Source organism: Microbacterium zouquanmingi (genome assembly GCF_052266695.1).
Taxonomy (GTDB): Bacteria; Actinomycetota; Actinomycetes; order Actinomycetales; family Microbacteriaceae; genus Microbacterium.
Window position 1 is genome coordinate 113,030 of sequence record NZ_JBQPQZ010000006.1, and the last position, 168,813, is coordinate 281,842.

The 168,813-nt window shown below is 65.7% G+C and carries 160 protein-coding genes and 3 tRNA genes (1 of these 163 running past the window's edge); 81 read left to right on the forward strand and 82 right to left on the reverse strand.

Annotation, left to right across the window (positions count from 1 at the left end):
* The 5 genes from ACTU6U_RS13395 to ACTU6U_RS13415 all read left to right on the forward strand — a co-directional run.
* On the forward strand, nt 1–80 hold the final stretch of the coding sequence (locus tag ACTU6U_RS13395) for a short chain dehydrogenase (protein ID WP_443469614.1). 514 nt of this gene lie to the left of the window's left edge; 80 of the gene's 594 nt are visible here — the last part of the coding sequence; its start codon lies off the left edge, out of view; the stop codon is at nt 78–80.
* 19 nt (nt 81–99) lie between these two features.
* Entirely contained in the window at nt 100–1,299 is a 1,200-nt protein-coding gene (locus tag ACTU6U_RS13400; RefSeq protein ID WP_443469615.1) for a sensor histidine kinase, read from the forward strand.
* Nucleotides 1,296–1,916 carry a response regulator gene (locus ACTU6U_RS13405; protein WP_443469616.1) on the forward strand — a complete coding sequence of 207 codons (621 nt, stop codon included), beginning with the start codon at nt 1,296–1,298 and terminating at the stop codon, nt 1,914–1,916. Before ACTU6U_RS13400 ends, ACTU6U_RS13405 begins: the two co-directional genes overlap by 4 nt.
* 133 nt (nt 1,917–2,049) lie before the next feature.
* The gene (locus ACTU6U_RS13410; protein WP_443469617.1) at nt 2,050–2,769 is read left to right on the forward strand and encodes a DUF4822 domain-containing protein; all 720 of its coding nucleotides are present in this window, start codon (nt 2,050–2,052) and stop codon (nt 2,767–2,769) included.
* Between the two features lie 12 nt (nt 2,770–2,781).
* Nucleotides 2,782–4,035: an ankyrin repeat domain-containing protein gene (locus tag ACTU6U_RS13415; RefSeq protein WP_443469618.1), complete on the forward strand. Its 1,254-nt coding sequence runs from the start codon at nt 2,782–2,784 to the stop codon at nt 4,033–4,035.
* Between the two features lie 35 nt (nt 4,036–4,070).
* On the opposite strand, the gene ACTU6U_RS13420 is transcribed toward ACTU6U_RS13415, so the two are convergent.
* A complete protein-coding gene (locus tag ACTU6U_RS13420) occupies nt 4,071–4,370 on the reverse strand; it encodes a chorismate mutase (protein ID WP_443469619.1) in 300 nt (99 codons plus the stop codon).
* 61 nt (nt 4,371–4,431) lie between these two features.
* Here ACTU6U_RS13420 and ACTU6U_RS13425 point away from each other — a divergent pair, with 61 nt between their 5' ends.
* Nucleotides 4,432–5,682 (forward strand): AI-2E family transporter, encoded by a 1,251-nt coding sequence (locus ACTU6U_RS13425; protein ID WP_443469620.1) that lies wholly within the window; start codon nt 4,432–4,434, stop codon nt 5,680–5,682.
* An 8-nt stretch (nt 5,683–5,690) separates the two neighbouring features.
* Here ACTU6U_RS13425 and ACTU6U_RS13430 read toward each other — a convergent pair whose 3' ends face one another.
* From ACTU6U_RS13430 to ACTU6U_RS13475, 10 genes are all read right to left on the reverse strand, one after another.
* On the reverse strand, nt 5,691–6,068 hold the full coding sequence (locus ACTU6U_RS13430; protein WP_443469621.1) for a hypothetical protein: 378 nt from the start codon (nt 6,066–6,068) through the stop codon (nt 5,691–5,693).
* A gap of 54 nt (nt 6,069–6,122) precedes the next feature.
* Nucleotides 6,123–7,040, reverse strand: a complete 918-nt coding sequence (locus ACTU6U_RS13435) for an ABC transporter substrate-binding protein (RefSeq protein WP_443469622.1) — start codon at nt 7,038–7,040, stop codon at nt 6,123–6,125.
* Nucleotides 7,041–7,062: 22 nt separating this feature from the next.
* A complete protein-coding gene (locus ACTU6U_RS13440) occupies nt 7,063–7,794 on the reverse strand; it encodes an ABC transporter permease (RefSeq protein ID WP_443469623.1) in 732 nt (243 codons plus the stop codon).
* A complete protein-coding gene (locus tag ACTU6U_RS13445; RefSeq protein ID WP_443469624.1) occupies nt 7,791–8,480 on the reverse strand; it encodes an ABC transporter permease in 690 nt (229 codons plus the stop codon). Before ACTU6U_RS13445 ends, ACTU6U_RS13440 begins: the two co-directional genes overlap by 4 nt.
* On the reverse strand, nt 8,477–9,319 hold the full coding sequence (locus ACTU6U_RS13450; RefSeq protein WP_443469625.1) for an ABC transporter ATP-binding protein: 843 nt from the start codon (nt 9,317–9,319) through the stop codon (nt 8,477–8,479). Before ACTU6U_RS13450 ends, ACTU6U_RS13445 begins: the two co-directional genes overlap by 4 nt.
* 169 nt (nt 9,320–9,488) lie before the next feature.
* Nucleotides 9,489–10,904 (reverse strand): dihydrolipoyl dehydrogenase family protein, encoded by a 1,416-nt coding sequence (locus ACTU6U_RS13455; RefSeq protein ID WP_443469626.1) that lies wholly within the window; start codon nt 10,902–10,904, stop codon nt 9,489–9,491.
* Nucleotides 10,905–11,067: 163 nt separating this feature from the next.
* A complete protein-coding gene (locus tag ACTU6U_RS13460; protein WP_443469627.1) occupies nt 11,068–12,261 on the reverse strand; it encodes a lactonase family protein in 1,194 nt (397 codons plus the stop codon).
* A gap of 13 nt (nt 12,262–12,274) precedes the next feature.
* Complete coding sequence (locus tag ACTU6U_RS13465; protein WP_443469628.1) at nt 12,275–13,561, reverse strand: adenylosuccinate synthase; 1,287 nt, start codon at nt 13,559–13,561, stop codon at nt 12,275–12,277.
* 82 nt (nt 13,562–13,643) lie between these two features.
* Nucleotides 13,644–15,089, reverse strand: coding sequence for a mechanosensitive ion channel domain-containing protein (locus ACTU6U_RS13470; RefSeq protein WP_443469629.1), 1,446 nt, complete (start codon nt 15,087–15,089; stop codon nt 13,644–13,646).
* Between the two features lies 1 nt (nt 15,090).
* Nucleotides 15,091–17,244, reverse strand: coding sequence for an adenylate/guanylate cyclase domain-containing protein (locus tag ACTU6U_RS13475; RefSeq protein ID WP_443469630.1), 2,154 nt, complete (start codon nt 17,242–17,244; stop codon nt 15,091–15,093).
* A gap of 182 nt (nt 17,245–17,426) precedes the next feature.
* Between ACTU6U_RS13475 and ACTU6U_RS13480 the strand changes: the two genes are divergently transcribed.
* From ACTU6U_RS13480 to argG, 8 genes are all read left to right on the forward strand, one after another.
* Nucleotides 17,427–18,521 carry an AAA family ATPase gene (locus tag ACTU6U_RS13480; RefSeq protein WP_443469631.1) on the forward strand — a complete coding sequence of 365 codons (1,095 nt, stop codon included), beginning with the start codon at nt 17,427–17,429 and terminating at the stop codon, nt 18,519–18,521.
* 23 nt (nt 18,522–18,544) lie between these two features.
* On the forward strand, nt 18,545–19,411 hold the full coding sequence (locus tag ACTU6U_RS13485) for a DUF58 domain-containing protein (RefSeq protein WP_443469632.1): 867 nt from the start codon (nt 18,545–18,547) through the stop codon (nt 19,409–19,411).
* Nucleotides 19,398–19,886 (forward strand): hypothetical protein, encoded by a 489-nt coding sequence (locus tag ACTU6U_RS13490; RefSeq protein ID WP_443469633.1) that lies wholly within the window; start codon nt 19,398–19,400, stop codon nt 19,884–19,886. Before ACTU6U_RS13485 ends, ACTU6U_RS13490 begins: the two co-directional genes overlap by 14 nt.
* Nucleotides 19,877–20,863 (forward strand): VWA domain-containing protein, encoded by a 987-nt coding sequence (locus ACTU6U_RS13495; protein ID WP_443469634.1) that lies wholly within the window; start codon nt 19,877–19,879, stop codon nt 20,861–20,863. Before ACTU6U_RS13490 ends, ACTU6U_RS13495 begins: the two co-directional genes overlap by 10 nt.
* The gene (locus ACTU6U_RS13500) at nt 20,860–21,882 is read left to right on the forward strand and encodes a vWA domain-containing protein (protein ID WP_443469635.1); all 1,023 of its coding nucleotides are present in this window, start codon (nt 20,860–20,862) and stop codon (nt 21,880–21,882) included. Before ACTU6U_RS13495 ends, ACTU6U_RS13500 begins: the two co-directional genes overlap by 4 nt.
* On the forward strand, nt 21,879–22,652 hold the full coding sequence (locus ACTU6U_RS13505) for a tetratricopeptide repeat protein (protein WP_443469636.1): 774 nt from the start codon (nt 21,879–21,881) through the stop codon (nt 22,650–22,652). The genes ACTU6U_RS13500 and ACTU6U_RS13505 overlap by 4 nt, the downstream gene beginning before the upstream one ends.
* Nucleotides 22,646–23,743 (forward strand): hypothetical protein, encoded by a 1,098-nt coding sequence (locus tag ACTU6U_RS13510; RefSeq protein WP_443469637.1) that lies wholly within the window; start codon nt 22,646–22,648, stop codon nt 23,741–23,743. Before ACTU6U_RS13505 ends, ACTU6U_RS13510 begins: the two co-directional genes overlap by 7 nt.
* A gap of 76 nt (nt 23,744–23,819) precedes the next feature.
* Nucleotides 23,820–25,250 (forward strand): argininosuccinate synthase, encoded by a 1,431-nt coding sequence (gene argG, locus ACTU6U_RS13515; RefSeq protein WP_443469638.1) that lies wholly within the window; start codon nt 23,820–23,822, stop codon nt 25,248–25,250.
* A gap of 6 nt (nt 25,251–25,256) precedes the next feature.
* Here argG and ACTU6U_RS13520 read toward each other — a convergent pair whose 3' ends face one another.
* The 5 genes from ACTU6U_RS13520 to ACTU6U_RS13540 all read right to left on the reverse strand — a co-directional run bounded on the left by ACTU6U_RS13520 (nt 25,257) and on the right by ACTU6U_RS13540 (nt 29,941).
* Entirely contained in the window at nt 25,257–26,222 is a 966-nt protein-coding gene (locus tag ACTU6U_RS13520; protein WP_443469639.1) for a sugar kinase, read from the reverse strand.
* Nucleotides 26,219–26,857 carry a bifunctional 4-hydroxy-2-oxoglutarate aldolase/2-dehydro-3-deoxy-phosphogluconate aldolase gene (locus ACTU6U_RS13525; RefSeq protein WP_443469640.1) on the reverse strand — a complete coding sequence of 213 codons (639 nt, stop codon included), beginning with the start codon at nt 26,855–26,857 and terminating at the stop codon, nt 26,219–26,221. Before ACTU6U_RS13525 ends, ACTU6U_RS13520 begins: the two co-directional genes overlap by 4 nt.
* Nucleotides 26,854–27,699 (reverse strand): carbohydrate ABC transporter permease, encoded by an 846-nt coding sequence (locus ACTU6U_RS13530; protein ID WP_443469641.1) that lies wholly within the window; start codon nt 27,697–27,699, stop codon nt 26,854–26,856. The genes ACTU6U_RS13525 and ACTU6U_RS13530 overlap by 4 nt, the downstream gene beginning before the upstream one ends.
* 10 nt (nt 27,700–27,709) lie before the next feature.
* Nucleotides 27,710–28,585, reverse strand: a complete 876-nt coding sequence (locus ACTU6U_RS13535) for a carbohydrate ABC transporter permease (protein WP_443469642.1) — start codon at nt 28,583–28,585, stop codon at nt 27,710–27,712.
* A 78-nt stretch (nt 28,586–28,663) separates the two neighbouring features.
* Complete coding sequence (locus ACTU6U_RS13540; RefSeq protein WP_443469643.1) at nt 28,664–29,941, reverse strand: ABC transporter substrate-binding protein; 1,278 nt, start codon at nt 29,939–29,941, stop codon at nt 28,664–28,666.
* Between the two features lie 118 nt (nt 29,942–30,059).
* Between ACTU6U_RS13540 and ACTU6U_RS13545 the strand changes: the two genes are divergently transcribed.
* The 5 genes from ACTU6U_RS13545 to ACTU6U_RS13565 all read left to right on the forward strand — a co-directional run bounded on the left by ACTU6U_RS13545 (nt 30,060) and on the right by ACTU6U_RS13565 (nt 36,011).
* Nucleotides 30,060–31,070 (forward strand): LacI family DNA-binding transcriptional regulator, encoded by a 1,011-nt coding sequence (locus ACTU6U_RS13545; RefSeq protein WP_443469644.1) that lies wholly within the window; start codon nt 30,060–30,062, stop codon nt 31,068–31,070.
* Nucleotides 31,060–31,806: an SDR family NAD(P)-dependent oxidoreductase gene (locus tag ACTU6U_RS13550; protein ID WP_443469645.1), complete on the forward strand. Its 747-nt coding sequence runs from the start codon at nt 31,060–31,062 to the stop codon at nt 31,804–31,806. The genes ACTU6U_RS13545 and ACTU6U_RS13550 overlap by 11 nt, the downstream gene beginning before the upstream one ends.
* Nucleotides 31,807–31,840: 34 nt before the next feature.
* Nucleotides 31,841–33,004: a mandelate racemase/muconate lactonizing enzyme family protein gene (locus ACTU6U_RS13555; protein WP_443469646.1), complete on the forward strand. Its 1,164-nt coding sequence runs from the start codon at nt 31,841–31,843 to the stop codon at nt 33,002–33,004.
* Nucleotides 33,005–33,103: 99 nt separating this feature from the next.
* A complete protein-coding gene (locus tag ACTU6U_RS13560; protein WP_443469647.1) occupies nt 33,104–33,256 on the forward strand; it encodes a hypothetical protein in 153 nt (50 codons plus the stop codon).
* Nucleotides 33,257–33,365: 109 nt separating this feature from the next.
* Entirely contained in the window at nt 33,366–36,011 is a 2,646-nt protein-coding gene (locus ACTU6U_RS13565) for a penicillin acylase family protein (RefSeq protein WP_443469648.1), read from the forward strand.
* Between the two features lie 3 nt (nt 36,012–36,014).
* On the opposite strand, the gene ACTU6U_RS13570 is transcribed toward ACTU6U_RS13565, so the two are convergent.
* Complete coding sequence (locus ACTU6U_RS13570; RefSeq protein ID WP_443469649.1) at nt 36,015–36,776, reverse strand: GntR family transcriptional regulator; 762 nt, start codon at nt 36,774–36,776, stop codon at nt 36,015–36,017.
* Nucleotides 36,777–36,966: 190 nt separating this feature from the next.
* Between ACTU6U_RS13570 and ACTU6U_RS13575 the strand changes: the two genes are divergently transcribed.
* Genes ACTU6U_RS13575 through ACTU6U_RS13595 form a run of 5 tightly spaced genes read left to right on the forward strand, consistent with a single transcriptional unit; the run spans nt 36,967 to nt 40,883 of the window.
* Nucleotides 36,967–37,848, forward strand: a complete 882-nt coding sequence (locus ACTU6U_RS13575; RefSeq protein ID WP_443469650.1) for a transporter substrate-binding domain-containing protein — start codon at nt 36,967–36,969, stop codon at nt 37,846–37,848.
* Between the two features lie 14 nt (nt 37,849–37,862).
* Nucleotides 37,863–38,609, forward strand: coding sequence for an ectoine/hydroxyectoine ABC transporter permease subunit EhuC (ehuC, locus tag ACTU6U_RS13580; protein WP_443469651.1), 747 nt, complete (start codon nt 37,863–37,865; stop codon nt 38,607–38,609).
* Nucleotides 38,609–39,283, forward strand: a complete 675-nt coding sequence (gene ehuD / locus ACTU6U_RS13585) for an ectoine/hydroxyectoine ABC transporter permease subunit EhuD (RefSeq protein ID WP_443469652.1) — start codon at nt 38,609–38,611, stop codon at nt 39,281–39,283. Before ehuC ends, ehuD begins: the two co-directional genes overlap by 1 nt.
* Nucleotides 39,267–40,082 carry an ectoine/hydroxyectoine ABC transporter ATP-binding protein EhuA gene (gene ehuA, locus ACTU6U_RS13590; protein WP_443469653.1) on the forward strand — a complete coding sequence of 272 codons (816 nt, stop codon included), beginning with the start codon at nt 39,267–39,269 and terminating at the stop codon, nt 40,080–40,082. Before ehuD ends, ehuA begins: the two co-directional genes overlap by 17 nt.
* A 33-nt stretch (nt 40,083–40,115) precedes the next feature.
* Nucleotides 40,116–40,883: an alpha/beta fold hydrolase gene (locus tag ACTU6U_RS13595; protein ID WP_443469654.1), complete on the forward strand. Its 768-nt coding sequence runs from the start codon at nt 40,116–40,118 to the stop codon at nt 40,881–40,883.
* Between the two features lie 122 nt (nt 40,884–41,005).
* Here ACTU6U_RS13595 and ACTU6U_RS13600 read toward each other — a convergent pair whose 3' ends face one another.
* The 9 genes from ACTU6U_RS13600 to ACTU6U_RS13640 form a co-directional block, all read right to left on the reverse strand.
* On the reverse strand, nt 41,006–41,881 hold the full coding sequence (locus ACTU6U_RS13600) for an endonuclease domain-containing protein (RefSeq protein ID WP_443469655.1): 876 nt from the start codon (nt 41,879–41,881) through the stop codon (nt 41,006–41,008).
* 264 nt (nt 41,882–42,145) lie between these two features.
* Nucleotides 42,146–42,970 (reverse strand): DUF2510 domain-containing protein, encoded by an 825-nt coding sequence (locus tag ACTU6U_RS13605; RefSeq protein ID WP_443469656.1) that lies wholly within the window; start codon nt 42,968–42,970, stop codon nt 42,146–42,148.
* Nucleotides 42,971–42,987: 17 nt separating this feature from the next.
* Nucleotides 42,988–43,377 (reverse strand): monovalent cation/H(+) antiporter subunit G, encoded by a 390-nt coding sequence (gene mnhG / locus ACTU6U_RS13610; protein ID WP_443469657.1) that lies wholly within the window; start codon nt 43,375–43,377, stop codon nt 42,988–42,990.
* On the reverse strand, nt 43,374–43,643 hold the full coding sequence (locus tag ACTU6U_RS13615; RefSeq protein ID WP_443469658.1) for an MrpF/PhaF family protein: 270 nt from the start codon (nt 43,641–43,643) through the stop codon (nt 43,374–43,376). Before ACTU6U_RS13615 ends, mnhG begins: the two co-directional genes overlap by 4 nt.
* Nucleotides 43,640–44,215 (reverse strand): Na+/H+ antiporter subunit E, encoded by a 576-nt coding sequence (locus ACTU6U_RS13620; RefSeq protein ID WP_443469659.1) that lies wholly within the window; start codon nt 44,213–44,215, stop codon nt 43,640–43,642. Before ACTU6U_RS13620 ends, ACTU6U_RS13615 begins: the two co-directional genes overlap by 4 nt.
* Nucleotides 44,212–45,765 (reverse strand): Na+/H+ antiporter subunit D, encoded by a 1,554-nt coding sequence (locus tag ACTU6U_RS13625; protein ID WP_443469660.1) that lies wholly within the window; start codon nt 45,763–45,765, stop codon nt 44,212–44,214. The genes ACTU6U_RS13620 and ACTU6U_RS13625 overlap by 4 nt, the downstream gene beginning before the upstream one ends.
* A complete protein-coding gene (locus ACTU6U_RS13630; protein WP_443469661.1) occupies nt 45,762–46,349 on the reverse strand; it encodes a Na(+)/H(+) antiporter subunit C in 588 nt (195 codons plus the stop codon). Before ACTU6U_RS13630 ends, ACTU6U_RS13625 begins: the two co-directional genes overlap by 4 nt.
* Entirely contained in the window at nt 46,349–49,294 is a 2,946-nt protein-coding gene (locus ACTU6U_RS13635; RefSeq protein WP_443469662.1) for a Na+/H+ antiporter subunit A, read from the reverse strand. The genes ACTU6U_RS13630 and ACTU6U_RS13635 overlap by 1 nt, the downstream gene beginning before the upstream one ends.
* 94 nt (nt 49,295–49,388) lie before the next feature.
* Complete coding sequence (locus ACTU6U_RS13640) at nt 49,389–50,453, reverse strand: LacI family DNA-binding transcriptional regulator (RefSeq protein WP_443469663.1); 1,065 nt, start codon at nt 50,451–50,453, stop codon at nt 49,389–49,391.
* Between the two features lie 58 nt (nt 50,454–50,511).
* On the opposite strand from ACTU6U_RS13640, the gene ACTU6U_RS13645 reads away from it, so the two are divergent.
* From ACTU6U_RS13645 to ACTU6U_RS13655, 3 genes are read left to right on the forward strand one after another with little or no spacing between them, the layout of a single operon-like run.
* Nucleotides 50,512–51,741, forward strand: coding sequence for an MFS transporter (locus ACTU6U_RS13645; protein WP_443469664.1), 1,230 nt, complete (start codon nt 50,512–50,514; stop codon nt 51,739–51,741).
* A 9-nt stretch (nt 51,742–51,750) separates the two neighbouring features.
* Nucleotides 51,751–52,446, forward strand: a complete 696-nt coding sequence (gene nucS / locus ACTU6U_RS13650) for an endonuclease NucS (RefSeq protein WP_443469665.1) — start codon at nt 51,751–51,753, stop codon at nt 52,444–52,446.
* A gap of 41 nt (nt 52,447–52,487) precedes the next feature.
* Entirely contained in the window at nt 52,488–53,168 is a 681-nt protein-coding gene (locus tag ACTU6U_RS13655) for an HAD hydrolase-like protein (RefSeq protein ID WP_443469666.1), read from the forward strand.
* Nucleotides 53,169–53,238: 70 nt separating this feature from the next.
* On the opposite strand, the gene ACTU6U_RS13660 is transcribed toward ACTU6U_RS13655, so the two are convergent.
* Nucleotides 53,239–53,445, reverse strand: coding sequence for a cold-shock protein (locus tag ACTU6U_RS13660; protein ID WP_417512196.1), 207 nt, complete (start codon nt 53,443–53,445; stop codon nt 53,239–53,241).
* Between the two features lie 294 nt (nt 53,446–53,739).
* A complete protein-coding gene (locus ACTU6U_RS13665; protein ID WP_443469667.1) occupies nt 53,740–55,359 on the reverse strand; it encodes an MFS transporter in 1,620 nt (539 codons plus the stop codon).
* 203 nt (nt 55,360–55,562) lie between these two features.
* Here ACTU6U_RS13665 and ACTU6U_RS13670 point away from each other — a divergent pair, with 203 nt between their 5' ends.
* Nucleotides 55,563–55,736, forward strand: a complete 174-nt coding sequence (locus ACTU6U_RS13670; RefSeq protein ID WP_443469668.1) for a CsbD family protein — start codon at nt 55,563–55,565, stop codon at nt 55,734–55,736.
* Between the two features lie 110 nt (nt 55,737–55,846).
* Here the strand turns inward: ACTU6U_RS13670 and rarD are convergent, their stop codons facing one another.
* Together rarD and ACTU6U_RS13680 are read right to left on the reverse strand one after the other, a co-directional pair.
* Nucleotides 55,847–56,770: an EamA family transporter RarD gene (rarD, locus tag ACTU6U_RS13675; protein WP_443469766.1), complete on the reverse strand. Its 924-nt coding sequence runs from the start codon at nt 56,768–56,770 to the stop codon at nt 55,847–55,849.
* Nucleotides 56,771–56,794: 24 nt separating this feature from the next.
* Complete coding sequence (locus ACTU6U_RS13680; RefSeq protein ID WP_443469767.1) at nt 56,795–57,355, reverse strand: small multidrug efflux protein; 561 nt, start codon at nt 57,353–57,355, stop codon at nt 56,795–56,797.
* Nucleotides 57,356–57,467: 112 nt separating this feature from the next.
* Between ACTU6U_RS13680 and ACTU6U_RS13685 the strand changes: the two genes are divergently transcribed.
* The 3 genes from ACTU6U_RS13685 to ACTU6U_RS13695 all read left to right on the forward strand — a co-directional run bounded on the left by ACTU6U_RS13685 (nt 57,468) and on the right by ACTU6U_RS13695 (nt 60,905).
* Entirely contained in the window at nt 57,468–58,694 is a 1,227-nt protein-coding gene (locus ACTU6U_RS13685; protein ID WP_443469669.1) for a sensor histidine kinase, read from the forward strand.
* Complete coding sequence (locus ACTU6U_RS13690) at nt 58,691–59,293, forward strand: response regulator (protein ID WP_443469670.1); 603 nt, start codon at nt 58,691–58,693, stop codon at nt 59,291–59,293. Before ACTU6U_RS13685 ends, ACTU6U_RS13690 begins: the two co-directional genes overlap by 4 nt.
* Before the next feature lie 241 nt (nt 59,294–59,534).
* A complete protein-coding gene (locus tag ACTU6U_RS13695) occupies nt 59,535–60,905 on the forward strand; it encodes a DUF2252 domain-containing protein (RefSeq protein ID WP_443469671.1) in 1,371 nt (456 codons plus the stop codon).
* 18 nt (nt 60,906–60,923) lie between these two features.
* Here the strand turns inward: ACTU6U_RS13695 and ACTU6U_RS13700 are convergent, their stop codons facing one another.
* Both ACTU6U_RS13700 and ACTU6U_RS13705 read right to left on the reverse strand, forming a co-directional pair.
* Nucleotides 60,924–69,674 carry a metallophosphoesterase gene (locus tag ACTU6U_RS13700; protein ID WP_443469672.1) on the reverse strand — a complete coding sequence of 2,917 codons (8,751 nt, stop codon included), beginning with the start codon at nt 69,672–69,674 and terminating at the stop codon, nt 60,924–60,926.
* A 242-nt stretch (nt 69,675–69,916) separates the two neighbouring features.
* A tRNA-Leu gene (locus tag ACTU6U_RS13705) sits at nt 69,917–69,999 on the reverse strand.
* 144 nt (nt 70,000–70,143) lie between these two features.
* On the opposite strand from ACTU6U_RS13705, the gene ACTU6U_RS13710 reads away from it, so the two are divergent.
* From ACTU6U_RS13710 to pknB, 7 genes are read left to right on the forward strand one after another with little or no spacing between them, the layout of a single operon-like run.
* The gene (locus ACTU6U_RS13710; protein ID WP_443469673.1) at nt 70,144–70,827 is read left to right on the forward strand and encodes an FHA domain-containing protein; all 684 of its coding nucleotides are present in this window, start codon (nt 70,144–70,146) and stop codon (nt 70,825–70,827) included.
* A complete protein-coding gene (locus tag ACTU6U_RS13715) occupies nt 70,824–71,339 on the forward strand; it encodes an FHA domain-containing protein FhaB/FipA (RefSeq protein ID WP_443469674.1) in 516 nt (171 codons plus the stop codon). Before ACTU6U_RS13710 ends, ACTU6U_RS13715 begins: the two co-directional genes overlap by 4 nt.
* 7 nt (nt 71,340–71,346) lie before the next feature.
* Nucleotides 71,347–72,696 carry a PP2C family protein-serine/threonine phosphatase gene (locus tag ACTU6U_RS13720; RefSeq protein ID WP_443469675.1) on the forward strand — a complete coding sequence of 450 codons (1,350 nt, stop codon included), beginning with the start codon at nt 71,347–71,349 and terminating at the stop codon, nt 72,694–72,696.
* Nucleotides 72,693–74,078 carry an FtsW/RodA/SpoVE family cell cycle protein gene (locus ACTU6U_RS13725; protein WP_443469676.1) on the forward strand — a complete coding sequence of 462 codons (1,386 nt, stop codon included), beginning with the start codon at nt 72,693–72,695 and terminating at the stop codon, nt 74,076–74,078. The genes ACTU6U_RS13720 and ACTU6U_RS13725 overlap by 4 nt, the downstream gene beginning before the upstream one ends.
* Nucleotides 74,078–75,532 (forward strand): penicillin-binding transpeptidase domain-containing protein, encoded by a 1,455-nt coding sequence (locus ACTU6U_RS13730; protein WP_443469677.1) that lies wholly within the window; start codon nt 74,078–74,080, stop codon nt 75,530–75,532. The genes ACTU6U_RS13725 and ACTU6U_RS13730 overlap by 1 nt, the downstream gene beginning before the upstream one ends.
* Nucleotides 75,529–77,274 (forward strand): serine/threonine protein kinase, encoded by a 1,746-nt coding sequence (locus ACTU6U_RS13735; protein WP_443469678.1) that lies wholly within the window; start codon nt 75,529–75,531, stop codon nt 77,272–77,274. Before ACTU6U_RS13730 ends, ACTU6U_RS13735 begins: the two co-directional genes overlap by 4 nt.
* A gap of 49 nt (nt 77,275–77,323) precedes the next feature.
* On the forward strand, nt 77,324–79,018 hold the full coding sequence (pknB, locus tag ACTU6U_RS13740) for a Stk1 family PASTA domain-containing Ser/Thr kinase (protein ID WP_443469679.1): 1,695 nt from the start codon (nt 77,324–77,326) through the stop codon (nt 79,016–79,018).
* Nucleotides 79,019–79,130: 112 nt separating this feature from the next.
* Here the strand turns inward: pknB and pucL are convergent, their stop codons facing one another.
* The 8 genes from pucL to ACTU6U_RS13780 are packed head-to-tail and all read right to left on the reverse strand — an operon-like array spanning nt 79,131 to nt 87,464.
* A complete protein-coding gene (gene pucL / locus ACTU6U_RS13745) occupies nt 79,131–80,087 on the reverse strand; it encodes a factor-independent urate hydroxylase (protein WP_443469680.1) in 957 nt (318 codons plus the stop codon).
* Nucleotides 80,088–80,096: 9 nt separating this feature from the next.
* Nucleotides 80,097–80,438 (reverse strand): hydroxyisourate hydrolase, encoded by a 342-nt coding sequence (uraH, locus tag ACTU6U_RS13750; protein WP_443469681.1) that lies wholly within the window; start codon nt 80,436–80,438, stop codon nt 80,097–80,099.
* Nucleotides 80,435–80,932 (reverse strand): 2-oxo-4-hydroxy-4-carboxy-5-ureidoimidazoline decarboxylase, encoded by a 498-nt coding sequence (gene uraD / locus ACTU6U_RS13755; protein WP_443469768.1) that lies wholly within the window; start codon nt 80,930–80,932, stop codon nt 80,435–80,437. The genes uraH and uraD overlap by 4 nt, the downstream gene beginning before the upstream one ends.
* 5 nt (nt 80,933–80,937) lie before the next feature.
* Nucleotides 80,938–81,432 (reverse strand): thioredoxin-dependent thiol peroxidase, encoded by a 495-nt coding sequence (gene bcp, locus ACTU6U_RS13760; RefSeq protein WP_443469682.1) that lies wholly within the window; start codon nt 81,430–81,432, stop codon nt 80,938–80,940.
* Complete coding sequence (gene allB / locus ACTU6U_RS13765) at nt 81,429–83,933, reverse strand: allantoinase AllB (RefSeq protein ID WP_443469683.1); 2,505 nt, start codon at nt 83,931–83,933, stop codon at nt 81,429–81,431. The genes bcp and allB overlap by 4 nt, the downstream gene beginning before the upstream one ends.
* Nucleotide 83,934: 1 nt before the next feature.
* The gene (gcl, locus tag ACTU6U_RS13770) at nt 83,935–85,716 is read right to left on the reverse strand and encodes a glyoxylate carboligase (protein ID WP_443469684.1); all 1,782 of its coding nucleotides are present in this window, start codon (nt 85,714–85,716) and stop codon (nt 83,935–83,937) included.
* A 31-nt stretch (nt 85,717–85,747) separates the two neighbouring features.
* Nucleotides 85,748–86,626, reverse strand: coding sequence for a 2-hydroxy-3-oxopropionate reductase (locus ACTU6U_RS13775; protein ID WP_443469685.1), 879 nt, complete (start codon nt 86,624–86,626; stop codon nt 85,748–85,750).
* Nucleotides 86,627–86,666: 40 nt separating this feature from the next.
* A complete protein-coding gene (locus ACTU6U_RS13780; RefSeq protein ID WP_443469686.1) occupies nt 86,667–87,464 on the reverse strand; it encodes a hydroxypyruvate isomerase family protein in 798 nt (265 codons plus the stop codon).
* A 332-nt stretch (nt 87,465–87,796) separates the two neighbouring features.
* Here ACTU6U_RS13780 and ACTU6U_RS13785 point away from each other — a divergent pair, with 332 nt between their 5' ends.
* Nucleotides 87,797–88,690, forward strand: a complete 894-nt coding sequence (locus ACTU6U_RS13785; protein WP_443469687.1) for an endonuclease domain-containing protein — start codon at nt 87,797–87,799, stop codon at nt 88,688–88,690.
* 233 nt (nt 88,691–88,923) lie between these two features.
* On the opposite strand, the gene ACTU6U_RS13790 is transcribed toward ACTU6U_RS13785, so the two are convergent.
* The 4 genes from ACTU6U_RS13790 to ACTU6U_RS13805 all read right to left on the reverse strand — a co-directional run bounded on the left by ACTU6U_RS13790 (nt 88,924) and on the right by ACTU6U_RS13805 (nt 94,016).
* Nucleotides 88,924–89,739, reverse strand: coding sequence for a bifunctional allantoicase/(S)-ureidoglycine aminohydrolase (locus ACTU6U_RS13790; protein WP_443469769.1), 816 nt, complete (start codon nt 89,737–89,739; stop codon nt 88,924–88,926).
* Nucleotides 89,740–89,755: 16 nt separating this feature from the next.
* Nucleotides 89,756–91,006 carry a DUF6986 family protein gene (locus ACTU6U_RS13795; RefSeq protein ID WP_443469688.1) on the reverse strand — a complete coding sequence of 417 codons (1,251 nt, stop codon included), beginning with the start codon at nt 91,004–91,006 and terminating at the stop codon, nt 89,756–89,758.
* Entirely contained in the window at nt 91,003–92,652 is a 1,650-nt protein-coding gene (aceB, locus tag ACTU6U_RS13800; protein WP_443469689.1) for a malate synthase A, read from the reverse strand. Before aceB ends, ACTU6U_RS13795 begins: the two co-directional genes overlap by 4 nt.
* Before the next feature lie 122 nt (nt 92,653–92,774).
* Complete coding sequence (locus tag ACTU6U_RS13805; protein ID WP_443469690.1) at nt 92,775–94,016, reverse strand: metal-dependent hydrolase family protein; 1,242 nt, start codon at nt 94,014–94,016, stop codon at nt 92,775–92,777.
* 163 nt (nt 94,017–94,179) lie between these two features.
* Between ACTU6U_RS13805 and ACTU6U_RS13810 the strand changes: the two genes are divergently transcribed.
* The 4 genes from ACTU6U_RS13810 to xdhC all read left to right on the forward strand — a co-directional run bounded on the left by ACTU6U_RS13810 (nt 94,180) and on the right by xdhC (nt 99,837).
* Nucleotides 94,180–94,932, forward strand: coding sequence for an IclR family transcriptional regulator (locus ACTU6U_RS13810; protein WP_443469691.1), 753 nt, complete (start codon nt 94,180–94,182; stop codon nt 94,930–94,932).
* A 257-nt stretch (nt 94,933–95,189) separates the two neighbouring features.
* Nucleotides 95,190–96,656, forward strand: coding sequence for a xanthine dehydrogenase small subunit (locus tag ACTU6U_RS13815; RefSeq protein WP_443469692.1), 1,467 nt, complete (start codon nt 95,190–95,192; stop codon nt 96,654–96,656).
* Entirely contained in the window at nt 96,653–99,019 is a 2,367-nt protein-coding gene (gene xdhB / locus ACTU6U_RS13820) for a xanthine dehydrogenase molybdopterin binding subunit (protein WP_443469693.1), read from the forward strand. The genes ACTU6U_RS13815 and xdhB overlap by 4 nt, the downstream gene beginning before the upstream one ends.
* A gap of 8 nt (nt 99,020–99,027) precedes the next feature.
* Nucleotides 99,028–99,837, forward strand: coding sequence for a xanthine dehydrogenase accessory protein XdhC (gene xdhC, locus ACTU6U_RS13825; RefSeq protein ID WP_443469694.1), 810 nt, complete (start codon nt 99,028–99,030; stop codon nt 99,835–99,837).
* Between the two features lie 150 nt (nt 99,838–99,987).
* On the opposite strand, the gene ACTU6U_RS13830 is transcribed toward xdhC, so the two are convergent.
* From ACTU6U_RS13830 to ACTU6U_RS13840, 3 genes are all read right to left on the reverse strand, one after another.
* Nucleotides 99,988–101,160: an MFS transporter gene (locus ACTU6U_RS13830; protein ID WP_443469695.1), complete on the reverse strand. Its 1,173-nt coding sequence runs from the start codon at nt 101,158–101,160 to the stop codon at nt 99,988–99,990.
* 205 nt (nt 101,161–101,365) lie between these two features.
* Nucleotides 101,366–102,829, reverse strand: a complete 1,464-nt coding sequence (locus ACTU6U_RS13835) for an NCS2 family permease (protein ID WP_443469696.1) — start codon at nt 102,827–102,829, stop codon at nt 101,366–101,368.
* Nucleotides 102,830–102,881: 52 nt separating this feature from the next.
* Nucleotides 102,882–103,412 (reverse strand): nucleoside deaminase, encoded by a 531-nt coding sequence (locus ACTU6U_RS13840; protein WP_443469697.1) that lies wholly within the window; start codon nt 103,410–103,412, stop codon nt 102,882–102,884.
* 180 nt (nt 103,413–103,592) lie between these two features.
* Between ACTU6U_RS13840 and ACTU6U_RS13845 the strand changes: the two genes are divergently transcribed.
* From ACTU6U_RS13845 to moaA, 5 genes are read left to right on the forward strand one after another with little or no spacing between them, the layout of a single operon-like run.
* Nucleotides 103,593–104,000 (forward strand): TOBE domain-containing protein, encoded by a 408-nt coding sequence (locus ACTU6U_RS13845; protein WP_443469698.1) that lies wholly within the window; start codon nt 103,593–103,595, stop codon nt 103,998–104,000.
* Nucleotides 103,997–104,761, forward strand: a complete 765-nt coding sequence (modA, locus tag ACTU6U_RS13850; RefSeq protein WP_443469699.1) for a molybdate ABC transporter substrate-binding protein — start codon at nt 103,997–103,999, stop codon at nt 104,759–104,761. The genes ACTU6U_RS13845 and modA overlap by 4 nt, the downstream gene beginning before the upstream one ends.
* The gene (locus ACTU6U_RS13855; protein ID WP_443469700.1) at nt 104,758–105,585 is read left to right on the forward strand and encodes an ABC transporter permease; all 828 of its coding nucleotides are present in this window, start codon (nt 104,758–104,760) and stop codon (nt 105,583–105,585) included. Before modA ends, ACTU6U_RS13855 begins: the two co-directional genes overlap by 4 nt.
* Complete coding sequence (locus ACTU6U_RS13860; RefSeq protein ID WP_443469701.1) at nt 105,582–106,661, forward strand: ABC transporter ATP-binding protein; 1,080 nt, start codon at nt 105,582–105,584, stop codon at nt 106,659–106,661. The genes ACTU6U_RS13855 and ACTU6U_RS13860 overlap by 4 nt, the downstream gene beginning before the upstream one ends.
* A 37-nt stretch (nt 106,662–106,698) precedes the next feature.
* The gene (moaA, locus tag ACTU6U_RS13865; RefSeq protein ID WP_443469702.1) at nt 106,699–107,793 is read left to right on the forward strand and encodes a GTP 3',8-cyclase MoaA; all 1,095 of its coding nucleotides are present in this window, start codon (nt 106,699–106,701) and stop codon (nt 107,791–107,793) included.
* On the opposite strand, the gene ACTU6U_RS13870 is transcribed toward moaA, so the two are convergent.
* The gene (locus tag ACTU6U_RS13870; RefSeq protein ID WP_443469703.1) at nt 107,778–108,935 is read right to left on the reverse strand and encodes a ThiF family adenylyltransferase; all 1,158 of its coding nucleotides are present in this window, start codon (nt 108,933–108,935) and stop codon (nt 107,778–107,780) included. The genes moaA and ACTU6U_RS13870 overlap by 16 nt on opposite strands.
* Nucleotides 108,936–108,999: 64 nt before the next feature.
* Between ACTU6U_RS13870 and ACTU6U_RS13875 the strand changes: the two genes are divergently transcribed.
* The 3 genes from ACTU6U_RS13875 to ACTU6U_RS13885 are packed head-to-tail and all read left to right on the forward strand — an operon-like array spanning nt 109,000 to nt 110,228.
* On the forward strand, nt 109,000–109,248 hold the full coding sequence (locus ACTU6U_RS13875; protein ID WP_443469704.1) for a MoaD/ThiS family protein: 249 nt from the start codon (nt 109,000–109,002) through the stop codon (nt 109,246–109,248).
* Between the two features lie 42 nt (nt 109,249–109,290).
* Nucleotides 109,291–109,761 carry a cyclic pyranopterin monophosphate synthase MoaC gene (moaC, locus tag ACTU6U_RS13880; protein WP_443469705.1) on the forward strand — a complete coding sequence of 157 codons (471 nt, stop codon included), beginning with the start codon at nt 109,291–109,293 and terminating at the stop codon, nt 109,759–109,761.
* A complete protein-coding gene (locus tag ACTU6U_RS13885) occupies nt 109,758–110,228 on the forward strand; it encodes a MogA/MoaB family molybdenum cofactor biosynthesis protein (protein WP_443469706.1) in 471 nt (156 codons plus the stop codon). The genes moaC and ACTU6U_RS13885 overlap by 4 nt, the downstream gene beginning before the upstream one ends.
* A 6-nt stretch (nt 110,229–110,234) precedes the next feature.
* On the opposite strand, the gene ACTU6U_RS13890 is transcribed toward ACTU6U_RS13885, so the two are convergent.
* Genes ACTU6U_RS13890 through ACTU6U_RS13900 form a run of 3 tightly spaced genes read right to left on the reverse strand, consistent with a single transcriptional unit; the run spans nt 110,235 to nt 111,824 of the window.
* Nucleotides 110,235–110,870 carry an anthranilate synthase component II gene (locus ACTU6U_RS13890; protein ID WP_443469707.1) on the reverse strand — a complete coding sequence of 212 codons (636 nt, stop codon included), beginning with the start codon at nt 110,868–110,870 and terminating at the stop codon, nt 110,235–110,237.
* The gene (locus ACTU6U_RS13895; protein WP_417512146.1) at nt 110,867–111,022 is read right to left on the reverse strand and encodes a hypothetical protein; all 156 of its coding nucleotides are present in this window, start codon (nt 111,020–111,022) and stop codon (nt 110,867–110,869) included. Before ACTU6U_RS13895 ends, ACTU6U_RS13890 begins: the two co-directional genes overlap by 4 nt.
* A 10-nt stretch (nt 111,023–111,032) precedes the next feature.
* Nucleotides 111,033–111,824: a class E sortase gene (locus tag ACTU6U_RS13900; RefSeq protein ID WP_443469708.1), complete on the reverse strand. Its 792-nt coding sequence runs from the start codon at nt 111,822–111,824 to the stop codon at nt 111,033–111,035.
* A 78-nt stretch (nt 111,825–111,902) separates the two neighbouring features.
* Here ACTU6U_RS13900 and ACTU6U_RS13905 point away from each other — a divergent pair, with 78 nt between their 5' ends.
* Nucleotides 111,903–112,142 (forward strand): cell division protein CrgA, encoded by a 240-nt coding sequence (locus ACTU6U_RS13905; protein WP_443469709.1) that lies wholly within the window; start codon nt 111,903–111,905, stop codon nt 112,140–112,142.
* Between the two features lie 250 nt (nt 112,143–112,392).
* Here ACTU6U_RS13905 and ACTU6U_RS13910 read toward each other — a convergent pair whose 3' ends face one another.
* Together ACTU6U_RS13910 and ACTU6U_RS13915 are read right to left on the reverse strand one after the other, a co-directional pair.
* Complete coding sequence (locus ACTU6U_RS13910; protein ID WP_443469710.1) at nt 112,393–113,289, reverse strand: rhomboid family intramembrane serine protease; 897 nt, start codon at nt 113,287–113,289, stop codon at nt 112,393–112,395.
* A gap of 24 nt (nt 113,290–113,313) precedes the next feature.
* Nucleotides 113,314–113,871 carry a peptidylprolyl isomerase gene (locus ACTU6U_RS13915; protein ID WP_443469711.1) on the reverse strand — a complete coding sequence of 186 codons (558 nt, stop codon included), beginning with the start codon at nt 113,869–113,871 and terminating at the stop codon, nt 113,314–113,316.
* Nucleotides 113,872–113,977: 106 nt separating this feature from the next.
* On the opposite strand from ACTU6U_RS13915, the gene ACTU6U_RS13920 reads away from it, so the two are divergent.
* Both ACTU6U_RS13920 and ACTU6U_RS13925 read left to right on the forward strand, forming a co-directional pair.
* The gene (locus ACTU6U_RS13920) at nt 113,978–114,475 is read left to right on the forward strand and encodes a DNA helicase (protein WP_443469712.1); all 498 of its coding nucleotides are present in this window, start codon (nt 113,978–113,980) and stop codon (nt 114,473–114,475) included.
* Nucleotides 114,472–114,936: an aminoacyl-tRNA deacylase gene (locus ACTU6U_RS13925; RefSeq protein ID WP_443469713.1), complete on the forward strand. Its 465-nt coding sequence runs from the start codon at nt 114,472–114,474 to the stop codon at nt 114,934–114,936. Before ACTU6U_RS13920 ends, ACTU6U_RS13925 begins: the two co-directional genes overlap by 4 nt.
* A 20-nt stretch (nt 114,937–114,956) precedes the next feature.
* Here the strand turns inward: ACTU6U_RS13925 and ACTU6U_RS13930 are convergent, their stop codons facing one another.
* A complete protein-coding gene (locus ACTU6U_RS13930; RefSeq protein ID WP_443469714.1) occupies nt 114,957–115,379 on the reverse strand; it encodes an NUDIX hydrolase in 423 nt (140 codons plus the stop codon).
* A 105-nt stretch (nt 115,380–115,484) separates the two neighbouring features.
* On the opposite strand from ACTU6U_RS13930, the gene ACTU6U_RS13935 reads away from it, so the two are divergent.
* Genes ACTU6U_RS13935 through ACTU6U_RS13945 form a run of 3 tightly spaced genes read left to right on the forward strand, consistent with a single transcriptional unit; the run spans nt 115,485 to nt 117,837 of the window.
* Nucleotides 115,485–116,588, forward strand: a complete 1,104-nt coding sequence (locus ACTU6U_RS13935) for an alcohol dehydrogenase catalytic domain-containing protein (RefSeq protein ID WP_443469715.1) — start codon at nt 115,485–115,487, stop codon at nt 116,586–116,588.
* Nucleotides 116,589–116,635: 47 nt separating this feature from the next.
* Nucleotides 116,636–117,385, forward strand: coding sequence for an SDR family oxidoreductase (locus ACTU6U_RS13940; protein WP_443469716.1), 750 nt, complete (start codon nt 116,636–116,638; stop codon nt 117,383–117,385).
* On the forward strand, nt 117,382–117,837 hold the full coding sequence (locus tag ACTU6U_RS13945; protein WP_443469717.1) for a MaoC family dehydratase: 456 nt from the start codon (nt 117,382–117,384) through the stop codon (nt 117,835–117,837). The genes ACTU6U_RS13940 and ACTU6U_RS13945 overlap by 4 nt, the downstream gene beginning before the upstream one ends.
* Nucleotides 117,838–117,890: 53 nt before the next feature.
* Here the strand turns inward: ACTU6U_RS13945 and ACTU6U_RS13950 are convergent, their stop codons facing one another.
* Both ACTU6U_RS13950 and ACTU6U_RS13955 read right to left on the reverse strand, forming a co-directional pair.
* Nucleotides 117,891–119,114, reverse strand: a complete 1,224-nt coding sequence (locus ACTU6U_RS13950; RefSeq protein WP_443469718.1) for an acetyl-CoA C-acetyltransferase — start codon at nt 119,112–119,114, stop codon at nt 117,891–117,893.
* A gap of 24 nt (nt 119,115–119,138) precedes the next feature.
* Complete coding sequence (locus tag ACTU6U_RS13955) at nt 119,139–120,356, reverse strand: acyl-CoA dehydrogenase family protein (protein ID WP_443469719.1); 1,218 nt, start codon at nt 120,354–120,356, stop codon at nt 119,139–119,141.
* A 112-nt stretch (nt 120,357–120,468) separates the two neighbouring features.
* On the opposite strand from ACTU6U_RS13955, the gene ACTU6U_RS13960 reads away from it, so the two are divergent.
* From ACTU6U_RS13960 to ACTU6U_RS13980, 5 genes are all read left to right on the forward strand, one after another.
* Nucleotides 120,469–121,122 carry a QsdR family transcriptional regulator gene (locus tag ACTU6U_RS13960; protein ID WP_443469720.1) on the forward strand — a complete coding sequence of 218 codons (654 nt, stop codon included), beginning with the start codon at nt 120,469–120,471 and terminating at the stop codon, nt 121,120–121,122.
* 33 nt (nt 121,123–121,155) lie between these two features.
* Nucleotides 121,156–121,557 carry an acyl-CoA thioesterase gene (locus ACTU6U_RS13965; RefSeq protein WP_443469721.1) on the forward strand — a complete coding sequence of 134 codons (402 nt, stop codon included), beginning with the start codon at nt 121,156–121,158 and terminating at the stop codon, nt 121,555–121,557.
* Nucleotides 121,558–121,634: 77 nt separating this feature from the next.
* On the forward strand, nt 121,635–122,669 hold the full coding sequence (locus ACTU6U_RS13970; protein ID WP_443469722.1) for a phosphotransferase family protein: 1,035 nt from the start codon (nt 121,635–121,637) through the stop codon (nt 122,667–122,669).
* Complete coding sequence (locus tag ACTU6U_RS13975) at nt 122,669–123,883, forward strand: acyl-CoA dehydrogenase family protein (protein ID WP_443469723.1); 1,215 nt, start codon at nt 122,669–122,671, stop codon at nt 123,881–123,883. The genes ACTU6U_RS13970 and ACTU6U_RS13975 overlap by 1 nt, the downstream gene beginning before the upstream one ends.
* Before the next feature lie 36 nt (nt 123,884–123,919).
* The gene (locus ACTU6U_RS13980; protein WP_443469724.1) at nt 123,920–125,497 is read left to right on the forward strand and encodes an AMP-binding protein; all 1,578 of its coding nucleotides are present in this window, start codon (nt 123,920–123,922) and stop codon (nt 125,495–125,497) included.
* Between the two features lie 62 nt (nt 125,498–125,559).
* Here the strand turns inward: ACTU6U_RS13980 and ACTU6U_RS13985 are convergent, their stop codons facing one another.
* From ACTU6U_RS13985 to ACTU6U_RS14035, 11 genes are all read right to left on the reverse strand, one after another.
* Nucleotides 125,560–126,843, reverse strand: a complete 1,284-nt coding sequence (locus ACTU6U_RS13985) for an ABC transporter substrate-binding protein (RefSeq protein ID WP_443469725.1) — start codon at nt 126,841–126,843, stop codon at nt 125,560–125,562.
* Complete coding sequence (locus ACTU6U_RS13990; protein WP_443469726.1) at nt 126,740–127,888, reverse strand: branched-chain amino acid ABC transporter permease; 1,149 nt, start codon at nt 127,886–127,888, stop codon at nt 126,740–126,742. The genes ACTU6U_RS13985 and ACTU6U_RS13990 overlap by 104 nt, the downstream gene beginning before the upstream one ends.
* Nucleotides 127,885–128,763, reverse strand: a complete 879-nt coding sequence (locus ACTU6U_RS13995) for a branched-chain amino acid ABC transporter permease (RefSeq protein ID WP_443469727.1) — start codon at nt 128,761–128,763, stop codon at nt 127,885–127,887. Before ACTU6U_RS13995 ends, ACTU6U_RS13990 begins: the two co-directional genes overlap by 4 nt.
* Nucleotides 128,763–129,482, reverse strand: a complete 720-nt coding sequence (locus ACTU6U_RS14000; protein ID WP_443469728.1) for an ABC transporter ATP-binding protein — start codon at nt 129,480–129,482, stop codon at nt 128,763–128,765. The genes ACTU6U_RS13995 and ACTU6U_RS14000 overlap by 1 nt, the downstream gene beginning before the upstream one ends.
* Entirely contained in the window at nt 129,479–130,240 is a 762-nt protein-coding gene (locus ACTU6U_RS14005; RefSeq protein WP_443469729.1) for an ABC transporter ATP-binding protein, read from the reverse strand. The genes ACTU6U_RS14000 and ACTU6U_RS14005 overlap by 4 nt, the downstream gene beginning before the upstream one ends.
* A gap of 101 nt (nt 130,241–130,341) precedes the next feature.
* Nucleotides 130,342–131,076: an SDR family NAD(P)-dependent oxidoreductase gene (locus ACTU6U_RS14010; protein ID WP_443469730.1), complete on the reverse strand. Its 735-nt coding sequence runs from the start codon at nt 131,074–131,076 to the stop codon at nt 130,342–130,344.
* Nucleotides 131,073–132,080: an NADPH:quinone oxidoreductase family protein gene (locus ACTU6U_RS14015; RefSeq protein WP_443469731.1), complete on the reverse strand. Its 1,008-nt coding sequence runs from the start codon at nt 132,078–132,080 to the stop codon at nt 131,073–131,075. The genes ACTU6U_RS14010 and ACTU6U_RS14015 overlap by 4 nt, the downstream gene beginning before the upstream one ends.
* Complete coding sequence (locus ACTU6U_RS14020) at nt 132,064–132,657, reverse strand: TetR/AcrR family transcriptional regulator (RefSeq protein WP_443469732.1); 594 nt, start codon at nt 132,655–132,657, stop codon at nt 132,064–132,066. The genes ACTU6U_RS14015 and ACTU6U_RS14020 overlap by 17 nt, the downstream gene beginning before the upstream one ends.
* A gap of 52 nt (nt 132,658–132,709) precedes the next feature.
* The gene (locus tag ACTU6U_RS14025) at nt 132,710–133,450 is read right to left on the reverse strand and encodes an SDR family oxidoreductase (protein ID WP_443469733.1); all 741 of its coding nucleotides are present in this window, start codon (nt 133,448–133,450) and stop codon (nt 132,710–132,712) included.
* A gap of 61 nt (nt 133,451–133,511) precedes the next feature.
* Complete coding sequence (locus tag ACTU6U_RS14030; protein ID WP_443469734.1) at nt 133,512–134,645, reverse strand: aminotransferase class V-fold PLP-dependent enzyme; 1,134 nt, start codon at nt 134,643–134,645, stop codon at nt 133,512–133,514.
* Between the two features lie 45 nt (nt 134,646–134,690).
* Nucleotides 134,691–135,494 (reverse strand): hypothetical protein, encoded by an 804-nt coding sequence (locus ACTU6U_RS14035; protein WP_443469735.1) that lies wholly within the window; start codon nt 135,492–135,494, stop codon nt 134,691–134,693.
* Nucleotides 135,495–135,598: 104 nt separating this feature from the next.
* On the opposite strand from ACTU6U_RS14035, the gene ACTU6U_RS14040 reads away from it, so the two are divergent.
* The 6 genes from ACTU6U_RS14040 to ACTU6U_RS14065 all read left to right on the forward strand — a co-directional run bounded on the left by ACTU6U_RS14040 (nt 135,599) and on the right by ACTU6U_RS14065 (nt 140,829).
* Nucleotides 135,599–136,042 (forward strand): hypothetical protein, encoded by a 444-nt coding sequence (locus tag ACTU6U_RS14040; RefSeq protein ID WP_443469736.1) that lies wholly within the window; start codon nt 135,599–135,601, stop codon nt 136,040–136,042.
* Between the two features lie 207 nt (nt 136,043–136,249).
* Nucleotides 136,250–136,696: a diaminobutyrate acetyltransferase gene (ectA, locus tag ACTU6U_RS14045; protein ID WP_443469770.1), complete on the forward strand. Its 447-nt coding sequence runs from the start codon at nt 136,250–136,252 to the stop codon at nt 136,694–136,696.
* Between the two features lie 73 nt (nt 136,697–136,769).
* The gene (ectB, locus tag ACTU6U_RS14050; protein WP_443469737.1) at nt 136,770–138,098 is read left to right on the forward strand and encodes a diaminobutyrate--2-oxoglutarate transaminase; all 1,329 of its coding nucleotides are present in this window, start codon (nt 136,770–136,772) and stop codon (nt 138,096–138,098) included.
* Nucleotides 138,095–138,487, forward strand: coding sequence for an ectoine synthase (locus ACTU6U_RS14055; RefSeq protein WP_443469738.1), 393 nt, complete (start codon nt 138,095–138,097; stop codon nt 138,485–138,487). The genes ectB and ACTU6U_RS14055 overlap by 4 nt, the downstream gene beginning before the upstream one ends.
* Before the next feature lie 49 nt (nt 138,488–138,536).
* Nucleotides 138,537–139,433 (forward strand): ectoine hydroxylase, encoded by an 897-nt coding sequence (gene thpD, locus ACTU6U_RS14060; RefSeq protein WP_443469739.1) that lies wholly within the window; start codon nt 138,537–138,539, stop codon nt 139,431–139,433.
* Between the two features lie 316 nt (nt 139,434–139,749).
* Nucleotides 139,750–140,829, forward strand: a complete 1,080-nt coding sequence (locus ACTU6U_RS14065; protein ID WP_443469740.1) for a 3-deoxy-7-phosphoheptulonate synthase — start codon at nt 139,750–139,752, stop codon at nt 140,827–140,829.
* Nucleotides 140,830–141,005: 176 nt separating this feature from the next.
* Here the strand turns inward: ACTU6U_RS14065 and ACTU6U_RS14070 are convergent.
* The 5 genes from ACTU6U_RS14070 to ACTU6U_RS14090 form a co-directional block, all read right to left on the reverse strand.
* Nucleotides 141,006–141,078 (reverse strand) — tRNA-Ala (locus ACTU6U_RS14070).
* A 28-nt stretch (nt 141,079–141,106) separates the two neighbouring features.
* A tRNA-Ile gene (locus ACTU6U_RS14075) sits at nt 141,107–141,180 on the reverse strand.
* Nucleotides 141,181–141,233: 53 nt separating this feature from the next.
* Nucleotides 141,234–142,133: a DUF4097 family beta strand repeat-containing protein gene (locus tag ACTU6U_RS14080; protein ID WP_443469741.1), complete on the reverse strand. Its 900-nt coding sequence runs from the start codon at nt 142,131–142,133 to the stop codon at nt 141,234–141,236.
* Entirely contained in the window at nt 142,130–142,825 is a 696-nt protein-coding gene (locus ACTU6U_RS14085) for a response regulator (RefSeq protein WP_443469742.1), read from the reverse strand. Before ACTU6U_RS14085 ends, ACTU6U_RS14080 begins: the two co-directional genes overlap by 4 nt.
* A complete protein-coding gene (locus tag ACTU6U_RS14090; protein ID WP_443469743.1) occupies nt 142,813–144,117 on the reverse strand; it encodes a sensor histidine kinase in 1,305 nt (434 codons plus the stop codon). The genes ACTU6U_RS14085 and ACTU6U_RS14090 overlap by 13 nt, the downstream gene beginning before the upstream one ends.
* A gap of 119 nt (nt 144,118–144,236) precedes the next feature.
* Between ACTU6U_RS14090 and ACTU6U_RS14095 the strand changes: the two genes are divergently transcribed.
* Nucleotides 144,237–144,950 carry a VIT1/CCC1 transporter family protein gene (locus ACTU6U_RS14095; RefSeq protein WP_443469744.1) on the forward strand — a complete coding sequence of 238 codons (714 nt, stop codon included), beginning with the start codon at nt 144,237–144,239 and terminating at the stop codon, nt 144,948–144,950.
* Nucleotides 144,951–145,010: 60 nt separating this feature from the next.
* Here the strand turns inward: ACTU6U_RS14095 and ACTU6U_RS14100 are convergent, their stop codons facing one another.
* The 7 genes from ACTU6U_RS14100 to dnaA form a co-directional block, all read right to left on the reverse strand.
* Entirely contained in the window at nt 145,011–145,415 is a 405-nt protein-coding gene (locus ACTU6U_RS14100; protein WP_443469745.1) for a DUF3566 domain-containing protein, read from the reverse strand.
* Nucleotides 145,412–147,982: a DNA gyrase subunit A gene (gene gyrA / locus ACTU6U_RS14105; protein ID WP_443469746.1), complete on the reverse strand. Its 2,571-nt coding sequence runs from the start codon at nt 147,980–147,982 to the stop codon at nt 145,412–145,414. Before gyrA ends, ACTU6U_RS14100 begins: the two co-directional genes overlap by 4 nt.
* Before the next feature lie 58 nt (nt 147,983–148,040).
* Entirely contained in the window at nt 148,041–150,098 is a 2,058-nt protein-coding gene (gene gyrB / locus ACTU6U_RS14110) for a DNA topoisomerase (ATP-hydrolyzing) subunit B (RefSeq protein ID WP_443469747.1), read from the reverse strand.
* Between the two features lie 118 nt (nt 150,099–150,216).
* On the reverse strand, nt 150,217–150,702 hold the full coding sequence (locus tag ACTU6U_RS14115) for a DciA family protein (RefSeq protein ID WP_443469748.1): 486 nt from the start codon (nt 150,700–150,702) through the stop codon (nt 150,217–150,219).
* Nucleotides 150,699–151,901 carry a DNA replication/repair protein RecF gene (gene recF, locus ACTU6U_RS14120; protein ID WP_443469749.1) on the reverse strand — a complete coding sequence of 401 codons (1,203 nt, stop codon included), beginning with the start codon at nt 151,899–151,901 and terminating at the stop codon, nt 150,699–150,701. The genes ACTU6U_RS14115 and recF overlap by 4 nt, the downstream gene beginning before the upstream one ends.
* Nucleotides 151,902–151,978: 77 nt before the next feature.
* Nucleotides 151,979–153,121 (reverse strand): DNA polymerase III subunit beta, encoded by a 1,143-nt coding sequence (dnaN, locus tag ACTU6U_RS14125; RefSeq protein ID WP_443469750.1) that lies wholly within the window; start codon nt 153,119–153,121, stop codon nt 151,979–151,981.
* Between the two features lie 407 nt (nt 153,122–153,528).
* Entirely contained in the window at nt 153,529–154,920 is a 1,392-nt protein-coding gene (dnaA, locus tag ACTU6U_RS14130; protein WP_443469751.1) for a chromosomal replication initiator protein DnaA, read from the reverse strand.
* 322 nt (nt 154,921–155,242) lie between these two features.
* On the opposite strand from dnaA, the gene rpmH reads away from it, so the two are divergent.
* The 10 genes from rpmH to ACTU6U_RS14180 all read left to right on the forward strand — a co-directional run bounded on the left by rpmH (nt 155,243) and on the right by ACTU6U_RS14180 (nt 162,201).
* Nucleotides 155,243–155,380, forward strand: a complete 138-nt coding sequence (gene rpmH, locus ACTU6U_RS14135) for a 50S ribosomal protein L34 (protein ID WP_045278552.1) — start codon at nt 155,243–155,245, stop codon at nt 155,378–155,380.
* Nucleotides 155,381–155,385: 5 nt separating this feature from the next.
* A complete protein-coding gene (gene rnpA, locus ACTU6U_RS14140) occupies nt 155,386–155,736 on the forward strand; it encodes a ribonuclease P protein component (protein ID WP_443469752.1) in 351 nt (116 codons plus the stop codon).
* On the forward strand, nt 155,733–156,083 hold the full coding sequence (gene yidD / locus ACTU6U_RS14145; protein ID WP_443469753.1) for a membrane protein insertion efficiency factor YidD: 351 nt from the start codon (nt 155,733–155,735) through the stop codon (nt 156,081–156,083). Before rnpA ends, yidD begins: the two co-directional genes overlap by 4 nt.
* Before the next feature lie 3 nt (nt 156,084–156,086).
* Entirely contained in the window at nt 156,087–157,154 is a 1,068-nt protein-coding gene (gene yidC / locus ACTU6U_RS14150) for a membrane protein insertase YidC (protein ID WP_443469754.1), read from the forward strand.
* Nucleotides 157,154–157,648 carry a Jag family protein gene (locus ACTU6U_RS14155; RefSeq protein ID WP_443469755.1) on the forward strand — a complete coding sequence of 165 codons (495 nt, stop codon included), beginning with the start codon at nt 157,154–157,156 and terminating at the stop codon, nt 157,646–157,648. The genes yidC and ACTU6U_RS14155 overlap by 1 nt, the downstream gene beginning before the upstream one ends.
* 19 nt (nt 157,649–157,667) lie before the next feature.
* Complete coding sequence (gene rsmG / locus ACTU6U_RS14160; RefSeq protein WP_443469756.1) at nt 157,668–158,288, forward strand: 16S rRNA (guanine(527)-N(7))-methyltransferase RsmG; 621 nt, start codon at nt 157,668–157,670, stop codon at nt 158,286–158,288.
* 211 nt (nt 158,289–158,499) lie between these two features.
* The gene (locus tag ACTU6U_RS14165; protein ID WP_443469757.1) at nt 158,500–159,372 is read left to right on the forward strand and encodes a ParA family protein; all 873 of its coding nucleotides are present in this window, start codon (nt 158,500–158,502) and stop codon (nt 159,370–159,372) included.
* Nucleotides 159,372–160,346: a ParB/RepB/Spo0J family partition protein gene (locus ACTU6U_RS14170; protein ID WP_443469758.1), complete on the forward strand. Its 975-nt coding sequence runs from the start codon at nt 159,372–159,374 to the stop codon at nt 160,344–160,346. The genes ACTU6U_RS14165 and ACTU6U_RS14170 overlap by 1 nt, the downstream gene beginning before the upstream one ends.
* A 67-nt stretch (nt 160,347–160,413) precedes the next feature.
* Nucleotides 160,414–161,856 (forward strand): sugar porter family MFS transporter, encoded by a 1,443-nt coding sequence (locus ACTU6U_RS14175; RefSeq protein WP_443469759.1) that lies wholly within the window; start codon nt 160,414–160,416, stop codon nt 161,854–161,856.
* A 9-nt stretch (nt 161,857–161,865) separates the two neighbouring features.
* Nucleotides 161,866–162,201, forward strand: a complete 336-nt coding sequence (locus ACTU6U_RS14180; RefSeq protein WP_443469760.1) for a tryptophan synthase subunit alpha — start codon at nt 161,866–161,868, stop codon at nt 162,199–162,201.
* Between the two features lie 107 nt (nt 162,202–162,308).
* On the opposite strand, the gene trxA is transcribed toward ACTU6U_RS14180, so the two are convergent.
* The 3 genes from trxA to ACTU6U_RS14195 form a co-directional block, all read right to left on the reverse strand.
* On the reverse strand, nt 162,309–162,662 hold the full coding sequence (gene trxA / locus ACTU6U_RS14185; RefSeq protein ID WP_417509667.1) for a thioredoxin: 354 nt from the start codon (nt 162,660–162,662) through the stop codon (nt 162,309–162,311).
* Between the two features lie 48 nt (nt 162,663–162,710).
* Entirely contained in the window at nt 162,711–163,682 is a 972-nt protein-coding gene (gene trxB / locus ACTU6U_RS14190; protein ID WP_443469761.1) for a thioredoxin-disulfide reductase, read from the reverse strand.
* 84 nt (nt 163,683–163,766) lie between these two features.
* Nucleotides 163,767–165,884, reverse strand: a complete 2,118-nt coding sequence (locus ACTU6U_RS14195; RefSeq protein ID WP_443469762.1) for a DUF6049 family protein — start codon at nt 165,882–165,884, stop codon at nt 163,767–163,769.
* Nucleotides 165,885–165,982: 98 nt separating this feature from the next.
* Between ACTU6U_RS14195 and ACTU6U_RS14200 the strand changes: the two genes are divergently transcribed.
* Together ACTU6U_RS14200 and ACTU6U_RS14205 are read left to right on the forward strand one after the other, a co-directional pair.
* Nucleotides 165,983–167,497 carry a class I SAM-dependent methyltransferase gene (locus ACTU6U_RS14200; protein ID WP_443469763.1) on the forward strand — a complete coding sequence of 505 codons (1,515 nt, stop codon included), beginning with the start codon at nt 165,983–165,985 and terminating at the stop codon, nt 167,495–167,497.
* A 43-nt stretch (nt 167,498–167,540) separates the two neighbouring features.
* Nucleotides 167,541–168,593: an LLM class flavin-dependent oxidoreductase gene (locus ACTU6U_RS14205; protein WP_443469764.1), complete on the forward strand. Its 1,053-nt coding sequence runs from the start codon at nt 167,541–167,543 to the stop codon at nt 168,591–168,593.
* Nucleotides 168,594–168,813: the final 220 nt, after the last annotated feature.

A 168,813-nucleotide genomic window follows, 5' to 3' on the forward strand; every position in this document is an offset into this window, starting at 1 on the left:
CGGTTCCGGATGCTGAGGTCGGGCGCGCCTACACGCTCGCCGTCGAGGGGCTCGTGCGCGGACGCGTCATCACGGCGTAGGACTTTGTACGCTGAGGGCATGAGCGCCTCGCATCACCGACGCCTGCCGGCGATGGATCTCGCCGTCGACATCGGCTTCGCGATCCTGCTCGTGGTGTGCGCGGTGCGCTACTTCGGCCGGCATCCGCTGGAGGGCGTCGGAGTCGCCGCCCTCGTTCTCGCGATCGGCACCGCGGTGAGCTACGCGGTCGCAGTGATCGCCCGCCGCAACCCGGAAACCGCCAGAGCTGCCTCCGGCCTCGAAGCACTCGGGTCCCGGCAGGGCGTCGGGCTGCTCCTTGCGACCGCGTTCTGGCTTCCGCTGACGATCCTCGCGCCCTCATTCGGCTGGTGCGGGTTCGCGTTGTTCTTCGCCGTGCACCGGGTGATCCGAGGCCGACTCGCCATTGCGATCTCGACCGCGATCGTCGTCGCGGTGAGTGTCGGGCTGCTCCTGATGTCCAAGGGAGATGACTTAGGTCTCGTGCTCGGGCCGTTCTTCGGGGGTCTCGTGCTCACGTACGCCTACACCGCGCTGGATCGGGCACTGGATGCTCAGCAGGTGCTTATCGGCGAACTGATCGACACGCGCGCGCAGCTCGCCGAGTCAGAACGCGACGCCGGCGCAATGGCCGAGCGCGAGCGGGTGGCCAGCGAACTGCACGACACCGTGGTGCAGAGCACGGCTTCGGCGCTGCTCATGCTCGAGTCGGATGACCTGCGCGGCGCGACGGGCTCCCCCGCCGTGAGAAAAGCACGTGAGTCACTGCGTGAGACGCTCATCGAGACCAGACAGCTTCTGCATGGTCTGGCCGATCCGCGCACGAGCGCAGACTCGTTGGCGGCAGTTCTGGAGGCGCAATCTCTGTCAGCCGAGGCATCCTTCTCGATCGTCGGATACGAGCGGGTCGTCCCCGAAGCCGTCTCACACGCGCTTGCTCGCATCGTGCAGGAAGCGCTCGTGAACGTACGCAAGCACGCGCACGCCTCCTCGGTCCACGTCACGCTCACGTTCTTCGACAGTGCGGTGGGCATTGACGTCGCGGATGACGGCATCGGGTTCGATACGGATGCCGTCGGCACGGAAACGAACGAAGCGAGTTCCGGCTTCGGCATCCGGGCCATGACGTGGCGTGTGGAGAATCTGGGCGGCACGCTGACGATCGAGACGCGGCCCGGCGAGGGGACGGTCGTCTCCGCGATCGTGCCGTCACCTGCTGCCGAGGAAGGCACGACATGATCCGCATCCTGCTGCTCGATGACCATCCTGTGCTTCGCCACGGGATCCGCGCCGTCCTCGATACGCAGAGTGACCTCGAAGTGGTGGCCGAAGCGGGATCGGTCGCCGAGGCCGCGGCTGCCGCTCACGGCATCGACGTCGCACTGGTCGATCTCGACCTCGGTGACGACGTGCCGGACGGCATCGACGCGATCCGTGCGATCCGCCGAGAGAACCCGGCCACTCGGGTGCTCGTGTTCACCGCATACGATTCCGATGCCGATATCGTGCGCGCGCTGGATGCCGGGGCCGCCGGCTACCTCGTCAAAGACAGCCGTCCCGCCGAGCTGTTCCGCGCGATCAGGCAAGCCGCGGACGGTGACCGCGCACTGGAAGGCGCGATCGGCGCGCGTCTGCTCGAGCGCATCGATCGGCCAGAAGAAGCCCTCACCGCGCGGGAGCTCGAAGTTCTCACCCTCGCGGCGGAGGGCCTCTCGAACCGCGATCTCGCGCGTGCGCTGCACGTCAGCGAGGCGACGGTGAAGACGCATCTGCATCACGCGTTCGCCAAGCTCGGCGCAGACAATCGTCAAGCAGCGATCGCTCTGGCAGCCAAGCGCGGTTTCATCCGCATCTGAGCGCACAGGGTTCTGTCAGCCAGCGTCAACTGATCGGTTGATGTGCTGCCTCTCGCGCATTCCTAACGTGGAATATGTACGCTTCGACGATCGGCGTCGAGGCTCGCATACCCTCAGGAAAGCAGAGCACACCATGCAGAACCGTATCGCTCCCTCGCGCGGCACCATGATCGTCGCCTCCGTCGTCACCGCCGTCGCCATCGGCCTCGTCCCGGCTGGCGGAGCCTTCGCCGCAGAAACGACCGCTGTTCCGGTCTCGGTGTCGGCGGCGGCATCGACCACCTCGCCGTCGGACGTGCTGTCCGGCACGCCGTGGGAGACGACCGGTGCCGTGGATCAGGACGGAAACATCGTCCCGCTGACAAACGAGGCCGTCGTCAACTTCGTCGGCTGGGCGTACTACCGCACCGACGGAACCTTCACGATGTACGACCTCGCGGACGCCCCCAAGATGCAGGGCGACTGGACGGTGTCGGCAGACGGCGCCGAGCGCACACTGGTCGCGAAGGATGCCGCCGGCGAGGTCCTCTTCGAGCGCACCGTTCCGATCACCGTGCTCACCGCTGACGAGTTCACCTACCGGGTCATCCCGGATGCTGCCGACCCCGCAACGTTCTACGACATCATCCACACCCCCACCGACCACCCCGAGCCCCTGGCCGAGGCGCCGGTCGACGAAGAGGTCGTGACGATCGCCCCGGACGGCGACGCCGCTGACGGCGAAGCATCCGATGAGCTCGCAGAGACGGGCAACGCTGGTCCGATCGTCGCACTCGTCGCCGGAATCGTTGCTCTGCTCGGTGGCGCCGCCGTGTACATCACGCGCATGGTTCGCCGCGGACGCACGAGCTGAATCACCGCCATCATGACCATTCGCGCACTTCTTCTCGCAGCGACCGCGATGTCGGCGGCTCTCGTGCTGACCGGTTGCGTCGCCGGGGCATCGGCCCCGGCCAAGACCCCTGTGGAGTCCCCGGCTCCCCCCTCCTCTGGGGCTCCACAGGCCGACCTCGATGCGAAGCTCATCGCGGCAGCCTGGGCGAACGACGTCGAAGAGGCAGCCCAGCTGATCGAAGCAGGAGCAGATGTGAACGCCAAAGATTCCACCGAACAGAGCGCCTACCTCATCGCCACCAGTGAGGGATACCTTCCGTTGCTGGACCTCACCCTCCAGCACGGCGCCGACGTGACGAGTCTGGATTCGTGGGACGGCACCGGGCTCATCCGCGCCGCCGAGCGGGGCCACGCGGGGATCGTCGGGCGCCTGATCCAGGCCGGAATCGACGTGGACCACGTCAATAATCTCGGCTGGGTAGCCTTGCACGAGGCACTCGTGTTCGCGAAGGCGGATGCCGCCGATGACTATGTGGACACCGTGCGAGTACTCGTCGCAGGAGGAGCAGATGTGAACATTCCCGCTGAACGAGACGGCCTGACTCCGGCACAGCTCACAGACGAGCACGGGCTGCAGCCGCAGGGCGAACTTCTGCGCGCTGCCGCTTCTCTGAACGGGGTCGAGCAGGCCGATGCCGACCAGCAGCTCCTCGCCGCCGCTCGGGATGGCGATGCGGATGCCGCGGCTCTCGCGCTGCGCGCGGGGGCAGACCTCGAGACCCGCAACGATCGCGAGCAGACTCCGCTGCTCCTGGCATCCACGCACGATCACGTCGATGTCGCGCGGCTGCTCGTCGCGCTCGGCGCTGATCCGGATGCGCTCGACCACCAGCACGACACTCCGTGGCTCGTCACCGGCGTGACCGGAAGCGTCGCCATGCTCGAGGCGCTGCTGCCGGCGAACCCAGATATGTCGATCCCCAACCGCTACGGCGGACTCTCTCCCATCCCCGCCGGCGAGCGCGGACACGCGGACTACATCGCACGGGTCGTGACGACCGGGGTCGACCTGAATCACGTGAACAACCTGGGCTGGACAGCTCTGCTCGAAGCGGTCGTCTTCGGCGACGGATCACCACGATACGTCGACCTGGTGACTTCGCTCGTCGAAGCCGGCGCTGACGTCAACATCCCGGATGGCAACGGCACGACCGCCCTGGATCATGCCCGCGCGAAGGGGCAGACCGGCGTCGTCCGGGTCTTGGAGAGCGCCGGCACCGCCTGATCGCGGCGGGGCGGCGGGGCAGCGGGAGCCGCGAGTCAGCGCCCCTCGGCCGCCTCGGTGTGATGCCGGATCACCTCGGCCACGACGAAGTTGAACCATTTCTCGGCGAACTCGGGGTCGAGGTGCGCCTCTTCGGCGAGAGCGCGCAGGCGCGCGACCTGCTGCTCTTCACGACGTGGGTCCGATGCCGGCATCGCATGTTCAGCCTTGAGGAGTCCGACCTGCTGAGTAGCGCGAAATCGCTCGGCGAGCATATAGATCAGTGCGGCGTCGATGTTGTCGATCGTGCCGCGCAGGCGCAGCAACTCGGCGCGGGCATCCTCAGCGTCGGTCATGACTCTCCCTGTTCGTCGGCGCTTATGACGATATCGCGCCGATGACCTCTAGAGTGGGCGCATGAGCAACGATTTGCCCGCCGGATCCGACGAGTCCGGCTCTTCCGCCGAGGTGACGGCGCCAGAAACTCCTGCCGCGCCGACATCACGAACGCGAGTCGCGAAGACCACGTCGAAGAAGCGGAAGGAGCCCAAGCCCGAGCCAGCCGAGGTCCCCCTCACGCCGAAGCCGGTCGTCGAGCCGGAGCCGTCGTCGCGGTCGGTCTGGACGCGCATCGATCGGCCGTTCACCTTCGGGTTCCTCGTCACTCTCGGCGGACTCGGGGCGCTCCTGCTCGGATTCGCCCTGTCGAACCTCTCCACGGTGCTCATCTACATCGCGCTCGCACTTTTCGCCGCGCTGGGACTCGACCCCGCGGTGCGCTTCCTCGAGCGCCGCGGCATCGGCCGTGGATGGAGCGTGGTGGTCGTCCTCATCGCGCTGATCGTCGTGCTGGGCCTCGTGCTGTGGACGATCATTCCGACGGTCGTCGAGCAGATCACCTCGTTCGTCAAGAGTGTGCCAGGGCTCATCAGTGACTTCACCTCGAGCGATATCTACAAGACGCTCGAGGGGCAGTTCGGCGATCAGTTCCAGGATCTCGTCGCCGACGTGCAGCACTTCCTCACCAACCCGAGCAACATCGCCACGATCGGCGGCGGAGCACTCCAGGTCGGCGCGTCGATTGCCAGCGGAATCTCCGGCATTGTCATCGTTCTCGTGCTGGTCATCTACTTCGTCGCCACGCTGCCGACCATCAAGCAGGCCATGCTGCGTCTGGTGCCGGCCCGCGACCGCGCCAACACCGCCGCCATCACCGAGCAGATCACCGACTCCGTCGGCGGTTATGTGATGGGCATGGTGATTCTGGCCTTCATCAACTCGATGATCGTGCTGATCCTGTACTCGGTGATGGGCTTGCCATTCCCGCTGCTGTTGGCGGTCGTCGCGTTCCTCATCACGCTGATCCCGCTGGTCGGTTCACTCATCTTCTGGGTGATCGGAACCGGAATCGCGCTGTTCTCCGACCCGCTCCTCGCGCTGGTGTTCGCCGTGATCTATCTGGTCTACATGCAGGTGGAGTCGTACTTCCTGACGCCCCGCGTCATGAACCGGGCGATTTCTATTCCCGGCTCGCTGGTCGTGATCGGCGCACTCGTCGGAGGCACGCTGCTCGGACTGCTCGGAGCGCTGGTCGCTGTACCGGTCACAGCATCCATCCTCATCATCATCAAGAAGCTCTGGATTCCGAGGCAGGATTCCCGCGTCTAGGGTCGCACTCAGACGGTCACGTCGACCACACCGATGAACCGGCTGCCGACGCCTTCGATCTCAGTGCGGTGCTGATCAGCTGCCGGGGCCGGAACATCCTGCGGCGCATGAGTGCGACAGCTGAGATAGGTGAACTCCGGCCACCACTTCTTGGGACGGGCTGACTCGGTGAACCCGCAGACGACGCACGTCAAGGTGGCCCAGACGGGGCGAGCGCCCTTCTTGCGGTTCGCGCGCGACTGGACGAGCCATGCCGGCGGATCCTGTTCGATCGCGGCGAGTGATTCTTCGCTCATTCCACCGTCGAGCCCGTGGCGGGCGGCCATCTCGACGGGGATGTCCAGCCGCTGAGCGACCTCGCGTGCGGTGATTGTGGGTCCGGGCATACGCCCATTCTCTCAAGCCTTCTCACCTGCTGACGCGAGGTCACCCTGCACGGATCAGATAAGACCCTTGTCGGTCAGCCACTTCTTCGCGATCTCGTCGGGAGACTTCTGGTCGACCGTGCTCTGCACGCCGAGGGCGACGAGGTCTTCGGCAGACAGCTCTGCGCTGACCGCATTGATGACGCTGGCGATCTCGTCGGCGATATCGCTGGACGCGATCGGGACGACGTTCGAGGCAAGGATCAGGTTCTCCGGATCCTCGAGCGCGACGATGTCCTCGGTCTCGAACGCAGGGTCGGCGCTGTAGATGTCGGCAACCTGAATCGTGCCGGCCAGCAGCGACTCGAGCGTCGTGTCACCCGTAGCAGAGAATGCGAGGTCGACGCCATAGACCTCCTTGGCACCCGCCGGCCCGTACGGACGCTGCTCGAACTCGGGCGAACCGCCGATCGTGACCTGCCCGCTGACGTTCGCGAGGTCGGCGATCGTTGTGAGGCTGTTCGCCTCGGCGAACTCGGTGGTCACGGTGTAGGTGTCCTGATCGCTGGCCTCGGCGTAGTCGAGTGCGGTGAGGCCACCGGGCAGAGCATCTTGCAGCGCCGCGTAGACGTCTTCGGGGCTGGTGGCGTCGGCTGCGTCATCGAAGTACTCGAGCAGGTTGCCGGTGTACTCCGGGAACAGCCCGATCGCACCGGATTCCAGGTCGGGCATGTAGGCATCGCGCTGACCGATGTTGAACTGGCGGTCGACGGTGTAGCCGGCACCCTCGAGCGCCTGGGCGTAGATCTCGGCGACGATCTCGTTCGAGTAGTAGGCCTGCGATCCGACAACGATCGTGTCGGTGCTGCCACCGGATGACTCTTCAGTGGGGGCGTCGAGCGGGTTGCTGCTGGAGCAGCCGGCCAGGGCGAGAGCTGCGGCGAGCGCGACTCCGGTCGCAAGGGCAAAGCGTGATCTGCGTGCGGTGAACATGATGTTCCTCTCTGGTGGGGAGTCAAGCGGATGCTGTGGATGCTGCCGCGCGACGGGCCGCGCGCGGTGTGGTCGTGCGGGGTTCGGCGGCGCGGATGCCGGCCGGCACCGCTGCCCGTTGAGCGAGGGCGAGCAGCAGGTCGACGATGAGGGCGAGAACGGCGACGAGAATCGCACCGCCCAGCACCTGGTCGAAGCGGCGCAGGGGAATGCCCTGGATGATCGGCCAGCCGAGTCCGCCGAGATTCACATAGGCGGCGATGGTGACCGTGGCAATGACCTGCAGGGTCGCCGCGCGAAGGCCGCCGACGAGAAGGGGCATGCCGAGCGGTACCTCGACCTTCCAGAACACCTGCCACTGCGTCATCCCCGTGGCCTGAGCCGCATCGATCACGCGCCGGTCGATCGCTTCGAGTCCGGTGTAGGCACCGGCGAGCAGCGAGGGGATCGCCAGCAGCACGAACGTGATCGTCGCGGCCTCCGGCACCCGAAGCACACCCAGCACCAGCACGAGCAGGACCATGAGTCCGAACGACGGGACAGCACGGGCTGCACCCGAGATGGCGACGGCGACCTCGCGACCGCGACCAGTGTGGCCGATCGCCCAGCCGGTCGGCACAGCGATGACGGCCGCGATCAGCACGGAGATCACGGTGTAGAACAGGTGCTGTCCGAGCAGCGTGGGCAGCGCGTACTGGCCCTCGAGCCGTTCGGGCGAGAACAACCAGGCAAAGGCATCCGCGAAGAGATTCATGCGGCGGCCCTCATCGGCAGTGCCGGTCGGCGGTGGCTACGGCCCGCGACCGCAGCGGCACGCGTCCACGGCATGATCGCGCGTCCGGCGAGCATGAGCAGCAGATCGATCACGAGGGCGATGATGACGACCGCGAGCACGCCGGCGAGCACCTCGGGGATGATACGGCGCTGCAGTCCGTTCGTGAACAGGTAGCCGAGGTTCTCGACCCCGACGAGGATGCCGACCGTGGCGAGCGAGATCGTGCTGACCGCGGCGACCCGGAGACCGGCCAGGATCACCGGGCCTGCGAGCGGGAGATCAACAGTCCAGAACCGGCGCAGCCCTCCGTAGCCGACCGCTGTGGCTGCCTGGCGGATGTCGGGGTCGACCGAATCGAGACCGTCGGCGACCGATCGCACGAGGATCGCCACGGCGTAGATCGTGAGACCGACGACGAGGTTGATCTCGAGGCGCGCCTGGTACCCGAGCACCGAGGGAAGCAGGATCAGCAGCGCGAGCGAGGGGATCGTGTAGAGCAGGCCTGTGAGGACGATGATCGGGCCGCGGACGAGCCGGTACCGCCACGCGATCCACCCCAGCGGCAGCGACAGGATGAACCCGATCACAATGGCGATCGCGCTCTGCCGTAGATGCGTCAGAGCCAGCCCGAAGATCAGGTCGAGGTTGTCGGCGACCCAGGTCATGGTGTCCTCGGCTCACCGGCATCCGCGTCGTCGAGCAGCGCGCCCTGGGTGCGCCCATCGGAATCGACCACGACGCGTCCGCGCGGTGTCTGCTTGATGCGCAATGCCCGCTTGCCACGTTCGACGCCGATGAATGCGGAGACGAAGTCATCGGCCGGGTTCTCGATGATCTCGCTCGGGCTTCCGACCTGAACGATGCGCGCGCCCTTGTCGAGGATGACGACCTGATCGCCGAGCAGGAACGCCTCGTCGATGTCGTGCGTGACGAACACGACGGTCTTGTCGAGGTCGCGCTGCAGCCTGATGAGCTCCTGCTGCAGATCGGCCCGCACGATCGGGTCGACGGCGCCGAAGGGCTCATCCATCAGCAGGATGTTGGGGTCCGCAGCAAGGCCACGAGCGACCCCGACCCGCTGCTGCTGACCGCCGGAGAGCTGGCTCGGATACCGGTCGGCAAGCGAGCGATCAAGGCCCACAGTGTCGAGCAGATCACGAGCCCGATCGTGGGCCTGCTTCTTCGATGTGCCGTTCAGCCGCAACACGGTCGCGACGTTGTCGATGACCGAGAAGTGCGGCATGAGGCCGGAGTTCTGCATCACATAGCCGATGCTGCGGCGCAGAGCCACCGGGTTGCCGGTGAGCACGCTCGAACCGTCGATCTCGACGTCTCCGCTGGTGGGCTCGACCATTCGGTTGATCATCCGCAGCAGCGTCGTCTTGCCGCATCCGGATGACCCGACGAAGACCGTGGTCTTGCGCGAAGGCAACATGAGACTGAAATCCTCGACGGCCAGCGTGCCGTCGAGGAACCTCTTCGATACTGAGCGGAACTCGATCATGAGCAGACCGCTACGGCCCGACCTCCCTGTCGGGCGCGAACGCGATGTGAGCGGAGATGTCCTCGCCCACCCGCTCGGCGATCACGGTTCCTGCGAGCACAGCCTTCATGATGGTGTCTCCTCGGTTCGGTTTCGAGCGTATGGGAATGGTCAGACATGCGGGGCCGATCTAGGCAGATTCCCGCCCGTATGCCTCCAGCAGGCGGAGCCAGATCTCACTGACCGCGGGATACGACGGCACCGCGTGCCAGAGGCGCGTGATCGGCACTTCGCCGACGATCGCGACGGTCGCGGCATGGAGCAGCTCAGCGACATCAGGGCCCACGAAGGTCACGCCGAGGATGACGTCGCGCTCGGAGTCTATGACCATGCGCGCCTGACCGCTGTAGCCGTCTTCGCGCAGGCTGGCACCCGCAACGCCACCGAGGTCGTAGTCGATCACGCGGGTCGTGTATCCGGCATCCTGCGCCGCCGCGGCGGTGAGACCGACCGACGCCACCTCGGGATCGGCGAACACGACCTGCGGAACGGCTGCGGCATCCGCTGTCGCCACGTGACGCCCCCACGCGGCGACGTCGACGTCATCGCCGTTGCCGCGGGCGGCGATCACATCGCCCGCCGCGCGGGCCTGGTATTTACCCTGGTGTGTCAGGAGGACTCGGCCGTTGACATCGCCGACGGCATACAGCCAATCGATTCCCGGCACACGCAGCGTGTCGTCGGTCTGGATGCTCTTCCCTGGCTCCAGCCCCACCGTTTCGAGGCCGATATCACCGCTGCGCGGAGTGCGCCCGGTCGCCACGAGAACCTCGGATGCCGTGACGTCTGTGCCATCGTCGAGAGTGACCGTGACGCCGTCGTCGCCCCGGGTCACGTTCTCGGTGCTGGTGTTCAGGCGCACCTCGACGCCGAGGTCGCGCAGGCTCGCGGCGACGCGTTCGCCCGCGAACGGCTCCATCCCCGAGAGCAGCCCACCGCGCGCGATCAGCGTGACCTGTGCACCGAGCCCGGCATAGGCGGTGGCCATCTCGATGCCGACGACTCCGCCGCCGATGATGGCGAGGGATGCCGGGATCTCCTGCGCACTCGTCGCCTCGCGGCTCGTCCAAGGACTGGCCTCGATGAGACCGGGAATCGGCGGGATCGAAGCATCCGTGCCGGTGCTGATCGCGACCGCGTGCTTCGCCGTGAGAATCCGCGTGGTGCCGTCTTCGGCCGTCACGGTGACTTCGCGCGGGCCGGTGATGCGGCCGTGACCGCGAGCAAGATCAATGCCGGCCGACTCGAGCCACTTCACCTGGCCAGCATCCGACCAGTTGCTCGTGAACGAATCGCGCCGGGCGAGGACTCCGGCAGGATCAAGCTCCCCACCGATGACGCCCTGCACGTGCTGGGCTGCCCGAAGCGCCTGCGCGGGTCGCAGCAGCGCCTTCGATGGCATGCACGCCCAGTACGAGCATTCACCTCCGACGAGCTCGCTCTCGACGATGATCGCGGTGAGTCCGCCCTGCACGGCTCGGTCCGCGACGTTCTCGCCGACAGGACCGCCCCCGAGGACGATCAGGTCGTATTCATCCGTGGCCATCATGAAGCCTTCCGTCCGAGCCGATACCGCACCAGTCTTGCCGAAGTGCAACGCGATGTCACCGGGGTTGTTTCCGCCTGTGTCACACCTGTAAAGGAGACTCCTGCGGCCTGCGGCGGACTGACGCGGGACGTGCGCCGCCAGCGTCCGAGATCGGCGCAGGTCAGCGGGCGAGCAGAATGCTGGTCGGCGAGGGCGCCGCTGCGCGATGGCGGATGCCGCGGGGCGCGCCCGTGCGCTCATCGAGGTCGAGCACGCTGATGGCGCCTGATCGCTGACCTGCCACGAGCAGAGCGCCGTCGTGCACGAGGTGGTGCCGCGGCCAGTCGACTCCGGACTCGGCGAGCGCGAACGATTCGACGCTCTCTCCAGAACCCCGCACACGCAGCGCCGCGACCGTGTTGCTGCCGCGCACCGAGACGTACAGCGTCTCACCGTCGCGCGAAGGCGAGATCTCCGAGGGGAAGTCGAGGCCTTCCTGCATTCCGGGAGCTGCGGTGACGGCCGAGATCGCACCCCAGTAGCCGTCTTCGCCGGCGGCGAGAGTGAAGACCTCGCCGGAGTACTCGGTCACGACATGCAGGTGACCGCTCGGGTGCACGACCATGTGGCGCGGTCCCACTCCGTGCGGCAGAACGACTCTGTGGTCCTGCGTGAGCCCGTTCGCCGTCACGCGCCAGATGCGCACGAGGTCGAAGCCGAGATCGGTCGTCGCAATGCGCCCATCGGGCAGGAATGCCGCGGCATGCGCGTGCGAGCGGCGGGCCGGCCCGTCTTCCACCGGAGCTTCTTCTTCGGGCTCTGGCGCAGAAGCGTTCAGCCCCAGCGCCTCGTCGAACAGAAGCAGTCCGGAACGCGGGGACTCGGGCAAGACCTCGGGCGGGGACGCGAGAGATGCCAGGACGTCGGTGAGATCGGCGGAGCGCGGATCGCCCTCTGTGCCGTACGGGTCGGTTGCGGCATCCGCTACCGTCGGCACCCCTGGCCGTCCGGCGGAATCCAACGTGATCCGCACCACACGGCCGTCGCCGTAGCAGCTGGCCACGAGATACGTACCGGACGGCGCGACGGCGAGGTGGCACACCGCCTCGCCCGCGTCGATCGGCGCGCCCAACGGCGCAAGTGAAGATTCGCCGTTGCGCACGAAAGCCTGGACGGTTCCGGATCCTTCGAGCGCCGCGTAAACGACATCGAGGGAGGGATGCTGGGCCAGCCACGACGGCGACGCAGCGGCTGCGACAGCGCCACGGTAGGCGAGAGTGGTGGGCTCGCGCCCCTCATCGCCCTCAAGCAGACCGATGCCGCTGGCATCGCCGCCCATGTCGGTGCCGTATCCGCCGATCCAGAACTGCGTCATCGTCGCGACAGACTCAATCGACGAGGTCGTGACGGACGATGACCTCGTCGCGCTCCGGGCCGACACCGATCACCGAGATGCGCGTATTGCTCATCTTCTCGAGCGCGAGCACGTAGTCCTGCGCGTTCTTCGGCAGGTCGTCGAAGGTGCGGGCGACGGAGATGTCTTCTGACCAGCCGGGGAAGTACTCGTAGATCGGCTTCGCGTGGTGGAAGTCGGTCTGGTTCACGGGCACGTCGTCGAAGCGCTCGCCGTCGACGTCGTACGCGACACAGACCGGGATCTCCTCGAGGCCGGTCAGGATGTCGAGCTTGGTCAGCACCAGGTCGGTGATGCCGTTCACCCGCGTGGCGTAACGGGTGATCGGGGCGTCGTACCAGCCCGTGCGGCGCACGCGGCCGGTAGTCGTGCCGTACTCGAAACCGGTCTTGCGCAGCCACTCGCCGCGTTCGTCGAGCAGCTCGGTCGGGAACGGGCCCGATCCGACACGGGTCGTGTACGCCTTGACGATGCCGACGATGCGGTCAAGACGCCCAGGCCCCACACCAGATCCGGATGCCGCGCCCGCAGCCGTCGCAGTCGACGAGGTCACGAATGGGTAGGTGCCGTGATCGACATCGAGCATGGTGGCCTGACCGCCCTCGAACACGACGACCTCGCCGCGCTGGAGAGCCTCATCGAGCAGGTGTCCGGTGTCGGCGACCATCGGGCGCAGCCGCTCGGCGTAGGAAAGCAGTTCGTCGACGATCTCATCGCACGTGATCGCGCGGCGGTTGAAGACCTTCACCAGCAGGTGGTTCTTCTGGTCGAGTGCACCCTCGACCTTCTGACGCAGGATGTTCTCGTCGTAGAGATCCTGCACGCGGATGCCGACGCGGTTGATCTTGTCAGCGTATGCCGGGCCGATGCCGCGGCCGGTCGTCCCGATGTTGCGCTTGCCGAGGAAGCGCTCGGTGACCTTGTCGAGCGTGCGGTGATACTGCGTGATGATGTGCGCGTTCGCGCTCACCCTCAGCTTCGAGACGTCGACGCCGCGCGCCGAGAGCGCCTCGAGCTCGTCGAAGAGCACCTCGAGGTCGATGACCACGCCGTTGCCGATCACCGGCGTGACGCCGGGAGACAGGATGCCTGAGGGCAGCAGGTGCAGCGCGTACTTCTCGTTGCCGACCACGACCGTGTGGCCAGCATTGTTGCCGCCGTTGAACTTCACCACCCAGTTCGTGCGGTCACCGAGAAGGTCAGTGGCCTTTCCCTTGCCCTCGTCGCCCCACTGGACGCCGACGATCACAATTCCTGGCATGGGTGTCCCCCTTGCTTTCGTCGGGTTCGCACCGACTGATGAGCTGGCCCTTCTCGGGCCTTCCCATCCTAACGGAGGGCATTCAGCGACCCTCGCTGCGGCGTCTTTCTTCGATAATCCGCTTGCCGTCTATGCCCAGCTCCGCGAGCGTCTCCTCCGCGAGACGTCGCCTGTTCTCCAGTGACTCACCGATCTCGGTGGCGAGCCTCGGGCGCGTGCGGATCAGCGCATCGATCGACGTCAGCGGTATCGCGACGAGCGTGAGGACCTCGGCGGCCACGGTGACGGCATCCGTGCGTTCGCGCGTCAGTGCGGTCAGACCGATGAGATCGCCCTTCTCGACCGTGCCGAAATCGATCCGGCCGCCATCGAACTCCGCGCCGAGCACGGCGCTGCCGGAGAGCACTACCTTGACCTCGTCGGGAATGACGCCCGCGGCCAGCACGATCTCACCGATCCCGAAGCGCTCCAGACGCGCCGTGTCCAAGAGCGCTTCCGTATCGTCTTCTCGCAGGTGCAGCGTCGGCGCGATCGCGGCCATCGCTTCGACGAGACGCGCGGGCTCAGCGACCGGATCGGTCGAGTCGCCATCCAGCGCGAAGCCCCGCCGGCGCGCCGCGTACCAGAGCCACGACAGATACATCGAGAGTGCGCTGTCGGCATCAGCAGGGCCCACGACGGGAATCGACACGCCGTACGAGCCGCTCCCGGCGTACTCGACCGACGCGCGCAGCCGGTGCAGCCGCATGGGGAGCGCATCGGCGACGTCGATCAGCATCGTGATCACCTCGTGCGGGGGGTCATCGGTGGAGAAGCTCACCGTCGCGTTCGCAGAGTACGGTCCCGCTGGCTCGCTCATGTTCGTGAACGAGGCACCAGACAGGGTCGAGTTCGGCACGATCTGAATGCCTGCCCCGGTCTGGATGTGCACGGCCCGCCAGTTGACCTCAACGACCCGCCCCTTCACGCCGCCGGTGTCGAGCCAGTCTCCGATCTTGAACGGCTGTTCGAACAGCAGCAGCAGGCCGGAGATGACACCGCCCACCGCATTCTGTAACGCGAGGCCGATCACGATCGACGTGACTCCGAGCGCCGTGATCAGGCCGCCGACATCGGCATCCCACACCCAGGAGAACAGGAGCGCGAGCCCGACGACCACCAGGGCCAGCCGGGCGATCTCGACGAAGATCGTCGGAATGCGATCGCGCCACGACCCCGGAGAGGCATTCGCGAACAGCGCCACGTTGAACGACGAGAGCACGAGCAGAATCACCAGGAAACCGAAGACGGTGGCGACGACGCGCACCCAGACCTGGTCGGCCGGAGACCGCACCGCGAAGATCAGGAGCGCGAACAGTGCGCCCGCCGGCACCACCCAGTTGCGGAGCAGCTTGATGGGTGCAGCGACCGGACTGTTGCGGCGCACCAGCGCGCCGATCACCTCGGTGAGGACCACCAGCAGCACTGGCACACCGATCGCGAGTGCGATCACCCACCACGCCCACCCGTCGCGAAAGGCCTCGGTCATCTCAGACCACCTTCCAGACGGTCTCGGTCTGTCCCTGCGTCTCGACCGTGCCGGCCTCGACGTAGTCGACCATCTCCTGCGTGCGGTCACGCACCGTCTGGCTCACGTAGATGCCAGGCTGCCCCGACACCGAGCGCACCCGATACGCCAGATTCACCGCGTCACCCCACAGGTCGTACGCCAGGCTGGTGCGCGCCACGAGTCCGCTCGTGACAGTGCCGGTGTCGATGCCGGCACGCAGTGTGATCGACGTGCCGTTCTGCGCGTTGAAGCGGTCGAGGACCTCGACCGCTTGGCGGGCGAACTCGACGCTGCGGCGCACGTTATCCACCCTCGGGATCACGAGACCAGATGAGGCCAGGTATCCACCATGGAGGGTCCGGACCTTCTCGACACCGGCCTTGGCGGCAGCCTCGTCGATGCCACGCATCAGAGTGTTGAGCTGGCTGGTCTCCTGCTCCGCGGTCAGCCCTCTCGCGTAGTCGTCGAACCCCAGGAGTTCGGCGAAGACCACCGAGACGTTCTCGTGAGCCTCGGAGATCGTCTCGTCACCCTTCTTGTAGCGGTTGGCCACACTCTCAGGCATGAGCGTGTGCAGCAGCTTTTCGTTCTCCTTCTGCTGCTCCTCGATGAGCTCCTGCTTGACGCGCAGGCTCGAGGCCATGTCGTTGAACGCGTTGCCGAGGTCACCGAACTCGTCTCTCGCCCCGCCGGGAACCTGCACGTTCAGATCCCCCGCGGCCACCTGACGCACGGCGCCGACCAGCCGATGGATCGGCCGAGTGAACGCCTGCGCGAGCACGAGCGAGAGCAGAGAGACCCCCAGCAGAATGCCGAGCAGCGAAAGCAGCACGTTGCGGGTGAACTCCACCACGGGAGCGAACGCCTCCGCAGTATCGATCCGCGCGTTGATCACCCAATCCAGACCCTCGATGTGCAGCGGAGCGTAGGCGATGACGCTGTCTCCGCCGAGATAGTCCAGGCCGGTCATTGTGCCGGCACGCCCGGCCTGAGCCTCCGAGATAGCCCGGGTCGTCACAGGCTGCAGGAGAACCGCTCCCCCGATCTCGGCGATGCGACTCGCGATGCTCGGGGAGGTGCCGCCGTCAGCCGCGCGCTCCGCGTACGTGTCGGGATGCTCGATGAGCAGACGCGAATTGCTGCGCATCAGGTCGTCGCGGCCGACCAAGTAGACCTCACCGGTCTCGCCGAGTCCCTGTTCCGCCCATTGCTCGCCACCGGTCATCACGTTGTTGATCCTGTGGAGAGACAGCTGGAACGCCATGACCCCGGTGATGCCATCGTCGTCGCCCACGGGTGACACGACCCACATCGTGGGGTGGTTCAGCGAGGGAATCCATGCCTCGAAATCCGTGATCTCCACTGCGTCGACAGAGTTCGTGGCGGTCACATCGCGATACGCCTGCGCGAACAGGGTGTCGCGATACGGCCCGGTGTTTACGTTCGTGCCGAGATCTGGGCCCTTGTACGCGGAATAGACCACATCGCCGTCGAGATTCAACAGCAGCGCATCCTCGTACCCGGCCTCTTCAACGAGGTGCGTGAGGTAATCACCGTACTGCGCGGCCGCGGCCGAGTACGCCGTGCCGTCGCCGAGATCCTCTCGCGCAAGCAGCTCTTGGTAGTCCTCATCGAGGTCGAGGTTGCGCGAGGTGTAGCCGAGCTGCAGGCGTTGTCCGGCGTTCGACTCAGGAATGAAAGCGGTATCGCTGTACTCCGTCTCCGAGCTCTCCTCGAGCGGGGGGATGAAGACCTCCGCGTAGTAGGTTTCCAGCGTCTCGAGCTGTTCCTCGCTGAGCGGATCGCTCTGCAGCTCATCGAACGCCGCATTCATGGTCTGCGACAGCGTCTGCGCACTGAGATTGCGTGACTGCAGCGACGCATCGCGGATGACCGAGTCGATGGTCTCGGTGATTTCCGCGGCGCGCAATTCCCGGATGCTGATGAGCTGGTCGAGTGCCGAATCCTGCAGCGCCTGCCGACCATTGGTGAATCCGATGGCTCCGACGATGACCGCCGAGACCAGGCTGACGCTGAGCAGCATGAGCAGGAGCTTGGATTGGATGCTCAGTCCACCGCGAAGCCGCTTCCAGTGTCTGGGGCGCGGCGGCGCGAGGGTATCAGGGTCAGCCAACGGGTTCTCCATTCGTCGTGCGCGGTCAGGCGAGGATCCCGATTCCCGGTGACTGTGCACGGTTCCCCCCGCCGCTGAGATCGAATCTAGCGGCACCCGCGTCTGACTCGCGATGGCGGATGCGGCGGTTACGCTGTTTCGGGGGAAACGATCTGCGACCCCGCCGACGCGAGGAGACAGTGATGGACGAGTCGAACGCCGCCAGCCCGAAGGGCCCCGCCGCCCCGCCTCCCCCACCTCGCTCCCCCGCGCCGCGGCCCGCTGCGGCGGTTCCGACCCCTTCGACAGGCGACGGCCCCACCAGTGCCGAGATGTCGCACGCCGGCAGCATCCTGAAGGTCATCTCCGATTCCTATTCGGCGAAGATGGTCGGTCAGGAGCGGCTGCGCACCAGCCTGCTGGTCTCCCTCATCGCCGGCGGGCACATTCTGCTCGAGTCCGTTCCTGGACTCGCGAAGACGACCGCCGCATCCACCCTCGCCGACACCGTCAAGGCGAGCTTCAAGCGCATCCAGTGCACGCCCGATCTGCTGCCCAGCGACATCACCGGCAACCAGATCTACGACGCGCAGACCGGGTCCTTCCGCACTGTTCTCGGCCCCGTCCACGCGAACTTTGTGCTGCTCGACGAGATCAACCGCTCGAGCGCCAAAACGCAGTCGGCGATGCTCGAGGCGATGCAGGAGCATCAGACCACGATCGGCGGTGAGGTGCACCACCTCCCCAAGCCGTTCCTGGTGATCGCGACGCAGAACCCGATCGAGCAGGAGGGCACCTACGAGCTGCCCGAAGCGCAGATGGACCGCTTCCTGCTGAAGGAGATCGTCGAGTACCCGAGTCCCGCAGAGGAGTTCGAGATCCTCGGCCGCATCGACTCCGGCGTGCTCGACCCCGACCGGCATGTCACCAGTGCCGTCACGCTCGAAGATGTCCTGGCGCTGCAGGAGACAGCATCCAAGATCTATGTGGATGCCTCGATCCGCAACTACATCGTCCAGCTCGCCTACGTGACCCGTAACCCGGGGCCCTACATCGGCGAGGACCGCGCGCGCTTCATCAAGTACGGCGCCAGCCCCCGAGCAAGCATCGCCTTCCTGCAGGCGTCCCGTGCTCTCGCACTGCTGGGCGGCCGCACGCACGTGCTGCCCGAAGACATCCGCACCCTCCGTCACGTCGTGCTCCGCCACCGGGTGCTGCTCACGTTCGAGGCAGATGCCGAAGGCATCCGAAGCGAGGAGATCATCGATCAGATCTTCGGCGCAGTCCCCACCCCCTGACGATGGCAAGCCTGATCACCCAGGTGAAGAGCAAGCTCTTCATCCACTCGTCGCAGAAGTCGATGCACGCGCTCGACGGCGCCTACGCGTCTCTTCTGCACGGGCGCAGCCTCGATTTCGAGGATCTGCGCCAGTACGAGTACGGCGATCAGGTGCGCGACATCGACTGGCGGGCGACGGCGCGGATGGGTGAGCCGCTCGTCAAGCGCCACCGCGCGAACCGCATGCACACGGTGCTGTTCGTGGTCGACACCGGCCTCTCGATGACCGCGCTCGCACACGATGAGCAACCGAAGAAGGACCTCGCGATCCTCGCCACCGGGGCCCTCGGCATCCTGGCCCTTCGGCACGGTGACGATTTCAGCGTCGTGCACGGCGACGCCCAGCGCATCCGCCGTCGCGCGCCGGGGCGCAGCGAAGGTGCGCTCGAGCACGCGCTGCGCGCGCTCGATCATGAGATCGCGAACGCGAGCGCACCCAGCGATCGCGACGCGCTGCTCTCGTACGTCGCGCGCACGGTCGCGAAGCGGTGCATCGTCGTGGTCGTCACCGATGACGCCCCCGTCACCGATGAGACCGAGCGGATGCTGCGCCGCCTGCGCGTGCAGCATGATGTGCTGTGGATCACGCTGCGCGATGCCGACCCCGCACTCCCTTTCGCCTCTCACGCCGCACGTGCAGATGTGAACACCCGCTGGGCGGTCCCCGACTTCGTGCATGGCGATGCCGAGGTTCTCGGCGAGATCGCCGCACAATCCCGGGCAGATGCCGCGCGACGCGACGATCTACTCGACCGGTTAGAGATCAGCCGCGCCGCTCTCGATACGCAAGATGCCGCGGTGGGAGAGCTGCTGCGCCTGCTGAATCGGAGGGCGCATGTCCGCCGCTGACGAGCTGTACCCTCCCGCGCAGTACGGATGGGGTTGGATCCTCCTCGCCCTCGGCATCCTTGCCCTGCTCGCTCTCGCAGGGTGGTTGCTGTTCTTCCTCACGCGTCCGAAGCGCAGCATCACGCTTGCCGGTCACATGCCGATCGCTCCGCCGACGGGCGATGTACTGTCTATGCTACGAATGGAATATGACGCAGAGATCAATCTGATCGAGGCCGCGTACCGGGCGGGAGCGCTGACCGCGCGCAGCGCGAACCTTGAGCTGAGCCGCGTCGTGCGCGCGTTCGTCAACGAGTACAGCGGGCTCGAGGCTCCCGTGCTCGCGCTCGATGACCTCGTGAAGATGGGCGTGCAGCCGGCGCTCGTCGAAGCGATGGCTCGGCACTACTACCCGAACGCCTTCCGCAGAGGCCCCGCCCTCGACCCGCACGCTGGCGCAGAGGCCGCCCGCAAGGTGGTGGCGACATGGCACTAGCGAACTGGTGGGTCGTCCTCATCGCCGTCGCGGTGATCGTCATCGCGATCGGCACCGGTCTACTGATCGGCTTGCAGCGGGGCGCGCAGCACGAGTCCGCACCGAGCGCACCGATCGCCCGCGCTGAACGCCTGCGGGGGCTCCCCTCGTTCCGCCGCGCCGTGCAGCGGCGCACTGCGGCCCTCGCCGGCGTCATCGCTCTCGGCGTGATCGCGACGGTCATCGGCGGCGTGGTCGCCGCCCGGCCGATGTCGTCCCAGACGATCCAGCCCGTCAACACCAGCCGCGACATCATGCTGTGCCTGGATGTCTCGGGATCCATGAGCGACGTCGACGTCGAAGTGCTCACAGTGTTCGAAGAGCTGCTCGACGGCTTCGAAGGCGAGCGCATCGGGCTGACGATCTTCAACAGCTCTCCTGTGCAGGTCTTCCCGCTGACCGATGACTACGAGTTCATCCGCACGCACCTCGAGAGCATCCGCTCGAGCTTCGATTACATGGAGGAGATCCCCGAGCACTGGGTCGGCACTCTCAACGGCCCCGGCGCCTCGCTCATCGGCGACGGCCTCGCATCCTGTGCCATGCGCTTCGATCACCAGGACGACGAACGCAGCCGCTCGATCATCCTCGCCACAGACAACGAGCTCGCCGGGGCCTCCATCGTTTCGCTCGAGGAGGCTGCGAGCTACGCAGCCTCCGCCGGTGTGCGCGTCTTCGCTCTCAATCCCGTGCAGGGAGTGAACACCGAGATCAGCGACGAGCTGGTCGCCGCCGCCCAGGCGACGGGCGGCGAAGCCTACGGATTGCGCGACACGACGACCGTCGCCGACATCATCGCCGACGTGCAGGAGCAGGATGCCACCGAGCTGCGCGGCCAGGCACAAGTGGTCTGGACCGACACCCCGAACGTGTGGATCGCCGTGCTGTTCGTGCTCGCCCTCGGATTCATCGTGTTGATGTGGAGGGTGCGCCTGTGATCTTCCAGCCCGTCCTCAACATCTTCCTGCTGATCCTGCTGTTCGCGCCGGTCGCGGCCGTCGCCGTGTGGATGCTGATGCGCGGACACCGTGTCATGTGGACGATGCGCCTGGTGATGCTGCTGGCGTGCTTCTTCATGCTGCTGCGTCCCGGTATTCCCGGCGGTGCCGTGCAGACTCTGGCAACCGAAACCGACATCGTCATCGTGCTCGACACCACAGCGAGCATCGTCGCGGAGGACTGGGACGGCGACCAGCCGCGGCTTAGCGGCGTGCGCGCCGATGTGCAATCGATCGTCGACGAGTATCCGGGGGCGCGCTTCGCGCTGATCACCTTCGATGCGTCCGCCGAGCAGCGGCTGCCGCTGACGACGGACACCACAGCGCTGATCTCCTCGCTCGAGATCCTGCATCCCGAGGTCACATCGCAGTCGCGCGGTAGCTCGATCGGCATCGCGAGCACGATGCTCGAAGAGACGCTCGCCGCTGCGGCGGAGTCGGCGCCTGACCGCTCGCGCATGGTGTTCTACCTCGGCGATGGTGAGCAGACCGTGACAACCGAGCCGGAGTCGTTCGCCGGTAGCGCGGACTTCATCGACGGCGGTGAAGTGCTCGGCTACGGCACGAGCGAGGGCGGCCCGATGAAGATCACCTCCGGCGACCCTTCGACAAGCTCAGGGACCGACTCGACAGGCTCAGGGACCGGAAGCGATGCCGGCGAATACATCGAGTACCAGGGCACACCGGCCATGTCGGTCCTCGATGAGGCGAACCTGCAGGCGATCGCGGATGAGTTGGGCGTTCCGCTCCAGCTCCGGGATGCCACATCCTCCCTCGACCTGCCGGAGGCGCCGACCACGACGACGAACTACGCCGAGTCCGGTTCGGTGGGCAACGTCATCGAGCTGTACTGGGTGTTCGCGCTGCTCATCGTGGTGCTGCTGGGAGTGGAGCTCGCACGCGCCACGATGCTCGTGACGCAGCTGCGCGGACTCGCTGTTCGAGGGGGCGACGCATGATCCCGACGATCTCGGAGCCTGTCGAAGGGCAGGCGGATGCCGCGGCCGCTCTTCTCGCGGCGAATCGGCGTCGTCGGCGCATCCGGCGCTGGGTTCTGATCGGCACGCTCCCGCTCACCCTCGCCGCGCTGCTGTTCGTCGGCAAACTGCTGAGCATGTACGGCTTCGCCCACCAGGCGATTTCGACCTACGTCGTGGGCGACTACTCGGGCTCGACCTCAGCCGCGCAGAGTCAGGAGTTCTTGAACTGGTTCGAGCCGTACAAGGCTCCCTACAACCTGGGCACAGCCCTCGCGGGCGCGGAGGAGCTCGATGCCGCCCGCAGCAAGCTCGAGGAGGCGCTGCCCCTGGCATCCGGTCTCGAGGTCTGCGCCGTGCGCGTGAATCTCGCACTCGTGATCGAGCGCCAGGGCGATGCCGCGCGCGCGGACGGTGATGGCCCGGGTTCCGTGCAGCTGTACGGCGAGGCGCTGAAGGTGACCGCCGAGACGCCGGAGGAGTGCGACAGCGAAGAGGCCGATCAGCAGTCACCGGACCCTGACCGCAGCATGAGTGACACTCTCGGCGAGCTGCAGGACCGCCTGCAGGAGAAGCAGCAGCAGAGCGATCAGCAGCAGAACCCTGACCGGGGAGATGAACAGCAGCAGACTCAGCCGAACCAGGACAAGCTCGACGAACTGCAGAAGAAGCTCGAACAGGGCGCCGAGGAGCGGCAGCAGAACCAGGGCGATGAAGACGGCCCCGGCGGCGGGACGGACAAGCCATGGTAGATCCGAAGCGGGCCCGCTACATCGCTGGGGCCGAGGGCGCGCCTCCTCTTCCGCCACCCGGTGGATATCAGGGCGCCAGGCGCCCGACCGCGCAGCCGCCGCTGTTCCCGACAGCCCCGCTCGTCAACAGCGCTGAGGCGACGGCCGAGAAACAGTCCGCCGGCGCAGTCGGGTGGATCGCGCTCGTCGCCGCCATTCTGTTCGCGCTGACTCTGCTGGCGACGCTGTTCGGCGGCGGCACCGATCTGCTCTACGGCGCCACGATGCTGGTGCTGCAACTGGTCGTGGTGGGAGTGATCATCGCCGCACTGTGCTCGCCGCGCGGGCGGGTGCTCGGAGCATCCGCTCTGGTCATCATGCTGCTGCTGAACGTCGCGACGGTGGGTGCGATGAGCGCGCTGCAGACCTCGGCATCCGGAAGCTACGGCGGCCAGCAGACCGCGGAGCAGAGGCACGCGGCGGCGTATCCGGGCGTCAAGGATCTGTCGGCTGCCGAAGTCCTCGCGCAGCCTTCGCTCGAAGAGGTGCGCGCCGAGAGCGATGCCGCGTCGGCCCAGATCCGCCAGCGCCTCAGCGACCGCTTCGGGTATACGTGGACGCAAGTCGGACCAGAGGACCTGCGCCCCGAACGCAACGGATACGGCGGCGAGTCGATGCTGGTGCAGTACATCTCCGTGCCGTGGATGACGAATGAGCCGGTCCAGGACCACGACCGCAAGCTCGAGATCATGCGCGTGATCGAAGACGTGCTCGTCGAGCGCGGCTTCTACGGGATGTACTCGTTCAACGAACCGTCCTCGAGCCTCGACGACACGATCCTCGAGAAGTTCTACGGCACCGCGGACGCGCACACGCAGCACACCTGGGAGTGGTACACCGACAACTACCCCGATCCGCTGCGGTTCTACGCGGTGCTCTTCGATCTCTCGAATGACCCGGCCGGTGAGCTGCGCGCGGAGCGCGAGTCCGACAGCGCAAAGACCGGTGAACCCCTGGAGGGTCTGCGGATCTCGTTCCTCGCACCTCAGCTGCTCAGCGAGGCTGACCGCGAAGAGTTCGAAGAGCGGATGCGGGAGTACCCGGGGTACTGAGTGGCGGTTCGTCCTCAGCATCCACTCGAACCGGAGGAGAACAGACGACACGCCACCCGCCGATAGACTGGACACCATGTCCAAGGTCCTTCAGTCACTCCCCGTCGGCGAGCGCGTCGGCATCGCCTTCTCCGGAGGCCTTGACACCTCCGTCGCTGTCGCATGGATGCGCGACAAGGGAGCGATCCCCTGCACCTATACCGGTGACCTCGGCCAGCCCGACGAGGACGACATCGAGTCGATCCCCGGCCGCGCGCTCGAGTACGGCGCCGAGATCGCCCGCATCATCGACGCGAAGACCGCCCTGGTCGAAGAAGGCTTCGTCGCCCTGCAGTGCGGTGCGTTCCACATCCGCTCTGGCGGCAAGACCTACTTCAACACCACCCCCCTCGGCCGCGCCGTCACCGGCACCATGCTCGTTCGCGCCATGAAGGAAGACGGCGTCGACATCTGGGGTGACGGCTCCACCTACAAGGGCAACGACATCGAGCGGTTCTACCGCTACGGTCTGCTCGCCAACCCGCGCCTGCGCATCTACAAGCCTTGGCTCGACGCTGACTTCGTCACCGAGCTCGGCGGCCGCCAGGAGATGAGCGAGTGGCTCGTCGAGCACGGCTTCCCGTACCGCGACGCCGCCGAGAAGGCCTACTCGACCGACGCGAACATCTGGGGTGCCACGCACGAGGCGAAGACCCTCGAGCACCTCAACGTCTCGCTCGAGACCGTCGACCCGATCATGGGCGTGAAGTTCTGGGACCCCTCCGTCGCGATCGAGACCGAGGATGTCACGGTCACTTTCGAGGCCGGACGTCCCGTCGCCATCAACGGCGTCGAGTACTCCGACCCGGTGGCGCTCGTGAACGAGGCGAACACGATCGGCGGACGCCACGGCCTCGGCATGAGCGACCAGATCGAGAACCGCATCATCGAGGCGAAGTCGCGCGGCATCTACGAAGCCCCGGCCATGGCGCTGCTCTTCATCGCCTACGAGCGCCTCGTCAACGGCATCCTGAACGAGGACACCCTCGCGACCTACCATGAGCAGGGCCGCCGCCTCGGGCGCCTCATGTACGAGGGACGCTGGCTCGAGCCGCAGTCGCTCATGCTGCGCGAGTCGATCCAGCGCTGGGTCGGGCTTACGATCTCGGGCACTGTGACGATCCGCCTCCGCCGCGGCGACGACTGGACGATCCTCGACACCGTCTCGCCGAACCTCTCGTACGGTCCGGAGAAGCTCTCGATGGAGCGCGTGGGAGATGCGGCCTTCGGCCCGGTCGACCGCATCGGTCAGCTGACGATGCGCAACCTCGACATCGCCGACTCGCGCTCGCGCCTCGAGCAGTACGCGAGCCTCGGCCTCGTGGGTGGCGCCACGGGCGAGCTCGTCGGTCGTGTGACTGCGGGCGAAGCATCCGAGATCACCGCGTCGGATGCCGAGGATGAAGCCCTCGCGGACGCTGTGGATGCCGCATCCGAAGGCGCGGCTTTCGACTCCGGCACGGACTGAACGCGGTCAACGGACCATGTCCGTGCACCGGATGAGGTCAAACTCATCCGGTGTCGGCAAGTTCTCCCAATCCCCACGCGCGGTGATCGCGAACGCCGCGACCGTATTGCCGTACTCCAGCGCCGTTCCGATATCAGCATCGCGAAGATACGCGGCGATGAAACCCCCGGCGAAGGCGTCGCCGGCGCCGACGGCATCGACGACTGTGACGTCCAGAGCGGGACGAAACTCGACCCGTCCGTCCTGCCGGCAGAGCGCCCCTTGAGATCCGAGCTTGATCGCCACTGTCTCGATGCCGAGGTCGTTTAACGCCTCCGCCTGCTGCTCCGGAGTGCCTGGTCCGACGATGAGCGCTGCCTCCTCCGGGCTCGCGAACAGCACGTCGCAGCGCGACGCGAACGCGCGGAGATGTACACCGGCGGTCTCGTCGTCGGACCAGATGGCCCTGCGATGATTTACATCCATCGAGACCATGGCTCCTCCTTCCCGCGCTTCATCGATGGCCGCGTCGATCGCCTCGGTCGCTCCTGGGCTGACGGCGATCGAGATTCCACTGAAGTGCAGGCACCGCGCGCGCCGCACGTCGTCGACGTCGAATCGTTCACGAGTGGCGGTGGCGAACGCAGAATTGCTCCTAAAGTATGTGGCGGTCATTGAATGCACAGAACGATGTACCTTGATCATGCTGGCGGTGGCGGCTTCGAGGTCGATCGCCGCCTTCACCGCGACCCCCTCAGCACGAAGCTCTCGCCGGATAGCCTGGCCGACATCATCGTTTCCCAGGACGCTGACCCATTGCGCTTTCAGCCCGAGGCGCTGCACCGCGATAGCGAAATTGGATTCGGCTCCGGCCACCCGGAACACAAACTCCCGTCCGCTCCCGAGCCGGCCGGCCTCGAGGGTTCCGAAGACCCCGAGGCTCTCACCGACGGTCACGACGTCGTAATCATCTCCCGCTGATCCCGCCCTCATGACAGGTCCAGGGCGAGATACTCCTGCACAGCAGCCTGCACGAGAGCGAGGTGCTCGGCACCGCCACGACGCAATGCGGACGGAGCGCCGAACAGCGGCGATCCGATACCGACGCAGCAGGCTCCATCCTGCAACGCCCGCTTTGATCTGCTGAGGTCCATTCCACCGACGGCGATCATTTCGACATCGGGGAAGGGCCCTCGGAGGTCCCGGAGGTACGACGGTCCCATAGCGGCGAGCGGAAAGATCTTGACCGCGGTCGCGCCCTCGGAAAGTGCGGCGATCAACTCCGTAGGGGTCAGCACACCGGGGAAGAACGGAACGCCCGCCTCGCGGGCGGCTCGGAGTGTGCTCCCGTCGAGTCCCTGCGAGACCATGAACTGCGCCCCAGCCTCGGCTGCGGTCCGCGCCGCGGCCGGAGTCGTGATGGTTCCGGCACCAATGGAGGCCTGCGGATACTGGCGACGTAGGACACTCATGATGCCCGCGGCATCCGGCGTCGTGAATGATACCTCGATTGCCGCGAGTCCAGCTTCGAGCGCGGCGCCCGCGAGCGCCAGGCCGACTGACGCGTCCGTCTCGCGGACAATACCCATGATTTTCGCTTGGTGCAGCACCTCGCGGACGTGCGTCATGACTTCACCGCCCCTGCCGTGATGCCCTCGACGACCTGACGCTGGAGGATGGCGAAGACGATAAGCAGCGGGAGCACGCCCAGCACGGCAGCCGGGAACAGCATCGTCGGCTCCACGGTATTCGGATTGACCAGCGCGTAAGCATTGACCATCACTGTGCGCAAGTTCGGGTCCCTCAGGAAGACCAGAGGGACGACGAGGTCGTTCCAGATGTGCAACGAAACGTAGATCAGCAGCGTGCCGGTGATCGGCCTGAGCAGCGGCATCACGATGAGCAGGAAGGTGCGCAGGAACCCGGCCCCGTCGATCGCCGCCGCCTCTTCCAGCTCGGCGGGGATCCCTCGGATGAAGCTCGTGTAGAAGAAGATCGTGATCGGCAGATACGTCGCCGTGTAGATGAGGATCACACCGAGTTGCGTGTTCAACAGCCCGATGTCGCGCATCAGCAGATACAGCGGAGCGAGGGTGACGAAGATCGGCAGGCTCGTCCCGAGGATGAAGAGCCGGTAGACCCACGGCGTCCAGCTGCGGGTCAGTCGAGCGAGTGGGTGGCTCGCGAGCGCCCCGAATAGAACCAACAGCACGCAGGTGCAGACGAGGATGAGCACCGTGTTGAACACGCTCTGGACATAGTTGAGCTCGACCGCGGCGGAGATGAAGTTGTCCAGCGTGAGCCGCGTGGGTATTCCCAGTGGGTCGTTGTAGACGTCCGACGTGGGCCGGAACGATGTGACAACGGCGAAGAGAAATGGCCAGAGGAACCCGAAGGTCACGAGGACCAGGATGAGGGTGCCAGCGCCCTGGCGGACGCGGCGCGCGAGGGCGACGGAGTTTGCGGACATCGTTTCTCTCCTAGATGTTCTGCTCGCGCCGGCGCAGCATGGCGTTCACGCCACCGGCGACGACGATGATGAGCACGAGGAGCACGACTGCGAGAGTGATCCCGTAGGCGAAGTCTCCGTCACCGAACACGTTGCGGTAGATGAGCAGTGTGAGCGTCTGGGTAGATCCGGCAGGCCCGCCGTTGGTCATGACCAAAGGGAACTCGAAGACCCGCAGGCAGCCGATCAGCGAGAGCGTGATGTTTACGGTGAGGGCGGGGGCGAGCAACGGCCATTCGATCCGGAAGAAGCGCTGGAAGCCGGTGGCACCATCGATCGACGCCGCCTCGAGGATGTCCTTCGGCATGCCGAGGAAGCCGGCGAGGAAGATTGCCGTGGAGTAGCCCGTGAACATCCAGACGTTCACCACGCCCACGGCGATCAGGGCGGTGGCAGGGTCACCGAGCCAGACTTGCTGCAGCGCATCCAGTCCGATCGAGCCGAGGAAGGAGTTGATCGCTCCGTCCGGGCGGTACAGGTACGACCAGATGAATGCCGCCATCACTGGTGAGATGAGAGTCGGGCACAGCAGTGCGAGGCTCAGTGCCGTCCGCACCCGAGGCGACCGGGTACTCAGCGCTCTCGCGAGCACAAGTCCCAGCCCGTTCTGAACCACGACGACGAAGACCGTGTAGATGAGGGTATTCCATATAGCACGTCCGGCATCCGGATGCGCGAGCGCGTACGCATAGTTGTCGAGCCCGACGAAGTTGGCCCGGGGTCCGCCATTGCTGTCGGTGAAGCTCAGGTAGAGACCCTGCACCAGCGGGAGCAGGATGAACACCGCATAGATCGCCAGCGCCGGCAAGAGCGCCGTCGATGCGGCCGGGAATCTTCTGGTGTGCATGGGTCGTTCTTCTCCGGAGGGTTGGGAAGCGTGTATGGCGGGGGCCGCCGGCACCGTACCGACAGCCCCCGACGCGAGTCATCGAAGGCGAGCGATTGCCTCGTCGATGGAGGTCAGAGCGGCTTCGGTGGTGAGGTCACCCAGCATCCGCGACTGCACGCTCGTGTTCACGGCGGTCAGCGCATCACCGACCATCCACGAGTTCACCGGCGTGTAGGCGACGTTCCCCTCCTCGACGGCGGCCGAGAACGCCGCGAGTTGCGGCTTGTCCGGCGAGACTCCGTCCTCGAAGGTGGTGAACGCGTTCTCTGCATCGAGGAACAACCCCAGCACTTCGGGGTCGTTCCAGAACTCGAGGTACGTGCGTGCGGCATCCTTCACCTCGGACGCGGCGTTGATCGACCACATCGTGCCCGGGAAGAGGAGACCGTAGCTATCGCCGGCGGTGGCGCCGGGCCACGGAGCGAACTGCACGTTGACGCCCTCATCGATGATGCCCTGAAGGTTCCAGGCACCCTGGAACCAGAACGACGACTTGCCAGCGATGAAGTCCGGACGGCCCTGGGTGAACTCGTCCACGCCGAGCTGTGCACTCCAGTCGATGAACCCGTCGTCCTCGAGAGCGATCAGGCTGTCGAGCGACGCATCCCACTCACCGGCGAGTTTCGCATCGCCGTTTCGGATGTCGGTGTCGAGGTCGTCCGAGCCGGGGTATACGTCGCTTGCCGCCGCAGCGGTGAGCAGCATGCGTCCGGTCCAGCCGGATTTGTTCGGGAGCGCGAGGCCGGGAAGGCCTGCGGCTTGGAGGGCTTCGAGTGCGGTCGTGAACTCGGTTGCGTTGGTCGGCACCTCGGTGATGCCCGCCTCGGCGAGGATGTCCATGTTCGCGAACAGCCCAATGCCGATCTGTTCCATGGGGAATCCGTAGGTGATGTCGTCGAACTCGGTGAAGGTCCGCAACCCGGGAACGATGTCGGCGACCCACTCCTCATCGTCGAGCGCCTCGAGGTAGCCCGAATCGGCCCACGTCGCCATCTTGGGAGCGTCGGTCATGATCACATCCGGCGCGTCACCGGCGAGGAACTGGGGCGACAGTGCCTGCACGTAGGCGTCGTTCGGCGGCACGACTTCGAACTTCAGCTCGATCTCAGGGTGCTCCTCGGCGAAGAGATCGTTGATGGCCTCCATGTTGGCGGGCTCGGACTCACCGCCCTTCCATCCGGCGACCGAGAGGACGACTTTGCCCCCGCCCTCCGTACCGGGTGTGTCGTCTTGAGACGAGCAGGCTGCCAGCCCGAGCAGCGACGCCGCTGCGACACCCGCGCCGATGATAAGAACGCTTCTCCTGTGCTTCATTGCAACTCCTCTGTGAGTAGAACGCGTGTGATACCGGTTCAGTAAACCGGTTGCTTAGAACTTTTGCTTACAGTACAGTCGGACCAATGACATGTCAATGCACAGAGGGATGGTCACAATGACTGCAGAGCGTGCGCGCCTCATCGACGTCGCCCGTGAAGCACGGGTCTCCAAGGCCACGGCGTCCCGCGTACTGAACTCCGATCCGAACTTCTCGATCAAGCCCGAGACACGTGCGTCGGTGCTCGCCGCTGCCACCGCTCTCGGGTACGTGCCTCATAGCGGCGCGCGTGCTCTCGCCGGGGTGCCCACGAGAGCTCTCCTGATGCTTTCGCCATCGATGGACAATCCCAGCAACGCCACGATCGCGCGAGGCGCCAACGCACGCGCCATGGAGCGCGGCTACCTCACTCTGCTCATCGAGGACTTCGGCGGGGCAGACCTCGCCGACCGGGCGCTCTCTCTCGCCCACGGTGGTCGCGTCGACGGCATCATCGTCGGATCGTCCTCCGGTCGCGACGCCCTGGCCGGACGCCTCGCTTCCGGAGGCGTCCGACACGTGTTCGTGAACCGGTCGGTCGCCGGATCGACGCGTAACGTTGTCTACGACTTCGCAGCCGCCAGCCGGGTCGCCGTCCAGGCGCTCCAGGAGCACGGGCATCGTCGTATTGGGCACATCGCAGGCCCGCCAGGAATCGCGCCGAGCGATGTGCGTGCCCAGACCATGCAGCAGCTCATGGACCGCGGCGACACCCACCTAGAGACAGTGTCGAGCGACTTCACCGAGGAGGGCGGCTACCGCGCCCTTCCCGAGCTTCTCGCGCACGGCGTCACGGCCGTCTTCGCGACATCGCTGGCACAGGGCATCGGCGCCCTCCGGTGGGCCGTCGCCCACGGCGTACGCGTGCCCGAGGATCTGTCCATCATCGCGAACGACGACATGCCCGTCGCGGCATTCGTCTCGCCCCCACTGACCACGGTGCGCACCCCGCTCTACGAGATGGGAGCCGCCGCCAGCGATGCGCTCATCGCGCAGATCGAGGATGACATCACCCGGAACGTCACCATCGACGCCCGGCCGCAGCTCGTCTTCCGAGCCACACTTGCGGCGGCCTCCGTTGTCCGTTGAACTCATGCTGCGCCGCTTCGTGGTGACCGGCGCCGCGTCGGGGATCGGCCGCGCCACGGTCGAGCTCCTCCTGGCCCGCGGCGCGCACGTGTGGGCGGTCGACATCTCCTCCGACGGCCTCGGCAGACTGAGCGACTTCCATCAGGCGGGCGATCGCCTGCGCACGTCGACGCTCGATGCCACCTCGCCCGAGCAGTGGACGACAGTCGCTACGAAGATCCACGACACCTGGGAGACGCTGGACGGATGCCTGTTCAACGTCGGCCGTAACGAACCCGGCCGGCTCGACGAAGTGCCTCTGGACGTCTGGCGAGAAGGCCTGTCGTACACCCTGGATAGTGCGGTGCTCGGGTTCCGCGCGCTGGCGCCGACGTTCAGCGACGGCACGTCGGTCGTGTTCACGACATCCATCCACGGACTCGTCGGATTCAGCGGCTTCCCCGTCTACTCCGCCGCCAAGGGAGCACTCACAGCGCTCGTCCGTCAGCTCGCCGTCGACTTCGCACCCGGGACGCGTGTCAACGCGGTCGCGCCCGGCGCGATCCTCACGGCTATCTGGGATCGGCGCGATCAGGCGTTCCGCGATCGGGTGGCGAACAGGGTGCCGCTTCGTCGGATCGGCAGGCCGGATGAGGCCGCCGAGGCGATCACGTTCCTTCTCTCCGATCGCGCCTCGTACATCACCGGACAGACGCTCGTCGTCGACGGTGGCCGCACGATCTCCGCCCAAGAGTGAGCCGCACTCCCCTACAAGGTCAGGACTGACACCGATGAAGATCACCGACATCCGCACGCTCGTCGTCGGCGCACCGACGCCCGGCACCGGCAAGCTCTCCAACCGCAACTACCTCTTCGTCCTCGTCGACACAGACGAGGGCATCACGGGTCTCGGCGAGGCGACCCTGGAAGGTCACGACAGCTCGGTGCGCGGTGTTCTTGAAGACCTCCGGGCGCTTGTCATCGGCCAGGATCCTCTTCGAATCAACGACCTCACCCTCCGGCTGCGTCGCCAGAAGTTCTGGACCGGCGGCGTGGTCAAGGGCAGTGCGATCGCCGGTATCGAGCTGGCGCTGTGGGACATCGCCGGCAAGCACGCCGGCATGCCGGTGCACGCCCTGCTCGGCGGCGCCGTCCGCGACCGGGTGCGCGTGTACGCGAACGGATGGTCCGGCGGATCCACCGATCCTTCCGAGGTCGCCGACCGCGCGCTGGCGGCACAAGACCACGGCTACCGCGCGTTCAAGTTCAGCGTCGCCGTCACTGGCTGGCCGCTGCGCGATCTCGAGCTCGTGCGTCAAGTCGTCACGATCGGCGAGGCGATCCGGGATGCGGTGGGGCCGGAGGCTCCGCTGATGTTCGACGGTCACGGTCGTTACGACCCGGATTTGGCGATCCAGCTGGCTGAGGCGATGAGCGACCTCGGCCTCCTGTTCTTCGAGGAGCCCGTCCAGCCCCACCGAGTCAACGATATGAGACGTGTGGCGCGCGTGGCGTCGATGCCGCTCGCCGCGGGCGAACGGCTCTCATCCAAGGAGGAAGTGCTGCCCTACCTGCAGCAGGATGCCCTCGCGGTCGTCCAGCCCGACCTCGCGCACTGCCACGGACTCTCTGAAGCACGGGACATCGCGGCGCTCGCCGATTCGTTCGGCGCCTGGGCCGCCCCGCATGCGCCGATGAGTCCTCTCGTAACCGTGGCTTCGCTCCATCTCGACGCCCTCCTGCCAAACTTTCTGATCCAGGAGCGCCTGTTCCTCAATGACTGGCGTGATGAGATCATCACCGAGCCGCTCAAGGTGGAGGATGGCTTCCTACCGGTACCGACCGGGCCCGGCTGGGGCGTCGAGCTGGATCTCGAGCTCTGCGCCGCTCATCCGGAAATGACGATCGAGATGCCGCAGCTCTTCCGCGCAGACGGCTCGGTCGCGGACTGGTAAGCGCTACGGGTTCGGGGACGATTACTGCGTACCTACCCACCCGAACCACCACCCACCTTCGCTACCTACCACGAGCAGGGTCGCCGCCTCGATCGCCTCATGTACGAGGGCCGCTGGCTCGAGCCGCAGTCGCTCATGCTGCGCGAGTCGGCCAGCTCACGATGCGCAACCTCGGATGCCGAGGATGAAGCCCTCGCGGACGCTGTGGATGCCGCATCCGAAGGCGCGGCTTTCGACTCCGGCACGGACTGAACGCGAACGTCATTCGACTCTGATCGGTTAGGCTTCCAGAGCGCGCACCCGAAACGCGCTCCGAGGTTCAGTGGGACTGAATCTCACTGGTGACCCTGAAAGAGCTTCAATGACGACTGCACCTCAGCCCCCCGCACCCCGGCGCCTCGGCGCGAAGATCGGCCGCATCGCCTTCATCGTCGTTGCGGCTCTCATCGTCGTCGCCGTTGCGGTCGCGTTCTTCGTCGTGTGGACGATCCAGCGCTCCTTCCCGCAGACCTCCGGTGAGCTCAAGCTCACCGGGCTGCAATCCGAGGTCACGGTGCAGCGCGATGCGCTGGGCGTCCCGACGATCACCGCCGACTCCACTGACGATCTCTTCTACGCCCAGGGGTATGTGCACGCGCAGGACCGGTTCTTCGAGATGGACTTCCGCCGCCACGTCACCAGCGGCCGCGTCTCGGAGATGTTCGGCGAATCGCAGGCCGGCACCGATATGTTCCTGCGCACTCTCGGCTGGCGCGACGTGGCAGAGCAGGAGGTCGACGCACTCGATGAGACGACCCTGTCGTACTACGAGGCCTACGCCGACGGTGTGAACGCCTACCTGTCAGGGCACGACGGTGCACAGGTCTCGCTGGAATATGCCGTCCTCGGAATACAGAACCCTGACTACGAGATCGAGCCTTGGGTGCCCGCCGATTCGGTGGCGTGGCTGAAGGCCATGGCCTGGGACCTGCGCACCAACGTCGAGTCGGAGACCGAGCGAGCGCTGCTCGCCGCAGAGACCGGTGACGCCGATACTCCTGACGACACCCTCGCGCTGCTCGAGAAGCTCTATCCTGCGTATCCGTTCGATGAGAACCCGGTGATCGTGCCGAAGATGTCCACGGTCGCTCCCCCCGAGTCCGATACAGATACCGCGCCGGCCTCGTTCACCACAAACGGCGACTCCGAGGTCCAGAACGCCATCACGACCATCGAGTGGACCGAGGCCGACAGCGTCATTGAAGCTGCGGGACTGCTGGTCGGCGATGCCGGTGAGGGCATCGGCTCGAACTCCTGGGTCGTCTCGGGCAAGCTCACCGAGAGCGGGATGCCGCTGCTGGCCAATGACCCGCACCTCGGGGCGGCGTTGCCGAGCGTCTGGTATCAGGTGCAGCTGCGCTGTTCGACCGTGTCAGCCGAATGCCCGTTCGACGTGGGCGGGTTCTCGTTCTCGGGCCTGCCCGGAGTCGTGATCGGCCACAACGGCACGGTCGCGTGGGGTTTCACGAACCTCACCACTGACGTCGCAGATCTCTACATCGAGAAGATCGACGGCGACTCGTACTGGCGCGACGGCGCGCTCGTGCCACTGGACGTGCGCGAAGAGACCGTGAAGGTCGCGGGTGGCCAAGACATCGATCTGACGATCCGTTCCACCGCGCACGGCCCGATCATCTCGGGGCTCACCGACGACTTCACCGCGCTCGCCGACGGTGACGTCTGGGCAGAGGGCGATGCGCTCGTGCAGGGTGAGACCGATGCCGCAGCTGCCATGACGGGCGAGTACGCCGTGTCGCTGCGCTGGACCGCGCTCGATCCGGGGAAGACCGCAACGGCGATCTTCGCGCTCGATACGGCGCAGAGTTTCGAGGACTTCCGCGCCGCGGCATCCCAGTTCGATGTCCCCGCGCAGAACCTCATCTACGCCGACATCGATGGCAACATCGGCTACCAGGCCCCTGGCCGGCTGCCGATCCGCGGCGCCGGCGACGGCTGGCTGCCGCAGCCTGGCTGGGACAGCGCCTACGACTGGACGGGGTACATCCCGTTCGAAGAACTCCCCGTCTCGTATAACCCGTCGTCGGGCTACATCGTCACGGCGAACAACGCCATCGTGACGGACGACTACGACTACTTCCTCTCGCGCGACTGGGACTACGGCTATCGTGCCGCTCGCATCGCCTACCTCATCGAGCGCACCGCTGCCGCCAGCCCCATCACCGCGCAGGACATGCGTGATATCCAGAACGACAACCAGATGTGGGTGGGCAAGAAGCTGGCGACGGTCATGGCCGACGTCACGGTCGCAGGCGACGGCCCGAAGGAGGCCGTCGCGCTTCTTCGCACCTGGGACGCGCAGAACAACGCCGACTCCGCAGCCGCCGCCTACGCGAACGTGCTCTGGTCGAACCTCGTGATGAATGTCTTCGCGAACCGCGAGAAGCCGCTCCCGTACGGAAGCCAGAGCCGCCTGTTCACTGTCATGGACGCACTGCTCGACGATCCGAGCGACCCGCTCTGGACGAATGAGCAGATTGACGTGAACGGCATGGATGAGATGCTCACACTCTCTGCCGAGCAGGCCTACGATGAGCTCGTCTCGCTGCAGGGCAATGTCGTCTCCCGGTGGAATTGGGGCGACCTGCATGCCATCACGCTCACCAGTGACACGCTCGGCTCCTCTGGAATCGCACCGATCGAGGCGCTGTTCAACCGCGGACCGTACCCGGTCGGCGGCGGAGCATCCGTCGTCAATGCCACCGGGTGGAGCATCGGCGAGTCCTACGCCACGACGACCGTGCCGTCGATGCGCATGATCATCGACCTCGCCGATTTCGACGAATCCTCGTGGAACCACCTCACCGGAGCATCCGGTCATGCGTTCCACCAGCACTACGTCGATCAGACCGAGGACTGGGCCGCCGGCATCCAGACGGTATGGGCCTTCAGCCCGGATGCCGTCGACAAGGCTGCTGTCGACACTCTGGTGCTGACGCCCGCGGAATAGAGCTCAGACTTCTTCGGTGATCTCGATCGGCGTGATGGTCGGGATCACATCGGTCACCACGCGCTCGACCGTCTCGACGCTCTCGTCCTTGCCGGTGAGTCGCGCGACCGCCTCGGCGAACTGCTGCTCAAGCGCTGCGAAAGCGGCAGCCGCGTCACTTGCGGCGAGCGCGTCGAGAAGCCTGCGGTATGTTTCGGAGATCGAGCGCCGCACGGCGTAGCCGTTCGGGTCGCTGAAGCTGGCGATGCGCATCTCGATGACGAGGGTCGCCATGTAGTGCGAGAGGCGACGGCTTCCAGCGGAGTCGACGAGCAGGCGGTGGAATTCGAGGTCGGCGTCACCGATGGCGATGGCGTCGTCGCCGTCGCTGAGCTCGACGAGGTGCGCATACGCGGCCTCGAGTGCGTCGAGCACCGAAGCCGCACCCGCCTTGATGATGAGCCGTGCGGCTTGTGCTTCGATCGCGAGCCTGGCGTCGTAGACGTCGGCGACATCGTCGGGACGGATCACGCTGACGCGCATACCTCGCCCCGGGGATGCTGTCAGCAGGCCTTCCTGCACCAGCCGCTGTGTCGACTCCCGAAGCGGGCTGCGGCTGACGCCGAGCTGGGAGGACATCTCGACCTCGCCGATGGGGCTTCCTACCGGGAGCGCGCCGGTGAAGATCGCCTTGCGCAGCTCCGCGGTGATCAGATCGACCGTTGAGGGGCGCGCGACGCGCACCATCGAGATCGGCGTCACCGCGCGAGGTGTGTGTGAGGCCATGGATATCCCTTTCGACCGTTGCCGTCTTGCCGTGCGTGAAACAGCGAACATCTCATTGTCGATCCTCCGCGGTCAGAAGCGAAGCCGACTCGGCAACTCAGTCTGCCCGAAGATCACATTTTTGTATACGTGTCGACAATCTGCGCGTCTGACTGTACATATGCCGACAGATTCTTTAGTCTGGGGCACCATGACGAAGAGAACGCTACGAACCAACATCGCCGCAGCGGCGATCGGAACCCTCGCTCTCGGCCTGCTCGCCGGTTGCGCTTCCGATGACACCGAGGGGATGAGCACGCTCGAGAAGGCACAGGAGGAGGGCACGATCACGCTCGCCGTCGCCTCAGAGCAGCCGTACTCCTGGGTCGAAGACGGCGAGCCCACCGGCGCGACGATCGCGATGCACGAGCAGATCTTCAAGAATCTCGGCATCGACAACATCGAGGTCGAAGAGGTCGCCTGGGACAACCTGATCCCCGGACTGAATGCGGGCCGTTGGGACGTCATCAGCGCAGGCATGTCGATCCTCCCCGACCGCTGCGCCGAAGCAGCGTTCAGCGACCCCGAGATCATGTACACCACGACGCTCGCCGTGCCCAAGGGCAACCCGAAGGACCTCAGCGATCTCGACTCCGTCGCAGCAGCGGGCGACATCAAGCTCGCCGTGCAATCCGGAGCCATCGAAGACGGTTACGCCAAGGACCTCGGCATCACGAACACGGTGCAGGTCGATTCTGCCAGCGCGGGCCTTGAGGCCGTACAGGCAGGCCTTGCCGACGCCTTCGCCCTGACCGCGGTGTCGCTGAACTGGATGACCGAGGACATGGACGACCTCGAGACCACCGAAGCCTTCGTGCAGGTGATCGACGGTGTCGAGCAGATCGGCGCCGGTGCCACGGTGTTCCGTCAGGACGACACCGCGCTTCTGAAGGCCTACAACGAGGAACTCGCCAAGATCACCGGTGACGAGCAGTCGTACCTCGACCTCGTCGAGCCGTTCGGATTCACTGCGGAGAACCTGCCGCCGGCAGATCTGACCACCGAGCAGCTCTGCGCTGGCGAACTCGGCTGAGTCCATCCCTCTCGGTGACTGACAATCTCGAAGCGCTCCAGCGGGCGCTGCCTCAGATCCTCGACGGGCTTCTCATAACCCTCGAGCTGACCGTGGGCGGCGCCCTGCTGGCGTTCATCATCGCTATCGGACTCGGGCTGCTCGCCCGGTTCGACAACATCCTGCTGCGCGGGTTCGCCCGCGTGGTGATCGAGTTCTTCCGCGGCACGTCGCTGCTCGTTCAGCTGTTTTTCTTCTTCTTCGTGCTGCCCCTCCCCCCGTTCAACCTCGAGCTGCCGCCGGTGTTCACCGGAATCCTGGCACTCGGTCTGAACTACGGCGCCTACGGCGCCGAAGTCGTGCGCGGATCGATCAACTCCGTGCCAGCCGGGCAGTGGGAGGCGACGACGGCGCTGAGCCTGTCGCGCACGCAGCGCATGTGGCGAGTGATCTTCCCCCAGGCATGGGCACTGATGATCCCGTCGCTGAACAACCTGCTCATCCAGCTTCTGAAGGGCACTGCGGTCGTCTATCTGATCACGATCGTCGACCTCACCGCCGAGCTGAACAAGCTGCGCATCAACACTGACGTCTTCTTCGCCTACACGCTCGGGCTCATCATCTACTTCGTCATCGCCTATCTTCTCTCGCTCATCATGAACGCGCTCGAAGCGCGCGCCAAGCACCGGCTCGGCCAGAGCACTCGGTGGCGCGAAACGGTCGCCGCCCCTGAGACCGTCGCCGAGCCCGAGGCCATCGCCAAACCAGAGGGGAGCGTGTGATGTCCGACGATTCCTTCCCCTGGAACTGGGACCACGTCTGGGGCGCGCTGCCCGACATGCTCTGGAGCTTCCTCACCGTCACTCTGGTGATCACCGTCGTCAGCAGCGCGATCGCGGCTGTCCTCGGGCTGCTCATCGCTCTGGTCCGCCGCAGCGCTCCTCGACCAGTCGCCGCCATCGTGACCTTCGTGATGAACTTCATCCGGATGACACCGATCGTGGTGCAGCTGCTGTTCGGCCTCTACGGACTGCTCGCGCTCGGCGTCGACATCCCGCCGATCATCATCGGCATTGCGATCTTCGGCATCCATTACGCCACGTATATGGCCGAGGTATACCGCGCGGGGATCGACTCGATCGCCCCCGGACAGTGGGAGGCTACGACGGCCCTGTCGATGTCGCGCCGTCGCACGTGGACCGCGGTGGTCATCCCACAGGCGGTACGGGCGACGGTCCCATCCCTAGGCAACTACGTGATCTCCATGTTCAAGGAGACGCCGTTCGTGTCGGTCATCTTCGTCGCCGACATGGTGAAGACCGCGCAGCTCTACGGTGGCGAACACTTCCGCTACGTCGAAGCGATCACTCTCGCCGGCCTCTTGTTCCTAGCCGCGAGTTACCCCACCTCCCTGCTGATCGGTCGATTGGAGAAGCGCCTTGCCCACAAATCCTGATACCCACACCGGTGCCATCACACTGGACGACGGCGACGTCCCCGCCATCCGCTTCGACAAGGTCGAGAAGCGCTTCGGCGATCACGTCGTGCTGCACGATCTCGACTTCACCGTGCGCAAGGGGGACCGCGTGACCCTGATCGGGCCGAGCGGATCGGGCAAGACGACGATCCTGCGTCTGGTCATGACGCTGGAAGAGGCCAACGCCGGGTACGTCTACATCGACGGCAAGCCGCTGACTCACTATGAGAAGGATGGCAAGCGGGTCGAGCTGAAGGAGAAGCACAAGAACGAGATGCGCAAGCGGATCGGAATGGTGTTCCAGCAGTTCAATCTCTTCCCGAACATGACGGTGATCGAGAACATCATCGAGGCCCCGGTGCACGTGCTCGGAATGTCGAAGCAGGATGCTCTGGCGCGGGGCCGTGCGCTGCTCGAGAAGGTGGGGCTCCCCGATAAGGAGAACGCGCACCCGACTCAGCTCTCCGGCGGACAGCAGCAGCGCGTGGCGATCGCGCGGGCTCTCGCCATGGAACCCGAGATCCTCCTGCTCGACGAGGTCACCAGCGCGCTGGACCCCGAGGTCGTCGGCGAAGTGCTGAACATCCTGCGCGACGTCGCCCGTGAGACCGATGTGACGATGCTGATCGTGACCCACGAGATGCAGTTCGCGCGTGACGTGTCGAACCGGGTGCTGATGTTCGACAGCGGCCGAGTCGTCGAAGAGGGGTCGCCGCAAGAGATGTTCAGCAACCCGCAGGAGCAACGGACCAGGGACTTCCTCTCGGCCGTGCTCTGACCTCTCAGTCGTGGCGTGACGCGTTAGGGTCGTATGGTGCCAGAACGTCTGCTTGCTCCTGAGGGTGTTCCCGCATCCATCGTCGAGTTCGAGCACGGCGGGGCGACGCTCGTCGCAGAGGACTTCGGAACCGGCGAGCACCCGTATGTACTGCTGCACGGCATCGGCATGGGCCGCAGCGTCTACCTCGACTTCATCGAACGCCTTCCTGGGCGCATCATCGCGCTCGATCTGCCCGGCTTCGGTGAAGCGCCGGAGCCGGATCGAACGCTGACGATGGCCCGGCACGCGGACCTCATTGCGGCGTTCCTGCGCAGCATCAGCGTCTCGGATGCCGTCATCATCGGCCACTCCATGGGCAGTCAGATCGGTGCGGAGCTCGCTGCGCGGCATCCGTCCCTCATCGCCGGACTCGTCCTGGCTGGCCCGACTGTGAACAGCGCTTCACGCAGCGTGCGGGAGCAGGCGACCTACCTGTTGCGCGACCTGATCGGCGAGCGTCCGATCGTGCTGTGGCGCGGCGCGCGCGAATATCTGCGCGGCGGCCCGCACCTGATCAGGAAGATCCGTGCGACCGTGGTGCACGAACCCGAGAAGGCGTATGCGCAGGTGAAGTGCCCCGTGCTCGTGCTGCGCGGCGAACGCGATCCCCTGGCGCCGGTGTCGTGGTGCCGTGAGATCGTCTCCCTCGTGCCGGGACCGGCCGATCTGAAGGAGATCCCCGACCACGGCCACGGCACGCTGATCAGCGACGCCGAGCTCGCCGCCGACCTGATCACGGAGTTCCGCGGCTCGCTCTGACGCGGCTCTCCCTGCCCCGGCTCTCCCTTGTTGCCCGCTTCTCGCTGCATAACTCCTGAACTTTTTGCCAGTTCCGCATGTTTCCGGCCGGGTCCTCTCCGTTTGAACCAGCTTCTCAGGAGTTATGCAACGCGGCGGCGACGCGCTGGCTGCGCGAAAGCCTCCAGGACGTCTGAGATCTTCTGCCGAACACTCGGTGAGTCGTACAAGATGTCAGATGCGATGGGTCGGATCGTCGTGTAGCCGAGTCCCGCGGCGGCGATGTCACGGCGCCGATCCTCGACCTGCTTGTTCCACCCCTCATGGAATTCTTTGCTGTCGCACTCGATGATCAGCCATCCTTCGATGACGAAGTCCACCCGCCCAACGCCTGGGATCACCACCTGCGTCTCGAAGCGCACTCCGAGCGTGCGAAGAATCAGCCTCATATACGTCTCTGGACCAGACTCGGCCGTGCCGTCGACCAGACTCAGGATCGGCTGCAGCCGCACCGGGAGCAGCTCGAACAAGCCGATGAGCTGCGTCCTGGTTGCCAGACGCAGATGCAGGAGACTGTCGAGAGTGGCGATGGCGGCGCGCGGGTCCTGGCAGAGGGTCGCCTGAAGGACGGCATCCCTGAGCGAGACGACATGTCTCGATTTACCGCGCTGCGAGCGGCGGGACCAATGCAGCACCGTGGATCTCAACCGAGGAGCACGAATACGCGACGTGTCCGGGGCGATAAAGATGTGCAGACAGGCTGCGTTCAAGACGAAGACGCCGAGCTTCTGCAAAAGCGTGACGCACGCCAGACGCCCGCCCACCCGCACTGCTTCCGCAACGTCTGGGTCAATGTCCGGATGCGCATAATGATCTCGCCGTAGCCGAAGGAGCAGCCCTGCGTTCACGGCACGCGTGATCTCGTGCCCACTCGCGCCGCCTTGCAGCAGGTCAGCACGCGAGAACACCATCTGCGCATAGAGCTCGGAGCGGAGTGCAGCTGTCTTGTTCTTGATCATCCACCGAATCGTGCCCGCAATGCGGCGGACGCCGCCGCCGCGAACCCACGTTCCGTGGATAACTCCTGAGCCTGCTCGACGGTGCAGAAGGAATCAGCCCCAGCCGCCCCGTTGCACAACTCCTGAACTTTTTGCCGGATCCCCGGAATCCCGGTCACTCTGCGGGCAACTCGGCCAGTTTCTCAGGAGTTATGCGCGCGCGGGGCAACGACGGCAGGACAGCGGCGACAGCGCCCCGGCAGCGACAGAGCGCAACGGCGGAACTCAGCGCAGCGGCGGGGCCTGCGTCGGCAGAATCAACGTGTAGCGGCGGATGTAGACCATCAGCAGCACCACGCCACCGACGAAGGCGAAGACCACCGCAGGGATGATGATCACCGCTGCCGCCCAGCCGACCGCGCCCACGAAGACGACGCCGAGAAGTGTTGCCAGCACGCCGAGCCCGACGAGCACCCACCCGAGGATCATCGAGTTCCGGTAGGCGCGCGACCCGTAGTGGGTCGGCCGCACCCCGAACTTCTGCGCGATGTACGGACTCCACTGGGCACCGGTCCACCATCGTGCGATCTGCCCTGACACGGGGAACCAGCCGGCGCCCGCGCCTTCGATCTCACCCGGCAGCGGCCGCGTCAGCGGATCGAACACCGGCGCCGTCGTGGGTGCAGCGAGCTTCCGCACCCGGCTGGCGTGGATGCCGCCGATCAACCAGAGAATCCCCGCGATGAGAAACAGGAAGGGAGCGAGGGTGAACAAGGGCTCATCAAGGAGCTGATAGATACCGAACTGCGAGACGCTGAGCACGATGAACATGATGCCGAGCGCGACGCCAGTGGAACCGGGTTCGATGGCAATCGCGTCCGGTCGCGGCGAGCCCGCACGAAGACGGTACGGTGTCCACCCTGCGCCGTCCCACCACCGAACATCCGCCGTCCCCACCACGGGATACCAGCCCATCGGTGCAGTCTGCACCACAGGTGCCGGCTGCAGCGCCACTGCGGCCGCACGCTCATGGGCGGTCCACTGCACGCCGTCCCACCAGCGCTGCTGCCCCGGGACCCCGGCGTCGTACCACCCTGGCCGTGCACTCATCTGTTACCTCTGTGCCCTCACCCCGCGGCGGGCGGGGTCTGCTTCGATTCGGCGAGCTCGTCCACGACGAGCGTGCGCTCCTCGGACGTTCCGTTGCGATAGGCCTGACGCCCGACGATATGGGCCGACAGCGGTGCGGTTGCGAACTGCATCAGCACGATCGGGGCGACGAGTGCGACCCCGAGCAGAATTCCGCCAACCGACCGCTGCGACAGCGCGATGGCCAGGCAGATCAGCATGAGGCCGAGCACCTGCGGCTTCGTGGCCGCGTGCAGTCGCGAAGGCACGGCACGGAAGTGCAGCAGTCCGACCGCGGCCGAGAGGCACAGCAGTGCACCAAGCAGGATCAAGACGAGCACGGTGATGTCGATGACAGCATCCGGAATTTCAAAGCCGAGGACATTCATGAGGTCGTGTTGTCCCTTCGCGCGACGTATCGTGCGACAGCGATCGACCCGAACACGCCCACGGCGGCGATGATCAGCAGCACCGGAATGCTGCGGGTGTGCCCGTTGATGGCCATCTCGGCCCCGATCACACACATCACTTCGGTGAGGAGAACATCGGATGCCACGGCACGGTCGAGAATCGACGGACCCCGGATGATGCGGATCACCGTCAGCAGCGCCGCGACGCTGAAGACGACGAAGATCACGAACATGAGCCAGTTCATGCCTTGCCCTCCGCCCGCTCGTCGGCTTTCAGTGCACGATACTGCGCGGGGCTTCCGAGCGCCCGAACGATCCGGCGCTCCCACCTCAGCACGCCCGCGCGCTGCTCCTCGACGTCGTCGAGATTGCGCACGCCGATCACGTGCAGATACAGGATGCCGCGGTCTCGGTCGGTCTCGACGACGAGCGAGCCTGGGATCAGCGACGCCGTGATAGAGACGTGCGTCATGATCAGGTCATCCGCGTAGCGAAGGTCGACGCCGATGATGGCAGCCCCAGGCTGGCGCCGGAAGTCGAACACCTGGATGGTCACCGCAACGGCACCGCGCACGATCGCCCAGACGAACTGCACGGCGAACAGCACCACGTACCAGAGGTTGATGCGTCCGGACAGTTCGATCGTCGGCAGCCGGAAGACGCGCGTGACGAAGATCGCGACCAGAAGGCCTGTGACGAAAGAGAGCACCGTGAACTGGTTCCACACCAGCATCCACAGCACGATCAGCCAGGCGAGGAACGGCAGCTGCATAAGGATGTCGCGCACGATGGCGCGGGGGTTGCTCTCCGGGCTCACGGGCTCGCCTCCTCTTCGAGCTGAATGAGGTTCACCGGCTGCAGCAGCGATTCGCCGATGCTCGCGCAGAGTTCGTAGAGCGGGCCGGCGAAGATGGTGAGCATCAGTGTGACACCGACCATCCCGCCGGTCGCGACCGTCATGATCTTCGGAATGCGGCGGCGTTCCTGCTGCTCGTCGGCGGCCGGGGCGTTGCCGAGGTACGAGACGCGACCGTCGGTCTCGGTGGAGTCCTCCTCCTCGCGCCAGAACGCGAGGTTCCACGCGCGCATGAGCGCGTAGAGAGTCAGGAGCGAGGTCAGGATGCCGGCGAAGATGAGCACGATCATGATCGGGGTGCCGACCTCGGCCGCAGCATCGAACAGCGCGAACTTTCCGATGAATCCCGAGAACGGAGGAAGACCGCCGAGGTTGATCGCGGGGACGAAATAGAGCACGGCGATCAGCGGTGCGGCTTTCAGCAGTCCCTTCACTCTCAGGATCGAGGTGCTGCCGGCACGGCGCTCGATGAGTCCGACGGCCAGGAACAGAGTCGTCTGCACGATGATGTGGTGCACGATGTAATACACCGTCGCGCCGATCGCCGCAGGCGTCGCGATCGCCAAGCCGAAGATCATGTAGCCGACGTGGCTCACAAGTGTGAAAGACAGGATCCTCTTGAGCTCGGCCTGCGCGACAGCGCCGAGTACTCCCACGATCATGGTGGCCAGCGCGATGATCAGCAGCAGAGTGTTGATGTCATTGCTGGCGAAGAGCTGCGTCTCGGTGCGGATCAGGGCATAGACGCCCACCTTCGTCAGTAATCCGGCGAACACCGCGGTGACCGGCGCGGGTGCCGTCGGATAGGAGTCGGGCAGCCAGAACGAAACGGGGAAGATCGCGGCCTTGATCCCGAATGCCACGACGAGCATGAGGTGCAGCACGAGCTGCGTGTCCTGCGGCAGTTCGCTCATCCGCTCGGCGATCTGCGCCATGTTCACCGTGCCGAGCGCACCGTAGATCATCGCGATCGCCGCGAGGAAGATGATCGACGAGACCAAGGAGACGACGATATACACGGCGCCGGTTCGGATGCGCGACTCGGTGCTGCCGAGGGTGATGAGCACGTACGACGCGACCAGCAGGATCTCGAAGCCGACGTAGAGGTTGAACAGGTCGCCGGCGATGAAGGCGTTGAAGATCCCGGCGGCGAGGATCAGATACGACGGGTTGAAGATCGAGATCGGGGTCTCATCCGCGCCATCGGCGGCACCCTGACCGATCGAGAAGAGCAGAACCGCGACCAGCACGATGCTGGAGATCAGCACGAGGAGCGCTGCGAGCCGGTCGACGTAGAGCACGATGCCGAACGGCACCGGCCACCCGCCCACCGAGACCGCGAGAGGTGCGCCCTGATCGACGACGAACAGCAGCACGGCCGCGATGACGGCGACGGCCGTGAGGCTCGCCACGGTGACAAGCACCTGCAGTCGGGGGCTCCGCCCGAAGACAAGGGTGATGGCAGCGCCGAGCAGCGGAAGCGCGACGAGCAGCGGGACGAGCGCGCTCACCTGCGGTCCCCCTCGTCGTCGTCGGTCACGTTGTCAGCCTCGTCGTCGGTCACGTTGTCAGCCGAAGGGGCGGATGCCGCGGCATCCCATGACCGGTCGACGGGCGCGTCATCGTGAATCGACGGGTGATCCCGCATGTGCAGCACGGTGATGGGCGAGGTGCGCACGTCGACGAAGTCGGTGGTGGCCTCTTCGTCGTCGATGTCCTCATCGTCGTCGAGCACGTCTTCGTCAGCATCCGTACGTGCGCGAAGCGCGATGTCTGCCTCGTCGTCCTCGACGGTGTCGGCCTGGCCGAGCTGCCACGAGCGGTAGATCAGCGCGAGCAGGAATGCGGTGACCGCGAACGTGATGACGATGGCTGTGAGCGTGAGCGCCTGGGGAAGGGGGTCGCTGAGGTCGCTGTACCCGAAGAAGGGGGCGTTGCCCGGCACGCCCATGACGATCAGCAGCAGCAGGTTCGTCGCATTGCCGAGCAGCATGAATCCGATGAGCACGCGAGTCAGGCTGCGCTCGAGCATCGCGTAGACGCCGGCGGCGAAGAGAATCGCCATGACGATGATGAGGGTGAGCGAGACATCCATCAGGCGCTCACTGCCCGGCTGCGCAGCTCCTGCGCCTGACGGTCGACCTCGGCACCGAGGCTGCGCAGCACATCGAGCACGAGACCGATCACAACCAGATACACGCCGATGTCGAACACCGTCGAAGTGACGAACTCCATGTGACCGATACCGGGTATCTCCCATTCCCAGAACGTGCTGGTCAGCGGTGCAAGACCGAAGAACAGCGGGATAACGGCGGTTCCGACCGAGAGCAGCAGCCCCGCGCCCAGCAGGCGACCGGCATCGGTGGGCGCCGCGGACCCGAGCTCCCAGCGGCCGCCGGCGATGTACCGCATTACCAGCGCCATTCCGGCGACCAGGCCGCCGGCGAAACCGCCACCGGGCTGATTGTGGCCGGCGAAGAGCAGATAGATCGACACCACGATGATCGTGTGGAAGAGGATGCGCACGATGACCTCGAGCAGAATCGAGCGGTTCTCAGGCTTCATCTGCTGGCCGCCGACGAGCCACGCACGAGGGCTGCTGCGGTTCTCCGCGGTCTGGAAGCGCACACCCTCTGTCGTCTCGACGAGCGGCATGATCCGCGCTCGACGCCGAACCTGCTTGGGAAGGGCGGGGCGGGCCGAGAGCATGTCGGCGCGATGGGTGACGAACACGAGGGACGCCACACCCGTCGCCGCGAGCACCAGAACAGACAGTTCGCCCATCGTGTCCCAGCCGCGGAGGTCCACCAGCGCGACGTTGACGACGTTCTGTCCGTGTCCGAGCTTGTAAGCGAGTTCGGGAAAATCGATCGAAATCGGCTCGGCGACGCGCGACTGCGTCGCGATGATGACGACGAACGCCATCGTGAGGCCCGTGCCGATGGCCAGAAGCGCCCTCGGGATGCGCGACACTGACTCGTTGTGTTCACCCAAGCGCGATGGCAGGCGGCGAAGTACGAGCGCGAAGGTGACCATGGTGACGGTCTCGACGAGGATCTGCGTGAGGGCGAGGTCAGGAGCGCCGCTCGTCGCGAAGAGCGCGACCATGCCGAGGCCGGTGACCGAGACGAGTACGACGCCCGTGTAGCGCTTGCGTGCCTGCACGGCGAAGACCGCGGCGATCGCCATGATCGGTGCGACGGCGATCTGCGTCGGGGTGTGCCACGCCGACAGATTGAGCTGGTCGACATCACTCGCGAGAAGGGCGGTGACCTCGGCGGCGACGACGACCACGAAGATCGTGCCCACGTAGACCGGCAGAGAACCACGCTGGGTGAGTGTCGTGGTGATGACCGAGAGCCGGTCGACGCCTCTCATCACGAACGCGTATGCGTCTGCCGCAGTGAACGGCAGCATGCGCGGTTTGGCGTCCCAGCCAGTGCGGCGAGTGAGCAGGAACAGCCCGATCCCGAGCAAGATCGATGCGATCGAGATGCCCAGCGCCGGCTCGAACCCGTGCCACAGCGCGAGGTGACCGGTGCCCTCGGTGGGCATGCCCTCGGGGTCCAGGCCGGGAATGGCGGTGACCGCATAACCGTGCAGCGCTACGTCGAGCGCCGGGGCGCCGAGGCCGGCAGCAAGAGTGAGCCCGGCGAGGATGATCGGCGCCGAGAGGAATCCGACGGGCGGGTCCGGCCAGACCGTGTCGGGCATCGGTGCCCCCTGCTTATCGCGCTTGCGCCAGAACGCTCCCCAGAGGAACCGCACGCCATATGCCGCAGTCAGCATGGAACCGAGAATGATGCCGATCAAGGCGACGAGGCCCCAGACCGATCCGCCCATCGCGTCGTCCAGCAGGCTGGTGAGTGCGGACTCCTTCGCGACGAATCCGATCGTCGGGGCGATCCCTGCCATGGATGCCACCGAGATGAATGCCGCGGTCGCCATGACCGGCGCCTGTCTGCCGACGCCGGACAGTTCGCCGATATCTCGCGTGGAGAGCTGACGGTCGATGACGCCGACGATGAGGAAGAGCGCCGATTTGAACAGCGCGTGCCCGATGACCAGTGCGAGTCCTGCGAGCGCTGTGGCCTGCGTGCCGTAGCCGACCATGACAGTGAAGAAGCCGAGCTGACTCACCGTGCCGAATGCGAGCACGCGCTTGAGGTCGGTCTCACGCAGCGCCTGGAAACCGCCGAGCAGCATGGTGAACACACCGAGCGAGATGACGATCGGCCGCCACGGCGCCGACAGCGCGAAGACTGGAGCGAACCGCGCGATCAGGTAGATGCCAGCCTTCACCATCGCCGCCGCGTGCAGATACGCACTCACCGGGGTCGGAGCAGCCATGGCGCCAGGAAGCCAGAAGTGGAACGGGAAGATCGCCGACTTGCTGAGCGCACCGATCAGCAGCATCACGATCGCGGCGTTGACGAGCGGCCCGGACGGCGCGATCTCCAGGATCCTGGAGATACTCGTCGTTCCGGTGTCGACCGCGAGCAGCACGACCCCCACGAACATGACCAGACCGCCGAGAGTCGTCACCAGCAGGGCCTGGAGTGCGGCACGACGGCTGGCTGCACGCCGGCGATAGTGGCCGATGAGCAGGTAGGAGAGGATGCTGGTGATCTCCCAGAACATCACGAGCATGATGATGTCGTCAGTGAGGACGAGCCCGTACATCGCTCCCGCGAAGCCGAGCAGCACGCCGGCGAACTGTCCGACATCAGTGGTGTCGTCGTAGAAGTACCAGCGGCAGTACAACAGCACCAGTGCGCCGACGCCGGTGACGATCAGAGTGAGCACCCAGCCGAGCACGTCCATGTGCATCGACAGATTCAGGCCGAGCTGCGGGATCCACGCCACGGACTCGAACGGCGAGGGATCCGCCGCGAGCACCTGCGGGGTCAGAGTGAGCGCGTGCACGAACGCCGCAGCAGGAACGAGAGCCGCGACCGCGAAAGCCTGTGCTCCGAGCCAGCGCACCAGAACCGGGAGAACGAGAGCCCCGAGGAGGAACACCGCAAGGAGCACGATCATCGGCGGCTCCTCAAGGGCTCGTCGGCCGGAAAAGGCACAGGCGGGCGGGTTTCTCCCAGTTTACCCGGAGCTGACTCTCCCCGATGCGAAACCGTCAGCGTGCGGGAGCGCCGGTGGTGGTTCCTTGACGAAATCGGCACGTGAGGTGCACCGACTCGGCCGGCTCTCCACGCAGCATCCGTGCGATCTGCTCGCCGGCCGCACGCCCCTTCTCGACCGCGGGCTGGACCATCGTGGTGAGCACGTGGTCGCCGATGCCATCGACGCGGACGCCATCGAAGCCCGCGACGCTGAGGTCTTCAGGAACGCGCAGCCCGAGCTCTTCTGCCGCGCGGATCACGCCCACCGCGAGCAGATCGCTCTGCGCGAGGACGGCGGTGGGGCGGTTCGCGGGGTCCGCGAGCAGCGTGCGCCCGGCGATCACACCCTCATCGATCGAGCTCGCCTTCGTCGCGAGCGCCATCGCGTCGGGATAAACCTCGCGCACGCCATCGAGCCGCTCGACGGTGATCTCCACCGTGGCCAGGACAAGCCGCTCGGGTGTGATCGGTCCGCGCTGACGGTCGCCTCCCGGTGGCAGCGTGACGATTGCGACGCGCGTGTGACCGAGGTCCCTGATGTGGCCGGCGATGTCTGCCGCCGCATCGTGATTGTCCAGCGTGATGCGTGGGATGCCTTCGCCGGCGTCGCCTTCGATCACGACAACGGGCAGCCCTCTGCCGCGCACGATGTCCAGCGATGCTCGGAACCGAGCGGAGCATCCGATCAGCACTGCCGCATCGACCGGCGCAGTGTTGAGGGAAGACACCCCGTCGTCACCGGGCTCATCGCGCAGCAGCAGCACGCCGGCACCGAGATCGGCGAGACCGTCGGTGAGACCGTCCATCATCGGAATCGTGACCGGATCGAGGAACGCGGTGCGCAGGTGCCCTTCGAGGACGACGGCGACGATTCCGCTCCGGCCACGGCGGAGGGAAGCAGCCATCGGGTCGGGGCCGGTGTATCCGAGGGCATCCGCCGCCGCGAGCACGCGCGTGCGGGTGGCGTCTGACACCTTCGTCTTGCCGCTGAAGACGACGGATGCTGTCGATGTGGACACTCCGGCCTCATGGGCGACATCGGACAGAGTCGCCCGACGCGGTGCGGATGCTGCGGTCATATCTCGAGGATAGCCGCTCCGGGTTTCACCTATCGAATCGATTCGATACGCTGTGGGGATGGAATCCACGCTCACTCGCGCGCAGTACTCGCGCTGGCGGAACGCGGTCTTCGCGATCTTCCTGGCCAGCGGCATGTCGTTCGCGACGTGGGCCTCGCGGGTCCCTGACATCAAGCGAATGCTCGAGATCGATAATGCGCAGATCGGTCTGCTGCTGCTCGGCATGGGCATCGCGTCGATCCTCGGCATCTCGACCGGACCCGCGGTGATGGCGCGCACGGGTGCGCGCCGCGGGATGCTGGCGATGATGATCATGCTGTCCATCGGCCTGGCGCTCGTCGGAATCGGCACGACCGTGCTCATGTCGTTCCCGATCGTGATCGTCGGTCTCGCACTGTTCGGCTTCGGCAACGGAGCCCTCGACGTCATGATGAACGTCGAGGCGACCGCGATCGAGCAGGCGGCGGGGAAGACGATCCTCCCGCTGTTCCACGCCTTCTTCAGCTTCGGCACGGTGATCGGAGCGGGACTCGGCTGGGTGGCGGCTGACGCCCAGCTCTCTGTCGTCGTGCACACCTCCGTGATCACCGCGGTCATCCTGGTCCTGGCGTTCGTGTGCTTCGCCAATGTCCCGGACCGCGAAGCCACGCTCGACCCGGAAGAGTCAGGGGAGAAGCCGCACTGGCGCGAGCGGATGCACGACGCGCTGGCTGCCTGGCGCGAACCGCGCACCTACGCCCTCGGCGTCGTGATGCTCGGGATGTCGTTCGCCGAAGGCGGAGCGAACGACTGGCTCGCACTCGGCACGGCTGAGGACCACGGCGGTGGAACCGCGATGGGCGCTGCCGCCCTGACCGTGTTCTCGGTGTGCATGACCACAGTGCGGGTTTTCGGCGGACCGCTCGTCGACCGCTTCGGCCGGGTGCTCGTGCTTCGAGTGCTCGCAGTGACAGCAGCCGGCGGCATCCTGCTGTTCATCCTCGCCCCCTCGCTTCCGCTCGCCTTCCTCGGCGCCGCACTGTGGGGCCTCGGTGCATCGCTCGGCTTCCCGCTGGGCATGTCGGCGGCGGCGGATGACCCGGCGAAGGCGGCAGCACGCGTGAGCGCGGCGGCAACGATCGGATACATCGCCTTCCTCGGCGGCCCGCCGGTTCTGGGCCTCATCAGCGAGCACATCGGCCTGCTGAACACCCTGTTCATCCTGGTCGCGCTGGTCGTGGCATCCGGACTGTTTTCGGGAGCGGCGAAACCACTGGTGAAAGAGAGCGTCCCCGCCGAGACGAAGTAGGCTCTTCGCGTGCGCCTCGTCATTGCCCGTTGCTCCGTGAACTACACCGGTCGCCTCAACGCTCACCTCCCCCTCGCCACACGCCTGCTCGTACACAAGGGCGACGGCAGTCTGCTCGTGCACTCCGACGGCGGCAGCTACAAGCCGCTGAACTGGATGAGCCCGCCCTGCACGCTCGTCACAGAGGTGCCGGGCGAAGATGAGGCGGATGCAGGCGTGATCGACGTCTGGCGCGTCACGCACAAGAAGACCGGCGACGCACTGCGCGTGCAGATCTACGAGGTGCTCCACGACTCCGCCCACGAGCTCGGCATCGACCCCGGCCTGCAGAAGGACGGCGTCGAGGCCGACCTGCAGCGACTTCTCGCGGAGCAGGTCGATCGCATCAGCGAAGGCGCGACCCTGGTGCGTCGCGAGTACCCGACGGCGATCGGGCCGGTCGATCTGATGGTGCGGGATGCTTCGGGCGCCGCCATCGCGGTCGAGATCAAGCGCCGCGGCGACATCGACGGGGTCGAGCAGCTCACCCGATACCTCGAACTGCTCGGACGCGATCCGCATCTCGCACCGGTGCAGGGCGTTTTCGCCGCTCAGGAGATCAAACCTCAGGCGCGCGTGCTGGCCGAGGACCGTGGCATCCGCTGCCTCGTGCTCGACTATGACGACATGAAGGGCATCGAGTCCGGAATCCCACGGCTGTTCTGACCCTGGCCTGGCGAGGCTGCGCCTGACCATAGGCTGGATGCATGCTTCTCTCTCCCTACACCTGCGTGCTCTGGGACGTCGATGGCACGATCGCCGACGCGACTCCCGGCATCTTCCCGCGGCTGCTCGAAGTGCTCGCCTCCTTCGATCTGCCGGCCCCCGACGCCGCAGACCTTCCGCGCTGGGTCGGACCGCCCATGCACGAGTCCTTCCAGCTCCTCGCGGGACTCAGCTCCGAGCAGGCCGATGAAGCCCTCACCCGCTACCGCACTCTCGCCGCGCGCGACGGGTATGCGGCATCCGTCGACATCTACCCCGGCGTTCCCGATGTGATCCGCGCGGTTGCGGCGGCAGGGATCCCGCAGGCGACGGCGAGCACGAAACCCGAGAATCAGGTGCGTGCGATTCTCGAGCACAACGAGCTGATCGGCCTGTTTACCGCGATCTCCGGAGCGCGCAGCGGCGCGATCGGTCGTGCGGACGGCAAAGCGGATGTGATCGGCTGGGCTCTGGAACGCCTGGAGGCCGCTGGGGCAGACGTGTCCAGGCCGGTACTCATCGGCGACCGGCACCATGACGTCGACGGGGCAGCTCACTTCGGCATCCCGGTCATCTTCTCGGAGTGGGGCTTCGGGGATGCTTCCGAAGCAGAATCCGCCGCCTACCGAGCGTCCGATGCCGAAGCTCTGCACGCGCTGCTTCTGCAGGCAGAGGCCGCTTAAGACACAGAACTCCCCGCCGAGCCACGCGGGTAGCGTGCTCTCCGACGGGGAGTCCTATGGAAATCGACCCTCAGAGGGGGCGGATGTTCTCGGCTTGCAGGCCCTTGGGGCCCTGCGCCACATCGAACTCGACGCGCTGGTTCTCGTCGAGTGAGCGGTAGCCGCTTGAATCAATGGCGGAGTAGTGCGCGAAGACGTCAGCGCCGCCGTCGTCGGGGGAGATGAAGCCGAAGCCCTTCTCCGAGTTGAACCACTTGACCGTGCCTTGGGTGCTCATGTACTGCCGTTCTGCTGGAATGTCGTCGACGCTGGATGCCCCGACGATGCCCACATTATCTGCGCAGTGTCTGAGTGGAATAGCTTCGCTCGGATGTTAATCCAAATGTTGCAACGGCCATGGAACGAAGACGGCCCTCACCGCGGGGGGAGCGGTGAGGGCCAAAGACGACCGGAGGGTGCGTCGAAAATACACTAACCCAGGATCGGCTGTTTTGTCCCCCATTTGGGGGACAATTCCCGAATCTTGTCCCGTTTCACAGCTTCGCCGCCCGGCGACGATGCGCCGAAGGGGCTAGCGCGAAGCGCGGCGAAGGCGCAGTGCGCCGATGAAGCCCAGCAGCAGGAACACCATGGCGATCAGCAGCGACCAGCGCGTGGCGTCCGTGAAGCCTGCCGAGAGTGCATCCACTGCCGCCGCCGTCTGGTCTCCGAGCGGGCTCGCTGTGCCTTCCCCTCGCAGTTGACCGATCACCGTTCCGGCGGACTGGCGCGCGGTCTCTGCGAGCTGATCGGCGGCCTTCCCGGTCACCCCTGCCGCCTCGAGCGACGCGGGAAGCGTCAGCGCGAGCGCGACCGACAGCGTCGCACCCGCGAACGCCGTACCGAACGCAGAACCGATCTGCCTGACTGTGCTCTGGGTCGCCGAGCCCTGGCCCGACACTTCGACCGGCACGTCGCGTAGTACTGTTCCGGTCAGCTGAGCGGATGCCAGCCCCAGACCCAGACCGTAGACGATGAGCGGCAGCGCGACCATCCACCCCGGGCTCGTGCTCGTGATGAACAGGGCAAGGGCGCCGATGCCGGTGACTTCCAATCCGAGGCCGATCAGCACCGTGCCCGGAGACCCGAATCGAGCAGCGAGATGACGCGCGGATGCGCCCGAGAGGAACGCCCCCACAGCCATCGCGGCGAGAACGAGCCCTGCGCCCATGACGTCGAGACCGAGCGCATTGATGAGGTAGAGGGGAAGCACGAAGATGATCGCGAACTCGCCGACGGCAACCATCGCCGCGGTCACGTTGCCCCACGAGAAGGTGGGGAACCCGAAGAGCGAGAGGTCGAGGATGGCCGAGCGTCGCACCTTCTCGCGGTGGCGCTCCCACACCACGAAGAGCGTCAGCGCGACAACCGCAATGGCGAAAGCGATCGGAACGACCGAGATCGGAGCATCCATCGGCCATGGCCAGCCGAAGAGCTCGAACTTCGCGGTGGGTTTCCACCACCCGATATCCGGGCCTTCGATGACGGCGAAGACGAGCGCGCCGAAGCCGATCGCGCTCAGCAGCGCGCCGTCGACATCCGCGCCGGGGCGCACCTTGCCGCCCTTCGTCTCGGGGACGAACAGCATCGCCGCGATGAACACGAGGATGCCGAGGGGAATGTTCACGAGGAAGATCCAGTGCCATGATGCCCACTGCGTGAGCGCACCGCCTGCGAGCGGTCCGATGGCGGCAGCACCAGAGATGACCGCTCCCCACACCCCGAAGGCAGCCGCGCGGTACTTGCCGCGGAAGACCGCGTTGACGGTGGAGAGAGTCGAAGGCATGATCAGCGCGGCGCCCACCGCCTGCACAGCGCGTGCCCCGATCAGTGTTCCCGCGGCATCCGACATGGCCGCAAGGATGCTGCCGCCGACGAAGATCACCAGTCCGATCTGGAACATCCGCCGGCGCCCCCACCGGTCTGCAAGCCGCCCGGTCGAAAGTAGCAGTGCCGCCAGCAGCACGGCATACAGACTGTTCACCCACTGCGCGTCGGTGAGATCGAGATGGATATCGCTGATGATGACCGGCAGCGCGACACCGACGATCGTTCCATCGAGCACGATGAGTCCGAGTCCGAACGCCAGAACGGCGAGCCCGATCCATTCCTTGCGGGTGGGAGCGGATACCGCGGTGTCTTCGACGCTCATGGGGCCACCTTTCTCTCGATCGGTCAGACGACACCTTGACCGTAGCGTGACGCGAGTCGTTTCTGATCGATCGAAAAGATGATGTGGCGGTGCGTTCTGCGGATTACTACCTTTTCGTCTGCGAGACGTCAACCCCTTCGTCGTATCGAACAAGCGGTGTGAGGGTGAGGAACACGGATCCCGCCGACGAAAGGAATGGATCAATGGGCATCGGAGACAAGGCGAAGCACACCGCTGAGGACATGGCCGGTCACATGAAGGAAGCCGCCGGCAAGATGACCGACAACGAGAAGCTCGAGGCCGAGGGCAAGATGGATCAGGTCAAGGCCGACATGAAGAAGGCCGGCGACGACGTCAAGGACGCCTTCGACAAGTGATCTGAGCGTCGGATGAGACGGGGCTTGCCGCCACCTGCTGGTGCGCGGCAAGCCCCGTCTCGTCGTTCATCCTGTGTCGCCGCGGGGCTGACGGCTCGCGAGGCCGATGACTACAGCGGCGGCTCTTCGAGGTGCGCGCGCCGTCGGCGTCCGCCGCCGAGCCCGAGCAGCACCAGGGCGATCACGATCGGGGCGTAGACGAACGTGTCGGCGGTCGTCAGGATCTCGCCGAGAAGCAGTGAAGCTCCGAGCACCAGCAGCGGCTCGAGGTAGGAGAGCAGACCGAACAGTGACAGCGGCAGCAGACGAGAGGCGAGGATGTAGCAGATCATCGCCACCGCGCTCAGCGTCGCCATGATCAGCACCGTCGGCCATGCTGTCGGTATTCCGCGACCGGGGTGAGCCGTGTACGAGGTGACGATCACGATGATGGCCGGCACGGCGAGCAGAGCGATCTCGATGAGGAACACCTGCATCGAGTCGATGCTCGCCCACCGTCGCAGGGCGAAGTAGAGCGGATACAGACCGGCGATGATCAGCACGGGCCAGTTCACTCCCCCGGCGATCACCGCCTGTGCGAGGACGCCGACGGCGGCTGCGATCACCGCCGCCCACTGCAGAGCGTGCAGACGGTCGCGGAAGAACGCGCGCCCGACGACGACCATCACCAGCGGCAGCAGGAAGTAGCCGAACGCGATGTCCTGTGCATGCCCGTTGGCGGGCCCCCACATGAACACCCACAGCTGCACCCACATGATCGCCGTGTTCACGAGCACGATCACGATCAGCTTCGGGCTGCGCGCAATCCGTGACACCACGGTCTTGAGCTGTCTGCGGGCATGAGAAGAGGCGTGCACCACGCCGAGGGCCGCGAGGATGAACAGCACCCGCCAGGCCGTCGTCTCCTCGGACGAGAACCCGTCCAGGTGCCCGCCCAGCAGGCTGATGACGCCGAACAGGACCGACGCGAGGACGGATGCCGCGACGCCTCGGCCGGCGGATGAGAAGGGTGCAGTGCGAGAGATGATCTCAATCTAGCGGCGCGAGGCCCGTGGGCCTCAGACCGCGAAGTGCACGATGCTGCTGACCAGGATCGAAAGGCCCGTCGTCCAGCCGATGATCGCGACGGCCTGCCAGATGAGCACGCGCACGGTGCCGACACCGATCGCTGCGAGCATCGTGGCGGTGAACTGCGTGGGCAGCAGGAGAGGTCCGAGCAGGCTCACACCGGGGACGCCGTAGCGTTCCAGCGCGCGCTGGAACTTCTGCTTGCGAGCGGTCTTGCGTGCGCTCTCGTCTTCGACGTGGATGCTGTCAGCGGCAGCATCCGTTTTCTCGATGGCCGCGCCATCGGCGCCGACCAACGCCTTCGCACGGTGCCGGTTCACTACCGCGGCACGCGCTCGTGCGCTGAGCAGCACGAGGATCGCGACGCAGGCGAAGTTACCGGCGATCGCGGCGATGGCGGCGATGACCGGAGGGATTCCGCCGAGGATGCCGATGGTCGCAGCCCCCTCCCCCTCAATGAAGGGAACGGCCCCGGCGAGGGCGATGATGAGCGGCTGTACCAGCTCTGGCACCTGGGCGACAAGGTTCTGGAAGGTCTCGATGAGGTTCATGACTACAGTCCAGCCGAGCGGCCGGGATCCCAGAAGTGTCATGCTGTCACCTCTGTGCGGGCAGTTCGCATGGCCGATGGGTGACATCTGTCACGCCCATAGGCTGGAAGGCATGAGTGCTCTTCTGCCCGACTCCGCCCTGCCCGATGCGATCGGTGCGCGCCGGTTGAGTCAGGGCATCACGGCGACCTGGTGGTACACGGTCAGCGGCGTCATGGTCTTCCAGGTGATGATGGCGCTGATCTGGCTGACGGTGCTCGTCGGCAGGGACACCGATCCGCTGGTCGTCACGGTCGTCGGAGTCACCAGCCTCCTGTGGTGTGCAGCCAGCGTGCCCCTGCTGCTGCAGTATCGCCACCGCGATGACTCCGCCGCGCCGTTCGCGAACTGGCGCGGCGTCATCGTTCCGCTGGCAGTCGCTGTCGTCTTCGGAGTGCTGGCCGGCGTCCTCACCGGAATCTGGGTGTTCGGCGCACTTCCGATTGCACAATCGCTGATGCTGCTGAACTGGCCGCGCGGCATCCGCGTGCGACTGCTGATCGCTGTGATGGTGGTGCTGGGCACACTGTCGTTCATCGATCTGCGTACGTCGTTCACAGACGTGGATGTGCGCGAGAGCAGCGGCTGGTGGCTGTTCGCGTTCTTCGCCGTGATGCTCCCGGCGATGACCGTGATGTCGCTGTGGTGGTGGGATGTGCTTGTCACCCTTGACCGTGCGCGCGCCGCCGAGGCTCGTCTGGGCGCGACGCAGGAACGACTGCGGGTCGCGACGGACGTTCACGATCTGCAGGGGCATCATCTGCAAGTGATCGCCCTGCAGCTCGAACTCGCCGAGCGTCTGCTCGGAAAAGATGATCCGGATGCTGCGCTTGAACAGCTGAGACTCGCTCGCGCCAGCGTGGCTGACGCCCGCCAGGGCACGCGCGACCTCGCGATGCGTTTTCGCGGGGTGCCGTTGCCCGACGAGATCGCCAACGCCGTGGATCTCCTGCGTGCGGCAGGAACGACGGCGGATGCCGCGGTGTCTGCTGATGCGGCCGCGGCGTCGGCATCCGTTCTGGGTCCGGTCATCCGCGAGACGACCACCAACGTGCTGCGGCACGGCGGCGGCAAGTGGGCGCGATTGTCGCTGTCGCGACAGGGCGCCGCATGGCGATACGAGATCAGCAATGATGCGCCGCATGAGTCCGCGGATGCAGGCGACGGTTCGGGGCTCGAGGGAATCACGCGGCGTGTGACCGAAGCAGGCGGTGACGTGCACATGGACCGCGGCAAGGGAGAGTTCCACGTGATCGTGACGGTGCCCGATTCTGCGATCGGTGCGGAGGTCGGCCGATGATCCGCGTGCTGCTCGCCGATGATGAGGCGATGATCCGGTCGGCTCTGGCGGCGCTGCTGCGCCTCGAAGACGACATCGATGTGGTCGCAGAGTGCGCCGACGGGCTGCAGGCGGTGGCCCTCGCCGAGAAGCTTCAGCCCGATATCTGCCTTCTCGATCTCGAGATGCCTGGACTCGACGGCGTCGAGGTGGCCGAGCGGCTGAGGCGCACGAGCGCTGCGCGCTGCGTCGTCGTCACCCGGCATGCTCGCCCTGGCGTGCTGCGGCGAGCGCTGGCATCCGGTGTGGCGGGGTTCCTGCCGAAGTCTCGAGGTGCCGACGAAGTGGCGGAGGTCATCCGCCGCGTCGCGGCCGGCACGCGCTATGTCGACCCGGAGGTCGCTGCCGACGCGCTGAGCGACGAGCGCAGCCCGCTCACCGAACGTGAGCTCGACGTCCTGCGCGCTGGCCGCCGCGGCGAGACGACCGGTCAGATCGCCAGGGCCCTGTCACTCGCACCCGGAACCGTGCGCAACCACATCTCGGCCGTGCTCGCGAAGCTGCACGTCGCCACCCGACAGCAGGCCGTACTCATGGCCGAAGAGCGCGGCTGGATCTGAGCCGCGCGCCGGTCGCGCGGGATGCGTCAGCCGCCCGCGTTGGCAGCCTTTGGCTCGGCCGCGCGGGATGGATCTCGCGTCTAAAACGGCCGCGGGAGCGCCGCTTTCCATCCCGCGCGCCCGCCATCCCGGCATCCGCCGCCGCGCACCGGCACCCCGGCGCCCGCGATCCGCGCGCCTCTTGTCCGCGGCATCCGGGAGATATAGCTTTTGGGGAACCGGCGCAGAAGGGGCGATCGCGATGAATCACTCACTACCGAGCCTTCCGCCCAGTCGCGCGGAGCGCCGTGCGTCCGGAGAGAACCGTCGCAAGGCTCTCCCCCGCAGTTCGCTGGCTGCGATGGGCGATGCCGCACGTGATCCGCTGAGGATCATCGACGAGCAGAACGTGAACCGGCTTCAGGATCTCGTCCCGCTGCGCGCGGAGCGCATGGGCCAGAACCCGTTCACCTTCTACCGCGGCGGCGCAGCGATCATGGCGGCGGATCTTGCCGCTGAGCCGCACACCGGCATCCTGGTGCCATCCTGCGGCGACGCGCACGTCGCGAACTTCGGGTTCTATGCCTCCCCGCAGCGTACCCTCGTGTTCGACCTCAACGATTTCGATGAGGCCGCGTGGGCGCCGTGGGAATGGGATCTGAAGCGGCTGCTCGCAAGCGTGGTGATCGCCGGGCAGAGCACCGAACGTGACGAAGGTGTCGTAAGAGACGCCGTCCTCTCCGCGGTGACGACGTACGCGATTGCGATGCACGCGGCCGCCGAAGCCACTCCCCTGCAGAGATACTTCACCCACTTCGACGCCACGGTGGGTACCGCGAGCATGGACCCGAAGTCGCGCAAGGTGTTCAATCGTGCGATCAAACAGGCCAAGAAGCGCACCGGCGAGCGCGCCTCGCGCAAACTCACCCAGCGCGACGAGCACGGTGTGCTCCGTTTCGTCGCTACTCCCCCGACTATGGCGCCGGTGACAGACGAACTGCACGAGCGTCTCACCGACCTGATGCAGCGTTACCTGCTCACTGCAGGCGCCGACATCAACATGCTGCTGCGCCATTACACGGGGGTGGATGTCATCCGCCGCGTGGTCGGAGTCGGCAGCGTCGGTACGCGATGCGCGCTCTCGCTGTTCGAAGACGGAGACGGGAACTCGCTGATCCTGCAGTCGAAGCAGGCAGAGGAAAGCGTGCTCGCGCACTACGGCGGCATCGAGCAACCCGCCGAGCTGAAGGCTCTCATCGGTGCGTTCGGTCAGGGAGCTCGCGTGGTCGCAATGCAGCGCATTCTGCAAGCCGTCAGCGACCCCTTCCTCGGATCACTCACCCGCACGGAGGAGACGGTCGGCGAACTCGACCTCTATGTCAGGCAGTTCCATGACATGAAGGGCGGCATCGCCATCGAGGTCCTCGAAGACGGCCCGTTCGCCACGTATGCCCAGGCCTGCGCGATCACTCTCGCCCGAGCGCACGCACAGGCTCCCCAAGCCGCCGAGATCAGTGGATACCTCGGCACAGGAAAGACCGCAGGCAAAGCGCTCTTCGAATGGGCCAGGGCCTATGCCCAGCGCTCGCGCGACGACTACGAAGCGTTCGTGGCGCGGGGCGCTGGGCGATAAGGCGGGTCTACCTCGTTCTCACTCGACTCCGCCTCGGAATCGACGGAGGTACAGCAGGATGCCAGCAGCACCCAGCGCCAAGGCGAGTGCGATCATCACCCAGATGGCGAGCGCCGGCCCGGTGAGCGCCAGCGGGTCTCCGTCGGATCCGGACGGATCCGACGCCCCCGCCCCCTCACCGTCGCCCGACCCAGACGAACCGTCGCCGGCCCCTGGCCCTGTTCCTGGGTCGGTCCCAGGGTCGGTTCCCGGATCCGTCCCAGGGTCGGTTCCCGGATCCGTCCCAGGGTCCTGATCTGCTGTGACGACGAAACTGGCCGTCGCGCTGCGGGTGACGTGCCCGGCCCCATCCGTGAGCTCGACGTACCATTCGTGCGTGACGTCTGCCGGCACGACAATCGTCTCGATAGCAGCAGCCCGCTGCAGCGCGGTACGCATAGTCGCGTCTTCGGCGTTGATCCGGATCTCCGCGTGCTCTGCCCCTACGAGCGAAATCGGATCTCCGATGGCTGCGGGCACTCCGGTGGAGAGAGTCACCGCATCGGCTGACAGGGTCCGCGTCTGCGTACCTCCCAGATCGAGCTCGAGTACGAAGTTCTCCGAGTCGTCGCCGTGGAAACCGGGGACGACGTCCTCCGAGATCGGGGAGTGCCAGCGACCATCCGACGTCCATGACTCCAGCCATGGAGAGTAGGTGTTCACGTAGAGCAGCCCGTTCTCGGCGTCGACACTGAGGTTCTTGAGGAACTCATGTCCACCCCACGGCCGGGTCTGGTAATCCGTGAGGATTCCGTACGATCGCGTCCCGTGATCTGTCTCGCGAGCCGCCACGTAACTGCCCGAGTTGTGCCCGGCGAGGACGAGCGCCACGTTGGGGTACGGGTCAACGAGCAAGTCGTTGATCCGGGGATTGCTGTACGGGTCAGCCGCGTCACGCGCCTGCATGTAATCGTGCGTCGCAAGGATGATGGTGTGCTCTGGGTGCGCCTCGATCACGCCGCGCGCCCAGGCGATCCCCGGATCATCGTCGGTGTTCGCCGACCAATAGCTCAGCGACAAGAAGAGCAGGTTCGCCCCATCGATCTCGGCGGTGTAGAACGAGTTGTCGATGTCGTAGCTGTCCCCGAATGTGAACGGGGTTCCTTCCAGACCGTCCTTCATCCGGTCCATCGGGAAGTACTTCTCCAGCATCAGTCGCCCGTTGCGCTCCTCCGAGTAGTCGTGGTTACCCCACGACACCATCAGCGGAATGCCCGCTTCCTCGAGAAGTCGTGCCGACGGTTCGGCCGCCTTCCACTGATACTCATCATCCAAGTACTCTCGGTTCACCCAGTCGCCCGCATGCACGACGAGTTCGGTCTTGCGCTCATCCGCGTTGTCGACGATGTGCTCGAACATGTCCGTCATCATCCATGGCGTCGACTCCGTGTAGAGCTGAGTGTCGGGCACGTGGTTGAATGCCCAGTCGAAGTCCGAAGCATCCGGATGCTGCTCGTAGACGCGCTCACCTCCCCACGGCTCTTCGACGAGGCCGCGCCAGATCAACATGTCGATCGTTCGCTCCGGTCCGACCGCGTTCTCCGCCGCAGTGGCATCGACATCGAGCTGAATCTGCGCTCCTGAAGCATCCGACGCGGAGTCCTTGAGGATCCAACGGGCCGCTCCGTGGTCCCACACCCATGCCGAGACGCGTCGGTCATCCCCGGTGCCCGACCATGTGAGGTGAAACTTGGGCTGGGTGGCCTGCTCCTCCGAAAGAGCGACCGTATAGATCTGGAACGGGTTCGCGTCCATTCCTACCGTCGTCGGCAGATAGTCCGCGGCTGGTTCACCCGAAGCAGGGGTGAGAGCCGTCGGCACACGATCTTCGGTCGATCCCACTCTGACCGAAGTGTTCTCTTCAACGAGCGGGACAGCCGCACTGGTGAAGAACTGGGCATCGACCGGCTCCCGGTTATCCGCCTGCGGCGTAGCTCGGAGCGTGACGCCACCCGCCGCTGCGCTCTGCTCAAGTCGCGGCGCGAGCGGAGCGACGGTGTCAGAGATCGTGAGCACGATCTCGTCGACAGCCGGCTGCTTCCCTCGTACGGACGCGCTGAAAATGACGGCCTGCTCGCCGAGCGCATACACCGGCGCTTCGATCTCGAACTCCCCGGCATCGACGCTCTCGCGATACATCTCCTCGCCGGCGACCTCCACGCGCACAGTTGCCCGCTCGCTCAGCACGCCCGTGAACGTGGTGTTACCGGCCTCGATCACCGTGCCGTCACGCGGACTGCCGAGCGCGATGACGAGTGCGTCTTCATCCTTCGCCGTGCGCTCACCGTATGCGATCGCGTCGCCGAAGTAGTTGTCGTATCGGAAGGCTTCGAACTCCGGTACGAACGGAATGCCAGCGATCTGCACCTCATCGATGTTGCCGCGGAACGGCGATACCGCCCGCGCGTTATCGCTATGGAAGTCGCCGATCGTGGTCGATACACCGAAGTCGGACAAGGTCGGCCGCTTCTCCGCCATGACCTCGCTCTGCTGCACTCCGTCGACGAACACCGCGTACGTCATGCCGTCGTAGTGCTGCGTGACGAGGTGCGGTTTGCCGTCGGCGGGCACGGTCGCGCCGAAGATCGAGCTCCCCAGGCGCGCAGACACGCTACCGCCCGCGGCGTCAACCGCCTGCACGAAGGCAGAGTCGTCTTCACCGAGACGTCCCTTGGTCACGACACCGGCAAGACCGGACATGGCTTCGAGGTCCTCAGGTGTGAACGAGTAGATTCCGCTGACCGAGAGGTTCGCGAATCCGCCTCCGAGGTCGCCTGCGTAGTCGAGCCGCGCCCCGTCGAATCGGCTTTCACGCGTGCCTTGATCCGTGACCTGCGCGCGCAAGTCACTGCCCGAGAGAGTTCCGGTGGCGTTTCCTGTCGAGTCCACACGCTTGCCGCCGGCTGCGAGATCGCCCGCGAAGTGCTCTACGAGGGCGTAGCCGCCGCTCCAGACATCCGTCGGGTCATTGTTCTCGGAGCCACCTCCGAAGTAGGCCCACACGACGGGGGCGCTGAGCCGCGCCAACTCTGGCAGCTTCACCCACACGGTCGAGACCGCTCCGGGCTTCCAGTGCTCCACCTCGAATGACAGTGGCACTGCGTTCGCATCGGTGAAAGCGATCTCATCGGCCTTCACATCCGGAGTGTCGACCAGCGTGAGCCGGACCGGGACATCCGTGAAGTCGCGCTTGGTGTCATTGCGCACAGTGATCGGCTGACGCTCAGTCGCCTCAGCATCCGCCCACGCGACCGTGCTGCCGTCAGTGTTGGCCAGGCCCTGGATCTCGCGCAGACGTTGCTCTGCTGCCTCGAGCCTCGCGATGTCGAGGACGCCGTGTTGCGCGGACGTGAGGGCATTGACTGCCGCGCGCACATCACCGATCCGCTCGGCGTGCACAGCGCTGACCTGCTCGACCTCTGGCAGTTCGGCGATCTGTGCGGCGACCTTCTCGACCTGGCGATCGATGCCGAACCCTTCGACCCGGCGAGGGCTGCCGCCATCGGTGATGTGGAATGTCTCGACAGTCAGTCGGTCGGCAGTGACATCGACAGAGCTGAATGTCTGCGCGTTGGGCCCCTGACGCGGAGTACCCAGACGATCGAACAGCCCGAGGTAGGCCTCCAGGTCGAACAGCTCTGACTCCGCGACCTGTGAGTAGCGCTTCGCGCCCGCCTTGTTCGGTGTGAAGTACAGCGTCCCATCGGGAGAGACGGAATACTCGATGCGCACGCCGTTGACGACCTCAGTGAAGACGGTCGTTTCCACGGGCTCGGCAGCCATCGCATCATCCGGCGACGACGCGAGCACCTTGGTGCGGGAGAAATAGTGGTCATGCCCCTGCAGCACCAGATCCACGTCGAGCTCATCGATCACCGGAACCAGCTTCTGGCGCAGCGCGTGCACGTCAGCGTCATTGACGTGGCTCGCGGCGGTGTAAACGCCCTTGTGCATGACGAGGATGAGCCACTCGGCACCACTGATACGCGCCGTGTGTGCGTCCTCCTTCAGCCAGTCCAGCTGGGCGTCCGAAATGGCCTGCCCGGCATCCTCGTTCGTGTTCAGCACCATGAAGTGCGCGTTGTTGTACGTGTACGAGTAGTACGCGCCGGTGGTGGTGTCCTGCCCGTTCGGATGCTCGAGCGTGAAGTGGTCGACGAACGCGCTCTGCGTGTCTTCGTGGTTGCCCGCCGCCGGGGCGATGGTGGTGCGCAGCAGTCCGTCCTGCGACGTATCGAGCAGATCGATCCAGTCCCGTTCGATGTGTCCGTCCTGCACGACATCGCCGTTGTGGACGACGAACTCCGCGTCGGGAACGGAGTCGAGCGCCTTGCGCAGAGTGGCGGCCGAGAGCTCCGCTTCCTGGCTCGCCTTCGCCTGCGTGTCCGTGAGGTTGATGAAGCTGAAGTCGCCCTCGCCAGCGGGGGTTTCGAACGTTCCGGTGCCGCTCCACAGGCCCGTGTTCGAATCGCCGACCCGGTAGTAGTAGGTGTTCCCCGGCTCGAGCCCGGTCGCGACCGCCTGGTAGACGCTCTCACCGCTGGCGGTCTTGCGGACCTCGGCATCCGTCTGCACGCGCGTGCTCGATGCGAACCCGCGGTCGGTGCTCACAATGACCTGGGGCGCGTCGGTATCAGCGAGCTGGTACCAGGAGAACCCGCGCTGCGTCTGGGGATCGCCCGCGAAGGTCGTGGTGATGCGGTTGGGCATCTGCTCAGGCAGCAAGTGCTTCACGAAAGCACGACGATCGGTCGGGTCCCACCGCCAGCCGTCCATGAAGTCCCACTCGAGCCCGTCGTAGGTGCCCCGGTCCATGAGCGTGGAGAGGGTTGCATCGTCACCGTGTCGGCCTCGCTCCCCCGGCCCCGTAACGGTGCCGCCGGCGACGTCGATCTGCTCGGATGCGATGTTGCGCAGGGCCTCGCCCGCCGATGCCCCGACGACCCGTCCGGCGAACTCATCGCCGCTCTGCGGGTGTGAAACGGTGCCCGCGAGCACGACGTTCCGTGACACCGTGCTGGCTTCCGCGCTCGTTCCGACCACAAGCGCGGCGCCCGAAGTCTCGCCGGTCGCGGTGACGGAGCCTGCCACGAGGTTCTCGCTGACATCGGCGCCTGCGCCTGCGGTGCCGATGATGACAGCCGGTGACAAAGCCGTCACATCAGCGGTGATGTCATTCGTCGTGACGCGAGCATATGAGGCCATCGCCACCAGGCCAGCAGCCGTCTGGGAGTTCGGCGCGTTGATGGTCGTCTTCGTCATCGTCGTGCTTTCGACGACGGCCGGGCGATCCGCCGTGCCCGTCGCGCTCACGACCAGGCCAGATGCTGCGGCACCGTCCTCGGGTGCGACCGTCACGCCTCGAAGGGTGAGGCCACGCACCGTACCGGACAGGTCACGGATGAAGCCGAGCGACGTCGAGGTCGCGCTGGGCGCGTAAACGATATTCGAGATCGTGTGACCGTGACCGTCGAACGTGCCGGAGAAGGTGTCGAGTCCCACGAACGGTGCGTGATCGACGAAATCGAGATCACCGGTGAGCATGACGTGCACGGGCCCGCGGAGGGTGGGGTCGCCATTGTTGGAGCCATTGGCGAGGAACTCCAGGTCTTCGATCCCGCGCACTTCGAACGGCGTGCTCTCCGTGCCGGCGCCGAACAGATAGGCACGCTCGGGAACAGGATGCTGCAGCACATCGTCCCAGCGCCAGGCCGAGCTGAAGTCCCAGCCGAGCCCTTCGTAGGTGGACTTCATCGCAAGATCGGTGGCTGGCACGGATGTTCCGTGCATGTTCGCCTCCCCCGGCGACGACGGAATCTTCCCTGCGACGCGGATCCCCTCGTCTGCGAGGTTGTTCTCCATGACGTACCCGGGGCTGCGGTGGACCGCCGCTACGCGACCCGGGGCCACGTCGGTGCGACCACCGCGATAGGCCACCTCACCGCCGATCAAGACGTTCTCAGAGAAAGTGGACACGGGTCCTTCGGAGTAGCCGCCCTGGTACGCGACAACCATGGCACCGTATGCACGAGCACCACCCGACTCGACGTGGGCGCGGACGAGGTTGTTGCGCACCTCGATCCCGAACCGGGCATAGCCGACGAGCGCTGCGGGATAGCGAGCGCTGTCGTAAGTGCCGGTCACCCAGTTGTTCGTGATGCGGACGCCGTCCTGCGCGTCGGCCACGAGGCCAGCGACGTACGCGTTTCCCGTCTGGAGGTTGGCGCCGAGCACGGCGTTTCCATCAAGAACCGTTCCGTCGCGCGCATCGAGCGCGATTCCCGCGAGCCTGACGTCCGCGGGATCGCGGACCGCGAGCCCATCGATCGTGAGGTTCTTCACCGTCGCACCCCGCAGGGTCCGGAACATCGCCAGCCCGTCCTGCGACCCAGGGGCCCAGGTGATGTTGTAGATCTTGTGACCCGCGCCGTCGAATACGCCGCTGAACAGGTTGATTCCCGTGAAACCCCCACCCGCGAAGTCGATGTTCGCTGTCAACCGGAAGTTCCGCGCGGCGTACGTGCTGGCATCCTCATTGATCGCATCCTGTGCACGCACAAGGTGGTCGGCCGAAGCGATCTGGTACGGATCGCTCGGCGTGCCGACGCCCTCAAGTCCGTCAAGCGTGATCGGGTCCGGTTCGGCCTCGGGAAGAGGGACGATCGGCGTCGTGGTCGCGCCCGAAAGCACAGGCACTGGATGCTGCGATGCGTCGTCCCAGCGCCAATGGCTGTCGAAATTCCATCCGAGAGCCTCGTACGTCTCGCGCTTCGACAGCTCGGCGTACGACGTGTCGGTGCCGTGCATGTTCTGCTCGCCAGGCCCTTCGACCTGCACACCCGCCAGGGTCACTGCGGTGTTCGCGAGGTTGCCGTCGATCACGAACCCCGGCGTCCTCGGCATGGCAATCACGCGTCCGAGTTGAATGCCCGTACCGCCGTTGTCGTAGGTGACCATGCCGGAGTGCACGACGTTCCCGGTGATCAGGGTGTCGCCAGCGCCCGCAGACATCGCACCTGCATACGAGAGCACCATGCCACCGTGTGCACGAGCACCGCGGGAGTGAACGATCGCTTCGACGAGGTTGCGAGTGATCTGCACGTCGTTGTGCGCGTAGCCGACGACTGCTCCCGGGTAACGTGCGCTGGCGAACGTGCCATGCACGTGGTTGTCGGTCACGACGGTGCCGGACTTCGCATCGGCGACGATGCCCGCGGTGTACTGGTGCCCTGACAGCAGGTCCGCGTTGCGCACGGAGTTGCCTTCCAAGCGCGCACCGTTCTCGGCGAGCACAGCGATGCCAGCGACGCGCGCACTGGCCTTGTTGTGCACCGTCAGCCCATCGATGGCCAGATCGCGCACGGTTCCCCCATCGAGAACGCGGAACAGACCGCGCTCGTCAGTGGACCCGGCACCGTAAGTGATGTTCGTGAGTACGTGTCCTGCACCGTCGAAGACTCCGGAGAACAGGTCGATACCCGGAAATTCGTTCCCGCCGTAGTCGATGTCCGCTGCGAGCACGACGTGCGCGCTCTGGTAGGAATCCGGCTCGCTGTTGATCGCCGTCGCTACCGAATCGAGGTTCGCGGCGGTATGGATCTGAAGCGGGGCCTCTTCTGAGCCATCTCCGGTGACACCGGAGATCGGTCCCTCGGGGAGTGACTCGAAGGCTCCCGGGATGGGGTGACTCAGGACGGAATCCCAGCGCCACGGGCTGGAGAAGTCCCAGCCGAGCGACTCATACGTGGCTTGGACGGCAAGGTCGTCGGCTGAGGTGGCAGTGCCGTTCTTATTGAACGGACCTGGGCCTTCCGGTGCCTGACCATCTAAGAGAACGCCGTCATTCACGAGGTTGTTCTCGGTGAGGAATCCTGCCTCACGCGGGCGCGAGAACACTCGGCCCATCTCCACTTCGTCGCCCCCGCTGGCGATCTTCACTGATCCGCCGAGAACGACGTTCTCCGCGATCCGGGTGACCGGATTCAGCTGCGAGTTCGCGTTACCGGCGTACGCGGCGACCATCCCACCGAATGCACCAGCACCGGTGGTCGCGATGTCGACCCGCACGAGGTTCTTCGTGATCTCCACGCTCTTGCGCACATACCCGGCGATGCCCGCTGGATAGCGGGCACTCGTCACCGACGCATCCACACGGTTTCCGGTGATCACGGTGTCGGTGTCGGCGGTCGCAGCGATACCGCCCGCGTAGTCGTGCCCCGTCGAGAGCACGGCACCGCGGACCGCGCTGCCCTCCACTCGAGCGCCGTTGATCGCATCGACAGCGATGCCCGCCACGCGCTGTCCGTCGTCGCTCTGACCCACTACCCCGTCGAGACCGAGATCATGAATGACACCGCCGTCAAGCGCACGAACGAGGGCGAGTTCGGTGCTCGCGGAACTGGGGACGTAGACGATATCGCTGATGGTGAAGCCTGCGCCGTCGAGGACTCCCGTGAACCGGTCGATTCCAGCGAAAGCACGACCCTCGTAGGCGATGTCTGCGGTCAGCTGGTAGTACGCACCGGCATACGCATCTGCATCCGCGTTGATTGCTGACGCCATTGCGTCGAGTTCTCCCGCCGACCCGATGAGGTAGGGCACGTCAGCGGTACCATCACCGCCGACTCCCTCCAAAGGCCCAGCGGCGTAAGCCGGTACGACCGGTGCCGCGATGAGCGCGCCGACGAGGAGGACAGCAGCGGTAGGACGCAGCAAAGACTGAAATGACACGGAGTTTCCCTCGGGATGCCGATTCCGACGAGTCCGCGCCAGGAATCGGGGTGCTGGGAAAACGCGCGGACGTCATCGAACCAACCAGCACCGGATGACTCAGCCGTGACCGGAAGGTGAACGCGCGAGATCCTGCTGTTTCCTTAGAAGAAGCTCCGATGGTGTATCGCGCGCGCATCCGTCATGCGGGCACGAAGAAGCCCCCGAATCTGGAACCCAGATCGGGGGCTTTTCACTCGCTGTGCGCGAGGGGGGACTTGAACCCCCACGTCCATAAGGACACTGGCACCTGAAGCCAGCGCGTCTACCATTCCGCCACTCGCGCGAGCGTCTTGCTCCGAAGAACTCAACTTCACGAGGATATCACGCGATTTCATCCGTCAAGAACGCCACAAGAGGACTCCGGAACGGCACACGTCCAGGTCACCTGGCTACGATATGTCTACCACCGCCATGCCAGAGGAGCCCAGTGGGACTACTTGACAGCTTTGAGAAGGGTCTTGAGCGCGCCGTCAACGGTGCGTTCGCCAAGACCTTCCGCAGCGGCATCCAGCCGGTGGAGATCGCGTCCGCTCTGCGCCGCGAGGCCGACATCAAGGCCGCCGTCGTCAGCCGCGACCGCATCATCGCTCCGAACAGCTACCTGGTGCGTCTGAGCTCCGATGATCTGGATCGGATGCGCGGGCTCGGCGGCGCATTGACTGACGAACTGCATGCGCTTCTCACCAAGCACGCGAAGTCCCAGGGGTACAGCTTCGCCGGCCCGCTCTCGATCGCGCTCGAAGCCGACGAGAAGGTCGCGACCGGCACTGTGCGCGTGGGCTCCGGCACCGCCGAAGGCCGCGTCAGCTGGCAGGCAGTGGTCGACGTCGACGGGCGTCGCCACCCCATCACCAAGGCGCGGACTGTCATCGGCCGCGGCGGCGACGCCGACATCACCATTTCGGATGCCGGATCCAGCCGCAAGCACGTCGAGATCCTCTGGGACGGCGAGCGCGCCATGATGCGCGACCTCGGCTCGACCAACGGCACGAAGGTGAGCGGGGAGAAGGTGCGCGAAGCGCCGCTGCCCACTGACACCACGATCACGATCGGCCGCACAGACCTCGTGTTCCGTGTGATCGCCGTCGCGGCCAACGGAGGCGCACGATGAGTGAACTCGTCCTCCTGCTGCTGCGCATCGGCTTCCTGGTGCTGCTGTGGTTCTTCGTCTTCGGCGTCGTCTACTCTCTTCGCGCCGACCTGTTCGGCGTGAAGGTGCGAAAGCTCCCGGCCGGAGCATCCGCCGGCGCCCCCGCGGCTGCGGCCCCGACCCGCGATGCGAAACCCAAGGCCGCACCCAAGAACGGTTCCCCCGCCACGACCTCCAGCGTGTCGAAGCTCGTCATCACCTCTGGTCCGAAAGCCGGCCTCGAACTGCCCCTGGGGCACGAATCGATGACCATCGGCCGCTCGAGCGAATCCGCGCTCGTCATCCGCGACGACTACACGTCCAGTCACCATGCCCGCCTGCTGCTGGTGCGCGGCGACAACTGGGCGATCCAGGACCTCGACTCGACGAACGGAACCTTCCTCGCCGGCAAGCGCCTCGGCAGCGCTCCGGCATCGATCAGTGTCGGCGACGCCGTCAAGGTCGGCGCCACGACCTTCGAGCTGCGAGCCTGAAGCCGGCATGGTCTTCGAAGGATCCGCATCCGCGATCTCCCACACCGGGAAGGTCCGGTCCAACAACCAGGACTCCGGTTATGCCGGTGCGAACCTCTTCGTGGTCGCCGACGGCATGGGCGGTCACGCCGGTGGAGACGTGGCGTCCAGCATCGCCATCCACCAGCTCGAGCAGCTCGATCAGGCATTCGCATCGACCGATGACGCGCAGGCCGAGCTCCAGGCCTCAGTCACCACCGCGGCGGGCGACCTCATCCGCGCGGCGAAAGAGCGGCCAGAGCTCGCGGGCCTGGGCACCACGGTCAGCGCGATCGTCATGGTCGACGACCACGCCGTCATCGGTCACATCGGCGATTCGCGCATCTACCTCTACCGCGACGACGAGCTGACGCAGATCACCGCCGACCACACCTTCGTGCAGCGCCTCGTCGATTCCGGACGCATCACTCCAGAAGAAGCCAGGTACCATCCCCGCCGCTCGGTGCTCATGCGCGTGCTCAGTGACATGGACAACGACCCCGAGCTCGACCTCTTCGTCATGCCGACGCTCCCCGGCGACCGCTGGCTGCTCTGCTCGGACGGGCTCTCCGGCGTCGTCGACGAAGCACACATCCTCAAGGCGATGCGTCTGGACCTCACGCCGGGACGCACGGCCGACAACCTGCTCAAGCAGGCTCTCGACGGCGGTGCACCAGACAACGTCACCATCGTGATCGTGGAGACCGGTGGTCACCACCCGCTCTCCTCCGGCACGCCGACCATCGTCGGTGCCGCGTCCACCCCCTCGGGCGTCCTCATCCCGCCGGCGCGCGCGGTCCGCACCAGCTGGCTGCATCCGGTCCGTCAGGCCGCGAACGATCCTTCGCACTTCGAACCGGCCGCCGACTACCTCGAAGAGCTCATCGAAGAAGATCGCCGGCGCGCGAAACGTCGCCGAGCCGGATGGATCGCTGCCCTCGTCATCGTCGTGCTCGCTCTCGCGGGCGGCGGCTTCCTCGCCTACAACTGGACGCAGACCCGCTACTTCGTGGGTGCCGATGAAGACAGCGTCGTGATCTTCCAGGGCGTGCAGCAGAACATCGGACCGATCTCGCTCTCCACCGAGATCGAAGACACCGGCATCCTGCTCGCGAACCTCCCGCCGTACCAACGCGCGTCTGTCGAGCGCACGATCAATGCCCGCTCGCTTTCTGACGCGCAGGCGATCGTCGACCGTCTGCGCGCGGGTGAAGAGGCGGTCACCGGCGAGATCTCGTCGACGCCCACTCCCACGCCTCCACCTCTGGCCCCGACGCCGGTGCCGACGTCGACTCCGCAGGGCGCTGCGCACGAAACGGATGTCGAGGTGATCGGATGACCACCGACGTCGTCGCCGATACCGCTGTCGTCAAAGCGCTCAAGCGGATGCGACTGCCCCAGACTCAGCGCAACCGTGAGTTCTGGCTCCTGCTGTTCGCCTGCGCCATCAGCGGTGCAGCCCTCGCGCTGGTGCAGCTGGGCGCGCTCGGCTTCATCGACCCGTTCATCCTCTTCATCGGCGGCGGCCTCGCGGTGCTCGTCTTCGCATTGCACATCGTGCTGCGGTTCGTCGCATCTGATGCTGACCCGTTCGTTGTGCCCATCGCGACGCTCCTCACCGGTCTCGGCATCGCGATGATCTACCGCATCGACATCGCCAAGAACTACACCGGCTGGACGGCATACTCGACCAAGCAGCTCGCCTGGACGGCGATTTCGCTGGCTGGGGCCATCGTCGTCGTCATCGTGCTGCGCAACTACCGGATCCTGTTCCGGTACACCTACCTGTTCGGCCTTGCCGGCATCCTGCTGCTGCTATTGCCGTTCGTCCCGGGCCTGGGGGCCACTGGCGCGAACGCCGACGTCTGGGTCTCGATCGGCGGGATGTTCGCGTTCCAGCCCGGCGAGATCGCCAAGATCTGCCTTGCGATCTTCTTCGCGGGCTACCTCGTGCGCACCCGTGAGAGCCTGACGTCCGTCGGCAAGCGATTCCTCGGGATCACCTGGCCGCGGATGCGCGAGCTCGGCCCGGTCATCGTCGTCTGGGTCCTCTCGCTCGGAATCATCGTGTCCCAGCGCGACCTCGGCACCGGCATGCTCATCTTCGGCCTCTTCATCGCGATGCTCTACGTCGCCACCGGCAAGACCAGCTGGGTGCTCATCGGTCTCGCGATGGTCGCGGCCGGAGTGCTGGTCGCCACGCAGATCCTCGCCTACGTGCAGGGGCGTTTCACGAACTGGCTGGATGCTTTCAATCCCGAGATCATCGACGCACAGGGCGGCAGCTTCCAGCTCGTGCAGGGCATCTTCGGCCTCGCGCACGGTGGTCTCATCGGCACCGGCCTCGGCCAGGGCCGCCCGCAGATCACGCCGCTGGCGCAGAGCGACTACATCATCCCGAGCCTCGGCGAAGAGCTCGGACTCATCGGGCTGTTCGCCATTCTCTGCCTGTACATGGTCTTCGTCAGCCGCGGTCTGCGCATCGGTGTCGCAGGGCAGGATGACTTCGGCAAGCTCCTCGCAACCGGCCTGTCGTTCACGATCGCCCTGCAGGTGTTCATCATGGTCGGCGGCGTCACCCGCGTCATCCCGCTCACCGGCCTCACAACGCCGTTCCTGGCCGCCGGTGGATCGTCATTGGTCGCCAACTGGCTGATCGTCGCTCTGCTGCTGCGCATCTCCGACGGCGTGCGCCGCCAGCCTCGGGTGGTGATCGGCTGATGACGAAAGAAATGCGCCGGCTCAGCATCGTGATGCTGTTCATGTTCCTCTCGCTGTTCGTGGCGACCAGCTGGATCCAGGTCGTGCAGGCCGACAGCCTCGCGCAGTCCGAGCGCAACACGCGGTCACTGCTGGACAGCTACGAGATCCAGCGCGGGTCGATCATCGTCGATGGCATGCCGATCGCGACCTCAGTGCCGACGAACGACGAGTTCCAGTATCAGCGCGTGTACGCCGATTCGCCGATGTGGTCGGATGTGACCGGTTACTTCAACCCCGCGCTGCAGTCGTCTACCGGGATCGAGCGCGCGTTGAACGCCGAACTCTCGGGCACCGGCGCCGGCGCGTTCCTCTCCGAGATCGAACGCATCGTCTCGGGTCAGCCACAGACCGGCTTCAGCGTCGAACTGACCCTGGATGCCGCCGCTCAGCGCGCCGCGTATGAAGCGTTCGGCGAACTGGAAGGCGCGGCCGTCGCGATAGAACCGGCCACTGGTCGAGTCCTGGCGATGGTCTCCACTCCTGGCTACGACGCGAACCAGATCGCCGTCCACAGTGCGAACGAGGCCGATGCGGCGTACAACGCCCTCGACGAGCTCAAGCCGAATCCGCTCATCAACGCCGCGACGAACCAGACCAGCCCTCCCGGATCGACCTTCAAGGTCCTCGTCGCCGCTGCCGCGTACGCCACCGGAGAGTGGACGCCAGAGTCGACCCTCCCGAACCCGGCCCGATACACCCTCCCCGGCTCCACCGCACAGGTGTCGAACGCCTGGGGCGGCACGTGCGGCGATGGACCGACCGTGACGATCGCCGATGCGGTCAAGCTCAGCTGCAACATCCCGATGGCAGAGCTGGCAGTCGAACTCGGCAGCCAGGAGATCTTCAAGATGGCTGAGAAGTTCGGCTTCAATCAGGAGTTCGAGACGCCGCTGACGACGGCAGCCTCCAGCTACCCGCGCGTGCTCGACGATGCGCAGACGGCCCTGACCGGTTTCGGTCAGGGTAAGGTCACCGCCACCGCCCTTCAGGTCGCGATGATCTCTGCAGGGCTCGCCAACGACGGAGTGGTGATGAAACCCCAGCTGGTGGATGCCGTGATCGGCAACGACCTCTCGACGGTGCGCGAATACCCGAACGAGGAGTTCGGCCGTGCGACTGAGGCTGATGTTGCGGACGATGTCACGAAATCCATGGTGGCAAGCGTCAGGGATGGCGCGGCACAAGGTGCAAGAATAGACGGAATCGACGTTGCCGGTAAGACGGGAACGGCCGAGAACGACGGCGATGAGCCATACACGTTATGGTTCACCGGCTTTGCACCTGCGGACGATCCGCAGGTTGCAGTGGCGGTCGTCGTCCAGAACGGCGGCGGTATGGGACAGTCGGGATCCGGTGACACGCTCGCCGCCCCGATCGCGAAGAAGATCATTGAGGCGGTGCTTAACAGATGAGGCCGACGCAGGGTGTGTCGTTCGGTGGTCGATACGAGCTCCAGTCGCGTATTGCGATCGGTGGCATGGGTGAGGTCTGGGAAGCGACCGACCATGTCATCGGGCGAACCGTCGCCATCAAGATCCTCAAGGACGAGTACATGGGGGATCCTGGCTTCCTCGAGCGCTTCCGCGCCGAAGCCAGGCACGCCGCTCTCGTCAACCACGAGGGCATCGCGAGTGTGTTCGACTACGGCGAGGAGAACGGCAGCGCCTTCCTCGTCATGGAGCTCGTTCCGGGCGAGGCCCTCTCCACGATCATCGAGCGCGATGGCTCACTGAGCGCCGACAAGACGCTCGACATCGTCGCTCAGACGGCATCGGCATTGCAGGCGGCGCACGCCGCAGGCCTCGTGCACCGCGACATCAAGCCGGGAAACCTGCTGATCACCCCGGACGGCCGCGTCAAGATCACTGACTTCGGCATCGCCCGCATCGCCGACCAGGTGCCGCTGACGGCCACTGGTCAGGTCATGGGAACGGTGCAGTACCTCTCCCCCGAGCAGGCATCGGGTCATCCGGCATCCCCCGCGACCGACACGTACTCGCTGGGAATCGTCGCGTACGAATGCCTCGCAGGCAAGCGTCCCTTCACGGGTGAGTCGCAGGTCGCGATCGCGATGGCGCAGATCAATGAGCAGCCTCCGCCGCTGCCGCCGACCGTGCCGATCCCCGTGCAGAACCTCGTCATGGCGATGATCGCGAAGAAGCCGGCCGACCGGCCGTCATCGGCTGCGACCGTCGCACGTGCTGCGCAGGCCCTGCGCCGTGGCGACCTGAACTCCGCCGCGATCGCGGTTCCCGCCATCGCAACCGGCGGAGTCGCCGGCGATGACGCCACGCGTCTTCTCACAACCGGAGACGACGGCGCCACGCGCATCCTGCCGACGACCGCTCAGGTGCCCACCGATGAGGTCGCTGAAGAGGACGGCAAGAAGAAGCGCAGCGCGTGGACCTGGCCGTTGATCGCGTTGATCGTACTGCTGGTGCTCGTGCTGGGCGGAACGCTCTTCGCGCTTCTGAACCCTGGCAGCCCTGACGCCGATCAGACGTCCACTTCCGCGCCGGCCACGAGCGCGAAACCGTCGGCGAAGCCGACGACGAACACACCCACGCCCGAGGCGACGCGCGTCAGCGTCGACGCACTGGGCCTGGTGGGTCTCAGCTGTGACGATGCCATCGCGAAGGCCACTGCGGCTGGGCTCGCGCCAGTGTGCCAGACCGGTTCGACGGCAGCTCCCTCCGACGACAAGGTCGGCACTGTCGAGTCGGTGAACCCGCGCGGTGACCTCGAGCAGGGTGCATCCATCACGCTCACGCTCTTCGCAGACCGTGTGCAGATCGGCGCACCGCAGAACGCTCCGACCATCACGGGCGACCCCATCACGGGCACAACTGTGACGCTGAACTGGACGAACTTCACCTGCCCGAGCGGCACGGGAAATCTCAGCGGCTACAAGGTGAGCATCACGAACGCGACCTTCACCGATGGCAGCACCGCGCGCACCTTCGACCCAGGCACCCGCAGCGCGGACATCACGCTCGGCGGCGCAGGGCTACAGGCCACGGCAACGTACACCGCACTGTGCTCCGGCGGCGGCGCTGACCAGCGCGAGTCGGGTGTCTCCCCGCAGATGTCGGTCACCATCACCCCGGGTCAGCCCACTCCCGACAATGGCGGTAACGAAGAAGACGCGGGCTGACCTTACCTTTACGTAGTCCACACCATCGTCATTCCAGGGGGAAAGCACTGTGTCTGAAGAGTCGCGCATCATCGCTGAGCGATACCGCGTTGGTGAACTCATCGGCCATGGCGGAATGGCGAAGGTCTATCGCGGCTACGACATGACGCTCGGGCGCGACGTCGCCATCAAGATCCTCGACCCGGATCTCGCCCGCGATACCGCGTTCCGCACGCGCTTTCGGATGGAGGCGCAGGCTGCTTCACGCATGTCGCATCCGTCGATCGTGCGCGTTTTCGATGCGGGAGACCCGTCGACCTCCGGCAGCGCGGGCGCTGCCAGCGAGCCGTACATCATCATGGAGCTCGTCAGCGGTCGGCTTCTGAAAGACATCATCGCCGAGGGCCCCGTCCCCGCCGACGACGCGATCAGGTACGTCGACGGCATCCTCGAAGCGCTCGACTACTCGCACCGCGCCGGAGTCGTCCATCGCGACATCAAGCCCGGCAACGTCATGGTCACCGACAGGGGCCAGGTCAAGGTCATGGACTTCGGCATCGCACGCGCGGTGTCGGATTCGTCGTCGACAGTGGCCGAGACGACGCAGATCCTAGGAACAGCCGCATACTTCTCGCCTGAGCAGGCCAAGGGCGAGCCGGTGGATGCCAGGACCGATGTGTACTCGACAGGCGTGGTGCTCTACGAACTGCTCACCGGCCGTCAGCCGTTCCGCGGCGAGTCCCCGGTCGCTGTCGCGTACCAGCACGTGAGCGAAGCACCCCTGCCGCCGACCGAGGTCAATGAGGATGCACCGCGAGCACTCGATCCGATCGTGCTGCGTGCGCTGGCGAAGGATCCTTACCAGCGGTACCCGGATGCCGCGAGCTTCCGTCTCGCGCTCGACTCAGCCATGTCGGGCAAGGCGCCGACCAAGAAGGAACTCGGAGCTCTCACCAGCGAGCTCTACGGCCCGAGCCCGCGCCAGGCCCAGGAGACGGCCCGCTCGCTGCGGCAGCTCAGCACCGATACGACGATGACGCGCACGCAGTCCGGTCCGCCCGTGGCGTGGATCTGGGCGGGTGTCGCGCTGCTGGCAGTCCTGCTCGTCTCGGTCCTGCTGTGGGTGCTGATGATGCCGCGCGGCGAACAGGCACCTGCAGACGCCAGGCTCGTGCCCGACCTCGTCGATGTGTCGTACGAGCGCGCGCAGGATGAGCTGCTCGATCTGGATCTGCAGTCGGCGATCGTCTACGAGTCGAGTGCCGACGTCACGCAGGACAACGTGATCCGCACCGACCCGGTAGCGGGACAGTCTGTGAAGATCGGCCAGCGGGTGACGCTGTACGTGTCCACCGGAGCCGAAACCGTCGAGGTGCCGTCTCTCGTAGGCCTCTCCCAGGCCGCGGCCAAGCAGGCGCTCACCGACGTCGGTCTGGAGCTCGGCAGTGTGACTCCGCGGAATGATCCGGCAAGTCAGGCCGACACCGTCCTCGAGGTCACGAACGTGAAGGAGGGCGCCAAAGTCGCCCCCAAGACCGTCGTGAATCTCGTCGTCGCTAGCGGGCGGGTCACCCTTCCGGATGTGACGGGGTGGACAGTGGATGCCGCCGTCGCGAAGCTCGAAGAGCTCGGACTGAACGCGATCAAGACGGAGTCGGCGGACTGCCCGGCCACGAACCCGGCGACTGTGTCGTCGATGTCCGCGGCGCCGGGCGACGTCAACGTGCACTCCGACGTCGAGCTGCGGTACTGCACCGGCGCGTAGCCCGTGCGTTCGTGAGCGCAGCGATGGGAGAAGGATTTCCCGGGTGGAACAACCGCTGAACCCGTGAGATCCTTCTCCCATCCGCATGAGGCGCCGCGCGCGACGCCCGCGCTCAGCAGAGCGGCGAGACGGCCTCCCAGATGTGCTCGGCGGGAGCCTCGTCCTCGCGCGTCACGGATGCCTCGATGAGCCCGTAGGGGCGGTCCGCGGCGAAGAAGACCTCATTCGGGTTGTCGAGCCCGAAGGGTGCGAGGTCCACGATGAAGTGATGCTTGTTCGGCATCGACATGCGGATCTCTGCGATCTCAGGGTGACCCTCGAGCACCGCGCGACCCATGTCGAAGAGCGTGGCCTGAAGCGCAGCCGAGTAACGCGCCGCGAACTCGGCGAGCAGAATCCGCTTGACGTCTTCGTACACCGCATTGAAATCGACGTCGCGCGCGCCTTCGGTGAAGCGCCAGCGCGCAGCGATGTCGGTCGACATGATGCGGTCACTGGTCTCGGGCAGAGTTGTGTAAGGGTCCTTCGGGTACCCCTGGAAGCCGGACTCGGTGCTCTTGAGCACCGTGAGGTCCTTGAGTCCTGACACGATGTGGCGCTCGTCGCCGACGCCGACGACGAGCGCGGTGCGCACCTCCTGATTGCTGCGCACGAACGAGTGATCGTGCTCGCGACCGTCGACCTCGATGCGGTTCCAGTCGTAGCTCTCGGCAGCCCAGCGGCCGCCCTTGACCCAGTCGAACGAGCCGATGAAGTGATCTGACAGTCGCAGCAGGAACTTCTCGGGCGATCCGATCCCCTCGCGGGCGAGCGCGTAGATGGTGTTCTTCTGCGTGTCCGTGGCGACGCAGTGGCCGTTGTCGCCCTCGAGGTGCACGGCCTCGAAATCGCCGCGCAGCTGCGAGGTCACGTTGAGGTCCTCGATCTCGTGCCGGGGGCTGTCGCGGGTGATCTTGACGAGGCGCACCTCGGCCTTGCCGTACTGGTTAGGGCCAAGGACGATGCGGCTCGATGCCGTGGTTCCGGTGCCTGCCTCAGTCGGAGCAGGGGCGATCAGGGTGTCAGACATGTGCGGTACTCAACTTCCTCGGTAAGTGGAATAGGCGAACGGGCTCAGCAGAAGCGGCACGTGGTAGTGCGGCCGTTCCTCATCGACGAGGAACGTGAGCAGAGCCTCAGGGAAAAAGGTCGGGGTGTCACTGGCAGCGAAGTACGCACCGGTGTCGAAACGCAACCGGTAGATGCCTGCGTCGAGCCGCTCGGGGCCGAGCCGCTTCGCACGGCCGTCGGCATCGGTCACCGCCTCGGCGATGACCGACCACTGGCCTGCCTTCTCGGCGAACAGTTGCACTTCGATGCCGGGAGCGGGAACCCCCTGCACGGCGTCGAGCACATGCGTAGTGATGTGGGAGACAGTCATGCGGTGATGACTCCTTTCAATCGGAGCAGCGCGATCTCGCGCAGCTGCCCGGCGACGACGCGCTCTTCCTCGTCGCCGGTGTGTGTGAGACGGGTCCGAAGCGTCGTGAGGATCTCCGCGGCCGAGCGCCCAGCCGCACGGATAAGGAAAACGCGGCCGAAACGCTCCTCGTAGGCGTGATTTCCTTCTCGCAGAGCCTGCTGCACCGCGACATCCGCCGGGTCAACGCCAGCCTGCTCGGATCGCGACATCGACGCTTCGCGCGAGTCGCCGTCGGCGCGTTCGCCGATGCGCGGGTGGTGGGCGAGTGCGGCCTCGACCTCATCGCTGCGGAACGGCGACGCCACCTCCGCTGCGGATGACACGAGCGCGTCGATCGACGCGAAAGGACGTTGATCGACGATGCCCTCGCACCACCGCGTCACATCGACGCAGGGACGCAGCACCGCGATCGCCGCCTCGCGATCCGCCGTGTTGAACTCTGCAAGCTCCATCACTCTCAGCTGCCTCTCGTGCCCTGGATGCCCAGTGCCGCGCGCAGCCGCGCGACGTGACCGTTCGGGTCGACGTTGTACTCGACCGCGCTCACGCGCCCGTCGGCGTCGACGACAGCTGTCGAGCGGATGAGTCCGTCGAAGGTGCGGCCGTTCACGGTCTTCTGACCCCACGCACCCCAGACCTTCGCGACTTCGGCGTCCTCGTCGGCGAGCAGCGGAAACGCGAGCTGCTCGGCATCAGCGAACTGCGCGAGCTTCGAGGCAGGATCGGGCGAGACGCCGAGCACTGTGTATCCGGCGCCCTGAAGCGACGCCAGGTTGTCACGGAAATCGCACGCCTCGGTCGTGCAGCCCGGAGTGAATGCCGCCGGATAGAAGTAGACGATCACCGGTCCGCCGCGCAGATCCGACAGCCGCACCGTGTTGCCTGCGGCATCCGGAAGGGCGAAGTCGGGGGCGGGCTGACCCACCTCGAGTTCTTCGGACGTGTTGATCATGCGGGTGCTCCGATCTCGATCCGCGGGAGGCGCAGCAGCCGGCCGCGGGGCTGGTCCTGGTCGATGAGGCGACCGGCGAGGTACGTGGCGCGCACCACCCCGGTCAGCTCACGGCCGTCGTAGGGGGTTACGGGATGCCGGTGGGCGAGAGAGGTGGCATCCACAGCGAAGGTCTCCTCCGGTGCGAAGACGGCGAAGTCGGCTGCCGCGCCCACCGCGATGCGTCCTTTGCCGGCGAGCCCGATGCGGTCTGCGGGGGATGACGACATCAGCTCGACGATCCGGGCGAGGCGCACACCGCGGCGGCGGCCCTCGGTCCACATCAGCGGCAGGCCGAGTTGGAGCGAGGCGATCCCGCCCCACGCGACCGAGAAATCGCCGTCACCGGCGTACTTCATCTCGGGCGTCGAGGGCGAGTGGTCTGAGACGACGTAGTCGATCGTGCCGTCAAGGAGTCCGTGCCACAGCTCGTCGCGGTTGTCGTCTTCTCGGATCGGCGGGCAGCATTTGTACGCCGTCGCTCCGGCCGGGATATCCTCGGCGGCGAGGGTCAGGTAATGCGGGCAGGTCTCGACCGTGATGTCGACGCCCTCGGCCTTGGCCACGGAGAGACGTCCGATCGAGTCGCCGTTCGAGAGGTGCAGGATATGCGCGCGGGCGCCGGTGTCGATGGCTCCGCGGATGACCTCGGAGATCGCGGCATCCTCCGCCGATCGCGGACGGGATGCGAGGAAGTCTCCGTACTCGCGCCCTCCGGGCTGCACGGACTCCTCGATGATGTGGGCATCCTCTGCGTGCACCACGAGCAACGACCCGAGCTGAGCGATCGATGCCATCGCCCGCCGCATCTCGTAGATCGAGACCTCGGGGAACTCGTCGACTCCCGACGGCAGCAGAAAGCACTTGAACCCGAAGACGCCGGCCGCGTGCAGGCCCGGCAGGTCATCGAGGTTCCCTGGGACCACGCCGCCCCAGAATCCGACGTCGACGAAGACGCGGTCTTGCGCTGCGGCACGCTTGATGTTCAGCGCCTCGACCGTGACCGTCGGCGGGATGCTGTTGAGCGGCATGTCCACGATCGTCGTCACACCGCCCGCGGCCGCGGCCCTGGTGGCGGACTCGAAGCCCTCCCACTCGGTGCGGCCGGGCTCGTTGACGTGCACATGCGTGTCGACGAGGCCTGGAATGAGTACTTCGTCGTGTGCGAGCTCGACGATCTGTGCGGCATCCAGCTTCTCGTCCGCTCCCGCGATGAAGATGATCCGTCCGTCGCGCACGCCGATCTGCGCGTCGCGGAATTCGCCGTCGATCAGCGCGCGGCCACGGATGATGAGTTCGCAGCGACTCTGGATGCCGTCCAGCGAACCGGCGATCGCGGCGCCGCCGAGCAGACGTGCGGCGACCTGCTCGAGCAGGCGGCCGGCGTCAGCCATGCTGCGCTCGGAGTCGGGTTCAAGGTCGGCGAGAGCGTGCACGCCGGAGAACCCGGCGGCCCCGATCTGCGCAGCATCCAGTGCGGATCGACCGCAGACGACGTGCACCGGGATGCCGGCGGCCTGGGCCGCACGCGCGACGCCGATCGGCGTCTTGCCCATGAGGCTCTGCTCGTCGAGACTGCCCTCACCGGTGATGACGAGGTCGGCGCCCTCGAGGCGCTCGGCGAGACGCGTGAGCTCAAGGACAACATCGATGCCCGCCCTGCGCTCTGCGCCGAGCGCGATGGCCGCGAATCCGACACCGCCGGCGGCGCCAGCGCCCTTGCGTTCGGAGGCTTCGACGGCCGGGACCTTCAACCCCCCGCCGGAGCGGCCGAGCACTTCGACGAAATGCTCGAGCGCCCGGTCGAGTGACTCGACGTCATCGGCGCTCGCGCCCTTCTGCGGGCCGAACACGGCGGCGGCGCCGCTCTCCCCGAGCAACGGGTTGTCGACGTCGCTCGCGAGGACGAGTTCAGCGCCAGAGAGGCGCGGGTCCAAGCCCGACAGGTCGACGGTCTTCAGCGCGGCGAGGGCTCCGCCGCCCAGCGGCAGCTCGATACCTGCACCATCGAGCAGTCGTGCGCCGAGGCCTTGCAGCAGACCCGCGCCGCCATCGGTCGACGCGCTTCCGCCAATACCCAGGACGATGCGGCGACTGCCGGCATCCAACGCCGCTCGCACGAGCTCGCCCGTGCCGAGACTGGTCGCGCCCGTGGCATCCTTTCGTCCGCCCGGAAGAAGGTCGAGACCGGATGCCTGTGCCATCTCCACGACCGCCTCGTCACTGCGAACCGCATAGCGAGCGACGACCTGCTCACCGGTCGGGCCGGTCACGTACGCACGTCGCTCCTCGAAGCCCGCCGCGATCGCGGCATCCACGGTCCCCTCGCCGCCATCGGCGACGGGGATCTCGAGAACGTCGATCGCAGGGTCGATCCGGCGCGCACCCGAGGCCACCGCGGCGGCGACCTCAGGCGCGGTCAGCGACCCTTTGAACTTGTCGGAGGCGACGACGATGCGCATGTCAGACCTGCACCAGTGCTCGGATCGAGGTCGGCGCGTCGTCCGGGATGATCGCGAGCTCCTCGAACTCGTTGACGTTGTCGAGCTCTGTGCCCATGGCGATGTTCGTGACGCGCTCGAGGATGACTTCCACCACGACGGGAACCTGGTGCTCATCCATCAGCGACTGCGCCTCGGCGAATGCCGCACCCATGTCCTCCGGGCGCTCCACTCGAATCGCCTTGCAGCCCAGCCCTTCGGCGACCTTGACATGGTCAACACCATATCCCTGGGTCTCGGGCGAGTTGATGTTGTCAAACGCCAGCGACACTTCGAAGTCCATCTCGAACCCGCGCTGAGACTGACGGATCAGCCCCAAGTAGCTGTTGTTGACCACGACGTGCACGTAGGGCAGCTTGTGCTGTGCCCCCACGGCGAGCTCCTCAATCATGAACTGGAAGTCGTAGTCACCCGACAGAGCCACGACCAGTTCTCCCGGCTTGCCTCGAACGACGCCGAGGGCTGCCGGACCCGTCCAGCCGAGCGGGCCGGCCTGGGCTGCGTTGATCCACTTGCGCGGACCGAACACGTGCAGCAGCTGTGCGCCGGCGATCTGCGAGAGGCCGATCGTCGTGACATAGGTGACGTCCTCGCCGAAGGCGCGATTCATCTCCTCGTAGACGCGCTGCGGCTTGATCGGCACCTGGTCGAAGTGGGTCTTGCGCAGCAGGGTGCCCTTGCGCTCCTGGCACTGCCGAGCCCACTCAGAGTAGTCCGGCAGGGTGCCGGCGGCGCGGCGCTCTCGGGCGATCTCGAGGAATGCGTCGATGGCCTCGCCGGCATCCGACACGATCCCGAGGTCGGGTGCGAAGACGCGTCCGATCTGGGTCGGCTCGATGTCGACATGCACGAAAGTGCGGTTCTCGGTGTACTTGTCGATGCTGCCGGTGTGCCGGTTGGCCCAGCGGTTGCCGATGCCGAGCACGAAGTCGCTGGCCAGCAGAGTCTGGTTGCCGTAGCGGTGCGCGGTCTGCAGACCCGCCATGCCGGCGTTCAGCTCGTGCGCGTCGCTGATCGCACCCCAGCCCATCAGGGTCGGGATGACGGGGACGCCGAGCGTTTCGGCCAACTCCACGAGGCGCTCCGATGCGCCGGCGTTGATGATGCCGCCACCGGCGATCAGCACCGGGTGCGCGCTCGCGGTGAGCATGTCGATCGCTTTCTCTGCCTGACGGCGGGATGCCGCTGGCTTCGCAACGGGCAGCGGCTCGTACGTGTCGATATCGAACTCGATCTCGGTCATCTGCACGTCGATCGGGAGGTCGAGCAGCACGGGACCGGGGCGACCTGAGCGCATCAGCTGGAACGCTTTCTGGAAGGCGCCGGGAACCTGGGCGGCTTCGAGAACAGTCATCGCCATCTTGGTGACCGGCGTAGCGATCGTCTGGATGTCGACCGCCTGGAAGTCCTCTTTGTGCAGCTTCGCGACCGGCGCCTGCCCGGTGATGCAGAGGATCGGCAGCGAGTCGGCCCACGCAGCGTAGAGTCCCGTGATCATGTCGGTGCCGGCGGGGCCGGAGGTGCCGATGCAGATGCCGATGTTGCCATCGGCCGCGCGGGTGTAGCCGTCGGCCATGTGGGATGCGCCCTCGACGTGACGGGCAAGCGTATGCCGGATGCCGCCGTGGGCGCGCATCGCGGAATAGAAGGGGTTGATGGCGGCCCCTGGCAGGCCGAACGCCTCCGTGGCGCCCTCCTTCTCCAGGATGGCCACGGCGGCGTCCACCGCGCGCATGCGAGTCATTTCGTTCTCCTAGGTTCGGTGCCCGGGTTGCTTATTCGCGACCGGAGAAGGCTGCGGTCAGCTTGAACAGACCGGAATGATCGAGGCCGCCGTCGCCCTGCTGGACGGTCGAGCCGACGAGCTGTGCCACGTGCGCGCCGAGCGGGATGGTGATCCCGGCCTGGCGGGCGGCGGCGGTGATGATGCCCATGTCCTTGTTGTGCAGGGCGAGGCGGAAGCCGGGGCCGAAGTCGCGATCGAGCATCTTCTGACCCTTCTGGTCGAGGACCTTGGAGCCGGCGAGACCGCCGCCGAGGACCTTGAGCGCAGCATCCGTGTCGACACCGTACGCCTCGAGGAAGATGATCGCCTCGGCGAGTGCCTGGATATTCACGGCGACGATGAGCTGGTTGGCGGCCTTCACGGTCTGCCCTGCACCGGAGGGGCCGACGTGCACGATCGTCTTGCCGACTGCGTCGAGATACGGCAGAGCCGCGGCGAAGTCGTCGTCCGAGCCGCCGACCATGATCGACAGCACGGCGTCGATCGCACCCTGCTCGCCGCCCGACACCGGAGCATCGACGGTGCGCAGCCCCGCGGCCTGTGCCTCTTCGGCGAGCTCTTTGGCCACGTCAGGGCGGATGCTGGATGCATCGATCCACAGTGCACCCTGCTTGGCACCGGCGAGGATCCCCTCGTCGCCACGGAGGGCCGCTGCGACATCAGGGGAGTCGGGGACCATCGTGATGATGACGTCGGCGGCCTTCACGGCATCCGGGATGCTGGTGGCGCCCTTGCCGCCCGCTGTGACGAGCTCGTCGATGCGATCCTGCGTGAGGTTGTAGCCGGTGACGTCGTGTCCGGCGGAGATGAGGTTCTTGGCCATGGGCAGGCCCATGATGCCGAGGCCGATGACGGCGATGCTGGTCATGATGCTCCTTGAGTTCGTGGGGTTCGTGGTTCGCGGGCTGTCAGCGGACGTGCGCTGCGAGGATCGTGTCGAAGGCCGTTTCGATCGGCGCCTTGTACTCCAAGCCGATGTAGCCGGTGTAGCCGAGCTCGCGGCTGCGGGCGATCCAATCGCCCAGCGGCAGCTCGCCGGTGCCGGGGGCGCCGCGACCGGGATTATCAGCGATCTGGATGTGTCCGAAGCTCGAGGCGTGCTCCTCGATGACGGCCGCGACGTCATCGCCGTTCACCGCGAGGTGGTAGAAGTCGGCGAGGAGCGCGAGGTTTCCGTCGCCTGTGCAGGTGCGGACGTGCTCGATGACGTCGAGCGCCTGTGCCGCAGTGCGCAGCGGGTAGCGGTCGGCGCCGCTGACCGGCTCGACCAGCACGGTGCCGCCGATCGGTGCCACCGCGGCGGCAGCTGCGGCGAGGTTCTCGACGGCGACGGCATCCTGAGCCTGCGGGTCGACCCCGTCGATGCGGTTGCCGTAGAGGGCGTTGAATCCCTTCGTGCCGAGTGCCTCGCCGATCGCGGCGACGACGGCGAGGTTGTCGCGGAACTCCTTGCCGCGAGCGGGCCAGGAGACGAGACCGCGATCGCCACCCGGCATGTCGCCGGCGTTGAAGTTGAGGCCGCTCAGCTGCACGCCCGCGTTGCGGATCGCACCGATGAACGCGTCGACCTCGGAGTCGAGCGGCACTGACGTCGAGAACGGCCACCAGAACTCGACGGCGTCGAAACCGGCCGTCTTCGCAGCTGCGGGCCGCTCGAGCAGCGGCAGCTCGGTCAAGAGGATCGAGCAGTTCACGGTGTAAGTCATCGACGACTCCTTCGTCCGTTGGGCTTCTTTGCGTTATTCCGTAATGCGGAAGATGATTTCTACTAGATGAAAGTGTAAGAGACGTTTGCGAGAGTGTCAACGGTTCGGATGCGGGAAGGTTTTCGCGCCTTGTACCGGATGCCGGAAGGATTTCGCGGCTACGCACCAGTCGGAATGCGCGAAACCCTTCTCCCATCGCTTCGGGGGCGACCTGTTCTGCACAGATCGGCCGGCGCCGCGAGTTGTGCACAGGCCGCGGATTTCCGGGATGCCACGGCGCGCAAGTGCGTCAACATCGTGGGATGCGACACAGAGTTCCCCTTCCCCTCCGCTTGGGTGATCGGTTCTCCGTGCGCAGCGCGGAAGCCGTCGGCATCCGCCCCGGCCGGTGCAGCACCCCCGATCTGCACCGGCCGTTCCGGGGCGTTCGCTCACTCGAGAAACCCGAGACCTTCGAGGACTTCGTGCGCTGCTACGAACCTCGCCTCAGGCCCGGTCAGCGCTTCGGGGGCATGACGGCAGCTCGTGACTGGGGACTTCCCGTGCCGACACTGTGGAAGCCGACGGAGCCGCTCGACATCATCGTGCCGTCATCGCATGCCGCACCGAAGACCGCGGGTGTGCGGGGACGGCGCCTGCGCGAAGACCGCGCGAAGACCCGCATCCTCAAGGGACGGCCCGTCATCGATCCGGTTGCCGCGCTGTTCACATGTGCTGCGGATCTGACCGTTCCAGAAGCGATCATCATCATCGACGCGCTGCTGACGACAGCATCCAACTATCCGGATTTGGGGCCCGGGAGGCCGCTGGCCTCGCTCGAAGAGATAGCTGGTCGGCTTCAGGAATGGGGACGGTTCCCTGGCAGCGGAAAGATCCGCGCCGCCTTGCCGCATGCGCGCGAGCTCGTCGAATCTCCGAAGGAGACCGAAACCCGGCTGCTGCTCATCGAGAACGGGCTGCCAGAGCCCGTCGTGCAACATGAGGTCTGGGCGTACGGGCAGCTGCTCGGCCGCACCGACCTCGCATACCCGGAGTGGAAGATCGCGATCGAATACGAGGGCGACGGCCACCGCACAGACAAGAAGCAGTGGCGCACAGACATCCAGCGACAGCGCTACCTCGAGAGCGAGGGATGGGTCGTCATCCGCCTCACCCAAGCCGACCTCGAAGCGAAGGAACTGCTGATCACCAGCATCCGTCGCGCGATCGCCGCGCGGCGCGGCTGAGCCGCTTCGTCTCACCGCTCTTCGCGGTGCCATAGCGCGGCCGTTGAGTCCCTTCGCGCTGCGTCACGCGACCCTCGAGTCCGTGTCACGCCACGGCTTACGCCCGCTTACGCCCGCGCACACCCGATGCGGGAAGATTTTCCTCGGTCCAGGCGCCATCGAACCCGCGAAAACGTTCTGGCATAGCGAAATGGCGCGGCGGGCGGGGGGCGAAGCGCGGCGGGCAGGGCAACTCAGGTCAGCCGGACCTGCCGATTCACGTCCTTGTACAGCAGGTACCGGAACGGTCCTGGCCCGCCGGCATAGCAGGCCTGCGGACAGAACGCGCGCAGCCACATGAAATCGCCCGCCTCCACCTCGACCCAGTCGTCGTTGAGGCGATAGACGGCCTTGCCCTCGAGCACGAAGAGCCCGTGCTCCATCACGTGCGTCTCGGCGAACGGGATCGACCCTCCCGGCTGGAAGGTCACGATGTTCACGTGCATGTCGTGCGCGAGGTCGTCAGGGTCGACGAACCGGGTCGTCGCCCAGGCATCGTCGGTGTCGGGCATCGGGCGAGGCGCGACCTCCTGGTCACTCGTGACGAAGGATGCCGGGGCCTCGATGCCATCGACCTTCTCGTAGGCCTTGCGCACCCAGTGGAACCCGACCGGCGCCGACCCTTCGTTGCGCAACGACCACTGCTCGTCCGGTGCGAGGAACGCGTAGCCCCCCGCCTCGAGCATGTGCCGCTCCCCCGCGAGCGTCAGCGTCAGCTCTCCGGAGGTGACGAAGAGCACTCCCTCGACACCCGCTTCGGGTTCCGGCCGCGAGGAGCCGCCGCCGGGCGCGATCTCCACGATCAGCTGCGAGAATGTCGTGGCGAATCCCGCGATCGGGCGTGCGATGATCCACGAGCGCGTGCCGGTGAATCCGGGCAGGTTGCTCGTGACGATGTCGCGCAGCACGCCCTTCGGAATCACGGTGTACGCCTCTTTGACGATGGCGCGGTCGGTCAGCAACTCGTGCTGGCCGGGCAGTCCGCCGGTCGGTGTGTAATAGCTCATCAGCTCTCCATGTCTATAGTCAGGCAGCAAGCCGCGGATGCGCGAGCACAGTCAGCGCCGGAACGTCGATCCCCACCGTCACGAGGAGCTCGTCCTCACCGATCGCTCCGCACTGCACGCCGCGCAGCACGAACCACGCCAGCGCGCGGGCAGTCGCGGGCTCGTCGAGCACCGCACCGGGCGTCTTCGAGAGGTAGGCGTACAGACGTGCAGCGGCAGCCTCGAACCCCTCGCGGTAGAACGCGTAGGTGGCCAGGTAGCGAGTGGGCAGCTGGTGCGCGTGCAGGTCCCACCCCTGGAAGAACCCGCGCTCGAGCGACCGGCGCACCAGGCGTGCGTGCAGCGCCCACGCCTCGTCGGCGCTGTCGCCGATGGGGAGGATGTTCGTCGACCCGTCCGAGAGGCGGATGCCGGTGCCGGCCACCGTCAGCTGCATGACCTGTTTGGCGAGATCGGCTGCCGGATGCTCCATCGACTGGTACGCGGCGGCGATACCGAGCGAGGCGCTGTAGTCGTACGTGCCGTAGTGCAGGCTCGTGATGCGTCCGGGAGCCGCGAGTGGCAGCTGCGCCAACGGCGAGAACCCCTCAGCACCGAGCACCAGCTGCGGCGTCTCGACCTGCACCTCGAAGCGGATGCGTCCGGCATCCAGCCCATGCGCCCGCTCGAGGAGCGAGGCGACCTCGGCCATCGCCTCGACCTGCGCAACGGTCGACACCTTCGGCAGCGTCAGGGCGAGCCCGTCCGGCAGTCCACCCAGGTCCATCAGCGTTCCGAGGAACAGGTCGAGTGTGCGCAGCCCACGCTCGCGCGTGGACTGTTCGAAGCACTTGAATCGGATGCCGATGAAGGGCGGAGCCGTCCCCGCGGTGACGGCCTCATGAACGCGCTCGGCTGCGGCCGCGGCATCCTGATCCTCTGTCGCACCGCGGTCGCCGTATCCGTCCTCGAAGTCGAGACGCAGGTCCTCGATCGGTTCGCTCTCGAGTTTCGCGGCGACGCGCGAAGCGACCGACGCGATCACGTCGTCGCGAATGCCCACGCGCTCGGCGAGTGTCTCCAGCCCACCTGCGGAGGATGCCGCGGCGAGCGCCGCCTCACCCCACCGAGCCGCGAGATCAGGAGTGAACGTGTCGGCGGGCACGTACACGGTGTGCACCGGCTGCCGCGATCCGTCGTCGCCGGGGTACGCGCGCTCGAGCAGCTCGTCGGTGCCGGCCAGGCGGGACGCGATCCCCGCGCGATCGGCGTCGGTCAGCGCCGCGCTCACGCAGCGACCTCAGTGTCAGCATCCGGCTCCACGATCAGATCGTATGCGGGGAGCGTGAGGAAGTCGACGTACTCCTCATCGAGGCACAGGCGTGCGATGAGTGCGGCAGCGGGTGCGTAGTAGGCGACGAAAGTCGCCGCATCCACACTCTCGCGCAGCGCCGCGACCTCTTCGGCGAGCACGCGCTCGACGAGCTCGGGGGTGACAGTGTTGCCGGTGTCGGCGAGCACGACGCTGTTGCGCAGCTGCTGCCACACCTGCGAGCGCGAGATCTCGGCGGTCGCGGCATCTTCCATGAGGTTGTTGATCGCGACGGCGCCGTTCCCCGACAGCCACACCGCCACGTACTGCACCGCCACGGCGAGGTTGTTGCGCAGCCCCGCCTCAGTGACGCGGCCGGGAGCCGATGCCACATCCAGGAGGTCCGCGGCAGTGATCGAGACTTCCGGACGCTGCCGGTCGATCTGGTTCGGGCGGTCGCCGAGCACGGCATCGAACACCTCCCGGCAGATCGGCACGAGGTCGGGGTGCGCAACCCACGATCCGTCGAAGCCGTCGCCCGCCTCGCGACTCTTGTCCGCGCGGACCTTGTCGAAGGCGGCCGCGGTGGCCTCCGGGTCGTGGCGGTTGGGGACGAACGCTGCCATGCCGCCGATCGCGAACGCACCACGGCGGTGACAGGTCTGCACGAGCAACTCGGTGTACGCGCGCATGAACGGAGCCGTCATCGCGACATCGGCGCGATCCGGAATGACGAACTCCACGCCCCGGTCGCGGAACACCTTGATCAGGCTGAAGAGGTAGTCCCACCGCCCGGCATTGAGGCCGGAAGCGTGGTCACGCAGTTCGTAGAGGATCTCGTCCATCTCGAACGCCGCGGGGATCGTCTCGATGAGGACGGTCGCGCGGATCGTTCCGTGGGGGATGCTGAGGGTATCCTGCGCGTGGATGAAGATGTCGTTCCACAACCGGGCTTCGCGATGGCTCTCGAGCTTGGGCAGGTAGTAGTAAGGACCGTGGCCGTTGGCGATGAGCTGGCGAGCGGTGTGGAAGAAGTGCAGGCCGAAGTCGACGAGCGCGCCGGATGCCTCTCGGCCATCGACGATGACATGACGCTCAGCGAGGTGCAGACCGCGAGGGCGAGTGACGACGGTCGGGCGCTGAACGTCGGTGCGAAGTGCGTAGGCTTTGCCGGCCGGCGAGGTGTACGAGAGGGTGCCGCGGGCGGCATCGCGCAGGTTCTGGATTCCGGCGACGACGTTCTCCCAGGTGGGACCAGCCGCATCCTCGAGGTCGGCGAGCCATACCTTCGCCTGCGAGTTCAGGGCGTTGATGGCCATCTTCGGCGGAGCGGCAGGGCCGGTGATCTCGACGCGGCGGTCGTGAAGCGCAGTCGGCGCGGGCGCGACCTGCCAATCGGCGGCGCGGACTTCTACAGTTTTGGGGAGGAAGTCGAGAGTGCCGCCTGCGGCGATCTTGTCGCGACGCTCGGTGCGCGCGGTCAGCAGCTCGTGGCGGCGCTCGTCGAAGGCACGGTGCAGGCTGGCGACGAAATCCAGCGCCTCGGCGCTGAGAATGTCATCGGCGCCCTCGATGAGCGGCGCTCGGGTGACCCGGATAGAAGCGTCTGAAGTGTCTTTCGTCATTGAAGAGGATCCTTTCGCATCCTGGATTCTGAAGTCCACTATACGGAAACCATCGCACTCGCGCATCATGGAGTTCACAAAAGGGGTGCCCGTCCGCAGACGGGCACCCCTTTGGAATTCACTCAGATGGAGAAGGCGCCCCGGTTGACCGCTGCGCGCCCCTGCTTCATCACGAGCAGGATCTTGTCGTTGTCGGCGACCGTGGAGATGTCCTTGAGCGGGTCACCGGCCACCACGACGATGTCGGCGATCTTGCCGGCCTCAACGGTGCCGAGGATGTCATCCACGCCGCAGCACTCGGCGGACGTCTTCGTGCCCGCCACGATCGCCTGCATCGGGGTCATCCCGCCGTACTGCACGAGGAGCGGGAGCTCGCCGAGGTTCGCACCGTGATCGGGAACGAGCCCCGCGTCAGTGCCGACCGCGATCTTGATGCCGGCCGCAACCGACTTGGCGATCGACTCATGCGCCATCGCGTGCCATTTCGCGCTCTTCGCCGCCGCCTGCGGAGTGGCCGTGTCGGGGTGAATCGTCTCCAGCAGGGTGGGGACGAGGAACTGACCGTTCTTGACCATCTGCTGACGCAGTTCATCGTCGAGCTCATAGCCGTGCTCGACGCTGTGCACGCCGCCCTCGACCGCAGCGCGGATGCCTTCGTACCCGATCGCGTGTGCGGCGACCGGAACACCACCGTAAGCCTTGCCCTCTTCGACGACAGCGGCGACCATGTCGGTGCGGAAGCCCAGCCAGCCCGGTTCGTCGCTCATCGAGGTGACACCACCGCTGGACGCGATCTTGATGACGTCGACATGCTCGCGCAGCAGCACGCGTGCTGCCTTACGGGCCTCGTCGACCGAGTCGACCAGGTCGCCACCCACGAGGGTCGTGCCATCAATGCCCGACTTCAGATGCCAGTCGGCGTGCCCGCCGGTCTGGCTGAGCATCCGGTCTGCTACCAGCAGTCGCGGCCCCTCGATGATGCCGTATTCGACGGCGGTGCGCACGCCCGCATCGACGCCCATGAGGTCGCGGACCGTCGTGACGCCCGCTGCGAGAGTTGTCTTCAGACGCCCGATCAGCTCGAAGTACCGGAAGGATGGCGCAACCATCCCCTCCTGCATCGGCGAGCCACCGCTGGGGCCGGGGAGCGAGAGGTGCACGTGCACGTCGAAGAAGCCCGGGGTGATCGTATTCCCTCCGAGATCGACCTTGACGGGATCCTTGGAGTCATCGATCGCCGGGGCGTCGGCAGCTGCGCCCGCCCACGTGATCTTGCCGTCGTCGATGACGACCACAGCGTCCGCGACGGGGTCGCCCCCCGTGCCATCGATGAGCTGAGCATTGTGAAGGATTGTCGTAGTCATGGTTACCACTTTCCCCCCGAAGTTGACATGTCCCCTCAACCTAGTGGTACGTCCGCTCCGAGGAGACTACTGAGGCCGTTGATCTGCGCGATGGGCTACCCTGACGAATGAATATTTCCGCGATGCGGATAACTAAGTTCAATCACGTGGGGAAGGTATGGGAATGGCCGCAGGGACCACGGACGGAGTGAAGTCCGTCACACGCGTCTTCGATCTACTCGAATTGATCGCGGATGCTGGGGGCGACGTGACTCTCAGCGAGTTGTCCGCGGCCGCCGACCTGCCGCTGCCGACCATCCACCGCCTGTTGCGCACACTCGTCTCGCGGGGATACGCGCGTCAGCTGCAAAATCGCCGCTACGCACTCGGCCCACGGCTCGTCCGCCTCGGCGAAGTCGCCAACCGCAAGTTCGGGCAGATCGCGATGCCGCAGCTGAAGGAACTCGTCGAGCGCCTCGGCGAGACCGCGAACCTGGCCACGATCGACGGTGATCGAGTCGTTTACATCTCGCAGGCGCCTTCGCCGCACGCGATGCGCATGTTCACCGAGGTGGGGCGACGTTCGAGCCTGCACTCCACCAGCGTCGGCAAGGCGATGCTGGCCGACATGGATGACGCCAAAGTGCGCGAGGTCATCGGGCGCACCGGGATGCCGGCGAGCACCGAGCACACCATCACCAGCATCGACGCCCTGCTCGCCGACCTGGCAGAGACCCGCAAGCGCGGCTATGCGATCGACGACAACGAGCAGGAGATCGGCGTCCGCTGCTTCGCGGTGAGCGTCCCCGGCATGTCCATCCCCACCGCCGTCTCGGTCTCCGGGCCGGTCGCCCGCGTCTCCGGAGACTTCGGCGAGCGCGCCCTTCCCGTGCTCCAGGAGATCACTGCGGAGATCTCCGCCGCCGCCGGCGCCTGACCGAGGCCGCACGGCCCCTGCCCGGTTCGAGGGATTTCTGCCACGCCACGAGTTACGGCAGGCAAACTCGCGACCTCTTGACCGCGCCCAGCAGTCGAACTATTGTTTCCATAGATAGAAATAGTATTTCCGGATACCGGAAGTGGTGGGGTGTGCGCTTTTGCCCCAACCGGCATCGCCGGGCGCCTAGACTCGCATCATCGAATTCGGATCGGCGTTCGCTCCCGCAGCAACGCCGGATCTGAGGAGATCTACCTATGAATGACATCGCCGTCAACGTAAACGGGAACAGCCGCCCTCTCTCGGGCACCCCGACCCATACCACCGCGCTGGACTGGCTGCGCGACACCGGACTCGCCGGAGCGAAAGAGGGATGCGCCGAGGGCGAATGCGGCGCGTGTGCCGTGCTCCTTGCGGCACCGACGCCCGATGGCGGCACCGCGTGGACCTCGGTGAATTCATGCCTGGTGCCGGTGTACGCCCTTAACGGTCAGGAGATCATCACGGCTGAAGGGCTGGGCAGCCCCGAGGCGCTGCATCCCGTCCAGGAGAAGCTCGCCGAGGCCGGGGGATCGCAGTGCGGGTACTGCACGCCGGGCTTCGCCTGCAGCATGGCCGGCGAGTACTACCGTGACGGTCGCGAAGCGACGGAAGAGGGCGCTGATGAGGAGTGCCCCCTGCACGACGCCGAGCACGGTCCGAACGGTTTCGACCTGCATGCGCTGAGCGGAAACCTCTGCCGTTGCACCGGCTATCGTCCGATTCGGGATGCCGCCTACACGCTCGGCTCCCCCGCCGAGGATGACCCGATGCGCCAGCGCATGGATCAGCCGGCTCCCGCGACGGTGTCCACCGACACCACCGTCGACGGCGCCCGCTTCGTCCGCCCGCAGACACTCGCCGGCACCCTGCAACTGCTGCAGGACGAGCCCGATGCGCTGCTCGTCGCCGGATCCACCGACTGGGGCGTCGAGGTGAATATCCGCGGCTCGCGCGCGCCGTTCGTCGTGGCGATCGAGCAGCTCGAAGAGCTCCGCACCCTCACCGAGACTGACGATGTCATCGAGATCGGCGCAGCACTCCCCCTCTCTGAGATCGAACGGCGCCTCGACGGCCGCGTTCCGCTGCTCGCCCAGCTGTTCCCGCAGTTCGCCTCGCGGCTGATCCGCAACCGCGGCACCATCGGCGGCAACCTCGGCACGGGCTCCCCCATCGGGGACACCCCGCCCGCGCTTCTCGCGCTCGGTGCACGCCTCGTGCTGGCATCCGTCCGCGGCGAGCGCGAAGTCGAACTGTCGGAGTACTTCACCGGCTACCGGCAGACGGTGCGCGCGAAAGACGAGCTCATCCGCGCCATCCGCATTCCCCTGCCGTTGGCGACGACGACCGCGTTCCACAAGATCGCGAAGCGACGATTCGACGACATCTCCAGCGTCGCGATCGGTTTCGCCCTCGACATCTCCGGCGGCACGGTCACCGCTGCGAAAATCGGCCTCGGCGGCGTCGCCGCCACACCGCTGCGCGCCCTCGCGACCGAGGAGGCGCTGATCGGTCAGCCCTGGAGCATCCAGACCATCAAGCGGGCATCCGAGATCCTGCGCGCCGAGGGCACGCCGATGTCGGACCACCGCGCGAGCGCGGACTACCGCTCGCACATGCTCGGCACCTCGCTGTTGAAGCTCTACAGCACCACCGTCATCGAATCGAAGGAGGTCTCGGCATGAGCGCGCTCGCCGACCGTCCCCAGAACCCCGTCGTCGGCACGCGCGCGGTGCACGAGAGTGCAGCGCTGCACGTCACGGGCGCCGCGATGTACACCGACGACCTCGCAGGCTCCACGATGGGCGTCCTGACCGCCTGGCCAGTGCAGTCGACCAACGCACACGCGAAGGTGCGCGTCGACGTCACCGGTGCCTACGGGGTGCCCGGGGTCGTCCGCGTGCTCACCGCCGCCGACGTTCCAGGAGTCAACGACGCCGGTATCAAGCACGACGAGCCGCTGTTCCCCGATGAGGCGATGTACTACGGACACGCTCTCGTCTGGGTGCTCGGTGAGACGCAGGAGGCCGCACGTCTGGGAGCTGCCGCCGTGACGGTCGAATACGAACCGCTCCCCTCGCTGATCACAGTGCAGGATGCCGTCGATGCCGGCTCCTTCCAGGGCACCGCCCGCACGGTGCAGCGCGGAGATGCGGCATCCGCTCTTTCGTCGGCGACGCACGTCTTCGAGGGCGTGACGGAGTTCGGCGGACAGGAGCATTTCTACCTCGAGACGCAGGCATCGCTCGCGCTGCGCGACTCCGAGGGCCAGTACTTCGTGCAGTGCTCCACGCAGCATCCGTCCGAGGCGCAGGAGATCGTCGCTCACGTGCTGAACATCCCCTCCAACGAGGTCACCGTGCAGTCGCTGCGCATGGGCGGCGGGTTCGGCGGCAAGGAGATGCAGTCGCACGGGTTCGCGGCGATCGCCGCGCTCGGCGCCACGCTCACTGGACGCCCCGTGCGCCTGCGCCTGAACCGCACGCAGGACATCACGATGACCGGCAAGCGCCACCCGTTCCGAATCGAGTGGAAGGTCGGTCTGGATGACGCGGGTCACCTGCAGGCGCTGGATGCCGTGCTCACCTGCGACGGCGGGTGGAGCCTCGATCTCTCCGAGCCCGTCCTCGGTCGGGCCCTGTGCCACCTGGACAACTCGTACTGGATCCCGAACGTGCACGCGCTCGGCCGCATCGCGAAGACGAACAAGGCATCGAACACGGCATTCCGCGGATTCGGCGGACCCCAGGGCGTGTTCCTCATCGAGGACATTCTCGGCCGGGTCGCCCTCGCACTCGGGATCGACCCGATGCAGCTGCGCGAGAAGAACTTCTACCAGCCCGGTCAGTCGACCCCATACGGACAGCTCGTGAAGGATGCCGATCGCCTTGGCTCCATCTGGAATCAGCTCCGCGACGAATCGGACTTCGATGTGCGCCGGGCCGAGATCGCCGCATTCAACGAGAGCAGCGCGCACGTCAAACGGGCGCTGGCGATGACGCCGGTCAAGTTCGGCATCTCCTTCAACTTCGCCGCCTTCAACCAGGCCGGTGCCCTCGTGCACGTCTACAAGGATGGCTCGGTGCTCGTCAACCACGGCGGCACCGAGATGGGTCAGGGCCTGCACACGAAGATGCTGCAGGTCGCGGCGACCGCGCTCGGGCTCGAACTGCACCAGGTGCGTCTCGCTCCCACCCGCACCGACAAGGTGCCGAACACGTCGGCGACCGCCGCGTCTTCGGGCGCCGACCTCAACGGCGGCGCAGTGAAGAACGCGTGCGAGCAGATTCGCGAGCGGATGGCGGCAGTGGCCGGACGTCTGCTGAACGTCGACGGGCGAGATGTGCGCTTCTCTGGCGGGCTCGTGACGGCGCTCGGCAGCCCGCAGTCGATGACGTTCGCGGAGGTGGCCGAGGCCGCCTACCTGCAGCGCGTGCAGCTGTTCGCCGCGGGCTACTACCGCACCGAGGGATTGCACTGGAATCCCGAGATCATGCAGGGCTCCCCTTTCAAGTACTTCGCGTACGGGTGCGCGGCCAGCGAGGTCGAGGTCGACGAGTTCACCGGCGCGTACCGAGTGCGTCGCGTCGACATCATCCACGACGTCGGCGACTCGCTCTCGCCCATGCTTGACATCGGGCAGATCGAGGGCGCGTACGTGCAGGGGCTCGGCTGGCTGACGCTCGAAGAACTGCGCTGGGATGTATCGGACGGCCCGAACCGCGGACGCCTGCAGACCCAGTCGGCCTCGACCTACAAGCTGCCGAGCTTCTCGGAGATGCCCGAGGAGTTCAACGTCCGCCTCTACGAGAACGCCCGTGAAGACGGCGCGGTGTACGGTTCGAAGGCCGTCGGCGAGCCGCCGTTCATGCTCGCGTTCAGCGCCCGTGAGGCTCTTCGCGAGGCCGTAGCTGCGTTCGCGCCCGCAGGTCACGTGGTCGAGCTCGGTTCGCCGGCGACGCCGGAGGCGGTGTTCTGGGCGGTTCAGGCTGCCCAGGCCGCGGCATCCGCTGGTGTTCCCGAACGCGAACTCGCCCCGGCTCGCTGAGGCACGACGTGGACTGGCTCGATGCCCTGCAGCGGTTGCGCACCGAGCGCACCGCCGCCGTACTGGTGACCATGGTCACCGTGCGCGGGCATTCGCCGCGCAACGGCGGCGCCAAGATGGTCGTGTCGGCGAATGCCGCGTTCGGCACCGTCGGCGGCGGCAACCTCGAGGCGACGGCGACGCAGAAAGCGCGCGAGCTCATCGCTTTCGGTGCCGAGGAGCCCTCGCTTCTCACGCTCACCTTGAGTGACAAGGCGACGGTCGAGTACGGCGTGCAGTGCTGCGGAGGAGAGGTCACCATGCTGCTGGAACCGGTCAGGGTCGTGCCATCGGTCGCTGTGTTCGGCATCGGACACGTCGGTCTCGAACTCGCTCGCATCCTCTCGCGTCACGAGATCGACCTCTATCTCGTCGACTCGCGCGCCGAGATGCTCGTGCCCGCCCGACTGTCGGTCCTCGACGACGCTGTGGCCCGAGTGCATACCGTGCACGCACCCGTACCGGAGTCGGCGCTGGCTGATCTTCCGGAAGGCGCACACGTGCTCGTGATGACGCACGATCACGTCGAAGATCTCGCGATCGTCGACCAGGCACTGCGCACCGAGGGGCTCGGATCGATCGGCCTGATCGGCTCGGCATCGAAATGGACCCGGTTCCGCAAGAAGCTCGGTGAGCTCGGCCAGAACGAGGATGCTCTCGGCAGAGTCACCACGCCGATCGGGGTCCCTGAGGTCACCGGCAAGCAACCCGCGGTGATCGCCGTCAGCGTGGCTGCGCGCATCCTGCAGCTGATCGGCGAGGCCGCAGCCGAGGACTGACGCGCGCGCGGCGCCGCGCCGTACGCCGCGCCGCACCGCACCGATGCGAGAAGGGTTTCGCGGGTGCCGTCGCCACCCTGGCACCGAAATCCTTCTCCTATCCCTTCGAGGGGCGTGCCCGCCGCGGAGCGTGCGCGGTGGGCTGCGGGGCTACGAGACAGGTCTCCGACCGCGCAGTCCGATAAGCGCCAGCGGCAAGGTCAGGAGCGACAGCGCCGCCGCGAACAGCAACGCGGGCGGGAACGCGAACGCCGACGCCAGTGCCCCGACCACGACCGCGCCGAGTCCGGTACCCGCGTCGAAGCCGATGTTCCAGGCAGCGCTCGCGACGACGTGATCGCGTCGCGGCACAGCCTCGAACGCGACGCCGAGCGTGAGGTTCTGCAGTGCTCCGTACGCGATGCCGACCAGCGCCATACCGAGAAGCAGGGCGGCGGTGCGCTCCTCCGCCGCCACCGACCAGGCGATCACTGCCATGCCCGCGGTCGCCGTGACGACGAACGGCCAGAGGATGCGGCGTGCTCCGACGCGGTCTGCGAGATGCCCCACACCCCAACGCGCCAGTGCCGCAAGGCCTGTCAGCAGGAGCAGTCCCACCATTGCATCGAGCGCCGAGACGCCGAACTGAGGCACGAACGTGATGAGTGCGCCGCCTGCGAGGGTGACGCCGAGCAGCACGAGCATCGGCGGCAGCAGGCCGAGGTAACGCCGCACACCGTGCCTGGCGTGTTCGGGTTCCGGATGCGGCGGCAGGGCGTCGAGTCGTCGACCAAGCGGCACGGCGAAGACGATGCCGACCAGCGGGATCGTCGCGAGCGCGAACACGACTGCAGCACCCAGGTGCTCGGCGATCCAGGGGGCGGCGGGAAGCAGCAGCACCTGGGGCGCCGCGATCCCCAGACCGAAGGCTCCGATCGCCCGGCCACGGCGTGCGGGATCGACAAGCTCGGCGACGGCACTGCTGCCGCACACCGTCAGCACGGCGAAACCCGCTCCGCGCACGGCAGCGAGCGCGAGGATCGGCAGCAGTGCGTCGGACAGAATGTGCGCGAGTGAGGGCGCACCGAGCAGGATCAGCCCGATGACGAGAACAGGCGTCCAACCGAATCGGCGTATCGCCGCGGGAACGAACAGCTGCACCAGCACGGTGAAGAGCATGAAGACGCCGGTCACTGCACCGACTCCAGCCTCATCCGCTCCCCCGCGCGCGGCCCACAGCGGCGCGACGGGCATGAGCAGCGCGTATCCGGAGAACCCGGCCACGACCATGCCAATGAGGGCGGGAATGCCCGGCTCACGCCATATCGAGTTCTGCTGCTGCATCATTCCATCCTTTCATCCGACGCAGTCGTCGGCCTGCCGCGACCTCATCGTCGGCATCCAACGCGATGCGAGAAGGTTTTCCCGACTCCGCACACCAACGAATCGGGGAAACCCTTCTCCCGTCCGCTCGAATGAAGTGACGCCGTAGCGCACGCGTGCCCGGCGCCGCACGAGGCGGTGCCGGGCACGTGGGATGACGGTGAGGCTATCCCGCGAGCAGGGCCTCGATCGGTCCGCGCACGAAGTACAGCGCGAAGCCGGCGGCGACGACCCACAGCAGCCAGTGCACCTTGCGTGCCCGTCCGGACAGTGCGTTGATGAGCGCCCACGAGACGAACCCGATGCCGATGCCGTTCGCGATCGAGTAGGTCAGCGGCATCGTGACGATCGTGAGGAAGGCAGGAAGCGCCACAGAGAACTTCGAGAAGTTGATCTCCTTGATCTGCGCCATCATCATCGCACCGACCACGACCAGCGCAGCAGAGCCGACTTCGATCGGCACGGTCAGCGTCAGCGGCGTGAAGAACATCGACAGCAGGAACAGCACGCCGACGGTGAGCGAGGCCAGGCCCGTCCGCGCCCCCTCACCGATGCCGGCGGCGCTGTCGACGTAGACGGTCGCCGACGACGATGAGGTGGCGCCACCCGCGACCGCTCCGAGGCCCTCGACGACGAACGCCGAGCGCAGGCGGGGGAATGTGCCGTCTTTGTGCGCGAGACCGGCGTTCTTCGCCAGGCCCGTCATGGTGCCCATGGCGTCGAAGAAGTTTGTGAACACGAGAGTGAACACGAGCATGGTCGCCGACAGGATGCCGATGCGGCCGAACGCTCCGAACAGATCGAACTGGCCAACCAAACCGAAGTCGGGAATGGTGAGAATCGCCGACGGCAGCTCTGGAATCGTCATGTGCCAGCCGCCGGGACCGTCTGCACTCGATCCGAGCTGGAGCATCGCCTGCGTGATGATCGCGAGGATCGTGGAGGCGACGATTCCGATCAGGATGGCGCCGGGAACCTTGCGGGCGACGAGGACGCCGATCAGCAGCAGGGCGAACAGGAAGATCAGGGTGGGCACGGAGGCGATCGACCCACCGTCGCCGAGCTGCACGGGAGGGCCACCAGGGGTGCGGTTGACGAAGCCGGAGTCCACGAACCCGATGAAGGCGATGAACAGGCCGATGCCGACCGTGATCGCGGCCTTCAACGGCTGCGGAATCGCACGGAAGATCGCGGTGCGCGCTCCGGTCGCTCCCAGCAGAACGATGATGATGCCGTTGATGATCACCAGGCCCATCGCCTCCGGCCAGGTGACGCTGCCGACGACGGCCACTGCGAGGAAGGAGTTGATGCCGAGGCCTGCGGCGAGCGCGAACGGCATCTTGGCGACGAGGCCGAAAAGAATGGTGATGACACCGGCGGTGAGGCCCGTCGCAGCGCCGATCTGCGCGCCGTCGAGGGCGAAGTTCTCGACGTCGGCGACACCGCCGAGGATGAGCGGGTTGAGGATCACGATGTAGGCCATCGTGACGAAGGTGACGATTCCGCCTCGGAGTTCGCGGGAGATCGTCGATCCCCGCTTGGTGATCTCGAAGAAGCGGTCGATTCTGCTGAGTTTCATGGCGGGGTCAGGGGTGTCCGCATCTTCGCGGACGGCGGCGGTCTGAGACATCGTTGTTCTCTCCTGCTCTGAGGGATGCTGTGCGATCGAAGTCGCTGCGGTGTCAGTACTCTGTGCGCGTGGAGAGCGTCGTCCATTCGGTGAACGGTGCGATGCGCTGCACCGGCGGCAGCGTCTCCTGTGCGACCGGCATGATGGTCCGGTCGGTGTCGTCACCTTCGAAGTAGCGATAGAAGAGAGCGTCATCGAACCCGGCGTCGGCGGCGTCGTGGCGGTTCGCTGCGAAGTAGACGCGGTCCACCCGCGCCCACAGCGACGTCGCCAAGCACATCGGGCACGGTTCGCAACTGGTGTACAGCACGGCACCGCTGAGGTCGAACGTTCCCAGCTGCGTGCACGCGTTGCGGATCGCCGATACCTCGGCGTGCGCGGAGGGGTCAAGATCCGCGGTGACGCGATTCACTCCCTCGAAGACCTGGCCGTCCGCGGAGACGACCACGGCCCCGAATGGTCCGCCGTCGTTGCGCACATTCTCCGTGGCGAGCTCGATGGCGTGGGCGAGGTACTGTGCGGCTGCGGGTTCGGTGTCACCCTGCGCGACGTACGGGGATGTCGTGATTCCGGTGGCGTCCATGGGAGCTTCCTTGCTTCATCTCGGTGTTCACAGGCCGATAGCGTGCACCTTCATGAGGCGTCGTCGGCGTGAACGACGATAACAGCGATGAGTGCGCACGTCCAGATTTTTCGGAATAACTCTTCCACGGTGCGAGAATCGCTCTCGCGCTACCGCATGTGCGGCGATATACTCCGTCTTATGGCGCACTTTCGGATTAGCGAAGCAGCAGAACTCGTCGGGGTCAGCGATGACACCGTGCGACGCTGGGTGCAGACCGGCATCCTGGGACTGGATCACGACGCCTCCGGTGTTCAGGTAGTCGACGGCGCAGAGCTCGCCGCGCACACAAAGACGACGTCCGTCGACGCCGCCGATGTCGGCCAGGTCCGCAGCAGCGCCCGCAACCGTTTCGTCGGCCTCGTCACCAAAGTCACGATCGACGGGCTGATGGCGCAGGTCGAGTTGCAGAGCGGACCCCACCGCATCGTGTCGCTGATGTCGGCCGAGGCCGCGCACGACCTGCGGTTGGAAGTCGGCTCGAAAGGCGTCGCCGTCGTGAAGGCGACCATGGTGATCCTCGAGACCGAGAAGGAAGCCTCGGCATGAGGCGCGCGGCTGCCGCAATCATGGTGGGCCTGTCGCTTGCGCTGACCGGATGCTCCGCTGGAGCAGAGCCCCCGTCCGATTCGCCGGACGGCGAGCTGACCGTTTTTGCCGCAGCATCCCTCTCTGGCGCCTTCGACCAGCTCGCCGAGGACTTCGAAGCCGCGAACCCCGGCACCGATGTGCTCCCGATCACGTACGACGGTTCCGCCGTGCTCGCCACCCAGCTCCTGGAGGGCGCCTCGGCTGATGTGTTCGCCTCGGCAGATGAGCGCAACATGGCCAAGGTCACCGACGCCGCTCTCGCCGGAGGCGCCGCGGCATTCGCCACGAACACCCTCGAGATCGCCGTGACGCCAGGCAACCCGCTCGGCGTGACGGGTCTCGACTCCCTCGCGGACAGCGAGCTGATCATCGTGCTCTGCACTGCTGAGGTTCCGTGCGGCACGGCCTCGGAGACCCTGATCGAGGCGGCAGGGATCACGATCACGCCCGCGAGCGAGGAACAGAACGTCACCGCGGTGCTCTCGAAGGTCAAGTCGGGAGAGGCGGATGCCGGGCTCGTGTACCGCACCGACATCCAGGCGGCCGGCGACGAAGTGACCGGCGTCGAGATCGCGAGCGCCGACGCTGCCGTGAACGTCTATCCGATCGTCTCGCTGGCGGATGCTCCGAACCCCGCCCTCGCGGCTGCTTTCGTCGACTACGTGCTCTCCCCCACAGGCCAGAAGGTGCTCGCGGCCTTCGGGTTCGGAGCACCATGAGCCAGCCGCGCCTTCTCCGAGCTGCGCGTTCGACGTCCAGCGGACTTCCGCTCTGGCTTCTCATTCCCGCAGCCATCGGCGCGGTGCTGCTTCTGCTGCCGTTCATCGCGCTGACCGCTCGGCTCGATTGGTCAGAGATGGCCACCGCGATCGTCTCCCCCGAAGCCCAGCAGGCGCTCGGCCTGTCGCTGCTGACAGCATCCATTGCCACGATCATCTGCGTGGTGCTCGGCATTCCGCTCGCGATGCTCATCGCTCGCAGCACCGCGGGCCCTGCCGCGGTTCTGCGCACCCTCACCACGCTCCCCCTCGTATTGCCGCCGCTGGTGGGCGGCATCGCGCTGCTCTCGCTGCTCGGCCGCAACGGCCTGCTCGGCGGCGCGCTCGACGTCGTCGGCATCCGGATCCCCTTCACGACGACCGCCGTCGTGATCGCCCAGGCGTTCGTGGCGCTGCCGTTTCTGGTGATCTCCGTCGAAGGAGCTCTGCGCACGATCGACACCGGCCATGAGCGCGTCGCCGCAAGCCTCGGAGCGAACCGGATGACGGTGTTCCGCCGTGTGACCCTGCCACTGGCCGCCCCCGGCATCCTCGCGGGAACCGTACTGTGCTTCGCGCGAGCACTCGGCGAGTTCGGCGCCACCGCACTGTTCGCCGGCAACTCCCCCGGTGTCACGCGCACCATGCCGCTCGCGATCTACACGGCCTTCAATGGCGCGGGCGTGCGCGAAGACACCGCGATCGCGCTGTCCCTCATGCTCATCCTCGTCGCAATCGCCGTGCTGGTGCTCATGCGCGGCTGGCGCCCGGGAGCACTCCGATGAGCGCTCTCACAGCCGACGTGCGCGCTCGCGTCGGTGGGTTCGCCCTCGATGCGGCCATCCGCGCAGAGCCTGGCGAGATACTCGCGATCCTCGGGCCGAATGGCGCGGGCAAGTCAACGCTGCTCGGCGCGATCGCTGGCCACGTCCGTGACGTCACCGGCGCGATCAGCCTGGGCGACATCGAGCTCCACGCCGCAGATGGACGCCGCGTGCCGCCCGAGCACCGCCGCGTTGGTCTTCTCGGTCAGCGATCGATACTGTTTCCGCACCTCTCGGTGCTCGAGAACGTCGCGTTCGGTCCGCGGTCTCAGGGCATGAGGCGATCGGATGCTCGGGCTGAAGCCGGCCGTCTGCTCGAAGAGGTTGGACTCGCGGGCTTCGAGAGCAGACGCCCATCGCAGCTGTCGGGCGGACAGCAACAGCGTGCGGCGATCGCCCGTGCACTCGCGGCAAACCCCGGGGCCCTGCTGCTCGACGAACCATTCGCGGGACTCGACGCGCAGACCGCGGCCCACGCACGCCGTCTGATCGCCGAACTGCGTGATCGCCGCGGCATCCCGATGATTCTCGTCACTCATGACGTGCTCGACGCCGTCGTACTCGCCGACCGGACCACCGTTTTGCAGGGTGGCGCGGTCATGCAGGACGGCACGACTCGCGACGTGCTGGGTCATCCTGGTTCTGCGTTCGTCGCGGCCCTCGCCGGGGTCAATCTGGTCTCAGGACGAGCCGACTTCGAGGGCCGACTCGTGCTCGACGCAGCCGAGGGACCAGCACTGCTGCTTCCCGCTGTCGAGGGCGCCCGTGAAGGCGACGAGTTGTCGGCCGCCTTCGCTCCTGGCGCGGTGCGCGTGCGCAACTCGGATGCTCCGCGCCCCGACGCGGCGATCGGGTGGACCGGGTCCGTGCAGACTCTCGAGCCGATTCCCGGGGGGATCCGGATCACGACGACGGAGCACCCGGAGATCGCTGTCGACTGCTCTTCCTCCGCAGCCGTTGAAGTCGGTCTGCGCCCAGGAGCTCGTTTGTCGTTCGCCCTGTTACCCACGGACGTCTCGGTGCGCCTCGTGCCCTGAGTGGTGCTAGCGTTCCACTCAGAGGGAGGTTTCTGCGATGTCGACTGCTGCGGATCCCGGCGAACGCGCCTTCCGTGCTGGCGCGCAGCAGATGGCTTCCTCGGGCATTCGCGACCGCCTCGATCGCCCGATGCGCGACCTGCGGATCTCTGTCACAGACCGGTGCAACTTCCGTTGCGTCTATTGCATGCCGAAAACGGTATTCGGTCGCGATTATGCATTCCTTGAACGGAATGAACTGCTCAGTTTCGAGGAGATCGAGCGGATCTGCCGAGTCTCGGCGGCTCACGGCGTCCGCAAGATCCGCCTCACCGGAGGCGAACCTCTCCTTCGAAAGGGCATCGAAGAACTCATCGAGCGTCTCGCCGCCCTCCGAACGCCAGAGGGCGTGCCGCTTGAGATCGCGCTGACGACGAACGGCTCTGCTCTGGCAACCAAGGCGGCAGCGCTGAAGGCGGCGGGGCTCACCCGCGTCACAGTGTCGATCGACTCGCTCGATGACGAGCTGTTCCAGAGCATCAACGACGTGCGCTTCCCGGTCGCGCGCGTTCTCGCGGGCATCGACGCCGCGCATGCGGCCGGGCTCGGCCCGATCAAGCTCAACATGGTCGTCAAGCGCGGAGTGAACGACGGTGAGATCGTCGACATGGCCTCGCACTTCAAGGACTCCCCCTTCACGCTGCGCTTCATCGAGTACATGGATGTCGGCACGACCAACGGCTGGTCGCTCGACGACGTGGTTCCCTCGGCAGAGGTCATCGAGCGCATAAACGCCGTCCATCCACTCGAGCAGATCGCCCCGGTCGTGACCGGGGAGGTCGCCAAGCGCTGGCGCTACCGCGACGGCGGCGGTGAGATCGGCGTGATCTCCTCTGTCACGAACGCGTTCTGCGGCACGTGCAATCGCGCCCGCATCTCGACAGAGGGCAAGCTCTTCACCTGCCTGTTTGCCGACGAGGGTCACGACCTGCGTGTCCTGCTGCGCAGCGGGGCCGATGATGACGAGCTCGCTTCAGCGATGGCATCCGTCTGGGGCGCGCGCGACGACCGCTACTCCGAGATCCGATCCGAACTCACACCGGGGCTCCGCGAGGCGCGCAACCGCATTGAGATGAGCTACATCGGCGGTTGAGTGCTCACGTGCGCTACAGCCCCGCTGATGGCTTCTCCCCCGACCTCGACGAATGAGCGGATGCCGCCGGCGAGATAGCGCGCTTCGATCCCCCGTTCGCGGAGTTCACGAACGGCTCGCCGTGCGCGCGGATCGCGTTCGCAGTACACGACCAGTTCGCCCGTGGCATCCGGCATGCGACCGCCCTCGATCTCTCCGAGCGGCAGATGGATGCTGCCGGGGATCCGGCGGGCTTCGACCTCGACGAGCTCGCGCACATCGATGAGCGCAAGGTTCTCCCCCGCCCTCAACCGCGCGAGCAGCTCCGCGGCCGAGACAGCGGTGTCATCAGCATCCGAGGTCATGCCGCAGAACAGCTCGTAGTCGATCAACTCCGTGACGGGCCGCGCGTCGGCGGGACGCGCATAGCGAATCTCTCGCGTGCTCGCGCTCAGGGCGTCGTAGACCAGGACGCGTCCGATCAGCGGTTCGCCGATTCCGGTGATGAGCTTGATCGCCTCGGTGGCGAGGAAGGACCCAACGGCCGGGCACAGGCTCGGCAGCACGCCGCCGAGTTCACAGGAGAGCGCCTCCTCGGGTGGCGGCGGCGAGGGAAACAGGTCGCGGTAAGTGGGTCCGTGACCTTCCCATGAGATTCCCACCTGCCCCTGAAACCTCAGGATTGACCCCCAGATCAGGGGTTTTTCTGCCATGGATGCCGCGTCGTTCACCAGGTAGCGGGTGGGGAAGTTGTCGCTGCCGTCGATCACCAGGTCGTAGTTCGAGAGGATCTCGGGCAAATTCGCGGCGCTGAGGCGAAGATCGTGAGTCATCACGCAGCAATCGGGGTCGATCGCGCGGACGGTGTCTGCCAACGAAACCGTCTTGCGCGAGCCGATGTCGGCGACACCGTGGCTGAGCTGGCGGTGCAGGTTGGAGAGCTCGACGGTGTCGTCATCCGCAACACCGATCGTGCCGATTCCGGCAGCGGCGAGAACAGGGACCACGGCGCTGCCGAGGCCGCCAGCGCCGACGACGAGAACTCGGGATGCTCGCAGACGCCGCTGCGCCTGTTCACCGAAACCCGGCAGCATCAGCTGTCGGCTGTAGCGTTCCAGGCGTTCGGGCTCGAGCACCGGACCCGGATCAACGAGCGGGATCATGCGTTCAGCGTACCCACCACGATCTCCCGTCGGGCGGTGTCGGGCCAGGTAATAGGATCGAGACATGTCGGACGTGTCAGTGCGCTATTTCGCGGCAGCAGCCGAAGCGGCTGGGCGCGAGCAGGAATTGCTCGCGTTCGAATCTGCCCCGACGGTGGGTGACGTGCACGACCGCCTGCTCGAGTCCTATGGGCAGCCGATGGCGCGCGTGCTGCGATCGGGGTCGTTCCTCGTCGACGGCCTGGTCACCCGCGATCACGCGCAGCCCGCAGGGCTCGCAATCGATGTTCTGCCTCAGTTCGCCGGGGGATAGGCGTGTACCCCGAGAGTGCGAAAGTGAAGATCTGGAGAATCGATGACTGACCTGACCCACCTGCGCGCCGACGGTTCGGCGCACATGGTCGACGTGACCGACAAGGCGGTCACCCGGCGCGAAGCGCGCGCTCAGGCCGTGCTCGTCACGACTGCCGAGGTCGTCTCGCGCATTGCTGACGGGTCGCTGCCGAAGGGCGAGGCACTCGGCACCGCACGGCTGGCGGGGATCATGGGCGCCAAGCAGACGTCCACCCTGATTCCGCTGTGCCATCCGCTCCCTCTGACCAAGCTCGCCGTCGACCTCGAACCGGCCGGCGACCGCGTCACGATCACCGCCACCGCCGTCACCAATGGCGTCACAGGCGTCGAGATGGAGGCGCTGACCGCCGCCAACATCGCCGCCCTCACGCTCTACGACATGATCAAGGCCGTCGACAACCGCGCCGTGATCACTGACGTGAAGGTGCTCGCGAAGTCCGGCGGCAAGAGCGGCGACTGGTCGATCGAATGAGCCGCAGCGCCCGCGTGCTCGTCGTCTCCACGCGCGCGGCGAACGGGCACTACGCCGATCGCACAGGCCCCGTGATCCGCGAGTGGCTTCTCGAGCGCGGATTCGAGACGCCCGAGCCGATCATCGTCGCGGATGCTGACGTCGCCAGCGCCCTTCTGCGGGTGTTGGCCGAGCGCCCCGACGTGCTGCTGACCACCGGAGGCACGGGCGTGTCACCGGATGACCGCACGCCCGAGGCCACTCTCGCGATCATGGATGCTGAACTCCCCGGTCTCTCGGAAGAACTGCGCCGCCGCGGCGCCGAGAAGACGCCGACGGCGCTGCTCTCGCGTGGACGCGCGGGTATCGCAGGACGCACGGTGGTGATGAACCTGCCCGGGTCAACCGGGGGAGTGCGCGACGGCCTCGAGGTGCTCGGCGGAGTGCTCGATCACCTGCTCGATCAGCTCGCCGGCGGCGATCACTGACCGGAACTACCGGCTGAGCGGATGGAGCGCGGCCGCCGCGTCGACGGCATGAGTGTCGCCGATCGACGCAAGCCAGTTCGCGAGCAGCCGATAGCCGTGCTCCGTGAGGACGCTCTCGGGGTGGAACTGCACCCCGAGAATCGGAAGGTCGCGGTGCGCGATCGCCATGACGGTTCCGGATGCTGTGCGGGCCGTGACCGCGAGCTCCGCGGGCAGCTCGGCTTCGGCGAGTGCGAGCGAGTGATACCGGCCGACGTCGACGGGAGAGGGGATGCCGTCGAACAGCACCGAGCTGTCGTGCTCCACGGCGGAGACCATTCCGTGCATGAGCTCCGGCGCCTGCGACACTTCGGTCCCGAAGGCGGCACCGATCGCCTGATGGCCGAGGCAGACGCCGAGCAGCGGCATCCGCATCGCGCCGCACAGCGCCACGATATCTACGCAGGCTCCGGCGTCTCGCGGGCGGCCGGGGCCGGGGGAGAGCAGCACGCCGTCATAGCGGGGGAGCAGGTCGGCGAAGCCGGGCGTGCCTGAGGCATCCGATTCGATCATGTCGACGAGCGCGCCGAGTTCGCGAAGATACCCGGCAAGCGTGTGCACGAAGCTGTCATGGTTGTCGACCACGAGCACCCGCACGCTCATTCCAGGTCGACCTCGTTCGGCGTGATGATCGGGCTCACCCATGGGAAGACGTAGAAGAACAGCCCGTACAGGATGGCGGCGACCGCGACGAGCAGGATCAGCACGCGCAGCCACCACGGGCCGGGAAGGATGCGCCACAGCGCTGCGTACATGTCAGTGCTCCTAGATGGACGGGGGTGCGACTTCGGCGACGGGGTCGAGCGATGCGGGCGGCCCCTCAGCACGAGGCTGGAAGCCCTCGAAGACGGCGTAGCCGACGATGCGCTCGGCGAGGGAGTAGAGGGGTGAACATGCCGTGAGCGTCATATACCGCTCGCCGGTGGCCGCTCCCGGGACCTGCGGCACGTCCAGCAACACATCGACCTTGTCGGGGGTGACGTACTCGAGCGTGCGGAAACGGTAGGTGTACCAGCCCTCCTGCGTCTCGACGACGATGGCATCGTCCAGGCGCAGCTTGTCCATGCGGTTCAGGGGAGCGCCCCACGTCGTGCGGTGGCCGGCCACAGAGAAGTTGCCGACCTGCCCCGGCATGGCGGACTGGTCGTACACCCCGAGCCATCCGTTGTCGAGGGTGACCGGACGCGAGGTGCCACCGGCGATCGCGACGTTGTAGTCGGGGCCAAAGCGCGGAATCAGCATCTGGGCGAACTTCATGCCGTGCTCCGGGTGCTGAAGCACCGGCGGCTCGTACCAGACGTCGCCATCGTCTTCTGTCGTGGCCGGTGGTGGCTCGGGGACGGGAAGCTGAGCCCACTCCTGCGAGACAGCGTGCCCCTCGCTGTTGCTCTGTGCGCCGATGATGATGTCACCGATCCACATCTGCCATGAGACGAACAGCAGCACGAGGACGCCGGCAGTCAGCAGCAGCTCACCGAGGACGCTCGTGAAGGTTGCTCGTGGCCGTGTGCGCCTACGGCGCTCGCGCCGAGTCGGCAGCGAGGCGGGTGCGGTCATAGGCGTGATCATATCCGGCGAAGTTTGCCATCACCCGAGGAAGCGGGCGGAACGGACTCTCATGGGTAGAATGACGACATGGCACGTGACCGCAAGAATGAAGAACCCGTCGTCGAACGGGCAGAGGGCGACGTCGCCCCCAACGCCGTCTGGTTCAAGCCCGTCATGCTCGGCTTCATGCTGCTGGGGCTCGCGTGGATCCTCGTCTTCTACATCTCGGGCATGCAGTTCCCGATTCCCGGCATCGGCTCGTGGAACCTCGGCATCGGCCTCGGCATCGCGCTGATCGGCTTCTTGATGACGACCCGGTGGCGATGAACGCCCCTTGATCTGCTCGAGATGCCCCTCGCTTCGGCGAGGGGCATCTTTGTGCTCTGCTCCGGAGGGTCGCGCTGCGGAAAGCTGTTCGCGCGGCTGAAGTAACCGCAGCGCGAGTCGCGAAGAGCAGCGCGAGCGCTCAGCGCGTCGACGGAAAAGTTATCCACAGGTCTGTCCACAGCCTGGGGAGAATTACACGGTTGTTATTCACAAGGGTGGAGAAGTCTGTTAACAACTTCTGACCGGGCAGTTAAGCCGTGATGATCAGCGGTGGGATGAACGCGACCACCAGGATCAGTACGACAACGACCGCGATGAGCAGAAGGATCTGCCACCTGCGCTGGGCGCGGCGTCGGGTGCGCGTGTAGATGAACGCGATCAGCGCGCCCACGATCGCCCCGCCGAGGTGCGCCTGCCAGGCGATGCCGCCGACGAAGAAGCCGAAGGCGAAGTTCACGCCGAGCACGATGAGGATTCCGGTGACGTTCGCACCGATGTGCCGGCCGATGATCAGGAGCGCTGCGAGTAGGCCGAAAATCGATCCGGATGCTCCGACAGTTGCTGTGTTCGGGGCCAGCAGGGCGACCATGACAGATCCGCCGAGCCCGCTGATCAGATAGAGGGCGAGATAACGGACGCGGCCGAGCATCGGTTCGAGATTCTGACCGAGCATCCACAGCGCGAGCATGTTCAGCGCCAGGTGGATGAAACCGCCGTGCACGAAGATCGCCGTGAGCAGACGCCACGGCTCGAACGGCATCCCCGACAGACTCGGGTACAGATAGGCCGCATGAAAGAGGAGGGCGCTGGAGATCTGGTCACCGAGGCCCGGGATGAGCTGAACCAGCCCGATGAAAGAGGTGATGGCGAGAAGCGCGTAGGTGACGACGGGCTTGCCGCTGCGCGTTGCCATGGTGAGCGAGCCAGCGGACCGGCGTCCCCACTGGCGCTGCGCGCGCTTCTGCGCGGGTGTGCGGTTCTGCTGCTGCTGCTTCATGCACTCCGGGCAGATGACGCCGACCGCAGCCTGCGTCTGGCATTCGGGGCAGATCGTGCGCATGCAGCGCTGGCAGAGCACGAAGCTCTGGCGATCCGGATGGCGGTAGCAGAAGTTGTCGCGGTTGCTCGCGAATTCAGAAGACGTCATCCGGATCGGCCAGAGAGTGCGGAATCAGACCGCGACGATGTCGACCGACTGCAGGACGACGTCCTCGACCGGACGGTCACCGGCAGCGGTGGGAACGGCGGCAATGGCGTCGACGATCTTCTTGGACGCGTCGTCTGCGACCTCACCGAAGATCGTGTGCTTGCCCTGCAGCCACGGCGTCGGGTCAGTGGTGATGAAGAACTGTGAGCCGTTCGTGCCCTCTGCCTTGCCCGTGATGGCATTGCGGCGAAGGCCTGCGTTTGCCATGGCGAGGATGTAGGGCTCGTTGAAGTTGAGGTCCATGTTGATCTCGTCGTCGAAGTTGTAACCGGGGCCGCCGACGCCCTGACCGAGCGGGTCGCCGCCCTGGATCATGAAGTTCGGGATGATGCGGTGGAAGATGACGTCCTTGTAGAGAGCGCCCTCACCCGGCTTGCCCGTGGCGGGGTGGGTCCAGTCCTGGGTTCCGTCGGAGAGGCCGACGAAGTTCTTGACGGTCTTCGGGGCCTGGTCGCCGAAGAGGTTGACGACGATGTCGCCATGGTTGGTGTGGATGGTGGCAACGTGTGAGTGCTGAGGCATGCACATATTCTTTCAGAGGTTCGTATGAGATGGCCGATTCTCCCCTTGCATCCAGCCTTGTCTGGCAAGATAGTGAACCCGTACTCCCCATCGACAGGAGAACATTGTGAGCCTCACCCGCAAGCGGAAAAAGGAACTGCGCCGTCTGCAGAACGACGCGACCGAGCTTTGGGAACACCAGCAGGAGCTCGTCGGCCACGCGGCCGGGATCGCACGTGAGGCCGGTCGCCAGCTCGGCAACGTCGGCCGCGAGCAGGTCTTCCCGATCGTCCAGGACGCCTACAAGCGCAATGTGGCCCCGACTGTCGATCGCGGCGTCAGGATCGGTCGCCACGTCGTGGATGACAAGGTCGTCCCGCTCGTCGGCGGTGTCGTCGGCAGTGCGCTCTCTGCGTGGGATGTCGCGAACGCCAAGCGCCAGGGACTGACCGTCACCAATGGTCGCATCATCAAGAAGAAGCAGGGCCCGGGCCTCGGATCGATCATCGCGATCGTGCTCGGCGCAGCGGCAGCCGCCGGCGTTCTCTACGCAGCGTGGCAGGCACTGCGCGCAGATGACGAGCTCTGGGTCGCAGACGACCCGCTTTCTGCACCTGACGCGTGAGCCTCGACCGCGTTCGAGATGCCGCGGCCACCCGTGGCCTCGACATCGAGATCCGCGAGCGGCCTGAAGCCGGTAGCCTCCATGAGGCTGCCGGGCTTCTCGGCATCTCGGCATCCGGCATCGTGAAGACCCTTGTGGTCAAGCGCCGCGATGACACCTACCTGTTCGCGCTGATCCCTGGCGGTCGCTCGATCTCGTGGCCGAAGCTGCGCGCACTCGTCGGAGCGAACAAGCTGCGTCTTCCCGAGCCGGAACTCGCCCTGGCCGCAACCGGTTTTGAGCGCGGCACGATCGTTCCGATCGGCAGCTCGACCGACTGGCCGATCTACGCCGACGAGTCGATCGTCGGCCAGCGCATCGCGATGGGGGCCGGAGCACACGGATACAGTCTGTTCGTGGATGCCGACGCGCTCATCGTGGCGTATGGGGCGACCGTCGCTGACATCTCGGTTCCGGAGTAGTCATTTCGGCTCCCGAGTAGTCAGAGAATCCCGGCCATTCGCAGCGCGATGTCGACGAGCTTGACTCGTTGCAGGCTGGCCAGCTCGGGCACGATGAACCACCCCGCCATGTCGGTCGAGCCATTCTCCTCGAAGCGGAGCCTGCCACCGGTGATCGCTGCGCGATAGACGATGCGCAGGGTGTGCAGCGGAGCATCCGATGCCGGCGACCGACGGGTGGCGGGGATCACCCGCGAGTGGACGCCGAGCAGCTCGAGCACCCGCGCAGAGTAGCCGGTCTCTTCGCGAACCTCTCGGCGCACGGCGTCTTCGGGGTCTTCGCCTGGCTCGAGGCCACCGCCGGGCATCGTCCACGCGACACGACGGCCGCCGGTCCAGCGCGCAAGCAGGACGCGGCCGTCATCATCGGTGATGACTGCGTACGCAGCGACACGCAGATCCATGCCCTCACACTACTGGCAGGTCGCGGAACTCCTGACTAGATTACATACCGCGCGGTCGGTATGATGAAGATGTCGTGCACTGCCGCATGACCACAGGGAGGTCGGATGCTGATCCGTGGAGCCGTGCTGGAGACTTCCGGCACCCCGTCCCCATTTGCCAAGTCTCGCCCGTTCACGATCGGCGAGATCGAACTCGATCTACCATCGCACGGGGAACTGCTCGTGCGCATCGAGACGGCGGGCATCTGCCACTCCGACCTCAGCGTCGTCGACGGCAATCGGCCACGCCCACTGCCCATGCTTCTGGGGCACGAAGCCGCTGGCATCGTCGAAGAGATCGGCCCCGGCGGCTCAGATATCGCCGTCGGCACGCGCGTCGTGATGACATTTCTTCCGCGGTGCGGTACCTGCGAGAACTGTCAGACCGACGGGCGGCTCCCGTGCATCCCCGGCTCTGCCGCGAACAATGCCGGCACTCTCTTGAGCGGCGGGATCCGCTTGCGTCGGCCGAGCGGCGAAAGCGTGCATCACCACCTCGGCGTCAGCGCCTTCGCCACGCATGCCGTCGTGAGCCGCAGCTCGGTCGTCGCCGTCGCCCCTGATGTGCCGGCATCGATCGCCGCGCTGCTCGGCTGCGCCGTGCTGACCGGCGGGGGAGCAGTCGTCAATGCTGCCCGTCCCGCACCGAACGACCGAGTGATCGTCGTGGGGCTCGGCGGTGTCGGCATGGCGGCTCTGCTGGTCGCCATCGCGCTCGGCCATGAGGTGATCGGTGTGGATGCTGTGCCGGCCAAGGTCGCTCTCGCCCGCGAACTCGGCGCTGCCGCCGCGTTCGAACCTGCCGACGCTGCCGCGGCCGGATTGCTTGCCCCCGTCGTGATCGAAGCCGCCGGCTCCGCTCGGGCGTTCGAGACGGCGCTGGCGCTCACTGCCCCCGGCGGCACGACCGTGACCGTCGGGCTGCCGGCACCGGATGCCACGGCGACTGTCTCTCCACTCCTGCTGACCGCTCAGGCGCGCACGATCATCGGCAGCTATCTCGGCTCGGCCGTTCCTGAGCGCGACATCCCACGCTACGTCGAACTCTGGCGCGCAGGCCGGCTTCCGCTGGAGCGACTCGTCTCCTCGCACATCCAGCTCGACGATCTCCCCGAGGGCATGGACCGCCTCGCCTCGGGCACCGAGCTGCGTCAGCTGCTCATCCTCTGACCCCCGAACCGACCACCACCGAACCGACCCCACCGAAAGGACCCTCGATGACTCGAACCGCCATCGTGACCGGAGCCGCCCGCGGCATCGGCGCCGCCACTGCCATTCGTCTCGCTGCCGACGGCAACGCCGTTGCCGTTCTCGACCTGGATGAAGCAACCTGCGCTGTGACGGTCAAGACCGTCACAGCTGCCGGGGGGCGCGCAATCGCCGTCGGCGCAGACGTTGCTGATGCTGACGCGGTCGCCGCAGCCGTCGATCGCATCGCAGACGAGCTCGGCGCACCGACGATTCTGGTGAACAATGCCGGAATCATCCGCGACAACCTGCTGTTCAGGATGACCGAGAACGACTGGGACAGCGTGATCTCCGTGCACCTTCGCGGCGCCTTCCTGATGAGTCGCGCCGTGCAGAAGCACCAGGTCGATGCCGGTTGGGGTCGCGTCGTGAACCTCTCCAGCACGTCTGCGCTCGGCAACCGAGGCCAGGCGAACTATGCCGCCGCAAAAGCGGGCATGCAGGGCTTCACCAAGACGCTCGCGTTCGAACTCGGCCGCTACGGCGTGACCGCCAATGCGATCGCCCCGGGATTCATCGTCACCGATATGACCAGGTCCACCGCCGACCGTCTCGGGGTGGAGTTCGACGACTTCATCGAGCACATGGCGAAAGAGGTCGCTGTGGGACGCGCGGGTCACCCCGAGGACATCGCTGCCGCGGCCTCGTTCTTCTGCTCTGAGGAGGCTGGTTTCGTCTCGGGTCAGGTGCTCTACGTCGCAGGAGGGCCGACCTCATGAGCATCGTCGCCGCGACACCGGCTGCTCTTACCGAAGCGATCGGTCAGAGTGCCACCGGAGAATGGTTCACCATCGATCAGGCGCGCATCCAGGCATTCGCGGATGCCACCGAGGACTGGCAGTGGATTCATCTGGATGCGCAGCGCGCAGCATCCGGCCCGTTCGGTGCGACGATCGCACACGGCTACCTCACCCTTTCGCTGCTTCCTCGCCTCACCGATGGGCTTCTGCAGGTCGATGGCGCGTCAATGGTCGTGAACTACGGCATGGACAAGGTGCGTTTTCTGCAGCCGGTGACGGCGGGGTCTCGGGTTCGCGCCTCCACCGAGATCACCGCAGCCGAGAGCGGACCGCAGGGCTGGCGGATCGGCATGCGCACCACGGTCGAGATCGAAGGCGCTGAGCGGCCGGCACTGGTCGCGGAGACCATCGCGCTGTTCATCCCCGCGTAAGCAGACGCGAAAGAGGCGCGACCGGCGGGGTCGCGCCTCTTTCTTGTGCCGCGTCACATGCGTTCGAGCACCATGGCCATGCCCTGTCCGCCGCCGACGCACATCGTCTCGAGGCCGTATCGGCCACCTGTGGCGGCCAGGCCGTTGATCAGCGTCGACGTGATGCGCGCCCCGGTCATGCCGAAGGGATGGCCCACCGCGATCGCGCCGCCATTCACATTCAGGCGCTCCTCGTCGATACCGAGCTCGCGCGCCGAAGGAATCACCTGTGCGGCGAATGCCTCATTGATCTCCACGAGATCGATGTCGCTCACCTCAAGCCCTGCCAAGGCGAGCGCGCGCCGGGAGGAATCCACGGGACCGAGCCCCATGATCTCCGGCGACAGCCCGCTGACGCCCGTCGAAACGATTCGGGCGAGCGGCTGGAGCCCCAGCTCATTGACCACGCGGTCCGAGACGATCACCACGGCTGCCGCTCCGTCGTTCAGTGGGCAGCAGTTTCCGGCCGTGACCGTGCCGTCGGGGCGGAACACGGGCTGCAGCCCCGAAAGCGACTCTTCCGTCACGCCCGAACGCGGCCCGTCATCTGCTGAGATGACCGTGCCGTCGGCCAGGGTCACCGGGGTGATGTCCTGCGCCCAGAAGCCACTGGCGATGGCCGCCTCCGCGCGCTGCTGCGAGCGCGCGGCGAAAGCATCCTGTTCTGCGCGGGTGATGCCGTGCACCTGCGCGACGTTCTCGGCGGTCTGCCCCATCGCGATGTATGGATCTGGAAGCATCCCCCCGGTTCGCGGATCGGTCCAGACCGGAGCATCCGCCTGCGATCGCTCCGACGAACGGCCCTGCGCCGCGCCGAACACGGGGTTCTCGATCACGTTTCCTGGCGAGGCATCTGCCGCGCCAGACGCGTAACGACTGACCATCTCGACGCCGGCCGAGACGAAGATGTCTCCCTCGCCGGCCTTGATCGCGTGGAACGCCATGCGGGTGGTCTGCAACGACGACGAGCAGTACCGATTGACAGTGGTGCCCGGCACGCTGTCGAGCCCCAGCAGCACCGAGACGATGCGGGCGATGTTGAATCCCTGCTCTCCGGCCGGCTGACCGGTGCCGAGCAGCAGGTCATCGATGCGCGACGGGTCAAGACCCGGCACCTTGTCGAGGGCGGCCTGCACCATCCGGGCGGTGAGGTCGTCACCCCGCAGTGACGTGAGCGACCCCTTTCCGGCGCGGCCGATCGGGGAACGGGCAGTGGCGACGATGTATGCCTCGGTCATGAGGTCTCCTGAGGTTGGGTGTGATCAGACGAAAGCGGGGATGCCGGTGATGGCGCGGCCGACGATAAGGGAGTTCATGTCGTACGTGCCCTCGAAGGTGTAGACGGCCTCGGCGTCGGCGAAGTAGCGCGCGACGCCATGGTCGAGCTGGATACCGTTTCCGCCGCAGATCTCGCGGCTGCGGGCGACGACCTCGCGCATGCGCTTGGTCACGAAGGCCTTCGCCATCGCCGAGTGGTGATCGCGCTGTTCGCCCTCATCCTGCAGTTGCGAGACGCGCATGCACATCGCGATGGATGCCGTGATGTCGGCCAGCGAATCGGCAAGCTTCTGCTGCACGAGCTGGAAGGAGGCGATCGACTTTCCGAATTGGATCCGGTTCTTCGCGTAGTCGAGGGATGCTTCGTAGGCGCCGACGGCGACGCCGAGCGCCTGCCAGGCGACATCGCCACGCGTCAGGCGGAGCACTACGGCGAGATCGCGGAATCCGTTGATGTTCTGCAGCCGGTCGCTTTCGGCGACCACGACGTTCTCGAGCACGATGTCGGCGTTCTCCACCGCACGCAGCGACTGCTTGCGCTCGATCTTCGTGCCGGTGAATCCGATCGCCGGGGTGCGGACGAGGAAGCCCTTGACCTGATCGTCGGCGACATCGCGCGCCCAGATGACGACGAGGTCTGCGAAGGCGCCGTTCCCGATCCAGCGCTTCGCGCCGTTGAGCACCCACTCGTCTCCGCGGCGCTCTGCGGTGGTCTCAAGACCCCTGGCGGTGTCGGAGCCGTGGCCGGGCTCGGTGAGGCCGAAGGCTGCGACGAGCTCCCCTGCGGCGAGCGTGGGCAGCCACTGCGCCTTCTGCTCTTCCGATCCGCCGACCCAGATCGAGGTCATCGCGAGGCCGCTGTGCACACCGATGAAGGTCGCGGTGGAGGGGTCGGCACGCGAGATCTCCATCGCGACCCAACCGCGGAACACCGCGCTGTTCTCGTACTGCGCTGTTTCAGGGAACGCGTGGCCGTAGAGACCGAGTTCGGCGATCCGCGGCACCAGATGGCGTGGGCTCTCCGCACGCTCCCAGTGGTCGTCGGCGAACGGCCGCACTTCCGTATCGAGGAACTCGCGGATTCCGCGCAGTGCTCGCTGCTCCGTGTCGGTGAGACGACTCTGGAACTCATAGAAGTCGGCAGCCAACAGGTCAGCGGGTGCGGCATCCGTCAGGGCGGATGGGGCGAGGGTGGACGTCATCGTTTCTCCGATCGTCAGTGATCACCATCGAGTATGCATCAAATCCAGAAACGTTGCACAACAAATCTCGAAACGTTGCACGCGGCGATCTCAGCGCGGGTAGAGTTCTCGCATGACCAGCACCACGACAGCCCCCGAAGCGACGGATGCGACGATCGCCGACGTCGGCCTGTCGACCGCCCCCTCGTGGCTGTCCGAGCGCCTGACCGCCCACGCGGATGCCGCACGCGCCTTCGACGCCGCGCGCGCGAGCTTAATCGCCGGTCACCGCATCGATATGGGCGGACTTGCCGCTTCGCTCGGGATCGAGCGCACCTCGCTGTTCCGCTGGGTCGGAAACCGCGACGCACTGCTCAGCGAGGTACTGTGGTCGCTGGCGGTGCCCACTCTCGCGCAGGCAGAGCATGCCACCGCACAGCTCAGCGGCGGCGAGCGCATCGCGGCGATCCTCACTCACTTCGTCGACGATCTGATCACTGCGGACTATTTCCGTGAGTTCCTGCGTCGTGAGCCCGCCCGCGCACTGCGCCTGCTCACGACCAAGGAATCTCCGATCCAGCGCCGTTACGTTGCGACGGCCGAGTGGCTGATCCGTCGCGAACTCGGCGACGAGCCGCTCGATGGAGCCATCGATCCCGCAGGGCTGGCGTATCTGCTGGTGCGGATGTCCGAGTCATTCACCTACGCCGACCTGATCTCGGGGGATCAGCCCAGCGCTGCGCGCGCTCGCATCGCCTTCGCACTTCTGCTGCGCGTCGACGGCTGAGCCGCCCCGCCGACACTGCTCAAGGAGGAGCCCATGGCCGCATTCCGTGTGCGCGAACCGTTCACGACCCGGTGGAGTGACAATGACCAGTACGGTCACATCAACAACACCATCTACTACCAGGCGATGGATACCGCGGTGAATGCCTGGATGATCCGCGCGGGCGGCCTTGACCCGGCGGGCTCAGCGATCGCGCTGTGCGCGGCGTCCTCGTGCGAGTTCCACGCCTCCGCGTCGTACCCCGATCCGCTCGAGGTCGGCATCGGCGTCGAGCGCCTCGGAACCACCAGCATCACCTGGTCGCTGGGCATCTTCCTCGGTGAAGAGCAGATCGCGACGGGGCGCTTCGTGCATGTCTTCGTGGATGCCGAGAGCAGGCGGCCGGCGGCAATCCCGGCATCCATTCGCAAAGCGATCGAGGACCAGATCCTCTGAGAGATCTGCGCAACAAACCGACCATCCGGTATGGTTAGGTGACGGCTCACCGCAGAGTCGCAGGAAGGTGGGCGCAGATGCCTGAAGTTCCCGGGCTCGACGTGACGGCACTGACCGCGTGGCTGACTGCCACCCATCCTGAGATCGACGTGCCAGCCGCATTGCATGCTGCCGTGATCGCCGGTGGGCGCAGCAACCTGACCTACTCCGTCGACGGGGCTGCGATCCCGCTGATTCTGCGCAGGCCGCCGCTCGGACACGTGCTCTCCAGTGCTCATGACATGGGCCGCGAGCACCGGGTGATCTCAGCTCTCGCCGGCACCCCGATCCCGGTTCCGGTCGCCATCGACATCGTCGACGACACCGACGGCACCATCACCGGCACGCCCTTCTTCCTGATGAAGCGCGCACCGGGCCGCGTGCTGTCATCGCGCACGCAGAACAGCGAGTACACCGCCTCGGGACTCCACCAGCTCAGCATTCGACTGGTGGAGCATCTCGCGGATCTGCACGCGGTCGACCCCGCGGCGGTGGGCCTGGGCGACTTCGGCCGCCCGGATGGTTACCTCACCAGGCAGCTCTCGACCTGGCGCCGACAGCTCGACGCCTCCCGGTCTCGCGAGACACCCAACCTCGACCGTCTGCAGGACAGTCTCGTCCAGGACATCCCCCAGACCTCGTGGAGCGGCATCGTGCACGGCGACTACCGCCTCGACAATGCCCTCGTGGACGGGCCGAGTGACCATCCGCGCATCTCCGCGATCCTCGATTGGGAGATGGCAACCCTGGGCGACCCGCTCGTCGACCTCGGCATCTTCGCGCTGTACTGGGACCTCGCCGACCTTCCCGGTGGCGGCAGTGCCGTACCGAGCGCCGTCGACCAGAACGCGGGATACCCGAGCTTCGATGAGCTCGCCGACGCGTACGCCGCGCACGCCGGCATCGTGCTGCCCAGCCTCAACTGGTACCGCGCATTCGCCGCATACAAGCTCGCCGTCATCCTGGAGGGCATCCACTACCGTTACCGCGCCGGCGACACCGTCGGCGACGGATTCGAACGAATGGGCGGACTCGTCGAGCCGCTCGCACAGAAAGGACTGCGGGTGCACTGATGGACTTCGCCCCTGATACACGAACCTCCGAGATCACCGCGCAAGTGCGCGCGTTCATCGACGAAGAGGTCATCCCCGCGGAGCCCGTGCTCGAGCACCAGCTCGCGGCGACTCCCGATGAGTGGTCGTTCCGCCCGATCGTTCGCGAACTGCAGCAGAAGGCGCGCGAACGCGGACTGTGGAACCTGTTTCTGCCCGGCGACCCCGCAGTGACGGGCGCCGCCGGGCTCACCAACCTGCAATATGCGGCGGTCGCCGAGCTCACCGGGTGGAGCCCCAAGCTCGCACCGGTCGCCCTCAACTGCGCAGCCCCTGACACCGGAAACATGGAGGTGGTGAACGAGTTCGGCACGCCAGAGCAGAAGCAGCAGTGGCTGACGCCGCTGCTGAACGCCGAGATCCGCAGTGCGTTCTGCATGACCGAACCGGATGCCGCCTCCAGCGACGCCACGAACATCGGCACCAGCATCCGGCGCGTAGGAGACGAGTACGTCATCGACGGTCGGAAGTGGTGGTCGACGGGCGCCATGAACCCGGATGCCGCGATCTTCATCGTCATGGGCAAGACCGATCCGAACGCAGATCGCCACCGTCAGCAGTCGATGATCCTCGTCCCCAGAGACACCCCTGGCGTGCGCATCACCCGTCCACTGACTGTCTTCGGGTACGACGATCGTGACCACGGCGGCCACGCCGAAGTGGAGTTCACCGGCGTCCGGGTACCGGCGTCGAACCTGATCGCCGGAGAGGGCGATGGATTCGCCATCGCGCAGGCGCGACTGGGCCCAGGCCGCATCCACCACTGCATGCGCGCCATCGGCATGGGGGAGCGGGCGCTGTCGCTGCTGACCGCCCGGGCCAACTCCCGGCACACGTTCGGGTGCACGCTTGCCGAACAGGGCGTGATTCGGGAGTGGGCAGCGGAAGCCCGCATCCAGCTCGAGGCGCTGCGACTGCTGGTGCTGAAGACCGCGTGGCTGATGGACACCGTCGGAAACCGCAAGGCGATGACCGAGATCCAGGCCATCAAGATCGCCGTTCCCCGCGCGATCCAGACGATCATCGACCGGGCCATTCAGGTGCACGGCGGTGCGGGTGTCTCCAGCGATACCCCACTCGCCGAACTGTACGCCGGGATTCGCTCGCTGCGGATCGCCGACGGACCAGACGAAGTGCATCTCTCGAGCCTCGGCCGCGCGCAGCTGCGCCTCTGACATCTACCCACCGACATCCACGTCAAAGGAGACATGATGACCCACACCCCAGACCCCGCCGTTGATGGACCGGGCTTCCCGACGCTCTCGGTCGCCTCGATCCTCGCCGAATCAGCCGTTCGGCACGCTGACCGTCCGGCCATGCACTTCGCCGGCACAACCACCACCTACAGCCAGCTGTGGGACCAGACCCGGGCGTACGCCGGAGCACTGCGTGCAAGGGGCGTCGGCAAGGGCGACCGCGTCGCGCTGCTGATCCCCAACGTGCCGGATTTTGCCCGCGCCTATTACGCGGTGCTGTCGCTCGGGGCGATCGCCGTGCCGGTGCACCTGCTGTTCAAGGCCGAGGAGATCGCGTACGTGCTGCGGGATTCCGAGGCGGATCTGCTGATCGTCGCAGCACCCCTGCTCGGCGAGGCAGTCCCTGCCGCACACGAAGCCCAGGTCCCATTGACGACGGTGCTGCTCCCCCCGGATGCCGGAGTCGAGCTTCCTCGTCTGGAGGTGGAAGCCGCGGCATCCGAACCGATCGCCCGTCACGTGGCGACGGGAGCGCTGGATGCCGCGACGATCCTCTACACGAGCGGAACGACTGGCACCCCGAAGGGCGCCGTCGGCAGCCACCTCTCGATCGTCGAGCAGGTGCACACGACCCTCATCGACGCGTTCGACCTGCGCGCCTCCGACGTCGTCTTCGGCGGTCTTCCGCTGTTCCACACGTTCGGCCAGACCGCGGTGATGAACATGGCCTTCCGGGTGGGGGCATCGGTCATCCTGCTGCCGCGCTTCGATCCGGACGAGGCCCTGGCGCTGATGGTGGCGCAGCAGGCAACGGTGTTCACGGCGGTGCCGACGATGTACGTCGGGATGCTGGAGGCTGCCCGCCGCTCTACTGACAGGCCGCCGCTGCGCTATGCGGTCTCGGGAGGCGCAGCGCTGCCGGTGGCAGTTCTCGAATCCTTCCACGATGCCTATGACGCCGATGTTCATGAGGGCTACGGGCTCACCGAGACTGCGCCGACTGTGTCGTCGAACCCGCTCGGAACGCCGATCCGTCCCGGAACAGTCGGCCGCACGCTGTGGGGTGTCGATGTCGCCATCGCCGACCCGGAGGTCGATGACTGGATCGTCCTCGACGAAGAGCCCGGCGCACTCGGCGAGATCGTCGTCCGCGGCCACAACCTCTTCAAGGGATACCTCGGGCGCGCGGATGCCTCCGCGGCAGCCGTTGTCGACGGCTGGTTCCGCACCGGCGATCTCGGCACCTACGTCGATGGCGTCCTGACGGTCATCGACCGCAAGAAGGACATGATCGTGCGCTCGGGCTACAACGTGTACCCCACCGAGGTCGAGGCCGTGCTCGCCCGCCACCCCGGAATCGCCGTCGCCGCCGTCTTCGGCGTTGCCGACGACGTCAAGGGCCAGGAGGTGCACGCGGCCGTCGTCGCCCTCGACGGTGCAGAGCTCGACGCCGAAGAGGTCATCTCCTTCGTTCGCGATCGGATCGCGGCCTACAAGTACCCCCGCGTGATCCACCTGGTCAGCGAGCTGCCCCTTGGCAGCAGCGGCAAGGTTCTCAAGCGCGAACTGGTGGAGCAGTTCTCCGCTGTGTGAGCACTGAGATGCCGAAAGAGGCGGCCCGGATCTGATCCGGACCGCCTCTTCTGTGCTACCGGTCAGGACCCGGGCACCCCTTCAGCGGTGAGCTTCACGGGTGACTGATCGACCACGGTGATCTCGCCGCCCTCGACCATGTAGGTTGAGCCGACGTAGTCCTGCACGCCCTGATCGACCATGCTGATTCCGACGCCGAGATAGGCGGCGTGGTTGTCGCTGCTGAACGAGAGCGGGAGGATGCCGTTGCCGACGAGATCGCCCGAGCGCACAGCATCCACCAACGACGCGCGCGTCGGGTTCTCACCCGCGGCGGCGAGCGCCTCTGCGAACAGGTAGGCAACGCTCATACCGTAGATGGTGTTGCCGTCGAAAGGTGCACCATCGTTGTACTCGTCGTTGATCTGTGTGAACAGCGTGACCCACTCGCTGTCACCGTCGAGTGCGGGCAGGTAGTTCGTTCCGACGAATCCCTGCAGGAGCTTGGGCCCGACCTCTTCACCGAGGTATCCGATCAGTGTCGGGTAGTCCGCGCCAGAGGACGAGGAGAACCACTGCGGGAACCAGCCCAGCTGCGCGGCGGTGCCCACGGCGAGCGCGGTGAACCCGTTGATCGTGCCGAGGATGTTGATCTCGCAGCCGGCCGCCTGCATCGCGCCGATCTGCGCGGTGACGTCCTGGTTCGAGGTCGAATAGCGCTCGACGTGCGCGAGGCCGCCCTCGCCGAGAGCGAGCTCGGCGCCGACGATCATCTCATCGCCGAAGTCGTCGTCCTGCCCGAGCAAGCAGACCACCTTGTCGGGATACTCGTCCGCGGCGTACTGCGCGAGGGCAGCGCCCTCGACGACATAGTCGGCATTGAACCCGAACGTGAAGGGGTACTTCTCGGGCTGGTTCCAGTTGGTGGAGCCGGAGGCGACGAAGAGGTCGGGCACCTCGTTCTGGTTGAGGAAGTCGAGCACGGCGTTGTGCGGCGCCGTGCCGAGACCGTTGACGATCGCGAAGACCTCGTCCTCCTGCACGAGTTCTCGCACGACGTTGAGGGTGGTGGCCGGGTTGTACCCGTCATCCTTGACGATGTACTCGATCTCGCGCCCGTTCACACCGCCCTTCTCATTCAGGTAGGCGAAGTACGCCGTGGCTGCGGCCGAGATCGACGCGTAGCCTGCGGCAGCGGGTCCGGTGAGCGGGGTGTGCGTGCCGATCGTGACGGTGTCGTCTGTGACACCGGGAGTCGCGACATCAGTCCCGGTCTGAGCGGGTGTGCTGCAGCTGGCGAGCGCGATCGTCAGGGCTGAGGCCGTGACGAGGGTCGCGATCCGCCGCAGCGGGGAGTGCTGTGACATGGTCCACCTCTTTCGTTGATACGGGTTTTGCTGAACGGATGCGGAGGCTTGCGAGCCCTCCTGGACGGGCGAGGATCGTGATGATGAGCAGTACGCCGAACACGAGCACCGGCAGGTTTCCGGCGAGACGCTGAGCCAGCTCTGACGGCAACGGGAGAGCTGCGGTCGCGGCGCCGATGGCCCACGGCAGCATCACGACGAGGACGGCACCGATTGCCGCGCCGCCGATGCTGCCGAGTCCGCCGAGGACGGCGGCGACCAGCAGGAGGAGCGAGAACGCCAGGGTGTAGGCGCCGGGGCTCACCGACTGGGTGATGAAGCAGAGCACCGCACCGCCTGCCCCTGCGGCGAGGGCGCTGACGGTGAAGGCGCTGACCTTGACCCGGCCAGCGGCCACGCCGTTGAGGCGGGCAGCGGTCTCATCGTCGCGGACAGAGCGCATCCGCAGTCCGAGGGCGCCGGCGCGCAGCAGCGCGAGGGTCGTGACGACGACGCCTGCGACGAGGATGGCCACCCAGGCCTGCCACTGCTCCAGCGCGATGATCATGCGCAGGGCCTCGGGCACTCCGTCATATGCGATCTGCAGGCCCTGGTCTCCTCGGAAGACTCCGGAGAACACCGCGGTGACCGCGGGGACGGCGATGACGAGCGCGAGAGTGACACCGGCGAGATAGGGGCCGTGCAGGCGTGCTGCGGCGAGCCCCAGCAGCAGCCCGAGGAGACCAGCGGCGATGACTGCGACGAGGAACGACACCACGAACCGCACGGCACCATCGATGCCGACTTCGGTCATGGCGTTGGAGGTCAGGGCATAGCCATAGCCGCCGGTGGCCATGAGGGCTGCGTGTCCGAGTGAAAGCTGTCCGCTCTGACCGACCAGCAGCGTGAGGCCGGCAACGGTGCAGAACGTCGCAGCGATGGTGGCGAGTTGGAAGTTGCGATACGGATCCAGCAGGAACGTGCCGCCGATGGCGAGCAGGGTGAGGATCACGCCGAAGATGATCGTCCGGCGAGGTCCCCCGAGCCCTGGCAGTATGCGAGTCATGCGGTACGCGCCTCTCGAAGGGAGAACACTCCGCCTGGTCGCAGCAGCAGCACCGCGACCAGCAGCAGGAGCACGCCGATCGGCGCGGCTGTAGCGCCGAGGTAACCGGTGATCAGGGTCATGAGAACTCCGACGACGAGTCCGCCGAGCATCGCGCCGGCCGGAGAATCAAGACCGCCGACGACCGCCACGGCGAATGCGTAGACGAAGAGCATGTCGGTGGAGTGCGGGTTGAGACCGAGCTCCGTGGGAACCAGCAGGATCGCGGCGAGCGCCGCGACTGCGCTCGAGAGCATCCACCCGATCGTCACCATCCGGTTCACCCGCACGCCAAGCACGCGGGAGACTTCGGGAGAGAAAGCGGATGCGCGCAGCTGCAGGCCGAGGGAGGTGCGCGTGAACAGAATGGCAAGACCCGCCATCACCACGAGTGCAACCGCGAGGATGAACAGATCGTTCGGCGACAGCAGCGGCACACCGCCGACGATGATGGGCGCGTCGTCGAACGGCGCGGTCATCGGCCGGTACTGCGGACCGAACAGGATGCCGAGCAGCGACTGCAGCACCAGTACGAGGCCGATCGCGACGATGACTCCCGTGAGGGGATTGGCCTGCGGAGCGAAGCGCATCACCCCGCGTTCCACGACGAGACCGACGACGGCGCCAGCGATCAGTCCTGCGCCAAGGCCCGCGAAGTAGTTGCCGGTGAGTCCGCTCACCGCGAAGGCGACGTAGGTGGCGACTAGTGCCATCGCACCCTGGGCGAAGTTGATGATGCGCGCTGCCCGCCAGATCAGCACGAGCGACAGCGCGAACAGCGCGAAGATCGCTCCGCGGGCAAGACCGGTGGCGACGAGAAAGGCGAGACGATCCATCAGAACCCCAGGTAGGCGTGTCGTATGGCGGCGTCGCCGGCGAGTTCGGATGCCGGAGCATCCGCCACCAGGCGACCAAGGTCGAGCACTGCACCTCGATCGGCGATCGAGAGCGCGCTGGTCACGTTCTGCTCAGCGAGCAGGACCGTGATGCCGTACTGCACGGCCGCGTCGCGGAGCGTGGCCATCAGCTGCGCGACCACGAGCGGAGCGAGTCCGAGCGACGGTTCGTCGAGAGCGAGCACCCGCGGCTGCGAGATGAGGGCGCGGCCGAGAGCCAGCATCTGGCGCTCCCCGCCGGAGAGCTGGTGACCGTCGGCAGTGCGACGCCTGGCGAGCGGCTCGAACAGCTCGAAGATGTCGGCGATCGCCCGCTCTCTGGCGGCACCCCGGTGACGCCAGAGAGCACCGAGCCGCAGGTTCTCCTCGACGGTCAGTTCGCCGACGACGCTCTGACCTTCCGGTACGAGCGCCACACCGCGGCGGGCGCGGTCCTCCGTGCGCAGAGCGCCGAGGTCTTCTCCGTCGAGCGAGATGGATCCGGATGCCGCCGGCACGAGCCCTGCGAGCGTGCGAAGCAACGTGGTCTTTCCCGCGCCGTTCGCGCCGAGCAGGGCCACGATCTCACCTGCCTGCAGATCGATGCTGACCTGCTGCAGGACCGGCGCGCCGCCGTAGCCGACCGTGAGGTCGCTGATCGTGAGAGCCGCGCCGTTCATGCTGACAGCTCCTCTGCCGCGGCATCCGCCGCTTTCACGCCGAGGTAGGCCTCTTCGACGCGCGGGTCACCTCGGACTTCGGCGGGAGAGCCGCAGGCGATCATCCGGCCGAAGTCGAGCACCACGATGCGATCGGCGATGCCCATGACGAAGTCGACGTGGTGCTCGACGAGGAGCACCGCGCACCCGGCATCCGCCACCTGACGCACGGTGGCGCCCAGCGACTGGATGTCTTCTGCTCCCAGGCCTCCGGCCGGCTCATCCAGCAGCAGCATCGACGGCCCCGTGACAAGAGCCCTGGCGAGGGCTGTGCGCTTGCGGTCGGGGTAGGCGAGAGAGTCGACCGGGCGATCTGCGAGGGCGGTCAGGTCCAGGGCGTCGAGCTGTGCATCGACGGCGTCGTCGGCGTCCTTTCGCCCTGCGACCGGCACCCGCACGTTCTCGCGCACGCTCAGCCCCCTGAAGAGCCCGAGGCCCTGAAGCGTGCGGGCGAGCCCTCTGGCCGTGAGACCGGCTGTGCGCCGCGGCACCGGCCGACCGTCGAGCGTGATCTGACCGCGGGTGCGCACCAGTGCGCAGATCGCGTTGAACACCGTGGTCTTGCCCGCGCCGTTCGGTCCGATCAGTGCGACGACTTCTCCTGGACGCACGGTGAAAGAGACGTCGTCGACGGCGGTCAGACCGCCGAACGTCACCGTGAGATGGCTCACGTCGAGCCTGGCGGGCTGGGCCCCAGGCTGCAGGCTTTGGGTATTCATCGGCACCTCTTCGTGTCGCTGGTGTGATCACCATACATCAGAAACCGACCGGGCGGTATGTTCTTGTTGCAGAAATGTACTGTTCGCGTGGACCGGCTGCGTCAGCGGTGCGGGATGCCAGCGATCATGCCGCCGTCGACGACGAACTCCGCGCCGTTCGTGAACGCAGAGGCATCGCTTGCCAGGAAGACGATGGTGCCGACGAGGTCCTCCGGCTGGCCGGGGCGACCGAGGGGGATGTCGAGGTGCGCGGGGTCGATGCGGCTCGTCATCGAGGTGTTGATGAACCCGGGGTGGACCGAGTTCACCCTGATGCCGAACTGCCCGAGCTCGACGGCGAGCGATGCAGACAGTCCTCGTACGCCGAACTTCGCCGCGGTGTAGCCGTGGAGGCCGGGGCTGCCGCGCATTCCCTCCACGGAGGAGATGTTGATGATCGACCCACGACCGTGCTCTTTCATCACGGGCACCACGGCGCGGCATCCGAAGAAGGTGCCGGTCAGGTTCACCGCGATCACCGCGTTCCACTTCTCGGTCGTGAAGTGCTCGATGGGTGCGGCGTTGGCGATGCCGGCATTGTTCACCAGCACGTCGACGGTGCCGAAGGCCTGCACGGCAGAGGCTGCGGCGCTCTCCCACTGCGCTTCGTCCGTGACGTCGAGCGGAACGAACACGGCGCGGTCTTCGAGCTCTGCCGCGAGTTCTCGCCCGGCATCCTCAAGAATGTCGGCGATGACGACGCGCGCACCCGCAGCATGCAGTCCGCGGACGTACGCCTCACCGATCCCGCGCGCCCCACCGGTGACGAGGGCGACCCGACCGCCGAGGTCGGTCACTCGGTCACCTGAATGACCACGCGACCCACGGTCGTGCCCGTCGCGAGCTTCGTGATCGCGGCCGGTGCGTCATCGAAGGCGACGACGTGATCAACGACGGGCGCGATCTTTCCCTCGTCGAAGAGTCGGATGAGCTCGTCATGCGCAGCATCCACGAGGTGCGGCATCCGCTCTTGGTACAGCCCCCAGTAGAGGCCGAGCACGGCGTAGTTCTTCACGAGGGCGTGACTCACGGTGAGCTGCGGGATCTCGCCGCTCGCGAAACCGATCACCACGATGCGGCCCTCGAAAGCGACAGCGCGTGTGGACGCGGTGAATGCCGCGCCACCGACCGGGTCGAAGACGACATCGGCGCCGTGACCCTCGGTGATGCGCTTGACCTCACTGGCGATGTCGCCGCCGCGCAGGATGACATGCTCTGCTCCCGCAGCGCGCGCGACCTCGGCCTTCTCCTCAGATCCGACGACGCCGATCACGCGTGCGCCGGCGGCGACGCCGAGCTGTACGGTGGCAGCGCCCACCCCGCCTGCGGCGGCGTGCACGAGAAGCCATTCGCCCGCCTTCAGCTCTGCCCGGCGATGCAGGGCGAACCACGCGGTCTGGTAGGCGATGTTGAGTCCGGATGCCGCGACGAAGTCGAAGCTGTCCGGAATGGGGTGGACGGATGCTGCATCCACCGCCGCGTATTCGGCGAGCACTCCGATCTTGCCGGCGACAACCCTGTCGCCGATCTGGAAGGCTGTGACTCCGGCTCCGACAGCGGCGACCGTGCCACTGCACTCGACCCCCGGAATGAAGGGGAGCTCTGGCTTCACCTGGTATTCGCCTCGGGCGAGCAGCACATCCGGGAAGTTCGCTGCGACCGCGGCGACGCGGATGAGCACCTCTGCGTCGGTCGGCACCGGAGTGGGAAGACTCTGCTGCGTCAGCGCGTCTTGCGGTTCACCGAGCTGGGTGACCTGCCAGGCGCGCATGGACTGTGGGACTTCAGTGTGGGATGGCATCCGTTCTCCTCAGACTCGTCAGGAACAGGTCGGTGATCTGCTCAGCGATGAGCGTCTTTCCCTCCGGGCCCTCCGCGGAGTACCAGTGCGAGAGGTAGTGCAGGTCGCTGAAGAAGTGTGCGGCGAGCAGCGCGGTGGGGATGTCGCTGCGGTAGATGCCGTCGCGCTGTCCGCGCTCGATGAGGGCCGCGAACTCGTCGTGGTACGCGCGACGGCGACGGGTCACCTCCTGCTGGCGCGGCTCGGAGAGCATGTGCATGCTGCGGAAGAACACGGCACCAGCGCTGATGTGATCGATCGACGTCTCGAGAACGTCGACGCACACGGCACGCAGCACCTCGTCGACCTCTCCGCCACCCGCGATGATCTTGTCGAGGTGCTCCTTCTGCAGTGAGAGCAGGGAGTCGTAGATACCGAAGAGCAGATCGTCCTTCGACTCGAAGTAGTGGTACATGGCACCCTTGGTGACGCCAGCGGCCTCGACGATCTGCTGAACACTGGTGTTCGCATAGCCCTTGGTCGAGAACAGCTCGACCGCAGCGCGCATGACGTCTTCTGAGACGTGTGAATCCTTCATACCCTCATCTTTCCGCGAAACACGATTGTCCGTGGTGCGTGCGTGCCGACTCTCACAGTGGACGGATGCTGGCTCCGCCATCGATGGACAGCGTCTGACCGGTCATCCATGCCGCGTCCTCAGAGAGCAGGAAGGCGACCGGGCCGGCGACGTCTGCGGGCTCACCGAGCCGCGCGAGCGGATAGCCGGCGGCGACTTCGCTCTCGCGCCCGTCGTACAGCGCCTTGGCGAAGGCCGTCTTGATCACGGCGGGAGCGACGGCGTTGACCCGGATCTTCGGGGCGACTTCGTAGGCGAGCTGAATCGTGAGGTTGATGAGCGCGGCTTTGGAGATGCCGTAGAACGCGATCCCAGGACTCGCGCTGAGACCCGCGACCGAGGCGATGTTCACGATGCTGCGCGTGAGCCCAGCGGCGAGCGCCGTACGCGACCAGTCAAGGGCCGCGACGACGTTGACCTCGAGGATCTTGCGCGCAGCGTCTGCGTCGACATCGACGATCGGACCGTAGACGGGGTTGATCCCGGTGTTGTTCACCAGGTGGTCGAGGCGGCCGTGGTGCGAGGCGATGTGCGCGAAGACCGCGGCGCGGTGCTCAGCGTCGTCGGCTCGTCCGGCAATGCCTGTTGCGGCGGTTCCGAGTTCAGCGACTGCGGCATCGAGCGCCTCCTGCTTGCGGCCGGTGATGACGACCGAGCCGCCTTCAAAGACGATCCGCTCGGCGATCGCGAAGCCTATTCCTCGGCTCGCGCCGGTGATCAGCGAAACGGTGCCGTCGAAGCGTGTTGCGGGCATGGCGCCTCCTTGCGCTGTTGTCCATACCGTCTAGTCGGTTTGGACAACAGTAGCACGCGGGTCAGCGCCCCATCGCGTCGAGTGCCGTCTCCAGCCGCGCGATCGTGCCGTCGACGTCAGCGAGCTTGTCGAGGCCGAAGAGGCCCAGGCGGAAGGTCGAGAAACCGGCCGGCTCATCGCAGTGCAACGGCACACCGGCCGCGATCTGCAACCCCTGCTCCTTGAACGCCGCGCCCGACTTCAGCGCGGGGTCGTCGGTGTGCACGACGACGACACCGGGGGCTGCGCAGTTGGATGCCGCAACCGACGCCAGCCCGCGCGACGCCAGCAGCTCGCGCACGCGCGTGCCGAGTTCGATCTGCGCGTCACGCAGGGCTTCGAAGCCACGGTCACGCGTCTCGATCATGGCACCGAGGTTGCGCAGCAGCGCATCCGTCGGCATGGTCGCGTGATACGCCGCACGTCCCGCGCGGTATTCGTCGGCGATCGACAGCCACTTGGCGAGATCCATCGCGAAGCTGGTCGATGCTCGAGTGATCACGGCATCCCGACCCGCCTCGCTGAGCATGACGTACCCGGCGCACGGCGTTCCGCTCCACCCCTTCTGCGGTGCGCTGAGCAGCACGTCGACGCCAAGCGCCTTCATGTCGACCCACATCGCACCGGAGGCGATGCAGTCCAGCACCAGCAGAGCGCCGACCTCGTGCGTCGCCTCAGCGAGAGTGCGGATGTAGTCGTCGGGCAGGATCATTCCCGCAGCGGTCTCGACGTGCGGCGCGAAGACGACCTCCGGCTGGCGAGCGCGGATCGCTGCGACGACGCTCTCGATCGGTGCGGGAGTCCAGGCCGACTGCACGTCGTCGCTCTCGGGGTGTGCGGTGAGCACCGTGACGTCGTCGCTGATGCCGCCGGCATCCAGAATCTGTGACCACCGGAAGGAGAACAGGCCATTGCGCACCACGAGCGTACGTCGTCCGGTCGCGAGCTGGCGCGCCACGGCTTCCATCGCGTAGGTGCCGCCGCCGGGGACGATCGCCGACGTATGCGCGTTGTACGCCTCTTCCAGAATGCTCAGGATCTGGGGCATCGCCTCGACGAATCGGGCGGACATGTGGTTGAGGGAACGATCTGTGAAGACCACCGAGTACTCGAGAAGACCACCAGGATCGACGTCATCGTGCGGAAGTGCGCTCATGCGCCCCAGCATCCCACACCACAGTGAGCGTGGGTCAGTCTCGTATCAGCCGACCGGAGTGATCTCGACGGGCTCGCCGAGGTCGTAGTAGGTCTGCCGTGTCGTATCACTGATGCCCATCATCTGGATCGTCGCTTCGCTGCCAGTAGGCGTCCAGTCGGCTTCGAACCACACCGAGTACTGAGAAATCGGGATCTCGTTCCATGAGAACCCCGCACTGCTGGTGATCCGATGCGACGAAGAGACGGTACCGTCTCCCAACGGGAAATCCTCGACCGGCCCGACAACCCAGGTTGGGCTCGAACCGATCATCTCTGCCGCCATCGATGGGTCCGAGAAGACCCTGTACAGCTCACCGGCGACCCCCGCCATCTGCTCTTCGAGATCTTCGGAGGTCACATCACCTCTGATCCACCCGGCTCCGCGGTCGATCCACATCGAGTCATCGATGAACGTCATGTGCACATCGCCTTCGGAGGTTGTCAGAGTGCCCTGAAACTCGAATCGCGGCGTGTAACGGAAGACGATCTCACCGGTTCCCGTGCCTCCCGCGATTGACTCCCGGCCGCTGCCGTAGCTAGACAGCGCCGTCTGCACGCAGGCACCCAGACCCTGACCGTCCAACGTGGCTCCTGGTGTGAGGTCGAGCGTCGTGCATTCCACAGGAGACGCCCAGGCCACATCGGCTGCGCTCGCGGTCGGCTGCGCTGCTTCAGTGCCGTTCACAGGCTTCTCGTCGGGTTCCGGTGCGGAGCATGCGGTGACCAGAGCGAGAGAACCGACGGTGAGGACAGTTGCGGCGATCCTGCGAATCATGCGGCGACCGGCGCGAGTGTTCGAGAAAGTCATTCACACAGGATCCCATAGTGGGTGGTGGCGTTCTGGTCAGAAATCAAGAAGCACTCGGCCCGACTGATTCGTAGGCTCGGATCACCATTGAGAAGGAGAACCCGATGACCGAGAAGAACTTCACCGACGAAGAACGCGACGCGATGAAAGCCAAGCTGGTCGAGAGCAAGACGAAGCGCTCGCGCGCGAAGAAGAGTCCAGAAGAGGCGCGCACCGAGGGTGCGGCAGAGATTCAGGCGAAGCTCGCGGACATGCCGGACGAAGATCGGATGCTGGGCGAGAAGCTCACTGCGATGGTGACCGAGAACGCGCCTCACCTGATCCCGAAGACCTATTACGGCATGCCCGCGTGGGCGAACGAGGCGGGCAAAGTGGTCTGCTTCTTCAAGCCGAAGTCCAAGTTCAAGGTGCGCTACGCGACCTTCGAGTTCGACACCGCCGCCCAGCTCGACGATGGCAACGTGTGGCCGACGGCGTACGCCGTGACAACGCTGACCGATGCCGATCTGACCTTCCTCGCCGAGCAAGTGCGTCACGCGGCACGCTGATTTGAGGTCGAGCGGTCAGCGTGACACTGTGGAGAGGATGCTTCTTATCTCTACGTGCGCCCCGATCTGGGATGGTGACACTCTCTGACCTCCGCCGGCTCGACTGAGCCGAGAAGGTCACCACACGCTGCGCATATCGATGCGCAGTCAGGCAGGACGAGCCTGATTCGTCCCCCACGCATCGATGAGGGCATCGACCTCTGGCGCATCGCGCGCGACTCGCAGACACTCGATCTGAACTCCTCCTACGCCTACGTTCTGTACGCCAGGGATTTCGCCTCGACGTGCCGGATCGCCCTCGTGGACGAGCATCCGGCCGGCTTCGTTCTGGGCTACCGGCGTCCTGCCGACCCCTCCTGCCTTTTCGTCTGGCAGGTCGCCGTCGACGCCCGGTTCCGCGGGTTGGGCCTCGCCGGGCGGATGCTCGATTCACTGATTCACGACTCCGGCGAGACCGCCGTGCGGACTCTGCAGACGACCATCACCGACGACAACGTCGCCTCGCAGCGCACTTTCCGCAGCCTCGCGAACCGCTGGGGCAATGCGCCGATGACCGTCACTCCCCTTTTCGAGACCGCGCATCTGAGCCTTGAGGGGCCGGATGCCGATCTCCACGATCCTGAACGGCTGTACGAGATCGGTCCGCCGATGTAGCCGTCGCCATCCGCCCGACCTCGGGCGGCGTGCACTCCCCGCACGACGACAACAAGGAGGAGAACCACCCCAAATGAATATCTTCACCCAGCTGGAATCCGAAGTCCGCAGCTACTCGCGCTCGTGGCCGGTCGTGTTCGACCGGGCCGTCGGCAGCATGATGTACGACGAGTCGGGCGCCGAGTACCTGGACTTCTTCTCAGGTGCCGGAGCGCTCAACTACGGACACAACAATCCTGAGCTGAAGAAGGTCCTCATCGACTATCTGGCCGATGACCGTGTCATGCACTCGCTCGATATGTTCACCACGGCCCGACGTGACTTCCTCGAGGCGTTCGACGAGGTGCTGCTCGAGCCCCGCGGCCTCGACTACAAGGTCGTTTTCCCTGGCCCCGGTGGCGCCAACGCCGTCGAGGCCGCGCTGAAGCTCGCGCGCAAGGTCACCGGTCGCGAATCGGTCATCAACTTCACGAATGCCTTCCACGGCATGACGCTCGGTGCGCTCTCCGTCACTGGAAACTCGCTCAAGCGGGGCGGAGCAGGTGTGCCGCTCGTCCACGCGACACCGATGCCTTTCGACGACTACTTCGACGGCGACTACCCGGACTTCTTCTACTTCGAGCGCCTGCTCGAAGACTCCGGCAGCGGCCTGAACACACCCGCAGCCGTCATCGTCGAGACGGTGCAGGGCGAGGGCGGGATCAACGCCGCGCGTGCCGAATGGCTTCGTCAGCTGGCAGCACTCTGCAAGAAGCACGAAGTGCTGCTCATCGTCGATGACGTGCAGATGGGCTGTGGCCGCACCGGGGACTTCTTCAGCTTCGAAGAGGCCGGCATCGTCCCCGACATCGTATGCCTGTCGAAGTCGATCAGTGGTTATGGCATCCCCATGGCGCTGACCCTGATCAAGCCGGAACTCGACATCTGGCAGCCCGGCGAGCACAATGGCACCTTCCGCGGAATCGGTCCCGCGTTCGCGACCGGCGCCGCGGCACTGCGCCGCTACTGGTCCGATGACGCGCTGCGCGACGCGACGATCACCAAGGGCGCACGCGTCGAGGGCTGGTTCAACATGATCGCCGCCCGCTACCCGCAGCACGAGCTGTTCGCGAAGGGACGCGGGCTTGCCCGCGGACTGCAGTTCCCCTCGGGTGAGCTGGCGGATGCCGTCTGCAGGGCCGCGTTCGAGCGCGGGCTGCTCATGGAGACCTCAGGGCCAGAGGGCGAGGTCATGAAGATCCTTCCCGCGCTCACCATCACCGATGCCGAGCTCGCTCGAGGACTGCGCATCATCGACGAGTCCGTGTGTGCGGTACTCGGGGAACCGGACCCGGATGCCGCGGCGCACGCCAACCTGACCATCGAAAACGACATCGAAGACAAGGAGAACACCCCCGCATGATCGTCCGCACACTCGACGAGATCACCGACACCGACGCCGACATCAAGACCGAGAACTGGCGCAGCAAGCGCATCGTGCTCGCGAAGGAGAAGGTGGGCTTCTCGGTGCACGAGACCACGCTCTACGCGGGAACCGTGAGCCGGTTCTGGTACGCGAACCACATCGAGGCCGTGTTCGTCGTGGCCGGTGAGGGAGAGATCACCGAACTCGCCAACGGCAAGACGCACCAGCTCGCACCCGGCTCGCTGTACCTGCTGAACGACCACGACAAGCACGAGGTGCGTCCGCGCACCGAGATGCGGGTCGTGTGTGTGTTCAACCCGCCGGTCACCGGGCGCGAGGTGCACGACGAGAACGGCGTGTACCCGCTGGTGACCGAACCGGCCTGAGCCACCGCACGCACTACCCACCACCGCACAAGAGACAGGAGAACGAAGCATGACAACCACGACGTCCGCAGAGGACCTGTTCCCGACCCGACTGGCCACACCGAGTGATTTCATCGCTCGCACGCAGCCCGCTGTGTGGGGTTCTGACGGCGACGGCCCCTTCGAGGAGGCCGAGCTGGAAGCTCATGAGCGGCGCGGATACACAATGATCGACGATTTCATCTCCGGCGATGACGTTGCGCTGTACACGAGTGAGCTCGATCGACTTGCCGCGGATCAAGCGTTACAGGATGACCCTCGGATGATCACCGAACGCACCACCGGCACGGTGCGCTCGGTGTTCGAGGTGGAGAAGCTGAGCGGCGTGCTCGACGCCCTCGCCCGTGACCCGAAGGTGCTTGATCGGGCCCGGCAGATCGTCGGGTCAGAGGTGTACCTGCATCAGACCCGCATCAATTACATGCCGACCTTCACGGGCACCGGCTTCTACTGGCACTCGGACTTCGAGACCTGGCATGCCGAAGACGGGATGCCGCTGCCGCGGGCGGTGAGTCTGTCGATCGCACTGACCGACAACTATCCATTCAACGGCGGGCTCATGGTGATGCCTGGTTCGCACCGCACGTTCGTGCCGGCTGTGGGCAAGACGCCCGACAACAACCATGAGCAGTCGCTGCAGGCGCAGGAGGCAGGTGTGCCCAGTCACGCCGCCATCACTGCGCTGGCCGAGAAGTACGGGATCGATCAGTTCACGGGAGCCGCAGGGTCTGCACTGTGGTTCGACTCGAACATCATGCACGGTTCGGGAAACAACATCACCCCGTACGCGCGATCGAATGTGTTCATGGTGTTCAACAGCGTCGAGAACGCGCTGGTGGATCCGTTCGCCGCGAAGTCTCCCCGCCCGGAGCACATCGCCAACCGCGATTTCACGCCGCTGCGCTGACGGAGCCTCGCCCCCGCCTTCGCCCCCGCCCTCGCCCCCGCCCTCGCAAACCTGCAAAACCACGCCGAGACGGCGTCGATTCGCTGCAGTCTCGGCGTGGTTTTGCAGGTTTGGTGGAATCGAGGGGCAGCGGATGGGGTAGTGTCTTTCGCATGACAACCCGTTGGTATGCGTATTTCGAGTCGGCTCTGGAGGGGCCGGTGCAGAAGTAGCGCCCACCAACCTTCAGAGCCGACAAGCCAGAGCATTTGCTCTGGCTTTCGCCGTTTCGGCGGGCTCTGCATCGGGGGTCCGTCTCCGACAGAGGACAGGACCCATGAGCACCATCACAGCCACCGAATCCACCGCAGACCTGCACGTCGCCGAATTCACCACTCTCCCCACTCCGGGCGACATCGCAGCTGAGCTGTCGATCGGCGATGAGCGTTCTGCTCTTGTCGCTCGCACGCGCGATGAAGTGCGCGCGATCATGGCGGGGGAGGATGATCGCCTGCTCGTCGTCGTCGGTCCCTGCTCGATCCACGACACCGCGGCGGGTCTCGAGTACGCCGGCAAGCTCGTGCGGGAGGCCGAGGCACACCGCGATGATCTGCTGATCGTGATGCGCACCTACTTCGAGAAGCCACGAACGACGATCGGCTGGAAGGGTCTCATCAACGACCCGCACCTCGACGGCAGCCATGACATCGAGACCGGACTGCGCATGGCACGCGGATTCCTGCGTGACGTCACAGCCCTCGGGATGCCGTGTGCAACGGAGTTCCTCGAACCGATCAGCCCGCAGTACACCGCCGACCTCATCACGTGGGGCGCCATCGGCGCACGCACCACCGAGAGCCAGATCCACCGCCAGCTAGCATCTGGCCTGTCGATGCCGATCGGTTTCAAGAACGGCACCGACGGCGGGCTTCAGGTGGCGCTGGATGCCGCATCCGCAGCATCCGCTCCGCAGGCGTTCCTCGGGATCGGTGAGGACGGGCGGGCGAGTCTGGTGGCGACGACGGGCAACCCCGACACGTCGATCATCCTGCGCGGAGGCGCCGATGGCCCCAACTACGACGCATCACACGTGGCAGAGGCATCGCGCCGGTTGGGTGCCGCAATGCTCACTCCTCGCGTGATTGTCGACGCGAGCCACGCCAACAGCGGCAAGGACCACGTGCGGCAGGCCGTCGTGGCCCGCGAGCTGGGGGAGCAGATTGCTGCTGACGGTGCGGCAATCGCCGGCGTCATGCTCGAGAGCAACCTCGTCGCCGGAGCACAGAAGCTTGACATCGCGGCTGGACGCACACGCCTGACCCACGGACAGAGTGTGACGGATGCCTGCATGGGATGGGATGCCACGACCGCAGCCCTCGCCGAACTGGCCGACGGAGTGCGCCGGCGCCGCGCGTGACTCCCCCGTGCAAGGAGTCGCTCAGGTCGCAAAATAAGCCGCTTAGGCGCGCTCAAAGCGGCCGTTTTCGCGACCTGGGCGGGCGACGCGGAGCACACCCGAGTTGTTAACAGGAGTTGTTAACATGTGGAAACTGCAGAACCCCCGGAATCTGGACGATTCCGGGGGTTCATCTGTGGAGCCTAGGAGATTCGAACTCCTGACATCCTGCTTGCAAAGCAGGCGCTCTACCAACTGAGCTAAGGCCCCTTGCGGTATTCAATTTTAGTGTAAAACGTGGGGCTACCAGGACTTGAACCTGGGACCTCTTCATTATCAGTGAAGCGCTCTAACCGCCTGAGCTATAGCCCCGTCAACCTCCAAGACTTTACCTGAGATTTTCAGAAAATCCGAATCGGCGCCGTTTAGTCTCCCGCGCGCAGGACGACACTCCCGGCCGACACCGACGCGTCGATCACGAACCGCGATTGGCTCGAGGTGTCGAGCCGGTTATCCAGCGATCCAGCGCTGACTTCCTGGTCCACGCGGTACGCGTCATCCGGCACCGTCAGATCAAGAGATCCAGCACTGACATCGATTGATACCGAGCTCGGCGTCGTGTCGATCAGCTCGGCCACGATCTTGCCGGCGGAGACCGTGAAGTCGGCCTCGGTCACTCCGGCAAGTGCCATGTCTGCGCGCCCCGCGCTGACGCCGGCATCCAGCGATTTCGCCGATCCGTCGATCTTGAGCGCACCAGCGCCCACCTCGATGTCGACTTCGTCGTACGCTCCGTCGATATCGAGGCTTCCAGCGCTGAGTGTGAACTCCGCATCCAGGCGCCCGTCATTCAGACTCTCCGGCAGCGTCAAGATGACGGTCTCTTCGGAGAGCCAGTCGTCGCCGAACCAATCGAGGTCGAACCACCCCCCGAATCCGCGATCCGGGCTGCGGACGACGAGCTCGTCGTCGTCCCGTTCCAGCGTCCAGTCGCTGCGGCCTTTGCCGTCGACCTCGAGCGTCGCCTCGTCGACGTCGCCGAACCGGGCGGTGACGTCGCTGCCGGCGACATCCACTCTCAGGCTCCCGACGCCGTCGACGCTGACGCTCTGGCTCTGCGCACCGGCACCTCTCGGATGCGCGGCTTCCCGCAGGTCGTGAGTCGCAGCGAAGGCGGCAGTTCCACCCGCACCGAGCAGCACGACTCCGCCGAAGACCGCGAGCGCGATCGCTGTGGCGCGCCCGCCTGAACCGCGCGGCTCACGGCCCAGGGGAGTCGGGGGAACCTCGTGCCCACCCTGCAGATTCCGCTGGTCGTCGTTCATCGTCCTGATCCTGTCTGAATGTCATTTCCGGCAGGCGATCCGCCACCGGTGTTCTCGATGTGTGCAAGAGCTGCGAGCACTCGTCTGTTGCCTGATTCGTCCTGCTCGAAGCCGAGCTTCTGGAAGATCGCGGTGATGTTCTTCTCGACGCTCGCGGCCGAGAGGAACAGCAGGCTCGCAATCGCCTGGTTCGACTTCCCCTCGGCGATGAGGGAAAGCACCGTGCGCTCGCGCTCGGTGAGCTGCAGCATCCGATCGTCACGATTGCGACGCGTGAGCAGCTGGGCCACGACTTCTGGGTCGAGCACCGACGCGCCCTCTGCGATCCGCTCCACCGACGCGAGGAACTCCGAGACATCTGCCACACGATCCTTCAGTAGATATCCGAGCGGCCCGCCCTGCGCAGCGATCAGATCGCTGGCGTACCGCTCCTCGACGTACTGCGAGAGCACGAGCAGCGGCAGGGAAGGATGAGTCTTGCGCAGGCCGAGCGCCGCCCGGATCCCCTCATCGGTGAACGTCGGCGGGAGCCGCACGTCCAGAATGCAGAGCTCGGGATTCGTGTTCTGCACTGCCTCGGTGATTCCCATGGTGTCGGGGAGCGCTGCGACCACATCGTGCCCGGCGTCTTCGAGAAGCCTGACGAGGCCTTCGCGCAGCAGGACGGAATCTTCACAGATCAGGATGCGCATGGCACGCTCACTTCCAGTGCTGTCGGACCACCCTGGGGGCTGTCGATGCGAATGTCGCCACCCGCCCCGAGGACCCTGTTCGAGATTCCGTCGAGACCGCCGCCGGGCTGCACCTGTGCGCCGCCCACGCCGTTGTCTTCGACGCGCGCCCACAGTGTGCCGCCGTCGCGCAGTCGCACGACCACTCGGCACTCGCTCGCGCGAGAGTGCTTGGCAGCGTTCGTCAGCGACTCGGCGATCGAGAAGTAGACCGCAGCCTCGGCATCCCTGCTGCACCTTCCGTCCATGCGCACGTCGAGGTGCACGGGAATGTGTGATCTGCTGGCCAAGGCCGACAGGGCGGCATCCAGTCCTCGATCATCGAGAACAGAAGCATGGATGCCGCGGGCAAGTTGTCGCAGCTCAGTGATCGCCGCTTTCGTGGATGTGTGCGCTTCTGAGATCAGTGCCTTCGCGGCATCCGGGTCGGCGTCGATCTTCTGCTGCGCAAGTCCCAGAGTCATGCCGACGGAGACGAGCCTCGGCTGAACGCCGTCGTGCAGATCGCGCTCGATGCGGGTGCGCTCGACATCTGCCGCGCGCACCGCGCCCTCACGCTGAGCGGAGGTGGTCCGCACCCGCTCGACGAGTTCCGCCTTGTGACTGGGGATGACGAGGGATCGTGCGATGGTCCGATCCAGCAGAGCGAGTCCGATGATGCCGGCTGCTGCAGCGAGAACGCCGAGGATGCCGAGAACTGTTGCCCACCCCGCGGTGACGAGGTTTCCGAAGGGACCGGCGACCTCGTCACGGGCGAACAGCGGCGTGAAGGCGAAGATCGCCGACCACACCAGGCCCCAGAACAGTCTGAGCACGAGGGCGCCGAAGACGCAGGCGATGACGAAGCTCGCGACCGCGCGCCACATGCGTCCATCGATGCTCTGGCGTCCGAGTGAACGGATCCATCCGCCGAACCCGGGGGACTGTCGACGACGGTGCTGGAGGTCGGGAACGTCGAGACCGTAGAGCCCGCGCACGCGGACCACCTCGAACCATCCGACGCCGTACAGGGCGTAGACGAGGCCAACCAGGAACAACGCTCCGATCCCGAAGGCGAAGAGCAGACCGGCACCAGCGCCGAGCAGACCGGAGAGGATGCCGATGACACCGCCGCCGATGACGCCGAGGGCAGCCAGATGTAGGACGGTGAAGAACACGCGCAGCGGCGTCGCAGAACGCTGCGGAGCCGGCGATGCGGCTGGCTCTGCGGCGGGCGCGGTGGCCGGTGCTGGGGGGACAGGCGGAGTGGTCATGTCTCAAAGGTAGGCCGCCAACCGCAACGCGCGACACCGAGCCAACCGGATCATCGCGTTCGGGTTTTCCCTACTCGTCAAGGTCACCTTTCCCGCGAGCCATCGGCGAAGATGGGACCGTGAGCGAATCGCATCCGCAGGAACCGCACGGTGCAGGCATAGGCCAAAAGCTGAACTGGCTTCGCGCCGGCGTGCTCGGCGCCAATGACGGCATCGTCTCGGTGGCATCCCTCGTCGTCGGTGTCGCCGGCGCGACCACCGACAATTCCGCGCTGCTGGTCGCCGGCATCGCCGGTCTCGTCGGCGGCGCCATCTCGATGGCCCTCGGCGAGTACGTCTCAGTGAGCAGTCAGCGCGACACCGAGCGTGCACTGATCGAGAAGGAGCGCGAAGAGCTGCGCACCATGCCGGCCGAAGAGCTCGACGAACTCACCGATCTTTACCGGCAGCGCGGACTCAGCGAAGACACCGCCCGGCAGGTCGCCATCGAACTCACCGAGCACGATGCGCTATCCGCGCACCTCGAGGTAGAACTCGGCATCGATCAGGACGACCTCGTCAACCCCTGGCACGCCGCACTCTCATCCGCAGTCTCCTTCACCATCGGTGCACTGCTGCCGCTGCTGGCGATACTGCTTCCACCGGTTCAGTGGCGGGTACCGGTGACATTCGTCGCCGTGCTCATCGCCCTCGCTGCGACAGGAGCTGTCGCAGCCCGCGTCGGAGGCGCCTCCCCTGTGCGAGCCGCCGCAAGGCTGGTGATCGGAGGAGCGCTCGCGCTGGTCGCCACCTGGGGGATCGGCACGCTTCTCGGAACCACCGGGATCGTCTGACGTCGCCTCGACGACGAATGGCGGATGCCGAAGCACCCGCCATTCGTACGAGAAAGTCCGCTAGTTGGACATGAAGCCGACGAGCAGTCCGCCGGTGACCTTCACTGCGAGGTTGTAGATTCCGGCGACGACTGCGCCGAGAACCGTGAAGACGATCAGGTTCAGGATCGACACGACAGCGGCGAACGCCATCACCTGGGGAAGCCCCAGCAGCGACGCGAGCGAAACCGAACCGTCCGTGATGTTCCCCACGAAGGAGTCCGCCTGCGTGATGAGGTTCGTCGCCTGCAGCACGAGGTAGATCAGGAAGAACGAGACCATGGTCACGATCGCCAGCGCGACCGCAGCCAGGAACGAGAGCTTGACCGCCGACCAGAAGTCGACATAGACCAGGCGCAGGCGGACCTGCTTGCCACCGGTCTTGCGTGTGGACTTCTTCGCGAGCTTGTCAGCTACTGTGCTCATTCGTCGTTACTTTCCTCGATGGTCTCAGTCGTTTCGGGGGCCGGTGCCGACTCGGGGGCGTCGTTCGCTGACTCCGCACCCGCCTCATCTTCTTCGAGGCCTCGCTCTTCGTTGCGAGCAATCGCGAGGATCCGGTCCTTCTCGGACGTTCGGGCGAACAGGACACCCATGGTGTCTCGACCCTTCGCTGGCACCTCGGCCACGGCAGAGCGTACCACCTTGCCGCTGGAGAGAACCACCAAGACCTCGTCGCTCTCGTCGACGATCAGACCACCCGCGAGGACCCCGCGGTCATCGTTGAGCTTCGCGACCTTGATGCCGTATCCGCCGCGGTTCTGCACGCGGTACTCGTCGACGATCGTGCGCTTGGCGTAGCCGCCGTCGGTGACGGTGAACACGAACTGGCCGGGAGTGGCAACGGATGCTGAGAGCAGACGGTCTTCGCCCTTGAACTTCATTCCGGTGACACCCGCTGTCGCTCGGCCCATCGGACGCAGCGCCGTATCGGTCGCCTGGAAGCGCACCGACATGCCCTTGCTGCTGATGAGCAGGATGTCGTCGGAGGCGTCCACGATCATCGCGCTGACCAGCTCGTCCTCCTCGCGGAGACGGATGGCGATGACGCCGCCCTGACGGTTGGTGTCGTACTCGCTCAGGCGCGTCTTCTTCACCAGACCCTCACGGGTCGCTAGGACGAGGTAATCCGCGACGTCGTAATCACGCATCGCGAGGATCTGCGCGATGCCCTCGTCGGGCTGGAGCGCCAATAGGTTGGCGACGTGCGTGCCCTTGGCATCGCGACCGGCCTCTGGCACCTCGTACGTCTTCGTGCGGTAGACGCGGCCCTTGTCGGTGAAGACGAGCAGCCAGTGATGCGTCGTGGTGACGAAGAAGTGCTCGACGATGTCATCTGCGCGCAGCTGCGCACCCTTGACACCCTTGCCGCCGCGGTGCTGTGAGCGGTAGTTGTCGCTGCGCGTGCGCTTGATGTAGCCATCGCGCGTGACAGTGACGACCATCTCTTCTTCAGCGATGAGGTCTTCCATCGAGACATCGCTGTCGAAGCCCTGCAGGATGTGCGTACGACGCTCGTCACCGAAGCGGTCGACGATCCCCTCGAGCTCTTCGCGGATGATGCCGCGCTGGCGAGACTCGTTGGCGATGATGTCCTTGTAGTCGGTGATCTTCGCTTCGAGCTCGGTGGCCTCGTCGACGATTTTCTGGCGCTCGAGAGCGGCAAGGCGGCGAAGCTGCATCTGCAGAATCGCATCGGCCTGGACCTCATCGATGTCGAGGAGTGTCTGCAGGCCCCCGTTCGCCTCTTGCGGCGTGGGCGAGCGGCGAATCAACGCGATGACCTCGTCCAGCGCGTCGAGCGCCTTCAGGTACGCACGCAGAATGTGCATGCGCTCTTCAGCCTTACGCAGGCGGAAGATCGTGCGGCGCACGATCACGTCGATCTGGTGCGTGATCCAGTGCGAGACGAAGCCGTCCAGCGCGAGGGTGCGCGGAACACCATCGACGATCGCGAGCATGTTCGCGCCGAAGTTGTCCTGCAGCTGCGTGTGCTTGTACAGGTTGTTGAGGACGACCTTGGCGACAGCATCCCGCTTGAGGACGACCACGAGACGCTGACCGGTGCGGTCACTGGTCTCGTCACGGATGTCGGCGATGCCGGTGATCTTGCCGTCGCGGGCCAGGTCACCGATCTTCACCGCGAGGTTGTCGGGGTTGACCTGATAGGGGAGCTCGGTGATGACCAGGCACGTGCGGCCCTGGATCTCTTCGACGCCGACCACCGCGCGCATCGTGATCGAGCCGCGACCGGTGCGGTACGCCTCGTGGATTCCCTTGGAACCCAGGATCTGGGCTCCGGTGGGGAAGTCCGGGCCTGGAATGCGCTTGATCAGGCCCTCGAGGAGCTCTTCCCGCGGAAGCTCGGGGTTGTCCAGCGCCCAGAGCGCAGCATCCGCCACCTCACGCAGGTTGTGCGGGGGGATGTTCGTCGCCATACCGACAGCGATACCGACCGAGCCGTTGACCAGCAGGTTCGGGAAGCGCGCCGGGAGGACAGTCGGCTCCTGGGTCTGACCGTCGTAGTTGTCCTGGAAGTCGACGGTCTCCTCTTCGATGTCGCGCACCATCTCGAGCGCGAGCGGAGCCATCTTCGTCTCGGTGTAACGCGGGGCCGCAGCACCCATGTTTCCGGGGGAACCGAAGTTTCCCTGTCCGAGTGCGAGCGGGTACCGCAGCGACCACGGCTGCACGAGACGGACGAGGGCGTCGTAGATCGCCGAGTCACCGTGCGGGTGGTATTGACCCATGACTTCACCGACGACGCGGGCGCACTTCGAGAAGGACTTGTCGGGGCGGAAGCCGCCGTCGTACATGCCGAAGATCACACGGCGGTGCACGGGCTTGAGACCATCGCGGACATCCGGCAGCGCACGACCGACGATGACGGCCATCGCGTAGTCGAGATAGCTGCGCTGCATCTCGGACTGCAGGTCGACCTGGTCGATCTTGCCGTGTTCGTGAACCGGCTCGGGGCGTTCTTCGTCAGTCATGTGTTTCTTTCGTTTGCTGAGCTTGTCGAAGCATCCGGTCGCAGTGAATGCCTGAGCATCAGATGTCGAGGAAGCGAACGTCCTTGGCGTTGCGCTGGATGAAGCCACGTCGAGACTCGACGTCCTCACCCATCAGCACGCTGAAGATCTCGTCCGCGGAGGCTGCGTCTTCGATGGTCACCTGGCGAAGAGTTCGCGTGCTGTGATCCATCGTGGTCTCCCACAGCTCCTTGGCGTTCATCTCACCCAGACCCTTGTAGCGCTGCACGCCGGAGTCCTTGGGAAGGCGCTTGCCGTTCTCGAGACCGTGCTTCATCAGTGCGTCGCGCTCAGCATCCGAGTACACGTACTCGTGCGGCTGGTTCGTCCACTTCAGTCGGTACAGCGGCGGCATGGCCAGGTATACGAAGCCCGCTTCGATGAGCCCGCGCATGTAGCGGAACAACAGCGTCAGCAGCAGTGTCGTGATGTGCTGGCCGTCGACGTCAGCATCCGCCATCAGAACGATCTTGTGATAGCGGGCCTTCTCGATGTCGAAGTCCTCGCCGATACCAGTGCCGAAGGCCTGGATCATCGCCTGGACTTCTTTGTTCGCCAGCGCCTTGTCAAGGCGCGCGCGCTCGACGTTGAGGATCTTGCCTCGAAGCGCCAGGATCGCCTGCGTGTGCGGATCGCGTCCCTGCACAGCGGAGCCGCCGGCCGAGTCACCCTCGACGAGGAAGATCTCGCTGATCGAGGGGTCCTTGCTCGTGCAGTCCTTGAGTTTGTCGGGCATGGCAGCCGACTCGAAGACGCTTTTGCGACGAGCGGTCTCACGAGCCTTGCGCGCTGCCATTCGCGCGGTCGCCGCGTCGATCGCCTTTCGGATCACGCTCTTGGCCAGGGTGGGGTTGCGATCGAACCAGTCACCGAGCTGATCGCCGACGACCTTCTGCACGAAGGCCTTCGCTTCGGTGTTGCCGAGCTTGGTCTTCGTCTGCCCCTCGAACTGCGGCTCGCCGAGCTTGATAGAGATGACAGCGGTCAAACCTTCACGTACGTCGTCGCCGGAGAGGTTGTCGTCCTTCTCCTTGAGAAGGTTGTTCGCGCGGGCATACTTGTTGACCAGGGTGGTCAGCGCGGCGCGGAATCCCTCTTCGTGCGTCCCGCCCTCATGAGTGTTGATCGTGTTCGCGTAGGTGAAGACGTTCTCGGTATATCCGGTCGTCCACTGCATCGCCACTTCGAGCGAGATCTTGCGAGTCGTGTCTTCGGCTTCGAAATCGATGATCTCGTCGTGCACTGTTTCGGCACGACGCACGCGGTTGAGGTACTCGACGTAGTCGACAAGACCGCGCTCGTAGAAGAAGACGTCACCGCGCTGCCTGGTGACAGTGGTGCCCTCTTCTTCGATTTCGTACGTGGATCCTTCGCGCTCGTCGTGGAGCTCGATGCGCAGACCCTTGTTCAGGAAAGCCATCTGCTGGAAGCGGGTGCGCAGCACGTCGTATTCGAACTCGACGGACTCGGTGAAGATCGCAGGGTCCGGCCAGAACGTGATCTCGGTCCCGGTCTGGTCGGTCGGCTCGCCCTTTTCAAGCTTCTGCAGCGGGGTTCCGCCATTGCCGAAGCTGTGGTGCCAGGCGAAGCCCTTCTGCTTCACCGTGACGTTGAAGCGGGTGGACAACGCGTTGACGACCGAGGAGCCGACGCCGTGCAGGCCACCCGAGACCGCGTACGCGCCGCCGCCGAACTTTCCGCCGGCGTGCAGGATCGTGAGCACCACCTCGACGGTCGACTTGTTCGGATCGGAAGAGTGCGGGTCTGTGGGGATGCCGCGGCCATTGTCGACGACGCGGATGCCGCCGTCAGCGAGCATCGTCACGATGATGGTGTCGGCGTAACCGGCCAGCGCCTCATCAACGGAGTTGTCGACGATCTCGTACACGAGGTGGTGGAGCCCTCGAGGACCGGTCGAGCCGATGTACATACCTGGCCGCTTGCGAACGGCCTCAAGGCCTTCGAGGATCTGAATCTGATCGGCGCCGTAGTCACCAGATGGCTTCGCCGCGGCATTCGTCGACGAGGTTTCTCCGGGTGTGGATTCAGGCTCGTCAGCAGTATTTTCAGGCGTCATCAGAGGGCATTCTCCACATCGATATCTCGAAAGCCCAGTCTACCCTCATCAGAGCGTTTCACGTCGCTGGGCGCCCGTGTGTGGCCCTGAAATCGATCCGGACCCCGTTCGCGGTGTCCTACCCGTAGGTATCGCGCGGGCCCCGCCCTGGGACGGCTCTGGGACCCCATTTCCAAGAAGGAACGTCCGGGCCGATGAAACGGAGGTTGTCGACACCCGCGTGCGGATAACGTCTTCCGATCTCAGTGAGGATGGTCGCCCGCATAAATTGCAGGTTCTTCGCCCACGCCGTCGAGTCGCACTTCACCGTCAGCATCCCGTTCTCCAGAGATACGGGTTCGGAGTGTTTTGCGGTGTCGCTTCCGGCGAGATCTGCCCACTGACGGACGAGATCTTCGCGGGCGAGAGTGATCTCCCACCCTGAATCACGACTGAGCTTGTCGAGCACAGCGCCCAGTGCGCCGGGATCGCGCCCGGGCGTGAATGGAGCGTTGTCGTCGTCATCGCGGATGCGACGCTTGCGCTTCCAGCTCTTCGAACTCGGCTTCAGTCCGCGCAGGCGCAGATAAGTTCCGATGGTCTCGGGGACTTCGGCATCGGTCATGATGCATCCCCCTCATCGGTATCGACTGCCCGGTCATCGGTATCGACTGCCCGGTCATCGCTGATCGTACCCGCGTCAATCCGCACGACATGCCGGTGCAGCGGTTCGGGAATGTCCGCCTCGACTGCAGCGGTGACGATGACCTGCTCGTATCCCGCGGTGAGACTGGCCAATCGCTGGCGACGATCGGCGTCGAGTTCGGCGAAGACATCGTCGAGGATGAGCACCGGATCACCTGCCGGCGACTCGGCGCGCAGAAGCTCAGCGGATGCCAGGCGCAGAGAAAGTGCGACTGACCAGGATTCACCGTGCGAGGCATAACCCTTGACCGGAAGATCGCGCACGCGCATCAGAAGATCATCGCGGTGCGGTCCGACGAGGGTAAGACCGCGGTCGAGTTCCTGCTGCCGCTTGGCGAGAAGAGCCGCACGGAACATCTCGGCGAGTTTGGTGCGCTGGGTCTGCGGCAGTGAATCGACCTCGCCCTCTTCGGGGTCTGCCCCACTCACCGACAACGCCCATTCGAGTTCAGGACTGTGATCTGCACCGGCGATCGCGGAGTATGCCGCGGCCAGCGGATGCTGCAGATCGGATGCCAGGCGCAGACGCGCATCGATGATCTCAGAGCCGAGCGCGATGAGCTTGTCGTCCCAGACTTCGAGCGTCGTGAGCGCTTCGCCTCGGATGCCGCGCGCCCTGGCGGATTTCAGCAGCGCAGTGCGCTGCTTGAGCACCCGGTCGTAATCGGCGAGCACCCCGGTCATGCGCGGAGTGCGCTGAATCAGGAGCTGATCGGCGAATTTCCTGCGTGAAGACGGGTCGCCGCGCACGATCTGGAGGTCTTCCGGGGCGAAGAGCACCACATGCGCGTAGCGCGGAAGTTCATTCGTCTTCGATGGCGAACCGTTGATCCGCGCCTTGTTCGAACCCTGTCGATTGATCTGGACCTCGACGAGGACCCGGCGATCGCCGACCGAGAGTCTGGCGCGAATGACAGCGAACTCGTGACCGTCTCGCACCATCGGTGCATCCGATGAGACCCGATGCGAGCCGAGTGTCGCAAGGAACACGATCGCCTCGGCCAGATTCGTCTTGCCCTGACCATTTCGTCCGACGAGAACATTCGGACCCGGAAGCAGAGCAAGATCTGCGGTCGCGTAATTGCGGAAATCAACCAAGTTCAGGTGCTCCACGATCACGGAGTCAGCCTACCTTCGGGCTCTGACAACGCGACGCTGCGGTCCCTGATGCTTCGACAGGCTCAGTGATCGAAGGGTCAGCGAAGCAGCAGGTTCGGCTGGAGGAGGTACTTGTACGAGTCAAGACCCGCCTGGTCAACCGAGGTCTGGCTCGTGATGAGCACCGGGCTCAGCTTGTTCGCATTGTCACTGGAGGTGAATGTCACGCGGACGAACTCGCTCTTGACCGCACTCAGAGCTTCGGTCAGGTACTGCGGGTTCAGTCCGAGCGTCACTTCGTCGCCACCGGAAAGGTGAGCGTCGACGGATTCAGATGCACGAGCGTGCTCGCTGCCCGAAGCATCCATCGTCACGTTGTCGGAGCTGAACGTGAAACGCAAGGGAGCTGCGCGGTCAAGCACCAGCGCAACACGGCGCACGGCTTCGATGAGATCCGCGGTGTTCACAACCGCGTAGTGGTCGGTCTGCTCGGGGAACAGCCGGCGCACAGGCGGGAAGTTTCCCTTGATCAGCAGCGACGTCACGGTCTTGTTGCCCGCGGTGAAGGCGATGATCTCGCGGTCACCGGTTCCGGAGAACGCGATCTGGATCGTGCCGGCATGCCCGAAGGTCTTGCCGACTTCGGTCAGCGTGCGAGCGGGAACGAGCGCGGTCTGCTCGGATGCTTCGCCATCCCACGGAACATCCCGCAGTGAAACGCGATAGCGGTCGGTGGCGACCAGGCTCAGGTTCTGGCCCGAGACCTCGAGCTGCACACCGGTGAGCACAGGAGTCACGTCGTCGCGGGATGCTGCGAAACCGACCTGTGCGATTGCCGTTGCGAACTCGTCAGCGGGAACGACACCGGAAGATCCGGAGACCTCGGGAATCGAGGGATATTCCTCCACTGGCATGGCTGCCAGCATGAACCGCGCAGATCCACACGTCACGGAGATCCCGCCGTCTTCTTCGACGGCGATCTCGATCGGAGCGTTCGGAAGCCGGCTTGCGATGTCGGAGAGTAGACGACCGTGCACCAGGATCGTGCCCGGTGTGTCGACTGTCGCGTCGATCGTCGTGCGAGCGGATGCCTCGTAGTCGAATGCCGAGAGCGTCAGTCCGTTTGCGCCTGCCTCGATGAGAACACCGGCAAGAATCGGCTGCGGATTGCGCTGTGGCAACAGCTTGACGACGAAGGACACAGCCTCGCTGAATACATCGCGGTTGACCTGGAACCTCACTGGCGCTCCCTCGTCGTGAATTACAAGACCTGAGGGACATCGGCTCACCTCAGGGGTTCCCATCGTATCCCCACAGCGCGATCGCGCCATACGCCCAAGTTTTCACATCTTCGAGGTGATCGGATGTCAGCCCTAGAGGATTAACTTCTTAACATTGTTAACAGCTGTGGATACTGTGGATAACTCGGTGGATATCAATCGCGAGTAAGGAACTACACACGTGTGAGTTGTGGAATTCCTGAGGAAACCGCGTGAATACGGGTCTGGCGCAGCATCCGCTCAAACCAGAGTTATCCACAGGTTCTGGGGATTCGCACACATTCGTCCCGAACCTGAGGCACATTCATCCACAAGTTATCCACATGTGCAAAGGGGCATTTTGAGGGGTGATTCCCCGCGCGTCAAACTCAGCGGCGACCGAGCTGCGTGGTGATTTCAGTCACCTGGTTGTAGATCGAGCGTCGTTCCTTCATGAGGTCGCTGATCTTCTTGTACGCGTACATGACCGTCGTGTGGTCGCGGTTGCCGAAGAGCTGGCCGATCTTCGGCAGGGACAGGTTCGTACGTTCGCGGCACAGATACATCGCGATCTGACGAGCAGTGGCGATCTGCTGTGAGCGGCTGGATCCGTAGAGGTCATCGACCGTGAGCTTGAAGTACTGCGCCGTCGCCGTGATGATGTCGGTCGGCGAGATGATGTTGTCTTCGGCCGTGTCGACGATGTCGCGGAGAACGGTTTGCGCGAGAGAGATGTCGAGCGCGGAGCGGTTGAGACTGGCAAAGGCGGAGACGCGGATGAGCGCGCCCTCGAGCTCGCGGATGTTCGACGAGACGATCGTCGCGATGTACTCGAGTACTTCATCGGGAATGTGTAGTGCTTCGCTCTGCGCCTTCTTACGGAGGATCGCGATGCGAGTCTCGAGGTCAGGCGCCTGCACATCGGTGATCAGGCCCCACTCGAAGCGGCTGCGCATGCGGTCTTCGAAACCGGTGAGGTGCTTGGGTGCGACATCACTGGTGATCACGATCTGCTTGTTGTGATCGTGCAGGGTGTTGAACGTGTGGAAGAAGGTCTCCTGCGTCTCGGCGCGACCCTGCAAGAACTGGATGTCATCGATCAGAAGGATGTCGACATCGCGGTAGCGGGCCTGGAAAGCAGAGCCGCGGTTGTTCGCGATCGAGTTGATGAAGTCGTTGGTGAATTCTTCGCTCGAGACGTACCGCACCTTTACCCCGGTGTAGAGCGATTGCGCGTAATCACCGATGGCGTGCAGCAGGTGAGTCTTGCCGAGGCCGGAGTCGCCGTAGATGAACAGCGGGTTGTACGCCTTCGCGGGTGCTTCGGCGACAGCGACCGCTGCCGCGTGGGCAAAGCGGTTCGACTGTCCGATGACGAAATTGTCGAACGTGTATTTCGGGTTCAGCCGTGACTCGTGACGCAGCGGGGTCGGCAGTTCGTTGCTGATGTCTGTTCGGGGTGCTTCTGGTCGACCGAAGTCGGCAACGGCGATGGGGGCAGTGGGCTGCTCGGCGAGTTCGTGATTGACGACGACTCGGAAGGAGGTGACATCTTCTCCGAGCTGGGCGAGCGCTTCCATGATCGGCACCCGCAGGCGCTTGTTGATCTGTGCGGCGGTCAGATCATTGGGGACGTCGAGATAGAGCGTCGCGCTCATGACGCCGGCGGGAACGGCGAGGCTCAAGAACCCCTGCAGCTGCGGGGTGACGCGCTCATCCTGATCGAGGAGCTCTGTGACCTCTGCCCAGATAGGAACGTCGGGCTGGGCAGGAGAGGACATGGTGCTCCAGGCGGGTGTTGTCGGAGGAGCAGTGAAACGTGCATTCCCCCTGTGGATAACTTCGGATGCCACGGTAGTCATCCGCGCCGTTATCAGCAACCTGCCTGTGGAAAACCGGGGGTGTGTCTTGCACGCCGCGTGTGTCGAGGTTGTGGATAATTGGCTTGCAGGCAGATGCACAGGCCTGAGCCCTCGCGCGGAGAATTTGCTCTCTGCGCTGTCAAGACGTACCCTTAATCGGTTGACTTATGCCCGGATCTGGGCAGTTCCCCAATGTCTCCGGTCGTACTCATCCGGTGACAGCCATTCCCGGAGTGATTCCATGACCAAGCGTACTTTCCAGCCCAACAACCGTCGTCGTGCCAAGAAGCACGGCTTCCGCGCCCGCATGCGCACTCGCGCCGGCCGCGGCATCCTTGCGGCTCGCCGTGCGAAGGGCCGCACCGAGCTCTCGGCTTAAGCTTCGTGCTCGCCCGTCCGTTCCGACTGACGCGAGGCACTGACTACAAGTCGGTCGTCCGTCGCGGTGTCCGGTGCGGGGGCGCCCGGGTCGTCACCTCGATGTTGACGACCGGTGAAGCACGTGAACCCCGGTTCGGGTTCATCATCAGCAAGCAGGTGGGTACCGCTGTGATCCGCAACACCGTGCGCCGACGGCTGAAGGCCGTGTGCGCAGAAGCGATCGCAGAAGTACCGCAGGGCACGGACGTCGTCATCCGTGCCCTTCCCGCGTCTGCAACCGCATCCTTCAGCGAGCTGAGATCAGATGTGACGCGCTGCCTCGGCAGGCTTGGCCGACAGACGGATGCCGCATGAGCGCACTGCCTTCGTATGCAATGGGCTCTGCTCACCTCCACGGTGGCGACCTCGCGCGCGGCATCCCGTTGGTCCCACGCAATCTGGTCCTCGGTTTCCTCACCGCATATCGCACCGTGATTTCACCGATCTACGGAGATGTGTGTGCCTACTATCCGTCGTGCTCGGCTTACGCTGTAGGAGCGGTTCAGCAGCACGGCGCGATCAAGGGAGCTCTGCTCTCGGCATGGCGCATCCTGCGCTGCAACCCCTGGACCAAGGGCGGCGTTGATGACGTTCGCCCCCACGACCATTTCCGATACGACCTGACCCCCCGAGGTTTCGTCGTACCTTCCCGAAAGGACTGATCAGTGGGTCTTGACCTTCTGCTCGCCTCAGCGACGCCGACACCTAACACCGGGGGCGGCGGATTCGATCTGCTCGGCACCATTCTCTGGCCGCTCAAGTGGGCGGTTGAGCTCATCCTCGTCGCCTGGCACTGGCTGTTCACCGCGGTGGGGCTTCCCGCGGCATCCGGCATCACGTGGATCCTTTCGATCATCGGCCTCGTCATCGTCGTTCGCGCGTCGGTGTTCCCTCTCTTCGTGCGGCAGATCAAGAGCCAGCGCAAGATGATGGAGATCGCGCCGGAGATGAAGAAGATCCAGGCGAAGTACAAAGGCAAGAAAGACCAGCTCTCTCGGGAGGCCATGAGCCGCGAGACGATGGGCCTGTACAAGAAGCACGGCACCTCGCCGATGTCGAGCTGTCTGCCGCTCATCGTGCAGATGCCGATCTTCTTCGCGCTGTTCAGTGTGCTCAACGACGTCACGAAGCACGCGACGCAGGGTCTCGGTGGCGTAGGACTGCTCAGCGCCGAACTCACCCAGGAGTTCTACGACGCGACGATCTTCGGCTCTGTCTCGCTGCACGGCACGCTCGGCCAGGCCGTCGAAACGCAGAACACGGTCGCGATCGTGCTGCTGGTGATCCTCGTCGTCCTCATGATCGGTTCGCAGTTCTTCACGCAGCTGCAGATTATCTCGAAGAACCTGTCGCCCGAGGCCAAGACCGGCCAGGCGTACCAGATGCAGAAGATCATGCTCTACGTGCTGCCGCTGGGCTTCATCTTCTCGGGTGTCTTCTTCCCGCTGGGTGTCGTCGTGTACTGGTTCATCTCGAACCTGTGGACCATGGCTCAGCAGTTCCTCGTCATCCGTGAGATGCCTACCCCGGGTTCTGAAGCCGCGAAGGCACGCGAAGAGCGTCTGGCTCGCAAGGGCAAGGCAATCGACGCCTCGGGCAAGGTTGTTCCGATGGCGGCGTACGAGGCAGAACAGCAGCGGATGCTGGAAGAAGCAGAGAAGGCGAAGCAGGAGGCGTACAAGCGCCAGCAGCCTGTGAGTAAGAAGCGCGCGAAGAAGAAGGGCTCGAACTGATGGCCACTGACAACGTGACTGAACGCCCTGAGCAGACCGCTGATCAGCTGGAGCACGAAGGCGATGTCGCCGCGGACTTCATCGAAGAGCTTCTCGACATCGCAGACATCGACGGCGATCTGAACCTCGACGTGCGACAGGGTCGTGCGTACGTGTCGGTTGAATCCGAGGATGAGAGCATCTCGGTGCTCTCGAACCCCGACACCGTGCAGGCACTGCAGGAGATCACCCGCCTCGCAGTGCAGAGCAAGACCGGTGCGTTCTCACGGTTGATCCTCGACGTTGGCGGATCTCGTGACGCTCGTCGTCGTCAGCTCGAGAAGCTAGTCGACGCTGCAGTGATCAAGCTTGATGAGGGTGCATCGCAGGCATCCCTGCCCGCAATGTCGAGCTACGAGCGCAAGCTCGTGCACGATGTCGTCGCTGACCGCGACCTCGTTTCGGAATCATACGGCGAGGGTCCGGACCGCCACACGGTCATCCGTCGTCGTTGATGTTTCACGTGAAACATTCATGACTGTTGAGGTTGAGCCCGAGGCTGCACACGCACTGTTCGGTGATCGCATCGAACTGGCACGATCGTTCACTGCCGCGCTTGCTGCTCAGGGTGAAGAGCGCGGTCTGATCGGCCCGCTCGAACTCCCACGTTTGTGGACCCGTCATGTGCTGAACAGCGCGATTTCCGCTCCCCTCTTCCATGGTTCTGCTGCGGACATCGGTTCAGGTGCGGGACTCCCAGGCATCGTCCTGGCCATCGCACGCCCGGACGTGTCGTGGACGTTGGTGGAGCCGATGGAGCGTCGTGTCATCTGGCTCAATGAGCAGGTGGCCGAACTCGATCTGCAGAACGTCACGGTGTTGAGGTCACGCGCGGAAGATGTGCCGCCGACTCAGTTCGACGTCGTGACGGCTCGTGCTGTGAGTGCGCTGCGCACTTTGGTGCCTTGGACAGCGCCGCTCGTGCGCGATGGCGGAGAACTCGTCCTCCTCAAGGGCAAGAATGCGGATGCTGAGATCACTGCAGCAGCAAAGCAGATCAAGAAGTACCGACTGAGCGACGTGCGTGTCGAGGTGCTCGGCGAGGACACTCTGTCGGAGTCGACACGAGTCATTCGAGCAACCGTACGTGGCTGATCCCGTACACGGTCGCTACACAAGTGAAGAGCCAATGTTTCACGTGAAACATTCGGGCGACAATCGCTAGCTCGCACGAGTTCTGCACAGGCTGGCCACTACGTGGATCTCCCTGTCGGAAGACCCCAGTAGAGTGGAACGCGGCCATCGAGAGGAGTGGATGTTTCACGTGAAACAATCCGAGAAGCAAGCACCGAACGATGCATTCGGGATGGATACGCCGCTCGCGAGAGAGATCGCTGATCTGTCGGCCCGTCGTCGCAATCTCGAAGATGTGAAGGTCAGTTTCACCGGAGAGACCCGTATTCTCACGGTGTCGAACCAGAAGGGTGGCGTCGGAAAGACGACGACCGCCGTGAACATCGCTTCGGCGCTGGCTTCACTGGGCGCCAAGGTGATGGTGATCGATCTGGATCCCCAAGGAAACGCGTCGACCGCGCTCGGTGTTCCGCACAATGCTGAGACCCAGAGCATCTACGACGTGCTGATCAATGAGGTTCCGCTCGCTGACGTTCTGCAGCAGAGTCCGGAATCTGAAAACCTCGTGTGTGCGCCCAGCACGATTCACCTCGCGGGTGCAGAGATCGAACTCGTCTCGCAGGTGGCGAGAGAGCATCGCCTCCGCGGAGCACTGGATCAGTATCTCGCTGAGCACCCCATTGACTTCATCATCATCGATTGCCCGCCATCGCTCGGACTGTTGACGATCAACGCGTTCGCCGCGGCAACCGAGGTTTTCATCCCGATTCAGTGCGAGTACTACGCGCTGGAAGGATTGAGCCAGCTGCTCGGCAGTATCCAGATGATTCAGAAGCACCTCAACCCCGCACTGCATCTGTCAACCATCCTGCTGACGATGTACGACGGACGGACCCGTCTCGCGCAGCAGGTCGCCGATGAAGTACGCAATCACTTCCCAGAGCAGGTGTTGAACACGGTTATTCCGCGTTCTGTCCGTGTGTCTGAGGCACCCAGTTTCGGCCAGACGGTGATCACCTACGACGGAGCATCCGCCGGAGCGATCGCGTATCGCGAGGCCGCTGTAGAAATCGCGTCCAAAAAGACGCAGAGCAAGGAGAACTGATGGCGAAGCGCACCGGATTGGGCCGCGGAATCGGCGCCCTTATCCCTACAAGTGATCAGGCGACCCGGCCTGTCGACGTGTTCTTCCCTGGGGCGACGATCACCGCGGATGCAGCGAAGCCGGCGAGCACCGCTCCCGCGGCTGATTCTGAGCCTGACCTCGAAGTGGTTCCCGGCATCCATCTGATTCAGGTTGATCCGAACGCGATTGTCCCGAACCCGCGTCAGCCGCGAACGCACTTCGATGAGAACGAACTCGCAGAGCTGGTGCACAGTGTGCGTGAGTTCGGAGTTCTGCAGCCTGTTGTTGTTCGAAAGAACTCTGAGGGTGAGTACGAACTGATCATGGGGGAGCGGCGCACCCGCGCTGCTCGCGAGGCTGGACTCGAGATGATCCCTGCGATCGTTCGCGAGACCGACGACGAAGATCTCCTCCGTGACGCGCTCCTCGAGAACCTGCACCGATCCGAGCTGAACCCGCTGGAAGAAGCATCCGCCTATCAGCAGCTTCTCGAAGACTTTGGCATCACACAGGAGCAGTTGGCCACACGCATCGGCCGTTCGCGTCCGCAGATCAGCAACACGATCCGTCTGTTGAAGCTCCCTGTGCCCGTTCAGCAGCGCGTTGCGGCGGGTGTCCTCTCCGCGGGGCACGCTCGCGCTCTGCTCTCACTCAACGATGCCGAGCAGATGCAGAGGCTCGCCGACAAGGTGGTGAACGAGGACCTCTCGGTTCGCGCGACTGAGGAGGCCGCCAAGACGCTGCCGGCCGCCGGTTCTAAGAAGGTCAAGCCGCAGCCGGGAGCACGTCGTGCGTATCTCGATGAGGTCGCCGGCAAGCTCGGTGACCGTCTGAATACCCGAGTGAAGATCACTCTGGGCGCACGAAAAGGCCAGGTCGCGATCGAATTCGCGTCGATCCAGGACCTCAACCGGATCCTCAGCGATCTCGGTGAAGAACAGTACGGATCCTGACGCGATTCAGATTTGTCTCGCCCTGATGCGCGACGACTCCTAGAGTGGGCTCAAACGAGGGGGACACATGTCTGATGGAAGCCGCACGCCCGGACGTTTCAGCGCACGAGTAATCGGAATCAGCATCGCGGCCGCTCTGGGCGGCTTCCTGTTCGGCTTTGACACTGCGGTCATCAACGGAGCCGTGGATGCTCTGGCGGGCGCCTTCTCGCTCGGACCCGGACTTCAAGGCTTCGCTGTCTCCTCAGCTCTGATCGGCTGCGCCGTCGGTGCGTGGTTTGCGGGAAGTCTCGCGAACAAGCTCGGTCGCATCCCCGTCATGATCATCGCGGCGGTTCTCTTCCTGGTCTCCGCGATCGGATCAGGTCTCGCTTTCAGTGTGGTCGACCTCATCATCTGGCGTGTGATCGGCGGACTTGGGGTGGGCGCGGCATCCGTCATCGCCCCTGCGTACATCGCCGAAGTCTCGCCGGCGAAAATCCGCGGCAGACTCGGGTCCCTCCAGCAGCTCGCCATCGTCACCGGTATCTTCACCGCGCTGCTCTCCAACGCGCTTCTCGCGACCATCGCCGGTGGCGCAGCGAACATGCTGTGGTTCGGCATCGACGCCTGGCGCTGGATGTTCATGGTCGAGGCGATCCCGGCGATCGTCTACGGCGTGATGGCGATCAGGCTCCCGGAATCTCCACGGTTCCTGGTCGCCAGAGGCCAGATCGACAAGGCATCGCAGGTCCTCTACGACTTCACGGGTGAGTCAGACGTCAACCTCAAAATCGAAGAGATCCGCAAGACGCTGAATGTCGAGCAGAAAGAGTCACTCAAGGACCTTCGTGGTGACAAATTCGGCCTGAAGCCCATTGTGTGGGTGGGCATTCTGCTGAGCGTCTTCCAGCAGTTCGTTGGCATCAACGTGATCTTCTACTACTCGACCACACTCTGGCTTTCGGTTGGATTCGACGAATCGAGTGCCCTGATGACCTCTGTCATCACCTCGATCACGAACATCGTGGTGACGATCATCGCGATCCTCCTCGTCGACAAGGTTGGCCGGCGCCCGATGCTGCTCACCGGATCGATCGGCATGGCAGTGACCCTAGGCATGATGTCCGTGGCCTTCTCGTTCGGCACCCTGCAGGACGGCAACGTCGTCCTCCCGCAGCCGTGGTCACTGATCGCCCTCATCTGCGCCAACGGATTTGTGGTGTTCTTCGGCGCCACCTGGGGTCCGCTGGTCTGGGTGCTGCTGGGGGAGATGTTCCCGAACAGCATCCGCGCCGGTGCTCTGGCAGTCGCCGCCGCCGCTCAGTGGGTGGCGAACTTCTTCATCTCGACGACGTTCCCGGCCTTTGCCGAGATCGGGCTGACCTTCGCCTACGGGTTCTACGCGTTCTTCGCGATCGTGTCGTTCTTCTTCGTGTACTTCCAGGTACCAGAGACTAAGGGTCGAGAGCTCGAAACCATGACGGATGTTGTGAATCTGCCGCGCCGCGGAGGCAAAAAGCACGCGTAGGCTTGAGGTATGTCTGAAGCTGTTCCGCGCCGCGCGAGTCTTGAAGTCCTGCGGGCAGAAGCTTCTGACGAACGCGCGGTCCTCATTCAGGAGCGGCTACTGAACGGCGAGGATCCATGGGAATTCATGGAGGATCTCCCCACCGTCGACGAGCTGGTCGTCTTCTTGCTGCGCGCCGAGAACATTGCGGCGAACAACGGCGTACGACCGAACTCAGCCCGCAACTACCGCGTCATGCGCCAGATCGCACTGGAGTATCCCGAGCTGACACCCGCCGTCTGGCGACTGCTCGATGAGGGTGCGCGGTACCGCCTCTGGGACGCGTCGATCGCTGACGCCTCGTAGCGAGGCGCGAGGCATGACGCCCCTCGCGTAACAAAACGACAAAACCACGCCGAGACCACATCGTTTCGATGTGGTCTCGGCGTGGTTTTGCAGGTTCGCGAGCGGAATCAGCCGATGTACGCGGCGAGATCCTGCTCAAGAGCGGGCTTCGGCTTGGCGCCGATGATGGTCGTCTTGACCTCGCCGCCCTGGAAGACCTTCATCGCCGGGATCGACGTGATCTGGTACTTCATCGCAAGCTCGGGGTTCTCATCGACGTTGAGCTTCATGATGGTGATCTTGTCGGGGTGCTCAGCCTGGATCTGGTCGAGAACCGGTGCGACCATGCGACATGGTCCACACCACTCGGCCCAGAAGTCCACGAGAACGGGGCCCTCAGCCTGCAGGACGTCCTGTTCGAACGTTGCCTGGCTCGTTACCTTGGCAGTCATCTGATTCTCCTGCTTCTTATCTGTCGAAATTATTCAAGTTCTCCCTCTGCAACAGCAGAGAGGTCTATCGTGTTCCCGTCAGGCAATGACCGCAGCGGCCTCGGCTGCCGGAACCTCCACCGAGGCATCCTCAAAATCCGCGAGGTAGTGCTCAGCGTCGAGGGCAGCGACCGTTCCGGAGCCTGCAGCGGTGATGGCCTGGCGGTAGGTAGGGTCGATGACGTCACCCGCGGCGAAGATGCCGGGCACCGAGGTGCGCGAGGAGCGGCCGTCGACCCAGATCGTGCCCTCAGCGGTGAGCTGGAGCTTGTCGTGCACGAGGTGCGTGCGCGGGTCGTTGCCAATCGCGACGAAGACGCCGTCGAGGGCGAGCTCGCGCGAAGAACCGTCGACCGTCGAACGCAGCGTCACGCCAGAGACCGAATCGCCACCGGTGATCTCGGCGACCTCGCTGTTCCAGATGAACTCGATCTTTTCGTTGGCGAAGGCACGCTCCTGCATGATCTTCGAGGCGCGAAGCGTGTCCTTGCGGTGGATCACGTAGACCTTGGAGGCGAAGCGGGTGAGGAATGTGGCCTCTTCCATCGCCGAGTCGCCGCCGCCGACGACCGCGATCGTCTTCTCACGGAAGAAGAAGCCGTCGCACGTGGCGCACCACGAGACGCCGTACCCGGAGAGACGTTCCTCGCCCTCGATGCCGAGCTTGCGGTACGCCGAACCGGTCGCGTAGATGATCGACTGCGCTTCGTGTTCTGCGCCGCTGCCGAGAACGATCTTCTTGACCGGCCCGTCCACAGAGAGTGACGTGACGTCGTCGTAGACGACCTCGGTGCCGAACTTCTCGGCCTGCTCCTGGAACTTCGCCATCAGCTCAGGACCCTGGATGCCGTCGGGGAAGCCCGGGTAGTTCTCGACATCGGTGGTGTTCATCAGCTCGCCACCGATCTCGACCGAGCTCGCGATGAGCAGGGGCTCGAGATTCGCGCGGGCCGCGTAGATGGCCGCGGTGAATCCGGCGGGGCCGGAGCCGATGATGATGACCTTGCGCATGTGCTCTCTCTTCTCGCCGTTGCAGACGCTCACTGCTTCAAACCAATGGTAGCGGCGTGGCATTCCCGCGCAGGGATGCGCAGACTATGGCGCGATGGGGGTCTGGGCCGCGGCATCCGATTCTTTTGTCTTACGACGACGGACGACGGTGCGGATAACACCCAGGACAAGCAGAATCGCGATGACGCCACCGAGAATGATGAGCCCGATGCTCTCCCATTCCGCGCGCACTGTCACGCTCGCGGTCTGGTCTTCGCCGATGTGCACCCCGGTGGGCGAGGTGAGAGTGAAATGAACGTCGAGCTCGCCGCTTCCGACGCGTGCTTCGACTGGAACCTTGACTCGTGTATTGCTGGCCGGCTGCGCGGTCACCTCGGTGCGCGGTCGCACGTCGAGCCGGGCATCCGATGGGCGGGAGTCGAGGATGACGTTCACCGGCCAGGGCAGATCGTTGCGCACCCAGACCGGCAGCGGAGCGGCGGAGGTGAACAGCTGGATTGGGCTCGGCTGCTGCACCCCCACGGCATTCAGGGTCGCAACGGTTGCCATCCGGTGGCTCGTGACGGCGGCCGGGAAGTTCGAGGCAGCACCCACACCGATCAGGTGCAGGATGCTGAGCCGCTCCGGCGACAGCAGCACGTCAGGGTCGTCGAGGATCGATGCGAATTCTGTCAGCCGGCCCTCGTCAGAGAGGAGGCCCGACAGCGCGGTGGTGCGTTGGTCGCCCGGCTCACCCGCGATGGTGCTGAGCGCGGGTGAGCCGGCGCGCAGATCGTCCATCGTCGTCGGCTGCGCGATCACAGAGACCGACAGAATCGTCTCGCGCAGCGAATCAGATGTGCGGGTCTCATCACGGTCGAGACCAACGAGAAGCGATGTGCCAGCGGCGGCATAGGTGAGCTGGGCGATCCCGGCAGTGATGTCGTTCTCGCGAGACGCGTCGTCGCGCGTCGCGGCAGCATCGGAGAACGAGGCGGATGCTGCGGCATCCGCAGCCATCACCTGATGACCGTCGACATCGATGAGTGCGGATGCTGTGGCGGCCAGAGACGTCGACGGCAGAACTGTCGTCGCGTCGGCGGCGAGATAGGTGTCGAACGTCGACAGATCGGCGGTCTGCACGTCCCCAAGCGGCCAGAGAATTCCGGGAGTTGCGCCGGCGATCGCGGTGAGCTCTTCGTAGGTGGGAAGTTCGGGTTCGTTCGGTGTGGGGGAGGGCGAGGGGGATGCCGACGCAGAAGGCGTGGGCGTCGCGGCGTCGCTCGTCGGTGCGAAGTTCGCCGGGTCGAGGTACGAGTCCAGCGTCAGTGGCTGGAGCAGCGTGGGTAGCTCCGCGCGAGCCTGCACGGTGGCATCCGCATCACCGGGCTGCAGCGCGAAGCGCTCGTTGGAGAGCGATTCGAGTCGCGTGAGCCAGGTGATCGCACTCGTGGGAGCCGCGGTGCCGAGCACTCGGATGGCCGCGGGAATGAGGGGGTCGATCGCCAGCACCGCGGAGGTTCCGGCCACGCCATCCAGTTGCGCGGTCAGCGCGCCATCGGGAGCGGTCAGCGCGGTGAGCTCGTCGGCAGTGAGTAGCGCGCCATCCTTCGGAGTCGTGGTGATCGGCACGAGAACGGTGATCTGTCGTGAGCTGTCGGCGTTGACGATGAGCACACTGCTTGCGATGGCGTCGGACGACAGACCGGTCGTGGACAGTGATCCTCGCAACGGGTACACACCGGGGGCGAGGTCACCGACGGTGCTTGCGGGCGCACTGACGGGCACGGTGATGTTCTCGGACTCCGGCACCGGAAGCGAGTCGTCTGTGCCGAGCGGCGTGAAACTCCCCGCCGCTTCGCCGCTGTCGAGCCACGCCGTCAGCGCCTCGGAACTCGAGAGCGCAGTGCGGTTCAGCTCGACGGTGACCCGACCGGCGGTGAGAGCCTCATCGGTGTCATTCTGCACCGACGCGATAACGGTCACGGGCGCGCCGGGCTGGACCACCCCGTGCACTCCTGCGCGCAGAGAGAGCTGGATCGTGCTGTCATCTGCCGCGTCATTCGCGTCATTCGCGTCATTCGCGTCATTTGCGGAGGCGACTGCTGCGGTGGGGGAGGCGAGATGAGGCGCGGCGACGAGACCGAAGGCGAGCGCGAAGACGACAGCGACGCGTGCGCCGCGGTGCGCGCGCTCATGTCTGCCGGTTCGGGGGCTGATCAAGTCTCTGGTCTTCCTCGGGCGCCGGGGGTGGCGGATCCGTGAGTTGTGACCCCGCAATTCTAGGTGCGCGCCTTCAGGGTTGCCTGAAGGCGCGTAGAGTGACGGCCGTGTCCGACGCGCTCCCGCCCATCCCTGATCCCGCTCTCATCTCGGCATTGGCCGCAGATCTGGACGGGGCCGACTTCCGCTCTGAACCCCTTCGGATGCTGTGGGGCGAAGAAGCCGATGACGCTCTCGGCCGCGGCGTGCGCGAGCCGCTGCTGCGCGCTGTCGACGGTGACGAGAGCGCCCTGGCAACGCTCGGGCGGCTGCTCATACTCGGGATGCCGCAGCCGACTGCCCTCGTCTCGGAGGCGCTGGTACGGCTGGGAGTGGACGGTCTTGTCGCTCTGGGACTTGCGCGCCTGTCAGAGGCAGACGTCGTTCCCACGGCGCTGATCAGGCCCCAGTCCTTCGTCGACGCTGATGGCATCGGCGAGTGGTGGATCGCCAGCGATCTCGACGAACTGGCACTGGGTTCCGAGCTGCCTGCCGATCACGTGCTGGGGGTGGGTGGAGCATCCCGAACCCTTGCCGAACTCGTCGTTCCCGCACCCGTCTCACGGGCGTTGGATCTCGGAACCGGCTGCGGAATCCAGGCGCTGCTGGTCGCCCGGCACGCTGGTGAGGTCGTCGCGACAGATGTGTCTGAGCGTGCTCTGGCGTTCGCGGCACTGAATGCGCGACTGAACGGGGTGGGGAACATCACGTTCCGGCAGGGGAGCATGTTCGAGCCGGTCGCCGGCGAGGCCTTCGATCTGATCGTGTCGAATCCGCCGTTCGTGATCACTCCGCGCGTGGACGGGGTCACCGCGTATGAGTATCGCGATGGAGGGCTGATCGGCGATGCGCTCGTCGAGCAGTTCGTGCGCTCAGCCGCATCGCACCTGCTGCCCGGCGGCGTTGCGCAGCTGCTGGGCAACTGGGAGTCATCCGGAGAAACCGGTCTCTCCCGTCTCGAATCGTGGATCGCGCCCGAGCTCGACGCTTGGGTCATCGAGCGTGAAGAGCTCACTCCGCTGGGGTACGCGGAACTGTGGATCCGCGATGGCGGTACGACGCCGCGCGATGAGGCATTCGGGCGAATGCTGGAAGCCTGGCTCGACGACTTCACCGCCCGCGGGGTCACCGCCATCGGGTTCGGGTACGTGCTGCTGAGGCGCGGTCCCGCAGGTCACGAGCCGCTCCGCCGTTTCGAGAAACTGTCACAGCCGCTCTCCGGCACGGGGCGGGCGCTGCGCGACGGTCTTTCCGCTCATGACATTTTGGCTGAGGGGTTGCCGCAGACCCTGGTCACGGCATCCGATGTCACCGAGGCGCGGCACTACATGCCCGGCGATGATGACCCGAGCGTGATCGAACTTCGTCAGGGCGGCGGGTTCGGCCGGACGATCTCGGTGGATTCTGCGCTCGCCGGATTCGTCGGCGCGTGCGATGGCGACCTCACCGTCGCGCAGATCGTTGCGGCGTTGGCTGATCTGTTCGAGGTGTCGCTCGCTGACCTGTGGGCAGAGCTCGAGCCGCGCATCCGCGACCTCGTGCGCGACGGCTTCCTGGTGCCGGAGGTTCGGTGAACGGCCGGGAATGCCGCGGGTATGCATGCGGTTGCATGAAGCTATGAAGGCTTTCGGATTCCTCTCGTTCGGGCATTACGCCGATGTGCCGGGTTCCGGCACGCGCACAGCCGGCGAGATGCTGCATCAGCACATCGACCTCGCGGTCGGCGCCGATGAGATCGGCGTGAACGGCGCGTACATGCGCGTGCACCACTTCGCCCGCCAGGCGGCGTCTCCTATGCCGCTGCTGGCCGCGGTGGCCGCGAAGACCGAGCGCATCGAAGTCGGCACCGGTGTGATCGACATGCGCTACGAGAACCCGCTGCAGTTTGCCGAAGAGGCAGCTGCCCTCGACCTCATCGCCCGCGGGCGCATCGCACTGGGTGTGAGCCGCGGCTCACCCGAGACCGCGCTGCGCGGTTACGAGGCGTTCGGGTACGTCGGTTCTGAAGACCCGCGCGGGGCTGATATCGCTCGTGACAAGTTCGAGCTGTTCCTCGAGGCGATCGACGGCGCAGGCGTCGTGCAGGGTGATCCTCAGCAGGTCGGCGAGGGCCGGTACCTTGCCGTTGAACCGCGCTCCGAGACTCTGCGCGACCACATCTGGTGGGGCTCGGGGTCCCGCGCGAGCGCGGAGGAGACCGGCCGCAAAGGCCTGAACCTGATGAGCTCGACGCTGCTCACCGAGGCGACAGGGGCGGAGTTCCACGTGCTGCAGCGTGAGCAGATCGATATGTACCGGGCGGCCTACAAGGATGCCGGTCACACGAGGACTCCGCGGGTCTCGGTCAGCCGCAGCGTCTTCCCGTTGATCAACGACATGGACCGGGCCTACTTCGGGCTTCGCAGCGCCGAGAATGGCGACCAGATCGGCATCATCGACGGGATGCGCTCCACGTTCGGCAAGACCTACGCCGCTGAACCCGATGCGCTGATCTCGCAGCTGAAGCAGGACGAAGCGGTCATGGCCGCTGACACGCTGATGCTCACGATCCCCACGCAACTGGGTGTTGCTTATTGTGTACATATCTTGGAGTCGTTCGCGAAGCATGTAGCCCCCTCGCTTGGCTGGAAGCCAAACTGGGAGGGCCCGGTCGAGGGATACGCGATCTGAGCGCGATTCCTCGACCCACGCACACATTGTCGAGGGCTGGCTAGGATGGGCTGAGATCGCAGCCTAGGCGTGCTCATGGCACGACAAGAGGCCGTGGAGCTTTCGCCTCCCCGCCTCTTGCCGATCGAAACCTCAGTGAGTGGTGGATACCACCTGGATGGGAACGAAAGCCCTTGGGACTGCTGACGGTTTAGTTGACTCGTCTTGTTTGGGGTTTTCA

Excerpts from the sequence above, each read along its gene's own strand:
- ACTU6U_RS13410 (WP_443469617.1), top strand. The coding sequence starts at position 2,050 with ATGCAGAACCGTATCGCTCCCTCGCGCGGCACCATGATCGTCGCCTCC.
- ACTU6U_RS13730 (WP_443469677.1), top strand. The coding sequence starts at position 74,078 with ATGACGAAAGAAATGCGCCGGCTCAGCATCGTGATGCTGTTCATGTTC.
- ACTU6U_RS13960 (WP_443469720.1), top strand. The coding sequence starts at position 120,469 with ATGACCAGCACCACGACAGCCCCCGAAGCGACGGATGCGACGATCGCC.
- ACTU6U_RS13555 (WP_443469646.1), top strand. The coding sequence starts at position 31,841 with ATGAAGATCACCGACATCCGCACGCTCGTCGTCGGCGCACCGACGCCC.
- ACTU6U_RS14175 (WP_443469759.1), top strand. The coding sequence starts at position 160,414 with ATGTCTGATGGAAGCCGCACGCCCGGACGTTTCAGCGCACGAGTAATC.
- ACTU6U_RS13425 (WP_443469620.1), top strand. The coding sequence starts at position 4,432 with ATGAGCAACGATTTGCCCGCCGGATCCGACGAGTCCGGCTCTTCCGCC.
- ACTU6U_RS13665 (WP_443469667.1), bottom strand. The coding sequence starts at position 55,359 with ATGAGCGTCGAAGACACCGCGGTATCCGCTCCCACCCGCAAGGAATGG.
- ACTU6U_RS13535 (WP_443469642.1), bottom strand. The coding sequence starts at position 28,585 with ATGCACACCAGAAGATTCCCGGCCGCATCGACGGCGCTCTTGCCGGCG.
- ACTU6U_RS13595 (WP_443469654.1), top strand. The coding sequence starts at position 40,116 with ATGGTGCCAGAACGTCTGCTTGCTCCTGAGGGTGTTCCCGCATCCATC.
- ACTU6U_RS13695 (WP_443469671.1), top strand. The coding sequence starts at position 59,535 with ATGAATCACTCACTACCGAGCCTTCCGCCCAGTCGCGCGGAGCGCCGT.
- uraH (WP_443469681.1), bottom strand. The coding sequence starts at position 80,438 with ATGACTGTCTCCCACATCACTACGCATGTGCTCGACGCCGTGCAGGGG.
- ACTU6U_RS13565 (WP_443469648.1), top strand. The coding sequence starts at position 33,366 with ATGACGACTGCACCTCAGCCCCCCGCACCCCGGCGCCTCGGCGCGAAG.
- ACTU6U_RS13830 (WP_443469695.1), bottom strand. The coding sequence starts at position 101,160 with ATGCAGCAGCAGAACTCGATATGGCGTGAGCCGGGCATTCCCGCCCTC.
- ACTU6U_RS13445 (WP_443469624.1), bottom strand. The coding sequence starts at position 8,480 with ATGACCTGGGTCGCCGACAACCTCGACCTGATCTTCGGGCTGGCTCTG.
- ACTU6U_RS14085 (WP_443469742.1), bottom strand. The coding sequence starts at position 142,825 with ATGCGCATCCTGATCTGTGAAGATTCCGTCCTGCTGCGCGAAGGCCTC.
- ACTU6U_RS13505 (WP_443469636.1), top strand. The coding sequence starts at position 21,879 with ATGATCCCGACGATCTCGGAGCCTGTCGAAGGGCAGGCGGATGCCGCG.
- ACTU6U_RS14035 (WP_443469735.1), bottom strand. The coding sequence starts at position 135,494 with ATGACTTTCTCGAACACTCGCGCCGGTCGCCGCATGATTCGCAGGATC.
- ACTU6U_RS14155 (WP_443469755.1), top strand. The coding sequence starts at position 157,154 with ATGGCCACTGACAACGTGACTGAACGCCCTGAGCAGACCGCTGATCAG.
- gcl (WP_443469684.1), bottom strand. The coding sequence starts at position 85,716 with ATGACTCGCATGCGCGCGGTGGACGCCGCCGTGGCCATCCTGGAGAAG.
- ACTU6U_RS13985 (WP_443469725.1), bottom strand. The coding sequence starts at position 126,843 with ATGTCACAGCACTCCCCGCTGCGGCGGATCGCGACCCTCGTCACGGCC.
- ACTU6U_RS13480 (WP_443469631.1), top strand. The coding sequence starts at position 17,427 with ATGGACGAGTCGAACGCCGCCAGCCCGAAGGGCCCCGCCGCCCCGCCT.
- ACTU6U_RS13530 (WP_443469641.1), bottom strand. The coding sequence starts at position 27,699 with ATGTCCGCAAACTCCGTCGCCCTCGCGCGCCGCGTCCGCCAGGGCGCT.
- ACTU6U_RS13855 (WP_443469700.1), top strand. The coding sequence starts at position 104,758 with ATGAGCCAGCCGCGCCTTCTCCGAGCTGCGCGTTCGACGTCCAGCGGA.
- ACTU6U_RS14025 (WP_443469733.1), bottom strand. The coding sequence starts at position 133,450 with ATGCCCGCAACACGCTTCGACGGCACCGTTTCGCTGATCACCGGCGCG.
- moaA (WP_443469702.1), top strand. The coding sequence starts at position 106,699 with ATGTCGACTGCTGCGGATCCCGGCGAACGCGCCTTCCGTGCTGGCGCG.
- ACTU6U_RS13490 (WP_443469633.1), top strand. The coding sequence starts at position 19,398 with ATGTCCGCCGCTGACGAGCTGTACCCTCCCGCGCAGTACGGATGGGGT.
- ACTU6U_RS13975 (WP_443469723.1), top strand. The coding sequence starts at position 122,669 with ATGGACTTCGCCCCTGATACACGAACCTCCGAGATCACCGCGCAAGTG.
- dnaA (WP_443469751.1), bottom strand. The coding sequence starts at position 154,920 with ATGTCCTCTCCTGCCCAGCCCGACGTTCCTATCTGGGCAGAGGTCACA.
- ACTU6U_RS13545 (WP_443469644.1), top strand. The coding sequence starts at position 30,060 with ATGACTGCAGAGCGTGCGCGCCTCATCGACGTCGCCCGTGAAGCACGG.
- ACTU6U_RS13660 (WP_417512196.1), bottom strand. The coding sequence starts at position 53,445 with ATGAGCACCCAAGGCACGGTCAAGTGGTTCAACTCGGAGAAGGGCTTC.
- ACTU6U_RS13940 (WP_443469716.1), top strand. The coding sequence starts at position 116,636 with ATGACTCGAACCGCCATCGTGACCGGAGCCGCCCGCGGCATCGGCGCC.
- ACTU6U_RS13860 (WP_443469701.1), top strand. The coding sequence starts at position 105,582 with ATGAGCGCTCTCACAGCCGACGTGCGCGCTCGCGTCGGTGGGTTCGCC.
- ACTU6U_RS13435 (WP_443469622.1), bottom strand. The coding sequence starts at position 7,040 with ATGTTCACCGCACGCAGATCACGCTTTGCCCTTGCGACCGGAGTCGCG.
- ACTU6U_RS13885 (WP_443469706.1), top strand. The coding sequence starts at position 109,758 with ATGAGCCGCAGCGCCCGCGTGCTCGTCGTCTCCACGCGCGCGGCGAAC.
- ACTU6U_RS13640 (WP_443469663.1), bottom strand. The coding sequence starts at position 50,453 with ATGACCGCAGCATCCGCACCGCGTCGGGCGACTCTGTCCGATGTCGCC.
- pucL (WP_443469680.1), bottom strand. The coding sequence starts at position 80,087 with ATGTCTGACACCCTGATCGCCCCTGCTCCGACTGAGGCAGGCACCGGA.
- ACTU6U_RS14080 (WP_443469741.1), bottom strand. The coding sequence starts at position 142,133 with ATGAACGACGACCAGCGGAATCTGCAGGGTGGGCACGAGGTTCCCCCG.
- ACTU6U_RS13600 (WP_443469655.1), bottom strand. The coding sequence starts at position 41,881 with ATGATCAAGAACAAGACAGCTGCACTCCGCTCCGAGCTCTATGCGCAG.
- rpmH (WP_045278552.1), top strand. The coding sequence starts at position 155,243 with ATGACCAAGCGTACTTTCCAGCCCAACAACCGTCGTCGTGCCAAGAAG.
- ACTU6U_RS13950 (WP_443469718.1), bottom strand. The coding sequence starts at position 119,114 with ATGACCGAGGCATACATCGTCGCCACTGCCCGTTCCCCGATCGGCCGC.
- ACTU6U_RS13915 (WP_443469711.1), bottom strand. The coding sequence starts at position 113,871 with ATGCCTCAGCACTCACACGTTGCCACCATCCACACCAACCATGGCGAC.
- ACTU6U_RS13510 (WP_443469637.1), top strand. The coding sequence starts at position 22,646 with ATGGTAGATCCGAAGCGGGCCCGCTACATCGCTGGGGCCGAGGGCGCG.
- ACTU6U_RS13430 (WP_443469621.1), bottom strand. The coding sequence starts at position 6,068 with ATGCCCGGACCCACAATCACCGCACGCGAGGTCGCTCAGCGGCTGGAC.
- ACTU6U_RS14000 (WP_443469728.1), bottom strand. The coding sequence starts at position 129,482 with ATGAACGGCGCGGCTCTCACGATCAGCGACCTCACGGTCGGCTACGGC.
- ACTU6U_RS13570 (WP_443469649.1), bottom strand. The coding sequence starts at position 36,776 with ATGGCCTCACACACACCTCGCGCGGTGACGCCGATCTCGATGGTGCGC.
- ACTU6U_RS13560 (WP_443469647.1), top strand. The coding sequence starts at position 33,104 with ATGTACGAGGGCCGCTGGCTCGAGCCGCAGTCGCTCATGCTGCGCGAG.
- ACTU6U_RS13420 (WP_443469619.1), bottom strand. The coding sequence starts at position 4,370 with ATGACCGACGCTGAGGATGCCCGCGCCGAGTTGCTGCGCCTGCGCGGC.
- ACTU6U_RS13905 (WP_443469709.1), top strand. The coding sequence starts at position 111,903 with ATGGCACGTGACCGCAAGAATGAAGAACCCGTCGTCGAACGGGCAGAG.
- ACTU6U_RS13910 (WP_443469710.1), bottom strand. The coding sequence starts at position 113,289 with ATGACGTCTTCTGAATTCGCGAGCAACCGCGACAACTTCTGCTACCGC.
- ACTU6U_RS13450 (WP_443469625.1), bottom strand. The coding sequence starts at position 9,319 with ATGATCGAGTTCCGCTCAGTATCGAAGAGGTTCCTCGACGGCACGCTG.
- ACTU6U_RS13575 (WP_443469650.1), top strand. The coding sequence starts at position 36,967 with ATGACGAAGAGAACGCTACGAACCAACATCGCCGCAGCGGCGATCGGA.
- ACTU6U_RS13955 (WP_443469719.1), bottom strand. The coding sequence starts at position 120,356 with ATGACGTCCACCCTCGCCCCATCCGCCCTGACGGATGCCGCACCCGCT.
- ACTU6U_RS13780 (WP_443469686.1), bottom strand. The coding sequence starts at position 87,464 with ATGACTTACACCGTGAACTGCTCGATCCTCTTGACCGAGCTGCCGCTG.
- ACTU6U_RS13815 (WP_443469692.1), top strand. The coding sequence starts at position 95,190 with ATGAATGACATCGCCGTCAACGTAAACGGGAACAGCCGCCCTCTCTCG.
- ACTU6U_RS14030 (WP_443469734.1), bottom strand. The coding sequence starts at position 134,645 with ATGAGCGCACTTCCGCACGATGACGTCGATCCTGGTGGTCTTCTCGAG.
- ACTU6U_RS13460 (WP_443469627.1), bottom strand. The coding sequence starts at position 12,261 with ATGACGCAGTTCTGGATCGGCGGATACGGCACCGACATGGGCGGCGAT.
- ACTU6U_RS14015 (WP_443469731.1), bottom strand. The coding sequence starts at position 132,080 with ATGCCATCCCACACTGAAGTCCCACAGTCCATGCGCGCCTGGCAGGTC.
- ACTU6U_RS13715 (WP_443469674.1), top strand. The coding sequence starts at position 70,824 with ATGAGTGAACTCGTCCTCCTGCTGCTGCGCATCGGCTTCCTGGTGCTG.
- modA (WP_443469699.1), top strand. The coding sequence starts at position 103,997 with ATGAGGCGCGCGGCTGCCGCAATCATGGTGGGCCTGTCGCTTGCGCTG.
- ACTU6U_RS14170 (WP_443469758.1), top strand. The coding sequence starts at position 159,372 with ATGGCGAAGCGCACCGGATTGGGCCGCGGAATCGGCGCCCTTATCCCT.
- ACTU6U_RS13875 (WP_443469704.1), top strand. The coding sequence starts at position 109,000 with ATGTCGGACGTGTCAGTGCGCTATTTCGCGGCAGCAGCCGAAGCGGCT.
- ACTU6U_RS13400 (WP_443469615.1), top strand. The coding sequence starts at position 100 with ATGAGCGCCTCGCATCACCGACGCCTGCCGGCGATGGATCTCGCCGTC.
- ACTU6U_RS13465 (WP_443469628.1), bottom strand. The coding sequence starts at position 13,561 with ATGCCAGGAATTGTGATCGTCGGCGTCCAGTGGGGCGACGAGGGCAAG.
- ACTU6U_RS13930 (WP_443469714.1), bottom strand. The coding sequence starts at position 115,379 with ATGGATCTGCGTGTCGCTGCGTACGCAGTCATCACCGATGATGACGGC.
- ACTU6U_RS13405 (WP_443469616.1), top strand. The coding sequence starts at position 1,296 with ATGATCCGCATCCTGCTGCTCGATGACCATCCTGTGCTTCGCCACGGG.
- ACTU6U_RS14055 (WP_443469738.1), top strand. The coding sequence starts at position 138,095 with ATGATCGTCCGCACACTCGACGAGATCACCGACACCGACGCCGACATC.
- ACTU6U_RS14090 (WP_443469743.1), bottom strand. The coding sequence starts at position 144,117 with ATGACCACTCCGCCTGTCCCCCCAGCACCGGCCACCGCGCCCGCCGCA.
- moaC (WP_443469705.1), top strand. The coding sequence starts at position 109,291 with ATGACTGACCTGACCCACCTGCGCGCCGACGGTTCGGCGCACATGGTC.
- ACTU6U_RS14020 (WP_443469732.1), bottom strand. The coding sequence starts at position 132,657 with ATGAAGGATTCACACGTCTCAGAAGACGTCATGCGCGCTGCGGTCGAG.
- ACTU6U_RS13525 (WP_443469640.1), bottom strand. The coding sequence starts at position 26,857 with ATGACGCACGTCCGCGAGGTGCTGCACCAAGCGAAAATCATGGGTATT.
- ACTU6U_RS13455 (WP_443469626.1), bottom strand. The coding sequence starts at position 10,904 with ATGGCCACGGATGAATACGACCTGATCGTCCTCGGGGGCGGTCCTGTC.
- ACTU6U_RS13890 (WP_443469707.1), bottom strand. The coding sequence starts at position 110,870 with ATGAGCGTGCGGGTGCTCGTGGTCGACAACCATGACAGCTTCGTGCAC.
- allB (WP_443469683.1), bottom strand. The coding sequence starts at position 83,933 with ATGCGCATCGTCGTCGCCTCCGACAAGTTCAAAGGGTCGCTGACCGCG.
- ACTU6U_RS14040 (WP_443469736.1), top strand. The coding sequence starts at position 135,599 with ATGACCGAGAAGAACTTCACCGACGAAGAACGCGACGCGATGAAAGCC.
- ACTU6U_RS13470 (WP_443469629.1), bottom strand. The coding sequence starts at position 15,089 with ATGACCGAGGCCTTTCGCGACGGGTGGGCGTGGTGGGTGATCGCACTC.
- ACTU6U_RS13995 (WP_443469727.1), bottom strand. The coding sequence starts at position 128,763 with ATGGATCGTCTCGCCTTTCTCGTCGCCACCGGTCTTGCCCGCGGAGCG.
- ACTU6U_RS13635 (WP_443469662.1), bottom strand. The coding sequence starts at position 49,294 with ATGATCGTGCTCCTTGCGGTGTTCCTCCTCGGGGCTCTCGTTCTCCCG.
- ectB (WP_443469737.1), top strand. The coding sequence starts at position 136,770 with ATGAATATCTTCACCCAGCTGGAATCCGAAGTCCGCAGCTACTCGCGC.
- ACTU6U_RS13645 (WP_443469664.1), top strand. The coding sequence starts at position 50,512 with ATGGAATCCACGCTCACTCGCGCGCAGTACTCGCGCTGGCGGAACGCG.
- ACTU6U_RS14100 (WP_443469745.1), bottom strand. The coding sequence starts at position 145,415 with ATGAGCACAGTAGCTGACAAGCTCGCGAAGAAGTCCACACGCAAGACC.
- ACTU6U_RS14065 (WP_443469740.1), top strand. The coding sequence starts at position 139,750 with ATGAGCACCATCACAGCCACCGAATCCACCGCAGACCTGCACGTCGCC.
- thpD (WP_443469739.1), top strand. The coding sequence starts at position 138,537 with ATGACAACCACGACGTCCGCAGAGGACCTGTTCCCGACCCGACTGGCC.
- ACTU6U_RS13900 (WP_443469708.1), bottom strand. The coding sequence starts at position 111,824 with ATGACCGCACCCGCCTCGCTGCCGACTCGGCGCGAGCGCCGTAGGCGC.
- ACTU6U_RS13725 (WP_443469676.1), top strand. The coding sequence starts at position 72,693 with ATGACCACCGACGTCGTCGCCGATACCGCTGTCGTCAAAGCGCTCAAG.
- gyrA (WP_443469746.1), bottom strand. The coding sequence starts at position 147,982 with ATGACTGACGAAGAACGCCCCGAGCCGGTTCACGAACACGGCAAGATC.
- ACTU6U_RS13670 (WP_443469668.1), top strand. The coding sequence starts at position 55,563 with ATGGGCATCGGAGACAAGGCGAAGCACACCGCTGAGGACATGGCCGGT.
- ACTU6U_RS13615 (WP_443469658.1), bottom strand. The coding sequence starts at position 43,643 with ATGAACTGGCTCATGTTCGTGATCTTCGTCGTCTTCAGCGTCGCGGCG.
- ACTU6U_RS13980 (WP_443469724.1), top strand. The coding sequence starts at position 123,920 with ATGACCCACACCCCAGACCCCGCCGTTGATGGACCGGGCTTCCCGACG.
- ehuD (WP_443469652.1), top strand. The coding sequence starts at position 38,609 with ATGTCCGACGATTCCTTCCCCTGGAACTGGGACCACGTCTGGGGCGCG.
- bcp (WP_443469682.1), bottom strand. The coding sequence starts at position 81,432 with ATGATCAACACGTCCGAAGAACTCGAGGTGGGTCAGCCCGCCCCCGAC.
- ACTU6U_RS13990 (WP_443469726.1), bottom strand. The coding sequence starts at position 127,888 with ATGACTCGCATACTGCCAGGGCTCGGGGGACCTCGCCGGACGATCATC.
- ACTU6U_RS13840 (WP_443469697.1), bottom strand. The coding sequence starts at position 103,412 with ATGGACGCCACCGGAATCACGACATCCCCGTACGTCGCGCAGGGTGAC.
- rsmG (WP_443469756.1), top strand. The coding sequence starts at position 157,668 with ATGACTGTTGAGGTTGAGCCCGAGGCTGCACACGCACTGTTCGGTGAT.
- ACTU6U_RS14165 (WP_443469757.1), top strand. The coding sequence starts at position 158,500 with ATGGATACGCCGCTCGCGAGAGAGATCGCTGATCTGTCGGCCCGTCGT.
- ACTU6U_RS13965 (WP_443469721.1), top strand. The coding sequence starts at position 121,156 with ATGGCCGCATTCCGTGTGCGCGAACCGTTCACGACCCGGTGGAGTGAC.
- ACTU6U_RS13805 (WP_443469690.1), bottom strand. The coding sequence starts at position 94,016 with ATGACTACGACAATCCTTCACAATGCTCAGCTCATCGATGGCACGGGG.
- ACTU6U_RS13520 (WP_443469639.1), bottom strand. The coding sequence starts at position 26,222 with ATGAGGGCGGGATCAGCGGGAGATGATTACGACGTCGTGACCGTCGGT.
- ACTU6U_RS13870 (WP_443469703.1), bottom strand. The coding sequence starts at position 108,935 with ATGATCCCGCTCGTTGATCCGGGTCCGGTGCTCGAGCCCGAACGCCTG.
- ACTU6U_RS13935 (WP_443469715.1), top strand. The coding sequence starts at position 115,485 with ATGCTGATCCGTGGAGCCGTGCTGGAGACTTCCGGCACCCCGTCCCCA.
- ACTU6U_RS13630 (WP_443469661.1), bottom strand. The coding sequence starts at position 46,349 with ATGGATGTCTCGCTCACCCTCATCATCGTCATGGCGATTCTCTTCGCC.
- gyrB (WP_443469747.1), bottom strand. The coding sequence starts at position 150,098 with ATGACGCCTGAAAATACTGCTGACGAGCCTGAATCCACACCCGGAGAA.
- ACTU6U_RS14205 (WP_443469764.1), top strand. The coding sequence starts at position 167,541 with ATGAAGGCTTTCGGATTCCTCTCGTTCGGGCATTACGCCGATGTGCCG.
- ACTU6U_RS13690 (WP_443469670.1), top strand. The coding sequence starts at position 58,691 with ATGATCCGCGTGCTGCTCGCCGATGATGAGGCGATGATCCGGTCGGCT.
- uraD (WP_443469768.1), bottom strand. The coding sequence starts at position 80,932 with ATGGAGCTTGCAGAGTTCAACACGGCGGATCGCGAGGCGGCGATCGCG.
- ACTU6U_RS13685 (WP_443469669.1), top strand. The coding sequence starts at position 57,468 with ATGAGTGCTCTTCTGCCCGACTCCGCCCTGCCCGATGCGATCGGTGCG.
- mnhG (WP_443469657.1), bottom strand. The coding sequence starts at position 43,377 with ATGAATGTCCTCGGCTTTGAAATTCCGGATGCTGTCATCGACATCACC.
- ACTU6U_RS13775 (WP_443469685.1), bottom strand. The coding sequence starts at position 86,626 with ATGACCAGCATCGCCGTCATCGGCCTCGGCATCATGGGCCTGCCCATG.
- ACTU6U_RS13440 (WP_443469623.1), bottom strand. The coding sequence starts at position 7,794 with ATGAATCTCTTCGCGGATGCCTTTGCCTGGTTGTTCTCGCCCGAACGG.
- ACTU6U_RS13845 (WP_443469698.1), top strand. The coding sequence starts at position 103,593 with ATGGCGCACTTTCGGATTAGCGAAGCAGCAGAACTCGTCGGGGTCAGC.
- ACTU6U_RS13495 (WP_443469634.1), top strand. The coding sequence starts at position 19,877 with ATGGCACTAGCGAACTGGTGGGTCGTCCTCATCGCCGTCGCGGTGATC.
- ACTU6U_RS13605 (WP_443469656.1), bottom strand. The coding sequence starts at position 42,970 with ATGAGTGCACGGCCAGGGTGGTACGACGCCGGGGTCCCGGGGCAGCAG.
- ACTU6U_RS13970 (WP_443469722.1), top strand. The coding sequence starts at position 121,635 with ATGCCTGAAGTTCCCGGGCTCGACGTGACGGCACTGACCGCGTGGCTG.
- ACTU6U_RS13655 (WP_443469666.1), top strand. The coding sequence starts at position 52,488 with ATGCTTCTCTCTCCCTACACCTGCGTGCTCTGGGACGTCGATGGCACG.
- ACTU6U_RS14115 (WP_443469748.1), bottom strand. The coding sequence starts at position 150,702 with ATGACCGATGCCGAAGTCCCCGAGACCATCGGAACTTATCTGCGCCTG.
- xdhB (WP_443469693.1), top strand. The coding sequence starts at position 96,653 with ATGAGCGCGCTCGCCGACCGTCCCCAGAACCCCGTCGTCGGCACGCGC.
- ACTU6U_RS14005 (WP_443469729.1), bottom strand. The coding sequence starts at position 130,240 with ATGAATACCCAAAGCCTGCAGCCTGGGGCCCAGCCCGCCAGGCTCGAC.
- trxB (WP_443469761.1), bottom strand. The coding sequence starts at position 163,682 with ATGCGCAAGGTCATCATCATCGGCTCCGGCCCCGCCGGATTCACCGCG.
- yidD (WP_443469753.1), top strand. The coding sequence starts at position 155,733 with ATGAGCGCACTGCCTTCGTATGCAATGGGCTCTGCTCACCTCCACGGT.
- ACTU6U_RS13810 (WP_443469691.1), top strand. The coding sequence starts at position 94,180 with ATGGCCGCAGGGACCACGGACGGAGTGAAGTCCGTCACACGCGTCTTC.
- ACTU6U_RS13895 (WP_417512146.1), bottom strand. The coding sequence starts at position 111,022 with ATGTACGCAGCGCTGTGGCGCATCCTTCCCGGCCCGTGGTGGCTGCGC.
- ACTU6U_RS13720 (WP_443469675.1), top strand. The coding sequence starts at position 71,347 with ATGGTCTTCGAAGGATCCGCATCCGCGATCTCCCACACCGGGAAGGTC.
- ACTU6U_RS13680 (WP_443469767.1), bottom strand. The coding sequence starts at position 57,355 with ATGAACCTCATCGAGACCTTCCAGAACCTTGTCGCCCAGGTGCCAGAG.
- argG (WP_443469638.1), top strand. The coding sequence starts at position 23,820 with ATGTCCAAGGTCCTTCAGTCACTCCCCGTCGGCGAGCGCGTCGGCATC.
- ACTU6U_RS13735 (WP_443469678.1), top strand. The coding sequence starts at position 75,529 with ATGAGGCCGACGCAGGGTGTGTCGTTCGGTGGTCGATACGAGCTCCAG.
- ACTU6U_RS13415 (WP_443469618.1), top strand. The coding sequence starts at position 2,782 with ATGACCATTCGCGCACTTCTTCTCGCAGCGACCGCGATGTCGGCGGCT.
- ACTU6U_RS13540 (WP_443469643.1), bottom strand. The coding sequence starts at position 29,941 with ATGAAGCACAGGAGAAGCGTTCTTATCATCGGCGCGGGTGTCGCAGCG.
- aceB (WP_443469689.1), bottom strand. The coding sequence starts at position 92,652 with ATGACGAAAGACACTTCAGACGCTTCTATCCGGGTCACCCGAGCGCCG.
- ACTU6U_RS13945 (WP_443469717.1), top strand. The coding sequence starts at position 117,382 with ATGAGCATCGTCGCCGCGACACCGGCTGCTCTTACCGAAGCGATCGGT.
- ACTU6U_RS14180 (WP_443469760.1), top strand. The coding sequence starts at position 161,866 with ATGTCTGAAGCTGTTCCGCGCCGCGCGAGTCTTGAAGTCCTGCGGGCA.
- ACTU6U_RS13835 (WP_443469696.1), bottom strand. The coding sequence starts at position 102,829 with ATGTCTCAGACCGCCGCCGTCCGCGAAGATGCGGACACCCCTGACCCC.